Origin of the sequence: Streptomyces sp. NBC_00271 (genome assembly GCF_036178845.1) — a bacterium.
Classification (GTDB): domain Bacteria; phylum Actinomycetota; class Actinomycetes; order Streptomycetales; family Streptomycetaceae; genus Streptomyces.
Genome location: NZ_CP108070.1, coordinates 2403406 through 2632479, shown reverse-complemented (window position 1 = coordinate 2632479; position 229074 = coordinate 2403406). Strand labels below are relative to the sequence as shown.

The following is a 229074-nucleotide window of genomic DNA, read 5'->3' as shown; positions in this document are numbered from 1 at the left end:
AGTTGGCGCAGGCGCGGGGCGCCGCCGACAGCGTCGCCGTGCGCGCCGCGCAGCTGGAGCGGCAGGCCGCCCTGCTCACGGAGGCCGCGGAGGCCGTGCGCGTGGCCGAGGACACCGCGCAGCGTCTCAAGGACGCCGACGCGCGCCTGTCCGACGCGGCCTTCCGCGCCGGTTTCGACACCCCCCAGGCCGCGGCCGCCGCACTCCTCGACAACGCGGCTCACCGGGACCTCCAACGACGCCTCGACGCCTGGCAGTTGGAGGACGGCGCGGTGCGCGCCGTGCTCGCCGAGGCCGACACGGCGGCCGCCGCCGAGCGGCCGGCCGCCGACCTGGCCGCCGCCGAACGGGACGCCGAGTCCGCCGCCCGACGGCTGCGGCAGACCGCCTCCGCCCAGGACGAGGCGACCCGACGCTGCACGGAACTGGACCGGCTGTCCACGCGCGCGGGCACGTCCGTACGCCGACTCGCGCCGCTGCGTGAGGAGTTCGACCGAGTGGCACGCCTGGCCGGGCTGGCCGCGGGTACCTCGGCGGAGAACGAGCGCAAGATGCGCCTGGAGTCGTACGTCCTGGCCGCCCGTCTGGAACAGGTGGCCGCCGCCGCGACCGTACGACTTCAGCGCATGTCCTCCGGGCGTTACACCCTCGTCCACTCCGACGACCGCGCGGGCCGTGGCCGCAGCGGGCTCGGACTGCATGTCGTGGATGCCTGGACCGGCCGGGAGCGCGACACGGCGACGCTCTCCGGGGGCGAGACGTTCTTCGCCTCGCTCGCGCTGGCCCTCGGCCTCGCGGACGTCGTCACGGACGAGGCCGGTGGGGTGCGGCTGGACACGCTCTTCATCGACGAGGGCTTCGGCAGCCTCGACGACCAGACCCTGGACGAGGTCCTCGACGTGCTCGACTCGCTGCGGGAGCGTGACCGCAGCGTGGGCATCGTCAGCCATGTCGCCGACCTGCGGCGGCGCATCCACGCCCAGCTCGAGGTCGTGAAGGGCAGAACGGGATCGGTCGTACGGCAGCGGGGCGTCCACGACTGAGCCGAGGGTTCGCCGGGGGATCAGTGCCCCAGGGGGCGCCGGGGGAGCGGTGAGGAGTAGACGACACTCGTGGTCACCGAGCCGAGGGTGCCGATCCGGCCGGAGATCTTCTCCAGGTGGCTCATCGAACGTGCCGCGACCTTGATGACGAAGCAGTCGTCGCCCGTGACGTGGTGCGCCTCCAGGATCTCGGGCGTCGCCTCGACGAGGTCGTGGAACGGCTTGTAGTTGCCGTTCGGATAGCGCAGCCGGACGAAGGCCAGGATCGGCAGACCGAGGCTTTCCGGGTCGACGACGGCCGCGTACCCCTGGATGACGCCCGCCTCCTCCAGGCGGCGCACCCGCTCGGTGACCGCGCTCGCGGACATCGAGACGGCACGGGCCAGCTCCGCGAAGCTGGCCCTGCCCTCGCGCTGGAGGACGTCGAGGATGTGCCAGTCGGTGGCGTCCGGGGAATACGCGGTCATGTGCGATGGATAGCAGGGGAAACCCCGGCCGATCAAGAGCGATGCCGTGGATCCCCACTTCAGGAAGAGGATCACCGGCCGTAGATTTCTGGCCAGGAGGTCCCCGTGGGGCCGGTGCCGCGAAGGTGCCGGTTCGGCGGGGCAGGGAGGGAAGGCCGGACCATGACTGTGCCCGTCGACACCACTGTCACCACTGTGACCAGCACCGCGACCAAGGCGAACCCCGTGCTGCGGGTCGCCCCGGCGTCCCCGGCCGCGGCCGTCGCCCACTTCGGCGCGAGCCTCGCCTTCCACGCCGATGTCTCCGACGTCGCCGCCGCGCTCGCGGCGGGCGGCGACCCCGGCTTCGTGGTCCTCGACTCCCGCTCCACCGCGTCCTGGGACCAGGGGCACGTGCCCGGTGCGATCCACCTGCCCACGGCGCTCATCCCCGAGCAGGCCGAGCAGCTCCTCGACAGGTCGGTGCCCGTCGTCACCTACTGCTGGGGACCCGGCTGCAACGGCGCGACGCGTGCCGCTCTCGCCCTCGCCGAACTCGGCTTCCCGGTCAAGGAGATGCTCGGCGGCTTCGAGTACTGGGTGCGCGAAGGCTTCGCGTACGAGACGTGGGAAGGGGGCGAGCGGCGCGCGGCGGACCCGCTGACGGCTCCGGTGGACGCGGCGGACTGTGGCTGCTGACCGCTTCTAGGAGCGCGTGAGGCCCGTCGCGAGGCTTACGAACGAACGGATGAGCGGGGTGGTGTGGGCGCTGTTCCACGCGATGACCAGGTCACTGGGCGGCGCATCCGCCAAGGGGATCACCGTGAGGCCCTCGGGCAGGGGCTGGGAGTGGGCGAGGGGCATCAGCCCGACGGTGTCGTTCCACAGGACCGACTGGAGGCATTCGTGGGCGGTGCGGATGACGGGACCGTCACGGCGCCCGTCGGCGCCCGGCGGGCCCGTCCAGAAGGCCTGCCACACCGGGTCCGTGCCCTCCGGAAACCGGAACCAGCGGCGGTCGGCGAGTTCGTCCAGGCGCAGCCGGTCGCGGTCGGCCAGCGGGTCGTCGGCGCGCAGGACCACACCGACCGGGTCCGACCGCAGCACGCGGGTGGTGATGCCGGTGTCGTCGAACGGCGCCCGCGTCAGGGCCACGTCGACGAGGCCGGCCCGCAGCCCGATGGTCGGGTCGGTCAGGTCGGCCTCGCGGATGCGGATGCGCACGGCGGGGTGTTGGTGCCGGTAGGCGACGGCCAGCCGGGTGCCGACCTGCTCGGCGCTGTCGGCAAGGGTGCCGATGGTCAGGGTCGCCGTGCCGGCCGCGGCGGCCACCCGGGCCCGGGCCTGGTCGGCTCGCGCCAGCAGGGTGCATGCCTCGTCGTGGAGGAGGGCTCCGGCCGGGGTGAGGGTGACGCCCGTGGGTGAGCGGCGCAGCAGTTCGCAGCCGAGGTCGGTCTCCAGCTGTTTGACGGCCCGGCTCAGCGGGGGCTGGGTCATGTGCAGTCGCGCCGCGGCCCGGCCGAAGTGGAGTTCTTCGGCGACCGCCACGAAGTAGCGCAGGGTCCGCAGCTCCATCATCGCTCCATCGCCGTCCCGAGCCGCTTTCTCGAGCTCCCTCAACTGCGACGATACCCGCGCGGTATCGGGACTGCGAGATCGGTGTTGGACGCCCCCGGACATCCGGGCTGGACTGGTGGCTCAGCGCAACACGGAGGAGTCGCAGTGTCTGAGGAAGCGGTGACGACGGATCCCGTCGTGCACGTCGAGGGTGTTCAGGAGCTGGCCCGTGACCTGGTGGTCATCCCCGACCGGCGGGTGCAGCTCGTGCCCAACATCGGCGTCATCGGCGGTCACGGTGCCGTGCTCGTCGTCGAGACCGGCTTGGGCCCGGGCAACGCCGAAAAGGTGCTGGAGTTCGCGGCCGACTATGCGAAGGGACGTCGGATCTATCTGACGACGACGCATTTTCACCCCGAGCACGCCTTCGGGGCGCAGGTCTTCGCCGGGGAGGCGACGTTCCTGCTCAACCGGGACCAGGCCGAGGACCTGAAGGTGAAGGGGCCGGGTTACCTGGAGATGTTCAAGGGGCTCGGCAAGCCGGTCGAGCGCCGGCTCCAGGGCGTCGAATTGGCGCGGCCCGATGTCGTCTACGACCGGGCGTACGACCTGGACCTGGGCGGGCGCGTGGTGCAGCTGCGGGCCACCGGCCGCGCCCACAGCAGGGGCGACCAGGTGGTCAGGGTGCCGGACGCGGACGTCCTGTTCACGGGGGACCTCGTGGAAGCCGGGCAGTTCGCCATCTTCCCCTGGTTCCCGCCGTACGACACCGACGTGTCCGGGACCCGTTGGATCGCGGTGATGGAGAGGCTGGCGGCGCAGGCTCCCCGGATCGTGGTGCCCGGCCACGGCGAGGTCGGCGGTGCGGGGCTGCTGGCCGACGTGCGCGACTACCTGCGGTTGCTGCGGGAGGAGACGTGGGCCCGTCGCGACTCCGCCGTGGACGAGCGGACGATCGTCGAGGAGATCTCGGCGCTGATGATCGAACGGCACCCGGAGTGGGCCGGCCGGGAGTGGATCGAGAAGGGCGTCGGCTGCCTGTGCTCCGAGCACGCCGAGCACGCCGAGCACGCCGAGCACGCCGAGCACGCCGAGCACGCCGAACACGCCCAGTAATTCAGGTACTCCCCGTACTTGATACGCGGCGGCCGGGCTCGGTCGTCACGATGAGCCCGGCCGTCGTCGGTGTCCGTCAGAGCCGGGACAGTTCGTCCACCAGGTCGTCCAGGCCCAGCGAACCCTGGGACAGGGCCGCCATGTGCCAGGCCTTGGCGTCGAAGGCGGCGCCGTGCCGCTTCTTCGCGTTCTCGCGGCCGAGCAGCCAGGCCCGCTCACCGAGCTTGTAGCCGATGGCCTGACCCGGGATGGAGAGGTAGCGGGTGAGCTCGCTCTCCACGAAGTCCGCCGGACGGCTGCTGTGCGCGCCGAAGAACTCCTGCGCCAGCTCCGGGGTCCAGCGCTCGCCCGGGTGGAAGGGGGAGTCCGCCGGAATCTCCAGTTCCAGGTGCATGCCGATGTCGACGATGACCCGGGCCGCGCGCATCATCTGCGCGTCCAGGTAGCCGAGCCGCTGCTCCGCGTCCTCCAGGAAGCCGAGCTCGTCCATCAGCCGCTCCGCGTACAGCGCCCAGCCCTCGGCGTTGGCGCTGACGAGACCGACGGTGGCCTGGTAGCGCGAGAGGTCGTCGACCACGTACACCCACTGGGCGAGCTGGAGGTGATGGCCGGGGACGCCCTCGTGGTACCAGGTCGAGACGAGGTCGTAGACGGGGAAGCGGGTCTGCCCCATGGTGGGCAGCCAGGTGCGGCCGGGCCGCGAGAAGTCCGCGGACGGCGCGGTGTAGTACGGGGCCGCCGCGCCGCCGGGCGGCGCGATGCGCGACTCCACCTTCCGTACCGGCTCGGCGAGTTCGAAGTGGGTGCCGTCCAGCGCGTCGATCGCCCGGTCCATCACACCCTGGAGCCACGTCTGGACCTCGTCGACGCCCTCGATGTGCCTGCCGTGCTCGTCGAGGTGCGCGAGCGCCACCCAGGGGGTCTCGGCGCCGGGCAGGATCTTCTCGGCCTCGGACTTCATCTCCGCGAGGAGCCGGTGGTACTCGGACCAGCCGTACGCGTACGCCTCGTCGAGGTCGAGATCCGTACCGTTGAAGTAGCGTGCCCAGCGCGCGTACCGCTCGCGGCCCACCGTGTTCGGCGCGCCCTCGATCGTGGGCGCGTAGACGTCACGCATCCAGTCGCGCAGCTCCACCAGGGCCTGCGTGGCCGTCCGGGCCGCCGTGTCCAGCTCGTCCCGCAGGGCGTCGGGCCCCGCGGACACGAAGTCCTCGAACCAGCCACGGCCCTGCCCGTCCGGGTCCGACCACTCGGTGAGCTGCTCGATGAAGGTCGCGGTGGGGCGCGGGCCCGCGTACAGCTTGCGCTCCAGGCCGAGGGCGAGAGATTCGCGGTACCCCGTAAGGGCGGTCGGCACCGCGCGCAGCCGCTCGGCGATCGCGGCCCAGTCCTCGTCCGTCTCGGTCGGCGCGATGGTGAACACCTGGCGCACGGAGTGCGCGGCCGTCTGCATGTTGCCGACGGCCCGCAGGCCCTCGTCGGCGTCGTGGACAGCCAGTTCGGCGGTGAGCCGCTCGCGCAGCAGCCGGGCGCAGCGGCGCTCGATGTCGCTGTCCGCCCCCGGCTGCCGCTCCGCCTCGTCGAGTCGGGTGAGCGTCGTCCGCGCCAGCTCCGCGACGGCCTCCTGCCCCGCGGGCGAGGTGTCGGGGAGCTTGTCGGCACTCTCCTTCACACCGAGGTAGGTACCGAGGACCGGATCGAGGGCGATGAGATCGTCGACGTACGCGTCGGCGACCTCGCGGGGCAGCGGGCTCTTCGTCTCTGACATGCCGACATCCTCATACGAGGACGGGTGCCGCGTCAGCCCGGTCGACCGGGCATGGGGCCGGCATCAGCCTGATTTTGCCGAGGTCGGGGCCGAGGTCGGGGCCGAGGGCGACGGCGGGGAAGGCGGGAGCAGGGGGCCGCAGTCCCACTGCTGGAAGATCAACCGGGTCTCCACCCGGGCCACCTCGCGCCGGGACGTGAACTCGTCGAGGACCAGCCGCTGCAGGTCGGCCATGTCCGCGACGGCGACCAGGACGAGGTAGTCGTCGGGCCCGGTGAGGTGGAAGACGGTCCGGGACTCCGGCAGCGCCCTGATCCGCTCCACGAACGGCCCGACCAACTCGCGGCTGTGCGGTCTGACCTGCACGGACAGCAGGGCTTCCAGGCCCCGCCCGAGCTTCGCCGGATCGAGGCGCAGCTGATGGCCGAGAATCACCCCCGCGCGGCGCAGCCTCGTCACCCGGTCCAGGCAGGTCGAGGGCGCGACGCCGATCTGCGCGGCGAGATCGCGGTACGTCGTCCGTGCGTCGTTCTGGAGCAGCCGCAGCAGATGAAGATCCACCGGATCGAGTACGACAGATTCGGCCATGGCCCGAACGTAACACGGAGTGTGCGTCCAGGGCCCCGGCCGGTGTTCAGTCTGCTGTGCATGGAATCCGTGGTGCACGACGCATACGAAGCTCAGGACGACTCCTGCGACGCTCGGGGCGACTCCTATGACGGTCGGGACGACCTCTACGACGTTCAGGGCACCCGTGCCCTCGCGCCGCGTGCCCTCGCCACCGAGGCCGTGCACGCCGGGCGGGAGGACCTCGCCCGGCGGGGACTGCACGCCGCGCCGATCGACCTGTCCACGACCTACCCCTCGTACGACAGCCGTGGCGAAGCCGCTCGCATCGACGCGTTCGCGGCCGACGGCGCCGAGCCGGAGGGCCCGCCCGTCTACGGGCGCCTCGGCAACCCGACCGTCGCCCGTTTCGAGACCGCCCTCGCCCGCCTCGAAGGAACCGAGAGCGCGGTCGCCTTCGCGAGCGGCATGGCCGCGCTGAGCGCCGTACTGCTCGTGCGGAACGCGCTCGGCCTGCGCCATGTCGTCGCCGTACGGCCCCTGTACGGCTGCAGCGACCACCTGCTCACCGCCGGGCTGCTGGGCTCCGAGGTCACCTGGGTCGACCCGGCGGGCATCGCGGACGCCCTGCGCCCCGACACCGGCCTTGTCATGGTCGAGTCCCCGGCCAATCCGACGCTCGCCGAACTCGACCTGCGCGCCGTCGCGCACGCCTGCGGGTCCGTTCCGCTGCTCGCCGACAACACCTTCGCCACACCCGTGCTGCAACGCCCCGCGGAGCAGGGGGCCCGCCTGGTCCTGCACAGCGCCACCAAGTACCTGGGCGGACACGGGGACGTCATGGCCGGAGTGGTGGCCTGCGACGAGGAGTTCGCCCGGGGGCTGCGGCAAGTGCGGTTCGCGACCGGGGGCGTGCTGCATCCGCTGGCCGGATATCTGCTGCTGCGCGGCCTGTCGACCCTGCCCGTACGGGTCCGGGCCGCGTCCGCCAACGCCGCCGAGCTCGCCCGCCGGCTCGCGGCCGATCCGCGCGTCGACCGCGTCCACTATCCGCGGATCGGCGGTGCCATGATCGCCTTCGAGGTCCACGGCGACCCGCACGAGGTCATCGCCGGGGTCCGCCTGATCACCCCGGCGGTGAGCCTCGGCAGTGTCGACAGCCTGATCCAGCATCCGGCGTCCATCAGCCACCGCATCGTGGCCGCCGACGACCGCCGCGAGTCGGGGGTCAGTGACCGCTTGCTGCGGCTGTCGGTGGGGCTGGAGGACGTGGAGGACCTGTGGGCCGACCTGGACGGTGCGTTGGGGCGGTGACCAGGGAGAGGCCCCGGGCGAGGTGCCCGGGGCCTCCCGGTGTCCGTCCTACTTCTTCTGCCCCTGCTTCTGCTCCTGGTCGTACGGGAGTCGGGAGGCCACCGGTGTGGCGTCCAGGCGGGCCGTGATGACGAGGGTGCCCTCCTCGATCTGGTAGTCGAGGGGGAGGTCCAGGCCGCGCATGGCGGCGACCATGCCGGTGTTGGAGGCCTGCGTGACGGCGTACACGCTCTCGCAGCCCGCCTCGACGGCCATCGCCACGAGCCGGCCGACCAGCTCGGCGCCGATCCCGCGCCGCTGCCAGTCGTCCTCGACGAGCAGCGCGATCTCCGTCTCGTCGCCGTCCCAGAGGAGATGGCCGAGCCCGACGACGCGTCCCGACGCCGTCTGCACGGCGAGGGTGCGACCGAAGCGCGGGCTGAGCAGGTGGTTCAGATAGCGGTCCGCGTCACCGACCGGCCCGTGGTAGCGCATGCTCAACGTGCGCGGGGAGCAGCGCTCGTGCATCGCCTTCGCCGCGGCGACATCGGAGACGTCGGCGCGACGCACGGTGATCGCGGGACCCTCCGGCAGTGTCAGCATGTCCTGGTTGAGCGGGATGCGCGGACCCAGCCGCGCGTCCAGCTCCACCAACGCCCGCGCCCGAGCGAACTCGGTCGGCGTGAACGGCAGATACGGCCGCTCCACCGTGATCACCCCACCCTCCGGTGCGCGCAACCGCATCACCGTGTCTTCCAGCACTCCTTCGACCGGCGCACCCTCTTCCGCCCGACCCGACCCGGGGGAGCGGGCGGGCAGCGAACGAATGGTGCACCTACCGAGCAACTGCCGGAGGGCGAGCGGAAGTTCCGCGGCGTCCAAAGCCGTGCGCGTGGCCAGCCCCAGGACGCGCGTCGGAGCGTCCACCAGATCGTGGGCGTCGGCCCGTTCGATCCAGGTTCCGGTGCCGCCGGCCAGCGAGACGGCGCGGGTGATCTCGGACGCGTCCAGCTCGACGGGCGCGCGCAGCAGGAACTCGTCGACCGTGCCCTCGGCGAGCGGGTGCGTCTGCAGGCTCAGGATGTCGACCCGCTGGTGGGCCAGCGCCATGCACAGCGCGGCCAGCGAACCCGGCTCGTCCTTCACCGTCGTGCGCATCCGCCACAGGACGGTCTCTCCCGTGGCGGCCTCCGCCGCCGCCGCGGCCCGGTCGGCCTGCCCGACCTGCCCGGCCTCTCGCCCCACGGCGAGGGTCCGGGCGCCGGTATCGCCCGCGGGCGGCGCGTGACCGTGGCGGCGTGCCCACCATGTGTGGAATCCGGCCGTGGCCACCAGGACCACGGACGAGATCACCAGCAGGGCCGGGCCGTCGGGGCCGTGTCCGATCAGATTGGCGACGGCGTCGGCGACCGCGACGGCCGTGAACAGGGCGGCGAGCTCGACCACGTCGCGTCGCCAGTGGTGGACGGGGCGTCCGTGCTTCGCCCGGGTCACGTCAGACATGTCTGGAGTCATGCAACCACTGTGAAGGAATGGTGTTGCGTGATCACGAACGGTCTGTGACTGATCGGTAAAGTGTCGTTCTATCCTTTTTGCGGTTCTTTTTGCCCTTGTTTTGCCTGCCCCGGATCACCTGGCTTACGTGCCTGGTCACGAGAGCGGCCGCGCACCGGGGGATGACTCCGGTGCGCGGCCCAACCCTTCGAGGGTACGGGAGTTGGGCGCCGTTACTGACCCACACGCCCCGGCTGCAACACCTGTGTGAACAGCACCGTGCCGTCCAGGTCACGCAGCCGCACCGTCAGCTCCCCGCTGTCGCCGTCGATGTCGACCTCGCCGAAGAACTGGTAACCGTCCGCCGGCGAGACATTGGCGGTGGCCGGAGCCTTGACGAAGACCCGGTCGGGGCCGAAGGTGCCGTCCAGGGCGTTCGCCTGGAAGGCGCCCGCGTTGAGCGGTCCGGAGACGAACTCCCAGAACGGCTCGAAGTCCTTGAAAGCGGCCCGCGAGGGGTCGTAGTGCTGCGCCGAGGTGTGGTGGACGTCGGCCGTCAGCCACACGGTCCCGGTGATCCGCCGGTGCTTGATGAACCGCAGCAGCTCGGCGATCTGCAGCTCGCGGCCGAGCGGCGCGCCCGGGTCGCCCTGGGCGACGGCCTCGATGTTCGGCCTGCCCTCGACCGGGTCGGGCACGACCAGGCCGAGCGGCATGTCGGCGGCGATGACCTTCCACACCGCGCGCGACGCGGCCAGCTCGCGCTTGAGCCACTCCAGCTGCTCGCGGCCGAGGATGCCCTGCGGGTCGGTCGTCTGGTCGTCGGGCGAGTTGGCGTTCCGGTAGGTCCGCATGTCCAGGACGAACACGTCCAGGAGCGGGCCGTGGTGGACGGTCCGGTAGATCCGTCCGTCCGGGCGTCCGCTGATGGTGGAGATCGGGAAGTACTCCGAGAACGCCCGCCGGGCACGGACGGCCAGGTCGTCGAGTTTCGTGCCGGCCGGGTAGGGGGTGCCGGACCCGATGACCTCGCCCGGGTACCAGTTGTTGCGGACCTCGTGGTCGTCCCACTGGACGATGTTCGGAACCCGGGCGTTGAACCGGCGCAGCGCCGAGTCCAGCAGGTTGTAGCGGAAGTTGCCCCGGTAGTCGGCCAGGGTGACCGCGACGTGCGACTTCTCCTCGGTGGTGATGCTCCGGTACAGGCTGCCGTCCGGAAGCGGCGCCGTGGCGGAGATCGGGCCGTCGGCGTAGATGTTGTCGCCGCTGCACAGGAAGAAGTCCGGGTCCACCTTCGCCATGGCGTCGAAGATCCGGTAACCGCCGATGGACTCGTTGATGCCCCAGCCCTGTCCGGCCAGGTCACCGGACCAGACGAACCGGACGTCGTGGCGCCGCTTCGCGGGCGCGGTGCGGAAGGTGCCGGTCACCGGCTCGCCCGTACGGCGCGGGTCGTCGGGGTCGGCCAGCAGCACGCGGTAGTGGATCTGCTCGCCGGAGGGCAGTCCGTGCAGCCGTGTCGTACCGGTGAAGTCGGAGTCCGCGCCGAGCAGCGGTCCGTGCCATCTGCGGGGGTTGCGGAACGACTCGGTCGCGGACGTCTCGACGATCATCCGGGCGGGGCGGTCCGAGCGGACCCACACCAGGCCGGAGTGCGCGCTCACGTCTCCGGTCTGGACGCCCCACCCCGCCTTGGGCCGCCCGGACAGCGCGAACGCCGGGGCCGAGCCGAGTGCGGTGGGCAGGGCCAGGGCCGCGGAAGCGGCGAGGGATCCGCGCAGGACGCCGCGGCGACCGGGGAGGGGGAGAGGGCTTTGCGGGCGGTGTGACATGAATGCGCCTCCAGGGACGGAGTCGACGGAGTCGGCCGATGTGACTAGCCACAACTACGGGTGCGCCGCAGCGCACACGGAAACCACAAGTGAACAACTGGCCCCGCAGGCAAGCGCACCGACGTCCGCCTCCGACCGCGCACGTCCCACGGATGCTCCGGCTTCCCCCTCGGACGGACGCCCCCTCAGCGGTCAGGCGCGCAGCGCCTGTGCCATCAGACGTACGCCGTCGCGGATCCGCGCGGGGGACTGGTGGGCGTAACCGAGCACCAGCCGTACGTCGGCGCGCTCGACCGCCCGCCCGTAGTCCGCCAGCGGACGCACGGCCACCCCCGCCGCCGCGGTGCGCTCCAGGAAGTACTCCGGCGGCCCGTACCGCCCGGGCAGCGCGGCGATGACATGCAGACCCGCCGCGATCCCGGACACCTCGGTACCGGGAAAGTGCTCCTCCAGGGCGGATACGAGGGTGTCGCGCCGTTCCCGGTAGACGCGCTGGCAGCGGCGCAGCTGCCGGTCGTAGTCGCCCCGTTCCACGAAGCGGGCCAGGAGCGCCTGGTCCACGACGGGGTTCCCCAGATCCATGGTGCGCTTGCGCTCGACGACCTCCTCGGCGAGCGCCGCCGGTACGAGCAGCCAGCCGAGCCGCAGCCCGGGCGCGAGCGACTTGCTGACCGACCCCGTGTAGGCGACGCGCTCGGGATCGAGCCCTTGTAGCGCCCCCACGGGAGCACGGTCGTAGCGGAAGTCCCCGTCGTAGTCGTCCTCGACCACCAGACCGTCCACCGAGCGCGCCCAGTCGAGGAGTTCCGTGCGGCGCCGCGCCGAGTAGGCGATCCCCGACGGGAACTGGTGGGCGGGCGTGGTCACCACCGTCCGTACGCCCGACTCCTTCAGCGGCCCGGTGGCCAGCCCTTCGTCGTCCAGCGGCAGCGGTACGGCGTCGAGGCCGGCCGAGGCGTAGAGAGTGCCGTGCTCCGGGCTTCCGGGGTCCTCGACGCCGATCGCGCGCGCCCCGCGCGCGTGGAGCACGAATCCGAGCAGGGTCGTCGCCTGGGCGACCCCGGAGACCACGATGACGCGCTCGGGGTCAGCGACCACGCCGCGGCGCCGGGCGAGCAGTTCGGCGAGGGCGGTGCGCAGCCGGGGCAGACCGCGCGGATCCGGGTAACCGAGCGCCTGGTGGGGCAGTTCGGCGAGGACCCCGCGCTGGGCGGCCGCCCAGGCGGCGCGCGGGAACAGGGACAGATCCGGTGTCCCGGGAAGGAAGTCGGCGCGGGCCCCGGCGGGGCGCGGTGCGAGGTCACGCGCGCGCGGGTGGGCCGCCCGGGCGGCGCCGCCGACCCAGGTCCCCGCGCCCCGGTCGCTGCGCAGATACCCTTCCGCGGTCAACTGCTCGTACGCCTCCGTGACCAGCCCCCGCGACACCCCGAGGTCGGCGGCGAGTTCGCGGCTGGACGGCAGTCGGGTGCCCGGCGCGAGCCGCCCCGTGCGGACCGCCTCGCGCAGCGCGGCCTGCAGAGCGCGTCCACGCGCCCGTGCCGGTGCCGAGGCGGCCGGCACCAGCAGCTCCCAGGCGGGCCCCGACGGCGTCATCTCCCCTGCGGCCCCCGACGGCGTCATGTGGTCCCCGATGGCGTCATGAAAGTGGACCTTAAACCGGACCGCCGCCCTTCGTAGCGTCACCGTCATGAACACCACCACCCTGCGCGGGTCGCTGCTCGCCGCCCTCGCCTGCGTCCTCGTCGGAGGCTCCTTCACCGCCAACAGCGTCCTGGGCCACTACCCGTACGCGGGCGGTCAGTTCCTTCGCTACGGTCTCGCCTGCGTGCTGCTCCTGCCGCTGGTCGGGCGGGGTGGCACGGCACCGCTGCGGCGGCTCGGGGTACGCCGGTGGGGGCGCCTCGCGCTGCTCGCGGCCGTCGGCATGGTCGGCTTCAACCTCGCCGTGATCGCCGCCGAACGCACCGCGGAACCAGCTGTTCCGGGCGTTTTCGTGGGCTGCGCCCCGGTGGTCGTGGCCGTTGCCGTCCCCCTTCTCGAGGGCCGCCGGCCCCAACGTCCGGTCCTGTACGGGGCGTCGCTCGTCGCGGTGGGCGCCTTCACGGTCCAGGGCTGGGGCCGCACCGACGGTACGGGGATCGCGTACTCCGTGTGCGCGCTCGCGGGCGAGGTGGGCTTCGCGGTGCTCGCCGTACCGGTGCTGCGTCCGCTCGGGCCCCGGCTGCTGTCGGCCACCGTCTGCGGGATCGCCGCGGTCGAGTCGGCGGTGGCCGGGATCCTCACCGCGTGTCTCACCGGCGGCGCGTGGCTGCGGACGCCGGACACCACCGAGGCCGCCGCGCTGGTGTGGCAGGCGGCGGTCGTCACGGTCGTCGGCTTCGTGTGCTGGTACATGGGCATGCAGCGCATCGGCGCGGAGCGCGCCACGCTCTTCTCCGGGCTCATCCCCGTCGCCGCGGCCTGCACGGCGCCGCTGGTCGGCACCGGCGCGTATGGCGCCGCGCAGGCCGCGGGCAGCGCCCTGGTCGGCGCGGGCGTCGTCCTGGGCTCCGGCGCGTGGCGCCTCACCCGGCGTCGGTCAGCGGCTGCCGTCGAGGATCACACGGGCGACGAGCGCCGGATCGTCGTTCATCGGGACGTGACCGCAGCCCGGCAGCCGCACCAGCCGGGCCCGGGGAATGATGTGCTTGGCCCGGATCCCCTGGCGGCGCACCAGCAGCCGGTCCCGGGTGCCCCAGGCCACGGTGACGGGCAGCCCCGGGATGTCGTCCGTGAACTGGACGGTGGTGCCGGCCCGGAGAGTGTCGGCGAAGCCCTCGGCGCGGGCCAGCGCGAGGGTCTCGGCGACCACGGCCTCGGGTGAACGGCGGCCGGGCCGGGCGTAGATGGTGCTGGTCAGGGCGGCCCGTCCGGCCGCCGAGCGGGAGAGCCGCTCGATCACCGGGAGCGGCAGGCGCCGCGCGCCCTGCCGCATCGCCAGCAGCACACCGAACGCGTAACGCCGCTCGACCGGCGACCAGAACCCGGCGGGCGAGATCGCGGTGACGGACCGTACGAGCTTCTCGCGGCCCAACTCCAGGGCCAGCAGGCCGCCCAGGGAGTTGCCCGCCACGTGCGGACGCTCGATCCCCAGCGCCTCGCACAGCCCGCCGAGCGTGGGCACCACCGTTCCGAGGTCGTGCGTGAGCCCGTCGGGCAGCGCCGGGGACTCGCCGAACCCGGGCAGGTCGACGGCTATCACCTCGCGTTCGGCGGCCAGGATGTGCACGACCGGGTCCCAGGCCTGCCGGTGGTGGCCGATGCCGTGCAGCAGGAGCAGCGGTTCTCCGGTGCCCACGCGCGCGTAGGACATGGTCACGGTCCGCGGACCGTGCGCGGAGGGAAGGCTGAAGGAGACCGTGGCGGACATGATGCTGCTCCTCGTCTGGTGGCACGTTGACGAACCGTCTTCGTAGACAGCTTGTCAGCAACTGCTACCGACGGGTAGCCCCCGGTCGCCACGAGACCGACGCGTTCACCGGCGCCGCCTGGACACGGCGGGATGTGCCGGGATGGGATGGGGCCGTGACCATCGACACCGCGACCGAGGTCTTCGAAGAGCACCGCCCCGTCCTGATGGGCGTCGCCTACCGCATGCTGGGACGGGTGGCCGACGCCGAGGACGTCGTCCAGGAAGCCTGGCTGCGCTGGTCCGGCGCCGACCGCACCGAGGTGCGCGAACCACGCGCCTACCTGGTGCGCATCGCCACCCGGCTCGCCGTCGACCGGCTGCGCCAGGTGCGGTCGCGCAACGAGGCGTACGTGGGACCGTGGCTTCCCGAGCCGTACCTCACCGACTTCGGGGACACCGCCCCCGACACCGCCGAGCGGGCCGTGCTCGCCGACTCCATCTCGCTCGCCGTCCTCGTCGTCCTGGAGTCCCTGTCGCCCCTGGAACGCGCGGTGTTCGTCCTCAGAGAGGCGTTCGGCTACCCGTACGCGGACATCGCCGCCGTCCTCGACCGGGGCGAGCCCGCCGTGCGCCAACTCGCCGGACGGGCGCGCAAGCACGTCGAGGAACGACGCCCGCGCTACGAGGTCGACCCGGCCGAACGCCGCGACCTGACCGAGCGGTTCCTCGCGGCGGCGGCCGGAGGGGACCTCGAGGGGCTCATGTCCCTGCTGGCCCCGGACGTCCGCCTGATCGGCGACAGCGGCGGACTGTCCAAGGCGCCGCTGCGGGTCATCGAGACCGCCGACAAGGTGGGCCGTTTCCTCTACGCCGTCGCCCAGCAGGGTGTTCCCGACCTGTCGTACCGCTCCGTGGAGCTCAACGGAGGCGCCGCGCTCCTAGTCCTCTCCGGCGAGAAGCCCGACAGCACCGTCCAACTGGATGTCGTGGACGGCCGGATCCAGTGCATCTACATCGTGCGCAACCCCGAGAAGCTGGTGTCCCTGGGCAACCAGTAGCCACTGCGGTCCCCTCATGCCCCTCGCAAGCCCCCGTCTTCTGGACGGGGGCTTGCGACGTTGTGTCACGAACATCACCGCGCGCGAACGCCCTGTGAACGCTGCGCGGCAAGGCGCCTCTGCAATGCGTAAGGGATCGAGGATTGGTCTTGACCAAGGGTGGGGGCGGCCCTATGGTCGCAGGGATAGTGCAAGAACCTTTAATAAACAAGGGCGCTAAAACGCCGCCGGGCCACGGCGATTGCGGAGGACAGGGTGGGGACCACGCAGCTGGAAACGGTGCCGGAGCCGAAGTACTGGCATCTCAAGACGGTGCTCACCGAGGCATTGGACTCCGAGTTCTCCGTGGGCGAGGTCCTGCCCAACGAACGCGATCTCGCGGCCAGGTTCGGCGTCGCCCGCGCCACGCTGCGCCAGGCGCTGGAGCAGCTGGAGCTCGAAGGGCGACTGCAGCGCCGCCGCGGGGTGGGCACGACCGTCGCCCCGCCGCGCGTGGGCGTGGCCGTCGGAACCGAGCAGCATGTGTGGCCGGGCGCGGTCGGCGACGCCTGGCGGCCCGTGGACTGCGCGGTGGCGGTCCCGCCCGCCGCGGTGGCCGAGGTCCTGGAGACGGCCCCCGACGACCAGGTGCACACGATCCGCCGCTCCCGGGTGACGCACGGCCAGCCGGTCGCCGCCGAGCTGCTCTACATCCCGGCGTCCTCGGTGCCCGGCCTCTCCGCGATCGACGCCCCGTCGGGGGCGACCCTCGCCCGTGCCGTGCTGCGCGAACTGCAGCACCTCGACCTGGAGGGCCAGGACCGCGCCGTGGAGCTCGGCTCGGCCCGCGCGGACGACGCCAAGGAGCTGGACCGGCTGCCCGGGGCGCCCGTCCTCGTCGTCACGACCCGTTACTTCGCCGAGGGGCGCACCGCCGCGGTCTCCGTGGCCACGTACCGCGCCGACACCTGCCGGCTGACCTTCGGCGACTCCGGCGGCGTGGAGATCCACCACGACCCCGAGCGCCGGGCCTCCTGAGCCGGGGCCCAGGCCTGGTCCCAACGACAGGCCCCCAGGTCTGAGCCGTCACGCCCCGGAACACTCCGGGGCGTGACGGCTTTCTCGTGCCCGTGAGGCCGGTGGCCGGTTTCCCGCGTCCGTGAGACCGCCGGTCAGCGGCGTGCGGTCACGGTCCCCTCCACCGCGAACAGCTGCTCCTCCACATGATCGAGGGCCAGCCGCAGGGCGCCCGTCGCGACGGCCGCCTCGCCCAGCAGGGAGAGCGCCACCTTGGGCGGCCGCAGACAGTAGCGCGCCAGCTCGCGCCGCAGCGGTTCCAGTACGCCGTCCAGCCCCGCCGCCCAGCCGCCGACGACGACCAGTTCCGGGTCGAGGGCGAGGACCAGGGCCGCCACGTCGTGCACGAGGCGCTGGATGAAGCGGTCGACCGCCGCGCGAGCGCGCTGGTCACCGCCCTTGGCCAGCGCGAACACCTCGGCGACGGCCTGCTCGTCGAGCGGGTGCAGGGGCTCGTCCGTGGTCGACAGCAGCGTCTCGGGAGTGGCTCCGCGGCCGAGCAGATGGAGCGCCCCGATCTCCCCGGCGGCGCCCCCGTATCCCCGGTGCAGCCGCCCGCCGATCAGCGAACCGGCCCCCGGGCTCAGCCCGGCCAGCACGAACACCACATCGTCCGACTCCGTCGCCGAGCCCTTCCAATGCTCGGCGACCGCCGCCGCGTTGGCGTCGTTCTCGACGAGCACCGGGCATTTGAAGGAACGGTTCAGCCGGTCGCCCAGGCGCAGCCCCGTCCACTCCGGCAGCGCCGTGCCCAGGCGTACGGTGCCGTCCGCCTCGACGATCCCCGGGCTGCCCACGCCGACCGCACGCAGGGAGTTGCGCGCGACACCCGCGCGGCGCAGCAGATCGGCGACCGCCGTGCGCAGCCTCTCCAGCCGCTCGTCCGCCGACGCGGTCTCGTCCACCTCCTTGGACATGGCTCCCAGTACCCGGCCGTCCAGATCGGCGAGGAGCCCGGCGACGCGATGGGGACCGATCTCCAGGCCCAGCAGATGGCCCGCCTCGGCCCGGAACCGAAACCTCCGCGCGGGACGGCCCTGACGCCGTGCCGCGCCCTCCTCGGCCGCCTTCTCGACCACGAGCCCGGCTTCGATCAGCCCTTCCACGACACCTTCGACCGTGGGCCGGGACAATCCGGTCACCCGGGTGATCTCGGTCAGCGTCGCGCAGTCCGTGGCACGCAGCGCGTGCAGCACCACCGCGGAATTGATCCTTCGCAGCAGAGAGGGGTCCCCGCCGGTCAACCGCCCCAACGTCCGTCCTCCCAGCTCGTGCGCGTGTTGGCCGGATCGTACTCGGCGCGGCGCGCCCCGGCGAGAGCCGGGGACCTCCTTTGCTACCGACCGGTCGCTTCGGCCACCGACGGACCGCCGTTTCAGCCAGGGGACACGAACCCCGACTCGTACGCCGCGATGACCGCCTGCGTACGGTCCCGGGCTCCCAGCTTCGCCAGTACGGCGCTGACGTGCGACTTGACCGTCTCGGTCCCGACGATCAGCCGCCCGGCGATCTCCGCGTTCGACAGCCCCCGTGCCATCAGCCGCAGCACCTCCCCCTCCCGCTCGGTCAGCGCGGCCCGCTCCATGGCCGCCCGCGCCGCCGGATTCCCGCCGCCGTCCCCGTACTCGGCCGCCAACTGCCGCACGGACGCCGGGAACAGCAGCGACTCGCCCTCCGCGACGAGCCGCACGGCGTGCACGATCTCGGCGGCCCTGGCCCGCTTCAGCAGAAAACCGTCGGCACCCGCGCGCAGCGCCTCGTAGACGTACTCGTCGTTCTCGAACGTGGTCACGACGAGGATCTTCGGGGGATCGCTCACGGTCCGCAGGACCGCGCGCGTGGCCTCGATGCCGTCCATGAGCGGCATGCGGACGTCCATGGCGACGACGTCCGGCCGCAGCCGCCGCACGAGCGGGATCACCGCGGCGCCGTCGGCCGCCTCTCCGACGACCTCGATGTCGGGCTGCGCCTCCAGGACGGCCCGCAGGCCCGCGCGGACGAGCGGTTCGTCGTCGACGAGGAGAACGGTGACCGGCATCCGGCCAGCGTAGATCAGCGCAACGGCAGCTCGACCCGTACCTGCCAGTCGCCCCCGTCCGGCCCGGTCCGCGCCCGCCCGCCGAGCAGCGCCGCCCGCTCCCGTATGCCCCGCAGGCCACTGCCGCGGCCCGGCCCCGATATCCCGGCGGTCAGCGGATTGCGGACCTCCAGGCCCAGCGTGCCGTCGTCGACCGCGATACGGACCCGCACCGGCACGCTCCCGGCGTGCCGCAGCACGTTGGTCAGGGACTCCTGGAGGATGCGATAGCCCTCGCGGGAGACCGGTCCCGGCACGGCCTCCAACGCACCCGTCACCTCGGCGTCGACCTTCGCACCCGAGCCGCGCGCCGACTCCAGGAGCCGGTCGGCGTCGCTCAGCGTGGGTCGGCCGCTCGCGGGGCGCCCCGCCTCGCGCAGCACACCGAGCACGCGCTCCAGGTCCTCCAGGGCGGCCCTGCCGGTGTCCTCGATGGCGAGCAGCGCCCGGTCGGTGAACGCGGGGTCGCCGGCCGCGCGTGCCGCGCCCGCCTGCACCACCGCCACGGTCAGCGCGTGCCCGATCGAGTCGTGCAGTTCACGGGCGATGCGCGTGCGTTCCAGGAGCTGTTCGGTGCGTTCCTCCAGGGCGGCGAGGCGCTCGGCGGGGGAGGGGCCCAGCAGCCGGCGGGCGATGACCGTGACCAGCTCGCCGAGGCCGACGACCGCGCCGTACAGCGCGAGGAGCGGCACGGGTACGAGCAGGGCGCAGGCCCACGGCGGGGGCGACAGGGGCAGCAGTGTGATGTCGACGGGGCGACCGCAGGCGGCCCCGGCCAGTTCGATGGCGGTCACCGGCATCCAGACGGTGACCCCCGTCGTCACCGCCCCGAGGCCCATCCGTACTTCGAGCCACAGCACGGTCCGCAGCCGGTCCCGCCAGGTCGCCGACGGCGCGACCGAGATCGCCGCGTCCCGGTCGCCCCGCTCCCGCGGCTCGTCCGGCGCCAGCATGTACCGCGCCTGCACTCCCTCACCCCGCCGCACGGCCGGGACCAGCCCCAGCGGGATCAACAGCACCGCGGGTACCCACGGTCTCGACATGTCGATGAACAGCCACACGCTGACGAACAGCGTCGGCACCCACAGATGCAGCAGGCGCGTGTAGGTGGTCCCCAGGAACAACGGGCGCAGAAAGCGGGCCATCGCGCCATCGTCCCAGCCGGCCCCGGGGGCCGGCTTCCCCCGAGCGGGGGAGACGATCTCCACCGGCGGGGGAGTACCGACCGCGCAAAGGCCGCCAGGCTGGGGCCATGACCAGCATCGACGTCCAGAACCTGACCAAGGAGTACGGCAGTCGGCGCGCCGTGGACGACCTCACCTTCAGCGTCCTTCCCGGCCGCGTCACCGGCTTCCTCGGACCCAACGGCGCCGGAAAGTCCACCACCATGCGTCTCGTCCTGGGCCTGGACCGGCCCACGTCCGGCACCGCCACCGTCGGCGGCCGGCCCTACGCCTCGTTCGACGAGCCCCTGCGCCGGGTCGGAGCGCTGCTCGACGCAGGGGCCGCACACGGCTCGCGCACCGCGCGCGACCATCTGCGGGCGCTCGCCGCGAGCAACCGCATCTCCGAACGCCGGGTGGACGCCGTGCTGGAGGAGTCGGGGCTCGCGTCCGTGGCGCGGCGCAGGGTGAAGACGTACTCCCTGGGCATGCGACAGCGCCTGGGTATCGCGGCCGCGCTCCTCGGCGACCCGCCCGTGGTGCTGCTCGACGAACCGTCGAACGGGCTCGACCCCGAAGGGATCATCTGGATCCGCGAGGTGCTGCGCCGACTGGCCCGTGAAGGCCGCACGGTGCTCGTCTCCAGCCATCTCATGAACGAGACCGCGTCCTTCGCCGACCACCTCGTCGTCCTCGGCCGGGGCAGGCTCCTCGCCGACACACCCCTGCGGGAGTTCATCCACGCGCGCGTGCGGCCCCGGGTACGGGTGCGCAGCACGGACGGCGCCGCTCTCGGCGCGCTGCTCGCGCGCCACGGTCACGAGGCCGTCGAGGATGCGGACGGACGGTGGACCGTCCCGCACGCACGGGTGGAGGACATCGGGCTCCTCGCCTCCGGCGCGGGCCTGCCGGTCCTCGAACTCGCGGCGGAGGAGGGCACGTTGGAGCAGGCGTACCTCGACCTGACGGCCGCCGAGGCCGAGTTCACCGCCGTACCGTCGCCCACCCGGCCCCAGGAGGCCCGATCATGACCTTCGCACCCGTACTCCACGCGGAGTGGATCAAAATCCGTACGCTGCGGTCCCTCGTCGTCGGACTGCTCGCCGTGCTCCTGGCGACGGCGGCGTTCTCCGCGCTCGCCGGTCTCGACGACTCCGGTGGCCAGGACTTCGACCCGCTGTTCTCGGTGTTCTTCGGCGTGAGCTTCGGGCAGATCGCGGCGATCACGTTCGGCGCGCAGGCCGTCGCGGCTGAGTTCCGGGGCGGCGCGCTGCGGGTGTCGCTGGCCGCGGTGCCCCGGCGGGGACGGTGGTTCGCGGCCAAGGTGGTGGCGATCGGGGTTCCCGCGCTGGCCGTCGGCCTGGTGACAGGGCTCGTGAGCCTGCTCGTGGGCAAGGCGGTCCTCGGAACCAGGGCCGGCGGGCTGGCGTGGGGCGAAGAGGTACGCGGGGCCGTGGGCTGCGGCCTCTACCTGGCGCTGATGGCCCTGTTCGCCGCCGGGCTCACGGCCGTACTGCGCAGCGCGGTCGCCACGTTGGGCATCCTGGTGCCGTTCCTCCTGATCGTCTCCTTCGTGATCGGCGGAGTGTCGGGCGGCGTGGCCGACTTCCTGCCCGACCGGGCGGGCCAAGTGGTGCTGCACGAGACGTGGGACGGCGCCCTCGGCCCCTGGACCGGGCTCATGGTGACCGCAGCCTGGACGGCGGCGGCCCTTGCGGCGGGCGCGTGGAACGTACGGAGCAGGGACGCCTGACGGCACGCCAATTGTCAGTGGCAGCGGCTTTACTGGATCTCATGACCATCGCACGGCATCTGGCCACGATCGACCGGCTGTGCTCCCAGGACTTCCCCGTGGAGCACGGCGGGTCGTTCGGCAGTCCCGGGGGACCTGGTTTCCACCTCGTCGAGTTAGAGCGGAGCGCCGGCTCCGGGGAGGGCGACGACGGGGAGCGCGAGGAGCAGATCGAGGCGTGGCGGGAGGGCCTCGCGCAGCGGCTCGCCGACCGGTGGGGGGAACGGGGGCACATGAGCCTGGACGGCGTCTTCCTGCGCGCTCAGCAGGGCGACGAGCACATACCGGAGCCGTGGGCCTCCCTCGGTGCGCACGTGCGGAACGTGTACGTGTGGCAGGCGCACGGTCACGGCCGCTGGGTCGCCCTCGGCATCTCCCGGCGGGGCGTCGACCAGGAGTTCAGCCTGCTCGCCCTGGTCACCGAGATCGACCCACCGTGACCTGATCCGCTACCCCTCGGCGGCAGCCACCCGCAGCCGTCCGAACTCCTCGGCCATCGTCGCCGCCGTCCAGTGCGCGTTGAGCCCACTCGGGTTGGGCAGCACCCAGACCCGGGTGTCCCCGATCGTCCGCTCCTGCGGGCCGATCACGGCCTTCCGGTCTTCGAAGGCCGCCCTGTAGGCGGTCACCCCGACCACCGCCAGCCACCCCGGCCGCAGCCGCTCCACCTTCGCGCTCAGCAGCCGTCCGCCCTCGCGGTACTCCTGCGCGGACAGCTCGTCGGCCCGGGCGGTCGCGCGCGCCACCACGTTCGTGATGCCGAGCCCGTACGACGGCAACTCGCCCTGCTCCGACGGCTTCATCAGCCGGGGTGTGAACCCCGACCGATGCAGCACGGGCCAGAAGCGGTTGCCGGGACGGGCGAAGTGGTGGCCCGTGGCGGCGGTCATCAACCCCGGATTGATGCCGCAGAGAAGCACCTTGAGGCCGTCCCCGACGACATCCGGCACCAGCCGGTCGCGGGCGGCCTCGAGGTCCGCGGGAGTGAGCCGCGTCAGAGGATCGCCCCCGGCGTGTAGCCCGCGGCCTCCGGGTGCTGCTTCACGATCTCCTCGATGCGGCCGACGACGGCGGCGACCTGGTCGGCAGCGGCACCGGTGAACGACAGCTTGTCGGCCATCAGCTCGTCCAGCTGCGCGCGGTCCAGCGGAATGCGCTCGTCGGCGGCGAGCTTGTCGAGGAGTTCGTTGCGCTCGGCGCCCTGTTCGCGCATGGCGAGCGCGGAGGCGACGGCGTTCTCCTTGATCGCCTCGTGCGCGACCTCACGGCCGACGCCCGCGCGCACCGCGCCCATCAGGACCTTGGTCGTCGCGAGGAAGGGCAGGTAGCGGTCCAGCTCGCGCGCGACGACGGCCGGGAAGGCGCCGAACTCGTCGAGGACGGTGAGGAAGGTCTCCAGCAGACCGTCCAGGGCGAAGAACGCGTCGGGCAGCGCGACCCGGCGGACCACCGAGCAGGACACGTCGCCCTCGTTCCACTGGTCGCCCGCCAGCTCGCCGGTCATCGAGGCGTAGCCGCGCAGGATGACCATGAGGCCGTTGACACGCTCGCACGAGCGGGTGTTCATCTTGTGCGGCATCGCCGAGGAGCCGACCTGGCCCGGCTTGAAGCCCTCGGTCACCAGCTCGTGCCCGGCCATCAGCCGGATCGTCTTGGCCGTCGAGGACGGCGCGGCCGCCAGCTGCACCAGCGCGGTCACGACCTCGTAGTCCAGCGAGCGCGGGTAGACCTGGCCGACGGAGGTGAAGGCCTGCGAGAAGCCGAGGTGCCCGGCGATCCGCTGCTCCAGCTCGGCGAGCTTCGCCGCGTCCCCGCCCAGCAGGTCGAGCATGTCCTGCGCGGTGCCGACCGGGCCCTTGATGCCGCGCAGCGGGTAGCGGCCGAGCAGCTCCTCGACGCGGCCGTACGCGACGAGCAGCTCGTCGGCCGCGGTCGCGAAGCGCTTGCCGAGGGTGGTGGCCTGGGCGGCCACGTTGTGCGAGCGGCCGGCCATGACCAGTTCGGCGTACTCGCCCGCCAGCTTGCCGAGCCGCGCCAGGACGGCCACCGTGCGGTCGCGCATCAGCTCCAGCGAGAGCCGGATCTGCAACTGCTCGACGTTCTCGGTGAGGTCCCGGGACGTCATGCCCTTGTGTACGTGCTCATGCCCGGCGAGGTCGTTGAACTCCTCGATCCGCGCCTTCACGTCGTGCCGCGTGACCTTCTCGCGCTCGGCGATGGAGGCCAGGTCGACCTGGTCGAGGACCCGCTCGTAGTCGGCGATCGCGGCGTCCGGGACCTCGATCCCGAGGTCCTTCTGCGCCCGCAGCACGGCGAGCCAGAGCTGACGCTCCAACTTCACCTTCTGCTCGGGGGACCAGAGCGTGGCGAGCTCGGCGGAGGCGTAGCGTCCGGCGAGGACGTTGGGGATACGGGGCTTTGCAGGCGCGGCAGTCACGTGGACGGAGTTTACCCGCCGTCCGGACGGGCTCCGGAACGTCCGCACGTTCCGGAGCCCAGGTCAGCGGCGGTGGCCCTGGCCGGGCGGGGCTAGGTCCTGTCGTCGCGGGGCAGACGGGAATGTGACGACAGGGCCTAGGGGCGGATGCCGTCGCAGGCGATCGGCAGATGGCGCGGGCCGCGCAGGACCGCGTTCTGCCGGTAGGGCGGCGGGTCCTCCAGCAGCCGGGGGTTCTCCAGTCTGCGGGCCAGCTCGCTCAGCGCGAGCTGTGCCTCCATGCGGGCGAGCGGGGCGCCGAAGCAGCTGTGGATGCCGCTGCCGAAGCCGAGGTGCTGGATGTCCCTGCGGTCCGGGTCGAAGCGGTCCGGATCCTCGAAGCGGTCGGGGTCGCGGTTCCCCGCCGCCAGTACCAGCCACAGCGACGCGCCCTTGGGGATGGTGACCCCGCGGACCTCGATGTCGGTGAGGGTGGTGCGCTGCGGCAGCAGCTGCACCGGCGGCTCGAACCGCAGCAGCTCCTCGACGACGGGGACGGCCAGGTTCGGGTCCTTGCGCAGCCGCTCGAGCACGTCGGGGTTGCGCAGCAGGGTCAGCATGCCGTTGGTGATGAGGTTGACCGTCGTCTCGTGGCCGGCGATCAGCAGGAGCGCCGCGGTGCTCAGGACCTCCATCGTCGTCATGACACCGTCAGGCCCTCCCGCCGTGGACAGCTGGGACAGCATGTCGTCACCGGGATTCTTGCGGCGTTCCTCGATGAGTCCGGCCAGATACATGCCCAGCTCGGTGCGGGCGTTGTGGGAGACCTTGGCGCGCTCGTCGATGTCGGCGCCCGGGACGGGGTCCAGGCTGGCGGCGATCGTGTCCGCCCAGGAGTGGAAGCGCGTCTCGTCCTCGCGCGGCACCCCCAGCAGCCGGCAGATCACGGTCACGGGGAAGGGATAGGAGAACTGGTCGACCAGATCGATCCGGTCCGGGTTGTCGATGCCGTCGATGAGCCCGGAGACGATGTCCTTCAGTTCGCCGTGCATCTCGTGGACACGCCGCGGGGAGTGCGGCGGTCCGAACGGCCGGTTCGTCATGCGCCGCAGCCGGTCGTGCTCCGGCGGGTCGAGCCGCAGGAAGCTCGGCGGAAGGGCCGTCTCCTCGTCCGCCTCGGCGGCCAGCGGGTTCGCGGTCGCCGGCGTCTTCAGGTTGCGGGCGTCGGAGCTGATGCGCGGATCGTGGAGCAGGCTCTGGATGTCGTAGTACCTGCTCAGGACGAACGGTCCGTCCGCGTCGTGGTACACCGGCGTCTTGCGCAGCTCCTCGTACAGCGGATACGGATTGGCACGGTGGGCGTAGTCGATGATCTGCCGCAGGATGGCTTCGGTCATGAGTGCGTCCTAGGGAACGTCGGATCAGTGCCGAGCGGGGGCGAACGTCAGCCGCCGGTCGTCCGGCGCGTATCCGCTGAGGGTGACGGTCGGGCCGTGGGTGGGCACGGACGGGTCGGGGAAGTCCGCGGGCATCGGCTGCTGCCCCTCGGGGCGGCGGTCCACGGTGGGGGAGGTCGGCGGGAACGGCGCCGTGGTCTCGATGAGCTGCTGGTAGAACTGCAGCCATTTCGTCTGGTCGAAGGTGACGGCGCCGATGACGCGGTCCTGGTACCCGTAGACGCCGGTGAACCGGTGCTCGCTGCGGGAGCCATGGGCGATGAGGATCTCCGTCCCCATCGACGGCACGCCGACGGACTTGATGTTCACGCCGAACTGGGAGGACCAGAAGGCGGGCACCCAGATGTGGGGGCGGCGGTCCGCGCTGTCGCTCAGCATGTTGTGCGCGGCGGTCTCGGCCTGGGCGACGGCGTTGCCCCAGTGCTCCAGAGACAGGAACTGGTATCCGAACAGCGGGTGCGGGGACCGTGCGACATCGCCGGCCACATAGATGTCGTCGGTGACGATGCCCCGGATGTCGAAGGCCCGGCACCCGGCGTCACAGGCGATCCCGCGGGGACCCGCGCCGAGTCCGGACCCGACGAGCCACTCGGTGTTGCGCTGGGCACCGAGGGAGACGACCACCACGTCGGCCTCGATGGTGTTCCCGTCGGAGAAATGCGCGGCGCGGACGTGTCCCGCGGAGTCGCCCTCCAGGCCGGTCACCATGACGCCGCAGCGCAGGTCGACGCCGTGTTTGCGGTGCAGCTCGGCGGCCACCTGGCCGACGACTCCGCCGAGCGCTCCGACCAGCGGCGCGCCCGCCCGCTCGGCCACGGTGACCGCGATCCCGCGTTCCCGGCAGGCGGAGGCGATCTCGGAGCCGGTGAACCCGGCGCCGATGACGAGCACACGGCGGGGGCCCTGCGCGAGCGAGCGCTCCAGCGCTTCGGCGTCGTCGCGGGTCCGCAGCACGAACACCCCGTCGAGCTCGGCCTCGTCCTCCTGGGGCCAGGGTCTGGCCCGGACACCGGTGGCGATGAGCAGCCGGTCGTACTCCACCTCGTCGCCGTCGGCCAGCCGTACCCGCCGGGCCGCCATGTCGAGGCCGGTGGCCGGAACCCCGAGGCGCCACTGCGCGTCGATGGCGCGGTGCCGGGGGAGGCCGGTGCGGTCCGCCGTCGCCCTGCCCAGCAGGACCTGCTTGGACAACGGCGGTCGGTCGTACGGCTCGTGGCGCTCGTCCCCGATCATCGTGAGAGAACCGGCGAACCCCTTCTCGCGCAAGGTCTCCGCGGCCCGAAGTCCCGCAAGCGAGGCGCCGACGACGACGATGCGACCCGCACGCTTGAGCCGGTCCAGCGATCCGTCGGCGGTCACCGGTCGGCCTCCCGGTCGGTTCCGGGGTTCCCGCCGGGGGAGTTCGCGTCCACCACGATGGCCTGGACGGGACACGCGGCCACGGCTCGCGCCATGTCCTCGCGCCGATCCTCCTCGACCTCGGGGTTGTAGAGCAGGGACTCGTCCCCGTGCATGGCGAAAACATCGGGAGCCAGGAACGCGCACTGCGCGTATCCCTGGCAGCGGTTGAGATCGACGACAAGCCTCACCGAGGATCAGCCTTTCCGTGGCCCGTTCTCGTCCCCCTCCTCCACAGCATGCGCGAGAGGGTGCTCAGCCGCTCGCCGGGGTGCGCAGGCCGGCACGGAGGAGGTGCAGGCTGACGGCCAGTGCCCAGGCCGGGAAGACCAGCTCCGACCAGGGCAGTGAGGATCCCGCGACGAGCAGGACAAGCCCCGCGAGATAGCCGAGGACGGCGAGCGGACGGGGGAGGACGCCGAGACGGTGACTGATGGTCGAGGTCGTGAAGACGAACACGGCGGCCATGCGGAGCGCGTACGTCGTCATCAGCGTGTAGGAGAAGTGGCGGCCGAAGCCGGAGGGTTGGCTCAGTACACTGCCCGCCGCGGCGCCGGCTGCGAACATGGTGGCCACGTAGACCAGTCCGCTGCCCATGAAGACGGTGGCGATGAATCTGTCCTCGGCATCGCCGACCCGTGCGCGCAGCGCGCCCATGAACCACAGGAAGAAGATCCCCGCGAACGGGAGGATCTCCAAAGCCGTACGCACCGCCCACTGTTCGTTCGGAGCAACGGTCGCGTCGGTGGCGTTCCCCGCCGGGATCGCGATCCGCACCAGCACGATCGCCGCCGCCATCAGGAGGGCGAACACCGTCCCCGCCAGCCCGGCGGCCCGCGGCGTCCGCAGCCGTTGTTCCCTCGGCTTCATCGGCGCTCGCTCTCTTCCCGAAGCCCCCGTTCCCCTCTCGGTCCAGCAAGCAGGCACCGGTGTGCCCACGCCACCGGGGACACCCGTGGGGGTGACGCCCCGCTCAGCCGGAGGCCGGTTGCGGGAGTCGGCCGCGCTACGAGGCGTCGGCCAGCTCCGCCAGGATGTCGCCGTGGCACAGCTCGGGTGCGCACCAGCAGGCCAGCGTCTTGCCACGCAGGGCGGGCACCTGATCGAGGAGGTCGGGGCGTTCGAGGAGATACGCCCGGTACTTCTCCATGATCTCGGCGCGGGTGCCGTCGCGCTTCTTGGTGGGGGTGTCGTAGGCGAAGGGGTTGTAGAGCGGGTGCTGCGGGAGGTCCCAGTGGCCCATGGTCCAGCGGCGGCCGATGTACACGAGGTCCGCGGGAGCGTGCTCGAGCCGGGCGCCGAACTCGTGGATATGACCCTTGAGGTTGATCACGGTGGTGGGCATGGGATTCCCTTCGGCCGTCCGCCTACCCACCGGTGTCTACCCCACGGACCCCTCGTACGGCAGCAGCTCCGGCCGCTTGGCCGGGCGTCCGTCACCCGATGAGCGTCCCGTCAGCCGTCGTCCTATCCACGGCAGCAGGTGCTGCCTGGCGAAGCTGGCGTCGGCGGCGCGGCGGGCGACCCAGCCGGGCGGCGCCGTCGGCGGCATCGCCGTACGCCACTCCTTGTCCTCGGGTTCGTACCCGAGCGTCTGCCAGACGGCCTCCGCGACCCGGCGGTGCCCCTCGGCCGTCAGATGCAGCCGGTCCACGTCCCACATCCGGGGGTCGGCGAGTGAGGGCGCCCCATAGAGGTCGACCACCAGCGCGCCGTGCCGATCCGCGAGCTCGTCGACGACGGAGAAGAGCTCCTCCATACGCGGCCGGAACCGTTCGAGCACCGGACCGTTGCGGCCCGGGCTGCGCATCAGGACGAGCCGCTCGCAGGCGGGGGCGAGCCGCTCCACGGCCTCCTCCAGGAGAGCGCGGACGCGTCCCATGTCGACCTTGGGGCGCAGCGTGTCGTTGAGTCCGCCGACGAGGGTGATCACGTCGGGCCGCATCGCGACCGCCACGTCCACCTGTTCCTCGACGATCTGTCCGATCAGCTTGCCGCGCACCGCGAGGTTGGCGTACCGGAAGCCGGGCGTCCGCGTGGCCATCCGGCCGGCGAGGAGGTCGGCCCAGCCGCGGTAGGAGCCGTCGGGCAGCCGGTCCGACATGCCCTCGGTGAAGGAGTCGCCGACCGCGACAAGACTGGTGTAGGTGGCATTCGTCTGCATGGCGGACAAGATGCTAACCCGCACGCATACTCGCCGGTCGGTCGGGCCTCCTCCGGGCCAGGACCGGCCGGGCTCACACCGTCCGTCCGAACAGCTCCCTCAGCACGTCCTCCATCGTCACCAGCCCCGTCATCCGTCCGTCGCTGCCCATGACGGCCGCGAGGTGCGTACGACTGCGGCGCATCGCCGTGAGCACGTCGTCCAGCGGGGTGCTCTCCCGCACCCGCGCGATGGGCCGCATGTCCTCCACCCGGAACGGCAGCTCGCGCGGCATCGCGTCCAGCGCGTCCTTCACGTGCAGATAGCCCACGATGCGGCGCCCCTCGTCCACGACCGGGAAGCGCGAGAAGCCGGACTCGGCGGACAGCCGCTCCAGCTCCTCCGGGGTGACGCCCACGCGCGCGTAGACGACACGTTCCAGTGGCAGCACGACGTCCCGTACGGGCCGGCGGCCGAGCTCCAGCGCGTCGTGCAACCGCTCCAGAGCGCGGTCGTCGATGAGCCCCGCCGCGCCGGAGTCCTTGACCAGCCTGGCCAGCTCGTCGTCGGAGAAGGTGGCGACGACCTCGTCCTTCGTCTCGACCCGCAGCAGCTTCAGCAGGCCGTTCGCGAAGGCGTTGACCGTGAAGATCACCGGACGCAGCGCCCGGGAGAGCGCCACCAGTGGCGGTCCGAGCAGCAGCGCGGTGCGCACCGGTTCCGCGAGCGCGATGTTCTTCGGCACCATTTCGCCGAGCAGCATGTGCAGATAGGTCGCCAGGGCGAGCGCGATCACGAACGAGATCGCGTGGCCCGCGCTCTGCGAGACGCCCATCGCGTGGAACGCCGGTTCCAGCAGGTGCGCGATCGCGGGCTCGGCCACGATGCCGAGGACCAGCGTGCACAGGGTGATGCCCAGCTGCGCGGCCGCCAGCAGCGCGGACACGTGCTCCAGACCCCACAGGACGCTGCGTGCCCGCCGGTCGCCCTCTTCGGCATGCGGCTCGATCTGGCTGCGGCGCACCGAGATCAGCGCGAACTCGCCGCCCACGAAGAAGGCGTTCACGACCAGCGTCGCCAGCCCGATCAGTAGTTGTACGACGGTCATCGCGGCCCCCTCTCCTCGTCGTCGTGCTGCTCCCCGTCGCGCGGCGCGTGCAGCAGCACCCGCGCGGCCCGCCGCCCGGAGGCGTCCACCACGTCGAGCCGCCACCCGGCGACCTCGACGGCGTCGCCGACGGCGGGGATGCGGCCGAGCCTGGTCGCGAGGAAACCGGCCAGGGTCTCGTAGGGGCCCTCGGGCACCCGCAGCCCGACGCGGGCCAGCTGGTCGGTGCGGGCGGACCCGTCGGCCGAGTACAGCGCTCGCCCTTCCTCGTCCGTGCCGGCCGGGGCCAGGTCGGGCGTCTCGTGCGGGTCGTGCTCGTCGCGGACCTCGCCGACGACCTCCTCGACGATGTCCTCCAGGGTGGCGACGCCCGCCGTGCCGCCGTACTCGTCGATGACGACGGCCATGGTGCGTCCGCCGGACAGCCGGTCGAGCAGCCGGTCGACGGTGAGTGACTCCGGTACGAACAGGGGTTCGCGCATGATCTGGGAGACGGGGGTGCGGGGCCGCGACTCGGCGGGTATCGCCACCACGTCCTTGATGTGTGCCACGCCCACGACCGAGTCGAGGTTGCCGCGGTAGACGGGGAAGCGGGACAGCCCCGTCGCCCGGGTCGCGTTCGCCACGTCCTCGCAGGTCGCCTGGACGTCCAGCGCGATGACCTGGACGCGCGGGGTCATCACGTTCTCCGCGGTCAGGTCGGCGAGGTTCAGGGTGCGCACGAACAGCTCGGCGGTGTCCGCCTCCAGAGCGCCCTGCTTGGCGGAGTGCCGGGCCAGGGCGACCAGTTCCTGGGGGCCGCGCGCGGAGGCCAGCTCCTCGGCCGGTTCGAGGCCGAAGACCCGTACGACACGGTTGGCCGTGTTGTTGAGATGCGTGATGAACGGGCGGAACGCGCCGCTGAACCAGCGCTGCGGCGTCGCCACCCGCTTGGCCACGGCGAGCGGCGAGGAGATCGCCCAGTTCTTGGGGACCAGCTCGCCGACGACCATCAGGAAGACCGTCGACAGGGCCGTACCGATGACCAGCGCCACCGAACGGGACGCGGAGGGCGAGACGCCGAGCGACTCCAGCGGACCCGCGATCAGCTTGGCGATCGACGACTCGGAGAGCATGCCGACGACCAGGTTGGTGACGGTGATGCCGAGCTGGGCTCCGGACAGCTGGAACGTCAGATTCCGTGCGGCCTTGAGGGCGCCCGACGCGCCGCGCTCGCCGCGCTCGACGGCCCGCTCCAGCTCGCTGCGCTCGACCGTGGTCAGTGAGAACTCCGCCGCGACGAAGGCGCCACAGGCCAGCGAGAGCAGCACCGCCACCAGGAGGAGGAGCACTTCGGTCATCGGGTCACCTCCGTCCCATGATCGGCCAGGGGCGGGGGGATCGCGCGATGTCGGGTACGGGGAGGCTCGCCCATCGGCGGACGCTCACACCTTTCATGGGAGGACCGGGTGATCCTCCCATGGTAAAGGATCGGCAAAGTACCCTCTTGGGAGCTGGAGGCTAGTCGGTGAGCGGCTTCGCCCAGCGGCGCCACTGCTCCTGGAGCTCGTACCCGGCGGCCCGCCACGCATGCTGCCCGGTCTCGTTCCGCCGCAGCACCATCGCGTCCGAGCGCCGCCCCCCGAGCCGTACGAACCGCTCCTCGGCGGCCGCGAGCAGCGCCGAGCCGATCCCGCGGCGGCGCCGCCCGGGATGCACCGCGAGCCGGTACAGATGGCAGCGCCAGCCGTCGAAGCCCGCGATCACCGTGCCCACCAGCTCGCCGTCGTCCTCGGCCAGGATCAGCGCCTCCGGATCGTGGGCGACCAGTAGCTCCACGCCGTCCTGGTCGTCACTGATGCTCGTGCCCTCGGCCGCCACCTTCCAGAAGGCCAGCACGGTGCCGAGGTCCTCGGGCGTCGCGGCCCGTATCCGCAAGTCGGTCATGGCGCCGATCCCATCACGCGTTCCATGGGGCGGCGCCGAATTCCAGGATCCGGACGGTCACTCGCCCCGCAGCGCCTCGACGACGGGGGCGAACGCCTCCATGTTCGGCTCCAGGACGGTCAGATACGAGAACCCGTACCGCTCCCGCTGCGCCCGCACCTGCGCCACGATCTGCTCCAGTGTTCCCACCAGCACGATCGGCAGCTCCAGGACCTCGTCCTCGGTCAGGTTCGGAATACGGGGCAGCCAGGGCCGGATCGCGGCGCCGCGGTCGTCGGTGACGGCGAGTATCTGGATCAGCAGATTGAGCTCGGCTGGCTCCTTGCGTCCCTCGGCCGCCTCCCGGTACACGGCGACGCGTTCGTCCATCTCGGCGGCCGTGATCGGCTCCAGCGTGCCGCCCGGGCTGGTGCGCGCCCCGGTGAACGCCGCGATGTCCGCGTGCTCGGCGGTGAGCCGCAGCATCCGGTCGCCGTTGGCGCCGATCAGCAGCGGCACGCGGGGCCGCTGTACCGTTCCCGGCCGGTGCTCGTCCGAACCGAGGAGGCGCTCCAACTCCTCCACGGTGCGCTGGAGATGGTCGACCCGCTCGCGCGGCGAGCCCCAGGGGAGGCCTGCCGTGTCGTGCTCCGCCGGGATGTAGCCGGTGCCGAGCCCGAGTTCGAGGCGGCCGCCCGTCAGCGTGTCGGTGGTGGCGACCTCGCGGGCCAGCAGCGTGGGATTCCAGAAGCCCGCGTTGAGCACGAAGGTGCCGAGGCGGGGCCGCTCGGTGACCTCCGCCGCGGCCACCAGCGAGGGGAAGGGCGCGGGCATGCCCAGGTGGTCGGGGACCAGGATCACGTCGTAACCGAGTTCCTCGGCGCGTCGGCACTTGGCGCGCCACTCGTCGAGGGGCGCGGGGGCGAGCAGATTGACGCCGAACCGGAACGGGCGCGAGGAGCCCAAGGACTGCGACATGAACTCTCCTCATTCACAAGCCACTTGTGCGCAAGGGGCGAACGGAGTGGGCCGGACGCGAGTACATCGGTGGACAGGACGCGTACATCAACAGGACGCGTAGCTCATTCGTGCGCGATGGCCGCCAGGACGTTCATGCGCGAGGCACGCAGCGCCGGCAGCAGCGCCGCCACGATGCCCACGACCGCCGAACCCACGACCACGGCGACGATGGTGGTCCAGGGAATGGCGAGCGACTTCATGCCCTGGAGCGCGAGGACCCGCTGCACACAGACGCCCCAGACCAGCCCGAGCGCGAGGCCGAGGACGGCGCCGAACACGGCGATCACCACCGACTCCAGCCTGATCATCCGGCGCAGTTGGCGCCGGGCGAGCCCGATCGCGCGCAGCAGCCCGATCTCACGAGTGCGTTCGACCACCGACAGGGCGAGGGTGTTGACCACACCGAGCACCGCGATCACGATCGCGAGTCCGAGCAGCGCGTACACGAGGTAGAGCAGCACGGCGATCTGGTCGTGCACGAGTTTCTTGTAGTCGGCCTGGTCACGGACCTGCACCTGCGGATAGGGCTTGAGCGTCTGCTCCAGTTGCGCGCGCAGCCGGTCGGGGCTCGTGCCGGGGGCCGCGTTCACGTACAGGGCCGAGTCCTGCCCGCCGGGCACGTACTTCTCGACCGTGCCGAAGCCGAAGACCAGCCCGCCCTGCATTCCGAAGCCCCCGGAGCCTTCCTGGTCGGTGAGCGCCCCCACCGTCAGCTCGGTCTTCCGCTCGGCGGGGAACTCGACGGGGATCACACTGCCGACGCGCACGTCGTGCTCCCGCGCGAACTTCGCGTCCATCGACAGGTGCCCGGCACCGAGCGCCGCCGCCGTGTCCCCCTGGGTGTACGTGACGTGGGCGACGTCGTCGAGCCGCGGATCGTAGCCCGCCGCGGTCGTCTCGACCCGCTTGCCGTCCGGCAGCCGCACCGCGACCGGCGTGAACCGCTGGCGGACGACGAGCCCGGCACCCTGGGTGGCGCGCACCTTGTCCGTGATCTCCCTGGTGAACGGCACGAAGTTGCTGTTCTGGATCACGAAGTCGGAGCCCAGTGTCTTGTCGATCTGGTGGTCGAAGGACTTGCTCATGGACGCGCTCGCCACGGACATCCCGCCGACCAGCGCGAGGCCCACCATCAGCGCGGCCGCCGTGGCGCCGGTGCGCCGCGGATTGCGCAGCGCGTTGCGCTGGCTCATCCGGCCGACCGGGCCGAACAGGGCGGGGAAGGCACCGCCCAGGACCCGGATCACCGGCCGCACAAGGAGCGGACCCGCGATCACCGTCGCGATGAGGGTGAGTACGACACCGAGGCCCAGCAGGGAGGCGGACGTCGCGGTCTTCGACGCCGTGGCGCAGCCGGCCAGCGCGGCGGCTCCGGCCACGCCCACGACCGAGCCCACCAGGGCGCGCGTCCGCAGTGGCCTTCCCACCCCGGCGACCTCGGCGTCCGAGAGGGCCGCCATCGGGGAGACACCGGCCGCGCGGCGGGCGGGGAGATACGCCGCCACGAAGGTGACGCCGACCCCGACGACGTACGACGTGACGGGGGTCGGCCAACCGATCACCATCTCGGTGGACTTGAGGTTCATCCCGAACGCGCTCATGAGCCGGATCAGCCCGAGGGCGAGACTGATCCCCGCGGCGAGTCCGAGCGTCGAGCCGACCAGACCGAGCAGCAGCGCCTCGGTGAGCACGGACCGCCGCACCTGCCGCCGGTCCGCGCCGAGCGCGCGCAACAGGCCCAGCTCACGGGTGCGTTGGGCGATGAGCATCGAGAAGGTGTTGACGATCAGGAAGACGCCGACCAGTACGGCGATGCCGGCGAAGCCGAGCATCACGTACTTGATGACGTCCAGGAATCCGCCGAGCTGCGCGGCGGCGTCCTTGGCCTGCTCGTCGGCGGTCTTCACCTCGTAGGCCCCGGTGCCCACCTGCGCCGCGATCCGCTGCTTGAGCGGAGCGTCGGCCACCCCGGGCGCCGCGTCCACCGCGATGCTCGTGGCGGCGTCCGGGCTGCCGAGCAGGTTCGTCTGCGCGGTGGGGGTGTCGAGGAACAGCAGCGCGGCACCGGGGTTGGTGGTGGTGAACGTGGCGATGCCGACGATCCTCACCGGGAAGGTGCGCTCCGCCTGCACCGTCAGGGTGTCGCCGATCGCCACGTGCTTGCGCTGGGCGGTGTCCGCGTCGAGCAGTGCCTCGTCGGCGCCGCGCGGGGCGTGACCGGAGGTCAGCTTCACCGGGCTGCGCTTGGTGACCTGCCAGTTGGTGGCGATGGTCGGCGCGCCCGAGGTGGGTCCGATCGACTTGTTGTCGCGGTCGACGATGGTGAGGTTCTCGACGCTCACGTCCACGTGGGTGGCCGCCACGCCGTCGACCTTCGCGAGCCGGTCCGCGAGCGAGGCGGGCAGCGTCGGCGTGGCGCCGGTCGCCACCCGCGACTTGAGGTCGTTCTTCGGCGACACGGTCACATCGGCCGCGGTGGAGGCGAAGAGCCGGTCGAACGTACGGGTGACCGTGTCCGAGAAGATCAGGCTGCCCGCCACGAACGCCACGGACAGCACGACGGCCAGCGCCGAGAGCAGCAGTCGTCCCTTGTGGGCGAGGAAGCTTCGCAGAGTCGCCTTGAGCACGGCCGCCGCCTCAGTCCTTGTCGAAGGTGTCGAGAGTGTCGAGAGATGCGTCGAGAGATACGTCGTCCGAGTCGGGGGCCAGGACCACGTCCACGTCGTCGGAGGCGCCCCCGGCGGCCGGGCGGCCCCCGGAGAAGTGCCGCATGCGCTCCAGCACCGCCTCCGCCGTCGGCCGCTCCATCTCGTCCACGATCCGCCCGTCCCCGAGGAACAGCACCACATCGGAGTGGGCCGCCGCGCCCGGATCGTGCGTGACCATGACGACGCTCTGGCCGAGGTCGTCGACCGCCTCGCGCAGGAAGCCGAGGACCTCGAGCCCCGCACGGGAGTCGAGGTTGCCGGTCGGCTCGTCCGCGAAGATCAGCTCGGGGCGGGAGGCGAGCGCCCGCGCACAGGCGACGCGCTGCTGCTGTCCGCCGGAGAGCTGCGCGGGCCGGTGCTTCAGCCGGTCCCGCAGCCCGAGCGTGTCGATGACCTGGTCCAGCCACTTCTGGTCGGGTTTCTGGCCCGCGATGTCCATCGGCAGTGTGATGTTCTCGGCCGCGTTCAGCGTGGGGATCAGATTGAAGGACTGGAACATGAACCCGATCCGGTCCCGGCGCAGCCGGGTCAGCTCACGGTCCTTGAGCCCCGTGATCTCGGTGTCGCCGAGCCACACCTGTCCGGCCGAGACGGTGTCGAGTCCCGCGAGGCAGTGCATCAGCGTCGACTTCCCGGAACCCGAGGGGCCCATGACCGCGGTGAAGCGGCCGCGCGCGATGTCCACGTCGACCGAGTCGAGGGCGAGGACGGTGGTCTCGCCGGATCCGTACGCCTTCGTCAGGCCGCGGGCGCGGGCGGCGACCCCGTCGGCGTCCCGTCGTCCGACGGTGTGCTCCGCAGCAGGTGTGGACAAGGCCGCCTCCTCCGTGATGGACGTCCTGACTCCCCGGTCCCGGCCGAGCGTAGTGTGACCCCGCCCACAGCCGGTATCCCCCCGAGGTACCGGCTCCGGCGAGTCGCCCCCCTTGCGGGTGCTAGCACTTCGGCGCTAGCTTCGAGGTATGGCGAAGACTCAGCTGAACGTGCGGGTGGACGAGGGCACGGCGCGGGCGGCCCGGGAGCGGGCCCTGGAGCGCGGCATGAGCGTGAACCGCTACATCGAAGAGCTGGTCAGACAGGACACCGGGGAGGTCGGTCACACCTTCGTCGACGCGGCCTCCGACTTCATGAAGCAGTACGCGAACGTCTTCGCCGAGGAGTTCGGCGCGGACCGGGAAGGCGCACGGGACACGTTCCGCGACGGCTCGCGCGAAGGTCGTCGTTGATCCCTTGAGCAGTCTCAGAGTCGACCTCGCCTGGCTCCTCATGATCGCCGAACAGAAGACGCCCGGAGATCCCCAGGTCACCGACTGGGGAGCCCTCGTCGCCGCCGTCAGCCGGCACGAGGCGGAGATATTCGGCATTCCCGTCTACGACAGCCCGCACGCCCGCGCCGCCGCGCTGCTCCAACTGCTGCTGCACGTCCCGGCGCTCGAACGGTCCAACGCGATGTTCGCCTCGGCCGTCGCGTACGCCTATCTCGTCGCCAGCGGCCTCAAGGTCGTCACCTCGCCCGAGCAGGTGCGCGAACTCGCCCGCCTGGTGAAGGGCGGCGACGCGACCGTGCACGAGATCGCACAGGAGCTGCGGCAGTGGAGTCTGTGACTACTCCCTGATCGGCGGGCGCCTCGCGCTGCCCAGCACGCAGTACGACGTGGGCAGCCGCGGTCCCTTCGCGGGGATCAACAGCCGCCGGTACGGGCCCAGTTCGAATCCGGCCTCGCGCAGCGCGGCGATCGGGTCGCGGGCCAGATGGCAGCCGCCGTTCAGTCGCGGCCACACCGTCCGGTCCAGTCCGCGCTGGGCGGACGCCATCATGCGCCCGCCGCCCTTGCCGTGCTCGAAGAACCGCACGGTGCCACCGGGCCGCAGCACACGCCGCAACTCGCCGAGTGCCCGCGGCACATCGCGCAGGCTGCACAGCACCAGCGAGAGCACCGCCCCGTCGAACGCCTCGCTCTTGACCGGCAGCGCCTCCGCCGCGCCCGGCACCACGTCCACGGGCACCTCGGAGCGCAGCGCGGCCTCCACGGCCAACTGCCGCAGCAGCCGCTCGGGTTCGATCGCCACCACCTCGGAGACGGCGCTCGGGTAGTGCGCGAAGTTCAGCCCGTTGCCCGCGCCGATCTCGATGACCCGCCCCGAAAGTCCGGTGAGCAGCCGGTCGCGTACCCCGCCGAGGCCCATCCGGGTCTCGGCCGTCACGCTGATACGGGCGTAGTAGCGGGCGAACAGCGGATGGTGCACGGCGTCGTGCGACAGCTTGGCGGAGCCGGCTGGCCTGAAGGGCATGACGGACCTCCCGGGAGGACGGGGTCTTACCGGGATTGTCCCTCCAGGACGTCCGTCACACGCTCTACGACGCTCGACCACACGCTTGACGACGCTCGACCTACGTCATACGCGGGTCGGCCCACGCGTCAGGCGACGAAGTCGCGCACCTGCTTGTAGACGCCGTAGTCGTTGTTCATGTCGGTGTGCGAGATGCAGCCGACCTCCACATTGGTGGCGCCGCTCAGGATCGCGCTGGTGTCCGGGTTGATCAGCTCGTCGCAGTTCGACCAGTAGGCGGCGTACGAGACACTGCCCGGCGTCTCGTCACCGGAGTTCAGCGCGGTCAGGAACGAACTGCCGGTGTACATCTCGGCGCACGAGGTGTAGAGCCACGTGCACCAGCTCGCGACCGTGGTTCCGTGGTTCACCCCGGCGGTGGACACGAAGTCGTCGACGTACGAGGTCCCGCCGAGGTTCTTGAGGTAGTAGCGGGCGCTCAGGGCACCCATGGAGTGGACGACCAGGTCCACCTTCGAGGCGCCGGTCTGCGCGAGGACGTTCTTGACCTCGGTGGAGAGCTGCTGGGCCGTGGTCACGTTCGACTGGCCCCAGTCGTACGACCACGCGAACAGCTCGGAGCCGCTGTAGCCGTCGGCCTTGAAGTCGGCGATCCAGTCGTCCCAACTGCTCGCCGAACTGCTGAGGCCGTGCACGAAGATGACGGGGTTGTGGGTCGCGGCCCGGGCGGGCACGGCGGACAGGGAGAGCGACACGAGGAGCGCCGCGACCATGGCGGAGAAGAACGTGGCGATGCGACGCGAGCGGCGTTGCATGGTGCCTCCAGACAAGGGTGGGGTGCCTGGAGTGTCAGCCGGGGGTTACGCGCGCCGCATCGGTGAAATCGCCGGTCTTTACTTGCCAGTTAACTCACCAGTAACGTCATTCGGGTGGTGACTTCGGTGAACCCCGTACGCGGCCCCGCACAACCCGAGCTCGGCCCCTCGCTTCCCGAAGGCGTACGGGTACGGATCCTGCGCACCGCGCACGGCGACCGCCGCGCCGCCGCGGAACTCGCCTCCGCACTGACCGAGCGTCAACTCACCGGCCTCGACCCGCTGCCGGCACAGCCTCCCGTACTCCTGCGCGCGTACCGTCAGGAGGTCCGCGCCCTGCCCGACACCACCCGGCGCCTCCTGCTCCTCGCGGCGGCCGACCAGTACCCGGTCGACACCCACGCCTTCCTGCGGGCCGTCACCGCGGCCCGGCTCGACACCCGGCCCCTCGTCACCGCCGAGGTGGCCGGAATCGCCCACGCCACGGCGGGCGGGATCGTCTTCCGCGACCCGTGGACCCGGATAGCGGCCTACGAGACCGCCTCCGTGACGGACCGGCGCGCCGTCCACCTCCTGCTCGCCCGGGTCCTGCGCGGCGAGGGCGAGTCACCCCGACGGTCCTGGCACCGGGGCGCCGCCGCGCTCGGTCCCAGCCGACGCCTCGCCGCCGAACTCCGGGCGGCGGCCCACACCGCGCGCACCGCGGGCGACCACGCCCTGGCCTGCGCCCTCGTCGAACGCGCCGCCGCGTTGTCCCCCGAGCCGAGCGAGCGGGCCCGGCTGCTCGCCCGCGCCGCCGCCGACGCCTGGCGGTCCGGAGACGCCGACCGTGCCCGCCGGCTCGTCGCCGCCACCGACGACGACGCCCTGGGTGGTCTGCTCGCGCTGCGCGCGGGCAACGCGACGGACGCGTTCGACGCGCTGCTGACGGCCGCGGTGCGCTACGCCGACGACGGCCCGGAGCCGGCCCGTACGGACCACCCCCAGCACGCCGCCGTCCACCTCCTCGCCCGCGCCACCGAAGCCGCGATCTACACCGGCGACCTGCGCCGGTGCCGGGAGGCGGCGGCCGTCGCCGACCGGCTCGGGATCGTGCCGCCCGGCACGCTGGGCGGGCTGGCCGCGGCGTTCGAGGGCCGGTACGACGACGCGCGGGACCTGCTGAAGGCGGCGGCCGGGCGCTGCGGCCCCGGGGGCGATCCCACCCTGCTGATCCACTCCGGGATCGCCGCACTCCTGCTCGGCGACCACACCGCGGCCACCACCGCCACCGTCCGGGCCGCCGCCTCCGCCCGCGCCGGGGGAGACGGGGTCACCGTTCCCCAGGCCATGGAGTTCCGGGCGTACGCCGACTTCTGGACCGGTCGGCCAAGGGCCGCCGAGGCCGCCACCCTGGAGGCCCTCCGCCAGGCGTACACCACCGGCCAGGACAACGGGGCCTGCCACCTGCAGGCGGCCCTCGCGATGTTCGCCGCGGTCACCGGCGACGAGGACGTCTGCCGGGAGCGCGCCGAAGCCGCCCGCTCCTACGCCCTCGCCCGCGGGCTCGGCCTGCCCGCTGCGCTGGCCCGGTTCGCGCTCGCCTTCCTCGACCTGAGCACCGGCCGCTTCGCCGCCTCGGCGGCTCGGCTGCGCGCCCTCGCCGGATTCGGCCCCGGGCACGGGCACCGCGCCATCCGTCACATCGCCACACCGCACTACGTCGAGGCCGCCGTCCGCACCGGCGACACACGGGTCGCCCGGGCCGCCCACGCCGACTACGACCACTGGGCGCGTACCGTGCGCAGCCCCGACGACCTGGCGCTCAGCGCCCGCTGCCGGGCCCTGCTCGCCTCCGGCGCGGAGGCCGTCGAGCACTACCGCACCGCCCTCGACCTGCACGCCTTGGGCACCCGTGACTTCGAACGCGCCCGTACGGAGCTGCTGTTCGGCGGTGCGCTACGGCGGCTGCGGCACCGGACGGAGGCCCGTGACCGGCTGCACAGCGCCCTCGAGGCGTTCGAGCACTTCGGTTCGCCGCAGTGCGCGGCGGCGGCGCGGACCGAACTCCGTGTCCTGGGGGAGCCCGTCTCGCCGGTGCGGGGCGCGGACGATCTCGTCGCCCGCCTCACCGCGCAGCAGTTGATGGTCGCGCGCATGGCGGCCGACGGGGCGACCAACCGGGAGATCGCGTCGCGGTTGTTGCTCAGTCCGCGGACCATTGATCATCATCTGCGGGGGGTGTTCGCGCGGTTGGGGATTCGGTCGCGGATCGAGTTGGTGCGGTTGTTGGGGGAGCGGTGAGGGGGCTGTTCTTCGGCTGCGCGCCGGTGGGGGCTGGGCGCGCAGTTCCCCGCGCCCCTGACGGGGCGCTCAGACCCCCTGCGCCGAAATGAAGGCGTTTGCGTCCCAGGTGCCGCCCAGCCGAGAGGCCAGCCACCCAGGCGCCTCCGCACAAAAGTCGGCGACCGGGTAAGCCCCCGCCCCCGCGGGCAGCGCTCCCAGGAGCGGGGCTTCGGCCACAAGGGGCAGGTCCGCGAGGTTGCAGCGCGACGCCAGGTCCGGGGAGTCGGGCCAGCTGCCGATGACGATTCCCGCCAGGTCCAGCCCACGGCGCCGCAGTTCACGAGCCGTCAGCTCGGTGGTGTTCAGGGTGCCGAGGCCCGCTGATGCCACCACCAGCACCGGCGCGTCCAGCAGGCTCGCCGCGTCCGCCAGCGTGCCGCCCTCGTCGTCGAAGCGGACGAGGAGACCGCCCGCTCCCTCGACCAGCACGAGGTCGTGCTCGGTGGCCAGTTCGGCCGCCGCCTTCGCCACCGCGACCGGGCGCACCGGGGGCAGGGAGGCCCGCCGCGCGGCCGTCGCGGGAGCCAACGGCTCCGGATAGCGGGCGAGTTCGAGCGTGGTCACGGCGCCCGCGAGCCGGGCCACCTCGTCGGCGTCCCCACGCTCGTCCGGGCGTACACCCGTCTGCGCCGGCTTGAGTACGGCCACGGAGCGTCCGGCCGCGAGGGCCGTGGCGGCGACGGCGGCCGTCGTGACCGTCTTGCCGACCTCCGTGCCCGTCCCCGTGATCACCAGAACCGCCATGTCATCCCTCCCGTGCCGCCGCGCACACCGCGCGCGCGATCCGTGCCACGTCCGCGTCACCCGTGACGTACGGCGGCATCGTGTAGACGAGGTCGCGGAACGGGCGCAGCCACACGCGCTCGCGCACGGCCGCCGCCGTGGCCGCCAACATGTCGACCTCGTGGTCGAGCTGGACGACGCCGATCGCGCCCAGGACCCGTACGTCCCGGACACCCGGCAGCGAGGACGCCTCCGCGAGACCGTCCCGCAGACCCGCCTCGATCCGCTTGACCTCGGTCTGCCAGTCCTGTCCGAGCAGCAGGTCGATCGAGGCGCAGGCCACCGCGGCGGCCAGCGGATTGCCCATGAAGGTCGGGCCGTGAGCCAGCACCGGGACCTCACCGCGTGAGATGCCCTCGGCCACCCGTGCCGTGCAGAGCGTCGCCGCCATCGTCATGTAGCCGCCGGTCAGCGCCTTGCCGACGCACATCACGTCCGGCGTGATACCGGCGTGCTCCGCCGCGAAGAGAGCACCCGTTCGGCCGAAGCCGGTCGCGATCTCGTCGAGGACGAGAAGCACGTCGTGCGCGTCGCACGCCTCCCGCAGCACCCGCAGATACGCGGGGGAGTGGAACCGCATCCCGCCCGCGCCCTGTACCACCGGCTCCACGATCACCGCGGCGAGCTCGTCGGCGTGCCGCCCGATCAGCTCGCGCAGCTGGTCGGCGTACGACTCCTCGTACGCGACCGGCGGGGCGTCGGCGAACACCTGGCGCTGGAGCACGCCCTGCCACAGCTCGTGCATCCCGCCCTCGGGGTCGCACACCGACATCGGCTGCCAGGTGTCCCCGTGGTAGCCGCCGCGCCAGGTCAGCAGCCGCTGCTTGCCCGGGCGGCCGAGCGAGCGCCAGTGCTGGAGGCACATCTTGACGGCGACCTCGACCGACACCGATCCGGAGTCGGCGAGGAAGACGTGTTCCAGGCCCTCGGGCGTGATGTCGACAAGTCGCTTCGCCAGCCGCACGGCGGGCTCGTGCGTGAGCCCGCCGAACATGACATGGCTCATGCGCTCCAGCTGGTCGCGCGCCGCGTCGTTGAGGACCGGGTGGTTGTAGCCGTGGATGGCCGACCACCAGGACGACATGCCGTCGACCAGCTCGCCCGAGCCGTCCGCCAGCCGCAGGCGTACCCCGCTCGCCGATTCCACGACGAGCGGTTCCTGGCGGCCGGGCATGGGGCCGTACGGGTGCCAGACGTGCCGCCGGTCCAACTCCAGCAGTTCCCGCACGGGCAGCGTGGACGGCTCGGACCGGTCAGGCATTGGGGGCGAGGTCCGTTCCGGCACCCCGGCGGCGTACGGCGACGAGATCCGTACGCGCTTCGGCGGGCTGCTCCTGCTCGGCCTGCACCTTCACGGAACCGCAGACGCCGCCGCCTTCGTGCGAGCCGCACCCACCGCCCTCGTGCGAGCCGCACCCGGCGTCCGCGTGCGAGCCGCACCCGGCCTCGGCGTGCGCACCGCAGCCCGCGCCCGCCGTCACGCGGTGCTCCGGCAGGGTCACCTCGCCCGCGCCCTCCACCTCGAACCCGGCGTCCGCGATCATGTCCAGGTCGGCCTTGCCCGCCTGGCCCTCGCTGGTGAGGTAGTCGCCGAGGAAGATCGAGTTGGCCAGGTTCAGGGCGAGCGGCTGCATGGTGCGGAGGTGGACCTCGCGGCCGCCCGCGATGCGGACCTCCACGTCCGGGCAGACGAAACGGACCATGGCCAGGATGCGCAGGCACCGCTGCGGGGTGAGGTTCCACTCCTTGGCGAGCGGGGTGCCCTCGAAGGGGATCAGGAAGTTCACCGGAACGGAGTCCGGGTCGAGCTCGCGCAGCGAGTAGACGACGTCGACGAGGTCCTCGTCCGACTCGCCCATGCCCGCGATCAGACCCGAGCAGGCGGACAGACCGGCCGCGTGCGCCTTCTGGACCGTGTCCACCCGGTCGGCGTACGTGTGCGTGGTCGTGATGTCCCCGTACGTCCCCTCGGAGGTGTTCAGGTTGTGGTTGTAGGCGTCCGCTCCCGCCTCGCGCAACCGCTCGGCCTGGCCGTCGGAGAGCAGGCCCAGGCAGGCGCACACCTCGACGTTCTCGTTCTGGTCCTTGATCGCCTTGATGGTGTCGGAGACCCGGTCCACGTCACGGTCCGTCGGACCGCGGCCGCTGGCCACCAGGCAGACCCGCTTGGCGCCCCCGGCGAGCCCGGCGGCCGCGGCCTGCGAGGCCTGGTCCGGCTTGAGCCAGGTGTACTTCAGGATGTCGGCCTTGGAGCCGAGGCGCTGCGAGCAGTACGAGCAGTCCTCCGGGCACAGACCGGACTTCAGATTGACCAGATAGTTGAGTTTCACTCGACGGCCGAACCAGTGCCGGCGGACTTTTCCGGCCGCGGCCACCACGTCGAGCACGTCGTCGTCGGACGTGGCCAGCACGGCCAGCGCCTCGTCACGGGTCGGCAGCTCGCGCCGAAGCCCCTTGTCCACCAGCGTGTTCAGCAGGTCCATGAGATCCGATCCTGACGTATGTGAGCCGCTGCGGCCAAGGAGAGTTTGCACAACAGAGACGGTTCGACGTGTGGGTATTGCCACATCATGGGCGCCGCGTCGCCCCGCTAGGGTCTGTGCACTGCCTACAAAACGACCACCTTCATGACCCCCTCACGACCGCTCCCAGGGCCCGGAGGCACCAGCATGGCCGGATCGCCGTTCGCGTGGATCGACGAGCAGGCGCACCAGCGCCGACAGGCCGGACTCGTCCGCACCCTGCGCCCCCGCGCCGCCGACTCACCCCTTCTCGATCTGGCGAGCAACGACTACCTCGGGCTGGCCCACCACCCCGAGATCACGGCGGCCGCCGCCCAGGCCGCGCGCCGCTGGGGCGCCGGTGCGACCGGCTCGCGGCTCGTCTCCGGCACGACCGAACTTCATGGCGAACTCGAGCGCGAGCTCGCGGACTTCTGCGGCTTCGAGTCCGCGCTCGTCTTCTCCTCCGGCTACGCGGCCAATCTCGCCGCCGTGACCACGCTCGCGCCGCACGGCTCGCTGGTCGTCTCGGACGCGGGCAACCACGCCTCCCTCATCGACGGCTGCCGGCTCGCCCGGGGCGCGACCCAGGTCGTCGCGCACGCCGACCCCGACGCCGTGCGCAAGGCGCTGGGCACGCACGAGGGTCCCGCCGTCGCCGTGTCCGACACGGTCTTCTCGGTGGACGGCGACATGGCCCCGCTGGCCGAACTCGCCACTGCCTGCCGCGAGCACGGCGCGGCGCTGCTCGTCGACGACGCGCACGGGCTGGGCGTCCTGGGCGACGGCGGCCGGGGCGCCCCGCAGGCCGCGGGGCTCGCGGGCGCCCCGGACGTGGTCGTGACCGCCACCCTCTCCAAGTCGTTCGGCAGCCAGGGCGGAGCCGTCCTCGGCCCCGCCCCGGTCATCGACCACCTGGTCAACGCGGCGCGCACCTTCATCTTCGACACCGGTCTCGCGCCCGCGGCGGCGGGCGCGGCCCTCGCGGCGCTCAGGCTGCTGCGCCGTGAGCCGGAGCGCGCCGCCCGGGCCCGTGAGGTGGCGACGGCGCTGCACACCCGGCTGACCGCCGAGGGCCTGGAAGCCGTACGACCGGACGCCGCCGTGGTCTCCGTGCGCGCGCCGTCCCCCGAACAGGCCGTGCGGTGGGCCGCCGACTGCCGGGAAGCGGGACTCGCCGTCGGCTGCTTCCGCCCCCCGTCCGTGCCGGACGGCATCTCACGGCTGCGGCTGACCGCCCGCGCGGACCTCACCGACGCGCAGATCGAGCACGCCGTCGGCGTGATCAGTTCAGCCCGGCGACAAAGCCCTCCCAACTGGCGGGAGTGAAGAGCAGGGCGGGGCCCGCCTTGTTCTTGGAATCGCGCACAGCGACCAGTCCGGCCCAGGGTCCTGGGCCGGGTCGGGCCGTCTCGACGCAGTTGTTCATTCCCGTACTGCGGCTGCTGCGCAGCCATCGCACGTCGCGGAGTGAAGTACTGGAACTTACGTACCGAGGCAGTGCAGTCATGGGGGGTGCCTCCTTACGCGCCGTCACCTATCCCGGCGATGTAGTCCAACGAGTCCTCGGGCGAAAGGGCGTGGAACTGAAGGGCGTTGAAGGCCTCGGTGTAGGCCTGAAGGTCTTCTTTCCGTTCGAGGTAGAGGCTACTCGTCAAGTGGTCGAGAACAACCACATCCAGATCAGTTGTGTTCGGAAATGAGAAGATAACGAAAGGCCCGGTGACGCCGATATGGGCTCCCGCGGCGAACGGCAGGACCTGAAGGCGCACTTGAGGCAGGGTGGCGGCCTCCCGCAGACGGTCCAGTTGCCGAGCCATCACCTTCGGTCCGCCGACCTCGCGTCTTAACACGGCCTCGTCGAGGACCGCGGTCAGTTCCAGCGGCGGATTCGAACGCAGGACGTCCTGCCGGGCGAGGCGCACCTCGACGAGCGCGTCGAGCTTGCCGTCCTCCAGGCCGCCGACGGCGACCCGGGTCACCTCCCGTGCGTACTCGGGCGTCTGGAGCAGTCCGGGTACCACCGTGGTCTCCAGCGTGCGCATGCCGCTGGCCTGGGACTCAAGACTGATGAAGTCGCGGTACGTGGGTGGCAGGACCCCGCGGTAGGCGTGCCACCAGTGATGGCGGCCGTTGCCCTCGGAGCCCGCGAGGCCGACCAGGAGTTCCCGTAACTCGGGCTCCGTGACGGCGTAGGCGTCCAACAGGCGCTCCACGTCGGCCGGTTTCACCCCACTGATACCGGTCTCGATCCGGCTCACCTTCGACTGGTGCCAGCCGACGAGACGGGCCGCCTCACCACTGGTGAGACCGGCGACGGCGCGCAGCGCGCGCAGTTCGGCACCGAGCTTGCGGCGGCGCACCGCGGGACCGTGCTGCATGGCCGTACTCCTTACTCCTTCCGAGCCGCCCAAATACGCTCCGTCGTCGTGGAGTTCACCGCATCGAGCGACAGATATATGCATATCTCGGTGGATCGCACCCGTGACCGGCCCAGTGATGGCAGTCTGGCGCGAAGCACCAGTCCGGGACCGTACTCGAACCATCCGCTCCGTGTCGGACTCCGGTCCCGTGGGAAAGGGACGACGTCGCCATGGCAGATCACCAGGAAGCATCCGTCACTCTGCCGAGCGATCCCGCCTCGGTCTCCGCGGCCCGGAATTTCGTCGCCGATGTGCTGGCCGAATGGGGCCTGCCGTGCGACGCCGAAGTCGCGGACACCGTACGCCTGATCGTGTCAGAACTAGCCACCAACGCCGTCCAACATACGTTCGGGCAGTCGCCCACCTTCACGGTGGACGTCCGGCTCGACCGAGACGAACACCTCAGGATCGGCGTCACCGACAGCCATCCGCGCTTTCCCAAACGTCTGCCTGCCGCCGTCCAGCAGGACAATGGACGGGGCATGGTGATCATCCGCTGGCTGACCGCCGAATGCGGCGGCAGACTCGTCGTCCGGCCCACCCGTGAGGGCGGCAAGACGGTCGCCATCGAGCTGCCCTGGACGGTGCCGGCCCAGCCGGTGACGGCCGGCGGCCCACAAGAGCCCTGAGGAGCGGCTCAGTTGTCGTGCTGCGCTGCGAGGCGCCTCGCAGCGGGGCCCGGAAGGCCTCGGCCGCCGGTGCCGAGACGTCCCCGGTCCGGTGGACGACGGAGATCGTACGGCGCGGATCTCCCGGTCCAGCAACAGCGGCCCCACCGGAGCCGCAGGCGGGACCAACCGCCCGCTGCGGCAGGGGTCCAACACCCACGCGCTCGACCCGAAGGCGCCGATCACCTTCCTCAGCCTGCTGCCACGGTTCGTGCCCGAGGGCAACCGGGCGATGAGCGCGCTCACGGTTCTCGGTCGGGTGCTTCTTTCGGAGCCGTCCCCGCGCTGACGACGGCACGGTGCACCAGGCCGGGCAGGAGGCCCCACAGCGCCACACAGACAAGCAGGGTGCCCGCGCCCGAGGCGATCCCGGCGGCGCGTCCCAGCGCGACGTCCACGACGAGCAGCACCGATCCCGTCAGCGCAAGCATCAGCACGCCCATTCCCACCGTGGACAGGACGGAGGAGACCCGCACGATGGTCGGCTTCGCGCCCTGCTGGAACAGCGACCTGTGCAGCGCGGCCGGCGCCGTGAAGAGCGCGGCGGCCGCCACGGCCAGCAGGAGGGTGGTGACGTACGTGGCGCGCTGCACCGTGTCGAGGGACGGGAAGCGTGGGGTGAACGCCAGTGTCAGCAGGAACGCGAAGAGGATCTGCACACCGGTCTGCGTGACGCGCAGTTCCTGGAGCAGCTCGCCGAAGTTTCGATCGGCGCGCTCGAGGGGCGTCTCGTTCCGTTCATCGGGGGAAGGTCGCTCAGCCATGCTGAACGAGTAACCGGTTCGTCCGCTTTTCACGCCCGGGGGGAACCCCGAGGGGGTGCCGGCCGGCGGCACCCCCTCGGGCAGGTCAGCTGACCCGGCCGTACCAGACGCTCTTCGTCCAGATCTTCTGCAGCTTCACGACCTCCCCTGTCTTCGGGGAGTGCCAGATCTTGCCCTTCCCGGCGTAGATGCCGACGTGGTACACGTTCCGGCCCGAGTGGAAGAACACCAGGTCTCCGGCCTTGCGGTGGGACGCGGAGATGTGGTGCGTCTTGTTGTACTGCGCCGCGGCCGTACGAGGCAGCGTCTTGCCCGCCTTCTTGTACGAGTAGAGCGTGAGCCCGGAGCAGTCGAAGCGGCGTGGCCCGGCGGCACCGTACTGGTACGGGGAGCCCTTCTTGGAAGCCGCGACCTGAAGTGCCTTCGTCGCCAACGTGGCCGCTTCGGCGTCGGATGCGACGCCAGGAACCACGAGGCTGCCGCCCACGGCGGCGATGGTGAGCGCCGAGGCCGTACCGGCCCGGGTCCACAGCGACGGGACACGATTGAGCGCAGTCATGCGCAACCCTTCGTCAGCCGCCTGTGAAGGATGACCTGTCGGATTCGGGCTGGCGAAGTAGCCCGGCCGCTTGCGCGGCTTCACCCCAAGGACCGCCCGGATCTCTCCGGCGACCCGTCTTGCTGGGTCCTCCACTCCTGCCGATGCACTTCTGTCGACCGGTCATCCGGGCAGCGGCAGGACTCGGCGTCCGCCCGGACCGCCCCGCCGCTGTGGCGGGGGCTTGTCGTCGGAAGGGATCTTCACGCATAGCAGTCACAAAATCCGAGCGGAACCGGCGATTTGTGGGGTTACTCACCACTCACCCGTTCGGGTGGACGACCCCCTGTTCGGGCGATGTTGGGGACACCGGCGACGCGCCCACCAGCACCGGAGCATCTCATTCCGCCTCCGGGGTACGCGCGTTGTGCAACTTTTTCGGTTCCCCGAAGGGGTGTGTGATTACTCCATCAGGGGGTACGCCATCTGGTCCGTTTGAACCCCGGGCCGGACGCCTCGCCGACGCGGCGCGCACGGCGACCCGGGTGGGGATGTGTCAATTGTCGGCTTCGGGCGGCAGCGTGACGCGGGCCGCCCGCCGCTCACCGTCGAGGACGCGCAGAGCCTGCGCCAGCGTCGGCGCGTGCACCTCGCTCTCGCCGCGCTGGTGCATCAGCGCGAGGGCGTCCCGCAGCTCGGTGGCCTTGGCGACCAGCGCCTGGGCGGCACGCAGCCCGCGATAGGTGTCTCCGGGCCTGGCCGGGTTGATACGGCCCAGCAGGTCGACCACGTCGAGGTAACGGTCGATCAGCTCGGCCTCGGCTCGTGTCAGCGCGGGCAGCGGGGGCAGTTCGGGCACCATCGGCGGATCACCTCGCGTCGGGTGTGGCGTTCTTCGCACCGGGCGCGGTGCGCGAGGTCTTGCGGCTGGGGATGATCCCGTCCACCAGTCCGTACGCCAACGCGGCCTGGGCGTCCAGGATCTTGTCCCGCTCGATGTCGGCGGCGACCTGTTCAGGACTCTGCCCCGTGTGCCGTACGAGCATGTCCTCCAGCAGCCTCCGAGTGCGCATCAACTCCTCGGCCTGGAGGGCCAGATCGCTCGCCTGTCCCTGCACCGGCTCGGGAAGTGACGGCTGGTGGATCAGCACCCGGGCACCCGGCAGCGCGAACCGCTTGCCCGGCGCGCCGCCGGCCAGCAGTACGGCGGCGGCCGACGCGGCCTGCCCCAGGCAGGTGGTCTCCACGTCGCAACTGACGAACTGCATCGTGTCGTAGATCGCCGTCATCGCGCTGAACGAGCCGCCGGGGGAGTTGATGTACAGCGCGATGTCCTGGTCCGGCGCCAGGTATTCGAGGTGCATGAACTGCGCCATCACGTCGTTCGCCGAGGTGTCGTCGATCGGCGTCCCGAGGAACACGATCCGCTCGTCGAGCAGCTTCGAGTACGGATCCAGGGTCCGGTGCCCCATGCTCGTCCGCTCGGTGAACTCGGGCAGGACATGACGGGCGGACGGTTCATTCATGGCACGCGCCTCCTGTGAAGGGTTCTGTAAAAAATGTACAGGACGTACAGAGCGGGGGGAGGGTGCTCGGCTGACAGCGAAAATCCCCGTGCGCCGCCGGTGAAGAGGGTCGCCCGATCGTGCGCACGGTCGTTTTCGGCGGAGCTGAACGAGATCGTCCGCTCTGTGGGGGTGCCGGGGGCCCGGTCTAAGCTGGTGGGCATGGCCTACGAGATTCCGGTGACGCAAGCCAGGGCTGAGCTCGCCGATCTGATCAACCGGGTGGTGTACGGGGGCGAGCGCGTCGTGGTGACACGGCACGGCAAGCCCCTCGTCGCCCTGGTCTCCGCCGCCGACCTGGAGCGGCTCGAGGAACTCCCGGAGTCCGCCGACGAACAGGTGGTCAGCTCCCTCTCCAGCGTCCGCGAGGTCGCGTCCGCCCCGCGTGAGCGCCAGCGCTTCGGCATCGCGGCGGAGCACCGGGGGCACGGCGCCTCATAAGGTCCCTTCGGTGGTGACGGTGAGGGTGACGGCCGCGTCGAAGGCGGGCGGCCATCGCGCCGTATACGGTCCGACCCATGGCCTCGTCCCGGGCGGCGGTCCCGGTGACGGCCCGGGAGCGTCCACGTCGGTCATGCATGGACCACAGCCGGGTTAACGTCCTCGAAACGACGGCCAACTAGCGTGCCCATCCACGCCACCAGGGGTTTTGGTGGCAGCGGCCACCGGACCCCGCACGGTCCGGAGCGAGGACTGTGAGGTGGGACGCCGTGCAACTGACCCCGCACGAGCAAGAGAGGCTGCTGATTCATGTGGCCGCCGACGTGGCCGAGAAGCGACGGGCCCGCGGGCTCAAACTGAACCATCCCGAGGCGATCGCCCTCATCACGTCGCACATCCTCGAAGGCGCGCGCGACGGCCGTACGGTCGCCGAGCTGATGTCCTCCGGACGCAAGATCCTCACCCGGGACGACGTCATGGAGGGCATCCCCGAGATGATCCACGACGTCCAGGTCGAGGCGACCTTCCCGGACGGCACCAAGCTCGTCACCGTCCACGACCCGATCGTCTGACGGGGGAGCGAGAGCCATGATTCCCGGAGAGATCCTGTTCGCCGACGGACCCGTCGCCTTCAACGAAGGTCGTGAGGTCACCCGGCTGACCGTCCTCAACGCCGCCGACCGGCCCGTCCAGGTCGGCTCCCACTACCACTTCGCCGAGGCCAACCCCGGTCTGGACTTCGACCGCGCCGCCGCGCGCGGCAAGCGGCTCAACGTCGCCGCCGGCACCGCCGTGCGCTTCGAACCCGGGATCCCCGTCGACGTCGAACTCGTTCCGCTCACCGGCGCCCGTGTCGTGCCCGGCCTGCGCGGGGAGACCGGAGGTGCCCTCGATGCCTGAGCTCTCGCGCGCCGCGTACGCCGATCTGTTCGGCCCCACCACCGGCGACCGCATCCGCCTCGCCGACACCGACCTGCTGATCGAGATCGAGGAGGACCGTTCCGGCGGCCCCGGGCTCGCCGGTGACGAGGCCGTCTTCGGCGGTGGCAAGGTCATCCGCGAATCCATGGGCCAGTCGCGCGCTACGCGCGCAGAAGGCACTCCGGACACGGTCATCACGGGTGTCGTGATCGTCGACCACTGGGGGATCGTCAAGGCCGACGTCGGCATCCGCGACGGCCGGATCACCGGCATCGGCAAGGCCGGCAACCCGGACACCATGGACGGGGTCCATCCCGACCTCGTCATCGGCCCCGAGACCGAGATCATCGCGGGCAACGGACGGATCGTCACCGCGGGTGCCATCGACGCGCACGTCCACCTGATCTGTCCGCAGATCGCCGACGAGGCGCTCGCCTCCGGCATCACGACGCTGGTCGGCGGCGGCACCGGTCCCGCCGAGGGCTCGAAGGCGACGACGGTCACTCCAGGCCCCTGGCACCTCGCCCGGATGCTGGAGGCGATGGAGCAGTACCCGCTCAACTTCGGTCTGCTCGGCAAGGGCAACACCGTCTCGCGCGACGCGATGCTGTCGCAGATCCGGGGCGGGGCGCTCGGTCTCAAGCTGCACGAGGACTGGGGCTCCACGCCCGCCGTCATCGACGCCGCGCTGACCGTCGCCGACCGCACCGGTATCCAGGTCGCCATCCACACGGACACCCTGAACGAGGCCGGGTTCGTCGGCGACACGCTCGCCGCGATCGCCGGCCGCGGCATCCACGCCTACCACACCGAGGGTGCGGGCGGCGGGCACGCGCCGGACATCATGACCGTGGTCTCCGAGCCGCACATACTGCCCAGCTCCACCAACCCGACCCGGCCGTACACCGTCAACACCGCCGAGGAACACCTCGACATGCTGATGGTCTGCCACCACCTCAACGCGGCCGTCCCGGAGGACCTGGCCTTCGCCGAGTCCCGCATCCGGCCCTCCACCATCGGGGCCGAGGACATCCTGCACGACCTGGGCGCCATCTCGATCATCTCGTCCGACGCGCAGGCGATGGGGCGGGTCGGCGAGGTCATCATGCGGACCTGGCAGACGGCCCACGTGATGAAGCGGCGGCGCGGCGCCCTCCCCGGTGACGGGCGAGCGGACAACCACCGCGTACGTCGCTATGTCGCCAAGTACACGATCAACCCGGCGCTCGCGCAGGGCCTCGCGCGCGAGATCGGCTCCGTCGAGACCGGCAAGCTGGCCGACCTCGTGCTGTGGGAGCCCGCGTTCTTCGGGGTCAAGCCGCAGCTCGTCATCAAGGGCGGGCAGATCGCGTACGCGCAGATGGGCGACGCCAACGCGTCCATCCCGACACCGCAGCCGATCCTGCCCCGGCCGATGTTCGGGGCGATCGGACGGGCACCCGCCTCGAACTCGTTCAACTTCGTGGCGCCGCTCGCCATCGAGGATGGACTGCCGGAGCGGCTCTCGCTGGGGAAGCGGTTCGTGGCGATCGAGTCGACGCGTGGGGTGACCAAGGCCGACATGCGGGAGAACGACGCCCGGCCGCGGGTACGGGTCGATCCCGACAGCTTCGCCGTGCACATCGACGGGGAGCTGGTCGAGGCCACCCCGGCCTCCGAACTGCCCATGGCCCAGCGTTACTTCCTCTTCTGATGTCCCTCGCGGCACTACTCGTCCTGGCCGACGGCCGCTTCCCCGCCGGAGGGCACGCCCACTCCGGCGGGGCCGAGGCGGCGGTCAAGGCCGGGCGGATCAGCGGGGCGGCGAGCCTGGAGGACTTCTGCCGGGGGCGCCTCAACACGGCGGGGCTGGTGTCCGCGGCCCTGGCCGCGGCGGCCGCACTCGGGGTCGATCCGGCGCTGCTGGACTCGGCCGCGGACGCACGCACGCCGTCGCCGGCTCTGCGGGTCGCCGCGCGGCGGCTCGGGCGGCAGCTGATGCGGGCGGCTCGGGCGACCTGGCCGTCCGCGGAACTCGACGCGCTGGCGCGGGCCTTTCCCAAGGGGGCGCACCAGCCGGTCGTCCTGGGGCTGGCGGCGCGGGCCGCCGGGCTCGGGCCCGAGGACGCCGCGTACTGCTCCGCGTACGAGAGCGTCAGCGGTCCGGCGACCGCGACCGTGCGGTTGCTGAGCCTCGATCCGTTCGACGCCTCGGGGGTGCTGGCCCGGCTCGCGCCGGAGTTGGACGTCGTGGCGCGTGCGGCGGCCGACGCGGCGCGGCACGTGGTCGACGGTGGGGTCGACGCGTTGCCGTCGGCGTCGGCGCCGTTGCTGGAGATCAGTGCGCAGGCGCATGCCGCTTGGGCTGTACGGCTCTTCGCGTCGTAGGTGGATCGCCCCCCCGCTCCTGTCCCCTGGGGCTCCGCCCCCATACCCCCGTATCGGCCTGAACGGCCTCGTCCTCGAACGCCGGACGGGTCGGATGGTGCCGGTCCGGGCCGAAGAATAGTTTGGAGTCGCCCTCATGCATCTCGACCACGATCACTCCCACGGCGGGGCCTTGGCCGTCAGTGCCGACGCTCGGCGGCCCGACGGCTCGCGGCGCGCTCTGCGCATCGGGCTCGGTGGGCCCGTCGGGTCCGGGAAGACGGCGACCGTCGCCGCGCTCTGCCGTGCGCTGCGGGACGAGCTGTCGCTCGCGGTCGTCACGAACGACATCTATACGCGGGAGGACGCCGAGTTCCTGCTGCGGGAGGCCGTGCTTCCGCCGGAGCGGATCACCGCCGTGGAGACGGGCGCGTGCCCGCACACCGCGATCCGGGACGACATCTCCGCGAACCTCGAAGCGGTGGAGGACCTGGAGGACGAGGTGGGGCCCTTGGACCTCATCCTCGTCGAGTCCGGGGGTGACAACCTCACCGCGACGTTCTCCAAGGGTCTGGTGGACGCGCAGGTCTTCGTCATCGACGTGGCGGGCGGTGACGACATTCCGCGCAAGGGCGGGCCCGGTGTCACCACCGCCGACCTGCTCGTCGTCAACAAGACCGACCTCGCGCCGTATGTGGGGTCCGACCTGGGACGGATGGCCGCCGACGCCAAGGCGCAGCGGGCCGAGCTGCCCGTCGTCTTCCAGTCGCTGCGGACCGAGGCCGGGGTGACGGCCGTCGCCGAGTGGGTGCGGGAACGGCTGGCCGCGTGGACGGCATGACCACAGCGGGAGTGCGGGCCACCGCACGGATCGGGGCACGGGCCGACGGGCGCGGCGGTACCGCGCTGCCCGTGCTGGAGGGAGAGGGGCCGCTCGCCCTGCGGCGCACCCGGGCGAGCGGGGACGAGGCACGCGTCATGCTCATCGGGGCGATGAGCGGGCCGCTCGGCGGTGACCGCTTCGCCGTGGAGGCGGAGGTGGGGGAGGGGGCCCGGCTGCACGTCGGATCGGCCGCCGCGACCATCGCCCTGCCGGGACAGGCCAAGGGTGAGGCCCGTTACGACGTGCGGCTCGACGTGTCCGGCGGGGGTGAACTGCGCTGGCTGCCCGAGCAGTTGATCTCCGCTCAGGGGAGTGACCTGTACGTGTCCTCGCGCGTCGAGCTCCGTTCGGGCGCTCGGCTCGTCTTCCGGGAGGAGCAGGTACTCGGGCGCGTCGGCGAGCAACCCGGACGGCTCACCAGTCGTCTTACCGTACGGCTCGACGGACGGCCGCTGCTGGACCAGGAGCTGTCGTGCGGTCCCGGCGCACCCGGCGGCTGGGACGGTCCCGCGGGGCTCGGGGGACATCGGGCACTGGGTCAACTCGTTGTCGTACGGCCGGAGTTCGAGAGTGAGCCGCCGCAGGCGCGGCTGCTCGGGGAGTACGCGGCCCTCATGCCGCTCGCCGGGCCCGCGGCCCTGGTGAGCGCCCTGGCGCCGGACGCGCTGCGACTGCGGCGCGTGCTGGACGAGGCTTTGCGCACACTCGACCGATAAGTCGACAAGTACTCTCCGCTCAACGGGACTTGGTGCTCCGGTTATCGGAATGGTAAAGAAGGCCGGTCACCCCTGTTCTCAGAGACCTCACAGCAGAAAGGATCCCCGTACCAATCGCAACGATGTACGGGGAGGTCCCACTTGAGGGCTAAGAGACCGACGAGACGCCTGACCGCGTTCGCTTCGGCCGGAGCACTCGTCACGGCGACCCTGATAGCCGGAGCCGTCGCGGCGCCGTCGGCCACCGCCGACTCGCGTCACGGTCAGGACCGTGAGGCCCGCGGCGCGGCGATCGCCGCCGCCCGAGCCGCGAAGGCCGGGATCAACTGGCAGGACTGCCCTGCGGACTGGGGCTTCGAGAAGCCGATCCAGTGCGGCTGGGTCTCCGTCCCGCTCGACTACGCCCACCCCTACGGCAAGCAGATCAAGCTCGCCGTCGACCGTATCGGGAACACCGGGACCAAGGCGGAGCGCCAGGGCGCGCTCGTCTACAACCCGGGTGGCCCCGGTGGTTCGGGCATGCGTTTCCCGCGCCGCGTCACCACCAAGGCCCCCCTGTGGGTCAACACCTCGAAGGCGTACGACTTCGTGGGCTTCGACCCGCGCGGTGTCGGTCACTCCGCCCCGATCTCCTGCATTGACCCGCAGGAGTTCGTGAAGGCGCCCAAGGCCGACCCGGTCCCGGACTCCGAGGCCGACAAGCGCGTCCAGCGCAAGCTCGCCGCCGCGTACGCGGACGGCTGTGCCAAGCGCAGCGGCAAGGCGATGCTGGCGCAGATGACCACGCCCAACACCGCCCGCGACCTGGACGTCATCAGGGCCGGACTCGGTGAGAAGAAGCTCAACTACCTGGGCGTCTCCTACGGCACCTACCTCGGCGCCGTCTACGGCACCCTGTTCCCGGGCCACGTCCGCCGCATGGTCGTCGACAGTGTCGTCAACCCGGCGAAGGAGAACATCTGGTACCAGGCCAACCTGGAGCAGGACATCGCCTTCGAGGGCCGCTGGAAGGACTGGGAGGACTGGGTCGCCAAGAACGACGCCGCCTTCCACCTCGGCGACACCCGCGCCAAGGTCCAGGACCAGTGGCTGAAGCTGCGGGCCACCGCGAAGAAGAGCCCGCTCGGTGGCGTCGTCGGCCCCGCCGAACTGATCTCCTTCTTCCAGAGCGCCCCGTACTACGACTCGTCGTGGGTGCCGGTCGCGACGGCGTTCAGCAAGTACGTCGCCGGTGACACCCAGGCGCTCGTCGACGCCGCCGCCCCCGACCTGTCCGACACCGCGGGCAACATCGCCTCGGAGAACGGCAACGCCGTCTACACGGCCGTCGAGTGCGCGGACGCCAAGTGGCCCACCAGCTGGTCTAAGTGGGACAAGGACAACACGAAGCTCCACAAGAGCTACCCGTTCATGACGTGGGCCAACGCGTGGATGAACCTGCCCTGCGCGACCTGGCCGGTCAAGCAGCAGACCCCGGTGAACGTCAAGACCGGCAAGGGCCTGCCCGCCGTCCTGATCGTGCAGTCCACGCGTGACGCCGCCACCCCGTACCCCGGCGCCGTCGAACTGCACAAGCGCTTCAAGGGCTCCCGCCTGATCACCGAGAACGGTGCGGGCTCGCACGGTGTGACCGGCCTGGTCAACCCGTGCATCAACACCCGTGTGGACTCCTACTTGCTCACGGGCAAGACGGACGCGGCCGATGTGACGTGCACCCCGCACGCCACGCCGACCGCGTAACACCCCACGCACAGAGGGGCGGCCGGATCCCCGGCCGCCCCTTCTGCCTGTCGTGCGTCTCTCAACTCAAGGGTATCCGCGGGAACTTGCGGGCCTGGGCCGCGACCTCGGCCGCCTCCTCCGCCTTGACGACGGCCGCGTACCGGTCGACGTACTCCTGCTCGGAGAGGGTGAGGATGGCGTACATGATCTCGTCGGTGACGGCGCGCAGGATGGCCTTCTCGTTCTCCATCCCGGCGTAGCGGGAGAAGTCGAGGGGCTTCCCGAAGCGGATCACCACGGGGTGGAGGCTCGGGATCTTCTGGCCCGGCGGCTGTGCCTCGAAGGTGCCGATCATGGCGCAGGGGATGACCGGAACCCCGGCCTTCAGCGCCATGACCGCGACGCCGACCTTGCCCTTGTAGAGGCGCCCGTCGTGCGAACGCGTCCCCTCCGGGTAGATGCCGAGCAGTTCGTCCTTGCGCAGCACGCCCAGTCCCTCGCGGATCGCGGCCTGGCCCGCGTCCTTGCCGGAGCGGTCCACCGGGATCTGCCCCGCGCTGCGGAAGAAGGCGGCCGTCAGCCGTCCCTTGATACCGGGCCCCGTGAAGTACTCGGCCTTCGCCAGGAAGGTGATGCGACGCTTCAGGATCGCGGGCATCAGGAAGTGGTCCGAGAACGAGAGATGGTTGCCGGCCACGATGGCGGGACCCGACGCCGGTATGTACTCAAGGCCCTCGATCCGAGGCCGGAACACCAGCCTCAACAGTGGACCCAGAAGCACGTATTTGAGCACGTAGTAAAACACGGTGTCTCTCCAACTCTACCGAATCGGCTCTCGGGCCGCGTTCTTCCGGACTTCATCCCTGAGGATGCTCTACTGGCCACGTAGGGGATAGGGGCAGCTCGTGACCCTCGTCAAACGCTGCGCGCCCGGTGGCGGCGTACCGCGTCGCGGTTGGCGCAGCGCGGGGAGCAGTACCGCTGCCGTCCGGTGCGGGAGGTGTCGGCGAAGATCGTGGTGCACTCGCTCACGGCGCAGCGTCGGAGGCGGTGCATGCCCCGTCCTGTCAGGTGCAATGCGGTACCCACGGCGATGAGTGAGAACAGTACGGAGCCGAGTGTCTGCCGGTCGTCGCGGAAGTGCAGGTGCCAGCCGCTGCCGGCGTGGTTGGACATCCGCGGGTGGGCGGCGGCCGCCGCCAGCATCCGGTTGAGCAGCTCGGCGCGTTCGTGTTCGTCGGTGGCATCGACGACCTCCTCCCACGCCTTCAGTGCGTCCTGGGTGCGGTCGAGGTCCTGGGGGGTGGCCGGGTTCTCCAGCACCAGCCCGGCGGCGCGGCAGCGCTCCGCGAGCTCCTCGACGCCGGTCGGGCGCCGGTTGGCGAGATCGGCGGCCAGGTTCACGGCATCCTCGCCGTAAGGGTTGAGATGCATAAGACCATTACATCAGTCTGGTCGGCATGGGACAACGCAAGGGAAACGGGCCGGCCGTGCGGCAGGCGGTGGAGTACGACCTGGTGGAGCTCGTACGTCTGCGGGCCCTGCTGTTCGAGGACCTCGGCGGTGACTTCTTCAGCCCCGCGTCGGCGGACGACGACTGGCTGGACGCCCTGGCCGTGGTGCTGAAGGAACAGCTGACCTCGGATGCCGTGCGCATCCTCGTGGTGGACGGCGACGGTGACAGCGACGGCGACCGTGGCCTGGCCGCCTGTGGGATCGCCACCATCGAGCAGCGGTTGCCCGGCCCGCATCTGCGCAACGGCCGGATCGGGCACGTGATCGGCGTGGTCACCGACCCGTCGTACCGGCGCCGCGGTCACAGCCGCTCGATCATGCGGGGCCTGCTCGACTGGTTCGGGGAACGTGAGGTCGCCCGAGTGGACCTGTACGCCTCAGTGGAAGGCGAACCGCTGTACCGCGAACTCGGCTTCACCCACCACCCCGACCCCGCGCTGTACTGGCGCCCGTGAGCCACCGGACGCCATGGGGGCGCGGGGCTTGTGGTGTGGTGGGTAGCCGGTGGGCCGAGAAAGCGGTGGGCGTGCTCTCCCGGCCCGTCGTACGGGCTCAGGACGCGGAAAGCTCCGTGCGGACCGTCCGCGCCGCGGTGACCAGGTTCTCCAGCGAGGCGCGAGTCTCGGGCCAGGCGCGGGTCTTCAGGCCGCAGTCGGGGTTGACCCACAGTCGTTCGGCGGGAATGGCCTTGAGGCCGGTGCGGAGCAGTGCGGCGGCCTCCTCGGTGCTCGGTACGCGGGGGGAGTGGATGTCGTACACGCCGGGTCCGGCCTCGCGCGGGTAGCCGTGTCCGGCGAGTTCGCGGGCGACCTGCATGTGGGAGCGGGCGGCCTCGAGGCTGATGACGTCGGCGTCGAGGTCGTCGATGGCCTGGACGATGTCGCCGAACTCGGCGTAGCACATGTGGGTGTGGATCTGGGTGTCCGGGCGTACGCCCGCGGTGGTGAGGCGGAACGCCTCGGTGGCCCACGCCAGATACTCCGGATGGTCGCAGGCGCGCAGCGGCAGGGTCTCGCGCAGCGCGGGTTCGTCCACCTGGATGACCGAAGTCCCGGCCGTCTCCAGGTCGTTCACCTCGTCGCGCAGGGCGAGGGCGACCTGTCGGGCGGTGTCGGCGAGGGGCTGGTCGTCGCGGACGAAGGACCAGGCGAGCATGGTGACGGGGCCGGTGAGCATGCCCTTGACCGGCTTGGTGGTGAGGGACTGGGCGTACGTCGTCCAGCGCACCGTCATCGCTTCCGGGCGGGAGATGTCGCCGGCCAGGATCGGCGGGCGTACGTAGCGGGTGCCGTAGGACTGGACCCAGCCGTGCTGCGTGGCGAGGTAGCCGGTGAGCTGTTCGGCGAAGTACTGGACCATGTCGTTGCGTTCGGCCTCGCCGTGCACGAGGACGTCGAGGCCGGTCTTCTCCTGGAAGGAGATCACCTCGCCGATCTCGGCCCTGATGCGTTCCTCGTACCCGGCGCTGTCGATCCGTCCCGCGCGCAGGTCCGCCCGCGCGGTGCGCAGTTCGGCGGTCTGCGGGAAGGAGCCGATGGTGGTGGTCGGCAGCAGGGGCAGCCGCAGGTGGGCGCGCTGGGCGGCGGCCCGTTCGGGGTAGGGCTGGGAGCGGCGGGCGTCGGTGGCGGTGACGGCGGTGGTGCGGGCGCGTACCGCGGGGTCGTGGGTGAGCGCCGATCCGACGCGGGAGGCCAGGTCGGCCCGGTTGGCGGCGAGTTCGGCCGCGATGGTGTCGGTGCCGCCCCCGAGGCCCTTGGCGAGGGTGACGATCTCGGCGGTCTTCTGGCGGGCGAAGGCGAGCCAGCGCAGGATCTGCGGCTCGATGTCGCGTTCGGCGGTGGTGTCGAGCGGGACGTGCAGCAGCGAGCAGGAGGCGGCCACGTCGACCCGGCCGGCCAGTCCGAGCAGGGTGCCGAGGGTGGCGAGGGACTTCTCCAGGTCGTTGACCCAGATGTTGCGCCCGTTGACGACCCCGGCGACCAGACGCCTGCCGGGCAGCCCGCCCACGGCGGCGAGCGCGTCCAGGTTGGCGGCGGCGGCCTCGGTGAAGTCGAGCGCCAGGCCCTCCACCGGAGCCTTGGCGAGCACGGGCAGCGCGTCACCGAGGCGGTCGAAGTACGAGGCGACCAACAGCTTCGGGCGCTCGGTGAGCCCTCCCAGGTCGCGGTAGGCGCGCGCGGCGGCGTTCAGCTCGGCGGGCGTACGGTCCTGGACCAGGGCCGGTTCGTCGAGCTGCACCCACTCGGCGCCGGCCGTGCGGAGGTCGGCGAGGACCTGGGCGTACACGGGCAGCAGCCGGTCGAGGAGCGTCAGCGGGTCGAAGTCCGCGGCGACGCCGGGCGCGGGCTTGGCGAGCAGCAGGTAGGTGACCGGTCCGACCAGCACCGGGCGGGCGCTCAGCCCGAGGGCGAGGGCCTCCTTGAGCTCGGTGACCTGCTTGGTGGAGTCGGCCGTGAAGACGGTGTCCGGGCCCAACTCGGGGACCAGGTAGTGGTAGTTGGTGTCGAACCACTTGGTCATCTCCAGCGGCGCCGCGTCCTGGGTGCCGCGCGCCATCGCGAAGTAGCCGTCCAGCGCGTCGGCCTCGACGGCGGCGCGGTGGCGTTCGGGGATCGCGCCGACCATGACGCTGGTGTCCAGCACGTGGTCGTAGTACGAGAAGTCGCCGGTGGGTACCTCGTGGATGCCGGCTTCGGCCAGCTGCCGCCAGTTGGCGGCGCGCAGTTCGGTGGCGGTGGCGGTGGCGCGGAGGGCGTCGGCGTCGACGCGGCCCTTCCAGTAGCCCTCGATCGCCTTCTTCAGCTCCCGGCTCTGTCCCTGGCGGGGGTAGCCGTACACGGTGGCCCGTGCCGCCGCGGCTGCGGACTTCGCTGTCACGGAAATCTCCTTCGCGAGATATCTCCCTGGGATCCCGGGACGGGACGAGGGCGCGAAGGGGGTGACGAACCGGACGGAAACAACCCCCGCGCGACAGCGCGGTCGTCCGCCCGATATGTACGCCGACCCGCCCACGAGGTCACCGGGATGTCCGCGCACGAGTGGTTCGTACGCGGGCAACGGGCAGGTCTTCGGACTCGCGGGCACGTCCTCCGGACGGAGGACACCTACTGGCCGTCGCTTCCCAGGTCCTGTTCACCGGACCCAGTGCGTATGACGGCGGTCGTTCCCACTCACCGCTGCGGGGCAGTCCCGGATTCCCACCGGGTTCCCTCTTGCGACGCATCCCGCCTGGCGGACGGGGCGAACCAGTTGCACCGACCAGCCTAGGGGGCGCTCACCCGGCGCGGCGGACCACGTCCGGCATTCGGACGGTGAGCTGGGACACGCGGTCCGGACTCCTCGGCCCGGTCGCGCCGGGATGCTCACTCCTGGCCGTACACGTGGAACCCGCGGCCGGTCTTGCGGCCCAGCAGCCCTGCCTCCACCATCCGCTGGAGCAGCGGGGGCGGCGCGTAGAGGGGTTCCTTGAACTCCTCTTACACGTTGTCAGTGTGCGCGACTACCGCTGCCACCCGCGGTTTCATGCCCTGTTCTGGGTCTGTGGGGCGCCCAGGGAGTCCTCAGGGACATTCGGTTGTGGATCTTGATCGAACCACTCGTCCATGGCTGCGAGGCCCCGCTTGCCCGCCCCGGGCATGAAGTGAGCGTAGTGCGTCAGCGTGGTCTGCGGCGAGGCATGCCCGAGCCACTCCGACACGCTCACTATCGACTCGCCGGCCTCGAGCTGGGTACTCGCGTACGTGTGCCGGAGGACGTGGAACATGTCCTCGCGGGAGAGTTCGTAGACGGGGTACCGACGGCTGCGACCTCCGTGCGTCTCAGCTTTCTCGCCGACCTTCTTCACGACACCGGCCGCCGCGAGTGTGGGCCGCCAGCTCCGCTTGCTCCACATCGAGTAGTTGATTCGATTGGCATGCGGGGAGCTCAGGACCAGCCGGACGCTGATCGGTCTACGTTGTCGCCCTTCCAGCTCGGTCGTCGGCGGCTCAGGGTTGCGCCACGGGAGCGTGCAGGAGATCGAAGGGAAGCGGCGCAGGTGGTCCTGGACACGCTTGGCGAGGTTGGGGGAGAGGGGAACGTCTCGCGTTTTGCCGCCCTTGGGCAGGCAGAAGTACGGCCTTCCATGGCTTCCCTCCTGCTCGACCGTCGTGTTCCGGGTTCTACGACGGCATGGTCCAGGTGCTGTGCGAGGCGAAACAGAGCGGGCTCGCGTTGGAGTGGCGTCAGACGGCCCTCGACCGCGACCAGGCCGACCACAGGCCGTCGGCCTCGGCCCTCTGCTCTCAGCGCCAGGTCAGGACGAGAGTAGGTGCGGCGCGTACTCGCGGACGGCATCCAGCAGTTGTCGCTTCGACGGGTTGACCATGGCGTGCCCGGCGACGGTGACGGTGGGCACCGTCTCGTTTCCGTCCGCGACGGAGCGGGCGAACGCCGCTGCGTCCTTGTCCCGCCAGATGTTCCGCTTGGTGTAACGCAGGCGCGTGAAGAGCAGGCTCAGCCGCAGGTTCATGCAGAACACGCAGCCGGGCCGCCAGTACATCACGAGGCCGTCGCTTTCCTCGGTCATGCACTTCCCTCGTACGGTGTTGCTGTCCCTGGCGGCCGGAACTTCCAGCCTACGGGACACCGGGGCCCGTACCTCGGGGCGTGGCCAGGATCTCGCGGCCGCGGTCCGGGGTGATCAGCTGGGCCAGGACCGGGTCGGCGAACAGGGATATCGGGGCAATATGGTCCTCGCACACCGGGTGCCACAGGCGTAGCGCTGCACGGAGTTCGGGCCAGGCTTCGTCACACAGGCCCGCGCGGGCCGTGCGGACCTTGGCGGGGTCGGACATTGGGTCGGGTTCGGGCCGCGGGCCGCCGCCCGCGTACAGGGTGACGACGATCGGCCCCGTACGGATCGGCGGCTCGTCGGGAGCCTGAAAGGCCGGCTGCCCGGCGAGGCGGTCGGCGACGGCGTGCACGGCCGCGTCGAACTCTGGTCCGCCGAAGGTGAGCCGGAAGCCCGGCTCGGCCGCCCGGGCCTCGTAGTCGGCGACGAGCGCCCGCACAGGTGCGGGCGCGTGCTCCTTGAGCCGCGGCAGGGGCCGCAGGTCGTGGGGGTGCGCGAGCTGGTCCTGCCGGACCAGGAGCGGTAGGAGTTCCGCGGCGAAGAGCGGGCTGAGCAGGAGGTCGTCGTTCCCCGGGCGGTACCACATCAGGCTCGCGATGTGGCCGCGCCAGTCGCCGAGCATCGCCTTCATCTGCATGCTCAGCACATCTGCTCGCTCCCGCCCGTACTCGTGCGCCTGGGCGAACACTGACAGCGGTCCGTCGACCGCCCCGGCCAGCGCCTCGCATCGGGCCCGCTCGACCTCCGCGTCCCAGTGGTCCCGGGTGGCGCCCGGCGGCTTGCGCAGGGCGTGGAAGGACACCCACTGTCGGCGCATGAGGCCGTGGAAGGAGCCGTACCGCTCCGGTCCCTCGCCGGACCAGGAGGCGAGCCAGTACGCCGCCCACTCGCCGTCTACGTCCACGTCGTCGGGGTCGAGCAGCATGACCGCCGCGTCACCCGCAAGGGACAGGCGCAGGCAGCGCGCTAGGACCTTCGCCTCCTGAACGCCGAACGCCTCCTCACCGTCCTCGTCCTCTTCGACATCGTCCTCCGCGAGGTCTTCCCAGACCTCGATCCAGGTGCGGTCGTCGGTGTCCCGCAGCCATTCCAGCTCCGCGGCGCCCGCCAGCCGGTAGATGAAGTTGCCCGCGTCCCGCCACCCGTTGGTGACCAGCAGGAACTCCCGCAGCGAAGGCGGCAGCCGGCGCCCCAGCCGGGCCTCGGCCGCAGCGACCTCGGCCTCACTGGCCGGCGCGAACCCGAGCCAGGCGTCCCGCACGACCTCCTGCGCGAGCGGTGCGTCCTTGTCCGGGTCGTGCCCCGCGATCCACTCCGCGCTCCACTGCTCCAGAAACGGCCGCCACGTCGTACGCTCACCCATCGTCCCCTCCGCCTCTCGCGCTCCGTCGTCCGACTTCACCTCACCACACGGGTACGACAACGGGTTGCGGCCCGACTCGGCTACGCCCGCCTTCCGCGGGAAGAGATCAAGACCCGTGACCGCGCCCCGGCCCCGGGCTTCGAGAGAGCCAGAGGTCCCGGTTGCCCGCGATCAGCACGCGCCCGTCCGCGAGGGTGACCGCAGTTCTCGGGGGGTCCTCGCTGCAGCCGAGGCCGCCGCGTTTCCAGTCCGTGGTCGTCCCGTTGCCGACCCAGATGGAACTGCACAGCACGGTGCGGGTGTTCGGCTTGGACTTGGGGCGGGGGGCCGAGCCGACCAGGACCGGGTGGCCCGCGGAGTCGACGGTCGCGGCAGTGATCTCGCCGGAGCCCATGGCCGAAGTGTCCATCCGGGTCCAGTGGGTGCCGTCCTGGCTGGTGAGAACCAGCGGGAGGGAGTCGTAGAAGGCGCCGGCCCTGGCATAGCCACCCACGGCGAACCAGTGGTCCGACGCGTACAGGATGCTGTGCACCTGTGTGCCCGGTGGCATTCCGGTAATTTCGCCGGACGTCCAGTGCACGCCGCCGTCCGCGCTGCGCCAGAACGGGATCGTGCCCGTGGAGTGGAAGTCGTAGGCGTTGGTCGCTGCCGCGCCGAAGGCGACGACCTCCTTGCCGTTGACGCCGAAGTCGCCCACGGGTGTGGACGGTTGCCGGCCGTCGATCGGCGGCAGCGGCACGCGACGCACGGTCTTGCCCGCGTCGTCGGACGCGAACACGTACGGAGACTCCACCCGGTCGACCGTCTGGCCGCCGCCGATCAGCAGTCCTGAGCCGACCTTCACCGCGGTGTTCACCGAGGCGTCGTCCGCGGTCTCCTGCTCGGGGTGGGTGTTGAACGTCAGTGGCAGCGTGGCGAGCCGGAACTGCTCGCCGTTCGGTGCCCGGCGGGTCAACGTGGCGCCGACACCGATCAGCGAACCGTCGTCCCACGGCACCACCACGTCGCCCGGCAGGCCGCCACCGGGCCAGCCGCTGCGCATGGAGTACGGCACGTCGGTTTCGTCGTCGGCGCCCGGCTTCGGGTTGATCGAGAGCTTCGTACAGCCGTCGGAACCAGTCCAGTTGACGTTCACATAGCGGTACCCGTTGGCGAATGTCCCCTCGCCCAGGGCGCAGTCACCCAGCGGCACCAGCTGGCGCAGACCCTCGCGGGGCGCCACGTACCCCTTGTTGTGCGGGCCGGTCACCGACGGGTAGTCCACCGCGCCCGCATACTCCTTGAACCCGAGCTCTGCCGCGCTCGTGTCCCCCGTGCCGGTGTCCCCTGCGTTGATCCTGCCGCAGCCGCCCAGTACCAGGGCCGCACTGGCTGCCAGGCTCGCGACGGCGGCGAGCCTCCCCCCACGTGTTCTCATCCCTCCACGCTACTGAACTCGAACACGTGAATGCCGGGCGCTGCCATGGTGGGCGCTGCATACGACAGCCTCGGCTACGACGGATTCCACGACTGGCCCCTGCTCCAGGACCGCTACACGCTCGCCGTCCCGTTCGAATACGCTGCCACCCTCGGCCTCATCGGCATCGAGTACGTTCCGCCCGTCGGCGCCCGCGAGGACTACCGCGACAACTGGGGCGGCGACGACCTCGACCAACTCTCCTGCTATGACGGCCTGCTCGCCCTGTGCCTGAACTAGTCCGGCGGGGGAATATGGCGGGGACACGAGGGGAACGTCTCGCGGCGGTGCGGCTCCGGCTCTCGCGCGGCGAGATCACCGGTCCGGACGCGCTTGCGGACGCCCGCAGGCTCGCGTCCGTCCTGCGCGACGGAGACCTTGAGGCCACCCTCCCACTCGGCCTGCTCTACTTCGCCCGTTTTGAGGTCGATCACGATGACGCCGACCTTGATCAGGCCGCCGACCTGCTCGGCCCCTGTTTCGTCGCCGGTGTGGAGGATCTGCCGTCACCGCTGGTGCCGCTACTCGCCGCAGAGGCAGTCCGCACGGCCATCGCCTGGTACGGATCGGGCCCCGGCGCTGCCGATACCCCGCATCTGACCGCCACGATCGACCTGTTCCGGCGCATCCTGGCTGCCATTCCCGCCGACCACCCACGCCGGACGCCGTCGCGTTCTGGGCTGGCGATCATGTTGGCTGATCGAGGTGAACGTCTCGGCATGCCCACCGATCTTGACGAGGCCATAACAATCGGTCGGCGTCTTGCCGGCGACCTGTCGGCCGGCGATCCCAACCGTGGCCTGTGCCTGTCCAATTTGGCGATGGCGCTTCTGGGCCGCCATGAGTACACGGGCGACGGCACCGACTTGGACGAGTCCATCGAAGCCAGTCGCGCCACCGTTGAAGACGCGGCACCCGACGAACCCGCCCGGGGAAAGTTCCTGTCCAACCTCGGAACGGCACTGCTGGCACGTTTCGAACGCACCGGCGACGACAGAGATCTGCACGCGGCGATCGACGCTGGCGAGGAGGCGGTGCGCACCGCTCCCGCCGGGCACCCTGACCTGCCGGCGATCCGGTCCAACCTCGGCGCTGCCATACAGACCCGGGCCGAACGGACCGGAGCGGGCCACGACGACGCTGTCCAACTGGCCAGGGCTGCCGTTCACGCTGTCCCCGCTGGCCACCTCGATCGCGCTCTCGTTCTCGTCAGCCTTGGGACCGCGCTGCACGAGCGCGCCGAACGCACGGGTGAGTCCAAGGACTTGGACGAGGCCATCGCGGTCCTCCGCGCCCGCCGGTGGCGCGGGCCGACTGTACAATCTGGCGAACGCACTGCGATTGCGCCACGACCGGACCGGAGCGCGCGCTGACCTGGACGCCGCCGTCCTGACCGCTGAGGAGGCGGTGCGCGTCCTGCCTGCCGGCCATGTCGAGCGACCTTTATTTGTCACCAGGCAAGATGTGGTTTACGTCCGTGGCCGGTTCCTCGCGCCGCTCGCCGTACTGGTCGCAGTGCATAGAAGCCCGAGCCGGTCTTCCGGCCCAGTCGGCCCGCGTCCACCATGCGCTGGAGCAGCGGGGGAGCGGCGTACAGCGGCTCCTTGTACTCCTCGTACAGGGACTCCGCGATCGAGGCGACGGTGTCGAGGCCGATCAGGTCGGCCAGTCTCAGCGGGCCCATGGGGTGGGCGCAGCCCAGTTCCATACCCGTGTCGACGTCGGCGGCGGAGGCGAAGCCGGACTCCGTCATGCGGACGGCCGACAGCAGGTAGGGGATGAGCAGGGCGTTGACGACGAAGCCGGCGCGGTCCTGGGAGCGGATGACGGTCTTGCCCAGGATCCGGGTGACGAAGTCCTCGACGGCGCCGACCGTTTTGGGGGCCGTGTGGAGGGAGGTCACGACCTCCACCAGCGGCAGCACGGGCACGGGGTTGAAGAAGTGCAGGCCGAGGACGCGGTCGGCGCGGTGGGTCGCCCTGCCGAGGCGCATGACGGGCAGGGAGGAGGTGTTGCTCGCCAGGACCGCGTCCGGGGCCTCGACGATCTTGTCCAGTGCGGTGAAGATCTCCGTCTTGGCGTCGGCGTTCTCCACGACGGCCTCGACGACGAGCTGCCGGTCGGCCAGCTCTTCGAGGCTGCCGGAGAAGACCGTCCGGTCGAGGGCGTCCCGTGCCGCGGCTCGCGTCAGCTTGCCGCGCTCCACCGCGCAGTCCAACGAGGCCGCCACCCGGTCGCGTGCGGCGCGGGCGGCGACCGCGTCCACCTCGCACACGACGGTGTCCAGTCCGGCCCGCGCGCACACTTCGGCGATCCCGGCGCCCATCTGCCCGCCGCCGACCACGCCCACCCGACGGATGTCCCGGCTCATGACGCGGCCTCGGCGTGCCGGACGAGGTGACGGGGGTAGGCGTCCGGGGTGAAGAACAGTGGCAACTCCGGTGCCAGGGCGGTTCGTTCGAAGAGGGCTCGCACCTCGTCGAGGGCCGCCCAGGGGTGCTCGGCACCCAGCGTGGCGAGTTCGTCGTCGAGCAGCAGCAGTACCGTCTCCTGGTCGACGACCCGGTGCCGCAGCCACTGCCAGATCTGCACCCGGGCGATCTCGGCGGTCGCCGCGTCCTCCATCAGGCCGTACAGGGCCACAGTCCCCTGCCCACGCAGCCAGGCGTCGAAGTAGCGCAGCGCGACCGCGATGTTGGTACGTAACCCTCCGGTGTGGGCGGCCCCCTGGCGCGGCGCACCGACAGCAGGTCCGCGGCGGTCACCTCGGCGTCGTCGCGGGTGCGCTCGATCTGGTGGGGCCGGTCGCCGAGGACGCCGTCGAAGACCTCGCGGCACACCGGCACAAGCCCGGGGTGGGCGACCCAGGAGCCGTCGAAGCCGTCCTCCGCCTCGCGCTCCTTGTCGAGCCGGACCTTGGCCAGGGCCGCCTCGTGGGCGGCCCGGTCCCTGCCGGGCACGTGGGCGGCCATGCCGCCGAGGGCGTGAGCGCCGCGCCGGTGGCAGGTGCGGACGAGGAGTTCGGTGTAGGCCCGCATGAAGGGGGCGGTCATCGTCACCCTCGCCCGGTCTGGCAGCAGGAAGTCCGTGCGGTGGCCGAAGGTCTTGATCAGGCTGAACAGGTAGTCCCACCGGCCCGCGTTGAGGCCGGCGCTGTGCTCGCGCAGCTCGTAGAGGATCTCCTCCATCTCGAAGGCCGCAGTGATCGTCTCGATGAGGACGGTGGCGCGGACGATGCCGCGGGGGATGCCCAGCAGTTCCTGGGCGAGCACGAAGACGTCGTTCCACAGCCGGGCCTCGTAACGGTTCTCCAGCTTCGGCAGATAGAAGTACGGCCCGTACCCGGCGTCGATCTGACGCCGCGCGCAGTGGAAGAAGTACAGGCCGAAGTCGACGAGGGAGGCGGGCACGGGCCGGCCGTCGAAGTCCAGGTGCTCCTCCGTCAGGTGCCAGCCGCGCGGCCGCACCATGATGGTGGCGAGCCGTTCGCCCAGCCGGTACTCCTTGCCCTCCCCGGTGGTGAAGTCGATCCGGCGCTCGATGGCATCGAGCAGGTTGAGCTGGCCGTCGATGACGTTGTCCCAGGTGGGTGAGGTGGCGTCCTCGAAGTCCGCCATCCACACCTGGGCACCGGAGTTGAGCGCGTTGACGGTCACACGGCGGTCGGGCGGCCCGGTGATCTCCACGCGGCGGTCGGTCAGTCCCGGAGCCGGCGCAGCCACCCGCCAGGAGAGGTCGGCACGGACGGCTGCGGTGGCGAGGGGGAAGTCGAGCGGGGCTCCGGCCGCGAGCCGAATGGCCTGCCGCCTGCGCTCCTTCAGGAGTTCCTGTCGACGTCCGACGAAGGCGTCGGCGAGGCGTCCTACGAAGTCCAGGGCGGCGGGGGTGAGGATCTCGTCGTGCCGGTCGCCCGGTGCCGCGAGGACGCGGACGTGGCGGGTCGGTGCGCTGGTGGACATCAGGATCTCCTGATCGAGGGGAGGGAGAGCGGAGCGGGAGCCGGACGGGACGCTCGCCCGACTCCCGCCCGCTCAGGGGAGGGTGCGCGCGGGCGTCCTTGCGGGCCCCAGTGGAACTGCTCCTCCTCGGTGGAGCCGGCCAGGGCAGTCGTGGAGGAGGCCGGGTTGACGGCCGTGGAGACCAGGTCGAAGTAGCCGGTGCCGACCTCGCGTTGGTGCCTGACGGCGGTGAAGCCGTGCTTCTGTGCGGCGAACTCCCGCTCCTGGAGGTCGACATAGGCGGTCATGCCGTGCTCGGCGTAGCCGCGGGCCAGGTCGAACATGCCGTGGTTGAGGGAGTGGAACCCGGCCAGCGTGATGAACTGGAAGCGGTATCCCATCGCACCCAACTCCCGCTGGAACTTGGCGATCTGGTCGTCGTCCAGAGCGGCCTTCCAGTTGAAGGACGGCGAGCAGTTATAGGCGAGCATCTGGTCCGGATACCGGGCGTGGACGGCCTCGGCGAACTCGCGGGCCTGGGCCAGGTCGGGGGTGCCGGTCTCGACCCAGATCAGGTCGGCGTACGGGGCGTAGGCGAGACCGCGGGCGATGACCGGCGCCATGCCGCCCCGCACGCGGTAGAAGCCCTCGGCGGTGCGCTCGCCGGTGACGAACTGGGCGTCGCGCTCGTCGACGTCGCTGGTGAGCAGGTTGGCGGCGAGGGCGTCGGTGCGGGCGACGACGAGGGTCGGCACGTCGGCGATGTCGGCCGCGAGCCGGGCCGCGTTGAGGGTGCGGATGTGCTGGGAGGTGGGCACGAGGACCTTGCCGCCGAGGTGGCCGCACTTCTTCTCCGAGGCCAGTTGGTCCTCGTAGTGGATGCCCGCGGCGCCGGCCGCGATCATCGCCTTGGTCAGCTCGAATGCGTTGAGCGGGCCGCCGAATCCGGCCTCCGCGTCGGCGACGATCGGGGCCAGCCAGTCGGTGGTGTCCGCGCCGCCCTCGGCGGTGGCGATCTGGTCGGCGCGCAGCAGTGCGTTGTTGATGCGCCGGACGACCTGCGGAACGGAGTTGACGGGGTAGAGACTCTGGTCGGGGTAGGTGTGCCCGGCCTGGTTGGCGTCGGCGGCGACCTGCCAGCCGGACAGATAGATGGCCTGGAGACCGGCCCTGACCTGCTGCACGGCCTGACCGCCGGTCAGGGCGCCGAGCGCGTGGACGTAGTCCCGCTCGTGCAGCAGCCGCCACAGACGCTCCGCGCCGCGCCGGGCCAGAGTGTGCTCCTCACGGACGCTGCCGGACAGCCGTACGACGTCCTCCGCGCTGTAGGTGCGCTCGATGCCCTGCCAGCGGGAATCGGTGGCCCAGCGCCGTGTGAGCTCCTCGGCCGTAGTCGTCTTCGGCTCTGTCATGGCCTTCACCGTCTCCCTCGATCGTCCGGTCTGCCAATCCCCGACGTCACTGAGTGGCGGAGTGGCACTGCGTGTCTACTTCATGGATTCGGCCCGCCGCCCGTCGCTGAGTGGAGCCGAGCAACGCTGCCGTGCGGGCGGGTGCCGATGCCGGGATCTCCGACGTCAGGGCGTGAATCGCGCCCGGTTCCGGGTGCCGACCGCCGAAGGTCCGGCGGGCCGCACTAGAACTCTGGCACTGGCACTGAGTGCCATCAACCGTGGACGTATGCCAAGTTCTGTGAATCTTCGAGAGCACTTTTGCCAAGTTTGCCAAGGGTGCGATGAGCCGATTTCGCGTACGCTGACGGCCGTCCGGAGCAGCGGAGGAACACGGTGGGCAAGACCTACGCGGGGGCGCGGCTGAGGCGGCTGCGTGAGGAGCGCCGGATGAGCCAGGCCGAGTTGGCCCGGGTCCTCGGCATCTCGCCCAGCTATCTGAACCAGATGGAACACGACTCCCGGCCGCTCACCGTGCCGGTCCTGCTGAAGCTGACCGAAGCCTTCGGCGTCGACCCCGGCTTCTTCTCGGAGCGCGACACGACCCGGCTGGTCGCGGACCTGCGGGAAGCGCTGGCGGAAGAGATCACCGAAGACCGGGTGACCGCGTCCGACCTCTCGGACCTCGCCTCGCGCATGCCCGCTGTCGCCACGTTCCTGCTCGACCTGGGGCGTCGCAACCAGGCGCTCACCGAGCGGCTCGCCGGAGCCGCGGACGGCCGGGACGGTGCGCAGGAGGCGCCCCGCTCGCCCCATGAGGAGATCCGGGACTTCTTCTACCGTCGCCAGAACTACCTTCACAACACCGACCTCGCGGCCGAGCGACTGGCGGAGGACATCGGCATCCGGCCCGGCGAGGTCGTGCGGGCTCTCACCGAGCGGCTCGCCGACGGGCACGGCGTGCGGTCGGCCGCCGAATCCGGCGATCGCCTGCATCACTACGACGAGGCGTCCCGCACTCTCCATCTGTCGGGCCGCCTGCGCCCCGGTCAGCGGGCGTTCCGGCTGGCGAACCAGCTCGCCCTGCTCGAGTACGGCGACGAACTCGACCGTCAGGCCGCCACCGACTTTCCCGCCGGTTCACCGTCGCACGCGCTGGCCCGGATCGGCATCGCCAACTACTTCGCCGCCGCGCTGATCCTGCCCTACCGCACCTTCCACGCGGCGGCGGAGGAGGTGCGGTACGACATCGAACGCCTCACCGACCGGTACGGCCTCGGCTACGAGACCGTCTGCCACCGTCTGAGCACCCTCCAGCGCCCGCGGCTGCGCGGAGTTCCCTTCTCCTTCGTCCGGGTCGACCGGGCCGGCAACCTGTCCAAACGGCAGTCCGCGACCGACTTCCACTTCTCCCGGACCGGTGGCACCTGCCCCCTGTGGAACGTCTACGAGGCGTTCGCGGCCCCCGGCCGCATCCACGTCCAGATCGCCGAAATGCCCGACGGCCAGCGCTACTTGTGGACGGCACGTGCCCTGACCCGCCACCGCGGAGGCTGGGGCGAACCCGGCAAGGCCTACGCCATCGGCCTGGGCTGCGAGATCCGCCACGCCGCACGCCTCGTCTACGCCGACGGACTCGACCTCGGCAATGCCGCCGCCACCCCCATCGGCATGGGCTGCCGCAGCTGCGAACGCACCGACTGCCCCCAGCGTGCCGCACCCCCGCTCGGCCGGCGACTGAGAATCGACGAGAACGACAGCACGTTCGTCCCGTACCCGGTGGTCGACCCTGCGCCTTGAGGGCACGGAGAAGGCGCCTGACGGGGACGCGAGCGTCCGTCGAACGCGACGGTCGCGCGGGTGAGTGCTTGAGCCGTCAGGCGTCGAAGCGGCGGCGGGCGGCCTCGATGTGGCTGAGGTACTGGTGGGTCCAGCCACACATTGCGTCGACCGTGGCGCGAAGGCCCTGGCCCGATTCGGTGAGGGTGTATTCGACCCGCGGCGGCACGGTGGGGTGCACGCGGCGCTCGACCAGGCCGTTGCGCTCCAGCATGCGCAGGTTCTGGGTGAGCATCTTGTGGCTGACGCCCTCGATCTCGTCGCGCAGCTCGGTGAAGCGCAGGGTGCGTTCACCGAGAGCCTCGATGATCAGGAACGCCCACTTGTTGGCGACGTCGGAGAAGATCTCCCGCGCCAAAGAGTCCGCGCGCCTCAGGTCCGCATCCTCGGGCGAGCCGTTGAACTGCTTGGTCACCATAAGGTTCCCCAGTCACTGAAAAGTGCGTTCTTCCAGGTCAGCGGCCACTCTCCTACAGTTCCCGAGTAACCACAAGAGACCGAGGGCCTCTTGGCTCGGTGGACGCGAGCCCAAGGGCGCTCATGACAAGGAGGCAGGCAGCATGGCCATCACCCTGGTGAACCCCAGTGGATTGCCGAAGATCCCGGTGTACCAGCAGGTGTCGATCGCGACCGGGTCGAAGCTGGTCTTCATCGCCGGGCAGGTCGCCTGGGACGCCGAGGGGGTCACGGTCGGCGAAGGCGACCTCGCCGCTCAGGTCGAGCGGAGCTACCTCAACGTCGGCACCGCGCTGGCCGAGGTCGGCGCCTCCTTCGACGACGTGGCGAAGCTGACCGTCTACGTCGTCGACTGGACCCCCGACAAGATGCCCCTGTTCCTGGAAGGAGTCGCGCGGGCCTCCGCGAAGCTGGGGATCACCCCGATGGCGCCGGGCACGCTGATCGGCGTGGCGGCACTGGACGTCCCCGACCATCTGGTGGAGGTCGAAGCCACCGCGATCATCGACTGACCAGCCGCTCTTCGCCGTCGCCCGCCACTGAGATGACACAAATCTGTGTCATCTCAGTCATTGGTGGTAGGTTTGGGCGATGTGCCGAGTGACAGCCAGCTGATCTTCGCCGACCATGTCGGGCGGTTCTATGCCCGCCAGTACGGGTTTCCGCCGATGGCCGGGCGCCTGTTGGGGTACCTGCTCGTCTGCGACCCGCCTCATCAGACGATCGACGAGCTGAGCCGGGCGCTGCTGGCGAGCCGGAGTGCCATCACCGGCGCGGTGAAGCTGCTCGAGAGCTATGGGACGGCGCGGCGCACGCGTGCTGCCGGCGAGCGTATGGACAGGGTGAGCCTGGATCCGGCCGGCCGGCAGCCGCAGAACTTCGACTCCGCCATCCACAAGGAGCATGCGGCGCTGTTCAGGGAGGGACTGGCACTGCTCGCCGACGCTCCACCGGAGCGGCGTGCGCCACTCGAAGAGATGGCCGCACTGGCCGAGTTCCTGGCCGACCGCCTGCCCAAGCTGGTGGACGAGTGGCACGCACACCGCGACACGCTGCGCGCCTCGGGAAAGCTGCCCAGCCCCGGCGCATAGCCGCACAAGGTCCAGGGCCGGCCGGTCCCGGAACGAAACCACGGAGAGGTTGCCCGTCATGACCGAGCCCGACCTGTCTGCCTTGCGGGAACGCGCCGAGCGCGGCGACGCCTCCGCGACCGACGAGCTGATCGAACTCGCCACCGAACTCGGCGACCTGAACGAACTGCGCCGCCTCGCGGACGCGGGCAACCCCACCGCGACCGACGAACTCATCCAACACGCCGCAGAGCAGGGCGACCTCCAAGAACTGCGCCGCCTCTCGGACCGCGGCAACGCCACGGCCACCGACCAGCTGATCGAACTCGCCACCGAACTGGACAACATGGACGAGCTGCGACGCCTCGCCGACCAGGGCAACACGACAGCGGCCGAGCAACTCGCGGAGCTCACCGCCGAGTGAGGGGTTTCCTCAACGGATGGCCGCTCTGCTCGTCGAGGCGGCAGCTCGGCGGGGGCATGGCGTGCCCGCCGCCGAGATTCCGCCGTCGACATCCGGTGCCGGTGTCAGACTCCCTGTGACAGCACCTTCTCCAAGGCGCCCAGGGCGGACTGGAGTTCCTCACCGGTGATGGTCAACGGCGGGGCCAGTCGGATCGTGGATCCATGGGTGTCCTTGACCAGAACTCCCTCGCGCATCAGGCCCTCGCTGATCTCGCGCCCGGTGCCGATGGCCGGGTCGATGTCGACGCCCGCCCACAGCCCGCGAGAGCGGAAGCCCTCCACGCCCCGGCCCACGAGCGCCGTCAGGCCACTGCGCAGGACCACGCCCAACTCGGCCGCCCTGCTCTGGTATTCACCGGTCTCCAGGAGCCCGACGACCGCGGAGCCGACCGCCGCGGCCAGCGGATTGCCGCCGAAGGTCGAGCCGTGCTCACCGGGCCGCAGCACCCCGAGCACGTCCCGGCGGCCGACCACCGCCGACACCGGCACGATGCCGCCGCCGAGTGCCTTGCCCAGGAGGAGCAGGTCGGGGACGACCTCCTCGTGTTCCACGGCGAGCGTGGTGCCGGTGCGGCCCAGGCCGGACTGGATCTCGTCCGCGATGAACAGACACCCGGCGCGCCGGGTCAGCTCCCGGACACCGGTCAGGTAGCCGTCGTCCGGGATGACGACGCCCGCCTCGCCCTGGATGGGCTCGATCAGCACGGCCGCGGTGGTCTCGTCCACGGCGGCTTCCAGCGCGGCGAGGTCGTTGTACGGGACGACGCGGAAGCCCGGGGTGAAGGGGCCGAAGCCGGCGCGGGCCGTCTCGTCCGTCGAGAAGCTCACGATCGTCGTCGTACGGCCGTGGAAGTTGTCCGCGGCCACCACGATCGTCGCCCGGTCCGGTGCCACGCCCTTCACCTCGTACGCCCACTTGCGGGCCACCTTGATGGCGCTCTCCACCGCCTCCGCGCCCGTGTTCATCGGCAGGACCATGTCCAGGCCGGTCAACTCGGCCAGCGACTCGGCGAACTGGGCCAGCCGGTCGTTGTGGAAGGCGCGCGAGGTGAGCGTCAGCCGGTCCAGCTGACGGTGGGCCGCGTCGATCAGCACCGGGTTGCGGTGGCCGAAGTTGAGGGCCGAGTAGCCCGCCAGCATGTCGAGGTAACGGCGGCCCTCGACGTCCTCGACCCAGGTGCCCTCGGCGTGGGCGACGACCACGGGAAGCGGGTGGTAGTTGTGCGCGAGGACGGGCTCCTCGGCGCGGATCAGGTCGGCGGAGGAGCGCGGACCGGCGGCGGAGGACGGACGCGTACGGGCGGGAGCGGTCATGAGCGGATCTCCTGGGTGCAGCACTTGATGCCACCGCCGGCCTTGTGGAACTCGGAGAGGTCGACGGGGACGGGGACGTAGCCGTGGCGGGCGAGCCGGTCGGCGAGGGCCTCGGCGCGCGGCGCGATGAACACGTGGCGGCCGTCGGAGACGGAGTTCAGGCCGAAGGTGAACGCGTCCTCACGGGTCGCGAGCACCGCGTCCGGGAAGAGCCGGGCCAGGACCTCGCGACTGCCGGGCGAGAACGCCTCCGGGTAGTACGCGATGTTCGCCTCGGGCCCGTCGTCCAGGACGAAGAGCGCCGTGTCCAGATGGTAGAAGCGCGGGTCCACCAGCTGGAGGCTGACCACCGGGACGCCGAAGAACTCCTGCACCTCGCGGTGCGCCTCGGGGGTCGTACGGAATCCGGTGCCGGCCAGCACGTACCGGCCCACCGGGACGAGGTCGCCCTCGCCCTCGCAGACGGATTCGGGACGGTAGACGTCGAAACCGGCCGCCTTGAACCAGGTCTCGTACGCGGTGGACTCGGGGCGGCGCTGCGGCGCGTGGAAGTACGAGCCGAAGACCCGGCCCGCCAGGACGAGCGCGGAATTCGCCGCGAACACCATGTCCGGGAGATCCGCCACGGGCTCCACGGTGTCCACGGTGTGGCCGTGGGCCCGGTAAGCGCTGATCAGCGCCGCCCACTGGTCACGGGCCAGATCGACGTCCACTTGGGCGTCGGGATGCATCCAGGGATTGATCGCGTACTGCACGGCGAAGTGTCTGGGTTCGCAGACGAGAAAGCGCCGAGGGCGCGGCACACGGCTGTCGGGCACAGAGAGGTACCTCCGCTTCCTGCGGTGTCGACTGGGGGTGCCTCCAAGGTAGGAAACGGGGGATACGGGCGACAAGAGACGAGAGCTGCGTGTGTGCGCAGCATCGCTGCGCAATCGCTCAGGTCAACGCAGGTTTGATGCGTCCAGTGCATCCTGCGGTGCCGCGTGGGTGGCGCCCGCCTCCGGGGCCTCCGGCAGCAGATGCGACAGCACCATGTAGCTGATCGTCTTCCGGATGAAGGGCTCGGTGCGGATCCGCTCCAGCACCTCCTCGAAGTGGTCCACGTCCGTGGCCCGCACATGGAGCAGCGCGTCCGCGCCGCCGGTGACCGTCATGGCCGCGGTGATCTCCGGATGGTTGCGGACCACCTCCGCGAGCCGCCGGGGCGGCGCCGCGCCCTCGCAGTACACCTCGACATACGCCTCCGTGCGCCAGCCGAGCGCCGTCGGCTTCACCGTGGCCGTGAACCCGGTGATCACCCCGGTCTCGCGGAGCCGGTCGACACGGCGCTTGACCGCGGTGGCCGACAGTCCGATCGCCGTGCCGATCTCGGCGAAGCTCGTCCGGGCGTTGGCCATCAGGGCCGTGATGATCTTGCGGTCGAGTTCGTCGAACATCGCGGGCTTGCTGTTCATGGCGGCACTGTATCCAGCGACAACGTCCACGCAACCAGCGACAACGTCCGCATGTCCGGCGACGACGTCCACGTCCCGCACATGTCCAGGCATGCCGATCGCTCCTACACTCCACTGTCATGCTGCGCGCGCTCGCCGTCGACGACGAACAACCGTCCCTCGAGGAACTCCTCTACCTCCTGAACGCTGATCCCCGGATCTCCAGCGCCGAAGGCGCGAGCGACGCGACCGAGGCGCTGCGCCGGATCAACCGGGCCCTGGAGTCCGGACCCGGCGGGCCCGAAGCCATCGACGTCGTCTTCCTCGACATCCACATGCCCGGACTCGACGGACTGGACCTCGCCCGGCTGCTCACCGGCTTCGCCGCACCGCCGCTCGTCGTGTTCGTCACCGCCCACGAGGGCTTCGCCGTCCAGGCCTTCGACCTCAAGGCCGTCGACTACGTCCTCAAGCCGGTACGGCGGGAGCGGCTGGCCGAAGCCGTCCGGCGGGCCGCCCAACTCCAGGACACCGCACCGCGGATACCCGTCCACGAGCCCGACCCGGACCACATATCCGTCGAACTCGGCGGCGTCACCCGCTTCGTGGCCGTCGAGGACATCACCCACGTCGAAGCACACGGCGACTACGCACGTCTGCACACCGCCCAGGGCCGCCATCTCGTCCGCATCCCGCTCTCCACCCTGGAGGAACGCTGGCGCTCACGCGGCTTCGTCCGCATCCACCGGCGCCATCTCGTCGCCCTGCGCCACATCGGCGAACTCCGCCTGGACGCGGGCACCGTGAGCGTCCTCGTCGACACCGTCGAACTCCAGGTCAGCCGCCGGCACGCCCGCGAACTGCGCGATCTGCTGATGCGTCGGACCACGAGCTGAGAGGGGGAAGCGGCGTGCCGCAGGACCCGACCGAACGCCGGGTGGTCGTCACGGGGGTGCCCCGGCGCACCCGCCGCACCTCCGGCTACTACCGGCCCAGGACCGAGATCGACGAACAGACCACGCTCGGCCACACCTACGTCCGATCCCTGATGCGCAGTCAACTCCGCGCCGCACTGGCGGTGTTCGCCGTACTGGTCCTGCTGGTCGGGCCGTTGCCCCTGGTCTTCGCCGCGATGCCGGACGGCGCGAGTCTGGAGTGGGCCGTGCTCGGCTTCTGCGTCTACCCGCCCCTGGTCCTGCTCGCCCGCTGGTACGTGCGGCGCGCGGAGCGCAACGAAAAGGACTTCGTGCGCCTGGTCGAGGACCGCTGAGCCGTGAACCAGAACTACGCCGTCCCCGCCGTCGCCCTCGTCGTCGTGGCGACCGTCCTGGTCGGCGCCTTCGGCCTGCGCATCTCCCGGACCACCTCCGACTTCTACGTCGCCTCACGCACCGTTGGCCCCCGGCTCAACGCGGCCGCGATCAGCGGCGAGTACCTCTCCGCCGCCTCCTTCCTCGGCATCGCGGGCCTCGTCCTCGTCCAGGGCCCCGACATGCTCTGGTACCCCGTCGGCTACACGGCCGGCTATCTCGTGCTGCTCCTGTTCGTCGCGGCCCCGCTGCGCCGCTCCGGCGCGTACACCCTGCCCGACTTCGCGGAGGCACGCCTCGGCTCACCGGCCGTGCGACGCCTCGCCGGTGCCTTCGTGGTCGGGGTCGGCTGGCTGTATCTGCTGCCCCAACTACAGGGCGCCGGGCTGACGTTGGCCGTCCTGACCGACGCGCCCGACTGGTTCGGCGGGGTGCTCGTCGCGTTCGTCGTGGTCGCGACCGTCGCCGCCGGAGGCATGCGCAGCATCACCTTCGTACAGGCCTTCCAGTACTGGCTCAAGCTCACCGCGCTGCTGGTCCCCGCACTCTTCCTGGTCCTCGCGTGGCAGGCCGACGGCGCCCCGCGTCAGGCCTTCGCCGAACCCGCGACCTTCCGCGAGCAGCGCGTCGTCCGCATCGACGACAGCCTCGACCTGAGGCTCTCGGCCCCGCTGGGCGTCACGGCCACCGGCACGGTCGACGGCCACCGCTACGACGGCGAGCGGCTGCGACTCCCCGCGGGCGTCCACCACATCGCGCGCGGCACCCGGCTGACCTTCGCCAAGGGCGACCCCGTCCCGGCCGCCGACCGGGGCACCAACGGCGGCATGTCGACCTCGCTCGCGGCGAGCCGCGAGGAACGCCCGCTGTACGCCACGTACGGACTGATCCTCGCGACCTTCCTCGGCACGATGGGCCTGCCGCACGTCGTCGTCCGCTTCTACACCAGCCCGCACGGCGTCGCGGCCCGCCGCACCACGGTCGCCGTCCTCGGCCTCATCGGCGCGTTCTACCTGCTGCCGCCCGTCTACGGCGCGCTCGGCCGCCTGTACGCCCCCGAACTGAGCCTCACCGGGAACGCCGACGCCGCCGTCCTGCTGCTGCCCGACCGCGTGATCGGCGGGCTCGGCGCGGATCTCCTGGGCGCGCTGGTGGCGGGCGGGGCCTTCGCGGCGTTCCTGTCGACCGCGTCCGGACTGACCATGGCGGTGGCCGGGGTGCTCACCCAGGACGTGCTGCCCTCGCGCGGCGTACGCCACTTCCGGCTGGGCACCGTACTCGCCATGGTGGTACCCCTCGCGGCGAGCGTGATCGTCGGCGGACTGCCCGTCGCCGACGCCGTCGGACTCGCCTTCGCCGTGTCCGCGTCCTCCTTCTGCCCGCTGCTCGTCCTCGGCATCTGGTGGCGGCGGCTGACCCCGCCGGGCGCGGCCGCCGGAATGCTCGTCGGCGGCGGCGCGGCCTTCGTTGCCGTCGCCGCGACCATGGCGGGCTACCCGGGCTCGGGCGCGCTGCACGCACTGCTCGCCTGGCCCGCGCTCTGGTCGGTGCCGCTCGGGTTCCTCACCATGATCCTGGTGTCGCTGGCCACGGCCGGACGGGTGCCGGCCGGGACGGCGGCGATCCTGGCCCGGTTCCACCTGCCGGAAGAACTGGCCGGAGGAGACAGGCGCGCGGACGCCGACGTACGCGGGGAGGCCAGGGCGTGAGCGGATCGTCGAGCGGGGCGGTGACGCCGTGAGCGGATTCCTGGCGGGCCTCTGCGTCGCCGTGCTCCCCCTGCTCGCCGCCGGGTTCTGGCTCGGCAGGCGTACCGCGAGGCCCGAGAACCTCGGCGGCCTCGGCACCCCCGTCGAACACGCCACCTTCGAGACCCTGCACACCGCCTCGCTGGCCGCGCCCCCACTGCGCGCGGGTCTCACCGGGGAGACCGCCCGCAAGTCCGCCCGTCGACTGCGCACCCTGCTCGGCACGGACGCCCTGTGCCTCACCGACCAGGACACCGTCCTCGCTTGGGACGGCCTGGGGGAGCACCATCGCACCGAGATCATGGAACGGCTCGGCAGCCCCCTGGAGACCGGCCGCGGCGAGGCCTTCCGGCTGAAGTGCGACGAGCCCGACTGCTCCCTGCGCTGGGCCGTCGTCGCACCGCTCACCGTCGACGACCGCGTCCACGGAGCGCTCGTCGCCTGCGCGCCCCGCGAGTCCGCCGTCCTGGTCCGGGCCGCGGGTGAGGTCGCCCGCTGGGTCTCCGTGCAACTGGAACTCGCCGACCTCGACCAGTCCCGCACCCGTCTGATCGAGGCCGAGATCAAGGCCCTGCGCGCCCAGATCTCCCCGCACTTCATCTTCAACTCGCTGGCGGTGATCGCCTCCTTCGTCCGCACCGACCCCGAGCGCGCCCGCGAACTGCTCCTGGAATTCGCCGACTTCACGCGCTACTCGTTCCGCAGGCACGGCGACTTCACCACCCTCGCCGACGAACTGCACGCCATCGACCACTACTTGGCGCTGGTCAGAGCCCGCTTCGGCGACCGCCTCTCGGTCACCCTGCAGATCGCCCCCGAGGTGCTGCCGGTCGCGCTGCCCTTCCTCTGCCTCCAGCCCCTCGTGGAGAACGCCGTCAAACACGGGCTGGAGGGCAAGGCGGACAAGTCCAACAAGAGCCACATCAGCATCACCGCCCAGGACGCGGGCGCCGAGGCGCTGGTCGTGATCGAGGACAACGGCATCGGAATGGACCCCGACCGGCTGCGCCGCATCCTCGCCGGGGAGGTGAGCCCCTCCGGCGGCATCGGACTGTCCAACGTCGACGACCGGCTCCGCCAGGTGTACGGGGACCAGTACGGCCTCGTCATCGAGACCGCGGTGGGAGCGGGCATGAAGATCACCGCCCGGCTGCCGAAGTACCAGCCGGGGGTGCACTCGGCGGGACCGCTGCCCAGGGAGTGACAGTGACCCGCCCGCGTCAGGCGTTGCGCGAGGCCACCATGGCGATCGTGAGCAGACCGAGCACCACCCAGCCGAACCACAGCCAGCCGTTGCTGCCGAGCGCCACCGTGTAGGCCGTCACCATGACGAGGCCGCCGACGGTGAGCACCCCCATCGCCTTCGTCGAACCGGGCATCGCAGTCACCCTTCTCCCGGCGGGGTCCGCGACGCGGGCCGTGGCCTGCGCCCATTTTCACCCGAAGGGACGCGGTTCGCCAGGGCCGGGTGTGCTACTCGCCTCCGTGCATGAGGGCCTTGTCCAGCCGCTCGATGCTGCAGACCACCAGGTAGTACCCCTTCCTCCACAGTCCTGTGCTGCGCAGGCCATGACTCACATAGGTGTCGGCGGGATAGCCGAGTTGTTGAGGCGGGGCGTCGGCCGCGCATTGTGCGTCCGCCTCGACATCGGGCTTCTTGCCGGGCGTGAGGGCGGTGAGGTGCGTGATCCGCAGGACCCGGCCCACATGATCCTTGTCGCAGGACACGAGCTCGTAGTGGGTGTATTCGCTCGCGTCCCCGCGAGCATGGCCGAGGCAGTCGTCCTGCTGCATCTGGGTCGCGTCCTCGAACGCCATTCCGTACGGGCGGAGGCCGCCGAGCCTGCCGTACACCGGACCGTGCTTCCCGACCAGCAGGCATGCGACGTTGCCGCCGGTGGCGTCGAAGCCCTCGCGGGTGGGCACCACGGCCAGGCTCTGGACGTGCCAGGCGAGTTTGTCGGCGATCGCCTTGGTCCGCTCCGCGCACTGGTCCGGTCCGACGCTGCCGGCCTCCTCGAAGGAGCGGGCCTTGTACAGCTCCATCACCTGCCCGTCGGGGCGCAGCGCTCCGCAGCTCGGATCCAGTTGCAGACGCGGGGTACCCGAGGACGGTGCGGGGGACGGGTCGCTCAGTACACAGTCGCCCTTCTTGAGCGGTGCGGAGAGCCCGACCCGGGCGCCGTACGGGGCTGCGGGCGTCTGCGTCCTGCCGTACCGGGCCAGACCCCAGATCACTCCCGCCGTCAGCGACAGCGCGAGGAGCAGTGCCGCGATCACCTGGACGAGCAGCGTCCGCTTGCGGCGCCCCCCGCCGGGACCCGGGGCGGGCGCGGCAGGGCCCAGGTAACTGGGCGGACCGAAACCGGCACCGGGCTGCGGGGGGTACGGGGTCGGCGGACCGAAGCCCTGGCCCGGGCGAGGCGCGTACGCGGCCGGGGCACCGGCACGGGTGCCGGCTGCCTGCGCCATGGGTGTGTACGCCGCGTGGTGCGCCGGCGCGGGAGAGGCCTGGGCCGTGGGGACGTACGAACCAGGCGCCGCGAAACCCTGCTCCTGGGCCGGTCCCTGGTTCCGGGCCGGTCCCTGGCCCCGGGCGGGGGACGGGCTCTGGTCGTGTGCGGGCGGCGCGTAGTCGTGGTCCCTGGACGGACCGCCCGGGGTCCGGCCCGGTGGCGCCGGACCACCGGGCCCGTCGGAGGTGACGAGCCCCGCCCACGCGGGCTGCGAGCCGGTGTCGACCTGGGTCGGCGGATGGGGCTCGGGCAGGATGATCCGAGCCAATGCCGCCGCCGTCCGTTCCGCGGAGATCCGCAGGCCGGGGTCCTTGACCAGCAGCGCGTCGATGATCGGCCCCAGCGCACCGGCCCGCCGGGACGGCGGCGCCTCCTCCGAGACCACCGCGGCGAGCGCCCCGAGGTGGCTGTCCCGGTCGAAGGGACCGTGGCCCTCCACACCGAAGTACAGAGTGCAGCCCAGCGAGAACAGGTCGGACGCCGCGGTCGGCTGCCCGCCCTGCGCCCGTTCCGGTGCCAGATAGCCGGCCGTGCCGACCAGGACGGAGGTACGGGTCCAGCGGGTCTCGGGGGAGTCCGGCTGGACCGAGACGCCGTAGTCGGTGAGGAGGATGCGCGCGCCGGGGGTGCCCGCGCGGTCCGGGGCGAGCAGGATGTTGGCCGGTTTGACGTCCCGGTGCATGATGCCGCGCTCGTGCCCGGCGGTCAGCGCGTCCAGCACCGCGAGGCCGACGCGGGCGCACTCGTCGGGGGCCAGCGGGCCGCGCCGGGCGAGCCAGGCCCGCAGGTCCTCGGCGTCCGCCACGTACTCCATCACGATCCATGGCAGGCCGTCGTGCTCCAGGACGTCGTGGACCGTCACCACGTGCGGGTGGCCGCGTAGCACCGCCGCGTGCCGGGCCTCGGCGCGGGCGCGCGCGATCCGCGACTCGTGCTCCTCACTCCCTTCCCGGACATCGCGGAACCTGATCTCCTTGAGCGCCACGTCGCAGTCGAGCCGCTGGTCGTGGGCGAGCCAGACGTGGCCCATCCCGCCGGAGCCGACCCGCTTCAGGAGCACATACCGGCCGTCGATGGTCCGGCCCACTCCCGACTGCGCTGATCCTGCTGTCATCCGGTTGCCCCCGGGTTCTGCGTCGTCGTACGCGGGTCAGGCCGCGCTCTCGGTGGGCCCACCGGGCGCGGAGTCGCTCGTACCCGGGTCGACCGGGGCGGGCGGTGTGCTCGACACGGGCTCACTCGGCGGCGGCGCGCTGCTGACGGTGGGCCTGGTCGAGGTCGGTTCGTGCGAGGTCGGTTCGGTCGTCGGCACGGTCGGGGCAGTGGCCGAGGGGGTGTTCGGGGCACTGCTCGTGGGTGAGCCGGTAGGAGAGGTGTGCGACGGGGTCGACGTCGTTCCGCCGCCCGTGCCGCCGCTCGTGTCCGTGGGGGTGTCCGTGGGCGTGGCGGGCTTCGTGGGGGTGGAGGTGGTCGTATCCGTAGGGACACCCGACCCGGTGCCGCTGTCGGACGGCGAGGCGCTGCCCGACGACGCGCCGCCGGACGAGGGGCCGGACGAGGGGCCGGACGATCCCCCGGACGGGGTCGGCGGGGTCGTCCCGGGATCCGAGCCCGCTCCGCTCGTGCCGCCCGCTCCGTTCGCGCCGCCCGTGCTCGTGCCGGAATCCGACGGCGTGGTTGGACCGCCGCCGCTCTCGGTCGGGCTGTCGGACCGCGCCGACAGGACGACCGACGTGCCCCAGGCGACCTGGCTGCCCTCGGTCGGCCGGGACGCCGTCACCTGGGCGTCGTCGGCCGGCAGGCTGTCACCGGCGTACGACATGCCCAGCCCCGCGTCGGTCAGCCGCTGGGTCGCCTCCGCGAAGGTCATGCCGGTGACCGGTGGCACGGCGTGTTTCTGCTGGGTGTCGAAGGACTTGTCCTGGCTGCCGTCGCTGCCCACCGGGCGGGCGATCCCCCGGTCGGGGTGGTGCACGTCGACGAGCTGGAGCTTGTGGATCTCCTGCGCTCCGGGCGGCGGCTGGACCACCACGACGCGGTCCTGCCGGTAGTCGGCCCACTTCTTGTTGCCGTTGTCGAACCGCACGTCCGTCTTCGAGGCCTTTCCCTCGAAGGGGAGCAGCGGATTGCCGCAGGAGCACTTCACCGCGGGCAGTCCCTGTTGGTCGACCAGAATGGCGATTCCGGCCTGCAGCAGCGCGGCGTACGAAACCGCCTTGCCGTTCTTGTAGTCGTGATTCGTCACGAGAGTGTCGTGACGCAGTACGACAGGTGTGAGTTGATCGATATAACTCGGGATCTGATCGGTGCTTATATGCAGGACCCGCGCCCATTCCTGGGCCTTCGCCGAGTTCTTGGGGTCGGTGAGGAATTTCTTCAACTTCGTCACGGCGCACGTGCCGGGTTTCGTGGTGCCGCCCCACACGCCGGTGCCAGGGCCGGGGCCGGTACTGGGTTCGGGCGCCGGTGCCGGTGAACCGCTTCCGTTGCTGCCGTCGGGGGCCCCGCCGTACAGCCCGGGGCTGTTACTGGCCTGCACACCACCACTGGGCCGGGCCTCGGGCACGTGGATGTCCGTGCCGAGCTGTCGGTCCTCCTTGAAGAAGGGGGAGACCGAGGAAACCCCCGCCGCCACGGCCCGCACCACGAACAACTGATCGGATTTGCTGCACCCGCTGACTATCAGTACCGAAACCAGCAGTAGAGCGAGCCGTCGGGCGGCGGAAATCCCCGCCCTTTGCATGGATGTACGAATTGACATGACCGCTCCCCCTGCGGTTTCCCCCGTTGTCCCCCCATGCTACTGAACCGAAAAGCCTTTCACGCAAGGTGAATTGCAAAGTTAATTCAGCGGCCGCCTGCGTTGAGTGAGGCCAGATAGGCGTTGTACGCCTCGAGTTCCTTGTCGCCGTCGCGGTCGGCGGCCCGGTCCGTGCGGCGGGCCTGCCGCTTCTCGGAGGCGTACCACTGGAAGAGCAGCGCGATCAGCACGAGGACGGAGGGGATCTCGCTGAACGCCCAGGCGATGCCGCCCGCGGCGCTCTGGTCGGAGAGCGCGTCGATGCCGAGCGAGGCGGGCGGGTGCTTGTACGTCTCCACCATCGGCCCGGACGCCATCATCAGCGCGATACCGAAGAACGCGTGGAACGGCATGCCCGCGAACAGCTCCAGCATCCGCATCAGATAGCCCGGCCGGTGCGGTCCGGGGTCGACGCCCATGATCGGCCAGAAGAAGACCAGGCCGACGGCGAGGAAGTGGCACATCATCGCGATGTGCCCGGTCTTGGAGCCCATCAGGAAGTCGAAGATGGGGGAGAAGTACAGCGCGTACAGGCTCGCGATGAACAGCGGGATCGTGAACGCCGGATGCGTGATGATCCGCATGTAGCGGCTGTGCAGGAACATCAGCAGCAGTTCACGCGGACCCTTGTTGCCTCGCGTGGCGGCCACCGGCAGTGCGCGCAGCGCCAGTGTGATCGGCGCTCCGAGCAGGATCAGGATCGGCGAGAGCATGCTGATCACCATGTGCTGCACCATGTGCACGCTGAACATGACCATGCCGTAGTCGTTCAGCTTGGTGCACATCACGAGCATCACGGTCAGCACGCCGAGCACGAAGGCGATGGTCCGCCCGACCGACCACTTGTCACCGCGCCGCGCGAGCCGCACGACCCCCCAGCCGTACAGGCCGAGTCCCGCCAGACAGGCGATGAGGAAGAACGGGTCCGCGGACCACTCGAGCCCCCGCCCCAGCGTGAACGGCGGCAGATCCATGGTCATGCCGTGCCCGCTGTGATCCATCCGCCGGCTCCTGATTCGTACGTTGTGCGCTGTCTGTCCGAACCAGAGTAGGACTGACCCCGGCCACAACTGTGACCGGGGTCAGTGCAGCGCCCCGTCAGGGGCGCGGGGAACTGCGCGACAAGCCACGACGAACCCGCAGCCGGAAACGAACCCTCAGAGCACGCACTCCGCTTCCGCGTACCGCTCCTCCGGAACCGTCTTCAGGCTCTCCACCGCCTCCGCGAGCGACACCATGACGATGTCGGTCCCCCGCAGCGCGGTCATCTTCCCGAAGTCGCCGCGATGCGCCGCCTCCACCGCGTGCCAGCCGAACCGCGTGGCGAGCACGCGGTCGTACGCCGTCGGCGTCCCCCCGCGCTGGACGTGCCCGAGGATCACCGGCCGGGCCTCCTTGCCGAGGCGCTCCTCCAGCTCCAGGGAGAGCTGCCGGGCGATGCCGGCGAAGCGCTCGTGCCCGTAGACGTCCTTGCCGCCCTCGTCGAACTCCATGGTGCCCGGGCGAGGCTTCGCCCCCTCCGCGGCGACGACGATCGCGAACCGCTTGCCCGCCTCGAAGCGCTCGCCGACCCGCGCGGCCAACTCCTCGATGTCGAAGGGGCGTTCGGGGACGACGATGGCGTGCGCGCCCGCCGCCATGCCGGAGTGCAGGGCGATCCAGCCGGTGTGGCGGCCCATGACCTCCACGATCAGCACCCGCTGGTGCGACTCGGCGGTGGTCTTCAGCCGGTCCAGGGCCTCGGTCGCGACGCCGACGGCCGTGTCGAAGCCGAAGGTCACGTCCGTGACGGCGATGTCGTTGTCGATGGTCTTCGGCACGCCGACGATCGGCAGACCGTTGTCCGAGAGCAGCCGGGCCGCCTTCAGCGTGCCCTCGCCGCCGATCGGGATGATCGCGTCGAGGCCGAGCTCCTCGACATGGCCCTTGGCCCGCTCCACGCCGTCACGCAGCTGCGCGGGCTGGACCCGGGAGGAGCCGAGGATCGTGCCGCCGCGAGCCAGGATGCCGCTCACCGCGTCGAGGTCGAGCTTCAGGTAGTCGCACTCCAAAAGCCCCTTCCAGCCGTCCCGGAAGCCGATGACCTCGTCGCCGTGGTCGACGACGGCGCGGTGCACGACGGACCGGATGACGGCGTTCAGGCCGGGGCAGTCGCCGCCGGACGTGAGGACACCAATGCGCATAGCCCGAAATACCTTCTCAACGTGGGCCGGGTACCGGACCACGCTGTCCGGCTGGAATCCCGGTCACCCTACCGGCGGGACGGGGTGGTGCCGTAGCGGGCGTCCGCCTGGTGGACGCGGCCGCACAAGTGAGCGGACACCTGGTCAAGCGGGCCCGACCTGGGTACACCGTGCCGGATACGCCTAGGGCGCGCTTGAGGTATCCCTCGAGCGCGCCCTGTGGACATCCCGTACCGTTTGTCCGTTGTTGGCCGACCGTTCAGGCGGGCTGCTGCGCCGCGGAGATGCGCTCGCCCCGGAGCGCCTCGTACCAGCGGTCGTCGATCGGCGGCAGCGCGTTCACGTCGAGCGCCAGCTTCAGCAGCAGGTCCGCGATCTGCGGGTTGCGGGCGAGCACGGGCCCGTGCATGTACGTGCCGAAGACCGTGTCGTTGTACGCGCCCTCGGTGCCGTCGCCGGTGCCGTTGCCCTTGCCGAGCCGCACCTGCGCGAACGGACGCGCGGTGGGGCCGAGGTGGGTGACGCCCTGGTGGTTCTCGAAGCCGGTCAGCTGCGGCAGGCCCAGCCGCGGGTCGATGTCTCCGAGTACGTCGCCGACGCACCGCTCGCCCTCGCCGCGCACCGAGACCACGTCGAGCAGGCCGAGGCCGGGCTCGCGCTGCCCGAGGTCGTTGATGAACTCGTGGCCGAGGATCTGGTAGCCGGCGCAGACCGAGAAGACGATCGCGCCGTTGCCCACCGCGCGGTGCAGACCGCCGTCGCGGCGCAGACGCTCCGCGGCGAGCCGCTGCGGCCGGTCCTCGCCGCCGCCGATCAGATAGATGTCGCCGGAGGTCGGGATCGGCTGGTCGCTGCGTACGTCGAGACGGGCGACGTCGAGACCGCGCTGGCGGGCCCGGCGCTCCACGACGAGGGCGTTGCCCTGGTCGCCGTAGGTGCTCAGCAGGTCCGGGTAGATCCACACCAGGCGCAGGCTGTTGTCACTCATTCTCTTGGTCCTCCGTGGCTGCTCAGTTGCCGACACGACGCCTCAAATCCTGGAATGCGGTGTAGTTCGCGATGACCTCGATGCGACCGGGCGGGGCGAGCTGCACCGCCTGGTCGAGGTTCTCGCAGACCTGGAAGGACTGGTTGGCGACCTCGAGACGCACGGCGAGGTCGAGCTTGCGGTCGCCGAGCACGAAGATGGGGTGCCCGGTCAGACGGGTGTAGTCGACGTCCCACAGCCAGGAGGTGTCGGTACCGTCGGCGCCCCGCGCGTTCACGGACAGGATGACCGGGGTCGGCGGAGGGTCGATCAGGGAGAACGTCTCGAGCCAGCCCGCGGGGTTCTTGGCGAGCAGCAGACGCAGGTCGCGCTGCATGAACTGCACCACGTCGTAGCGTCCGGCGACCGCCTGCACCTGGTACATGCGCTCCAGGGCGACCTGCGGGGGCACCCCGAAGACCGCCGCGACGGCGGCCGACGAGGCGGCGTTCGCCTTGTTGGCCCGGCCGGGCAGCTGGAGGTGGATCGGCCACGCGGAGCCGTGCGGGTCGAGGACGTGGTCCCCGGACAGCGCCCAGGTCGGCGTCGGACGGCGGAAGCCGCAGTCGCCGCAGAACCAGTCGTCGCCGGGGCGCTGCATCACACCGCCGCAGGACGGGCAGGACCAGGCGTCGTCCTTCCACATCTGACCGGCCGCCACCCACATGACGTTCGGCGAGGAGGAAGCGGCCCACACGACGAGCGGGTCGTCGGCGTTGGCGACCACGACGGCCTTGGAACCGGCCAGGCCCTCGCGCCAGTGCTCGGCCATCATCCGGGTCTCGGCGGCCCGGTCGAGCTGGTCGCGGGAGAGGTTGAGCAGGGCGATGCACTTCGGGTCGGTGTCGCGGGCGACACCCGCGAGGTACTTCTCGTCGACCTCGATGACCGCGAACTTCGCGTCCGAACCCCCGGCGAGAGCCGAGGTGATACCGGCCGGCATGTTGGCGCCCAGCGCGTTGGACACGACCGGGCCCGCGGCGCGCAGCGCCTCTGCGATCAGCCGGGTGGTCGTGGTCTTGCCGTTGGTCGCCGACACCAGGATCACGTCCAGGTGGGTGGCGAGCCTGGCCAGCAGATCGGGGTCGAGCTTGAGTGCCACCCGGCCGCCGATCACCGATCCGCTGCCGCGTCCGGCGGCCCGCGAGACGGCCGCCGCCGCCTTGCCCGCCGTCACGGCCAGCTTGGCCCGCGGCGTCAGCGGGTCCGAGTTGCCTGACATCGTTTCTCGATCCTCCTTGCGTACGCGCCGCGCCTGAGCCCCCGGCACCGTGTGGGCCTCAGCCTATCGAGATCCACTCACGTGCCCGAATCGCGGCACCTCCACGGTGCCCGCGCGACATGCGCGCGCCCATGAGGACCGTACCCTTGCCGCCATGCGACACGGCTCCATCCCCGGCACCCGAGGGCGCGTCCGGCCGGTGACTCTGCTCGGCGACCCCGTTCTGCACACACCGTGTGAAGACGTCACGGACTTCGGTCCCGAACTCGCCCGACTCGTCGAGGACATGTTCGCGACGATGTACGCCGCCCAGGGCGTCGGCCTCGCCGCGAACCAGGTCGGCGTCGCGTCGCGGGTCTTCGTGTACGACTGCCCGGACGACGAGGACGTCCGCCATCTGGGACACGTGGTGAACCCCCGTCTCGTCGAGGCGGACGGAGTGGTGCTGCGCGGGCCGGAGGGCTGTCTCTCCCTGCCCGGCCTGGAAGCGGGGACGGAGCGGTACGACCACGCCGTGGTCGAGGGTTTCACGGTGGACGGGGAGCCGGTGTCGGTGCAGGGCACGGGGTGGTTCGCCCGGTGTCTGCAGCACGAGTACGACCACCTGGAGGGTGGTCTGTACGTGGACCGGTTGAGTGGGTGGCGCCGGCGCCGGGTGATGAGGCAGGCGGCGCGGGCGTCTTGGGGGCGCTGAGCTGTGTCGGGCGGCTGCGGGTTGTTCGTGGCTGGTCGCGCAGTTCCCCGCGCCCCTGAAAGCAGGGGCGCGGGGAACTGCGCGCTCAGCCGAAAGCAACTCGCGGCCGACACCCGACCTCAGAACCCAGGACCCCCGACACGATCGCCGGCCGCGGCCAGTCGGCCCCACAGCAGGTCGGCCAGACTCCGTACCAACTCGGCCCGGGAGCAGGGCTGCTCACCGAGCCACCAGTCCCCGGCGGCATGCATCATGCCGACGATCCCGTGCCCCCACACCCGCGCCAGCTGCTGACTGCCCGGTCCGAGATCCACCCGTTCCTCGATGACCTCGGCCAACTCCTCGCCCATGCGGCGCAGCAGCGGTGCGGAGTGCTTGCCCAGGTCGAAGCCCTGGTCGGCGGACGAGGCGCCCTCCGTGGGGTGCATCAGGAAGCGGTAGACCTGAGGGTGCGCCTCGATGGCCGCGAGATACGTGTCGAGCGTGGCCTCCACCCGCTCCCGGCGCTCCGCGGGCGCGTCCAACGCGGCCCGCAGCGCTCCGAGGAGGGCGTCGGTGTGCCGCTTGGCCAGGGCCGCGTAGAGTCCACCCTTGTCGCCGAAGTGGCGGTACAGGATCGGCTTGGTGATGCCCGCCTCGGCGGCGATGGCGTTCATCGAGGCCCCGGGGCCGTCGCGGAGCACCACTCTGTCGGCGGCCTCCAGCAGCTCGCGCCGGCGGCGGTCGGCGGACCTCTGCTGATCGGTTCGCTGTGTGGTGTCCATGATCTCTCCCCACCCGTGGTGATTCGGTGACGCCTGCGCAAAGTAACACTCATCGGCCCATGCGTATCGAACGGGCTGCCGAGCGGAACGTGGGAGTTGACTTTTACTACTGATCAGTAACAGACTCCAGTTACCGCAAGTAACACTTTAGTGCAGTGCTGGAGGGGACATGGCCGAGTTCACCATGGAGCTCAACGACGAACAGAGGGAGGTCCGCGACTGGCTCCACGGGTTCGCCGCCGATGTGATCCGCCCCGCGGCCGCCGAGTGGGACGAGCGCGAGGAGACTCCCTGGCCGGTCATCCAGGAGGCCGCGAAGGTCGGCATCTACTCCCTGGACTTCTACGCCCAGCAGTACTTCGACCCGACCGGTCTCGGCATACCCATGGCCATGGAGGAGCTGTTCTGGGGCGACGCGGGCATCGCCCTGTCGATCGTCGGCACCGGCCTCGCCGCCGTGGGCGTCCTCGCCAACGGCACCGAGGAGCAGATCGGCACCTGGATCCCCCAGATGTACGGCGATGCCAACGATGTCAAGGTCGCGGCCTTCTGCTCCTCCGAGCCCGACGCCGGCTCCGACGTCGCCTCGATGCGCACGCGTGCCGTCTATGACGAGGCCAAGGACGAGTGGGTGCTCAACGGCACCAAGACCTGGGCGACCAACGGTGGTATCGCCAACGTCCATGTCGTCGTCGCGGTCGTCGACCCGGACCTCGGCTCCAAGGGGCACGCCTCCTTCATCGTGCCGCCGAACACGCCGGGCCTCTCCCAGGGCCAGAAGTTCAAGAAGCACGGCATTCGTGCCTCGCACACCGCCGAGGTCGTCCTCGACAACGTTCGCATCCCCGGTTCCTGCCTGCTCGGCGGCAAGGCGAAGCTGGACGAACGCCTGGCCCGCGCCCGGGAGCGCGCGAAGGCGGGCGGCGGCGAACGGGTGAAGAACGCCGCGATGGCCACGTTCGAGGCGTCGCGTCCGGCCGTCGGGGCCATGGCGGTGGGCACGGCCCGCGCCGCGTACGAGGTCGCCCTCGACTATGCGATGACGCGTGAGCAGTTCGGGCGTCCGATCATCGACAATCAGGGTGTCGCGTTCCAGCTCGCCGACATGCGTACGTCGATCGATGCCGCGCGTCTGCTGGTGTGGCGGGCTTCGTGGATGGCGATCAACGGGAAGCCGTTCACCGCGGCCGAGGGGTCGATGTCCAAGTTGTTCGCCAGCGAGACGGCGAAGAAGGTCACCGGTCAGGCGATCCAGATCCTGGGTGGAAATGGCTACACCCGTGAGTATCCGGTGGAGCGGATGCACCGGGATGCAGCCATTTACACCATTTTCGAGGGGACGAGCGAGATCCAGCGGCTGGTGATCGCGCGGACGCTTTCCGGGATGCCGATTCGGTAGCGGTTGCGCGCTGCGCTCACCGGAGTTTCAGAGGGGTGAGCTGCTCGATGTCGTACCTCGCCCTCAGTTCCTCGATGGCCGCGTGGTCCGGCGGGCCCCCGTCCCTCAGGATCTCGAGCAGCTCCTCGAAGTAGCGCTCGTGGTCCGGGGGCGGGGAGGCCTGGAAGAACATCTTCGCCTGGTTCTCGGTGGGGTTGGAGAAGGCGTGGGGACAGCCCGGGGGCACGACGATGACCGTGCCCGGGGTTGCCCGTACCACCCGGTTGCCCGAACTCGACTCCCACTTCTGCCAGTTGTCGGGGGTCCGGATCCGGGGCTCGAAGGCGAGCACGTCCAGCTCGCCTTCGAGGACGTAGAACAGCTCCTCGCTGCGCGTGTGCACATGGGCGCCCACGTCGAACCCGGGCGGTACCAGCACCTCGAAGGTGGACGCGGTGCGCGAGTGCGAGCCGGTCACCTTGAACGTCACGTGCTGGGCGGGGGTTTGCACGATCCGGCCGTGACCCGGTGGTACGAGGAGTCCTTCGGTCATGGTCATCGGGTCGCTCACCACATCACGGGCAGAGCTTCGGGGCCACGGATCAACGCGCCTTTCCTGAACGGGACCTGACTTGGGGGGACGGCGAGCCGCAGCCCCGGCAGCCGGTCCAGAAGTGCGTCCACCAGGAGTTCCGACTCCAGCCTGGCCAGCATCCCGCCCGGGCAGTAGTGCGGGCCGAAGCCGAACGCCACGTGCGGATTGGGGCTGCGGTCGAAGTCGACGTGCTCGGGGTCCGGGAAGACCTCCGGGTCGCGGTTGGCGGCCAGGTACGAGACGTAGACCGGATCGCCGGCCCGGATCAGCACGCCCCTGATCTCGACGTCCTCCCTCGCGATCCGCGACAGGCCGACCATGTTGCGGTGCGGGATGTAGCGCAGCAGCTCGTCGATGGCCTGGGGGCGGATCCGAGGGTCGGAGCGCAGCCGGTCGGCCAGCGCCGGGCGGGTCATGAGCAGGTAGAGCATCTGCCCGCAGTTGTTCGTGACAGCCTCGCCGCCGATCTGGAGGAGGACGGCGAGCCCGACGGCCTGCTCCAGATCGATCTCGTCCCGGCCCACGGCGGCGCCCAGCAGCGAGGTGACGTCCTCGTCCCTGCTGTCGTTCCGGGCGCCGATGAGCTTCCTGAAGTAGGCGCCCATCTCGTCCTTGGCCTTCTCGCTGACCTCGGCGCCGTGCGCGGAGGACAGGATCAGCTGCGTCCAGGTGTGCATGCCCCGCCGGTCGTCGGGCGGGACGCCCATCAGCTCGCAGATGACCGCGATGGGGAAGGGGGTGAGGATCGCCTCGGTGAGATCGGCGGGCGGTCCGACCCGCAGCAGCTCGTCGACCATCTTGTCGAGCGTGCGCCGGGCCTTGTCGCGGACCCGTTCCACCCCGCGTGCCGTGAAGGCCGCGGCCACCGAGCGGCGCAGCCGGGTGTGGTCGGGCGGGTCCAGGAAGCCCACCGCGCCGCGGGCCGGGATGAAGTGCGGGGCGAGCCGGGTGACCGGCTGGTCCATGACCGCCTCGCGGCCGAACCGTGGGTCGTTGGCGACCAAGCGCACATCGTCGTGGCGGGTCACCAGCCAGGCCCATCCCTCGCCGTTGGGCAGCTGGATCCGGGTGACCGGTCCCTCGCGCATCAGCTCGGTCAGGACCGGGTCGAAATCCACGCCCTTCAGGTCGAGGGCGGGCCAGTGCCGGACAGGCGGCAGTGGCCCGGGCATCGTCTTCTCGGTCATTCCGTTCACACCGTCTCGTTGCTGCTGTCGCGCCAGCGGCCCAGGGCCATTTCCGCGGTGATGCCGGGGCCGAAGCCCGCGAGCAGTCCGCGCGCGGAGTGCTCGGCGCCGCCCTCGTCGAACAGCCGACGCAGCGCGTCCAGGACGACGGCGCTGGCGATGTTCCCGTACTCGGTGAGGGTGGCCCGGCTGAACCGGAAGGCCTCCGGCGGGACCTCGAGGAACTTGCTGAGGTCGTCGAGGATCCTGGGGCCGCCCGCGTGGATGATGTAGAAGTCCAGGTCGGAGGCGTCCCAGTCATGCTGTCGCGCGAGGGCGTGGAGGGCGGGGGCGAGTGGTTCCATCGTCCCGGGAACCCTCTTGTCCAGCAGGAAGTGGAAGCCCGTGGCGCGGACGTCGTACATGATCCAGTCCTCGGTCTTGGGGACCAGGTAGGAGCCGTTGCGCTCCAGGTGGACGCCGGTGCCGCCGTTGCCGCGGACGACGGCGGCGGCGATGCCGTCGCCGAACAGGCCGTTGCAGAGCAGCGAGCCGACGCTGAGATCGGTCGGCTGATAGCAGAGCGAGCAGAACTCGCAGGCCACGATCAGCGCGTTGGCGTCGGGGTACGCCGTGCAGAAATCGTGGGCCCGGTTGATCGCGGCGCCGCCTGCCGCGCAGCCCAGCTGGGCTATGGGTATCTGTCGGGTGTCGCTGCTGAAGTCCATCGAGTTGATCAGCCAGGCCGTGAGCGAGGGCATCATGAACCCGGTGCACGAGACGTAGATGATCATGTCGATGTCGGTGGTGAGCAGCTCGGCGTCATCCAGCGCCCGCTGTATGACGGCGGGGACGCGGGCCTTGGCCTCACTCTCGTAGACCTTGTTGCGTTCTTCGAAGCCCGGGTGTTTCAGCGTCTCCTCGATGGGCTGCACGATGTGCCGGGTTTGGACACCGGTGTTCTCGATCAGTCGGAGTGCCAACGGCAGCTGTGGGTGGTCCTCGTGACGGGAGCGAGCCAGCTCCAGCGTCTCCTCCATCGTGATCACGTATTCCGGCACGGAGACCGAAGGTCTGCACAAAGTCGCCATGACGCGCGCCTTCTTTCGCCTTCCGGGGAACTCTCGTCCCCCGGCGGAAGAGTGGTTCACCCACGGGGGCGGTTCACCCACCGGGGTGGTCCACCCACGATCACCCGGAAGCGTGGGGATCTCTCGTCGGGTTACTCCATTCCGGGGATTCTTGGGAGGGCGTAGAAGTACGAGGGAAGAGGCCCCGGGACGGCCGAACCGAAGGAGTACGCCATGGTGCGCACGGCCAGGGAACTGCTGGAGGACACCACGGAGAAGCTCGCCCCGGACCCCCACGCCAACCGGCTGTTGCCCCTCATCGCCCGGGGCGCGGCCCAGCGTTCCACGCTCGCCGCCCTGGCCCTCGAACAGCGCCACGTGATGGCCGCGGACCGTCGTGCGTTCCTGCATCTGGCCGAGCGTCCGGACGTCGAGCCGCAGAGCGCCGCCTTCTTCGCCATGCTCGCGGAGGGTGAGGCTCTGGCCCTGGGGAGGCTGGATGTGTTCGCCGCCGCCTGCGGGGTGGACGAGGCGCGGGCGGCGGCCTACGAGCCGCTCGCGGACTGTCAGGCCTATCCCGCGTACGTCGCCTGGCTGGCCCTGAACGGCTCACCGGCCGACGTGGTGCTCGCCCTGAGCGGCAACTTCACGACGTGGGGCGGCTATTGCGCGGCGATCGCCGAATCCCTGCGCCGTCACTACGGCTTCGGCGGCGAGGTGTGCGGCTTCTTCGACTTCTTCGCGGCACCCGCCCCGGAGCTGGAGCGGAAGGCGCTCACGGCTGTACAGGCGGGGCTGGACGCGGGGCGGATCGGGGAGACCGAGGTCCTCCGGTACGGGCGACTGCTGCAGAGCTACGAGGCGAAGTTCTGGCACGCCCTGTGGGAACTCGACCAGCGGACGACCTGAGGGCGCGTCGGCCCGGCGCGCGGACCGGGCGGACGCGCGCCGTCAGTCGGACGTCGTCCCGCTGCTGTGCGCGATGCAGGCCACGTCGATGCGGTCGGCGAGCTTGGCGAGTTCGATGGTCAGTGTCGCCACCGTGTCCTCGTCGAGTCCGTCCTGGCCGGCCTCCACCAGGTGCAGCCACCGGCCGCCCACCGTGCGCAGCAGTTTGCTGACGTCGGCGGCCGCCACCTGCAACGTGCCGCGGTCGTCGACGATCAGAGGCAGGGTCACTTCGCGGTTCACAGGGGGATCGTAGCTGCGGAACGCTTACGCTCCGTGCCATACGGTGGTGATGTTGCAGAACTCGTGGATTCCGTGTCCCGACAGCTCACGCCCGTAGCCGGACCGCTTGACCCCGCCGAACGGGAACGCCGGGTGGGAGGCGGTCATCCCGTTGAAGAACACGCCGCCCGCCTCCAGGTCGCGTACGAACCGGTCCGCTTCGGCCTCGTCGTTCGTCCAGACATTCGAACTCAGCCCGAACGGCGTGTCGTTCGCGAGCGCCACCGCCTCGTCGAGATCGGCGACGCGGTAGAGCGTGGCGACCGGCCCGAAGGTCTCCTCCTGGTGGACGCGCATCTCGGGGGTGATGTCGGTGAGGATGGTCGGCGCGTAGTACCAGCCGCGCTCCGTGAAGCCTTCGGGGCGCTCGCCGCCGCAGAGCACGGTCGCGCCGCTCTCCACCGCGTCGTCGACGAGTTCCTCCAGGTCACCGCGGCCCTGTTCGGTGGAGAGCGGGCCGATGTCGGTGTCCTCGTCCAGCGGATCGCCGACCTTCAGCGCCTTCATGCCCGCCGTGAAGCGCTCGGCGAAGGCGTCGAACACGTCCGTGTGCACGATGAACCGCTTGGCGGCGATGCACGACTGCCCGTTGTTCTGCACCCGGGCCGTCACCGCGGTCCTCGCCGCCCGGTCCACGTCGGCGGACGGCATGACGACGAACGGGTCGCTGCCGCCCAGCTCCAGCACCGTCTTCTTGACCTCGTCCCCGGCGACCGAGGCCACCGCGCGCCCCGCCGGTTCACTTCCGGTCAGCGTCGCCGCCTTGACCCGGGGATCGCGCAGGATGCCCTCCACGGCGCCCGAGCCGATCAGCAGCGTCTGGAAGCAGCCCTCGGGGAAGCCCGCCCGGCGGAACAGGTCCTCCAGGTAGAGGGCGGTCTGCGGCACGTTCGAGGCGTGCTTGAGGAGGCCGACGTTGCCCGCCATCAGGGCGGGCGCGGCGAACCGGACCACCTGCCAGAGCGGGAAGTTCCACGGCATGACGGCCAGCACCGGGCCCAGCGGCCGGTAGCGCACCAGGACGCGGGAGGCGCCGGAGTCCTTGGCGTCGGAGTCGGCGGGCTCCTCGTCGGCGAGCAGCTCCTCGGCGTGGTCGGCGTACCAGCGCATCGACTTCGCGCACTTGGCGGCCTCCGCGCGGGCTTGCTTGACGGGCTTGCCCATCTCCGTGGTCATCACCCGGCCGATGTCGTCCCGCTCCTCGTCGAGGAGGTCGGCCGCCCTGTGCAGCAGCCGTGCACGCTCGGCGAGGGACGTGGTGCGATAGTCGCGGAACGTGCTCTCGGCCGTGGCGAGCCTGCGCTCGATCTCCTCGGCGCCGAGCGCGTCGTACGTCTTGAGCGTCTCGCCGTTCGCCGGGTTCACCGTCGCGATGGGCATGGCCGACCTCCTGAAGCGGGCTGTTCTTCGAGCGGGCTGTTCTCCGGAACCCGAAGCGGGCTGTTCTCGACAAGTCTCTGTAAGCGGGCTGTTTTCCGACCCTCCCGCGCGGCGCGGTGCGGCGCAACGCGGAGGGCGCTGTCAGTCCGAGTGCTCCGCCAGCCGCTCGAGAAACGCCGCCTGCGCCGGCACGATCAGCTCCCCGGCCCGGTCCAGGCCGAACCATTCCACCCGGTCCAGCTCGGGAAACTCCTGGATCCGCCCCGACTTCGGCGGCCACTCCATCTCGAACGTGCCCGGGACCACGGTCGCCGGGTCGAGGTCGGCCTCGATCGCCCAGGCCGTGACGACCTTGCCGTTCTTCTGCTCCACCTCGCCGAGCGGGACGGCCTCGCCGTCGGGCGGCGGCAGCCCCAGTTCCTCCTGGAACTCCCGGCGCGCCGCGTCCCAGGCGGTCTCGTCGGGCTCGTACTCGCCCTTGGGCACGGTCCACGCCCCGGCGTCCCGCCGCGCGAAGAAGGGGCCGCCCATGTGACCGAGCAGCACCTCCGGGCCGTCGTCGGTGCGCCGGTACAGCAGCAGTCCCGCACTGCGCTTGCCCGTCACGGGGCCACCTCCGGGTGTGCGGCGAGCAGGGTCTCGACCGTATCGGCCTGCGCGGGCGACTTGTCCTCGCGGTAGCGCACCACGCGGGCGAAGCGCAGGGTGACCCCGGCCGGGTAGCGGGTGGACTTCTGCAGACCGTCGTAGGCGATCTCCACGACGAGTTCGGGCCGTACGGTGACCACGTGGCCGCTGTCCTCGACGGCCAGCTCCTGGAGGCGCTCGGTCTGCCAGGCCAGCATCGCGTCCGTCATGCCTTTGAAGGTCTTGCCGAGCATCGCGAAGGAGCCGTCCGCGGCGCGGGCCCCGAGGTGCAGGTTGGAGAGCTTGCCGGTGCGCCGTCCGTGGCCCCACTCGGCCGCCAGGACCACCAGGTCGAGGGTGTGCACGGGCTTGACCTTCAGCCACGACGCCCCGCGCCGGCCGGCGCTGTAGGGGGCGTCCAGGGCCTTCACCACCACGCCTTCGTGACCGCGCTCCAGCGTCTCGGCGAGGAATCGTTGGGCCGGGGGGATGTCCTCGGGCCCGTGGGCGAGGGCGCGCCGCACCCGCATCGGCTCGGGCACCAGCCGCGCCAGCTCCGCGTGCCGGTCGGCGAACGGCAGATCCAGCAGATCCCGCCCGTCGACCGACAGCGCGTCGAAGAAGACGGGGGAGACCGGCACGCTCTGCGCGGCCGTGGCCACATCCACCCGCGAGCCCACCCGCCCGGCCGTCTCCTGGAAGGAGCGCGGCCGCCCGTCCTCGTCCAGCGCGATCACCTCGCCGTCCAGGATGAACCGGGTGCCCTTCAACTCCATCGCGGCGGAGGTGAGTTCGGGCAGCCGGTCGGTGATGTCGTCGAGGGTGCGGGTGTAGATCCGTACGTCGTCGCCGTCGCGGTGCAGCTGTACGCGGATGCCGTCGAGCTTCTCCTCGACGGCACACGCGCCCAGCTTCGCCACGGCCTCGGACACGGACGTGGCGCTGTGCGCGAGCATGGGCAGCACCGGGCGGCCCACCGTGAGCCGGAAGTCGTCCAGGGCCCCCGGGCCGTCCGTCAGCAGCGCCTGCGCCACCGTCTGCAGCGATCCGGCGAGCATCACCGCCCGCCGTACGTCCGCGGCGGGCGCGCCGGTCGCCTCGGCGAGCCCCTCGACCGCGACCGCGTCCAGCGCGCCCTGCCGCACCTCGCCGGTGAGCAGCCCGAACAGGAACCGCTGCTCGTCCTCGGTGGCCGCCGCCCGCAGCTCGTCCATCAGTCGCCTGCGCTCCGCCTGCGAGCCGGCGCCCGTGACCGCGCCGACCTCCGTCAGCCGGGCGTCCACGTCCCGCACCGTGAGCGAGGGCTCGGGCGCGGGCGGCACCGGTCCGCTCAGCAGCTTCCAGCCGATGCCGAGCCGCCCCTGTGGAAGACGGCCCGCCAGATACGGGATCACGATCGGCACGTCGTCCGCGTCGGCGTCCCGGAACAGCTCGGCGAGCAGGGCGGTCTTCCGGGACCGCGCCGAGGTGGCGGCGACCTCCCGGGACACATGGGCGAGCCGGGCGAGCAGCATGGAGCCATGGTGCTACGGAGGGGCGCCCTCCACACCCGGGCGGTTCAGCTCCGGGGTCAGGACCTGTCCTGGGCGGCGTCGAGGTCGGCGAAGAGCAGCTCGCCGTTGAGCGTGGCCGCGGCCCGGTAGCCCGCGCCCGCGGCGTTCACGACCTGCTCGGCGAAGCCCACCGCGTTGCCCGCCGCCCAGACGCCGGGCACGGTCGTCAGGCCCGTCTCGTCGACCACCGGGTACGTGCCGAACGGGGTTTCGCGCAGCTCGGCGCCCAGCCGCTCGAACAGGTCGTTGCGGGGGACCGCGCGCGGCGCCACGAAGAGCGTCGAGCGGTCGTGGACGGTGCCGTCCGTGAGCCGGAGCCCCGTGAGCCGGTCGTCCTCGACGACGAGCCCCGCGACCTCACCGGGCACCACGACGACCCCGGCAGCGGCGAGCCGTCGCGTGTCGTCGGCCGTCAGCAGCTCCTCGGCGACCGTGTGCAGGAAGAGGGTGACGTCCTTCGACCACTGGGAGACCATCAGCGCCTGGTGGACGCTCATCGGTGTGGTGGCCAGCACCCCGAAGGACTTGTCGCGGACCTCCCAGCCGTGGCAGTACGGGCAGTGCAGCACGTCGCGCCCGAAGCGCTCGGCGACCCCTGTGACCGTCGGGAGCTCGTCCGCCAGCCCGGTGGCGAGGATCAGCCGCCGCGCGTGCACGGTCCGTCCGGCCGTGAGCGTCACGACGAACTCGCCGTTGTCCTGCCGGGACACGTCCACCGCCCGGTCCCGGACCAGCTCGACGCCGTACCGCGCGATCTCCTCGCGCCCCGCGGCGAGGAACTCCGCGGGCGGCATGCCGTCCCGGGTCAGATAGCCCTGCAGATGCGCGGCGGGCGCGTTGCGCGGCTCGCCCGCGTCGACGACGAGCGTGCGGCGCCGGGCCCGGCCGAGGACCAGTGCGGCGGACAGGCCGGCCGCGCCGCCTCCGACGACGACGGCCTCGTACCTCTCGGTCATGTCGGTCATGGTGACCACCTCCACCGCAGACGGTCGCCCGACCGGTGCCGCATTGACAAATGGCTTTGCCGAATCTGCAATATGGGCATGAGCAAGGGTATGGATGACGAGGCAGGGACGGACGAGGTGCTGGCCGAGGTCGGGCCGAGGCTGCGGCGCATCCGCAAGGAGCGGGGCGCGACACTCGCCGGGCTGTCCGAGGCGACCGGCATCTCCGTGAGCACGCTGTCGCGGCTGGAGTCGGGGCTGCGCAAGCCCAGTCTGGAGCTCCTGCTGCCGATCGCCCGGGCCCACGAGGTACCGCTGGACGAGTTGGTCGGCGCGCCCCCGGTGCGCGACCCGCGGGTACGCGCCCAGCCGATCGTGCGCGGCGGCCGCACCCACTGGCCGCTCACCCGGCAGCCCGGCGGACTCCAGGCGTACAAGGTGCTCGAACCGCAGCGCAAGCTCGAACCGGAACCCCGGACCCACGAGGGCTATGAGTGGCTGTACGTGATGTCGGGGCGGCTCAGGCTCGTGCTGGCCGACCACGACGTGGTGCTCGGTCCGGGGGAGGCCGCCGAGTTCGACACGCGGGTGCCGCACTGGTTCGGGTCGACGGGGGAGGGGCCCGTGGAGTTCCTGAGCCTGTTCGGGCCGCAGGGGGAGCGGATGCATGTGAGGGCGCGTCCGGCCCGCTCGTGAGGGCGTGACGCACCTGACTGTTCCCTGATCGGCAAGCGACCGCTTAGTATGCGGTCGAGCCCGGTCAGACAGAGCAGTCCCGTGGAGGCCCCGCATGCAGGCATGGCAAGTACACCAGCTCGGCGAACCGAGCCAGGCGATGCAGCTCCAGGACGTGGAGCGACCGGTGCCCGGTGAGGGGCAGGTCCTGCTCAAGGTGCGCGCGGCGAACATCAACTTCCCGGACGTGCTGATGTGCCGCGGGCACTACCAGGTCAGGCCGCCACTGCCGTTCACGCCCGGCGTGGAGATCTGCGGCGAGACCGAGGACGGACGCCGCGTGCTGGCCAACCCCGCGCTGCCGCACGGCGGTTTCGCCGAGTACGCCGTCGCGGACGCCGCCGCCCTGCTGCCCGCGCCCGACACCCTCGACGACGCCGAGGCGGCCGCCCTGCACATCGGCTACCAGACGGGGTGGTTCGGTCTGCACCGCCGGGCCCGTCTCGAAGCCGGCGAGACACTGCTCGTCCACGCCGCCGCCGGAGGGGTCGGCAGCGCGGCCGTGCAGCTGGGCAAGGCGGCGGGCGCCACCGTCATCGGCGTGGTCGGCGGTGCCGACAAGGTGGCCGTGGCGCGCGAGCTGGGCTGCGACGTCGTCATCGACCGGCGTACCCAGGACGTCATCGCCGCCGTGAAGGAAGCCACCGGCGGCCGCGGCGCCGATGTGATCTACGACCCCGTCGGCGGCGAGGCGTACACCCAGTCCACCAAGGTCGTCGCCTTCGAGGGCCGGATCGTCGTCGTGGGCTTCGCCAGCGGCTCGATCCCCAGCCCGGCGCTCAACCACGCCCTGGTGAAGAACTACGCGATCCTCGGCCTGCACTGGGGCCTGTACGGCACCAAGAACCCCAAGCTGATCCAGCACTGCCACGAGCAGCTCACCGAGCTGGCCGCGCGCGGCGCCATCAAGCCGCTGGTCAGCGAGCGCGTGCCGCTGAGCGGCGGTGCGGCCGCCGTGCAGCGGGTCGGCGACGGTGTCACCACCGGCCGGGTCGTCGTGGTGCCCTCTCTCGAGAACGGAGCAGCCGCATGACCGACGCAGCCGAACTGCGCACCCGTACGAAGGAGTTGCTGGCGGCGCACCCGCCCGCGACCACGGACCGCCTCGACTTCCTCAAGGCCCGTTTCGACGCCGGACTCGCCTGGGTGCACTACCCCGAGGGCCTCGGCGGGCTCGGCGCCCCGCGCACCCTCCAGGCCGTCGTGGACGCCGAACTGGAGGCTGCCGGCGCCCCCGACAACGACCCGCGGCGCATCGGCATCGGCCTCGGCATGGCCGCGCCGACCGTCCTCGGCTTCGGCACCGAGGAGCAGAAGCGGGACTTCCTCAGGCCGTTGTGGGTCGGCGAGGAGGTCTGGTGCCAGCTCTTCAGCGAGCCCGGCGCCGGGTCCGACCTGGCCGCGCTCGGTACGCGTGCCGTCCGGGAGGGCGACACCTGGGTGGTCAACGGGCAGAAGGTGTGGACCTCCAGCGCCCACGTCGCCCGCTGGGCCATCCTCATCGCCCGCACCGACCCGGACGTGCCCAAGCACCGCGGCATCACGTACTTCATCTGCGACATGACCGACCCCGGCGTCGAGGTGCGGCCGCTGCGCCAGATCACCGGCGAGGCCGAGTTCAACGAGGTCTTCCTCACCGACGTCCGCATCCCCGACGCGCACCGGTTGGGCGAGGTCGGCGACGGCTGGCGGGTCGCGCAGACCACGCTCATGAACGAGCGCGTCTCCATCGGCGGTATGCGCATCCCCCGCGAGGGCGGCATGATCGGCCCGGTCTCCAGGACCTGGCGCGAGCGTCCCGAACTGCGCACCCACGATCTGCACCAGCGGCTGCTGAAGCTGTGGGTGGAGGCCGAGGTCGCCCGGCTCTCCGGCGAGCGGCTGCGCCAGCAGCTCGTCGCGGGCCAGCCCGGCCACGAGGGCTCCGGGATGAAGCTCGGATTCGCTCGCCTCAACCAGGAGATCAGCGGCCTCGAGGTTGAACTCCTCGGCGAAGAAGGCCTGCTGTACGACGACTGGACGATGCGCCGACCGGAACTGGTCGACTTCACCGGCCGCGACGCCGGCTACCGCTATCTGCGCTCCAAGGGCAACAGCATCGAGGGCGGGACCAGCGAGGTCCTGCTGAACATCGTCGCCGAACGCGTGCTGGGCCTGCCGTCCGAGCCGCGCACCGACAAGGACGTCGCGTGGAAGGACCTGACCCGATGATGATGACGACAACACAGAGCACCCAGCCCGATCTGCTGTACTCCGAGGAGGAAGAGGCGCTGCGCGCCGCCGTCCGCGACCTCCTCACCGACCACTGCGACGCGGCGGGCGTCATCACCCGCACCGAGACGGACACCCCGCACGACCCCGAGCTGTGGAAGGCGCTCTCGGACGGGATGGGCCTGGCGGGCCTGCTCGTACCCGAGTCGCTGGGCGGCCAGGGCGCCACCCACCGCGAAGTCGCCGTGGTGCTGGAGGAGCTGGGGCGTGCGGTCGCGCCGGTGCCGTATCTGACCAGCGCCGTCGTCGCCACCGAGGCGCTGCTGGCCTGCGAGGGCGAGGAGGCCGCCGGGCTGCTGACGGCGCTGGCGTCGGGCCGGACGATCGGCGCGCTCGCCGTCGCGCTGTCCGTGGCACCCGGCGGCGCCCACAAGACCGTACGGAACGAGGACGGCCTTCTGCACGGGGAGCTGACGGGGATCGCGGACGCGGCGGTGGCCGACGTGCTGCTGGTTCCGGCGGGCGACGGCGGGCTGTACGCGGTGGACGCGGACGCCGTGACGCTCACCCCGCAGGTGTCCCTCGACCTCACCCGGCCGCTCGCCACGGTCACCTTCGACGGGGTGCGGGCACGTCGCCTCGGCGCCGCCGAACCCGCCGTACGACGAGCCCTGCGCAGCGGCGCGGGACTGCTCGCCTCCGAGCAACTCGGGCTCGCCGACTGGTGCTTGACCGAGACGGTCCGCTATCTCAAGGACCGCAAGCAGTTCAACCGGCCCGTCGGCGGATTCCAGGCGCTCAAGCACCGGCTCGCGCAGCTGTGGCTGGAGGTCGTCAACACACGCGCCGCCGCCCGCGGTGCCGCCGACGCGCTCGCGACCGGCAGCGCGGACACCGACGTGTCGGTCGCCGTCGCCCAGGCGTACGCGGCGCCCGTCGCCGTCCACACCGCCGAGGAGGCCCTCCAACTGCACGGGGGCATCGGGATGACCTGGGAGCACCCGGTTCACCTCTATCTGAAGCGGGCCAAGGCGGACTCGATCGCGTACGGCACGGCGGGAGCCCACCGCACGGCGCTGGCCGAACTGGTGGACCTGCAAGCCCCCTGACCTACCTCTGCCAGAGGCCCGCCCCACCAGGGGCGGGCCTCTCGGTGTGCGCACCGCGGGTGAAGTGAACGGACAGCGGCAGTCCGGCCAACTCCCCTCACCTCAAGGTTTGTTGGGCCCCGGGGGACCGCATACTCGCTGAGGTCCGTAGCGCACCCCTCAAGGGAGGCAGAGCATGGCCCTCACCACCCGTCGCAGAGCCCTCACCACCCTCGGCGCCGCCCTAGCGGGCTCGGTCGCCCTGCCCGCCTCGCGAGCACTGGCGGGGGAGGAGAAGCACCACACGCGCCCCCTGCGGCGTGCCCACGCGCACAACGACTACGAGCACCCGCGCCCCCTGTTCGACGCCCTCGACCACCGCTTCGGCAGCGTCGAGGCCGACATCTACCTCGTGGGCGACCAACTCCTCGTCGCCCACGACCCGGTCGACCTCGACCCGAACCGCACCCTCGAATCCCTCTACCTCGCCCCGCTCGCCGCCCGTGTGAAGGCCAACCACGGCTCGGTCTACCGGGGATACCGGAGGCCCCTGCAACTCCTCATCGACATCAAGACCGAGGGCTCGTCGACGTACCTCGAACTCGACCGCCATCTGAGCCGCTACCCGCACCTGTTCACCACCTACGCGCACGGCCGGGCGCGCCCGGGGCCGATCACCGCGGTGATCTCCGGCGACCGCGCCGCCCGTACGCCCATGGAGGCGCAGAGCGTGCGGCGCGCCTTCTACGACGGCAGGCTCACCGACCTCGGCAGCGCGGCCCCCGCCTCCTTCATCCCGCTGATCTCGGACAACTGGACGCTCAACTTCACCTGGCTGGGCGACGGCCCGTTCCCCGACGCCGAGCGTGCGAAGCTGCGCGGCATCATCGCGGCGGCGCACCGACGCCACCAGAAGGTGCGGTTCTGGGCCACGCCCGACCTGGCGGGCCCGGCGCGCGAGGCCCTGTGGGGCGAACTACTGGCCGCCGACCTCGACTACTTCAACACCGACGACCTCGCCGGGCTCGAAGCCTTCCTCGACGCACACGAGTAGACGCGTGCGCGTAGGACGCACGCGAGTGGACGCGCACGATCAGGTGCACGCGCTGGTGTGCGAGCGGGCGTAGACACCACACGTTCGGAGGACACGTCAGCCGCCCGGACGAACCCTCCGCTACGCGACACTTGCGGCCGAAAGCCGCGGTGTCGACGTGGCGGAGGAGGTTGACGATGGCCATTTCCATCTCTGTGGTGGTACTGCTCCTGATCCTCGCGGTGGTCTTCCTGCGCAACGGCGCGCTGAAACCCTCGCACGCGGTGGTCTGCGTCCTGCTCGGCTTCTATCTGTCGACCACCAGCATGGCGCCGACCATTCAGAACGGGCTCACCGCGACGGCGGACATCGTGAGCAGCCTGCGCCCCTGATGTTCGGCTTCAGGTGTGTCAGCTGTGTGAGAACACCCCGATGCCGTTGGGGACCGGGCGTTCGGCGCCACCGGAGGGGTGGTTGAGGACGCTCACCGCGCCCGCTCCCGGCATCCGCGCCACCATGGTCGTGGAGCCGCCGCCGTCCAGACTGAACGCGTCGACGGAGCCCAACGACCGCATGGCGTGCGCCACTTCGGCGACGGTCAGTCCGCCGCGGTAGGCGGCCGCGCCGTCGAGGGCGAGCAGAAGCAGGCGCCGCCCCTTGTTCGCGATGCCCACGGCGGTCCGTACGGCCGAGGTGGTGTTGTTCAGACCGGGCAGCGGCTGCCCGTGAGTGAGGACCGGACAGCCGCCGATGGCGAAGCGGTACCGGATCCGGGTGCCGGCCGCGACGAGCCAGTGCTGAATGCGGACCGCCTGCCCCTTCGCCAGCTTGCGCAACTGCTGCGCGCCCGCCTCGCGCCCCACCAGCACGGTGGTGCCGGACGCGATGGGGCCGCCGCCCGGTGTGGTGGCCGTCGACACGACCCGGCCGCGGCGGACCGTCACCTCGTAGGTGTCCGCGCTGCAGGGCGCGGCGCGGTCGATGTCGGTGCCGCAGACGGCCCGCTTCCGGGAGACACCGCCCCAGGCCGAGGTGAACGCGCCGATGGAACCCTGCGGCAGCGCGTACTGGTTGAGCCCACCGAGCGCCCACCGCCCACGGGAGCTGCGCACGGAACCGTCGAGGGCCAGACTGTCCAGCCGGGCCCGGCCGTCCAGGCCCACGCCGAGCACGTTCTTCGTGGTCGTGCCGGGCGGGAGGGTGGGGCCGAAGCGCTGACCGTCCGGGACCGCCGCCTTCAGAGCGCGGCCGTTCGCGATCGCCGGACCCACGGTCGCGCCCGTGGCCTCGACCCCAGGATGCTGGGCCTCGGAGATGTCGAAGAAGTCACCGTTGACGCCGGCGACGGCGCCCTGCGCCTCGGCCAGCCGGGAGACGGCCGCCCGGGAGGCCACGGCCGCGGAGTGGAGGAGATCGACGCGCACATGACGGTTGCTCAGGTCGACGCTCAGTAAGTGTGCGCGCGCCACGCCCTGGGCGGCCGGGAGGTTGAACTCCCTGTACGTGATGCCCGGGGCGACGGCCTTGCCGACGAGGGTCTTCGCGTCCGCGACCGTGCCGTTCCAGGTGCGGGCGCCTTCCACGCCGCTGGCCGGTGCCGCCCCCACCAGGGCCGCACCGGCCAGCGCGCTCCATGCCGTGAGAACCGTCAGTGCTGTTCTGAGTCGTCCGTCGCGAGGTGTCACGGTGCCCCCTGAGGTCTCGTCAACTGTCCAAGGACTCAGGGGGATTGCAGCAGACCGCGACGACCTCCGCGGGGCCTAGGCGTCTACGACGCGGGAACGGATGAGAAAACGCACTCCTTCGGGTGCTTCCAGGGAGAAACCGCTGCCGCGGCCCGCCACGACATCGACGATCAGCCGCGTGTGGCTCCACAGCTCGTACTGGCTCCTCGACATCCAGAACGTCACCGGCTCGTCGAGCCCCTCGACGTCCAACTCGGCGAGCAGCACGTCGGAGCCGCCGGTGCGGAACTCGCCCTCCGGGTAGCACATGGGCGCACTGCCGTCGCAGCAGCCGCCGGACTGGTGGAACATCAACGGTCCGTGGACCGCCCGCAGCCGCCGCAGCAACTCGGCGGCCGAGGGCGTCAGCTCCACGCGCGGGGCGGCGTCCGTCGTCTCCTGCTGGTCCATGGCGTGTCCCTGCCTTGATGCGCGGAAGCGGATGCCACCGCTTCGCGCGACGGTTGGTTGGTCCGGAACCGGTCCGGATCTCGCTTTGCGGCTGAATCGCCGGTCGCAGTGGCCGCTCGTTCCTGGCCTGTGGTGTCCAGCCAACACCAGGCTGGGTTGCACCCAGGTTGCGTGGCGCGGTCGGCCCTGACGTCGGGCTGAATCATCCTGGCCGTCCGGATCCCGGTCAGGCCACGCGAGTGGCACCGCGGGGCCGGGGTCCCCATGGCGCGCTCAGGGACGGGGACGCGGCGGTCCGGTCGGCGGGCCCGTGGCACAGCCGGCGCCGTCACGGCAATGGTGCTGGTCAGCGGCGGATATGCGGTGGCAAATGCATCGACGGATGTGCCGGCAGCCAAATCGGCCGCAGGCGTCAAGCGCCCGGTCGACGCTGGACGCCGACCAGCAGGCGGAGGTACTGCTGGACTTCTCTCAGGCGAACGCGACAGCCTGGTCGAACCTGCCGTGCGGCTCGTCCTGTCGGCCCGGCATCCGGCTCAGCTCCCTGACGGACACTCAACTGGCCGCCGCCATGAAGGTGGTGAAGCTGGCCACGGGCACCGGCAAGGGCACCGGGTACGACCAGATCACGCAGATCATCAAGGCCGACCACGTGCTCAACTCGGCGCAGAGCACCAGTTCCGCGGGGCCGGCGCCCTCGGGCAGCGCGTCGAGCACGGTCTCGGCGGACCCGTCCGCCACGGCGGCCCCGAGCTCGACGGCCACCGACGTCCCGACGGGCACGCCGCCGTCCGGTGGCCCAGGAGGAGGCGGTCTCGGCGGCTACGGCAGCGGGGTCTACTTCCTGGCGTTCCTGGGCACCCCCTCGGCGGACGGTACCTGGCAGCTGCATTTCGGCGGCCACCACCTCGCCGTGAACGAGACCTACAAGAAGGGCAAGGTGGCAGGCGCCAGCCCCTTCTTCATCGGGGTCGAGCCGACCACCTGGACCGACGACGACGGCACCACGTACTCGCCCCTGGAGAAGCAGCGCAACGGCCTGCTCGCGCTGACCGGCAGCCTGAGCACGGAGCAGCTGGCCACCGCCAAGCTGTCCGCGTCGTTCAGCGACGTGCTCCTCGGCCCGGGTGAGGACGGCCAGTTCCCGGAGACCAAGGAAGGCGTCAAGGTCAGCTCGCTGTCGCCCAATCAGAAGCAACTGGTGCTGAAGGCGATCCACCCCTGGGTCGCCAACGTGGACGACGCCACCGCGAAGAAGCTCATGAAGACGTACGAGCATGAGCTGAACGAGACCTACGTCGCCTACTCCGGCGGCACCGGCCTGGACACCCAGGGCGACTACGTACGCATCGACGGTCCCGGCGTGTGGGTCGAGTTCGTCTGCCAGAACGGCGTGGTGTACCGGGACCAGATCCACTACCACACCGTGTACCGCGACCACACCCGCGACTACGGTAGCGAGTTCACCTTCTCATGACCCGACCGCGAACTTGGCTGACCACAGCACTTCGCCGGGTGGCTGGGATCGCGACCGTGGTACCGGCGGCGCTCCTGCTCGGAGCGTCGCCGGCCGCCGCGCACCCGATGCCGCACTCAGTGGTCCAGCTCGACGTGTACAAGGCCTCCGTCACCGCGCGGCTGGAACTGCCGGTCGGCGACCTCGCCACGGCCGGCGGGATCGATCTGACCCACATCGAACCGTCGGCCCTGCCCGCCAAGGCCACGGCCATCCGCGCCTACCTCGGCCGCCACATCCGCCCGATGTCCCTCAAGGGCAAAGCCTGGCAGGTCAGCATCGGCGCGCTGAGCCTCAGCCGCACCCAGCAGACCTCCACCGGCCCGTACCGCGAGCTGGTCGCCAAGGCCGTACTCACCCCGCCGGCCGACGGTGACGTACGGCACTTCACCCTGAACTACGACGTGATCGTCCATCAGGTCGTCACCCACGTGACGCTGGTGTCGGTACGACAGGACTGGGCCGCAGGCCGCGTCAGCGGCGAGGGCGCCACCCAGGTCGGCACCATCCGTCTCGATGTCCGGCACATGAGCGTCCAGCCGCTTACCGTCGACCTCGGCGAGGGGAGCGCTTGGCGCGGCTTCGTCGCCATGCTCGAACTCGGCGGCAACCACATCCTCACCGGCACCGACCATCTGCTGTTCCTGCTCATCCTGCTCCTGCCCGCACCGCTGCGGGCCACCGGGGGACGCTGGCACGGCCTGGTCGGCGCCCGCGCCGCGCTCGGGCGCATCGGCCGCATCACGCTCGCTTTCACCGCCGGCCACTCCGTGGCGCTGGTCGCCACCGCCCTCAGTCGCCTGGAGACACCCAGCTGGCCGGTCGAGGCGTTCATCGCCGCCAGCATCCTCGTCGGCGCCGTACACGCGATCCGCCCCCTGTTCCCGGACCGCGAAGCGGTCGTGGCCGGCGTCTTCGGCCTCGGCCACGGTATGGCGTTCTCCTTCGTGCTCGCCGAGATGCATCTGGCGACCGGACAGCTCGTGTTCAGTCTCCTCGGCTTCAACCTGGGCATCGAGCTGGTCCAGCTCCTGCTGGTCTGCCTCGCCCTGCCCTCGCTGCTGGTGATCGCGCGGATGCGGGTACAGCCCACGCTGCGGGTGGGCGGCGCGCTGCTCACCGGCACGGCGGCCCTCGGCTGGCTGGTCGACCGGCTCGGTGCGCCCAACCCGCTGGCCCGGGCGGCCGGCAGTGCCGGAGCCCACACCACGCTGATGCTGGCCACCCTCGCGCTGGCCGCGATCGCCGCCGTCGGCTGGACACTGGCCACCGGCCGACGCGCGCTGTCCGAACGGGGCGATGGTGTCCGCCTACGGCCAGAGCCGCGGCCGGAGGCCGGGCCTGGATCGGAGCTCTCACGCAACCCGCGCGAACACGCCGGTCATGTGCTGGGCGACTCCAGATCTGCTGGTGGATAGTCCTTGGCGGCGTTGCCAGGCGTCCATGACGTGGGCGGCGATGCCGCGGTGCTCAGTGCTGTGGTCGACCTGGTACCGGCGATCCGGGGCTGGAGGCCAAGCGCGTCGGGGCGCCGTGGTTGAGCAGGGGAGGAGAGTGCCGAGCAGGTCGTCCGGCTCGCCCCCGCGCCGGCCCGGCACCGGCTGGATCTCCGACACCCAATTCGAGAAGCACAACTCGGCGGTGCCAGGCCGTGCCTGCGGAGGTATACCAGGTCGACCAGGGCGTGAGGGAGGTCGAGTGCGGCAGGACGATCGAGTCGAGAAGTGCAGCAGTTCGGTGCACGCCGTGTCCTTGTGGCACTCGCCCGTGCTGCTCAGATCGACAGCCTGGAGCTGTGACGGGGCGCATGGAGAACGCCGACCCGCTGCGGGCCGAGGTCGACCCGCAGGAGAACCGGGTCAAGCGCTGGTCGCGACGCCGGGGCTCGGCGTGATGGGCTTCGGCAAGCCAGCCCTGGCGAGCACGCTCACGGTGTTCGACGTGGACAGGGCGGTAAGGCGAGAGAAGAGATTGACGGGCTCAACGACGAGATGCATGCGCTCGGTGCTCAGCAGCCGCCCGTCAAGGTTGGTGTGTGACGCTCACCTCTACGGTCAGCGTGCCTCTGTTGTCCTCGGAGCAGGATCCGGCGGCGTCGTTGATCCCCAGTTGCAGGGGGCCGTTCTGAGCTGCCCGGAAAGCCAGTTTCCGCCCGACGGAGTGGACGGGGGCGTCCTGACTGACGGAGAGGCGTGCCAGCAGGGTGCCGAACGGCGCCGCCGGCTTGATCTTGCAGCTCTTCGCCCCGTCCAGTGACTGGTCCGTGAGCGCGTCGTAGCCGGTCGGCCCGGTCACGGGTTTGTTCCGGTAGTCGACCGTCCATTCCCCGGAAACGAACCGTACGGTGACCCGGTCTCCCCGCTGGACGGTCAGTCCGGTCACCGACTGCCAGCCGGTCGTCGACCGAACGACCTGACTGACGGTCGCCGTCGTGGGGTCCTTCTTGAGCGGCAGTACCCCGGTGAGGAAGAGACCGCCGCCGACGCCCGCCGCCAGCACCGCCGTACCGGCCAGTGCCCACCACAGCCGCTTCGGGCCCCTCGGACGGGACGACCGCCGGGGCGCGGGCTTGAGCGACGTGGTGTGCAGGGCCGTCGGTACGGGTTCCCCGGCCGGGACGAGTCGCCCCTGGCCGCTGGTCACGGTGTCCGCGTCGGTCAACGCGGCTGAAGGCTGGAACACGCGCACGGTCGGTGACGGCAGTGGCCCGGCGTCCGCCTCTCCCGCCGCGAGGCGTCGCAGCGCGGAACGCGCGGTGGCCGCCGAAGGGCGCTCGTCGGGGGACTTGCGCAGCAGTGCCTCGACGAGCGGGCGCAGTGGGCCGAGCCGCTCCGACAGGACGGCTTCCTCGTACGCCACCGCGTGCAGCGTCGCGGGCCGTGCCGGTCTGCGGAACGGGGACTGCCCGCCGCAGACCGTGGCGAGGGTCGCGCCCAGGGACCACAGGTCGGAGGCCGGGCCGACCGGCGATCCCATCACCCGCTCGGGTGCCATGTACTCGAGGGAGCCGATCAGTTCACCGGTGGTCGTCAAGAACTCGCCGTCGTCCAGGGCCGCGATACCGAAGTCGGTGAGGACGGCGTTGCCGTCGCGGCGCAGCAGGACGTTGGCGGGCTTGACGTCACGGTGCAGGGTGCCGGCCGCGTGCACGGCCTCCAGCGCGTCGAGCAGTTGCACACCCAAGGCGGCGGTGTGCTGCGGCGTGAGCGGCCCGCTCGCGGCGATCCGGTGGGCCAGCGAGGGTCCCTCGACGAGTTCCATGACGATCCACAGCCGGTCCTCGGACTCGACCAGGTCGTGGACGCCCACCACATGGGGATGCGACACCCGGGCGACCGCGCGCGCCTCACGGACCGCGCGGCGCACCCGTACGCGCTGCTCCTCGTCGCCCTGGGTGAGGATGTGCAGTTCCTTGGCCGCGACCGGGCGGTCCAGCAGCTGGTCGTGGGCGCGCCAGACCGTGCCCATCCCGCCTCTGCCGAGAACGTCGTGAAGCAGATACCGACCGGCGATCAGCCGCCCCGAGCCTCGTTCCGAACGCGTCGCCGCCTGGTGATCGCCATCTCCGGGTATCACGCGCTCTCTCACGTTTCCTTCCCGGTGGACTGGGCGCCCGCCGGCCGTCGTTCGATCAGTCGTCGTTCGTTCGTTCGCTCGTTGTTCGGGGCTGAGCATAGCGGAGCGTATCGTCGCGATATGCCGTCAACTCGCGCGCGGCGAGGGGCTTTTGGCGGCCCATGCTCTTCGGGGCCCCGGCTGCCCCTCCGTCGAGGCCGCGACGGGAAGGTCGATGACCGTGATGAACCGTGCAGGGGGTGTCAACGGGCGTCCAGGAGATCGCGCGGTACTCGGACGCGTTCGGACGGATCGTCACCTGCGGCCGTGCGGGCTGCCCAGGGTCCGGTGGTCAGGATGCCCAGGGCGAGGATGGCCAGACCGCAGCCGGCGATGATCCACCAGGCGGCCGGGCGTGCCCCGGCGGCGATCACGGCGCCGGTCACCGCGATGCCGAGCGCGGCGCCGACCTGACGGCTGGTCGCGGCGATCGCGGCGGCCACCCCGGCCTGGGCGCGCGGCAGGCCCGAGACCGCGGTGTGGGTGATGGGCGCGTTGACGAAGCCGAAGCCCAGTCCGAACAGTGCGTACGCCGCGTAGAGCAGGATGTCCGAGCGGTCGGCGGATCGGGTGGCGGGGACGGCCAGCAGGCCGCCGACGGTGATGCCGGCTCCGGCGAGCAGCAGCGGGACGCGCGGGCCGCGGCTGCCCACGATCCGCCCGGCCAGCGGCGGGCACACCAGTGACAGCACCGCCATCGGCAGCAAGTGCACTCCGGTACTCAGGGCGCTGAGCCCCAACACCTGTTGCAGGTAGAGGGTGTTGGCGAACAGGAAGCCGCCGAGCGCGGTGAAGGCGCACACCGCCATCACCGTCGCCCCGCTGAAGGGCGCGCTGCGGAAGAGGCGCGGGTCGACCAGCGGTTCGTCGCGTCTCTTCTCGTAGGGGATGAAGGCGGCCAGTGCGCCGACCGCGGTGATCAGGCAGGTCACGATGGCGGGGGAGGTCCAGCCCCGGCCCGGTGCCTCGATGATGGCGTACGTCAGGGTGCCGAGTGCGGTGATCACCAGCAGTTGGCCCACCGGGTCCACCCTGCGGGGCCGTGGCGCGCGTGACTCGGGGACGAACAGGCTGGTGAGCAGGAGCGCGGCCAGCCCGATCGGCACGTTCAGCCAGAACACCGACCGCCACCCGGCCGTCTGGACCAGTACGCCGCCGAGGATCGGCCCGGCCGCCATGCTGATGCCCACCACCCCGCCCCACACGCCGATGGCCCTTGCCCGCTCCCGCGGCTCGGGGAAGGCGCCCGCGAGGATGGCCATGGCGACCGGGGTGAGCATGCAGCCACCCACCGCCTGTGCCATGCGGAACACGATCAGCCAGTCCAGCGAGGGTGCCAGGCTGCACAGCGCCGATCCGCCGGTGAACAACACGAGCCCGAGGAGGAAGACGCGCCGTCTCCCGACGCGGTCGGCCGTGGAGCCGGCCAGGATGAGCAGCGAGGCCAGCACGATGGTGTAGGCGTCGAGGGTCCACTGCAGGCCCGACACGGAGCTGTGCAGGTCTTCCTGTATCGAGGGCAGGGCGACGTTGAGGATGGTGGTGTCGAGGCTGACCAGGAGCACGCTCAGGCAGCAGACGGCCAGGATCAACGTGGGTCTGCCGCGGTCGGGTTGAGACACATCGGTCCCCTTTCCCGGGGTCAGTGCTGCGGCCGGTCGGTGGCGTGGGCCTCGGCGAAGTCCCAGAGCACCGGGAGGAACTGCTCGGGCGTCTCGGTCTGGGGCATGTGGCCGGTGCCTTCCAGCAGACGGAACTCCGCGTCGGGGATGGCATGCGCGTACGCGCGTCCGTAGTCGGCGTCCACGACCTGGTCGCTTGCGCCCCATGCGACCAGGGTCGGGTGGGTGATCTTGGCGAGGCGGTCGGTCAGGGTGGGGTCGGCCATGGCGTGCGGGCCCGAATAGAGCTGCAGGGTGGCATGGTTGGCGGCCATGACCGCGCGCTGCGCCTCGGTCAGCTTGCTGGGATCGAAGCGGAACTTCGAGGGGTCGTGGAAGGAGAGACGGGACAGCTCGACGGGCGTCAGGGAGAAGGTGTCGGCTATCGGGTGGCCGGGGACGGGGATGCCGACGGCGTTGACGAGGGTGACGCTGCTGATCCGGTCGCTGCCCAGGGCCGCGAGTTCGGCGGCGATCCAGCCGCCGATCGAGTTGCCGACAACGGCGACGTCCCGCAGGTCGAGTACGTCGAGCAGTTGGGCGTAGACCTGGGCCAGGGTCGTGACGTCGGTCAGCCACTCGGGGCGGGCAGTGCCGTCGAACCCGGGGTGGACGGGGGTGAACACCCTGGCCGGACGCTGCTCGGCCAGCAGGCCGGCGAACGGGGCGACGGTCCCCGGGCCGCCGCCTCCGTGCAGCAGCAGGAAGGGGTGCCCCTCCTGCCCGAAGAGGTCGACGGTGACGTCGAGGGTGCCCTGGTCGAGCGTGAGCGTGTGGGTGCTGCGGGTCATTCGGTGCTCCTCAAGTGGACTGTGTCGAGAGGGAAGGGGGTTGCCGTCAGGCGAAGTCGGTCGCGGGGACGGTGGCGTAGCGGCTCATCACCGCGACGGTCGACTCCGGGGTCAGTTCCTGACCGCCCGCGATCATGTTCCGCAGGTCGCGGAAGTACTGCACGTACAGGTCGGGCGTGAAGGTGTTGAGCATCACCGCGGGTGTGTCGCCGAGGTTGGCGAAGGTGTGCGGGGCGCCGGGCGGGATCATGGCGAGCGTGCCGGCCGGGGCCACGTGGGTCGTCTCCCCGATGGTGAAGTGCACGGTGCCGGAGACGACGTAGAAGCCCTCGTCGTGCTGGGCGTGGCGGTGCTGGGGCGGGCCCTGGGTGTGCGGGGCGATGGTGATCTCTCCGATTCCGAGGCGGTGCCCGGTGGTGCTGCCGTCCTCGAGGATGCGCATCTGCGTGGGGCCCAGCTGGATGGTCTCGCCGTCGTCCGGGCCGACCAGGGAAACCGTGCTCATTGTTTCTCCTTCGTGAGAGTTGACTCTCATGAGATTAGGGGAGCCGGGTGGCATAATGCAAGTCAACTCTCACAATGAGGGATGGCTGCTAAAATGCGGGTGAGTCAACAGGAGGAGTCCCACGATGACGGCGCAGGCGGGCACCGGCCGCACCAACCAGAAGCAGCGCACGCGAACGGCGATCGTGGCGGCCGCCCGGGATCTCATGGACACGGGCGCCGAGGTGACCATGCCCGCGATCGCCCGCGCGGCCCTCGTCTCCGAGGCCACCGCCTATCGGTACTTCCCCGACCTTCCGTCGCTGATCAGCGAGGCCCTCGCCGGCGTCTGGCCGCCCCCCGCCGAGGCGCTCGCGCCGGTCGCGGACTCCACCGACCCCGTCGAACGCGTCGCCTTCGCCTGCGAGTTCCTCCTCCGCGGCATCCTCGCCCGCCAGGGCTCGGTACGCGCGATGATCGCCGCCACCATCACCCGGCCCGAGACGGTGACCACGCGACCGGGCGTTCGCTTCGGACTCATCGACCATGCGCTCCTCCCTCTGGAGGACACGCTCGGTGCGAGGGACCCGGACGGCTTCACCCAACTCAAGCGGGACCTCGCGGTGGTCGTGAGCGCCGAGGCGTTCTTCACCCTCACCGACCTGTGCGGGCTCGACCCCGACGCGGCCATCACCAGCGCCGTCCGGACCGCGGCCACCCTGACCGAGGCCGCGGTGCGCGCGATCGCGTAGTGGTGGGGTGCGGTCGGAATCGCGTAGCGGTGGGGGTGCCCTCGGAATTGCGTAGCGGTGGGGCGCGGTCAGAAGGGTGTTGATGAACCGGCTCGGCTTCAGCCCGCAGGCAAACGCCTCCCGTACCGGCCCGAGGCCCTCGACGGCTTCATCGCCGGAACCGGCCTGGCCCTCAACAACTCGACGTCACCCTGACGAGCCAACGTCAGGTGGACGGGGACCTCGCCAACAAAGCAGCGACTGCCCAGGCGGACCAGTTGGAGTGGACAGGACCCGAGCACCCGGGGCCAACTGGGAGAAGAGGTCCGCCGGGGTCGTTTCCCGCGGCCGCCTGGATGCGCAGTCCGACACCATGGAGCGCTCATGAAAGGAATGGCCCCGGCGACAGTGCCGGCGGTTTCCGCCATGCCGCTTGCTGCTGCAAGCGGCTGTCCCAACCGGACGATTCCGTCCGCCTGCGCCAGGCCCACATCGGGAGCGCTGTCAGCGGGCATCCCCGCATACATCGGCTCGGCCGCACCCGGCAGCGCGGCCGCCGCCCCTGGCACGGCCACGGTGCACTTCAGCGAGCTCGGCCCCGTCCTGGATGACGCCAAGGGGCGGACGCTCTACCTTCCCGAGGCCGCCACTCAAGTGACCCGCGCCGGGCCCCCGCTGCACTGCTGCGCGGGTGACACGACGGCCGCTGACACCAACGGCGAGGAAACCAGGGCGTCCGGCGCCACAGTGGTACGTCGTCAACGCATCCGGCAGCAGGGTCGACCCCGATTGATCGGGGACCGATGACCGGGCACACGGACGCGCGAACGCGGCGTCCCGCACGAAAGGTTGCGGGCTTTTTGGCTGCCTTGCTGCCGGTCGCGGTCGCGGTGGGGGTATACGCGTTCGGCCGCACGCACACACCCGACTACACCAGCGGGCTGTTCGGGCAGCACGGCGCCGACGTCTACGATCTCAAGGCGCGCCTGGGCAGCGCTCTGATGGCACTCGCGGTCGTCCAACTGCTGCTCGGGCTGTGGATGTACCGGCGCCTACCGGGAGCGGGGGCCGCGCCGCACCGGGTGCCCCCCACACACCGGCTCATCGGCCTCCTTGCCTTTCTGCTCTCGCTGCCCATCTCCTACCACTGCATCACCGCCTACGGAGTTGAGTTCACGAGCAGCCGAGTGGCGGTGCACTCCATCGCGGGCTGTCTCCTGTACGGCGCGTTCGTCGCCAAGGTGCTGGTGGTACGCAGCCGCCGACTGCCCGGTTGGGCGCTTCCGGCCGCCGGCGGCGCTCTGGTCGTCGTCATCGCACTGCTGTGGTACACAGCCGCCTTGTGGGTCTTCACCGGCTCCGCCCCCGGTTTCTGATGAGCCGACAGCTCACGGCGCAGGCCGACCAGCGCCAGCACGAGGTCCAGTACGAGGACACCGATCAGCGGTGAGTCAGAGCGCCGCGCGCAACACCTTTCTCGGCGTGCCTCTCGGCCTCGCGCGCAGGACTGCCCTCAGCTGCGCACGGTGGCACGCAGGCGCAAGCCGACCGTTGCGAGACCTACGAAGGTGGTGACCTGGTAGCCGGGTTCCGGTCCGGGCGGCTCGCTCACGTGGTAGCGGCGGGCGGTCTGCGCGGTCAGGAGCGTCAGCATCGCCATGGCCAGAGCGGCTCCCTCGCAGCCATGCGGCCCGGTACCGAAGGAGAGGAAGACCCCGGGTTTCGCCGGCGAGCCCGAATCATCGAGCCAGCGCTCGGGCTGGAACCGGTCCGGCTCGGAGTGTTCCCGTGCGTCGCGGTGGGCGGTGTAGGGGCAGACGAGAACGGTGGACCCGGCATCGATGGTGTAGTCGGCGAGCTGAGTCTGTCGCGCGGCGCGCCGGGTCAGTAGCCAGCTCGGGGGGTCCAGTCGCAGCACCTCGCGTACCAGTGCCTGGGTGTATTGAAGGCTGTCGAGGTGGGCGCTGGTCGTCGCGGCCGGGTCCGCGGGCAGCAAGTCGGCTTCGGTCGCGACGCGGCCCGCTGCCTGGGGGTGCCGGGCCAGGTGGAGCAGGATCCATCCGGCTGCTCGGGAAGGTGCCTCGAAGGTGGCGACGGTGATTCCGGGGAGAGTGTCGAGGATGGCCTCTTCCGGCAGCAGGCCGTAGCGGGAGGAGGGTCGGAGCATCTGTCCCAGCAGGTCGTCACCGAGCCGGCCCGATGAACGGCGCCGGCGGATGATGGGACGCAAAGCGTTGGTAAAGGCGACTTGCTGCCGTGTGCGGAACCGCCGTGCCGGTGTGGGGATCCAGCGCGGCCATACCCAGCGCGAGGGGCTTACGAGCACCTCCCGGGCCAGGAAGAGCTGTGCGGCAAAGGGCAGCAGGGTGGGAGCGTCTTCGGAGAAGAGGTAGCGCACGCCGACGTCTGCCAGGGCATGCCGTACGGGAGGCAGAATCTCGACGTCCTGGCCCGTGGGCCACTGGTCGGCAAAGCGAGCGGTCAGGGGCGCAATCTCACCGATGCGGGCTGCAACCGCCTGCGGGCGCAGCCCGCGCATGCGGGCGGCGTGAGCGTGGGCACGCTCCTCAGGCGTCGGTGCTCCGCTCGAGCCCTTCAGCGGCGGGAAGAGAGGCGAGGATGCCTTGGGGAAGTCCTGCGCGCGGTGCAGGACTGCTTCACACGGCCCGGCCGTAGCGGCCACGTAGACGCCCGGCTCCAGCTGCCAGACGTCCCCGCACTCGTCAGCGCCACGGCGCGCCTCTGCCAGCCGGTCGCGGCTCCAGGCCGCGAAGCTGCCTTCGGGCAACCGCGGCGGCTCATTCATTCGGGCCATGAGATCGTCCCTGACTCTGGTACCTGTCCAGGTCGATTTCGTCGGCAGCGTGGCTGAGAACCGACGGGCGCCCGGGGGCGCCCGTCGGCAGTGCGGTCAGGCCCGGTCGTCGCCGGCGTACCCGTCCCATTCGTGTTCCCCGTACGCACCGTAGTGGCGGGTGAAGGACAGTTTGCCGAGCAGCTTGGCGATCATGATGTACTCCTCTCGCCTGTCTGAACCCTCCCGGTCGAGGGCTCAGCAAAGAAGTTCTCGCCAGCACTAAATGGCACGCATACCATACTGTCATACATGCCGCATATGTCACATTCAGGTCATCGTCACTGAGTGTGTGGTTCAGCGCGGCTCGGCCGACCACGTAAGGCGCGGCGGCAGGGCGGTGATCAACCGGATGCCTCCAGGACCATGTCAACGTCCAACGACCCGGAAGACACCAGGTCGGCAAAGGGGTACGGGCTCCCCGACCGACCGACCGACCGACCGACCGACCGACCGACCGACAGGCAGGTCGGCCGCCACGTCACTGAACAACCCGCGCCACTCGATCCTCCGACCGGCCGTGTGCCGGGCTCGGTCGAGAGCGGGCTGAGCGAAAGGCGCCCGACGGGTGAACACCCAGTTCAGGCGCCTTTCATCGGGCGTCTAGAAGAAGCCCAGCTTCTTCGGCGAGTACGACACCAGGAGGTTCTTGGTCTGCTGGTAGTGCTCCAGCATCATCTTGTGCGTCTCGCGGCCGATCCCGGACTGCTTGTAGCCGCCGAACGCCGCGTGCGCGGGGTAGGCGTGGTAGCAGTTCGTCCACACCCGGCCCGCCTGGATCGCACGGCCCGCCCGGTACGCGGTGTTGATGTCGCGCGTCCATACGCCGGCCCCGAGGCCGTACAGCGTGTCGTTGGCGGTCTTGATGGCGTCGTCGAAATCGTCGAACGACGTGACCGAGACGACCGGGCCGAAGATCTCCTCCTGGAAGATCCGCATCCGGTTGTCACCCTCGAAGATCGTCGGCTGGACGTAGTAGCCGCCCTTCAACTCACCGTCGTACTCGACACGTTCGCCACCGGTGAGAATCCTGGCGCCCTCCTGCCGACCGATGTCCAGGTAGGAGAGGATCTTCTCCAACTGGTCGTTGGAGGCCTGCGCGCCGATCATCGTGTCGGTGTCGAGCGGGTGGCCCGGCTTGATCAGCTCGGTGCGGGCGACCGCCGCCTCCATGAACTCGCCGTAGTGACCGCGCTGGACGAGCGCCCGTGACGGGCAGGTGCAGACCTCGCCCTGGTTGAGGGCGAACATCGTGAAGCCCTCGAGTGCCTTGTCCCGGAAGTCGTCGTTCTGCGCCCAGACGTCGTCGAAGAAGATGTTCGGGGACTTGCCGCCGAGCTCCAGCGTGACCGGCTTGATGTTCTCCGAGGCGTACTGCATGATCAGCCGCCCGGTCGTGGTCTCACCCGTGAACGCCACCTTCGCCACCCGCGGGCTGGACGCGAGCGGCTTGCCCGCCTCCACGCCGAAGCCGTTGACGATGTTGACGACGCCGGGCGGCAGCAGGTCCGCGATCAGGCTCATCCAGTAGTGAAGGGACGCCGGGGTCTGCTCGGCGGGCTTGATGACGACCGCGTTGCCCGCCGCCAGCGCCGGGGCGAGCTTCCAGACCGCCATCAGGATCGGGAAGTTCCAGGGGATGATCTGCGCGACGACCCCGAGCGGCTCGTGGAAGTGGTACGCGACGGTGTCGTCGTCGACCTCGCCGAGCGAACCCTCCTGGGCGCGGATCGCCCCCGCGAAGTAACGGAAGTGGTCGATGGCCAGCGGGATGTCGGCGGCCAGGGTCTCGCGGACCGGCTTGCCGTTCTCCCAGCTCTCGGCGACCGCCAGCTTCTCCAGGTTCGCCTCCATCCGGTCGGCGATCTTCAGCAGGATGTCGCCTCGCGCGGTGACGGAGGTGCGGCCCCAGCCGGGCGCGGCCGCGTGCGCCGCGTCCAGCGCGCGCTCCACGTCCTCGGCGGTGCCCCGCGCGACCTCCGTGAACGGCTGTCCGTTCACCGGACTCGGGTTCTCGAAGTACTGCCCACGAGCCGGCGGCACGTACTCGCCGCCGATGAAGTGGTCGTAACGCGCCTGGTAGGAGACGATCGCGCCCTCGGTGCCGGGCGCCGCGTAACGGGTCATGCTGGTCTGCCTCCCGGAGAAGCGCTGCCCGCCGTTGGACAGCTCTCGCCGCGAGGCTAGGAGCGCGGACGTTGCAACGACGTTGCGGATGGAGCAGGTCGGCCTTGGCCGGCAACCGACCGAGCCCGCGCCGCGAGCGCCGCCGGGTACGGTCGGCCCGGTGGCGCGGCCTGTTCGCGCTCCAGCTCCTCCAGCCGGGCCCGCACCGTCGCCGTCGGGCGTACGGCGGCCAGCGCCCGCCATACGTCGAGGTCGTCCTCGCCCCACGGGGCGCGCGCCCAGTCCGCCAACAGGTCGGGGTCGCGACGCGCGATGAGCGCCGTACGCAGCCCGTCGGCGAGGCGGCGCCGCAACCGCACCACGGCCGGGGCTCCCGAACCCGGCAGCAGCGGACCGGCGTACGCCGCCGCGGCTGCCGTGACCGCACCCGTACCGAGCCGCCGTTCGACGACCGCCACGTCGGACTCGACCGGCGCCGTGAGCCGGTAGGGCCGCGAGCCCAGCAGGCCGGGGCCGAGCAGCCGGCGCAGTCGGGTCAGCTCGGCGCGCAGGGTCACCGGCGTCACCGACTCGTCCTCGTACAGTGCGCACAGCAACTCGTCGCCCGAGAGTCCCTCCGGGTGTCTTGCCAGCAGCACCAGGATCTCGCTGTGCCTGCGGCTGAGCCTGACCTTCCGGCCGCCCGCGACCAGTTGGGCCTCGTCGCGGCCGAGCGCGGTCAGTTCGACCGTGTCGGCGGCTGCTTCCGCCGGTGCGAGCAGTGCCAACTGGGACTCGGCGGCCCGCGCCACCGCCTGCACGAAACCGAGACTGTGCGGATGCGCGAGCCCGTCCCCGCCCGTGATGTCCACCGCGCCGAGCACCCGCCCGGTGCGCGGATCGTGCACCGGCGCCGCGGCGCACGTCCAGGGCTGGACCCGGCGGATGAAGTGCTCGGCCGCGAACACCTGCACCGGCTGGTCCACGGCGACCGCCGTTCCCGGCGCGTTGGTGCCGACCGAGGTCTCCGACCACCGCGCGCCCGGTACGAAGTTCATCCGCCCAGCCTGCCGCCGCGTCGCCGGATGTCCCTCGACCCACAACAGCCGGCCCTGCGCGTCGCACACCGCGAGAAGGTGCTCGCCGTCCGCCGCGAACGTCCCCATGAGCTCCCGGAAGAGCGGCATCACCCGAGCCAGTGGATGCTCCGACCGGTAGGAGCCCAGGTCGCCGTCCGTGAGTTCCACGTGTGCCGTGCCGTCCGGTGCGACACCGGCCCGTGCCGATCGCCGCCATGAATCGGCCACCACGGAGCGCACCGGTCGCGGCACCGTGCCCGCCTCGGTGAACGCCTCGTGCGCGCGGCGCAGTATCCGCACCCGCTCGACGGGATCGGCTCCTGGTTCGAGGGCCACCCACGGTTCGGTCAACTCGGCCTCCCGGTAGGCGATGCGGCTGAGACCATCGTCACTCCCGGTGCGGGCGCGGACAAGCGCCGTGACGGAGCTCCTCACGTGGCGCTCACATGGGCGTGGGTCGTCGGGGGGCCGCGGCGGACGTCCGTCAAGCGAAGTTGACGAGCTTTATGTACCGCGTCCAGTCCCAGTTCGGCCCCGGATCCGTGTGGTCGGTGCCCGGTACCTCATAGTGGCCGATGATGTGAGCCCGGTCCTTGGGGATGCCGTGCTTCGCGCAGATCGCGGCGGTCAGCTTGGCGGACTCCTCGTAGAGCGCGTTGGTGAAATAGGCGGGCCGGTCCACCCAGCCCTCGTGTTCGATGCCGATGCTGCGGGTGTTGTAGTCCCAGTTCCCTGCGTGCCAGGCGATGTCGCGCTCCCTGACACACTGGGCGACATGCCCGTCGGCTGATCGCACGAGGTAGTGCGCGGACACCTTCTTCTGGGGGTTCTGGAAGATGGCCACGGTCCTGGGATAGGTCTCCTGCGTGACGTGAATGACCACGTAGCCGAGCGGATAGGCCGTCGGCCGACTGGACGCCGTGTAGTTGGAGGTGCTCGCCGCTGCCCATTCGGCGAGCGGATAGTCGACCACCGCCGTCTCAGCCGTCGCCTGTGCGCCGGGAAGTAACGCGTAGGGGAGGGCGGCGAGGGCGGCGCCGCCCTTGAGCAGGCGTCGCCGGCTCGGGAACGATCTGGCCCGTTCCATGGGGAAGTTGCCTTTCGGTGATGGGGGGGACGAGCGTCCGCCGCGCTCAGCGGCGCAGTGTCGCGGCGGTGTCACGCAGTCGCGCGTGCAGGCCGCGGTGTGTCTCGCGCGCGGGCAGCCACTCCTTGCGGATCTTGGCGACGCACGTGTAGTTGGTGTCGCAGACGTTCGCGAGCGGCGATTCCACCGCCTGGGTCGCGAACTGGTAGGCGTCCAGCTCGCTGAACCCGTAGTCGCGCACCAACCACTGCACCAGGTCGAGCTGCGATATGCGGAACGCGTCCTCCAGCGGGCGTGCCGAGCCGGTCGAGATGATGTGCGTGTCGGACTCGATGCGCGGCCAAGGGGTGGCGACTCCCTTGAGCAACTCGACGATCACCACCGTGTTCATCGCGCACTCCACGGCCACACCACATGTCTCGCCCTCGCCCTGCCGGGCATGCCCGTCACCGAGGCTCAACAGGGCGCCCTCGACGTTCACCCCGAGGAAACAGGTGACGCCGGCCCGCATCTCCGGAGTGTCCATGTTCCCGCCGTGCGCGTCGGGCACCAGCGCGGAGCGCACCTCGAGGTTCGCGGGCGCCACTCCGACGGTGCCGTGCATCGGGTCCATGGGCAACTCGATCCGGATGTCGCTGTCCCGGGCGCTGAACAGGGCGGTGCGCCGCTCCCGGTCGAGCTGCCAGATCCACACGGTCTCCGGCAGCGGAGGCTGCAGCGTGGCCGTGGTGTGCGTGGAGGTGAGCGCGCCGAACAGCGGGACCGTCGTCGAGGCCGCCCAGTCGCGAGCGGGCTCGATCGACACGAAGTGCACCGCCACGGTGTCGCCCGGCTCCGCGCCCTCCACATGGAAGGGGCCGGTCTGCGGATTGAGGAACGGGAACTCGCACACCTCGGACACCAGGTCCTTCTCCGAGCGCACCCGCCCGGCGAAGCAGTCCTCCGTGTACAGATCGAGGACGGTGCCCGGCGCGATGCGTGCCACGGGCGGCGCGCCACCGAACGTCCAGGCGTACTCGCCCGGTTCGGGACGCACGGTCAGGATGCGGGGGTCACTCATGGCTGCACGGCTCCGCTCTGCCGAAGGTCGGGGGACTCGGGGGGCGAGGTCTCGTCGAGGTGGACACGGGCGGTCTCGGCTATGCGCCCGGGATGGCGGCGCGACAGGACGATCAATACCACGACCCCGGCCGCCATCCAGACTCCGACAACCGGTCCCGCATACGAAACGGGCGCGGTGAGCTCCGAAACGAAGTCGAAGACGGGCAGGCCCGCGGCCGTCAGCAGCGCGGGCACGAAGGCGACGATGCCCAGCAGCGGGAAGAGCAGATGCCGCACCGGTTTGAGCAACTCTCGTCTGCGGCGCAGGAAATAGCCCGCGCAGGCGAGATTCACCACGATGTACACGCCGATGACGACCGTGACGATCACCGTCGCGAGCAGCAGGAACGCCGTGACGGGGTCGTAGTACAGACCGAGGCCCAGCACAGCCGCGACCGCCACGCCGCACTGCGCGGCGACGCCGGCGACGGGGGAGCGGTGCCTCGGATGCACGTGCGCGAAGAGCCGCGGGAACACCTTGATCCGGGCCAGGGCGAAGGCCGTGCGGGTGGATACCGTCGCGCAGGCGTTGGCGTTGGCGATCGTGGAGTTGACCACCGCCAGGAACACCAGCACCCAGAACAGTCCGAAGGAAGCGCGGGCCACGCCTTCCCAGGACGCCGCGCCGGAGGCTCCGAAGCTCCCGAAGCGCTCGGGGCCGAAGTACACCGATATGGCGTACGTGGTGAGGACGTAGAAGAGACCGATCCCCAGCGCCGCGCCGAGCACCGCTCGGTGCATGGTCCGGCGGGGATCCTTCGTCTCCTCGGCGAGCGGTGCCGCCGCCTCGAATCCGGCGAAGGCCAGCACCGTGTAGACCGATCCCGCGAACACACCACTGACGCCTTCGTACCCCTCGGCCGTGTGAGAGGTCCCGAACACCGACAGCGTGTTGTCGCCCCCGGCCTTGACGATCAGCCATATCGCGAAGACGAGGAAGACCAGCACCTCGAAGACGCCGAGGACGGTGCCGAAGCGGGCCGAGGCGCGCACTCCGAAGTATCCGGCGACCGCGATGATCGCCGCGCCCGCGAGCGACCACGGCCACCACAGGTCGTCCGGGTAGGAGGACCACTCCTGGTGCAGTGTGCCCGCCGCGGTGAAACCGAGTTGCAGGAGCAGCAGCGGTGGCACCAGCGCCTCGACGAACACATAGCCCCAGCCGACGAGGAACCCCACGGCCGGGTGCAGTCCCTGGGCCGCGTACGTGGCCACCGAGCCCGCGGTGGGCAACTGTCGTGCCAGCTCGGCCACACAGGACGCGGTGAAGAGGCAGGCGACGAGGGCTATCAGCACGGAAAGGGGCAGACTGCCGCCCGCGAAGGCCGCGCCCGACGGAATGGACGCGGCGACCGCCGCGGCCGGCGCCATGGCCGTGATGCTCTGGAACAGGACCTCCCGCAGCCCAACAGCGTCGCGCCGCAGCCCTGGTACCGTCTCCCCCGACATCTGAACCCCCCGATCCCCCGATTCACCCGGACAACCAGCCATCGGCCCGACGGCTGCGCCTCGCGTGAATTACGGTACGGCGCTTGCCGGTTGGGCGGGAGGGTACGGCGTTCGTCGGTGGACAACTCCGGGACTGTGGACAACTCGGTCACCCGTGAGGGGGAAAGGGACCCTGAGTACCGCGCTGTCGACCGCGATGGCTGCGGTGGCCGCGATGGCCGTCATGACCGCGATGACCGCGCTACGCCCGCTCCGCGAACCCCGCCGGATCGTCGAGCACGGCCCGCACCACCGAGTGGGCGGCCCCCAGCAGTGGCCCCTCGGGCCCCAGGGGTGACACGGACACGGCACAGGCGGGGCCCGCCGTGCGCCGCGCCAACTCGCCCTCCAGCGAAGGCAGCAGCCACGGTGCGAGACCGGACAGCGCTCCACCCAGCACGACCGTCTCCGGATCGAGGAGGTTGACCGCGCCCGTGAGCGCGATACCGAGCGCGGTCCCGGCGTCGCGCAGGGCACGCCGTACCTCCGCATCGCCCTGGGCGGCACGCTCGGCCAGCAGCCCGACACGGTCCTCACGCGGCTCCAGACCGGCCGCGCGCAGCACGGCCTCCTCACCCGCGTACTGCTCGAGGCAACCCCGTCCGCCGCACGGGCAAGGAGGCCCGTCCGGCCACACCGGTACATGCCCCAGCTCGCCCGCGAAACCGCGCGTTCCGCGCAGCAACCGTCCGTCCACGACCACGGCCGCACCGATGCCGATCTCCGCGGACACATGCAGGAAGTCACGTGGGGTGGCATCGCCGAGCCAGAGTTCCGCCAGACCGCCGAAGTTGGCTTCGTTGTCCACGGTCAGCGGGAGGTCCCCGGGCAACAGTGCGCCGAGATCCGTGTCCTGCCAGTCGAGGTTGGGGGCACGGACCACGGTCCGGTCGTCGCGGGCCACCAGGCCGGGCACCGCGACCGCGAGGCCCGCGGGCCACAGCCCCTCCTGTTCGGCCTCGGCGACGACCTGCCGCACCAGCGCGGTCAGCTCCTGGAGCACCGGCTCGGGCTGCCGCCCGCGGTTCGTGCCGTGCCGCACCGCCCGCGCCCGTACGTCACCGCGCAGATCGACGGCGCACACCGTCAGATGATCGACGCCCACCTCCGCGCCTATCCCGGTGGGGCCGTGCCTGCTGACGGCGAGTGCCGAGCCCGGTCGCCCCACCCGTCCGGGCCGCTCGGGGCCCAGCTCTTCGAGGAGCCCCGAGCGGATCAGCTCGTCCACCAGCGTCGAGACCGCCGCCCGCGTCAGACCGATGTGCGAGGCGACGGCGGCACGCGACAGCGGCCCCTCCGCGCTCACGGTGTGCATGACACGGGAGAGGTTGCGGCGGCGCATGCCCTGTTGGGTGTCGGGCAAGCGACGGCCGGAACCGGTCGGGTGGGCCTCGTGCAGTGGTGCGGTCATGCCTCCGTCAGTCCTCGTCCGGCCGGTCCCCTAAGGGCTGTCCTCGTCCGTGCTCGCTCAGTGCTCGCTCAGTCCTTGTTCGGTTCCCGTTCCAGGAGCGGGGCCGCGTCGGAGAGTACCCCGGCGATCCTCGCGAGCGTCTCCTCGTCCCGGTCCACGGCGTCGAGCACCGGCCCGTGGGCCGTTCCCCAGCGGCGGGCCACCGCGGCCGGGTCCTCGCCGGTCAGCAGGCCCGCGGCCTGCGCGGCGGCGCCCAGCGCGACCAGTTCCTTGGCCTCGGGCACCTGAACCGGACGTCCCGACAGCCGGCGTACGGTCTGCTGCCAGGCCGTTCCCCGGGCGCCCCCGCCGATGAGCAGCAGCGGCGCGGAGCGGTCCGCGTCCGGGTCGAGCACCAGGTCGAGGGCGCCGAGGAGGGAGTGGACCGCGCCGTCGTACGCCGCCTGCAGCAGCTGCCCGCCCGTCGTGTCGTGCCTGAGGCCGTGCAGCAGCCCCGAGGCATGGGGCAGGTTCGGGGTGCGCTCGCCGTCCAGGTAGGGAAGCAGCGTCACGCCGGTGCCCGGTTCGACGGCCTCGCGATCGAGGCCCAGCAGCGCGGCGACACGATCGACGGCGAGCGTGCAGTTCAGGGTGCAGGCCAGCGGAAGCCAGTCGCCGCGTGCGTCGGCGAAGCCCGCGACGGTGCCGGTCGGGTCGGCGGGTCGCCGCGTCGAGACGGCGTACACCGTGCCGGAGGTGCCGAGGCTCAGTACGGCGGTACCGGGGCGCAGTCCGAGGCCGAGCGCCGCGGCGGCGTTGTCGCCGGTGCCGGCGGCGACCAGCGTGCCCTTGGAGAAGGGCAGCTCATCGCGGGCGTGCACGGTTCCGGCCACCTCGCCGGGCCGGGCGATGCGGGGGAGCAGCGCCGGGTCGAGTCCGACGTGCGCGAGGACCTCTTCGTCGTACCTCTCCGTACCGGACGCCCACCAGCCGGTACCGGAGGCATCGCCGCGATCGGTCGTGCCCTCTCCCGTGAGGCGTTCGGTGAGGTAGTCGTGGGGCAGCCGTACGGCCGCGGTCGCGCGGACGGCGTCGGGTTCGTGCTCGGCCAGCCAGGCCCACTTCGTGACCGTGAAGGAGGGGCCGGGCACGCTGCCGGTGCGTTCGGCCCAGGCCTTCGGGCCGCCCAGCTCCTCGACCAGCCGACGGGCCTGTGGCGCCGAGCGCACGTCGTTCCACAGCAGGGCCGGGCGTACGGGATCGCCCTGGGCGTCGAGGGTGACGAGCCCGTGCTGCTGGCCGCCGATCGACACCGCGGCGGCCTCGTGGGCCGCCTCGCCGCACTGGTGCAGCGCCTCGCGGAGCGCGTCCCACCACTGCCGCGGATCGCTCTCGCGGCCCGCCCCGGTGGAGACGGTGTGCGGTGCCTGCCCGCTCGCCACCACCTGTCCGGTCGACGCGTCGACGACCAGGGCCTTGGTGGACTGGGTGGATGTGTCCACCCCGACGACGAGCGGACCCTCGGCTGCTGACATCGGGCTCTCCCTCTTCCGCGGCTCCGCGGGATCTGTCCTGGTGGTGGGGCTTGCGGACCGGTGTGGCCCAGGTTTCGCATTTCGTCTCTTCCCAGAGATGCATCCGCATACTAATTTGTTAACCGCCATGACGAAATAGTCGGAGCTAGCAAGGAGCCGCGGCATGAACTACCAGCCCACCCCCGAGGACAGGTTCACCTTCGGCCTGTGGACCGTCGGCTGGCAGGGAAGGGACCCGTTCGGCGACGCCACCCGGCGCGCCCTGGACCCGGTCGAGTCGGTGCAGCGCCTGGCCGAGCTCGGCGCCCACGGTGTGACCTTCCACGACGACGACCTGATTCCCTTCGGGTCCTCGGACAGCGAGCGTGAGTCGCACATCAAGCGCTTCCGTCAGGCCCTGGACGCGACCGGCATGCGGGTGCCGATGGCCACCACCAACCTGTTTACGCACCCCGTCTTCAAGGACGGCGCGTTCACCGCGAACGACAGGGACGTGCGTCGCTACGCGCTGCGCAAGACGATCCGCAACATCGACCTCGCGGTCGAACTCGGTGCACAGACGTATGTCGCCTGGGGCGGCCGTGAGGGTGCCGAGTCCGGCGCCGCCAAGGACGTGCGCGTCGCCCTCGACCGCATGAAGGAGGCCTTCGACCTCCTCGGCGAGTACGTGATCTCCCAGGGTTACGACCTCAAGTTCGCGATCGAGCCGAAGCCGAACGAGCCGCGCGGCGACATCCTGCTTCCCACCGTCGGCCACGCGCTCGCCTTCATCGAGCGCCTGGAGCGCCCGGAAATGTACGGCGTCAACCCCGAGGTGGGCCACGAGCAGATGGCGGGGCTGAACTTCCCGCACGGCATCGCGCAGGCCCTGTGGGCCGGCAAGCTCTTCCACATCGACCTCAACGGCCAGTCCGGCATCAAGTACGACCAGGACCTGCGCTTCGGCGCCGGTGACCTGCGCTCCGCGTTCTGGCTGGTCGACCTCCTGGAGAGTGCCGGGTACGCGGGGCCGAAGCACTTCGACTTCAAGCCCCCGCGGACCGAGGACTTCGACGGGGTGTGGGCGTCGGCCGCGGGCTGCATGCGCAACTACCTGATCCTGCGGGAGCGTACGGCCGCCTTCCGTGCCGACCCCGAGGTCCAGGAGGCGCTGCGCGCGTCGCGCCTCGACGAACTGGCGCAGCCCACCGCGGCGGACGGCCTGACGGGGCTGCTCGCGGACCGTGCGGCCTTCGAGGAGTTCGACGTGGAGGCGGCCGCCGCGCGTGGGATGGCCTTCGAGCGGCTGGACCAGCTCGCCATGGACCACCTGCTGGGCGCGCGGGGCTGATCGTGCCCCGGTGAGGTCTGGCCCGTTTCCTGGCGGGCCGGGCCTCACCTTTTGCTGCGCGGCCCCGGCGGGGAATGCTCCGGAATCATGCGATCCACGGCATGAGTCCGTATCAACTTCGGCACAGGGGTCGCCCCATGACCGGTTCGAGGCGAGTCTTGACGCTATGGCCACCCCGCCCTTACCGCCCCAGCCTCCCCGGCCGCCAGGAAACACGCCCCCTCCGGGAAACGGTGGCTTCGGCCCGCCGCCCGGAGGCTATGGGCCTCCTCCGGGAGACCAAGGTCCCCCTTTCGAGGGCTACGGTCCCCCTCCGGGGGGTGACGGTCCCGAGCCTCCCTCTGGATTCCCCGGTGGTCCGGTAGGCCCCGGTGGGGGGCGGCGCCGTACCCCGCTGTTCCTCGCGCTCGCCGCGCTCGTGGTCATCGTGGCTGTCGTCGCCGCGGTGCTGATGACCCGCGGCAGCAGCGACACGCCCGACAAGAAGGGGTCGACCGAGAGTGGCGGCACTCAGGGATCGTCGTCCCCGTCGCTGAGCATTCCGTCCGAGCTGCCCAGCGAGCTGCCTTCGTCCTTGCCCTCGTCCCTGCCTTCGTCCTTGCCCTCGGAGCTGCCGAGCGATCTGCGCAGCATCCTGCCGAGCGACCTGCAGTCGCTCCTGCCGACCTAGGAGAACGGCGCGCTGTCGTAAGCCGCTGAGGCGATGGGCACGCGCGCGTGGACGCCGTTTCGCGACTCACGCGCGCGTGCCCGACGCAAAGGGGTCCTGAGGTCAGATCCCGTGCGGCAGCCGTACGTACGTGACGGTCGTCTCGATACCGCTGTCCACCAGGCGGCCCTGCGCGTCGAACGCGCCCGCCCCGTCGGTCATCCCGAAGTCGTTGTCGTTGATCAGCGCGAGTGTGTCGTGGTCCACGCGAGCGACGCCCTCGATCTTTCCGGGCACCCCCGCGACCGTTCCGAGGTCCACGACCAGACGCTTGGCGAGCACCGGGACGCCGGAGGCGGCCGGATCGGCGAGCTGTTCCAGAGAGGGGGACGTCGTGTCGCTGTCCCAGGGGCCGCCGAGGATGTTCGCGCTGCGCGTGAGCTCCACCACCTGCAACCGCGCCGCCTTGTCCGTGCGTTCCTCCACCAGCAGCCGATCACGGCCGACGGCCACCACGGAGGAGATCTTCAGCTCCGACGTGTCGTCCTCGCTGGGGTCGACCACGTTCACCGGGTCGAAGCGGTAGGCGTACTCGGCGGTGACGGCCCGCTTCTTCGGGGAGAAGCGCAGCAGCCGCGTCGTGCGCGACGCGTCCCCCGCGTCGCCGTCCGGCAGCGAGAGCGGGCTCTGCACGGCCATCACCAGGTCGCCGCCCGGAAGCTGGGCGAGCCCTTCGAAGCCGCGATTGATCTTCCGGTGCAGCAGGACGGCAGGCAGCGTCTCGACCACCGGGTAGTCGGTGCCGGTCAGGTTCAGCCCCTTGGGCACATAGCGCGTGAGGACCTTCCCACGCGCGGAGACATGGATCAACGAGGGTCCGTACTCGTCGATGAGCCAGAAACCGCCGTCCGCGGAACGGACGATGCCTTCGGTGTCCACGCCGTTCGGGTTGTACGTGAGGGGGGTCTGCGCGTCATAGGAGTACGGCGCCTCGTCACGCCCCGCCTGGTTGGACAGCCCGGTGACGGGCTTCCCGGAGGACGTGGTGATCGGGAGCGCGTCCAGCACCTTCACGGTGTCACCGGACACCCTGATCTTCACGATCGCCGGGTCGAAGCCGGGCACCGGGAACGTGCGGCGCTTCTTGCCGTCGACCTTGATCTGCCCATTGGGGCCGCGGTCGGTGACCGTCCAGAACTCGCCCCGGCGCCCGGCCGGGTAGATGTCGCTGCCGATCCCACCGAGGTCCACGCCCCGGTCGTCGCCCACCGTGCCGGGCAGCAGCGCGTTGCTGAACGAGCCCAGGGGGATGTCGCCGAGGGTCGCGGTGCGCGTGACCCTCGGCTGCGACGGATAGCCCTGAGCATGCGCGGTGCCGACCGCCACGAGGGCGGCCAGCATCGCGAGCGGTACACCCGCGGCGACGGTTCGGTGGACGTGGCGCCGGCCGACGGAATGCGGGGACATCGGGCCTCCTGAGGCACAAGTTCTTTGACAGCGGCCAGAGTTGGCCGCTGCGCCGAACGCCGTACGACTTCGAGGTGAACGTGGGGCGTCAACCACTCATCGGGTCGCCGCCCGGGTCTCCCTGCGTCGTCGCGAAGGCGGTGGCCGGATCCCCTGCCGCCGGCCCCGCGGGGGTCCAACGGCCCCGCTCCTTGCGGTACGGCCACCATCGGCCGTCACGCCCCAGACGCAGCTGGGCAGGTGCGCCGACGGCGGTCCAGCGGTTGCGGGTGGCCCGAAGTCGTGGGCGCTCGTCCTCGTCCCAGGCCGCCTCCAGGGCGGCACGCGCGCGTGCGAGTGCCTCCGCCTCCACGGCCCACTCGTCCTCCAGCACAGCCAGCGCGACCACACCCCCGTGGTGCCAGGCGCGTACGGCGAGCGCCAGTTCCTGCCGGTCGCGCCCCGATCCGTCGGCCAGCCGCTCGACGATCACACCCTCGGGGGCCACCGCCGCAAGCCGGACCGCGTCCTGCTCAACTGTCAACTCCGCCGCCGGTGCTTCCTCCCCGTGAGTCGGTCTGAGCGCCTCGGCGAGCAGCCGGTGCGCCTCGGCCGCGGTCGCGGTAGCGAGGAACTCCAGGGCGGCCGGGTCGACGCCGGGTGCGGGCGCGGCATCGGTGTCCAGGGAGGGCGGTCGACCGGGTACCTCGGGCAGTATCGGAGGAGCGGGCAGGGGCGGCAGGATGTCCCCGGCCGCGTATGCCTCGCCGGCGTCGACGCCCTGCTGAGCGGGTTCCGGGGCGTCCGGCCCATGATCCGCGCTCGCGCTGCCGCGCGACTGAAGCTCGTCCAGCAACGTGCGTTCGGTGCGCCCGCGCATCAGCAGCAGGGCGAACGGATCCTGGTCGAGCAGCCGCGCCATCTGATAACAGAGCGCCGCGGTGTGCCCGCAGTGGTCCCAGGCCCCGCAGTCGCACTCGGCCTCCAAGTCACCCAAACCCGGAAGCAGCTCGACTCCCGACGCCGCCGCGTCCTCCACCAGATGCGGGGGCATCTCGCGGTCGAGCAGCGCCGCGACATGCCCGGCCCGTTCGACGGCCATGTCCAGGAAACGGTCCCACTGCTCCTCAGACAGTTCTTGAAGCAGCACGTCCGAGCGGTGTGCGGTGCCGTCCCGGTCCCGAACGACGGCGGTGACGCGCCCCGGCCGCACCGACACGGCGCCCACCGCCCCCGTACGCGCGAGTCTGCGGCCCGTCTTCACCTGCTCCGAGTCCAGTGCCGCGTCCTCCAGCGCCTTCAGCCAGGCCCGGCCCCACCACGTCTGCGCGAAGCCCTGCCCCTGTGCGGGCGGCAGCGCCGCGAACGTACGCTCCTCGTTCCCATCCGTCATCGTGCGTCCCCTCGCAGCTCCACCAGGTCGGCCAGTTCGGCGTCGGTCAGCTCCGTGAGCGCCGCCTCTCCGGCGCCGAGGACCGCGTCCGCCAATTGCTGTTTGCGCCGCAGCATCTCGGCGATGCGGTCCTCGATGGTCCCCTCGGCGATCAGTCGGTGCACCTGCACGGGCCGGGTCTGGCCGATGCGGTACGCGCGGTCCGTGGCCTGCGCCTCGACGGCCGGGTTCCACCAGCGGTCGTAGTGGACGACGTGCTCGGCCCGCGTCAGGTTCAGGCCGGTGCCCGCGGCCTTCAACGACAACAAGAAGACAGGGATTTCGCCCTCCTGGAAGCGCTCCACCATCGCCTCGCGCTCATGGACGGGCGTCCCGCCGTGCAGGAACTGCGTCGCGACGCCGCGCACCGCGAGATGGCGCTCGATGAGGCGCGCCATCCGCACGTACTGCGTGAAGACCAGAACGCTCGCTCCCTCGGAGAGGATGGTGTCGAGCAGTTCGTCCAGCAGCTCCAGCTTCCCGGACCTGCCCGGGATCTTCGGCCGGTCCTCCTTGAGGAACTGCGCCGGGTGGTTGCAGATCTGCTTCAGCCCGGTGAGCAGCTTCACGATCAGACCGCGCCGCGCCATGCTGTCCGCGCCCGAGATCTCCGCGAGGGTCTCACGCACCACCGCCTCGTACAGACCCGCCTGCTCCTTGGTGAGCGAGACGGCACGGTCCGTCTCGGTCTTTGGTGGCAGCTCGGGGGCGATACCGGGGTCCGACTTGCGCCGCCGCAGCAGGAACGGCCGGACCAACTGGGTGAGCCGCTCTGCCGCCGCAGGATCCTGAGCGCCTTCGACGGCCTGCGCGTAACGCGTCCGGAAGGAGCCGAGACTCCCGAGCAGGCCCGGCGTCGTCCAGTCGAGGATCGCCCACAGCTCCGAGAGATTGTTCTCCACCGGCGTGCCGGTGAGCGCCACGCGCGCGCGTGCGCCGACGGTGCGCAGTGCCCGCGCCGTCGCCGAGTAGGGGTTCTTCACGTGCTGCGCCTCGTCCGCGACGACCATGCCCCACGGCACCGCGGCCAGTCGTGACGCGTCGAGCCGCATCGTGCCGTACGTGGTGAGCACGAACTCCCCGTCCGCCAGGCCTTCCAGACTGCGCCGCGAGCCGTGGAAACGGCGCACCGGCGTGCCAGGCGCGAACCTCTCGATCTCGCGCTGCCAGTTGCCCATCAGGGAGGCCGGACAGACCACGAGGGTGGGGCCCGCCGCCAACGTGTCGGTCTGACGGTGCAGATGCAGGGCGATCAGCGTGATCGTCTTGCCCAGGCCCATGTCGTCGGCGAGACAGCCACCCAGACCCAAGGAGGTCATGCGGGCCAGCCAGTTGAGGCCCCGCACCTGGTAGTCCCGCAGCGTCGCGGTGAGCGCGGCGGGCTGCCCGACCGGCTCCTGTCCCTCCGGGTCCGAGAGCCGCTCCCGCAGCGTCGCCAGCCACCCCGTGGGCCGTACGTCGACCCTGCGGCCGTCGACCTCGGTGGAGCCCGTCAGAGCGGCGCTCAGCGCCTCGACGGGCGTGACCTTGCGATCCTGTTGCGCCCGGGCACGGCGCACCTCCTGCGGGTCGACGAGGACCCACTGGTCGCGCAGCCGCACCATGGGGCGGTTCGCCTCCGCGAGGTGATCCAGCTCCTGTCGTGTGAGTTGCTGATCGCCCAGCGCGAACCACCAGTTGAACGCAAGCAGCGCGTCCGCGGACAGGAAGGAGGGCGCGGCCGACGCGACCTTGTCCGGACTCCGCTCGTCGTCCGGCGGGCCGATGACGGCACGCGCGGTCAGCTTGCGCGCCAACTCCTTGGGCCAGTGCACGTCGACGCCGGCGGACCCGAGCATGCGGGCGCCCTCGCCGAGGAGTTCGGTGACCTCCTCGTCGGCGAGTTCGACGGCGTCCGGCACGGTCGCCGAGAGCAACGGGGTGAGCGGGGGCCAGGCGCGGGCCGCACGGCGCAGGGCGAGCAGGACGTCCATCCGCGCGCGCGGGCCGAAGGCCGCCGATCCGGCCCAGACGGCGGAGGCGTCCGCGACAAGGCCCGGGTCGTTCACGCTGTGCACCTGCAGCACCCCGCGGAACGGGAGCTGTGTCTCGTCCGCCCCGACCGACGCCAGCCCAGGGACCTCGACGCGCAGCGAGACGCGCACGCCCGCGTCGTGCCCCGCGGCCACGTCGGCGGCCCAGGCGTGTTGCTCCGGCACGTACTGCGGCTCCGGCGCCGCGAAGGCCGCACCTCCCGCGGCCTGCGACGCGGCGGGGGAGCGGGGCAGCACGTCGGCGACCGCGTCGAGGAAGGCTCGCAGCAACCGCTCCGGGTCGGGCAGCCGCACCGGCTCACGGCCGTCCACCGGTACGGCGTGCGCGTCGGGCGGCATCGCCGCGGCGAGTTCGCGTACGCGCTCCAGGTCGTCGGCCCGCAGCGGACCGGCACGCCACGCGTCGTGGTCGCTCGCCGTCAGCCCCGGCAGCAGCAGCCCCCGTGCGGCGAGTTGGAGGGCGAGCACGGCGGCCGCGCCCCAGAAAGTGGTCGCCCGGTGTGCGTGCGCGGCGGCACGCGCGCGCGTGAGGACCGGCAGCGCGGCGCGCACCGGGAGCAGGACGGCGGGCACGGTCACGAGCTCGACACCGTCGTCTCCGGGCAGTGCCACGGTCAGGTCGTCGAAGGCGCCGGACGCCACCACAGGTGGGACGTCGCCGTCGGGCCGCCAGAAGGCGACGCTCCCGGTACGGGACGGATCGGCGGGCATGAACACGGCACAGCATGGGGCCAGTTCGGAGATCTCGGCGGGCGTCGCCGCAGGAATTCTCTGCACAGCGATGGCGCATTCCTCAAATTTGACTACTGGGTCGGAGTCGCCGAGGCTACAGCACCGCGAACACCGGGCGGGGATGTCCGGACGTGACGTGGCTCTCCCCGGGCCGGGGGTGTACGTAACCCCCCTCGATGGACGGGGAAAGCCTCAGTACGGACGCGGGTGGTGGCGTCATGGTCGCCGAGGGTCACTGGTTCGTACGTTTCATCAGGTCAGCCCCTTGCCTGAGGAACCGGAGAGCCGCCATGCCCCAGACCGCCACAGCCGTCGTGGAAGACCTTCCAGGGGTGGGTGTCGGGCAGAGCCCAGGAAGCGACTTCGCGCCCCTCCTGCGCACCGTCAGGGCTCGGGGTCTCCTGGACCGGCGCCATGGATGGTACGCACGCGCGATCACCGTGAACGCGCTGGCCTTGGCCGCGGTCGTGACGGGTGTCGCCCTGATCGGCAACTCCTGGTGGGCGCTCGTCCTCGCCCCGCTGCTCGCCGTGTTCTCGGCCCGCACGGCCTTCATAGGCCACGACGCGGGCCACGCGCAGATCACCGGCAACAAGGGGGTCGGCCGTGCGATCGGCCTGGTCCACGGCAACCTGCTCCTCGGACTGAGCTACTCCTGGTGGAACCACAAGCACAACCGACACCACGCCAACCCGAACCACATCGACAAGGATCCCGACGTCGTCGCCGACGTCCTGGTCTTCACCGGTGAGCAGGCCGAGGTCCGGGTGGGCTTCCGGCGCTGGCTCACCCGCAACCAGGCCTGGCTCTTCTTCCCGCTCACTCTCCTGGAAGGCGTCGCCCTGAAGGTCCACGGCTTCCAGGACCTGCGCCGGCAGCCGCCGCGTGAGCGGGTGGTGGAGGCACTGCTGCTGGTGACCCACGTCGTGGCATATGCGACCTTGCTGCTGGCCTCCATGTCCCTCGGCAAGGCCCTGGCCTTCGCCGCGCTGCACCAGGCACTGTTCGGCCTGCATCTGGGCATGGCCTTCGCGCCCAACCACAAGGGCATGGAAATGCCCGACCCGGACGACGACCGCTGGGGCCATTTGCGCCGCCAGGTGCTCACCTCCCGCAATGTCCGCGGTGCCGCTCTGACCGACTGGTTCCTCGGTGGTCTCAATTACCAGATCGAGCACCACTTGTTTCCCAGCATGCCCCGACCCCATCTGAGGCTCGCCCAGCCGCTGGTGCGCGCACACTGTCGGGAATTGGGTATCCCCTACGCGGAAACCGGGCTCGTCGACTCCTACCGGCAGGCCCTGCGTCACATGCACGAGGTGGGCGAACCCCTCAGGACCGAGCAGCCGCGGACGGTCTCAGGGGGTGAGTGAGCGCGGAGGGTCTCAGGGGTGAGTCAGGGCAGCGCCTCAGGGATGTCTCAGGGTTGCGCACTGGAACCGTGAGAGGCGCGGACCCGTTTTGAGGACAGAGAGCGGCAGCAGCCGCGAAGGAGGCGACACATGTCGAAGAACGCGAAGATCGCCGCAGGTGGTGTGGCGGTCGGCCTCATCCTGCTGATCTGGTTGCCCTGGTGGGTCTCCTTCCTGATCGTGGTGGGAGTTCCGGCGGCCGCGTACCTGACGCTGGATTCCTCGCAGCGGCGCAGGCTGCGCCGCATCACCCGCAAGGAACTCGGGCGCTGAGGCGCTGCCGATTGGGTGCGTCTCCCGGCATGCGGGAGGCGGCTCGGTCGCCGCTCGGGGACCGTGCCGTCGGCAGGGTCCGCGAGCGGGTGCGTGCCCCGCTTCGTCCGGAGTGAGGAGCGCCCCCCCGCTGTGTGACCGCTCAGCTGGGGCGTACGGCCATCTTGTCGAGGGCCTCCAGGAGGCCGGGCAGTTCCGGGCCCCGGCCGACGGGCAGGACCTCTCCGGGCTCCTCGTCAAGGAGGACGAAGGCGATGTCGTCGGTCCGGGCGACCATGGACCAGCCGGGGCCGTCCGCGCGCAGGGTCCGGGCGTCGCCGGTGGCGAAGGACGAGCGGACGCGGCCCAGGGGCGGCGGGGTGTCCACGTAGGAGCGCGCCTCCGCGAGCACCCGGCGGATACCGCTGCGGGTCTTGCCGCTGCCGCTGCTGCCGTCGCCGCCGGTGCTCTCGGTCTCGTCCTGGTGGGCGTCCTCGGGCTGGGCGGTGTCCTCCGACGTGACGAAGTCGCCGTCGTCGATCTGTTCCCGCCAGATCGCCCACTGGAGGGCGATCTCATCGGCTCCGAGGCGCCGCTGGGCCGGTCCCCAGGTTGCGGTGTTCGGTGGGGTGAGCGCGGGCCGCTCCGTGAGCTCGGGCGCGGGGTCGTGCGGGGCCGGCACCCCGGGAGCCGCGACAGCGACGTCCAGGGGCCAGCCGGGCAGCGCGGAGACGACCGTGCGCTCGTCGGGCGACAGCTCGTGCTCCATCCCGCAGTCCCAGGACGCGATGGCGACGGCGACCAGCGAGACGTCGTCGATCACGACCGTCCACCGTGCACCCTCGCCATCCTGGCCGAGCACGAGACCGTACCCGTCGGCCAGGGGCGCCAGGTCGAGCGCCGCGCAGGCTTCCGGGTAGTCGTCCCCCAGCACGCTGGGGAACTTCGCGGGCGTCAGCAGCACCGCTGTCAGCACATACAGCGCGTCGTCGTCCCCGGTGGCGACGGCGCCATCGTCCGTCCCGGCCATCCCAGCCTCCCGATCGCTACGTTCGTCGGCGCACCATAATGCGACCCGAAGGCGCTTGTCACGAGCCCGAAACAGACGCGGAGCTGCAGTTATCCGGCTGGACGTGGGCGAAACGCCCGGCCCGCGTCCACCGCGGTCAGGCGGCGGGCAGGCCGAGCAGCGTCCGCGCCACCGTCCGGGGCGACTCGTCGCGCTCCCGCGCCAGAGCGATGACGGCACGGCAGGCCAGCTCATTCACCCCGAACGACAGGGCCTCGGGCGACACCCAGGCCGCGGCCTCGTCGATCTGCTCCTGGTCGTCCTCCGCACAGGCCGACACATAGGCCGCGGCCGCCTCGAAAAGATTGTGTGTACGTTTCTCCGGTCGCCGCTTGGCGGGCCGCTGCGCCTCGGCCCCGTCGGCCGCCTTCCGGCGCCATATCTCGCGGAGTCTGCCGAACATTCCGGTCATCGGGCCACCTTCCCCCTGCGCGGTTGCCATCGCTGATCGTTCACCTGCTGCTACTCAACGTATAGCCCGACTCGTCTGCCGCCAAGGGGTCCTGGCCAGCGAAAGTACTGGTCAGGGGCCCTTTTCCATAGGTCGAAGGGCCTCGCCGGACCCCGGTCCGCACCGGTTCAAACCGGACCGAGCGGCTACGTAAGTAGCCACGGGGGTAGCCATGAATAGTGGGGCCGGAGATTGGCGGCGGCGTGGCCTGACCTGGTGCAGGAGGCCTCTGGCCTGGGTCATCTGGGTGGTCCCGTTGCGATGCGTGAGCATGCGGCGCACCGCTTCTGACGTGTACCTCTCCGATAGTCCTGCTGAGTGGGGGTCTTCGTCTGATCGTCAGCAGTCTGGCTGTACCGACTGAGATCCGCCGGTGAGCGAGGGGTCGGCGGCCGCGGTGCGGCGGCGAGACCAAGGGGGCCGGGAATAGCGGCAGCGGGGCTGAGGCCGGTTGCCGGCCTCAGCCCCGCTGGGGTTCACCCTTTGCCGCTCCACCTATGAGGGGGCCGGCGACGACGGGGGTGGGGGCATCACGCCGCGTCGCGCACGGCGGACAGTTTCGGCCGCGCCGTCAGGCTGGCGGCTACCGCCCCGTGCGTGTCGGCGTGGTCCTTCAGGAGGTGGCTGTACGTGCGCCGGAGATCCTCGACGGAGGTGCCCACCCACGCGGCCACGGTGTGCTCCGGTATGCCGTTCTGGAGGCATGTGGAGATGAAGGTGTGCCTAAGGTCGTGGAAGGTCGGAAGGTTTCCGTCCTTGTCCTTGATGCCCAGCTTCAGCAGTGCGGGCTTCCACAGGGCCTCGTTGAAGTAGCTGCAGTACATCAGGTTGTCGTGCGGCGTCCAGAAGAGCGCTCGTGTCGAGCCGCGCTTGCAGTCGTCGATCTTCCTCCTGTGCTCCCACAACACGGTCTCCGTGGCCCGAGGTGGGAAGCGTTCCGTGTGCTCCTCCACGGCTTCCAGGAGGTACGGAGGCATCGGCGTGTGCTTCGAGCTGAGGCGTGGGCTCGTTTCAGCCGCTCTACGAGGAGGCGCTTGTAGCGAGTCTCCTTGGTCCTGAGCGCCTGCCGACGCACGGTGAGCAGGCTTCGGGTCGAGTCGATCACGTCGTCGCACACGCCGAACGCCTCTGCTTGCCGGTTGCCACAGCCGAAGCCGAACATGGGGATGAGGCGGTAGCGCACAGGGAACGTGTCGTAGATCGCCCAGCACTCGTCCGGGCTGAAGACGTACGACGTTGACTCGCCTACGTAGGGCTCGTCGACCTCGTAGGTCGGGTTGGAGGTGATCTTCCCGTTCTGAAGGGCGTCCTTCATGATCATCTGGAAGACTTTCCAGTGGTTTGCCCCAGTGGAGTTAGCGACGCTCTCGTTGTCCTCAATCTCTTGGATCCAGGCTTCGACCTGAGCCTTCTTGATGGCTCTGAGGCGTTGTCGGCCCCAGCGCGGATTGAGGTGCACGCGGATGGCTATCTCGTATTTTTCCAGGCTGCGCTCCTTTACTCGGCGCCTGCTGAGCCAGTCGGCCGCTCACTGTCGGAAGGTGAGGTTTGCCTCGACGGGCTCCGGGGTCACTCCCGGAGTCATTCCGTCCAGAACGGCCTGAGCCTGAGTCTGAGTCAGGCCAACTGACTTAGGAATTGAAGCTCGCGTGCGGCTGCCCTCGCTGTTCGTGAGGTTGTAGCCCCAACTATGTTTGCACCCGCCCTTCTTGGGTCTGTTCTGGTCGGGGCGGCCGCACCGCTTGTAGACAGTGGGCTTGCGTGCCACGGGATGCCTCTCTTGATCTTGACCGTTTCTCAGGTGTTTCCCTGGCCAGGGGAGTTGGACTCTACGTAGGCGCAGCCGCGGCTGGTCAAGCCCGACGAGCGGGGAGCGGGACGGGCGGCCATGGACCTTCAATCCGGGGCAATAACGCCTCGCCGGTGTGCGGAATTCACTCCGTACGTTCTTCGAGTCATGCCTCGGAATCGCGCTCCCGGACGCGAAAGATGCGATCGCTGACGCGCACGACGGGGATATACCAACTCCTGTAGTTGTCGAGCACGGTGCGCTTTGTGAGTTCTATCCGCTCGGCAATCGTCTCGAAACTCAGCAACGTATTTGAACCACCGCGAGGCATACTCGTCTTTGTTGATTCGTAGGTCTCCCCGGCGGACCGATCCGGCCGGATGGAGCCGGTTGCGTCCAGCCCGGCACCGACAAGTACGTGGATCAGCGGAATCTGTTACACCCGGGCGAAGCCCAACGCGCCTGCCGCACGATGAAGTCGCTCTGGGGTGGTGGCGTCAGTGAGCCTTTATCAACCTCAGTTTGAGCAGGTCAGGTGGAGGGTGAGGGCGACTTGGACGAGCCTGGTGATTCGAGTGTGCTGCAGCGGAGTTTCCGCACCAGGTGCCAGGTCTTCAGGGTCGCCCCATGGCCCGCCTGCTCGCCGAGGGCCCGGATGCGGGCGTGCGCGGCGTTGACCGCGCGTTGACCTGTCGAGAGGTGATCCCACCGGCTACGGAAGGGCACCCGCACGGTGCCGCCCGCGCCTTGGTAGCCCTGGTCCGCCCAGCAGGCCAGGCCCACCTCGAACCCAGTCGCGAGTTGCGCGTAGGTATGCCCCAGACGTAGGTGCGCCAGCACCAGCAGCGCCTGGCGGCCGGCGGACAGCCGCCGCCAACGCGTCCCGCACGCCGCCCTGTGCGCGGCCAGTCGGTCGGTCAGGAACCGCAGGTGCTGGGTAGACAGGTCGAGGGCAGACGGATAGACGCACACGAAGCTCCTGACAGCACGGGCGATCTTGGTCGTGAACCCGTCTACCAGGAGCTTCATTACGTGCGTAGACCAACCGGCAGACTTGTCACCCAAGTTGGCCGTCGACACTATCGCTGCGGGCTCTGTATAGGCTGCGAGCGGGCTCGCGAGCTGTTTCGAGCGATCACCGACAGCAGCATCGAAGACCGTAGCTGATCACCGGTGCCGGGCCGACGTCACGGCGCAGTCGGGCGAGCATACGCGAGGAAGCACTGCAGTCTTCCCCATCACGCACCCTCAACGTGAGGTTGAAACAGGCTCAGTGTTGGACGGCGGCGGTCGGGATGGCGGCTGAGCCCTTGTATGTTGTCGACCTCGTCAGCGGTCATGGGCGTGCCGTGGCGCGGGGTTCGTCGACGGAATCACCAGCGAGCCGCGGTTCGTGTGCGCGGAACTCGCGGCGTGCTGGTTACTACCGCCAGATGAAGTGGATGGGCCGCGCGGTAGGGGGAGCCGCGGCGGGGCCTTGGCTCGTCTTTCCTGTCCTCAGCTCTTCGCGTCGCGGAAGGAGCCGGGGGTCTGGCCGGTCGCGCGGGTGAAGAACTTGCTGAAGTTGGTGGGCTCTGTGAAGCCGAGGCGGTGGCTGATGGCGGCAACAGGGATGTCGGTATGGGCCAGCAGGCGTTTGGCCTCCAGGGTGACGCGCGCGTCGATGAGGTGCTTGGCAGTGTGACCGGTGGCGCGTTGGCAGGAGCGGTTGAGGGTCTTGAGGGAGTAGCCGAGCCGGTCGGCGTAGTCGTGGGCCTGGCGCAGGGCGGCGAAGGAGCGCTCGAGTTCCTGCTGGAAGAGGCGGTACGGCTGCAGAGCGGCGAAGGCCGGCGCGTGGCCGTCGGGGGCGGGGAGGCGGGCGATGCGCAGCAGTACCCCGGCCAGCAGCTGACGCAGGAGCTCTCTGGTGATCTCGGGTTCCTGGTCCGCGAGGCCGGCGTACTCGGTGGCGAGTTCGGCCAGCGCGTGGTGGAAGCGGTCGTAGTCGTCGCGGACGAGCTGCCAGGAGGCGGGACCGAACGCGTCGTCGGTCACCCGCGCGGTCGCGGGGAGCCGGGGCGGGAAGTCCGGCGTGAACAGCACCACTGTGGCGTCCAGGTCGGCGGGGTCACCGTCGAGCGTCGTGGGCAACCGATGCACCTGTCCGGGGCGGATGTGCAGCAGAGTCCCCGGCCGGCAGGGGCGGTCGATGAAGTCCACCATGCCGAGGCCTTCGCCGTGGTGGACCAGAGTGAGGTGATGGAAGTCCAGCCGGTGCACTCGCTTGAACTTCGTGCCCGGAAGGCGGTGGACCAGATCGGCGAAGGTGAGGACCTCCAGTCTCAGATCTGGGCGCACGGGGTTGCGATAACCCCGCTCGACCACCGGAGCCTGTCCCATTTCGACCATCACCATGCCTGACTCTACCGTGTGCCCGGGCTGGTGTGCCGCGAGAGTGGGCTGCAGGCCGGTGAGTAAGGCGTCACCGGAACACGCAGATCGGAGTCGTGCTGTGAGCAGCAAGGAAATCGTCCTCAAGGCCGCTGGCGAATTGTTCGGTGACAAGGACCCCGGCGCTGTGGATCGCTGGGTGGCCGCTGACTACCGTCAGCACAGCAGCCTGGCCGCGGACGGGCCGGAGGCGCTGCGCCAGCTGGTGGCGGGTCTGCCGGCGAGCTTCCGTTACGAGGGCGCCCGGGTGATCGCCGACGGTGATCTGGTGGCTCTGCACGGCACGTATCACGGATTCGGACCGGAGCCGCTGGTGGCCTTCGACCTGTTCCGGGTCGACGAGGACGGCAGGTTGGCGGAGCACTGGGACGCGCTGACCCCGGTTGTCTCGGACACCGCCTCCGGCCGTTCACAGACCGACGGCCCGGCTGCGCCCTCCGACCTGGACCGGACGGAGGCCAACCGGAGGCTGGTGGCCGAGTTCGCGGAGAAGGTTCTCAAGGGAGCCGACTACTCGGTGCTGACCGACTACATCTCCACCGAGACTTACCTCCAGCACAACCCGGAGGCCGCCGACGGACTGGACGGCTTCGGCGCCGCGGCCGCCAAGTGGGCCGAGCAGGGCAAGAACCTGGTCTACAAGACCATCCACAAGGTCGTCGCCGAGGGAGACCTCGTGCTGCTGCAGTCCGAGGGCGAGTTCGGCGTGCCGGTCGCCTATTGGGACCTGTTCCGTGTCGCCGACGGAAAGATCGTCGAGCACTGGGACGTCATCGCACCCGTCCCGGCAGAATTGCCGCACGGGAACGGCCTGTTCTGAGGGTCTGGCACCGTGAGCGATCTGACCTGCACCGGGAAGACCTTCCGGATGACCGTCCACGACGGAGTCGCCTTCCACAACTCCGGCGCGCCCGGCGAGGCCACGCTGCACCATGAGACCGCCGCAGGGCGGACGAACGGCGCGGTCGCGGACGTCGACCTGCCCGCCGCAGAGATCAGCCGCGGTGCCTTCCTTCCGTCCCGGCCGGACAGGCCGGGCACGACCATCGCCCACGCCGTGAACCCCGACTCCAAGACGGATCGCGCTCGTTCCTCGCCTTTGCGGGCAGTCCTGACGTGGCTGCCGCAGCACACTGACACCATCGCCGATGCGGGAGGCGAGCACCGGTGACCGCCGCTCCCGGTGCCCCCTCCGCAGGCCCTGATGTGACCGGACTGCACTTGTCGATGGGCGACTTGCCGCTGTCCTCCGTCATCCATGAGCTGATCGCCCGTCAACTCGACGCCGACGAAGGCATCGAGGACGATCCGGAGGCGGTCGTTGTCACCACCGGCCGGCAGGAGGCGCTCTTCCCCCTGTGGGTGCAGCGCCGCCACGCCCGGGATGTGCCGCCGGCTGTCACACCCGCCCCCGCCGGCGTGACCGGCGCGGCGCGCCTGCTGGGCCTGCCGGTCCACCCCGTCGCCAAGGCGCCGGACGGAGGCGACCTCGCGGACCAGCGGTGGCGCGTCCACCAGGTCCGCGCCGCCGGACTGGGACCCCGGGCCCTGTACGTCGTGACCGACCACGCCAACTCCTACGGCTTCCGCACAGCGCTGCCGGTGCGCCGCGACCTCCTCGACCTCGCGGCGCGGGAGGGCGTCCTGTTGCTGGAGGGCAACCCCTACGGCCTGTTCCCGTGCCCCGGCCGACGGCTGCCGATCCCCAAGGCCCTACACCCCGACCGGCCCGTCATCCACCTCGGCTCGCTGTCGAAGACGGGCTTCCCAGGCGTGCGGATCGACTACGCCATGGCCGACCCGCGTGTCGAGGACGGCGCCCACCTGGCCGACCCGCCGACACGGGCCAAGAGCATGGTCACCCTCGGCACCGCGCTGTCGGCGCAGGCTGTGACCGGAGGCCGGCTGCTGGAACGCGGGCGCGGCCTGGCGCGTGCCGTCGAGCGGGAGACGACCCACCCACCTGAGTCGGCGGGCGGCAAGGAAGCCATGCGCCGCCCCCGCCGTACGACGAAGGCGTCTCCCCTCGGTCGGGACGGCGAGATCGAGCTGATCCTGCAGTGCGTGCGTGACGCGGAAGCCCGGCAGTCCCCAGGCGCTGCTGCTTCTCGGCGGGGAGGGGATCGGACGTACGACGTTGCTCCGCCACGTCCGGGAAGTGGCCATCGGCGAGGGTGTGCTCGTGCTGTCGGCGCAGGGCTGGGCCGCGGACCAGCGGCACGCTCGCGCCTGCCTGCAGCAGCTGCTGGCGCCGGTCCTGGAGGAGTTGCCCGCCCTGCCTGCCGTACACGGCCAGGTCCTGAGCGCCGCCTTGGATCCCCTCTGCGGAGACAACGGCCTCAGCGACGCCCAGGTGCAGGCCGCCGTGCTGGCTCTGCTGGACCGACTCGCCACGTCGCGTCCGGTACTGGTGTGCGTGGACGACGCTCACGCCTGTGACCGAGCGTTCCTCGACTCGCTCTGCGCGGCACCCCGGCTCCTGGCCGGCCGAGCGGTGACGGTTCTGCTCGCCGCACCCGGCGACGGCCCTCTGCCCAGCCTGCCTCCCGGCATGGAGAGCCTGCATCTGGGCCCATTGAGTGTCCCGTCGGCCGCCGCGCTGCTGGACCGACAGCCCGCAGAGCCCACGGGCAGGCGCAGGCTGGAGATCCTGGAGGAAGCCGAGGGGAATCCGCTGGCTCTGGTGGAACTGAGCCGCCGTACGCCTACGCCCGCCCGAGTGGGACTGCCCGGAGCCGGACCGGCACAGTGGCCGCCCACGGCGAACGTCTTTGGGCGGCGACTCGACGCGCTTCCTCCCGAGACCGGACGGGCCCTGCTGTACGCAGCGGCCGCAGGGCCTGGTGAGACCGTCGCCGCCCTCATGGCCGCCCTGGACACCGACGACCTCGCGGTGTGGGCCCCGGCCGAGGCGGCCGGTCTGGTCGCGCTGGTCGAGGACCGGCTCGTTTTCCGGCATCCGCTGGTGCGATCGGCGGCGCTCCTACGCCGTCCGGCGGGCGAGCGGCATCGCGCGCATCTGGACCTCGCCAGGGTCGGCACCCAGCCGGAGGTCAGAGCCCGTCACCTGGCCGCCGCCACCGTGGGACCCAGCGAACCGGTAGCCGCCGCCCTCGAGGACTCCGCGTGGCGGCGCGGGGACGCAGTGAGTGCCGCCCGCGCCCTGGAGCAGGCGGCCCGGCTGAGCCCCCAGCGACGGGAACGCGCCCGTCGCCTTGCCGAGGCCCTCGTGGCAGCGCATGCGGTGGGAGACCCCGGCTGGGTGCGGGACCTGTACGGCCGGTTCGTCCAGGTCACCACGGATCCGGAACGCGCCTGTGTCGCGACCGGTGCCCTGGCCTCGGCCCTGCCCCAGGAGTCCTCCCAGCAGGAGGCCTTCGAGGTTCTGGCAGACATGTCGGCACACCTTCCCGCGGGCGGTCGACCTTTCGCGCTCGCCTTGGCGGCCCTCGCTGCGGGCATCGCGGCCCAGTCCGGTCTGCCGGACCACAAGGCGGCCCTGTCCACGCTGCTCGACCGTGCCCGAGAGGCCGACCCGCGCCGACCACCGGTGACCGGGCCGCTGGGCCGCCTGGACACGCCGGACGCACAGAAGGCACTGGAGGCGCTCGTCACCACGGTGGTCCAACCGGCTGCCGCCGCCCGCCTGCTGCCGCGCCTCGGTCGTTCGCGGAGGGCGTGGCTGGACGCCCCGGACGAACCGGCCTGCCGGATGGCGATCGCCTCGGTGGCCTACCACGCGGACGAGGCGGACGTATGCCTGGGCCAGTTCCGCAAGGCCGACGCCCATCTCCGGACCTCTCGCGCCTTCGGCATCCGCGCATGGTCGGTCCTCGCCCTCTTGGACACCCTCGTGAACACCGGGCGGTTCACCCAGGCCGACTCCCTGATCCGGGAAACCGGGGCCGAGGCCGCGGTGCTGCGCCTGCCGCGCCTCCAGGCCGATCTGGAAGCACAGGCCCTCACCCTGCTGGCGCTGCGCGGAGCCGTCCCGCCGGAGCCCTGGCTCACCCCCTCGATCTGGCACGCCGTCAGCCTGGACGAGAACCGGGCCACGCACGCACGCCTCCTGCGCGCCCAAGGGCTTGGATCCATGGCACTGGGGGACTGGGACGGGGGCTGGCGACACCTGCGCGACCTGTTCATCGCTGACGAATCGCCGCTGCACTCCTTCCTGTCGCCCCGGAGCATCGCCGAGCTCGCAGTCACAGCCCAACGGACCGGCAGGTCGCAGGAGGTCGTGCCGATTCTGGCCCGAGTCCGGGCGGAGCAGGGGGCGCGCCCCAGCACCAGGATGGCGCTGCTCCTGCACCATGCCACCGCACTGGTCGACCTGGACGACGACGCCGAGCAGCACTTTCACCTCGCGCTGGTCAATCACGAGGCGGACCGGTGGCCGTGGGAGCGCGCGCATGTCCGCCTCAACTACGGTGTCTGGCTGCGTCGTTGCCGCCGGACACGCGAGGCGCGCTAGCAGCTGACCGCGGCGCTCGAATCCGCCGAACGTCTGGGCGCCGGCCCCCTCGCGGCGGCCGCCAGACGCGAACTGCGCGCCAGCGGGGTGGCACCCACCCCCGAAAACGAAAGCCGGCTGGAGCAGTTGACGGCGCAGCAGCGGCAGATCGTCGAGATGGCCGCACGCGACCTCTTGAATCGTGAGATCGGTGAACAGCTCTTCCTCTCGCCGCGCACCGTGGGCGCCCACCTGTACAACGTCTACCCCAAGCTCGGCATCAGCAGCCGGCACCAACTGCGTGATCTCCTTCAGGGCACGTGAGGCGGCGACCGGCTCATTCCCCCGGAACGGGTGTGACGGTGGAGACCGACACCGAAGGCGAAGGGTCAGTCGGTGCGACGGCGGGACCACAAGACATGGCTGCCGACCGCGAGGACGGCCAGCACCACGGTGGCAACGCAGGTTGCCGTGAAGACCGATCCGTAGCCGTTCCGGGTGAGCCCGGCAGTGAGACCGGTCGCGGCGGAACTACCGAGGAAGACTGAGGCGACGAACAACGAGACGGTCGTCGCCCGTGCGCCGGGCGCGACATCCGTGGCCCACCCCTGCAGCGAGGAGTGCAGGAAGGCGTTCGACGTGCCGATGAGGACCGAGGTGGCCGTCAAGGCCGTGACGCCCTGCGAGAGGCTCGCAAGGAGAAAGGCCACGAAGAGCGTGCTGCTGCCTATGGCGATCATCACGGTCCGGCCTATGCGCGCCACAACCTGCCTGGCCAGGTAGGCGCCGCCGATGATCCCGGCGCCGTACGTGGCGCCGACGGCGCCCGCCAGGGCAGCGGACAAGCCGTCCCGCTCCAACGCAGGGACGATGTACGTAAGGATGCCCAGCAGGATCGCGCCCTCCAACAACCCGAGGACGTAAGTCCACACGGGCCAGGCGGCGAAGGCACTCCGTACTTCGCGGCGTGCTCCCTTCACGACCGGCAACCGAACACGGCGCAGCAGCACCAGGGAAAGTGCCGCCCCGGCAGCGGTCAAGGCAAAGACGACACGCCAGTCCAACCAGGCGGCCAGGCCACCCGCTGCCAGCGTCGCCGCCGTCGTGCCCAGGGCGGTGAAGGTCTGGAGGCCGGATATCTCACGGGCCCTGGCCGCACCGGTGTAGGAATCGCCGACAATGGTCAGCATGCTCGGGAACAGTGAGCCGACGAACAACCCGGTTATGGCTCGGATCACCAGGAGCGCGGCAAAGCCGGGGGCGGCGACACTGGCCGCACTGCCCAGCAGGGTGCCGACCAGAGCGAGCCGCAAGACCCTCAGCCGACCCAGGCGATCAGCCAGCAGACCCCATACCGGCTGGCCCAGCGCGTACAACAGGACGTAGGAGGTCACCAGTTGCACGGCGCCGTCGAGTGACACCCCCTCCTCTTCGGCGAGCAGCACCAGCATGGGTGCGGTCGCGAACCGGTCGTAGAAGGAGAGGAAGCCGATAGCGCGCATGAGAGACGCGGGGAGGAGCACAGCCGTCCGAGGCTGAGACGCGGTGGAACGGGCGGCGGACCTGATGGCCCTGTCCGCGCCGGAGCCCGGGGAATCCCGGTTTCCAGGGTGACCGTGCGGCGGAACGACGTTCGACATGATTCACACGACCTCTCGAAGCAGCGCGGCGCGGGGCGAGGCCTCCGCGTTCGGTTCCGTGCGAGTGCGTGCCGTTCGCCCGGTCCTCCCCCGGTGGGAGGGCCGCGGACGTGACACCGCGGACTTCAGGTCGGCGACGCTTGTCAGGAAGGACACAGTCGTGATGGGACGCCGGTGAGATCAAGCTAAACCGGCCTGGACCAGCCAAGTAGTCCGTGCGTGCACTCCTTTGTTCCTCTACGCGCACGCTGCGGAACGCGACCGTGACCGACTGGGCACCCCTGCGCTATTCGGGAGGTTGACCGGTGCCGGGGGAAAGGAGGTCCCGCAGCTGGTGCCGGCTGCTGATGCCGAGCTTGGGGAAGATCTTGTGCAGGTGGTAGCCGACGGTCCGGGGCGACACGTAGAGCCGGGCGGCGATGTCACGGTTGGTCAGGCCCTGCGCGGCCAGTTCCGCGATCTGCCGCTCCTGCGGCGTGAGTTCGACCTCAGGGCTCGCGGCCGGTAGGGACACCGGGGCACCGGCGGCCCGGAGTTCCGCCGCCGCGCGCTCGGCCCAGGGCTGAGCGCCCAAGCGCTGGAAGATCTCCAGCGCCCCGCTCAGCATCGGGCGTGCCTCCGTGGCACGTCGGCGGCGGCGCAGCCACTCACCGAAGTCCAGCCGGGTGAGGGCGAGTTCGAAGGGCCAGCGGGCGCATGCCGGATCGGCGAGAGCGGCGAGGAAGTGCTGCTCAGCGTCCTCGGAGTCGCCGAGCAGGGCGGCGGCACGCCGGACGACGGCGTGGACGCGGGGGGACCGCGTGGCGCCGAGGCTGTGCTCGGCGGCTTCCAGCACGGAGCGGGCATCGTCCGTCCGGTCGGCCCGGACGGCCGCGGCGGCGAGGTCGCCCAGGCAGTACACGGACGCGTGGTAGTGCACGGGCAGCGGCTTGAAGTCGCGGGTGAAAGTTCCCCGCAGCAGGTCATAGGCGTTGTCGTGGTCGCCTGCCACGACGGCGGCAAGGCCCAGAGCGTGTCGGTAACGCACATGCAGGCTGCGGGACTTGCGCAGGTCGATGCCACGGACCGCATCCTGCGCCTGGGCGCGGGCGGCCTCGTGGTCGCCGCACACGGCGTGCAGGGTGGCCTGGAGCAGAGGCGAGCCGACGGTGACGTTGTCGGCGCCCGCCTCCGCGGCCGCTTGGTAGGCGTCCTCGGCTGCGGTCAGGGCGGCCGTCCAGGAGCCGGTCTCGAAGAGGCCGAGTGCGAGGGCCTGTCCGACGGTCGCGTTCGTGCCGGCGGTCGCGGCCCGCCGCATCTGGTCCATGGCCTGACCGAGCACGCGGACCGCGAGTTCGCTCTCGTCCAGGACCCACGCGGCGGCGCCCAGGGCGGCGAGGACGCCGACCGAGTCGTCCGGCTTGCCGGCCAGCGCACGTTCCAGCCGGTGGAGCGCGTCCGTTCGCCGGGTGTGCGGGTGGAGCGCGGCATGAATCCATGCCTGTGCGACGGGCTCGTCCGCGTGGCCGACCAGTGCGCAGAGGCGGTCGAACTCGCCCTGGTAGAAGGGGTCTCCGGAGTTGTAGGCGGAGGTGGCTGCGGTGCTCAGGGCGCCGAGGGCCAGCGCCGGCGCCGGGCCGGCCATGGACTCGGCCACGGGGAGCAGGACCGCCAGCGCGTCGTCGTGGCGCAGGGTGACACCCAGGGCCCAGCCGCCCAGGAGCGCGGCCCGGGCGCGGAGGCCGGGGTCCTCGGTAAGCCCGGGGACGCGGTCGGTGAGCTCACCGACCCATTGCGGATGCCCTGCGTACATGGCGGATTCCGCCGCCGCCAGCAGACGCTCGGTGTGCTGCGCCGGATCGGGGGTCAGCTCCGCGGCGCGTTCCAGGGCCGCCGCCGCGGCGGCGTGTCCGCCCCGGTCGCGGGAGCGCTCGGCGGTCTCGGCCAGGGCGTCGGCCACCTCCTGGTCCGGTCCCAGCGCGGCGGCGGCCAGGTGCCAGGCCCGGCGGTCGGGTTCGTGCGTCAGCGCGGCGGCCAGCGCCAGGTGCGCCTCGCGTCGGTCGGTGAACGAGGCGGCCTGGAGGACGGCGGAGCGCACCAGCGGGTGACGGAGCGTCACCTGCCCGCCCTCGACCCGTACCAGACCTGCCTCCTCGGCCGGGAGCAGCGCCTTCGCCGCGTCCAGGTCGGGGGCGGCGAGCAGGATGTCCGACAGCTGGGCGGTGCCCGCGGTGGCGACGAGCAGCAGGGCGCGCCGTGCCTCCAGGGGAAGCGTGGGCAGGTCGGCGGCGAAGAGGGTTTCCAGACGGCTGGTGAGCGGAAGGGGCCGACCGTGGGCGGTGGTGCTGCCGTCCCGGGCGAGCGCGCGGCTCAGCTCGATCAGGGCCAGCGGGTTGCCCGTGGCCTGCTGGAGGATCTCGGTGCGCGCCCGGCCCTGCGGCGGGGACGGCTGGGCGTCCAGCAGCCGGACGGCGGCCATGGGTTCCAGCGGGCCGACCACCAGATGGGGGAAGTCGCGGTCGAAACGGGCCGGAACCGCCTCCTCCCGCGAGGCGAGCAGCAGCACGGCCCGCTCGGGGTCGAGGCGGCGCGCGAGGAAGGCGAGGAGGTCGAGCGAGCCGAGGTCTAGCCACTGGGCGTCGTCCACGAGCAGCAGCAGCGGCTGCCGGGCGGCGGCATCGGAGAGCAGGGTCAGTGCGCCCAGGCGCAGCAGCAGCGGATCCACTGGTTCCTCGCCGTCCGCGTCGCCGAGACCGAACGCGGCGGACAGCGCGTCGCGCTGCCGCTCCGGCAGCTCGTCCACGGCCCCCAGCAGCGGTCGCAGCAGCTGGTGCACCCCCGCGAGGCACAGGCCGGACTCGCCCTCGCTGCCCCGTACGCGAAGCGTCCGCAGGTGGCGGGACCCGGCTTGGGCGGCGGCCCACTCGACCAGAGTGCTCTTACCCGAGCCCGGCTCGCCGGTGAGCACCAGGACCTTCGGGCCCAAGCCGTCCGCGGCATCGAGGAGCCGGGCCAGACCGGACAGCTCTCGATCCCTGCCCATGATCTCCGGGCCGGACGCGGGTCGGTCAGGGGGGTGCACGGTGGTCCTCGTCTCGGTCGCCTGATCCTGCAGGGGGGATTCTGCCAGCCGAACGGTGCCACGCCCGGCGACTGCCACTGGTCACATGACAGATGCGTACCGCCCCCGGAGCCCTGAAGATCGTTCCATCGGAGTTGGTGGCCGAACAGACGTGCAGTGCAATGTCCGGGGTACACGAATGACGATCGAGACAGTAGGCATGACTGCCACTGGTGCGACTGCCGGCTCACATCACCGGGAGCCCGCGGGTACCGGGCTGGTCGGCCGAGAGGCCGAACTCGGGCGGATCCTCCAGAGCGCCGGGCCAGGGCAGAGCACCCCGTCCCGGGGGCTACTGCTGCTCGGAGAGGAAGGCATAGGCAGGAGCCGGCTGTTGCGCGCCGCCGGGGAGCAGGCCGCCCAGGACGGCGCGCTGGTGTTGTCGGCGCACGGCTGGGCCGTGGAGCGAGACCGCCCCTACGCCTGCCTACGCCAGTTGCTCACCCTAGTTCTGGACGAGACCGGCGGTCTGCCCGAGCCCCAGCGTCGGGCTCTGGTGACAGTGGTCGCCGCGAGGCCCGGGCCGTCCCCGGTCGATGCCCGGCCGGTTCAGATGGCGGTGCTGGTGCTGCTTCAGCACCTTGCCGCCTCAGCACCGGTGCTGCTGACGGTGGACGACATCCAGGACTGCGACCAGGCCTCAATGGACGTGATCGGCTCGGTCATCCGCCACCTGCCCGGCCGCGGTGTGTCGGTGCTCCTCGCGGCGCGCGGCGAGGCCGTCCCGACGGGGCTGCCGACGGAACTGGGCTTGCTGTACCTGGCGCCACTGACGCCGAGGGCCGCCGCCGCGCTCCTGGACGAACAGCCTGGTGTACCCCGGGGCCGCCGTAGGCTGGAACTGCTGGAGGAGGCCAGAGGAAACCCGCAGGCGTTGCTGGAACTGTGCCGACTGGGACGGTCGGCTGCAGACCGGGCCGTCCCCGGCGGGAAGCTGCCCCAACTTCGTTTCGCTCAGGACGAGTTCGAGTCCCGGCTCGCCGCCCTGCCTGCCACTACGCAGCACGCGCTGCTCTACGCGGCGCTCGCGGATCCCGGCGAGGACCTCTGGACAGTCATGACCGCCCTGGACACGCCGGACCTCGATGTCTGGGCCCCGGCGGAGGCGGCCGGCATCGTCACCGTGGCCGACGGAGGGATCTCGTTCCGGCACGCACTGGTACGCCGTTCCGCGGGAGCGCGGCACCCCGCCCAGCTGCGCCGCACGGCCTACCTGGCCCTGGCTGAGGCAGCCGGCCCGCAGGCGTCCCGCGCCCGCTACCGGGCGGCGGCCGCACTCGGACCCGATGAGTCGATCGCCGTCGCGCTCGAAGGAGCCGCCTGGGACGCGCAGGACGCCTTCACCGCGGCGGCCACCCTGGAACAGGCTGCCCGGCTCAGCCCCGGCGTGCGCGACCGCGCCCGACGGCTGGCCGAGGCACTGGCCGCCGCCCACCTCGTCGGGGACCCGGACTGGGTGGGGGACCTGTACCAGGAGTTCACCAGGATCGATGCGGACGCCGAGACGACCTTTCTGGCCGCCGCCGCCATGAGCACCGCCCTCTCGCTGTCCTCCTTCCAGGAAGAAGCCTTCGACCTGTTGCTGGACGTCTGCGAGCGCACCCTGCCCGGCGACGGCCCCCTCACGCTCGCCCTGGCCTCGCTGGCCGCAGCCGTCGCCGACCAGTCCGCACTGCCGCAACACCGCAGCCGATTGGCGGCACTGCTCGCACGGACCGAGAGCAGGACCCGGGCCGGCTCGGAGTCCATCGGGTCGCTGGCACGGCTCGACGACCCCGAGGTGCGGTCGGCCCTGCGCGCCGTCGTGTCCCTGGTGGCGACGCCCCCGGGCTCCGCCGCCCGGCTCCTGCGCGGTCTCGAACAGCCGCGCCTCGGGGCCCTTCCGGACAGTCCGAGCAGGCTGGCCCAGCGGCTCGCCGTAGCCTGGGCCGCCTACCAGGCGGACGAAGCCGACGCCTGCCTGCGGCAGTACCGCAAGGCCGACGCACAGCTGCGCACCCGCAAGGCGCTCGGTCTGCGGGCCTGGTCGCTGGCGCCGATGGCGGACACGCTCCTGGCGACAGGCCGGTGGACGGAGGCGGAGGCGCTGCTCGAGGAAAGCAGCGACGGTGCCGCTGTCCTGGGGCAGTCCCGCGTTCAGGCAGATCTCGACGCGCTCGCCCTGACCCTGTCCGCGCTGCGCGGCGGGACCGTACCGGATCCGTCTGCGGCCGAGGCGCGTTGGCGTGCCCTTGACCTTGAGGGAAACCGCGCGACCCAGGCGCGCATCCTGCGGGCCCGTGCCCTGGCGGCAACCGCCCAGGGTGACTGGGCCCGGGCCTTCCGCCAGTGGCGGGCGCTGTTCGACGCGGACGGCTCGCCGCTGCACCCGTTCCTGTCGCCGCGTGCCATCGCCGAACTCGCCGTCGCCGCCAAGCGGACGGGGCGGGAGGAGGAGACGGCGCGGATTCTGGCCCGGGTCCGCTCGCAGCAGGGCGAGCGGCCCACCACGCGGATGACGCTGCTGCTCCACCACGCGGCCGCACTGGTGGACTTTGAGGGTGACCCCGAGCAGCACTTCCAGCTAGCGGTGGTCAACCCCGAGAGTGAGCAATGGCCGTGGGAGCGAGCCCAGGCCCGGCTCAGCTACGCGGTCTGGCTCCGGCGTGGCCGCCGGCCGCTGGAGGCACGGGAGCAGCTGACCGCGGCCCTGGAGATGGCCGAACAGCTCGGCGCGGATCCGCTGGCCGCGGCCGTCCGGGCCGAGCTGCGCGCCAGCGGAGCGGCCTGCGCTGCCGAACCTGATGTCGCACTGGCCGAACTGACTGCTCAGCAGCGGCAGATCGTCCGGCTGGCGGCCAGTGGCCTGTCGAATCGTGAGATCGGTGAGCAGCTGTTTCTGTCACCGCGTACGGTGGGCACACATCTGTACAACGTCTATCCCAAACTCGGCGTGAGTCGGCGCCACCAACTGCGCGATCTGTTGTCCGCGGCGGAGACCGACATCGCCTGACGAAGTATTTCAGCGGTGCGATGCGGGTGCCGGGGTTTCTTCGTCTCCCGGCTGCTGGGGCGTCGGAGAGAGCCTCCAGGGGCCGAGCGAGAGGTGAGAGTGGAATGCAGTCGGACTCCAGCGACGGCGCAGCCGGGTTCCTCCCGCCCGTCGTTGTGCTCGACCCGGCGGTGGAACGGCTGGTGGCAGCCTCGGCCACACCGCCCTTCCTGGACGAACTGGGCCCGGTGCTCGGTCGTCAGGCGCTGTGCGAGTCGCAGGCGGACCGAGTCGACGACTTTGAGATGGACGCCGTCTTCCGGGTGGCCCCGGTCGGTCCTTCGGGGCTCGTCGGCTTCTGGTCCTTCCGTCCCGTCGGTGTGACCGGGCCGCTGCCGACGCTGTTCTACGTCCACGGTGGCCGCTGGATGCTCGGGGACGCCCAGACGCATGCCCGCCTGATCAGCGAGTTCGTCCGGGACCTGGGAGTCACGGCCATCGTTCCCGAGTACAGCCGCGCTCCCGAGGCCCGGTATCCCGTGGCGCTGGAGGAGTGCTACGACCTGCTGGCCTGGACCGTCGAACACGCCGGGGAACTGGACCTGGACCCCGGCCGGCTGGCCGTGGCTGGGGACTGCGCCGGGGCCACCCTCGCCACCGCGCTCACCATGGTGGCCCGAGCGCGCGGCGGGTCGGCGATCCGGGCTCAGCTGCTCTACTACCCGCTCACCGACTCCCGCTGCGACAGTGACTCCCAGCAGCGTTTCGCCACTGGCTACCTGCTCACCCGACAAGCCCTCCACGGGTACTGGCAGCAGTATGCGCCGGACCCGGGGCAGCTGGCCGAGCCCACCGCGTCCCCGCTGCGGGCGACCCGTGCGGACCTGACGGGACTCCCGCCCGCGTTGGTGGTCACCGCGGAGGCGGACGTGGCCAGGGACGAAGGGGAGCAGTACGCACGACGGCTGCGCGACGCAGATGTCGAGGTGACGGCCGTACGAGTCCTCGGAACCGTCCACGACTTCGTCTCGCTGAACGCCCTGCGCGACAGCCCGCCCACCCGTGCCGCGGTGCGGCAGGGATGCGATTTCCTGCGGGCGAAGCTGAGCTGAAGCCGGCCCGTTCGACGCGAGTCGGCCGGGGACTGGGACGCCAACCAGTCGGCTGACGTATTCAGTCGCGTTCCGGCCTCGGAGCAGACTGCTCCCATGTCAGCATTGATCAGCCCCATCGACGAGGGAACCGGGCGACGCGGGCTCACCGCGAGGCCGCCGGCCCAGGTGCTGTCGACCCGCTCGGTTCCGCCGCACGAGAGCCTGGAGTTCTGGCACGACGCCGTGCTCGCCACCCTGGTCGGCATGGACATCAGCACCGACGGGCGGACCTATGACGCCACCATGCGCACGGATCGCCTCGCCGAGCTGCGGATCACCACGGTCGAGTGTGATCCCGGCGAGGTCCACCGGTCCCCGAGATTCATAGCCGCCGGCGACGGCCGCCAGGTCTTCGTGGCGGTACAGGCCAGGGGCGTCGCACAGGTGGAACAGGACGGCCGGGTGACGGAGCTGCGACCGGGCGACATCGCGTTCTTCGAGACGATCCGCCCGTTCCGCACCCGCTTCCCCGAGCGGTTCCAGCTGAAGATCTTCGCGGTTCCTCGCATCCTGCTCTGCCAGGAGGAGGCGGAGCTGCATGACATCACCGCACGTGCGTGGCGCCCCACTGGGGGACTCCCGGCGCTGCTCTCCCCTTTCCTGTCCCGGCTCGCCGACGCATCCGACTCCTACAGCACCCCCGTCGGCGAACGGCTCGCGGCCAACGTCGTAGACCTGATGGCGGCCACCGCGGCCCAGTGCGCGGGACGGGAGACCGGTGAGCTTCCTGGCGCGGGGCGTGTGTTGCTGCTGCGCGTGCAGAACTTCATCCGCTGGCACCTGTCCGACCCCGACCTGACCCCGCAGGTCGTGGCCCGTTCCCATGGCATCTCGGTCCGCTACCTGCACCGGCTGTTCGAGGGCGAGGGCACCACTGTCTGCCAGTGGATCCGCGACCTACGACTTCAGGAGTGCTGCGTCGACCTCGCCACGGCGGCCGCGGGGACCGCCGACCTGGGGAGGGTCGCCCGTCGCTGGGGGTTCAGCGGCTCCGCCCACCTGGGACGGGTCTTCCGCTCCTCCCTCGGCCTCTCCCCGACGGAGTGGCTCCGACGCGAGCACGCCCGGCGCGGACGTGGGGAGCAGTCGTGGCCGAACCCCAACTGACCACAAACGCCGATGCGCTCGTGTTCTCGACCCGGGAGCTGGCCCCCGAGGACCGGACGGCCGCCTGGCAGGCGGCGCTCTCCCGCGTCCTCGTCGAGGTCGAGGTGTCGCCGGTGCCCGGCACCGACCCCTGGACGGGGACACTGCGCGCCGAGCGGTTCGGAGCCCTTCAGATCGCCACCGAGGAGACCGGCGCCCCGGTGACGATCGTGCGCACCTCGGCCGCCGTGGCCGCCGACGGCCGCTCGCATGTGCTGCTTCGCCAGCAGCTGCACGGCTCCGTCCTGTTGTTGCAGGACGGCCGGGCTACGCGGCTGGACCCGGGCGGCCTGGCGTTCCACGACGCGAGCCGACCGTTCAAGCTCGTCATCACCTCCGACCAGCGCGCCCGGATCCTGATGCTGCCGCGGGCGCTGCTCCGGCTGGAGGAAGCGCAGCTGCGCCGCCTCACCGCGACGGTCCTGGACGATGCCGAGGATGCTCCGGCCGACCTGTTGCTGCCGCTGCTGTCCGGTCTGGCCGAGGAGTCCCTCGCCGCCGCCCCGGCCCTGCGCGAGCGGCTCGCCCGCGCCACGGCGGACCTGGTCGCGGTTCTGGCGCTGCACCAGGCGGGGGCTCAGGAGGCGGAGCAGCGGCGGCCCGGGGCAGAACTTCTGGACCGGATCAAGGCCCATATGGAGACCCGCCTGGGCGAGCCGGAACTCTCCCCGCAGGACATCGCCCACCGCAACGGCGTCTCCCTGCGCTACCTGCACCAGCTCTTCCAGCGGGAGGGGACCACCGTCAACTCCTGGGTGCGTGCCCGCCGCCTGGAGGCTGCGAGCGAGGAACTGGCCCGGCCCGACGCGGCCCGGTGCACGATCGCCGTCGTGGCGGCGCGCTGGGGCTTCGCCAGCTCCGCGCACTTCAGCCGGGTCTTCCGCGAGGCCTACGACATGTCGCCGGTCGAGTGGCGACGAGCGTCCTCGGCGGCGCGTGCACTGGCGGTCCGGAAGCCGTGCACGGGCGGACAAGCCTCCGCGCCGCCGATTCCTAGCCTGAATGCCGATGTCAGTCACAACATCCAAGGAGCAGAAGATGTCTGACGACACGTCAGTAGTTGCCCTCTTGCTGGAGACGGAGGCGCAGGCCTTCGCCGAGGCGACCGCGAACCCGCCGTACCTGTTCGACCTCGCCCCGGCGGAGGGTCGCAAGGCCGTCGACGAGGTGCAGTCCGGCGAGATCGAGATGCCGAACATCGACGAGGAGTGGATCACCGTCCCGGGCGGTCCGACGGGCAGCGTCCGGGCCCGGATCGTCAAGCCCGCCGGCGTCACCGGCATCCTCCCGGTGATCCTCTACATCCACGGCGCGGGCTGGGTGTTCGGCAACGCCCACACCCACGACCGCCTGGTCCGCGAACTGGCCGTCGGCGCCGAGGCCGCGGTGGTCTTCCCCGAGTACGACCTCTCGCCCGAGGCCCGCTACCCCGTCGCCATCGAGCAGAACTACACGGTCGCCCGGTGGGTCGTGCAGCAGGGCGCGTCCAAGGGCCTGGACGGCAGCCGCCTCGCGGTGGCCGGCGACTCCGTCGGCGGCAACATGACCGCCGCGCTGACCCTGATGGCCAAGGAGCGCGGCGATGTCCCGCTGCTCCAGCAGGTCCTGTTCTACCCGGTCACCGACGCGAACTTCGACACCGGCTCCTACCACCAGTTCGCCACCGGCTACTTCCTGCGCCGCGACGGCATGCAGTGGTTCTGGGACCAGTACACGACCGACGAGGCCGATCGCGCCCAGATCACCGCCTCCCCGCTGCGCGCCACCACCGAGCAGCTCACCGGCCTGCCCCCGGCCCTGGTCATCACCGGCGAGGCCGACGTCCTGCGCGACGAGGGCGAGGCCTACGCGGGCAAGCTGCGCGAGGCCGGCGTGCCCGTCACCGCCGTCCGCTTCCAGGGCATCATCCACGACTTCGTGATGCTCAACACCCTGCGCGGCACCCAGGCTGCCCAGGGCGCCATCACCCTCGCGGTCCAGACCCTGCGTACCGCCCTGCACACGGACTGACGATCCGGATCGTGGCCTCCACGAGGGGCTACGCGCCACCGTCCGTCCTCCCGTGGCAAGTCCCTCGTCCCCACCCCTTTCCCGCAGGAGGGCCAGGGCGGGACCGACGTCTCCGTCGGCATCACCTGGTTCCCGGCGACTTGCGTGGCCGACGTCGAGGGACGAGGTCGGCTTCTCGCATCTGCCAAGCGCAGGAGAACATCCTCGCCGACGCCCGCGACGCGACCGCCCGCACGGATGAGTTCGGGGGCGACGGGACGCAGGACCTGCTCGTCGCGCAGGTCATTCGCACCGGCGAGCTCCAAGACCGGTGCCTGGCGGAGCAGTTGGCCGTCACCACTTGTGTCCACACTTGAGCGGAGGGGCAGTGCGATGAAGCCACTTGGCGCGAAGCCCCTCCTCGACGAGTGGGGCTGGCAGAGTGCGGCGTCCTGCCGCGGCATGGACAGCTCCGTCTTCTTCTCCTCGTCCCACGAACGCGGCAGCAAGCGACGGCAGCGCGAACTGCGCGCCCAGGCCATCTGCCGCTGCTGTCCGGTCCAACGGCTCTGCGCCGACTTCGCGCTGCGGACCGCCCAGACCTACGGAGTGTGGGGAGGCCTCACCGAGGCCGACCGCAACGCCGGTTGAAGGCCCCACCTCCACCTATTGGCCCACCTCTTCGCCCCGCCCCGTGCGGGGTCCCAGTACAGGGGTCCTCATGCGTATCCTCCCCTCAGCCCGCCGGGCGCTCGTCCTCACCTGCACGGCAGCCGCCGCCGGTGCCCTGGCCTTCTCGGCGCCCGTCACGGCAGCGACCTCGCAGACTGCAGCGGCCCAGGCCGCCACCGAGCAGCGCGAGGCGCAGACCAAGCCCACGATCGTGCTCGTGCACGGCGCCTGGGCCGACGCATCGAGCTGGAACGCCGTCATGTCCCGTCTGCTGCACGCGGGCTACACGGTCTACGCGCCGCCGAACCCGCTGCGCGGAGTGAGCGCCGACGCGGAGACGATCCGTGACTTCGTCGCCTCGATCCCGGGCCCGGTCGTGCTGGTGGGCCACTCCTACGGTGGGATGGTCATCACCAACGCGGCCGCCGGCAGCTCGAACGTGCGCGCTCTGGTCTATGACGACGCCTACATCCCCGACGAGGGCGAGACCGTGTTCCAGATCAACGCCGCCCGGCCCGGGTCGTGCGTCACCGCGGACCCGGCGACCTTCCTCAATCTCGTGCCGTACCCGGGCGCCCCGGCCGGCGATGTCGACGCCTACCTCAAGTACGCCCCCAACGGCAGCTACCGGGGCTTCACCGGCTGCTTCGCCAACGGCGTCCCGGCCGCGCAGACCAGACTGCTGGCCGCAGGACAGCGGCCCTTCGCCGTCAGCGCAGGCTCGCAGCCCTCGGGGACGCCCGCATGGAAGTCGCTCCCGTCCTGGGCGGTCGTCGGCACCGAGGACCATGTCATCCCGCCGGCTGAGCAGCTCTTCATGGCGAAGCGGGCCGGCGCGCACGTCGTCGAGGTCGCGGCGGGCCACCTGTCCCTGATCACCCGTGCCGACACCGTCGCCGACACGATCATCGCGGCGGCCCGGTCCGCCGGCTGAGGCCCGGCTTTTCGGCAAGGGTCAGGGGTCGACACCGAGGTGGCGACCCCTGACCCGGAAGCGCTCAGTCGAAGCGCAGATCGGAGAGCTGTTTCCTGGACGAGGCGGGGTCGTCTTCGGAGAGCGGCCCGTCTGCTCTGGTGACCAGGATTGAGGCCATCTCCCGGCCGGCCCGCTGTATACGTGCCGGCAGCCCTTCCGTGTGTGCGCTGCCGCCGGTTCCCCAGTCCTCGGACGCCGCGTAGACACCGGTCGGGACGACCACGGCACGCAAGTAGGCGAAGAGCGGACGCAGCGCGTGATCCAGGACCAGCGAGTGGCGGGGAGTGCCTCCCGTCGCCGCGATCAGGACCGGTTTGCCCGTGAGAGCGTCCGGATCGATCAGATCGAAGAAGGACTTGAACAGCCCGCTGTACGAGGCGCTGAACACCGGTGTCACGGCGACCAGGCTGTCTGCGTCCGTCACCGCTGCGATCGCGGTGGCCAGTTGCGGTGCGGGGAAACCGGTCACGAGGCTGTTGGCGATGGCGGCAGACAGGGCACGCAACTCGATGACATCCACGTCCACCTTGTGGCCTTGATCGGAGAGTTCATCGCAGACCGTGTCAGCGAGGCGGTCTGCGAGCAGGCGTGTGGAGGACGGGACGCTCAGCCCCGCCGAGACGACTACGACCTTCATACAACGGTCACCGCTTCCGAGGAAGCTTCTGCGGCGGAAGGGAGCAGAGACCGGTGGGTCGGTGCCTCCGGAACGTTCGCCGGGCGGCCGTTCGCGAACTCCTTGCGCAGCACCGGGACGACCTCCTCGCCGAGCAGGTCGAGCTGCTCGAGGACCGTCTTCAGCGGCAGCCCGGCGTGGTCCACCAGGAACAGCTGGCGCTGGTAGTCACCGGCGTAGTCGCGGAAGGCCAGGGTCTTCTCGATGACCTCCTGCGGGGAGCCGACGGTCAGCGGGGTCTGGTCGGTGAACTCCTCCAGGGAGGGACCGTGCCCGTAGACCGGCGCGTTGTCGAAGTACGGCCGGAACTCGCGCACGGCGTCCTGGGAGTTCTTCCGCATGAACACCTGCCCGCCGAGACCGACGATCGCCTGCTCGGGCGTGCCGTGCCCGTAGTGCGCGTACCGCTCCCGGTACAGCTCGACCATCTGCTTGGTGTGGTCGGCGGGCCAGAAGATGTTGTTGTGGAAGAAGCCGTCGCCGTAGTAGGCGGCCTGCTCGGCTATCTCCGGGGAGCGGATGGAGCCGTGCCAGACGAACGGCGGCACCCCGTCCAGCGGACGCGGGGTGGAGGTGAAGCCCTGCAGCGGGCTGCGGAACTTGCCCTCCCAGTTGACGACGTCCTCGCGCCACAGCCGCCGCAGCAGGGCGTAGTTCTCGATGGCGAGGTTGATGCCCTGACGGACGTCCTGGCCGAACCAGGGGTAGACCGGGCCGGTGTTCCCGCGCCCCATCATCAGGTCCACCCGGCCGTCGGCCAGGTGCTGGAGCATCGCGAAGTCCTCGGCGATCTTCACCGGGTCGTTGGTGGTGATCAGGGTGGTCGACGTCGACAGGATCAGCCGCTCGGTCCGCGCCGCGACATAGCCGAGCATCGTCGTCGGCGACGAGGGCACGAACGGCGGGTTGTGGTGCTCGCCGGTCGCGAAGACGTCCAGGCCGACCTCCTCGGCCTTCAGCGCGATGGCGACCATGGCCTTGATCCGCTCGCGTTCGGTCGGCGTCCGGCCCGTGGTGGGGTCCGGTGTGACGTCGCCGACGCTGAAGATCCCGAACTGCACGGTTCCTCCGTTTATCAGGTGATTGAATGGTTCTCGAACGGGCTGGAGTCCACTGCTCGGTTGGGGGGACTGTGCGTGTACGGGAAGTGGTCCCACAGCGTTCTCCTCCGCTACCCCGTCGTACCGGCGGTCCGCGCCTCGCTCGCATGGAACCCCCGGCCGACGTCAGGTGAGGTGCCGCAACAGCGTGGTGACCGCCGGAGGTGCCTCGCCAGGAGGTCGTGCCACCTTGATCTTCCAGCTCGTCGCCGTTCGGCGTCGCCCCGGCGAGTAGCCACCAGGGTTAGGTCAACAGCATCATGCTCCAGCGCCGGGCCGGCGGCCCGGCCGGGACGAACGCGCACCGGCGAGCAGCGGCGGTCCGAGCCAGTGTTCAGGCGCGGACCAGCGGTGTGTCGACCAGGTGCTCGGCCAGGAACCACGCCTGCCGTTCACCGGTCCTGATCACCTGGGACACCAGCAGGTCGTTGGTGCCGTCGTCGCCCAGCTCGGCGGTCCGTGAGGCGGCGTCGTGGGCGTCGATGAGGATGGTCTCGTGGGCCTCCAGCAGCCGTGACAGCATGGCCGGCACCTCCTCCACCCCGTCCGGGGGCCGCGGAATCGACGTGATCTCCGCGACGTGCCTGGGGTCTCCCACCGCGACGCCCCCCAGGGACTGGACGCGTTCGGCGATGGTGTCGATGATTTCGAGCTGTTCGCCCGCGTGCTTGTCCAGGACCAGGTGCAGCTGGTAGAAGGTCGCGCCGCGCATCAGCCAGTGGTGCTTCTTGTAGAGGCCGTAGAGGATCTGCGTGTCCGCGAGGGCCTTGTTCAGTCGCTGGCAGGAGTACATCCGTGCCTCATAGGACAGGGCGACCGGGAACTGCTTGACGGTTCCGAACTCCTGGATCACCTCGCCCTTCTGGTGCAGCCATGGCTGGCTGCCGTTCACGGGTGTGGAATTGGTGGTCATGGCGCGCCTCCCGCGGTGCTGTGCTGTGTATACCCCGATGACGCTAGGTGCCCGTTCGGGGGGCGGCTTGACCGGCAGTGCACGCGGTGGTGACCGCCAGCGCACTGTGGCCGGTGCCCGTCCTCGGCGTTCGCTCTCGGGCAGGTATTCGTGCGCTGGCGGACCAGGGCCGTTGTCGGGCCGCTCTAGCCTCACCGGGACAGTCCATGTCCGGAGAGCCGGTGGAGCGAGGAGAGACATGAGCGCGAACGAGCAGGCGGATGTGGTGGTCGTCGGGCTGGGGCCGGGCGGCGAATACGTCGCCGGCACGCTGGCCGAAGCGGGACTGGACGTCGTGGGGGTCGAGGCGGAACTTGTCGGGGGCGAATGTCCGTACTGGGCTTGTGTGCCCAGCAAGATGATGATCCGGGCCGGGAACCTGCTCGCCGAGGCGGGCCGGGTTCCCGCCCTCGCCGGTGAGGCGGTGGTGAGTCCGGACTGGACCAGGGTCGCCGGACGTATCCGCGACGAGGCCACCGACGACTGGAACGACCAGGTGGCCGCGGACCGCTTCGCGGCGAAGGGCGGGCGGCTCGTGCGGGGGAGGGGGCGTCTCGTCGGGCCGCGCCAGCTGATGGTCGGGGACCGCACGTTCGAGGCCCGGCGCGGTGTCGTCCTGGCCACCGGCACCCGGCCGCGGATCCCCGCAGTCCCGGGTCTGGAAGGAACGCCGTACTGGACCAGCCGGGACGCCGTGGCTGCCAAGGAGCTGCCCGCGTCGATGCTGGTGCTCGGTGGGGGCGCCATCGGCGTCGAACTCGCCCAGGTCTTCGCCCGTTTCAAGTGCGCGGTCACAGTGATCGAGGGGCAGGACCGGCTGCTGGCGCAGGAGGAGCCGGAAGCGGGGGAGTTGGCCGCGGAGGCGCTGCGGGCGGACGGCGTCAGCGTCTTCACGGGCGCACGGGCGCGGCAAGTCAGCCATGACGGCACCGCGTTCACCGTCCGCCTTGACGGTGATGAGCAACTGCTCAGTGCCGAACGGCTTCTGGTCGCCACCGGACGCCACGCCGACCTGACCCCCCTGGGGGTCGACACGGTGGGGCTCGATCCGACGGCGGGAGCTGTGCCCACGGACGGGCGGATGCGGGCCGGCGAGGGGTTGTGGGCGATCGGCGACATCACCGGCCGGGGAGCCTTCACGCACATGTCGATGTACCAGGCGGAGATCGCCGTCCGGGACATCCTCGGGCAACCCGGTCCCGACGCCGACTACCGGGCGTTGCCCCGTGTCACCTTCACCGATCCGGAGATCGGCGCGGTGGGACTGACGGAGCGCCAGGCGCGGGAGCGGGGGCTGCGCGTGCGCACCAGCGTGGTGACCATCGCCTCCTCCACGCGCGGCTGGATCCACGGGCCGGGCAACGAGGGGTTCATCAAGCTCGTCGAGGACGCCGACCGGGGCGTGCTGATCGGCGCGACCTCGGCGGGGCCGGCGGGAGGCGAGGTGCTTTACGGGCTGAACGTGGCCGTCCATGCCGAGGTACCCGTCGACCGGCTTCAGCACATGATCTACACCTATCCCACCTTCCACCGGACGATCGAGGCGGCCCTGGGAGCCCTCCGCTGAACCGCGCCCCGACCATGGAGGCGGACCCGGGTGCCAGGCGGTGGCGCACCATGGTGGGCCGCAACCCCGGCGAGCCGCACAGGTCCGCCACCTCGCTGGAGCTCTTCTCCGACCTGTGCTTCGTCGTCGCGGTGGCGCAGGCGTCCACGAGCCTGCACGGGGCGCTGACGGAGGGGGACTACGCCACCGGAGTCCTGCGCTTCGCGCTGGTCTTCTTCACCGTCTGGTGGGCGTGGATGAACTTCACCTGGTTCGCCTCCGCCTACGACCCGGACGACATCCCGTACCGGCTGACAGTGCTGGCCCAGATCACCGGCTCCCTGGTCCTCGCCGCCGGCGTGCGCCGCGCGTTCGAGGACGGAGATCTGCACGTCATCACACTCGGCTACGTCCTGCTGCGTACGGCGCTGGCCGCGCTCTGGCTGCGCGCCGCGCTGTCCGACCCTGCCCGGCGGAGCACCACGCTGCGCTTCGCCGCCGGGGTCACGGCGTGTCAGTTCGGCTGGGTGGGGCTGCTCTTCCTCCCGGCGCCGGTGCGGCTGCCCGGCATCGTGGTGATGATCGCGGCCGAAGTGTCCGTTCCCGTATGGGCACAGTCCGCCGGGATGACGCCCTGGCATCCGCACCACATCGCTGAGCGCTACGAACTGTTCACCCTCATCGTCCTCGGCGAGTCCGTCGCGGCCGCCACCGTCGCCGTCCGTAGCGCCTTCGACCGGCACCACGGCACCGGTTCGCTGTACGCACTGGCGGCCGGTGGCCTGCTCATGGCCTACGCCATGTGGTGGCTGTACTTCGCCAGACCCGCGCACACCCTGCTGGCCACGACGCACCAGGCCCACCGCAGGAGATTCCCCTGGGCCTACGGTCACTACCTGATCTTCGCCTCGGCGACCGCCGAGGGCGCCGGCCTGGCCGCGTACGCCGACCACGTCACTCGGCACACCGGGGCCTCGCCGATGGCTGCCGGAGCCGCGGTCACTGTTCCGGCAGCGGTCTTCCTGATCACGGTCTGGGCGGTGCACCTCCGGCCACACCAAAGGAACATGGCAGAGCGGGCACCGTTTCCCGTCGCCTCGGCAGGTGTCCTGTTGGCCACCTGGTCCCCGGCACCCGCGCTACTTGCCGGTGCGCTACTGGCGGTCCTGGCCGTCGTGATCACGGTGCCACGTCGGTGACCAGGCCCGCGTCGGGATCCCCGCCCTGGACAAAGACGAAAAGGCCGCGCGGACGGACACCGTACAGAGACTCCGTCCGCGCTGCCGCCGTTCCGCCAGCCGCCTTGTCAGCTCGTCGCGCGTACCGCGTCGCGGATGAGATCAGCGACCTCCTTGGGCTGGGACACGGTCACGGCGTGCGACGCGCCCTCGATCTCGACGATCGTCGCACTGGCACGCTTCGCGACACAGCGCTCCACCTCGGGGTTGATCGCCTGATCCGTGACGGCGCCGGGCAATCGGCGGCCGGCGAACATCTCGGTGTGACGAACTGCACTATCGGCGTGCATCAGGATCAGGTGGCTCTGTCGATCAGCTCGAGGAGACCGGCCAGCGTCTCGCGCTCATCGCCGGCGAGGACCCCGAAGATGTCCCGGAGCACCTGTCCGCCCGCCCGACTGGCGGCGATGAACGCCGTGTTCCCCGCGTCGGTGATGTTGACGAGCTTGGCCCGACGATCGGTCGGATCGGGGCTCCGTTCCACGAGGCCGTCACGTTCGAGGCCGTCCACCGCCTCCGTGACCGTGCGTGCGGCGAAGCCGAGTTGTAGGGCCAGCGACGACTGGCGGGTCGGGCCTTGTTCGGCGAGCACCTGCAGCAGCTTGGTCCGCGCCAGGGAAAGCCCTCCGTCGGCCATCCGGTCGTCGACGACCCGCCGCACCCGATGCGACAAGGTCAAGAAGCGCATTCCCAACTCTTCGGGTCCCACCGTGTCGCCCATCCGAACTCCTTGCGCAGCTTAATGTTGAGGTACCTCATCAATACCTCCTGCGACCCGGGCTTCAATGCCACTGGTCTCGGACGGGATCTGCCAGGAGCCAACGTCCTGGCAACGGTGCTCACCCGCGCGGGCATCGGGGACCCCCGGCGCGGGGCCGGCATCATCGTCCGGCTGGCCACGGATCCGGCCTTCGCCACTCTCACCGGCGGCTACTACTCAGTGAAGGATGCAAGGCCATTGCAGTGTCCGCCGCCGGGCCGGGGCGCTGACATCCAGCGCGAGTTGTGGGACGAGACGTCGCGCTTCCTGGAGAAGATGCAGGAAGGCGCCTTGTGACACAGCAACCCTCGCCTCGGCCTGCGGCCGGGACGGGTGTGTTTCGATTGCCGGTTCGCGGCCAATCCCGGCTTGGGCCCGCGTCATTGGGCGGTGTCTTCGCCGGTGAAGCGGACGCTCCCGAGGGCAAGTATCGCGAGGAGATCGGCACTTCGGATCCCTGCGGGCTCCGAGTGACGGACGCGGAGCAACGGCTCGGCCAATGCCCACAGTTCGTTGCCCACGTCGCACGGCCGACTCCCCACGGCCCGCGAACGGCCGGAACAGAGGCGGTGGAAATTATCCACGAGCGCACCGGACTTGGCCTCAGGGTGCACGGAGAGGCAGTGCACTGTCGGGACGCAGCCAGTGCACTGCCGGGATACAGGGGCACTTCGGCTCGAAATAGCCTGGCGGCGAAGCAGTCGCGGGGCGCCTGGGTCTGGACCTGTGCATCGCGTAGAAATCCCACCCGCAATTCGGATCGGTGCGTCGGTTCAGCGTGGGCGCGGTAACGCGCATCCCCGGTTCTCTTCCACCCGCCGCTGTCGTTCACATGGAAAGTCGATTCGATGAAATCGACGCCGTTCATCCCGCAGGAGGTTGTCGAAAGGTGTCCACGATGCCGGTCGGTGGGCTGGTTCCCCGCGCCACCGACGACGCCGCGGACCTGGTCGTCCGCAACGCGAAGATCCACACCGGAGACCCGGTCCGCCCACAGGCCGAAGCGATCGCCGTCCGCGACGGTGTCATCACGGTTGTCGGCGACGACAACGACGTCGCTCCCCAGGTCGGCCCGGCGACGAAGGTGGTCGACGCCCTGGGCCGCCGACTGATACCCGGCCTCAACGACGCGCACCTGCATGTCATCCGAGGCGGGCTCAACTACGTACTGGAATTGCGCTGGGACGGTGTCTCCACGCTGCGCCAGGGCCTGGCGATGCTGCGTGAGCAGGCCGCACGCACGCCCAAGGGCCAGTGGGTGCGGGTTGTGGGCGGATGGTCGGCCGAGCAGTTCGCCGAACGGCGGCTGCCGACCGTCGCCGAGCTGAACGCCGCCGCGCCGGACACCCCGGTGTTCGTCCTGCACCTGTACCAGTCGGCGGTCCTCAACCGGGCGGCGCTCAAGGCCGCCGGATTCACGCGGGACACCCCCGACCCCAGAGGCGGTCAGATAGTACGGGGCAGGGACGGTGAACCCACGGGCATGCTGCTGGCCGCACCCAGCGCCCTGATCCTCTACTCGACCCTGGCCAAGGCCCCGGTGCTGGAGGGCGAGGACAAGAAGACCTCCACCCGTCACTTCCTGCGGGAACTGAACAGGTTCGGACTCACATCGGCGATCGACGCGGCCGGGGGATTCCAGAACTTCCCCGACAACTACAGCACCGTCGTCGAACTGGCGAAGACGGGTCAACTGTCGCTGCGCATCGCCTACCACCTCTTCCCGCAGACCGCCGGTCAGGAAATCGACGACCTGACCCGCTGGATCGAAATGGCCGACCCCGAGGACGGGGACGAATGGCTGCGCCTCAACGGCGCGGGCGAGAACCTCACCTGGGCGGCGGCGGATTTCGAGAACTTCGCCCAGCCGCGCCCGGAACACGGCGACTACGAGGCGGAATTCGAGAAGGCCGTGCGCCTCCTCATGGAGAGCGGCTGGGGTTTCCGGCTGCACGCCACCTATGACGAGACCATCCGCAGGGACCTCGCGGTGTTCGAGAAGCTCGCCGCGGAGGGGCTCTTCCCGGCCGGAAACAGGTGGCTGTTCGACCATGCGGAAACCGTCTCCGCGGACAGCCTGGACCGCATCGCCGCCCTCGGCGGCGCCATGTCCGTGCAGAACCGGCTGTCCTTCCAGGGCGAGGCGTTCGTACGCCGCTACGGTCCCGGTGCCGCCGCGGACGCCCCGCCGATCCGGGCCATGCTGGAACGCGGCCTGACCGTCGGCGCCGGCACCGACGCCACCCGGGTCTCCACCTACAACCCCTGGGTCGCCCTGCACTGGCTGGTCACCGGCCGCACCGTCGGAGACCTGGTCGTCCGCCCGCCGCACAACCGGGTGGACCGCCGGACCGCGCTGGCGATGTTCACCGAAGCGGGTGCCGCGCTGAGCGGCGAGGAGGGACTCAAGGGCATCCTGCGGCCGGGCTGCTTCGGAGACCTGGCCGTCCTGTCCGAGGACTACTTCACCGTGCCCGAGCCGGACATCGCGCACATCGAGTCCCTGCTGACGGTAGTCGGCGGCCGGATCGTCTATGCCACCGCCGAGTACGAGGGCCTGGACGAGGAGCTGCCGCCGGTCAGCCCCGAGTGGAGCCCGGTGGCGCACTTCGGCGGCTACCAGGCCTCGCCCGGCACGGGCCTGTCGGGCGCCCGCCAGGCCGAACTGCTCGGACAGGCCGTCGCCGAGTCGGAGCAGCACCGCCAGTGGCGCGCCCGACGAGGGCTCACCCCCGAATCCGCGAGCTCGTTCTTCGACCCCTGCTTCTCGCTCTGATCTCCCGGGAGGGGCCGGCCATGAGCCGCCCCTCCCGGGACACCACCCCAACTCGCGCCGTCCACCGGACGGTTGCTCTCACCACCGGACGTCCGTCCGCGATCACGTCGCACATGGAAAGGCTCACTCTCATGGCCAACATCGCCGAGGTCACCGCCGCCCCCAGCCCGGACCTGCTCACCCCGGACAACTGCGCGGTGTTGTTCGTGGACCACCAGCCGCAGATGTTCTTCGGCACGGGCAGCGGCGATCGCACCGCCATCATCAACTCCACCTTGGGCCTGGCGAAGTCCGCAAGGGTGTTCGACGTGCCGGTCGTGCTGAGCACGGTGGCCGCCGAGTCCTTCTCCGGTCCGATCATGCCGCAGCTGGCGGCCGTCTTCCCCGAGAAGAAGATCATCGACCGCAGCACGATGAACGCCTGGGAGGACCTCGCCTTCGTCGAGGCGGTCAAGGCGACCGGCCGCAAGAAGCTCGTCATCGCCGGCCTGTGGACCGAGGTATGCGTCGTCCTGCCGGCGCTCTCCGCCATCGCCCAGGGCTACGAGGTCTACGTGGTCACCGACGCGTCCGGCGGTGTCAGCCCGCAGGCCCACGAGCACGCGATCCAGCGCATGGTCCAGGGCGGCGCGGTCCCGGTGACCTGGGTGCAGGTGCTGCTGGAGCTCCAGCGCGACTGGGCTCGCACCGAGACGTACGCCGCCGTGGGCGACGTGGTCAAGGAGCACGGCGGCGCCTACGGCCTCGGCCTCGTCTACGCCCAGGCGGTCATCGGCGCTCACGCGGCCGGCTGACCTCTTCACTCAGGCCATTGACGGAACGTCAGGAACAGGCAGGAACGTAGTGGATACCGGACTGTTGGTGCTCCGGCTGGTGGCGGGTCTTCTCATCGCGGGGCATGGAGTGCAGAAGGTCAGCTTCTGGCTGGGGGGCAACGGCTTGGCGGGCGGAACCGAGGAGTTCAGGCACGACGGCTTCCGCGGCGGCCGGCTCACCGCGCTCGCTGCGGGCGGCAGCCAGGTCGGCGCCGGCCTGTTCCTGGCGGCCGGTCTGCTCAGTCCCGCGGCGGCGATGGCCGCCATGGGGGTGATGACGGTCGCGGGCACGGTCAAGTGGCACAACGGGCTCTGGGTGCAGAACGACGGCTACGAGTACCCGATGATCCTCGTCGTCGTCTCCGCGGTGCTGGCGCTCACCGGTCCCGGGCGCTGGTCGGTCGACCACGTCCTCGGCTTGACCCCTTGGCCGCTGTGGGTCTCCGTCGCGGTGATCGTGATCGGCCCGGCCAGCGGACTGCTCACCCGGGTGGTACTGCACCGCCCGCCCGCTCCCGGCAGGAGGCCCCCGCATGTACAAGCTGCTGACTGACGCGGCCCGCACGTTGGCCCCGCCCCGGGGAGACCGGCACGGCCCGCTGCCACCTCTCATGCTGACGCTGACCGCGGTGACCGGTCTCGTCGACGCCGTGAGCTATCTGGCGCTCGGGCACGTCTTCGTCGCCAACATGACCGGCAACGTGGTCTTCCTCGGGTTCGCGCTGGCGGGGGCCAAGGGTCTGTCCGAGCTCGCCTCCGTCGTGGCGATGGCCGCGTTCCTCGTCGGCGCGCTGGCGGGTGGACGGCTCGGCACCCGGTTCGCGGCACACCGCGGGCGGCTGCTGACCATTGCCACGGCGCTGCAGGTCGTGCTCGTCGCCGCTGCCGTCGTCACGGCCGCGGCGACCCACGGCAGAGTGACCACCACGGTCCAGTACACCCTGATCGTGCTCCTCGGCCTCGCCATGGGACAACAGAACGCGGTCGCCCGGCGCCTCGGCGTCCCCGACCTGACCACGACCGTCCTGACCCTCACCCTGACGGGACTGGCCGCGGACTCCGCCCTGGCCGGCGGGACGGCACCGCGGCCCGGGCGACGGATCCTGTCCGTGCTGGCCATGTTCCTCGGAGCCCTCGCCGGTGCCGCGCTCCTGCTACACGCCGAACTCGCCCTCACCCTGGGCCTGGCGCTGGTGCTGCTCTCGGTGACCTCCCTGGTCACCCAACGCCTTTCGGCCTCGGACGCCGCCTGGATCAGACCGCAGTCATGAACGGGGCGTCGGCCCCTCGTCCGAATCACGGACGAGGGGCCGACGCGTACATCAGCACTGGCCGCGTCGCCCCGCGTGGTCAGAAAGGGATCTTCCTTCGCCAAGAAGGACGAAGCGGCCGTCGAGATGGTCTCCTGGCTTGTGGGGGTTCAGGGTGCCGCAGCGCAGACCCGCACGGTCGATCCGGCCGCCCAGGCAGGTGCTGATCCCACACCAGAAGGCCGTCCGCCCGCAGGACGTCGACAGGGAAGTCCACGCGAAAGTCCTCAGGCGCCGGCACCCCAATGGGCCGGCTCGTGACGCGGGCCTGGACGCTCGACCACCGGCCGCCAGTCTTCGCCGAACCGCCAGTCCGTGAGGTACTCCTCGAACGCGCTCTTCGGGCCAGTGATCGCCGTTGGGTGGGGGCTCGCTCGGGCGGTGGCCGAGGCCGCCTGCGTCCGGTTGTTGCTCCACGGCCGCACGCTCGTCCGGTCGGGGCGCGAGCCGCCGCCACCGCACCTCATGTCATCCCGACCCGCGCAGAGCGGAGCCGTCGGCGTGGGTGCCGCAGAGCCGGTGGGTCAGCACGGTGTGACGGCTGTGCGCCCTGTTCAGGACTTCGGCGGCAACCGCGGCCCCCATCATGGGGGCGAGCAGGTAGACCCACAGGAAACCGACCCGCCCGGAGACCACGGCCGGCCCGAACTGGCGTGCCGGGTTTTCCGATCCTCCTGTGAGGGTTCCCAGCAGGGCGATCGCAGCGCAGATCAGGAAGCCGACCAACCAGGGACCCAGGGGGGCCAGTTTTGGGAACCGCAGGAACAGCCCGACGAGGTAGACGAGGACCCCCACGCTGACGGCCTCGGCCACGAACAGCCCGCCCGCGGACCAGCCGGGGCCGGGTTGCAACGCGGCATCCCTCACCGGCGGGATTCCGACCGTCGGACCCCACAGTGCGCGCGCGGCGGACACCCCGACCACGGACCCGACGAGCTGGGCCGCGATGTACGGAAGGACCGACGCGCCTCGGAAGACTCCGAGGCGCCACATGGCCAGGGAGAGCGCCGGGTTGAGGTGCCCTCCCGAGATCCGCCCCGGTCGGCTGCGGATGAGCGCCACGAGAAGCAGGCCCACACACAGACCGATGATCAGCAGTTTCTGGTGGATCTGCGGGATCGCGTCGGAGACCGGAGAGGGCCCCGCGACCCAGCGGACAATCGTCACCACACCAAAGAGCAACACCGCCGTGAGAAGGCACTCAAGGGCGCTGTGTCCTGCGATCGCTGCCGGAGTCGGGGTGGCACGGTTCCGGTCGGCCGTCGGCCGGGTGCGGCTTCAGTCATGAGTCTCGACGTTCTCTTTGAGTGACATGGGTGCGGATCAGCACGGTAGAGCGGACCTCCCACCGCCCGTTGTCCTCCAGCGCACCGCCTCCTGCCCGGTAGCGCCCGTACGGCGCACCTCGCGGGCAAGCAGGTGGGCCGTGCCCGGACAGTCGAGGCCCGGTGCGCTGTGAGAACAACCGCTGCCGCCCTCGGTGCCTATTTTTCCTTCGGTTCATTCCCGACGAACTCGATGGAGAGGAACGACAGATGAAGAAGCGCAGGGCGATCGTGCGGCTGCTGCCCGCGTTATTGCTGGTGGTGGGCGTTGGGGGATTCGCGGCTCCGTCGTCGGCTCAGAACCGGCCCGCCGCTGCCGTGCTCCCAGTCGTGACCACGGCGGTCGGTCCGCAGTACGACACCACGCACGTCTATGTCACCCCCGGCGCGATGGATGCGTTCGTCACCTGCTGGGAGGCGACCTTCGGCGGCACCAACACGGCCAAGGCGGTCACGGACGTCACGCCGACGCCGAGCACCACGCTGTCGGAACTGGTTCTCTCATCTGTCGGCACCCTGTCCGTCTTCGACTTCCAGACGCCGGTTCCCTACCCGTTCGGTGCCGAACGCACCGGATGGCTCATGAGCGACTTCGACAAGGGCCTCCGGCTGGCCCGGGAGAGCGGGGCGGACGTCGTCGTCGCGCCCTTCGACGACCCCATCGGCCGGGACGCGGTCGTCCAGTTCCCGGGCGGCGTCAACGCCCAGCTGTACTGGCACACCAAGGCTCCGTCCTACGCACCGCTGGAGACGGTGCCGGACAACCGCCTCTACCTGACACGGGACTCGGCGCGTGCGTTCCTCGCGTCGTACCTGCGATTCACCGGTGGCCGGATCGTCTCCGACGACCGGGCCGCCGACGGTGGTCGGATCGGTATCCCCGACGAGACGTACCGCCGCATCGCCATCGGCTCGCCCTTCGGCAACACGGTGGTCAGCGTGACCGATGGGCATCTGCCGTACCCGTTCGGGCGGGAGACCACCGGCTACGCGGTGAAGGACCTCACGTCGACCGTGCACAAGGCCGAGGCCGCGGGCGCGAAGGTGCTGTGGGGCCCGTACACCTCCCGGGCCCGCACCAGCGCGATGGTGCAGTTCCCCGGCGGCTACGTGGCCGAACTCCACCAGGGCGACGACCGCTGATCCTCGGCAGCAGCCGCCGCCCCGGGCGATGACTGTCACCGTCTTCGCCCGGGGCGGCACATCGCTCTCCGGCCCCGGCTACTCGACGGTTGCTGCCTGAGAAGTGGGCTTCAGCCGCAGAATGCGGGTGGCGGCAAAGGGCATCAGGTCGTGGTGCCGGTCCGGCAGGGCGATCACCAGGGCGCTGTCCGGCAGGGCGAGGCGGACACCCTTCAGCATCCGTACCGCCGTTCGGACGTCGAGGCCGGCCGTCGGTTCGTCGAGCAGGAGGACCGCGGGTGCCCGCAGGATCGCTCTCGCGATCACCAGCCGGCGTCGCTGGCCCTGAGAGAGAGCACTGCCCAGCGGGCCCGTCGGGGTGTGGAGGGGGAGAAGCTCCAGGGCCGCGGCCGCCAGCGCGGCCCGGAGTGTGTCGTCGTCCGCGCCGGGGGCGGCCTGCCGCAGGTTCTCGGCGATGGTCGCTTCGGCGATCCAGTCTTCCGCCTCGACGAGGGTGAGCGTATCGGCGATCGCGCCGGCGGGCAGGGACTCGATGGGCACGCCACCGAGGAGCACCGCCCCGGGGGCGGCAGGGGTGATGCGTCCCGCCAGGGTCTCCAACACGGTGCTTTTCCCGCTGCCGTTGGGCCCGGTGACCACAACGACGCTGCGGGGCGCGATCACCGCGGACCACAGGGTGCGGTCTTGGCCTACGCCCACGGGCAGCTCGTGGGCCACCAGGGCACTTTTCGGCCCGGCACGCTGCGGCGTCGCAGGGGATGCGGTCCCCGGCCCCTCGGGGAGCGTGCCGCCGGCCAGATCCGTCAGCCGCAGGGCGGAGTCGGTTGCCAGGCCTTGGTCGCGGAGCACCTGAGGGAGCGTCTCCATCAGCTCGTACGCGGCCGCGACCAGCAGCACCTCGCCGATGGCGTCGGCAGTCGGCTGGGTGAACACAGCACCTGACAGAGCCAGGAGCAGCACCGCCGTCTGGCCGGCCATGGCGAGCAGCCGCAGCCGGAGCCGGGCCCGGCGCATCACCGACGCGACCGCGTCCTCGGCCCGCCGGGCCCGGCCGACCGCGTGCGCGACCTGATCGCGGACCAGATCGACCGCGTCCAGGCAGCGCAGTTCCGGAAGTGCGGAGCGCCCGCTGAGCAGCGCGGTGCGTGCAGTGGCCCACGCTTCTGCGGCCGTCTGCTGATGGCCGCGGGTCCGCCGCTCGGCGGCCACTGCCGTGGCTGCGGAGAGCGCGAGCAGCAGCAGTTCGGCCGCGCCTGCCGGCGGACTCGCCACCAGGAGCAGAGTGACGACGACGGTGGCGGTCAGGCCGATGCCGGCCAGCGGCGGGACGACCTGGCCGGCCATCCCGCCCACGGCGCCGACGTCGCTGGTGAGCCGGGTCATCAGGGCGCCGTCACGTTGGTTGCGCAGTTCGCGCGTCGGCACGGTGGTCGCGGCGCGGACCAGCCGTGAGCGCAGCGAGACGGTCGCGCCGAGCAGGGCGCCATGGCTGACCAGGCGCTCCGAGTAGCGCAGACCGGTGCGGCCCAGGGCGAGCGCGCGGACCGTCCCCGAGGGGTACATCCACGACCAGGTGGTGTTCGCCTGTGCGGTGACCACCGCGCAGGAGGTGAGGAACCAGCCGGACACGCCCAGCAGGCCGGCGGCGCAGAGTTCGGCGGTCCCGGCGAGCACCGCCGCGAACAGCAGGTCGCGCCGTACCCCGCGGTCCGCCGCCGTCCACAGCAGCCTGAACGCGGTCACACCGTCTCCCTGATCCGGGACGCCCGTCCCTGGTTCAACCGAACGATGTCGTCGGCGATTTCGAGCAGCGCCGGGCTGTGTGTCGTGAGCAGCACGGTGCGACTGCGCGAAAGTGTCCGAATGGCGGCGATGACGCGGGCCTCGCCGCCCGGGTCCAGATGGGCCGTGGGTTCGTCCAGGCACAGCAGTGGCGTGTCGCGGAGCAGCGCGCGGACCAGCACCAGCTGCTGCATCTGTCCGGAGGACAGTCCCCAGCCGCGCTCCCCGACCCGGGTCGCCAGGCCCTGGGGGAGTGCGGCCAGTAGGTCCTCGAAGCCCAGTGCCGCGAATGCCGCGGTCAGTTGCTCGTCGCCGGCGTTACGGCGGGCCAGCAGCAAGTTGTCGCGGAGCGTTCCCGGGAGGAGGTAGGAGGGCTGGCCGGCCCACACTGTCAGAGCGGTTGAGGCGGGCAGGACTTCGGAACCGGTGGTGTGCAGGCACCGCCCGCGGTCCGGTTCGCGCAGGCCTGCCGCAACGGAGAGCAGGGTGGTCTTGCCGGCGCCGCTGGGCCCGCCGATGGCCACGATCGAACCCGGCCGGACCGTCAGGGTGACGCTGTCCAGGGCCGCTTCGTCGCGACCCGGGTACCGAACCCCGACGTCGTCCAGGATCACACCGGCCGGACCCGGCCGACTCGGACGGTGTGAGGCGGGTACTCGCGCCGGGGGACCGTCGACCGCCGCAACCGGAGCGTGGTCGACGATCTCCGAGAGCAGCTCGGCAGCCGCGGCTGCCTCGGCACGGGCGTGGTAGCCGCGGGCGAGTTCCCGGGCGGGGGCGAAGTACGCCGGTGTCAGGACGAGCACGAACAGCGCGGTGCCCAGACTCATGCTGGACGGGACCACCGGCAGGTCGAGGTAGCCGAGTAGGGCGAGCCCGCAGTACGTCGCGACGACAGCCATGGCCACCGTGATGAGGAGCTCGATCCAGGCGGTCGAAAGGAAGGCCACCCGCAGTACGGTCTGAGTGCGCCCGGCCAGTTCCCTGTCGGCTGCTTCGGTTGCCCGTACTGCTTCCTCGCCGGCCCCGAGGCCGACAAGTGTGGGCAGTCCGCGCAGTTGGTCCAGCAGGTGGGTGCTCAGCGTGCGGGTTGCGGTGAGCTGGGCGTGCACGGCGGCGCGGGTGCCCAGGCCGATCACCTTCAGGTTGAACGGCAGAAGCGGGGTCGCCAGCACCAGCATCAGCGCCACGGCCCAACTGCCGGCCGTCACGGCGGCCAGGACGATGCCGCTGCCCAGCAGCATCGCCCGCCGGGCGGGGACGTACGTCGTCAACCACTGGTTCAGCCTGCCCACCTCGCTGTCGAGCGCCTCACCGAGAGCGGCGTCGGACATCTCCGCGCGGGGCGCGCCGACTGTCGGAAGCGCGGCCTGGAGAAGGCGGGCACGCAGGTGGTCCTGGACGGCGGCCGCTCCCTCGTCGGCGACCCGGTCGGCCGACGCCAGCAGGACCGCGCGCAGCAGCAGACCCGCGGCGACCAGCGCCGTACCGGAGAGCACCGGAGCCAGGGCAACGCCCCCGTGCGGGGCGCGCAGGGCGGCCTGGGCCGCCCTGCCCAGCCCAGCGGCCCACAGGACATGCCCCGCGGCCGCGAGTCCCCGCAGTGTGCCGGCTCGCCGGAACGCCGGTTCGCCGACTGCTGCCCATGCGGTCAGCAGCCCGGCTGTCCGCTGCTGACCTTCGTCGTCCCGGCCGAGCCGGGCGAGCTGGTCGGGGATGTCGGTCACTTCTCGGCTGCCTGGAGGTTGAAATCACCTGCGGCTGCGGAGCGGCGGTCGGACCGGATCCAGAGGGCGAGTGCGGTGACGGAGAAGACGGCGACACCGGCCGGGTCGATCCAGGCGCGCACGTCACCGAAGATGTCCTGGGAGACGGCGGCCACCGCGACGGCCAGGAGGGTCAGAAGCACGCGCCGGACGACGACGGCCGCCCACGGACCGTCTCCCGTGGCCGACGCCACCGCCGTGGGCCGCTCCGCGGCAGTCGTGCTGTCGGACGGGACCGCCGCTTCGGTGTCGGCCGTTGGCTGGGCGAACTTCCCGCGGAAGACCCACCACGCGTAGATGTTGTAGGTGAGGACGACCGGCATGCAGCCGCCCACCCCGATGAGCAGGAACAGCTGCGAACCGTGCGGGCTGGCCGCGGCGTGCACGGTCAGGTCGGGCGGGACGACGACGGGTGCGGTGGCGGCGACGATCGCGAGCAGCCCTGCGGCCTCCGTACCGGCCACGGCGACGAACGGACGCCAGTCCGGCCGGCGGCCGAAGCCGTACCAGGCGATCGCCGCACAGACCACCGCCACCGCCACCGCGAGCCCGAACAGGCCCGCGCGGAGCGGCTGGTCGAAGCGCAGATGCTGCGGGTCGGCGACGCGGAGCCCGAATCCCAGGACCAGGCCGGCCGCCGCGACCGCCACGAGCAGCGGTCGGCCCAGTCGGCCCGCGCGGTCGTGGGCGGTGCCCGTGGTCTTGTCCTGCAGCCATGCGGCACCTGCAAGCAGGTAGACGGCCACCAGCCCCAGGGCGCACAGCACGCTGTAGGGCGTCAGCCAGTCCCAGGTGCCCCCGGTGAACACCCCACCGCGGTGGGACAGTCCGGACAGGACGCCTCCGGCCACGAGGCCCTGGCACACAGTGGCCACCAGGGACGAGATTCCGAAGACGAGGCCCCAGCCGCGCCGATAGCCGGGGGCGGCGCTCTGCAGCTCGATGGCCGTGCCGCGCAGCACGATCGCCAGCAGCATGACCACGAGCGGCAGGTAGACGCCCGGCAGCACAGTGGCGTAGACACCGGGCAGGCCCGCCCACAGAGCCACGCCCGCCAGGATGATCCAGCTCTCGTTGGCGTCCCAGGCGGTCGCGATCAGCTCGTTGTCCTCCTTGCGCCGCCGGTCGCTGCGGTCGAACAGGCTCAGGATGCCGATGCCCAGGTCGTAGCCGTCGAGTAGCACATAGGCGCCGAGTGCGAGCAGGACCAAGCCGTATGACGCGTACTCAAGCATGGCTGACCTCCGGGGGGTGGACAGTGGTGTCGGCGTCGGTCACCAGGTGCTCGGGGCCGGTCCGCACCGTGCGGACGATGTAGCGGATCCACAGCCCGAGCAGCAGCGCGTAGACGGTGACGAAGCCGATGAGGCTCGCGAGCGCCGCGCCGAGGGAGAGGTGCGAGACGGCGTCACTGGTCCGGATCAGGCCGTAGACGACCCAGGGCTGTCGGCCCGTCTCCGCGGTGATCCAGCCGCCGCTGATGGCCACGACACCGGCGGGGGCCATCCAGACCATCAGCCGGAGAAACCGCCGGGCCGTGTACAGCCTGCCGCGCAGCCGCAACACCAGCCCGGCGAAGGCCATGCCGAACATCGCCAGCGCGGTGAAGTACATCGCCCGGAAGCCGTAGAAGGCGGACCACATGTTGGGGCGGTCGTCCTTCGGCGTCTGCAGCAGTCCGGGGACTTCTGCCTTGCCGGACAGGTCCTTGCCGATGACGGCGCCCAGGTGCGGTATCTCGACATGGAACTTGTTCTCGCCCTTGTCCGTGTCGGGCACCACGAGCAGGTTGTAGCCGTTGTTGTCGGTCTTCCAGTTGCCCTCGAAGGCTTCGAGTTTCGCGGGCTGGTGTGCACCCATGAACGCGGCGGTGGCATCGCCCACGTACAGCTGTACGGGCATCAGGACGGCCAGCACCCCGAGAGCGATCGACAGCGTGCGACGCGCGAAGGGCAGCGCTCGCCGCTTGACCAGGTACCAGGCGGCGATCCCGCCGATGAACCAACCGGCACTGATCAGTACCGCCAACAGGATGTGCGGATACCGGTAGGAGAACGCCGGGTTGAACAGCACGTGCCACCAGTTGCTCGCCCGGAACTGGCCGTTGACCTCGGTGAACCCCACGGGGTCCTGCATCCAGCTGTTGGCGGAGAGGATCCACGTCGTGGACAGCAGCGTGCCGAGGACGAGCATCCAGCAGGCCAGCGCCATGGTCCGAGGACGCACCCGGCCGTCGCCGTACAGCATGATGCCGATGAACCCGGCCTCCAGGAAGAAGGCCGTGATGACCTCCATTCCGATCGTGACACCGAGGATCGGGCCGACCGCGTGAGCGTAGCTTCCCCAGTTGAGACCGAATTCGAAGGTCATGACGGTTCCGGCGACTACACCGAGGCCGAATCCGACGGCGAATATCTTCTTCCAGAAACGGAATATCTGAAGGTACAGCGGATTTCCGGTCCTGAGGTGGGCCGTGTACATCACGGCCAAGAAGACGGAGAGTCCGACAGTCAGCGCGGGAAAGCTCATGTGAAAGACCGCTGTGATGGCGAACTGCCATCGCGAGATCTCCACCACTGCGGGCGAGGCCACGGGGTCTCCTCTGGTCGATTCGGGTCGGTCCGGCAACCCTGGCGGAATTGCCTACGAGGTTGGGCCATTGGCCCTCCGGCGGTGACACCACGACAGGGCGCGAGGCCCCGTGGGCGTGAACGATGACCGAGCTCCTCCGCCGGTAGCGGCTTGTAGCGGTCGGCATTTCGTCCCGGCGTTTCCCCGGCTTCCGAGGCCACCGTAGGGTCGGCCGGTGGGCACCCTTTGCCCCTGTGCGCATCGCTCGTGTCCCCGCAGCGCACTTCGCGGGACGCAGCGCGACCGCAGTTCGCTTCCGGGCCGAAGACAGTGCACTGGCGGGCAACAGGGGTACACCGGAGCGCCCTACCGTGAGCACCGGCTATGCCCACACGGCGCCTGAGACATTGTCGGATGCGAGGCGCCTGCGTTCTCGATCCGGTATGGACCAGCATGAGCACTGCACCGTCACCGAAAGACCGCCCAGATGCGGATTCGCCCTGGGCCCCGCTCGCGGCGCGCGTCTTCCGCGCGCTGTGGATCGCGCAACTGGTTTCCAATATCGGCAGTTGGATGCAGACGGTGGGCGCCCAGTGGCTGCTGGTCGGGCACGGCGCCGCGCTGGTGACGCTCGTCCAGACCGCCTCCAGTCTCCCCGTTGTACTGCTGGCCCTGCCCTCGGGCGTGCTGGCCGACCGCTACGACCGTCGTACGGTGCTGCTGGTCGCCCAGTTCGCCATGCTCGCCGTCTCCACCGCGCTGACCGTCCTGGCGTTCGCGGACGCGCTCACCCCGGAGCTGCTGCTCGGCCTCACCTTCCTGTTGGGATGCGGCACCGCGCTGATGGGCCCGGCCTGGCAGGCGATCCAGCCGGAGCTCGTGGAGCGCCGCCAGTTGGGACAGGCGGCCGCGCTCGGCGCCGTGAACATGAACCTGGCACGCGCCGTCGGTCCGGCAATCGGTGGAGCGGTGGTCGCGGCGGCGGGCGCGGGCTGGGTATTCGCCTTCAACGCCGCGTCCTACCTCGGTATCGCGGCCGTTCTCATGTTCTGGCGGCGGCCCAGGACCCAAGCGCCCACGGCTCAGGGCGAGAAGCTTCTGACGGCTCTGCACGCGGGCCGCCGCTACGTGTGGAATGCGCCCGGAGTCCGCCGAGTCCTGCTGCGTACGCTGCTGTTCATACCCGGCGGCGCCGCGCTGTGGTCACTGCTTCCCCTGGTCGCGAGCCGTTCCCTGGGCCTGGGCTCGGGAGGGTACGGGCTGCTGCTCGGCGCGGTCGGTGCCGGAGCCGTCGGCGGGGCCTTCGTACTGCCTGCCGTCCGCCGCGCTCTCGGCGCCAACGGCACTCTGGCCGCGGGGGCCCTCGTCTTCGCCGCCGTGCTCGCGGTGCTGGCCACCACCCGGCTCCCCTGGCTCGCGGTGGGCGCGCTACTGCCCGCCGGACTGGCCTGGATCGGCGTACTGTCCACCCTCAACACGGCCCTCCAGACGCGGCTGCCCGGCTGGGTCAGGGCCCGGGGACTCGCCGTCTACCTCCTGGTCTTCCAGGGCGGGCAGGCACTGGCGGCACCCCTGTGGGGCGCGCTGGCCGATGGGCTGGGCCTGACCGTCTCGCTCCTGGTCGGCAGCGGACTGCTCGTGGCCGGCGCGGTGACCGTGCGCCGCTGGCCGCTGCACGGCACGGACGCCATCGATCCGACTCCGTCCGACCACTGGCCGGTTCCGCCCCTGCTGTTCGAACCCGGCCCCGCCGACGGCCCCGTGCTGGTCTCCGTCGCCTACCGGGTCGGCCCCGGGAACAGGGCCGCTTTCACCGACTGCATGGACAATGTGGCCCGCTCGCGCCGCCGCACGGGAGCCCTTACCTGGGGCCTCTACCAGGACGGCAACGATCCGGACCGGTTCATCGAGAACTACCTGGTCGCCTCATGGGCGGAGCACCTCGCCCAGCACCACAGCCGGGTCACGGCCACCGACCGCCGTCACGAAGAACGGGCCCGCAGCCTGCTCGTACCGGGCACTGTCCCGGAGGTGACCCATGCCTTCGATGCCGCCGAGGGTCCTGTCGTGCCCGAGACGGAGGCAGAGACTGGCGCCACCGCTGCCGACCAGGTCAAGCCCGATGCCCCGCTCGGCAACACGCCATAGTGAACACCGGCGGTCTCAGAGGCCGAGTTCCAGGCGCATCTCAGTCCTGCCTGTCGGTGAGCTCGTCGAGGACACGGTCCAAGTCGACGTGAAGGCTCTCGGCCCCCGGGGGCACGAGCGACACCGTCCGCCGCAGGAACGCGGCGACCGCGGACGCCGCGATGTCGACCTGCGCCACACCGGCGCCCGACCTCAACACAATGCGTACGGAGCCGGGATGGCAGCGATGCCGGGGAATCACCAGCACGTCTCCGGTGCCGGTGGGCCGGTGCAGGCCTTCCGTGAGCAGCGAGCGGGCGAACACCCAGTCCACGGGTCTGGCCGCGGGCGCGCCGATGGAGAGTCGGACGGCGTATGGGTCGCTCATGTCGTAGTGCAGCTCCGCGGGCAGCGGCGTCGACAGCTCGTTCGGAACGCTCACAAGTACTGTCACCATGCACATGACCGACGGAAGAGGCTGGATCAATTTCGTCCCCCACAATGGCTGCAGAAGCAGATTTCCTGGGAACGACGCTAAAATTCCATAGCTGGGGAATTTGTCGCGGAATGCACGGAACGCGGTATGAGAAAGAACTGAGCGCCGACTTCAGGGATCCATCTTGTATGGGGCGAGCAGTCCGTCGGCGTCGAAATCGCCCGCCACGGCGGCGGCGCCGAAGCCGGCGGTCACCGCGTATGAACGGTCTCCAGCCACAGCAGGACTTCTGGGGTCACGGGGTCGGCCAGGTCGGCGAACTCGTCGTGCTTCTTGAGGAACTTCGCCACGTACGGGCAGACCGGCACGATGCGTTTCCCGGCGGCGCGTGTGTCGGTCAGCGCCTGCTGGACGAGGAGCGAGGCCAGGCCCTGACCGGCGAAGGCGTCGCCGATTTCGGTGTGATAGAAGACGCGCTGGTCATCGCGGTCACGGTATGCGGTGAGGCCGGCGGTTTCGCCGACGACCAGGATTTCGTACCGGTGTTTGGCGTCCACTCGCCGGACGGTGGGAGCGGCTTCGTGCTGTGTCATCGTGGGCCTTTCAGCGGCGCGTCGGGTTCCTGCGCGACGAGGTGATGGCATGCGGAGGCGGGAGAAGTCGGCGCTGTCGTGACCGCCGAGCCGACCGAAGCGGTCGGATGCGTCAAGCCTGGCTTCTTACCGCTGTCACCGAGCACCCGGGAGGCTAGGGCCTGTCCGGCGGATCATGCCGCAGACGCGGGGCTTGGCACGCCCTCCCCCAAGCACTTCGAGCAGGGGGTGCCCCCGGCGGTGTTGTCGTCGGTTGCCGACTCCCCCAAGCTCTCGGCTTCGCTCGAGCAGGGGGGACCCCCATCGCGCCGACGCCCTCCTCCGCCGTGCAGCTGAACGCACCAAGCCCCGCTCACCAGCGTCGACGAGGAACCGCCCGTTTCCTGCGACCTGATCCGCCGGACAGGCCCTAGCCGTGCAGATTCGGCGGCTCCTTCTCGAGGCCGAGGTCACGATCCACGTCATAGCCGACCGGCCCCTCGGTCGGCGTCGGGTGCCCGATGTCGGAACCCAGGTCGAAGGCGGCCGTGCCGATGGCGTCGGCCAGCTCCTCTTCCTCGCGTCGGCTTTCGACCTGCTCGTGATGCCTGGCCAGCCGCTCCGCCAGATTCCGGACGTGCCCGTGCTGCGGATCCGAGTTCGATTCGTCCTTGCTCATCGCAAGCTCCTCCTGCTGGTGCCCTGGCTCGGGACGGTTGCCGCTGCCCCTGCCGGACACGCCTTCGTCGGTCAGGGGCGCGGAATGTTCCGCAGGTTCGTCCGTGCCAGATGGATCATCCGCCCCACTCCTCCGCTGAGGACGGTCCGGCTGGCGGACAGGGCGAAGCCGGTCACCTGTTCAGAGGTGATCTTGGGGGGTACTGCAAGGGCGTTGGGGTCCGTGACCACATCGACCAGTGCCGGCCCTTCGTGAGCGAAGGCCTCGCGCAGGGCGCCGCGCACGTCCCCGGGCTTGTCGACCCGGATGCCGCGTGCGCCGGCGGCGGTGGCGATGGCCGCGTAGTCGGTGTGCGGGTACCCGGTGCCGTACGGAGGGAGACCGTCGACCATCATCTCCAGGTCGACCATGCCCAGGGACGAGTTGTTGAAGACGACCACCTTCACCGGCAGGCCGTACTGGACGAGGGTCAGGAAGTCGCCCATCAGCATGGAGAACCCGCCGTCGCCCGAGAGGGAGACCACCTGTCGGCCGCGGTCGAGGAACTGCGCGCCGATGGCCTGGGGCAGTGCGTTGGCCATCGAGCCGTGGACGAAGGAACCGAGGATACGGCGGCGTCCGTTCGGCGTCAGGTACCGGGCGGCCCAGACGCAGCACATGCCGGTGTCCACGGTGAACACCGCGTCGTCGGCGGCCTCCTCGTCCAGCGCGGACGCCACGTACTCGGGGTGGATCGGGATGTAGTTCTCGACGTTGTGCGTGTAGGCGCCCACCGCGCCTTCGAGCGCGTGCAGGTGCCGGTCCAGCATGCGGTCGAGGAACCGGCGGGACGGCTTCTCCCGGACCTCCGGGGTTAGGCACTTGAGTGTCTCGCGGACGTCCCCCCACACCGCGAGGTCCAACTGTGTTCGTCGGCCCAGCCGTTCGGGCTGGATGTCGATCTGGACGGTCCGCACGTCGCGGGGCAGGAACTCCGTGTAGGGGAAGTCGGTTCCCAGGAGCAGCAGCAGGTCGCACTCGTGCATCGCCTGGTAGGCGGCGCCGTATCCCAGGAGGCCGGACATCCCGACGTCGTACGGGTTGTCGTACTGGATGTGCTCCTTGCCGCGCAGCGCGTGGCCCACCGGGGCCTTGACCTTCTCGGCGAAGGCCATCACCTCCGCATGGGCGCCCTCGACGCCCCGGCCGCAGAAGACCGTCACCTTCTCGGCGGCGTCCACGAGCTGGACCAGACGCGCCAGTTCCTCGTTGCCGGGACGGACGGCGGGCCGGTCCAGCGGAATCGCCAGTTCGGCGACGTTGTCCGGGGACTCCTGGGCGGCGATGTCTCCGGGCATGGCCACGACCGACACGCCTCGCCTGCCGACCGCGTGCTGGATCGCAGTCTGCACCACGCGGGGCATCTGATGGCGCGAGGAAACCAGTTCCGAGTAGTGACTGCACTCTTCGAACAACCGGTCCGGATGCGTCTCCTGGAAGTACCCGGTGCCGATCTCGCTGCTGGGGATCTGCGCGGCCAGCGCCAGCACCGGTGCCATCGAACGGTGTGCGTCGAACAGGCCGTTGACCAGGTGCAGATTGCCCGGGCCGCAGGATCCCGCGCACGCGGCCAGCCGGCCGGTGAGCTGTGCCTCTGCGCCGGCGGCGAAGGCGGCGACCTCCTCGTGCCGGACCTGGATCCATTCGAGGGCGTCGTGCCGCCTGACCGCGTCGACGACCGGGTTCAGGCTGTCGCCGACGACGCCGTACATCCGGCGCACCCCGGCGCGGGCCAGGAGGTCGACGTACTGCTCGGCAACGGTCTGCTTGGGCATGACTCTCCTCGAAGCGCTCTGTCCTGAGTCCCCAGTCAGGCGAGGAGGCGCCGCTCCGGCGGCTTGTCCGCCAGAGCACGGCTCGGTGCCCGACAGCGCACTCGTCCCGGCTCTCCCGTCGCCGGGTTCCTTCGCGGACCTTGGCCCGTGCGCTCCCGGACAAGCCGCACCGCGACTGGGTCCTAGGTTCGAATGCAGGGATCCGCCGCCTCTGCGGCCTGGGGTGACGGCAGGGCCGCCCCCTGCGCTCCGCCCGTCCCCTTCGACTTCACGAGCGAGTACCCACGACGGAACTGACAGGCATCACCCACCACACCGCCGAACTCAACGGAATCAGGCAGCACTGGGTCAGCGCGGGGCAGGGGCCGCCGGTCTACCTGCTCCACGGCTTCCCCGAGACCTGGTACGGCTGGCGGAAACAGATTCCCGTACTGGCCGGGCAGTTCACCGTGATCGCACCGGACCTTCGGGACTACGGCGACACGGACAAGCCCGCGTCCGGCTATGACAAGCGGACCATGGCCAACGATCTCGTCGCGTTGATGGACCACCTGGGGCATGAGCGGATCGCGCTGATCGGCCACGACCGCGGGGCCCGTGTCGGCACCAGGTTCGCCAAGGACCATCGCGACCGGATCGACCGGTTCGTGACCATGGACAACATCCCCACCCGGATCGTCGCGGACACATGCGACGTGACGCTCGCCCGGCAGGGCTACTGGTTCTTCACCTTCCTCGGTGTGCCCGACCTGCCTGAGGCGTTGATCGCCGGGCGCGAGGAGATCTGGCTGACCCACTTCTACCGCAGCTGGTCGTACAACCCCGACATGCTCACGCCTGAGGAGATCGCGGTCTACGTGCGCGCTTACCAGCAGCCTGGGGCGGTGCGCGGATCCTGCATGGACTACCGTGCGGCGGCCCAGGACGTCGCCCAGGACAGCGAGGACGCCGACCAACTCATCGACTGCCCGGTGCTGACCATCTGGGGGAAGGTTTTCAGCGCCGTCGGACAGGCCTACGACGTCCTGGACGTCTGGAAGGGGATGGCCAGCGACGTCCGCGGTGTGGCCATTCCCCAGTGCGGACACCTCTGCCAGGAAGAACGTCCCGACGTCGTCAACGCCGAGCTCCTCGACTTCCTGGCGGGTTGGAGCGGCTGACCCCAGCGGCCGACCGAGGCACAAGTCCTCGCCCTGAATTCCGGACCGGCCCCCATCCGCCGACCGGCCCCGCATCAGCCGAACACACACCAACGAAAGGAGAGTTACTCATGTCCGGTTCCGACAACCCGACCGTCGTCCTGGTCCACGGCGCCTTCGCCGACGCGTCCAGCTATGCCCGTGTCATCCCCGAACTGATGGCCCGCGGTCTGGACGTGGTGGCCCCGGCCGTGCCCAACCGCAGCCTGATCGGGGACGCCGCCTACACCGCCTCCATCGTCCGGCAGATACCCGGCCCGGTCGTCCTGGTGGGGCACTCCTACGGCGGCGCCGTCATCACCGTCGCCGGTGTGGAGGACAACGTCAAGGCGCTGGTCTACCTCGCCGGCTACGCCCTGGAGAAGGGCGAGAGCCTGGGGGAACTGCAGGGCCGCTTCCCGGACTCCGACCTCGCCTCCGCGCTGGTTTACACGCCGTTCCCGATCGAGGGCTCCACCACTCCCGGCACCGATGTCTCGGTCCAGATCGACAAGTTCCCGTCCATCTTCGCCGCTGACGTGGACCCCGATCTCGCCGCCGTCCTCGCCGTGTCCCAGCGTCCGCTGGCCGCACAGGCCTTCGGCGAGGAGGCCCCGGACGCGGCCTGGAAGACCAAGCCTTCCTGGGGCCTGGTCTCCTCGTCCGACCGCACCATCAACCCCGAAGTGGAGCGCTTCGGCTACCAGCGGGCCGGTATGACCACCGTCGAGGTCGACTCCTCGCACCTGGTGATGCTCGCCCACCCCGGGCGCGTCGCCGACCTGATCGAGGAAGCCGTCCGGAGCACCTCCCACTGATCCGTCGCTCCGGCCGCGGACTGCTCCGCGGCCGGAGAAGGAGGCTGGGGAGCCCGGCCTCCTTCTCGCCCGCACCGGCACCCGTCCGCCGGGAAACATGGAGAGTTGCATGGCACTGCTCGAGCCGGATCCGGAAAAGCTGCGACCGCCGAGAACCCTGGGCCCGGCCGCCGACCGGGTGCCGGAAGACAGAGCCTCGGGCACACCCGGGGCATTGCGGGAGGACCTGGTTCGGCTGCTGGGTTCCCGGAAGGTGCTGCACTCGCTCTCCGACCTGGTGAAGTACGCCTCGGACGCCAGCCCCTACCGTTTCGTGCCCCAGGTGGGCGTGATCGCCGAGAACGTCGAGGACGTGGCCACGGTCCTGCGGTACGCGCATGAGCACCGGCGTGAGATCGTCTTCCGGGCGGCCGGAACCTCGCTGAACGGTCAGGCGCAGGGCAAGGACATCCTGGTCGACGTGCGCCGCCACTGGACCGGCGTCGAGGTGCTCGACGAGGGTGCCCGGGCGCGGATCAAACCCGGCACGACCGTGGGACGCGCCAATATCACGCTGTCCCGGTACGGCCGGCTGATGGGCCCCGACCCGGCCAGTTCCAGTGCGTGCACCGTCGGAGGGGTCGTCGCCAACAACGCCTCGGGCATGACCGCCGGCGTCACCCGCAACTCCTACCGTCTGCTCTCCTCCGCCACTGTCGTTCTGCCGTCGGGCACCGTCGTCGACACCGCGGCTCCGGACGCCGACGCAATGCTGCGGAAAGCCGAGCCCGAACTGTGCGAGGGCCTGCTGGCGCTGAAATCCGAGATCGAGTCGGACAACGTGCTCGTCGCCCGGATCCGCGCCAAGTACGAGCTGAAGAACACCAACGGCTACCGTCTCGACGCCTTCCTGGACGGATCCACCCCGGTGGAGATCCTGCGCGGGCTGATGGTCGGCTCCCAGGGCACTCTGGGCTTCATCGCCGAGACAGTGTTCAGGACGGTCTCCCTGGACCGTCTCACCCACACGGCGCTGCTGTTCTTCCCCGACCTCGCGGCTGCCGCGGCGGCGGTACCGCTGTTCAACGGCGCCGGGGCCCGAGCCGTCGAGCTGATGGACGGAAACATCCTCCGCGCCTGCGCGAGCGTCGATGGCGTTCCCGCGGACTGGGCCGACCTGCCCCGGGAGACCGCCGCTCTGCTGGTGGAGTTCCGCGCCCCGGACGAATCGGCTCACCAGGCCAACCGGCAGGCCGCCGCCGGTGTTCTTGAAAAGCTGACGCTGGTGGCCCCGGTGGCGTCCGTCAGCAACCGTTTCATCGAGGACCCGGGCACGATCAGAACGTACTGGCACGCCCGTGAGGCGTTCATGACGGCGGTGGGCAAGGCAAGGCCTGCCGGTTCGACGCTGATCACCGAGGACTTCGCGGTGCCGCCCTCGCGGTTGGCGGAAGCCTGCGAGGCCCTGTCCGAACTGCAGCGCCGGCATGGCTTCGATGCGGCGGTCGCGGGTCACACGGCGCACGGCAACCTGCACTTCCTGCTCGCCTTCGACGCCGCGCGCCCGGAGGACGTCCAGCGGTACGCGGCTTTCATGGATGAGTTCTGCACCATGGTGGTCCGCCGCTTCGACGGCTCACTCAAGGCAGAGCATGCCACCGGCCGTAACATGACGCCGTTCCTCGACCTCGAATGGGGCGCGCACGCCGTCGAGTTGATGTGGCGGGTCAAGGAGACCCTCGACCCCGCGGGGGTCCTCGCCCCGGACGTGGTGCTCAACCGTGATCCCCGAGCTCACCTGCAGGGCCTGAAGACCATCCCCACCATCGAGGCGGTCGCCGATTCCTGTATCGAGTGCGGGTTCTGCGAGCCCGTCTGCCCGAGCCGGGACCTCACCACCACTCCTCGCCAACGGATCGTGCTGCGGCGGGAGATGATGCGTCAGGCCGTCGATTCCCCCGCCATGAACAGCCTCCTGGAGTCCTACGGCTACGACGCGGTCGACACCTGTGCCGGCGACTCGACCTGCAAGATCGCCTGCCCGGTGGGCATCGACACCGGCGCCATGATGAAGAGGTTCCGGCACCAGCGGCACTCCGAGCGGGAGGAGCGGAACGCGGCCCGTGTCGCGCGGCGGTTCTCCCTCGCCGAGTCGTCGGTGCGGGTGGCTCTAGGCGTTGCGGACCACGTCAGCGACCGTGTCCTGGGTCGCGTCACCTCTGCGGCACGCAAAGCGATCTCACCCGACCTGGTGCCGGAATGGATCTCCGGCATACCGTCCCCCGCCCGTCCACGCCTGCCCGACACGGACCGGAGGACCGCCCGCGCCGTCTACTACGTCGCCTGCGTCAACCGGATCTTCGCGGGACCTGACGGCGGGAAGGGCCCGTCCCTGCCCGAGGCGGTCGTCGAAGTCTCCCGCAGGGCCGGGCGGCCGGTCTGGATACCTCAGGACATGGCCGGGTCGTGCTGCGCGACCATCTGGCATTCCAAGGGATACGACGAAGGCAACACGGTCATGGCGAACCGCATCGTCGAGCGGGCATGGCAGTGGACCGACGGGGGACGTCTGCCGCTCATCGTCGACGCCTCGTCCTGCACGCTGGGCATCGGGCACGAGATCGGCCCGTATCTGACCCCCGAGAACGAACAGAAGCACCGGGCCCTCACCATTGTGGACTCGATCGAGTGGGCCGCCACCGAACTGCTGCCGCGCCTGACGGTGACGGACCGGATCGACAGCGCGGTACTACACCCCACCTGCTCGATGCGGCACCTCGGCGACGTCGAACAGCTCAGCGCCGTCGCCCGGTTCATCGCACAGGACGTCCACGTGCCTGTCTGTGCGGAGTGCTGCGGGTTCGCCGGGGACCGGGGTCTGCTGCACAAGGAGCTGCCCGAAGCGGCTACCGCGCACGAGGCCGCGGAGGTCGACGAGGGCGCGTTCGACGCCTATCTGTCGGCCAACCGCACGTGCGAGATCGGCATGGAGCACGTCACGGGCCGCCCGTACCAGTCCGTGCTGCTCGCACTGGAACGCGCCACCCGCCCCACCGCATCCGCCTGACAGCGGCCCACCCCCTCGCACAGGGAGCACACCTTGCGTATCGCCAACCTCGCCGGCCGCCTCGTAGTCGTCACCGCCAACCTGGCGGTCGACGTCCAGAAAGCCAGTGCCGGCCTCTTCTCCTCCGACCCGCAGGCGGTCTACTCCCGTTGGACGGAATTCCGCGCATGGGCCGATCGGGCCGACCTCGGCGGCGGGGTCCCCTGCGACCCGGCGGACCTCGGTGCACCGGCACCGCAGCCGCAGCAACTCCTCGCCATCGGTCTGAACTACCGCGAGCACGTCACCGAGGCGGGGTTCACCACACCCGAGGGCATGCCACCGGTCTTCACCAAGTTCGCGACCAGCCTCACCGGACCGGTCACGGAGGTGGCGCTGCCGAAGGGCGGTCACACCGACTGGGAGGTGGAACTGGTCGTGGTCGTCGGGCGGAGGGCGTACCAGGTGTCCGAGGCCGACGCCTGGAGTCACGTGGCGGGCCTGACGGCCGGTCAGGACATCTCGGAGCGCATCGTCCAGATGGACCTCCCGGCACCCCAGTTCAGCCTCGGCAAGTCCTATCCGGGGTTCGCTCCGACAGGTCCCTGCCTGGTGACTCCGGACGAGTTCGACGACCCCGACGACCTGGAGCTGACCTGCGCCGTCAACGGCGAGGAGATGCAGCGCGGCCGGACCCGGCAGCTCATCTTCCCGGTGTCCACCCTCGTCGCCAAGCTGTCCACGGTGCTTCCGCTGCTTCCCGGCGACGTCATCTTCACCGGCACCCCGGCAGGCGTCGGCCTCGGCCGCAGCCCGCAGCGCTGGCTGTCCGCAGGGGACGAGTTGGTCAGCTCCATCGAAGGCATAGGCGAACTGCGGCAACGATTCGTCAGCTGAATTTCCCTTTCGAGCTCCCAGCAGGGGAAGTCCTTTCCCCACCAGAAATCTCCCACCAGAAATTTCGTGCCAGAAGGAAGAAGCAAGAACCCATGTCGAGAATGTCGAAAATATCGGGAATCACGAGCAAGCAGTACACCGGGCGCCTGGTCACGGCACTGGCGGCGACCCTGGCCATGGCCGCCGCGGTCCCGGCCGCCGCCCTCGGACCGGACGTGCACTTCGTAGCGCATCTGAACAAGGCGGACGGGCAGCGCCCGGAGAACATCGCCCTGGAACCCGGCGGTGGCGCCGACGTCACCTTCGCCTTCAGCCGTCAGGTCGCCCGCATAAGCCCGGATGGCGCAGTGCGCGTCCTCGCCGCCTTGCCCGAGCCCCCGGCCGGCGCCGCCACCCCCGCCCTGTCCTCACCGTTTCTCGGCGGGATCGTCCGCGCGCACGACGGCACGCTGTACTTCCTCTACGCCACCGGCAGCAGCGACCTGACCGGCCTGTGGCGCCTGCGGCCGGGCGGCACTCCGCAGCGCATCGCCGCGCTCCCGGCCGACAGCCTGCCCAACGGCCTCGCCCTCGACCAGCGCAGTGGTCTTCTGTACATCGCCGACTCGGTCCTTGGCACTGTCTGGCGTGTGTCCACCGCCGGGGGCACCGCAACCAAGTGGGCCACCGCACCCGAGCTGGCACCCCACGGGTTCCTGGGAGCCAACGGCATCAAGATCCACAATGGTGCGGCCTGGGTGTCCAACCTGGACAAGGGCACCGTGCTGCGCATCCCGATCACCTGCCGGGGCGGCGCCGGTCCGGTGGAGACCCGCGCCACCGACCTCGTCAACATCGACGACTTCGCGTTCACCGGCCGCGACGACACCTTGCTGGCCGCGATCAACGCGGACAACGAGGTCGCCCTGGTCAGGCCGGACGGCAGTCACACCATCGTGCTGACCGCCGCTGACGGGCTGGAGAACCCGACATCTCTCGCCGTGCGCGGCACCACGGCCTACGTCGCCAGTGGCGCCTACTCCACCGACAATGACCCCAACGTGCTGGCCGCCCGGATCCCTGCCGTCACGGGCGAGTGAGGACGAGGTGGCCGCTGCGCTGGCTGCTGCTGAACTTGATTGAGTGATGTCGGAGCCGTTTGCCTGACAGCGGCACCACGGCTTCGGTAGCCGTTGGGCGTGAGATACGCGAGAGGTGGTGGGTTGACTGATGCAGAGAGGGCCGCGCGGGAGCGAATCCGGTTGCAGGCCGTGGAACGCTTTGAGGGCCGGGAGAAGAACTGGGAGATCGCTACTGCGCTGCGGCTCAGCGAGCGATCGGTGGAGCGGTGGCGCCGCCAGTGGCGCGAGCGCGGCGAGGCCGGGGTCCTGTCGAAGGGCTCGCCGGGGCGACTGAGGCTCGGCGAGAAGCAGATCGCGAGACTCGAATGGGAGTTGGAACGCGGTCCGCTGGTCCATGGTTGGGTCGACCAGAGGTGGACGCTGGCACGGGTGAAGACGCTGATCGGCCGTTTGTTCCACGTGAGCTACACGGTGGAGGGCACATGGCGGCTGCTGAAGCGGCACGGCAGGTTGTGGCAACAGCCGATCCGCCGAGCCATCGAACGCGATGACGCGGCCGTGGAGCTGTGGAAGAGGGACGTCTGGCCGCGGGTAGGAGCACCGCGGCGGCATGCAACGGCTGGATCGTCTTTGAGGACGAAGCCGGCCAGTCGATGACGCCGCCGCGTGCCAGAACTTGGGGCCGGGTCGGCCGGGCCCCGGTTGTCCGGGTTCGCGGCCGGGGCTCCGGACGAGTGTCGATTGCGGGCATGACCTGCTACAGGCCCGGTGAGAGGTCCCGGCTGATCTACGCCGTCCGCGAGTATCGGGGCCGCAAGGACGAGCCGAAGGGCTTCGGCTGGCGGGACTTCCGTGACCTGCTCGTCCGCGCGCGCATCCAGCTCGGCGGCTCGGTCGTGTTGGTCTGGGACAACGTCCGTCTTCGCCTCACCAAGCCGCTGCGGGAGTTCATCGACGCGAACGCCGCCTGGCTCAGTGTGTTCCAGTTGCCCGCCTACGCACCCGGACCTGAACCCGCAGGAGGGCATCTGGGCGCCGGTCAAGCGCGACATCGCCAACCTCGCCGCAGCCGACCTGGGCCAGATCACGCGGGTCGTGAAGCGTCGACTCAAGCAGATCCAGTACCGCCCGGACCTGGTCGATGGCTGTCTCGTCAGCACAGGCCTAATCGTGGCCGGCTGACCAGCGGTACGAATCACGTCCAGCGGCTCAGTCCGGCGCGGCTTCCGGCTTCCTGAGGCTGTGACGGGGACGTCGAGGCCCGCTCTGCCTTTCGGTGGGGCGTCTGGCGTCGTCTGAAAACCCCTTGCTCCCCGGTCCGCCTGCTTGGTGGGATGCAGGGGCTTCGACGGCGGGAGGGGACAGCTTGGCGGTGTTCGGGTGTGCGGGGTGCGGTGCGGTCCTGACGGCGGCGGTGTCGGAGGTGGCGTTGCCGATCCACCTGGCCGACACCCACTGGGAGACGCTGCACCCGCCACTGCTGGAGGCCGGGTCCTACGCCGTCGACCCCGCGCCGTACGGGCCGCCGTGGCGCCAGTGGGACGAGGTCGGGGCGCGCGAGGCGGCGGAGCGGGGGCGCTTCGCGCCGTTCGGTGCGCTGTCCGACGGACCGTCGGACACCGTCCTCCTCGCGCCCGGCGACATGCGTGGCACTGGGCTGATCATCGAGCGGACCGGGGGCTACTGCATGGGAATCGACGGGAGAGAGGGGCCGAACCTCGCCTGCCTGGGCTGCGATCTGCCGATTGGAACGAGGATGGACGACTGCGGGTGCTGGCAGGTCGTCCGGCTCGTCCCGCAGGCGGTGGTCCGGCTGCCCTGCCCGCCGGAGCGGCCAGTCATGGATTGGGCGGAGCTGCTGGCCACCGGCGCGCTGTGGCAACGGCTGAGCGAGTACCGGGACATCCCGGCGGGCGTGACCCTCGCCCAGGTGGTGGTGGCCGCCGGGGGCGCGCCGGTCGAGGTGGCGCCCGGGCCGGTCGCGGAGCTCCTCGGCCGGGCACTCGGCGCGCTGCTGCCCGCCGGGGAAGCCGCGAAGCGGCTGGACCTGGCGGGGCCGGGGTTCGGCGACCCGGCCGCTGACCTGGTGCTGGTGCCGGTCCATCCGCAGACCGGAGGCACGTGGCAGCCGCGTGCCGGGGCAGTGCCGGTACCTATGGATGCCGCGCTCTGGGCCGAACTCGCGTTCCCGCTACACCGGACTCGGCTGCCGATGGTCGGCGGGCTGCCGGCAGGCGTGGAGCGGGACGACCCGCTGCCGCCGCACCCGTGGTACCCGTTCCAGCCGTCCAGGGAGGCGTTCCGGTACACGCTCGCGCGGATGCCCGCCGTCAGGGAGCCGTGGCTGCGGGCGATCTACGACCGAGGATGCTGACCCGTCAGAGGTAGTGCGGACCCAGACGTTGGGCTCGACGTAGACGGCGCAGTCATGGACCGAGTCGCAGCTGGAACCAAGACGCCCCCTGATCACACATGGCTGACCGACATCACATATTCAACTTCAGTAGCCATGGAGGGGGCATCCTGCATGTTTACGCAGGTGATAGGGCTGTGTTAATTCTCCTCAACGTAGAGTTGAAGGCCCGGCGGCAGAAGAGGGACGGTCCGGTGAAGCGTCGCGAACGTTCCCTTCGAGTGAGTCGATCGTGGCCCGCAGCCAGGTGAGTTCGGCCCGGCTCGTGGCCCGGGCGATGGTGAGAATGCCCTGCCGGAAGGGGTCGTCGAGCTCTTCGGCGCGCAACGGCCGGTCGCCTTCGTAGAAGAAGCTCGCGGGCTCCTCCAGGAAGGCGAGCCTGCGGCGCAGTACCGCGGCCTGCGCCGCGGGGTCGGCCAGGTGCCTGAGGAAGGCGAGCACCGTGAACCAGCGGTTCTCGTCGGTGATGTCGCGCTGCACGGGGTCCGCGAGCCGGCGGCGCAACTCGCTTCTCCCCTCCTCGGTGAGCGTCAGGACGTGACGAGGGGCAGCCACGGAGCCGGGCTGCGTCGCCCGCGCCAGCGACCCCGCCTTCTCCAGCCGCTTGATCGCGGGGTAGAGCGTGCTCTCCGCGACGGGCTTCACATGGCCGGTCAGCGCGGTGATGCGCTTGCGCAGCTCGTAGCCGTGCAGCGGGGCGTCGTACAGAAAACCGAGGATGGCCAGCTCAAGCATGCTCCGCATTCTGCCGCACCAGCGGTGTACATCACTACCTTGGTACATCGCTTCCTCTATACATCGAATCCGAGGTATCCTCCTGGAGCACGAGAAACGATGACGCAGACCTGAGGGAGAGCGATGAGGCAGGCCGAGTTCGACGGCAAGGGAAGCTGCATCCGCTGGACGGAGGCGACGGGCGCTGAACCGGCCCGGGTGTACGTACACGGACTGGGGTCGGCCTCGACGGTCTACAACGCCCACATCGCGGCCCGGCCCGAACTGGCAGGGCGCCGGACCCTGTTCGTCGATCTGCCCGGTCACGGCATCAGTGATCGGCCCGCGGACTTCGGCTACACGCTGGAGGACCACGCGGACGCGCTGGCGGCTGCCCTGGACGAGGCCGGTGTCACGGCGGCGGAGCTGGTCGCGCACAGCATGGGCGGCGCGGTGGCCATCGTGCTCGCCCATCGGCGTCCCGAGCTCGTGTCCAGGCTGGTCCTCGTGGAGGCGAACCTCGACCCGTATCCACCGGTCAAGGCGGGCAGTAGCGGCATCGCCTCGTACACGGAGGAGGAGTACGTCGAAAACGGTGGTCACGCGCGCGTGCTCGACAAAGTCGGCCCCTCCTGGGCGGCGACCATGCGGCTCGCCGACCCGCGTGCGCTGCACCGCACCGCGATCGGCCTTGCGCGCGGCACGGTCCCCACGATGCGCCACCTGCTCGAAGACGTGACGGCGGACCGTGTCTACCTTCAGGGGGCACTGAGCGGTGAACTGGCGAACAGGGAGGGGCTGGAGGCCGCCGGGGTCCGGGTGGTGAGCGTTCCCGGTGCGGGGCACAACGTCATGTTCGACAACCCCGACGCCTTCGTGGCCGAGGTCGCCGGAATGGTCTGAGACCTCAGCCCCGCCGTGTGGCCAGCGCCAGGAAGCGGGCGTCCTCGTCGACGTACGAGGTCATGTCCCAGCCGGAAGCGGCCAGCAGAGGGCGGAGATTGGCCTCCGCCCTCAGGTCGTCCGGTGTGATCCGGCGTCCCTGGCGCGCGGCGAGCGCGGCCCGGCCGATCGGATGGAACAGCGCCAGCGTGCCGCCGGGCCGCACCACCCGCGCCAACTCCCGGAGATTCTCGGCGGGGTTGGGCAGATGCGCGATCAGCCCCGCCCCGAGGACGGCGTCCAGCGACTCCGTGCGCAGCGGCAGCGCAGCCACGTCGGCGAGCAGCAACTGCCCGTCGCGGTGCCGTCCGGCCCGTACCGCGGCCGCCAGCATGGCCGGGGTCAGATCGGCCGCGACGACCACTCCGGAGGGCCCCACGGCCGCGCGCAGCGGCGGCAGCGCCCGCCCGGTACCGCAGCCCGCGTCGAGTACGCGGTCCCCCTCGCGCAGCCCGAGTTCGCCGATCGCCGCCGCATAGGCCGGCCCGTCGTCGGGGAAGCGCGCGTCCCAGTCGGCCGCGCGCGCCGTGAAGAACTCCTGGACGTGTGTGTGGTCGTCGCTCATGTTCCGCATGATCTCTCACCGACACGAAGTGCGACGCTGTGCACACGTTCGAGCGTCACGTGATCGGTCACGTACCTGTCTCTGTCATATTTCAACACCTTTCGAAATGCGCTCCCTTTGTGCGCCCCTGACCGGACTAGCGTCCCTGGGCCATGGGACACCTGGACCACGCCGCCTTCGGCTGGCTGACCCCCGTGCTGTCGTACGTGATGGCCTGTATAGGCGCCGCCCTGGGGCTGCGCTGCACGGTCCGGGCGCTCGGCGCCACCGGGCGCTCGCGCCGCAACTGGCTGCTCACCGCGGCCTCCGCGATCGGCACCGGCATCTGGACGATGCACTTCGTGGCGATGCTCGGCTTCAGTGTCAGCGGTACGGAAATCCGCTACAACGTGCCGCTGACCATCCTCAGTCTGCTCGTCGCGATGGTCGTCGTCGGCGCGGGCGTCTTCGCCGTCGGCTACGGCCGCGACCGGGGCCGTGCGCTCGTCCTGGGCGGGCTCACCACCGGACTCGGCGTCGCGAGCATGCACTACCTGGGCATGGCGGCGCTGCGGCTGCACGGCGCCGTGCGCTACGACCCGGTGCTCGTCGGGCTCTCCGTCGTGATCGCCGTGGTCGCGGCCACCGCGGCCCTGTGGGCGGCACTCAACATCAGGTCGCCCGTCGCGGTCGCCGTCGCCTCCCTCGTCATGGGCGGGGCGGTGAGCAGCATGCACTACACCGGAATGATGGCGGTGAGGGTGCATGTCAGCCCCTCCGGGGAGGCCCTTCCCGGGGCCACGGCGATGCAGTTCATCTTCCCCCTCGCCGTCGGCCTCGGGTCCTATCTCTTCCTGACCTCGGCATTCGTCGCGCTGTCCCCGACGGCCCGCGAGCGCGAGGCATCCGCATCGGCCCAGCGGCCGGTCGAGAGCGTCGCCCGCTAGGGGCGGGCCCGAGCCACGACGGCTCGGACGACACGCCCCGAACCACTCCGAGCGAGGAGGCCATGCGTACACCCCGTAGGACCCCTGCAGCCGGCGCCGAGCCGTCGGCCCCACCCCCGCAGCGCGGCCGCCGCGCCCACGCGGGACCGCCCGCCGACGAGTACACCGACCCCGACGAGGACGCCACAGAGTCGTCGCCGGAGGCATCCGCGCGCGCGGGACGATGGCGCCTACGTCCTCGTACAGTGCGGGCCAAGATCGTCTGCCTGCTCATGGTGCCGGTCGTCTCGCTGCTCGCCCTGTGGGCGTACGCCACGGTGAGTACCGCCCAGGACGTCGCGCGGCTGCGGCAGTTGCAGCGTGTGGACTCCACCGTCCGAGCCCCGGTCGACGACGCCGTCGCCGCGCTCCAGGCCGAACGCGCGGCCGCCGTCCGCCATGCGACCGACCCGACCTCCGAGCCACAGAGCGATCTCAAGACGCTGGCGGAACGCACCGACCGCGCGGTGGCGAAGCTGCGACTGGGCGACCACAACACCGTCGCCGACGGCGCCGACCTGCCCGCCGGAGTGGCCGGACGGCTCGACGCCTTCGTCAACGGGGCCGAGAGCCTGGGGCCCCTGCGCACCGCCGTGCTGGAGCGCCGTACCGGATGGGACGAGGCGTACGGGCAGTACACCAGGACCATTTCGGCGGCCTTCGCGGTCGGGGGCGCCCTCACCGGCATCCAGGACGCCGACCTGGGCTCCGACGCGCGCGTACTCCTCGAATTCTCCCGAGCCGGCGAGGCGTTGGCCCAGGAGGACACCGTGCTGTCCGGTGCCCGGCTCGCCCACACCCTGGACGGTGAGCGACTGCGGCAGTTCACCGGGGCGGTCGCCACCCGCCGCGCCCTGACCGACGCCGCCGTCGCGGATCTGCGTGGACCCGAACAGGCCTCCTGGCGCGACCTCGTGACGGGGAGCGCGTACGCCGACGTACGAGCCGTCGAGGACAAGGTGCTCGCGTCGAGGCCCGGCGGAAACGCCGTCGACGCCGCGCCGGAAGCCGACTGGAACACCGCCCACGCGCGCGTGCAGGACGCCATGCGCGCCATCGAGGCGAAGGCGGGCCGGGGTGTCGCGGACCGGGCCGACCCCTTGACCCGCGGTCTGCTGACACCCGCCGGCGCCGCTGTCGTGTTCGGCCTCGCCGCCGTCGCCGCCTCGCTCGTGATCTCCGTACGCATCGGACGCGGCCTTGTCGTCGAGCTGGTGCTCCTGCGCAACAGCGCCCTCGAGATCGCTCGACGCAAGCTGCCCGAGGCGATGCGCAAGCTGCGCGCGGGGGAGGAGATCGACGTCCGCGCGGAGGCTCCGCCTGGACCTCCCTCGGAGGACGAGACCGGACAGGTCGCGGAGGCCCTGGGCACCGTGCACCGGGCCGCCCTGCGCGCCGCCGTCGAACGCGCGGAACTGGCCAGCGGGATCTCGGGGGTCTTCGTCAATCTCGCCCGGCGCAGCCAGGTCCTCGTGCACCGCCAACTGAGCCTGCTGGACAGCATGGAGCGCAGGTCCGAGGACCCGAACGAACTGAGTGACCTCTTCCGGCTCGACCACCTCACCACCCGGATGCGGCGCCACGCGGAGAGCCTGATCATCCTTTCCGGCGCCGCACCCGGACGGGCCTGGCGCATGCCGGTCTCGCTGACGAACGTGGTCCGCGCGGCCGTGTCCGAAGTCGAGGACTACGCGCGCGTGGAGGTACGACAGCTGCCCGAGGCAGCGGTGGGGGGCGCCGCCGTGGCCGACCTCACCCACCTCCTGGCGGAGATCGTCGAGAACGCCGCCCAGTTCTCCCCGCCGCACACCCGCGTCCGCATCACCGGCGAACCGGTCGGCAACGGCTACGCCGTGGAGGTCGAGGACCGAGGGCTCGGCATGGGCAAGGAGACACTCGACGAGGCGAATCGGCGCATCGAACAGTCCGAGGCGCTCGACCTGTTCGACAGCGATCGGCTCGGTCTCTTCGTGGTCAGCAGGCTCGCGGCCCGGCACGGCATCAAGGTGCACCTGCGCACCTCGCCCTACGGGGGCACCACCGCCGTCGTCCTGTTGCCGACCGCGCTGCTGCACGCAGGCGCGACGGAACGTTCCCCGCGCAAGACAGACAACGAAAGGCCCGACGAACGCGAGTACGCTCGTGTGTCGGCCGCCCCGGAGCACGACTCCGTCCAGGCGCCCATCGAGCGGCCCGCACTCGTGCCCCTCGTGCAGACCGCTGTCGAACCCCCAGCGCACGGCTCGCCGGAAGCCCCCGTGAACGTCTCGTCCGAAACCCCTGTGAACGGCTCGCCGGAAACGACACCACCTGGAGTCACCACTTTGCGGCTGCACCGCCCTCCGGACGACTCCGAGGGGTCCGACGACCTCCCACGGCGCGTACGGCAGGCGAGCCTCGCGCCCCAACTGCGCGCACAGCGAACCGAGGAGCCGACCCAAGTGGCGGCCCATCAGCACGACGACACGCGCACCCCCGAACTCGTACGGGACCGGATGGCGGCCTACCGCGACGGCTGGGCGCGCGGCGGCGGCAGAACATCCGGTCGCGGCGCCACCTCAGACCCCGATGCGGGCAGCGACAGCAGTGAAGGAGACCCCGCGTGATCCAGGACCCGAGCATGAGGGCAGCCCAGCGATCCGGCGAACTCGACTGGCTGCTGGACGACTTGGTGCTGCGCGTCACCGAAGTGCGGCATGCGGTGGTGCTGTCGAACGACGGACTGGCGGTGGGTTCCTCCACCGGCCTCAGGCGCGAGGACGCGGAACACCTGGCCGCTGTCGCCTCGGGCTTTCACAGTCTGGCCAAGGGCGCGGGTCGCCACTTCGGCGCCGGGGGCGTACGCCAGACGATGGTGGAGATGGACGACGGCTTCCTGTTCGTCGCGGCAGCGGGCGACGGCTCGTGCCTCGCCGTCCTCACCGCGGTCACGGCCGACATCGGTCTGGTGGCCTATGAGATGGCGCGGCTGGTCAAGCGCGTCGGCGAGCACCTCTACACGCCGCCGCGGGTCGCCGCGCAGCCGCCCGCCGTCGGATGACCGAGGGCGGGCCGAGCAGATGACCGAGGACCTCGCGGGCAGCCAGTGGTACGACAGCGATGCGGGACCGCTCGTCCGTCCCTACGCGATGACGGGCGGCCGCACCAAGCCGGGCCCCACCGGAGTGCGCTTCGATCTGATCGCCCTGGTCACCCTCGACAAGGGTGCACCCGGAGTCGACGAGGACTCCCTGCTCGGGCCGGAACACCGAGCCCTCATCGACCTGTGCCGCACGGAGACGCAGTCCGTGGCCGAACTCGCCGCGGGCGCGGATCTGCCGGTGGGCGTGGTCAGAGTGCTGCTCGGCGACCTGCTGGAACTGGGCTGCGTCACCATCAGCCGCCCGGTGCCGCCCGCACAACTGCCCGACGAGCGGATCCTCCGCGAGGTGATCGAGGGACTGAGGGCGCTCTAGATGAACGACGCGACTCCACACATCCAGGTGAACCACGCGACTCCGCACACCCAGATGAACGACGCGATTCCACACACGCTCACACATGCACCGACGCATACCCGGCACCGTGCGACCGACGCCGACCGCTGCCGCCACTCCCGAGAGAAGTGATCGATGGTCTCCGAGAACTCCGACGCCTCGGCCGACGAAACGACCGCCCTGGCGTTGAAGATACTGGTCGCCGGCGGGTTCGGCGTGGGCAAGACCACCCTGGTGGGCGCGGTCAGCGAGATCAGGCCGCTGCGCACCGAGGAACTGCTCAGCGAGGCGGGTCAGTCGGTGGACGACACCGACGGCGTGGACCGCAAGGTCACGACGACCGTCGCCATGGACTTCGGACGCATCACCATCCGGTCCGGCCTCTCCCTCTACCTCTTCGGCACGCCGGGCCAGGACCGGTTCTGGTTCCTGTGGGACGAGCTGTCGCAGGGCGCGCTGGGGGCCGTCGTCCTCGCGGACACCCGCAGGCTCGAGGACTGCTTCCCCGCGGTGGACTACTTCGAGCACCGGCACATCCCGTTCGTGGTGGCCGTCAACTGCTTCACGGGCGCCCGCGCCTACGGCGCCCAGGACGTGTCCCGCGCCCTCGACCTCGACCGCGGCACGCCCGTGGTGCTCTGCGACGCCAGGGACCGCGACTCCGGGAAGGAGGTACTCATCCGGCTCGTGGAGTACGCCGGGCGGGTGCACACCGCCCGGCTGCTCGACTCCGTCGGCTGAGGCCACGGAAACATCGGACCGAGGCCTCCGAAGGAGAGACCTAGTCCGACACCGAGGCCCAAGCCACGACCTTCTCGATACGCACGCGGACGAGGAGTTCACCCGGGACGCCGTTGCGCTTCCCGAACTCCTCGGCCCGATCCTCGCCCATGTAGCGTGCGCCGATCCGAGCTGCCCAGTGACGCAGCTCGTCCAGATCCTCCGACAACTCGGCACGACCCTCCAGAACCACGAACTCGAACGGCGGCTGGTCGTCGTCCACGCAGAGGGCGACTCGCCCGTCGCGGGCCAGATTCCGACCCTTCACAGTGTCCTTCGCGGTGTTGAAGAGCACGTGGTCGCCGTCCAGCAGAAACCAGATCGGCGCCACGTGCGGACTTCCGTCGGCGCGGACGGTCGACAGCTTTCCGGTGCGGGTGCCCTGCGAGACGAAGGCCCGCCATTGCTCATCGGTCATCTTCTGTGCCATGCGCCCATCCTCCTTGCCCGGAGGGCGGCCGTGGGGAAGGCTGGCTGGTCGGATCCTCCAGCCAGGGGGAAAAGAATCACGGGGAGATGGAGCATGGCGCAGAACACGGGGCTCGGCTGGCTGCTCGACGATCTGACCGAGCGCGTCGAACACGTACGGCACGCGTTGGTGTTGTCCAACGACGGGCTGGTGACCGGCGCGAGCACGGGACTTCGACGTGAGGACGCCGAGCACCTCGCGGCGGTCTCGTCGGGCCTGCACAGCCTGGCGAAGGGCTCAGGTCGGTACTTCGGCACCGGTCAGGTGCGCCAGACGATGATCGAGTTCGACGACGCGGTACTTTTCGTCACCGCGGCGGGCTCGGGCAGCTGTCTGTGTGTCCTCAGCGCCGCGGAAGCCGACATCGGCCAGGTCGCCTACGAGATGACACTGCTCGTCAACCGTGTCGGCGAACACCTCGGCGTGGACGTACGCCAACCGGAGCGTTCGTCTTCCGTAGATCTCTGACCTGCGGATACGTCATCGCGGTCAGAGTTATCCACAGGCTCGCCGCGAGATCCGCCGAACCGGCTACGGTTTTTCTCGAAGCAAGCGCCCGACGGCGCGAGCACCTCACTCCACGGGGGAGAACCGTCATGTCCGGCAACACCATCACGCAGTCCACCGCCCCGCAGTCCACCGCCTCACAGTCCACCGCATCGAGGTCCGCCACATCGTCGCTCGCCCGCGCCGCGCGAGAACTGGAGCTCAAGCGCGGCGAGTTCGACCTCGCCCTGCATCTCGGATGCGTCCGCACCGCTCCCGACGAGGGGGGAGGCGGACGCCGCGTCAATCGTGCGGAGATCGAGCGGGTGCGCTCCGAGGACGGCTTCCCCGAGGCATTGCGGGAACGCGTGAAGGCCGTCGGCACCACGGAGGGTGCGGCGCTCATGGGCGTGACGGCCGCCAGGTTCACGCGCTTCGCGCGCCTGGGTTTGGTGGTGCCCGTGAAGTTTTACCTGAACCGGTACAGGGCTGTGGTCTGGCTGTACCTGGCAGAAGAACTGCGCCAGTTCGGGGCGGACGAGCAGAACGCCCCGCTGCTGAAGGGCCGTACCCCCGAGGGACTCCGCGACCAGCTGGAAGCCGGCCTGGACCTCCGCCCCCGCAACTGGCGGGGCCGGCACATGGGATTCCTGCTGCGGCAGACCGAGGACCCCTGGGCGCGAGCCGCGATCGTGGCCTCCCTGCTCGAACCCGTTCAGGTGGCCGAGATCGTCAGGGACCCCTACGAGCGCGCGTATCTGAACCGCTTCCGGCCCGAGCGGGCCGCCCACGGCGCCGCGCCGGACACGCCCGCCGCGCACCTCGTCACGCGCATCATGACGGCCGAGGATCCCGACGAGATCAGCTGGCTCCGTGCGGACCTTGGCCAAGCACTCGTCGAGGCTCGAGAGCTCCGCCCCGCGCCCCGCCCGACGCCGAAGGCATCGCCGACGCCGGTCTCCTCCTTGAGCGCGGCGGCTCCGGCGGCCTCGCGACCGCGGGAAGCCGCCCTCGACGACCCGGCACCGAGCGTGGAGCCCGAGCGGCCACGCAGGCTCCTCGGGTGGCTGCGCCGCAGAAGCCCCTGACCCTCTTCCTGCATCCCTACAGCGCCCGGAAAAGCCCCTCCTGGACGACCGAGACGAGCAGGCGTCCCTCCAGGTCGTAGATGCGCCCGCGGGCCAGCCCGCGACCGCCCGTCGCGATCGGCGACTCCTGGTCGTACAGGAACCACTCGTCCGCGCGGAAGGGCCGGTGGAACCACATCGCGTGGTCGAGCGAGGCCATGTCGAAGCCGCGCTGACCCCACAGCGGCTCCACCGGGATGCGGACGGCGTCCAGGAGGGTCATGTCGCTCGCGTAGGTGAGGGCGCAGGTGTGCACGAGCGGGTCGTCGCCCAGTGGCCCGACGGCACGCATCCACACCGCGCTGCGCGGCTCCGCGTCCTTTATCTCCTCCGGGGTCCAGCGCAGTCCGTCCACGTACCGGATGTCGAACGGCTGGCGGCGTGCCATGCGCTCCAGCGACTCGGGAAGCGCGCCCAGATGCTCGGTGATCTCCTGCGAGACCGTCGGCAGCGACTCCGGGTGCGGTATCTCGCGGGCCGGCGGCAACTGGTGCTCGAAGCTCCCATCCTCAGGCTTGTGAAAGGAGGCGGTCAGATTGAAGATCGTGCGCCCCTGCTGCACGGCGGTGACGCGACGGGTGGTGAACGACCGCCCGTCCCTGACCCGTTCGACCTGGTACACGATCGGCACGCCCGGCCGGCCCGGGCGCAGGAAGTACGCGTGCAGTGAGTGCACCGGCCGGTCGGCCTCGGCGGTGCGCCCGGCCGCCACCAGGGCTTGGCCCGCCACCTGGCCGCCGAAGACCCGCTGCAGTGATTCGTCCGGGCTGCGGCCACGGAAGATGTTGACCTCGATCTGCTCCAGGTCGAGCAGGTCGACGAGCCTCTCGGCTGGGTTCGTCATGTGTGGGATTCTCCTGTGCTCACAACTGGCCGACGTCGGTGACCTTGACGATGGCACGGCCCTCCGCGTCGGAGGCCACCAGGTCGACCTCCGCGCTGATGCCCCAGTCGTGATCGCCGTTCGGGTCGGCGAAGGTCTGACGGACGCGCCACAGACCGTTCTGCGGCTCCTCCACGATCGACAGCAGCTTGGGGCCACGGGCGTCGGGGCCCGTGCCGAGGTCCTCGTACTCGTCCCAGTACTTGTCCATCGCCTCGCCCCAGGCATCGGCGTCCCAGCCGGACTCGCCGTCCATCTCGCCGAGCTCGTCGACGTTGTCGAGTGCGGCGAGTTCGACACGGCGGAACATCGCGTTGCGGACGAGGACACGGAAGGCGCGGGCGTTCGACGTGACCGGCTTGACCTGGTCGGCCCTCTCCTGGGCCTCCTCGGCCGTCATCTCCTCGGGGTTGGCGAGCTGCTCCCACTCGTCGAGGAGACTCGAGTCGACCTGGCGGACCAGCTCGCCCAGCCAGGCGATCAGGTCCTCCAGGTCCTCGGACTTGAGGTCGTCCGGGACGGTGTGTTCAAGCGCCTTGTAGGCACTCGCGAGGTAGCGCAGGACAATGCCCTCAGTACGGGCGAGCTCGTAGTGGGAGACGAACTCCGTGAAGGACATGGCGCGTTCGTACATGTCACGGATGACGGACTTCGGCGACAACGGGTGGTCGCCGACCCACGGGTGGCTCTTGCGGTAGGTGTTGTAGGCGTGGAAGAGCAGCTCCTCCAGCGGCTTGGGGTACGACACGTCCTGGAGCCGCTCCATGCGCTCCTCGTACTCGACGCCGTCCGCCTTCATCGCCGCCACGGCCTCGCCGCGCGCCTTGTTCTGCTGGGCCGCGAGGATCTGCCGCGGGTCGTCCAGGGTGGACTCCACGACGGACACCATGTCCAGGGCGTAGGAGGGCGACTCGGGGTCCAGCAGCTCGAAGGCGGCGAGCGCGAAGGTCGACAGCGGCTGGTTGAGCGCGAAGTCCTGTTGCAGATCCACGGTGAGGCGCACGATGCGACCCGTGGCGTCCGGCTCGTCGAGCTTCTCGACGATGCCGCCGTCGAGGAGCGAGCGGTAGATCGCGATCGCCCGCCGGATGTGCCGCAGCTGCTGCTTGCGCGGCTCGTGGTTGTCCTCCAGCAGATGCCGCATCGCCTCGAAGGCGTTCCCGGGCCGGGCGATCACTGCCAGGAGCATGGTGTGGGTGACCCGGAAGCGGGAGGTGAGCGGCTCGGGATCGGAGGCGATGAGCTTCTCGAACGTGTTGTCCGTCCAGCCGACGAAGCCCTCGGGAGCCTTCTTGCGGACCACCTTGCGACGCTTCTTCGGGTCGTCGCCCGCCTTGGCGAGCGCCTTCTCGTTCTCGATGACGTGCTCGGGCGCCTGCGCCACGACGAATCCCGCCGTGTCGAATCCGGCGCGCCCGGCGCGGCCGGCGATCTGGTGGAACTCACGGGCACGGAGCGTGCGCACCCGGTTGCCGTCGTACTTCGTCAGCGCCGTGAACAGCACGGTGCGGATCGGGACGTTGACGCCGACACCGAGGGTGTCCGTGCCACAGATGACCTTCAGCAGACCGGCCTGGGCCAGCTTCTCCACCAGTCGCCGGTACTTGGGCAGCATGCCCGCGTGGTGCACGCCGATGCCGTGGCGTACGTACCGGGAGAGGTTGCGGCCGAACTTGGTGGTGAAGCGGAAGTTGCCGATCAGCTCGGCGATCTGGTCCTTCTCCTCGCGCGTGCACATGTTGATGCTCATCAGTGCCTGCGCCCGCTCCACGGCCTGCGCCTGAGTGAAGTGGACGATGTAGACCGGAGCCTGCTTGGTCGCGAGCAGCTCGGTGAGCGTCTCCGTCAGCGGGGTCAGCACGTATTCGTAGGAGAGCGGCACGGGCCGGGTTGCCGAGCGGACCACCGACGTGGGCCTTCCGGTGCGCCGGGTGAGGTCCTTCTCGAACATCGCGACGTCGCCGAGCGTCGCCGACATCAGGATGAACTGCGCCTGCGGCAGTTCCAGGATCGGGATCTGCCACGCCCAGCCGCGGTCGGCTTCCGCGTAGAAGTGGAACTCGTCCATGACGACCTGGCCGACGTCGGCGTGCTTGCCGTCCCGCAGCGCGATGGACGCCAGCACCTCGGCGGTGCAGCAGATGACGGGGGCGTCGGAGTTCACGGAGGCGTCGCCGGTCAGCATGCCGACGTTCTCGGTGCCGAAGATCTTGCACAGCTCGAAGAACTTCTCCGAGACCAGTGCCTTGATCGGCGCCGTGTAGAAGGTGACCTCGTCGCGGGCGAGCGCGGCGAAGTGGGCGCCCGCGGCGATCATGCTCTTGCCCGAGCCGGTGGGCGTCGAGACGATCACGTTCGCACCCGAGACCACCTCGATCAGCGCCTCCTCCTGATGCGGGTAGAGCGTGAGACCGCGTTCCCCGGCCCACGACTCGAAGGCTTCGTAGAGGGCGTCGGGATCTGGGGTCTGCGGCAGCTGATCGATGAGGGTCACGCCCCCATCTTGCCTGTCGACCCGCTCGATGGGGGAATCGGATGCTCGTCCGAAGATCACGACCGTTACGCTGTGGCGCCGACGAAGCGTCAGCGTATGCGGGCAACTGGACAGCGGCTGAAGAAGAATGGGGCGGGGAACGGCCATGATGGGACCAGCACACTCACTCTCGGGAGCCGCGGCCTGGCTCGGCGTCGGAGCGGCAGCGGCCGCCACCGGTCACACGATGCCCTGGCCGGTTCTTCTCGTCGGCGCCCTGATCTGCGCGGGTGCCGCGCTCGCCCCCGACCTGGACCACAAGGCGGCGACGATCTCGCGGGCCTTCGGGCCCGTCTCACGGACCTTGTGCGAGATCGTCGACAAGCTCTCGTACGCCGTCTACAAGTCGACCCGCAAGCCGGGCGACCCACGGCGCAACGGTGGCCATCGCACGCTGACGCACACCTGGCTGTGGGCGGTGATGATCGGCGCGGGCACCGCGGTCCTCGCGATCACAGGTGGCCGCTGGGCGGTCCTGGCCATCCTCTTCGTGCACATGGTGCTCGCGATCGAGGGACTGCTGTGGCGGGCCGCCCGCGGCTCCAGCAGCGACGTCCTGGTCTGGCTGCTGGCCGCGACCAGCGCCTGGATCCTCGCCGGAGTCCTGGACAAGCCGGGCAACGGTTCGGACTGGCTGTTCACCGCGCCGGGCCAGGAGTACCTGTGGCTCGGCCTGCCGATCGTCCTGGGCGCTCTGGTGCACGACATCGGCGACGCGCTCACGGTGTCCGGCTGCCCGGTCCTGTGGCCCATCCCGATCGGCCGCAAGCGCTGGTACCCGATCGGCCCGCCCAAGGCGATGCGCTTCCGCGCCGGCAGTTGGGTCGAGCTCAAGGTGCTCATGCCGGTCTTCATGCTGCTCGGAGGAGTGGGCTGCGCGGCGGCGCTCAACGTCATCTGAGCCAGCGCGTCAGCCCCGCACGCCCGAGGAGGAGCGTCAGCCCCGCAGGCCCGAGGAGGAGCGTCAGCTCCTTGCGCCCGAGCGCGGAGGGCAACCCCTCAAGCCGACCCGTCCTTGTCCGCTCCCTGCCCCGCACCCCCGTACCGCCTCTCGAACTGTGCGATCCGGCCCTCCGAGTCCACGGTCCGGGCCTTGCCCGTGTAGAAGGGGTGGCTCTCCGAGGAGATCTCGACGTCGACGACCGGGTAGGTCTCGCCGTCGTCCCACTCGATGGTCTGGTCGCTCGTCGCGGTGGACCGGGTGAGGAACGCGTACCCGGCGGCGCGGTCGCGGAAGACGACGGAGTGGTAGTCGGGGTGCTTGTCCTGCTGCATGGGTGCTCCTTGGGGGAGAGGGGCGGGGGCCGGTCAGCCGGACGCGGTGTCCTCGTCGACGATGTGCATCGCGGCCTCCTCGGCCGAGGCCGCGGCCCCGTCGATGCCGACGTCGGTGGCGATCAGCCCGCTCTCGTCGTCCTCGTGCGCTCCCTCATTGGGGGCGACGAGACGACCGGAGCGGCTCGCGCCCACTTCGTTGTCCCAGGCTTCGCCGTCGGTGCCCTGGCAGTCTCCGATGCCGTCCCCGTCCGGCTCCGCGACGTCGGGCATCTCCTCCGCGAGGCGCTGGTCCAGGGTCTCGCCCTGGCGGCGCTCCGCGGCGGTCACCCCGGAGTGCTCCACCGCCCACGGCCGCTCCGGCGGGGACCAACCCCGGTCGAGCGGGTCACCGACACCGTCGGAGAGCAGGGTGTCCTCGGAGTCGAGCAGCCCCGCGTCGTCCTGTACCTCGGATCCGTCGGGCTGGTAGACGTCGTCTCCCCATCCGTCGACGCTGTTCACGGGTACCTCCAGGTGATGCGGGCGAGCCCGATCCCACCGCGCTCGACGGCGGGCGCGCGGGCCACTCGACACAGGCTTCGCCCTTCGCGAACCGGGTGGTTCCCGGGCGTTCCCCGAGCCGGTGCCGATATCCAGCCTTCCACTCCGGTTCGGCACTGCGCAACGCCACACGGTCCGAGGCGGTACGGGCCCGCCCGCGGAGGCAGGTCCCGGGCGCCGGTGCGACCGCTGCCGCACACGAGCGCGGACCGCACCGGCAGGGCACCCTCACCCGTGCCAGGACCTCCACAGCGCCGCGTAGGCGCCGTCCGCCGCGACCAGCTCGTCGTGACTGCCCAGCTCACTGATCCGGCCGTTCTCCACGACGGCGATGACGTCCGCGTCGTGGGCGGTGTGCAGCCGGTGGGCGATGGCGACGACGGTGCGTCCGTCGAGGACGCGGGCCAGCGAGCGTTCCAGGTGACGGGCCGCGCGCGGGTCGAGCAGCGAGGTCGCTTCGTCCAGGACCAGGGTGTGCGGATCGGCGAGGACCAGCCGGGCCAGGGCGATCTGCTGAGCCTGGGCCGGGGTGAGCGCGAGCCCGCCCGAGCCGACCTCGGTGTCCAGACCGTCGTCCAGCGCCCGCGCCCAGCCCTCCGCGTCGACCGCCCCGAGCGCTGCCCACAGCTCGGCGTCGACCGCTCCCGTCCTGGCGAGCAGCAGGTTGTCGCGCAGGGAGCCTACGAAGACGTGGTGCTCCTGGTTGACCAGGGCCACGTGGGAGCGGACCGCCTCGGCGGGCATCCGGGACAGTTCGGCACCGCCGAGCGTGACGCGGCCGTCCCGGGGCGCGTAGATCCCGGCGAGCAGTCGGCCAAGGGTGGACTTGCCCGCGCCGGACGGTCCGACCAGCGCGAGTCGGGTGCCCGGGGCGACCTCCAGGGAGACCTCGCGCAGCACGTCCACCCCGGCCCGGTAGCCGAAGCGCACCTCGTCCGCGCGCACGTCCCGTCCGTCCGGGACCATCTCCGGGTCGCCCGCGTCGGGCTCGATGTCCCGGACACCGACCAGCCGGCCCAGCGACACCTGGGCGACCTGCAGCTCGTCGTACCAGCGCAGGATCAGACCCACCGGATCGACGAGCATCTGCGCGATGAGCGCCCCCGTCGTCAGCTGCCCCACACCGATCCAGCCCTGAAGGACGAAGACCCCGCCGATCATCAGGACCGAGCAGAGGATCATCACGTGCGTGACCCCGATGACCGGGAAGAGCACCGTGCGCAGCCAGAGCGTGTAGCGCTCCCAGGCCGTCCACTCCTTGATCCGGCGCTCCGACAGCTCGATGCGACGCTCGCCCAGGCGGTGCGCCTCGACGGTGTGGCCCGCGTCCACGGTCTCGGCGAGGGCGGCGGCGACCGCGGCGTAGCCGGCGGCCTCGGAGCGGTAGGCGGACGGTGCGCGCTTGAAGTACCAGCGGCAGCCGATCAGCAGGATGGGCACGGCGACCAGTACGGCGGGGGCCAGCGGTGGGGCGGTCACGGCGAGCCCGCCGAGCAGCAGGGCCACCCACACCACGCCGATGGCGAGCTGCGGTACGGCTTCGCGCATCGCGTTGGCGAGCCGGTCGATGTCCGTGGTGATGCGGGACAGCAGGTCGCCCGTGCCGGCCCGCTCGAGGATGCCGGGTGGCAGCCCGACCGACCGTACGAGGAAGTCCTCGCGCAGATCGGCCAGCATCCGCTCGCCGAGCACGGCCCCGCGCAGCCGCACCTCGCGTACGAACACGGCCTGCACGACGAGTGCGACGGCGAACAGCGCGGCGGTGCGCTCCAGATGGAGCTCCCGCGCGTGGTCCGAGACCCGCTCGACGATCGAGCCCAACAGGTAGGGGCCGGCCATCGAGGCCACCACGGCCACCGTGTTGGCGGCGATGAGCAGCAGGAAGGCCCGACGGTGCCGCCGGAAGAGTTCGATCACGTAGGCGCGTACGGTCGCGGGGGCACCGACGGGCAGGGTGTGCGCCGTCGTCGGGGCCGCCGGGTCGTAGGCCGGTGGGGCCAGGCCGATCATGCGGTCTCCTCGATTTCTTCCAGTTCCTTCAGTACGCCGCCCAGGCCGGCCTCGTCTTCTTCCCGCACGTGGCTCCGCGCGGGCCCGTCCTCTTCCCGCACACCGCTTCGCGCGGCCTCGTCATCGGTCTCCCGGGTCACCACGGCCCGGTACCGCGGCTCACCGCGTACCAGCTCGCGGTGGACGCCGACCGCCACGACCTCGCCCTCGTGCACCAGAACGACCCGGTCCGCGTGGTCCAGGAGCAGCGGCGAGGAGGTGAGGACGACCGTCGTGCGTCCGGCGCGCAAGGCGCGCACACCGTCGGCGATCCGGGCCTCGGTGTGCGAGTCGACCGCGGAGGTCGGCTCGTCGAGGACCAGCACTTCGGGGTCCGTGATCAGCGACCGGGCCAGGGCCAGGCGCTGGCGCTGGCCGCCGGAGAGGGAGCGTCCGCGTTCGGTGATGCGGGCCTCCATCGGGTCCCCGGCGTCCAACGAACCCTGGGTGAGCGCGTCCAGGACGTCGCCGCACTGCGCGGCGGTCAGTGCGGCCTCGGCGCTGACAAGACCCGAGGAAGGCACGTCGAGCAGCTCGCGCAGCGAGCCGGACAGCAGCACCGGGTCCTTGTCCTGGACGAGGACGGCCGTACGGGCGGAGTCGAGCGGCAAGTCGTCGAGAGGTACGCCTCCGAGGAGCACCGAGGTTCCCCCCTCCGTGGGGTGGCCACCCAGCCGCGCGGCGAGCACACCCGCCGCGTCCGGGTCGCCGCACACCACGGCGGTGAGCCGCCCGGCGGGCGCGAGCAGCCCGGTCGCGGGGTCGTACAGATCACCGGCCGGCACCTCGGCCGAGCGCGATCCGCCGCTGTCCATGGCCCGTTCCAGGGACAGCACCCGGGCGGCGCGCTTGGCGGACGGGCGGGAGAAGGAGTAGGCCATCGCGATCTCCTCGAAGTGTCGCAATGGGTACGTGAGCAGCATGACCGCGCTGTACACGGTGACGAGTTCACCGACCGTGATCCGGCCGTCGCGGGCGAGGTGAACGCCGCGCCAGATGATGGCGATCATCAGCAGGCCGGGCAACAGCACCTGGATGGCCGAGATCAGCGACCACATCCGGGCGCTGCGCACGGCCGCGCGGCGGACCTCCTGGGAGGCGCGGCGGTAGCGGTCGAGGAACAGTTCCTCGCCGCCGATGCCGCGCAGCACGCGCAGGCCCGCGACGGTGTCCGAGGCCAGCTCGGTGGCGCGGCCGGCCTTCTCGCGCTGGAAGTCCGCGCGCCGGGTGGCACGGGGCAGCAACGGCAGTACGGCGAGCGCCAGGACGGGCACACCCACCACGACGAGTACGCCGAGCGCGGGCTGGTAGACGACCAGGCCGACACAGACCAGCACGACGGTCAGGGCGGCCGCCGCGAACCGCGACAGGGCCTCCACGAACCAGCCGATCTTCTCGACGTCGCCGGTCGAGACCGCGACGACCTCGCCGGCCGCGACACGTCGGGTCAGGGCGGAGCCCAACTGGGCGGTCTTGTGGGCCAGCAACTGCTGGACGCGCGCGGCGGCGGTGATCCAGTTGGTGACCGCGGCGCGGTGCAGCATGGTGTCGCCCAGCGCGATGCAGGCGCCGCACAGCGCCAGCAGCCCACCGGTCAGGGCGAGTCGGGTGCCGGAGCGGTCGACGACTGCCTGGACGGCGAGGCCGACGCAGAACGGCAGCCCGGAGACGGCCACGAAGTGCAGCAGTCCCCAGGCAAGGGCCTTGAACTGCCCGCCGAGCTGATTCCGGCCGAGCCACCACAGGAATCGGGGACCCGAGCGTGCGTCCGGCACACCCGGGTCGGGATAGGGAAGGTCTTGAATCTGCATGACGTCCCAGTGGCTCGTGTAAGGGGTGGGGTCAGGGGGTGGGGCCGGGGCGATGCCGTGGAGTTCCGGCGACCGACCGACCGTGGGGGGTCGGCAGCAAACCGTGAAAGGTTCGCGTCACGGTGCGACCGGAGGCAAACGGTTTTTCATCCCAGGACATGGATTCAGGACAGAGAATCGGGACACGCGTTCGGGAGACAGGAGTTGGCGCAGGGGTTCCGAGACAAGGCTGGGACCGCTTGCGACCCATCGAAAGCGTGCCCGGAAAGGCAACACCTGACCGGGAAGCCGGGGGGTAGGGGTTATTCGTCCGATACGTGATGCAACGATGGGTCGCATGCGAAAAGACGGTGCGAGGCGTACGGGGTTCACCGCTGTGGCGTGCGGTGTCCTCGCTGTGTTCCTGTCGGCCTGTGGCGGTTCGGAAGGGGGGAACGCTGCGGTGAAGGGCCACGGCGGAGCCGGTGCCAAGGGCGAACATGCCCCCGCTCGCACCGTCGATCTGACCCGGATACCGGAGGTCGGCAACCGTCTGCAGGCCCGGATCCCGTCCAACGCCCACCAGGTGGTGGCGGTCTACGGTGAGGGCAGGGACTCCGCCGACTCCACGGTCGTGCTGTACGCGAAGTCCGGTTCCACCTGGGAGGTGCGGCGTTCCTGGCGCGCGCACAACGGGACGAAGGGCTGGACCACCGACCATCACGAGGGCGACAAGCGCAGCCCCGTCGGGGTGTTCTCGCTCACCGACGCGGGCGGAGTGCTCGACGACCCGGGCGCCCTGCTCCCGTACGACCACTCGGCGGCCTATCAGGCTCCCCGCGACTGGGCCAGGTCGCACTGGCACGACTTCGACTACGTCGTCGCCATCAACTACAACCGCCGCGTGGGCACCCCGCCGGACAACCCGGACCGGCCCCTGGGTCAGTCGAAGGGCGGCAGCATCTGGCTGCACATGGACCATGGCAGCGGTACGTCCGCGTGTGTCAGCGTGCCCAAGCCGGCCATGGAATATCTCCTGCGGACGCTCGACCCGCATCAGCACCCCGTCATCGTGATGGGGGACAAGGCCGATCTGAAGGTGTAGCGGCCGTGGCCGACCGGGCTGCCCCGCGTGGCGCGGTCACCGAGTGCCCATTGCGAGGCGGGTCGACTGCCCCGTAGAACACCGCACATGAGAAGACGGATCGTCATGTCCATGCTCGCCGGAGTGGTCCTCTCGGCGAGTAGCTTCCTGGGAGCGGGCCCGGCCTCGGCCGTACCGCCGGCGGACGCCGCCCGGCCCGCCGCGACCCCTGCCCGGTCGGCGGATCACGTCGCCGCCACGCCCCGCGACGCACCCTCCGAGACGCCCGCCGGGCCTGCCGCTGATACGCCCGCCGAGTTCGGCACCGACTGGCACGACCCCCTGACCGCGGCCCCGCCGGTGGCGAAACCGGCCACCAAGTCCTGTGCGGTGACGGTCGCCGAGGCGCAGTTCCGTGACTTCACGCCGTATCGGGGCACGTACACACCGCCGAGCGGCTGCGGCGACCGCTGGAGCAAGGTCGTCCTGCGACTCGACGGCAAGGTCAAGGGGCGTCAGTTCGACCGGCTCGGCTATCTGCACATCGGCGGCGTGGAGATCTTCCGTACCTCCACCCCGGAGCCTTCGCCCGACGGCATCGAGTGGTCCGTCGAGAAGGACGTGACCAGGTACAGCGACACGTTCCGGCGCGGCGGCGACGTCGAGATGCTCATCGGGAACGTCGTCGACGACACATACACCGGAGTCCTCGACGTGAAGGTGACCCTGACCTTCTACGCGCAGGGCGGCGCCGTGAAGTCCGCCGGGACCCCCGACCGTGTCCTCACCCTGCGGGACGGCACCCTCACCACCCCGCGCAACAGTGAGCGCATCGTTGCCGAGGTGTACGCGACCGGCTCCGGCGGCGGCTGCGAGGAGTACTGGTACCTGACGGTGCCCGATCCCGCCCCGTACTCCTGCAAGGCGGACAAGGGCCCCTATCGCGAGGTGCAGATCAAGGTGGACGGCCAACTCGCGGGCATCGCCGAGCCGTTCCCGACCGTGTGGACCGGCGGCTGGTCCAACCCCTTCCTCTGGTACGTGATCCCGGGCCCGCGCGCCTTCGACATCAAGCCGATCGAATACGACCTCACGCCTTACGCCGGTCTCCTCAACGACGGTCGTCCGCACCGGATCGACGTCTCCGTCGTGGGCGTCCCCGCGGGCCAGACGGGCTGGAGCACCCCGGTCGACGTCCTCGTCTGGCAGGACGCGAAGCGCGCGCACGTGAGCGGCGCGCTCACCGAGGTGAGGGCGGGCGACTTCACCAACTCCGCGACGTACACACCCGGTTCGGAAGAGCGGCTCGACACCGTGGGCGGACACCGCCTGACGACCGCCGGATACGTCGACACCTCGCACGGCCGGGTGTGGACCACCGTGCGCCGCACGCTCGCCAACACCTCCGCGCACCACTGGACCGACGGCGAGAACACGGACGCGCTCAAGGCCACCTGGACCGACGACGAGACGGTCACCGTCGACGGGCGCGGACCGGTCGGCGTGAGGCGCACCCACCGCACGTACACCATGGACGGCACCACGACGCTCGCCGCGGACGACCGGTTGCGGACCGTCCTGACGCTCGGCGACCGGGCCGCGGTCGACGAGACGCGCGGCGGACGGCGCACCACGTGGTCCCGGCTCGACGACACGTACACGGGAGACGCGACGTATACCGCGAACGTGCCCCGCGACCAACGGCATGCGGTCGGTACGACGAGCGAGCGCTACCGGCTGTACGGCTCGGACGGCTGCTACGACCGCGTTCTGGTCACCGCGCAGGGAGTGCTGACGCGGGACCGCAGCGACTGCTGAGCCTGTTGGCGCCCCAGGTGAGGAACGGCACGTCTGTTCCAGGATTTACCTGGACGTGACACAGAGGTATCCGGCGGCACGGGCAACTCCTCAATAGTGATCGCTACGGAAGGAAGTTTCCGCATACCAGAAGTCCCCTCGGAGGAGTGCCCGTGCCGCCGTCTGTACCGTCCCCGCGACGCGTCGCACGCATACTGCGTACCTCACTGTTCGCGCAGGTCGCCTGCGCGCTCGTACTCGGAATCGTCGTCGGAAGGTTGTGGCCGGACACGGCCACGACCTTCCAGCCGCTCGGCGACGGTTTCGTACGCCTCATCAAGGCGGTCATCTCACCGCTCGTGTTCTGTGTGGTGGTCGTCGGCATCACCAAGGCCGGTGACCTGAAGGCCTTCGGCCGGATCGGGCTCAAGGCCCTGATCTGGTTCGAGATCGCGTCCACCGCCGCACTGCTCTTCGGTCTGATCGCGGCGAACGTGGTCGGCCCAGGCTCGGGCATGCACGCCGACCCCTCGAAGCTCGACGCCTCGGCCGTCGACGGCAAGACCGGCGGCGGCTCGCTCCCGTCGACCGGCGAGTTCATCCTGAACGCGCTGCCGCAGAGCGCGGTCGGGGCCTTCGCCGAGAACTCCCTGCTCCAAGTCCTCGTCCTCGCCTGCCTGGTGGGCGCGGCACTGCTCCACCTCGGCAACTCCAAGGTGCCCAAGGTGCTGCCCGCCATCGAGCAGGTCCAGGACGTCGTCTTCGCGATCGTCGGCTTCATCATGAAGCTGGCCCCGCTCGCGGTGTTCGGCGCGATGGTCCACCTGGTGGGGGAGTACGGGCTCGGCGTCATCAAGACGTACGGCAAGCTGATCTTCCTGTGCTACACGGTCGCGCTGCTGTTCCTCGCGCTGCTCGCCGTCGCCCTGAAGGCGGTCACGGGACTCAGCCTCTGGAAGTTCGTCCGTTACACCCGCGAGGAGATGCTGCTCGCGCTCGGTACCGCCTCCAGCGAGACCGTCATGCCGCGCATGATGCAGAAGCTGCGCCAGGCGGGCTGCCGCGACGACGCCGTGGGCCTGGTCCTGCCCACCGGCTACTCCTTCAACCTCGACGGCGCCTCGATCTACCTGTCGATCGGTACGTTGTTCATCGCGCAGGCGGTGGGTGTGGATCTGAGCCTGGGTCAGCAGATCACGGTCGTCCTGGTTCTCATGCTGACCAGCAAGGGCATGGCGGGTGTGCCGGGTTCCGCCTTCCTCGCTCTGTCGGCGACGGCCTCCTCGCTCGGTGTCATCCCCGCCGGAGCCGTCGCCCTCCTCCTCGGCGTGGACCGCATCATGGACTCGATGCGCGTCGCGACCAACCTCCTCGGCAACTGCGTCGCCGTCTTCGCGGTCTCCCGCTGGGAGGGTGCGCTCGACACGGAGCGGGCGAAGAAGATGCTCGACGGCGAGATCGCGTTCGTGGAGGAGGACGACGAGCCGCCGACGCGGCAGTCGCCCACGGAAGAACCGGGGCCCGAGTCGACCAAGGCGCAAGTCCTCGCCCGTTCGACCGAGGCGGAAGCCCCCGCCCACTCGGTCAAGCCGGAAGTCCCCGCCCGGTCGGCCAAGGAACCTGCCTCCGAGGTCGGCTGACTGCCCCGGGACGAGTCCCCGCCCCGGCGCCCCCGGAACGGCCGCGCGCTCCCACTCCAGCCGTACGGAGTGGGAGCGCGCGGCCCCTCGCGTTGTCCGCCGCGTGACGAGACCGCCCGCGGCAACCCCTTAGCAGCGGTGCTCAAGCCTCGGCATGCCGTCCACCAGCGTGTCCAGCAACCCGCCCAGCACCTCGCGCTGCTCGTCCGACAACGGCGCCAGGATCTCCTCCGCGGCCGACCGGCGCGCGCCGCGCAGCTCGCGCAGTGCCTCGCGCCCCTCGTCCGTGACCTCGATCCGGATCACCCTCCGATTGGTGGGATCGGGGACCCGGCGCACCTTCCCGCTCGCCTCCAGGCCGTCGACCAGCGTGGTCACGGCCCGGGGCACCACCTCCAGGCGCTCGGCGAGATCCGCCATGCGCGGCGGTGAGCTGTAGTGCGCGAGCGTGCGCAGCAGCCGGGACTGGGCCGGGGTGATGCCCAGCTCGCGCTGCTCCAGGTGCCGCTTCTGGATGCGGTGCACACGTCGGGTCAGCCGCAGCAACTGCTCGGCGAGCAGGCCGTCGGCATCGGGGGTGGTCATACGGGAACAATATCAGGATGCGGTTCATTGTGAGTATAGGTAACAATGAGCTAAGCTCCGCCAGTCATCGTTTTCCTGCCCTGTGTCATCGTCGTCTCACCTCCCGTAGGAGCCCATGCGTCCCGACCAATCCACCTGGACCCCGTCACCCGCCGAGGGCGAACAGCCACGGCAGGTGCGCCGCATCCTGAAGCTGTTCCGGCCCTACCGCGGCCGCCTCGCGATCGTCGGCCTGCTGGTCGGCGCCTCGTCCCTCGTCACCGTCGCGACCCCCTTCCTGCTGAAGGAGACCCTGGACGTCGCGATCCCCCAGGGTCGCACCGGTCTGCTCAGCCTGCTCGCGCTCGGCATGATCCTCAGCGCGGTCGTCACCAGCATCTTCGGTGTCCTGCAGACCCTGATCTCCACGACCGTCGGCCAGCGCGTCATGCACGACCTGCGCACCGCCGTCTACGGCCGGCTGCAGCGCATGTCGCTCGCCTTCTTCACCCGGACCCGCACCGGCGAGGTCCAGTCCCGCATCGCCAACGACATCGGCGGCATGCAGGCGACCGTGACCTCCACCGCCACCTCGCTGGTCTCCAACCTCACCAGTGTGGTCGCCACGATCGTCGCGATGGTCGCCCTGGACTGGCGGCTCACCGTCGTCTCGCTGCTCCTGCTGCCGGTCTTCGTGTGGATCAGCCGACGCGTCGGCAACGAACGCAAGAAGATAGCGACCCAGCGCCAGAAGCAGATGGCCGCGATGGCCGCCACCGTCACCGAGTCGCTCTCCGTCAGCGGCATCCTGCTCGGCCGCACCATGGGCCGCGGCGATTCGCTCACCAAGGCGTTCGAGGCCGAGTCCGACAGCCTGGTCGACCTCGAGGTGAAGTCGAACATGGCGGGCCGCTGGCGCATGTCCGTCATCGGCATCGTCATGGCCGCCATGCCGGCCGTCATCTACTGGGCCGCGGGCATGGCCCTCCAGTTCGGCGGCCCGTCCGTGTCGATCGGCACGCTCGTCGCCTTCGTCTCGCTCCAGCAGGGTCTGTTCCGGCCGACGGTCGGCCTGCTGTCCACCGGCGTCCAGATCCAGACCTCGCTCGCGCTCTTCCAGCGCATCTTCGAGTACCTCGACCTGCCCATCGACATCACCGAGCCGGAGCACCCGGTCCACCTCGACCAGGTCAAGGGCGAGATCCGCTTCGAGGACGTCGAGTTCCGCTACGACGACAAGAGTGGCCCGATCCTCGAGGGCATCGACATCACCGTCCCCGCGGGCGGCAGTCTCGCCGTGGTCGGCCCGACCGGCTCCGGCAAGTCCACGCTCAGCTATCTCGTGCCACGGCTGTACGACGTCACGGGCGGCCGCGTCACACTGGACGGCGTCGACGTGCGGGACCTCGACTTCGACACGCTCGCCCGCGGGATCGGCGTCGTCTCCCAGGAGACGTACCTCTTCCACGCCTCGGTCGCGGACAACCTGCGCTTCGCCAGGCCCGACGCGACCGACGAGGAACTGCAGGCGGCGGCCAAGGCGGCCCAGATCCACGACCACATCGCGTCACTGCCCGACGGGTACGACACGGTCGTGGGTGAACGCGGCCATCGGTTCTCCGGCGGCGAGAAGCAGCGCCTCGCCATCGCCCGCACGATCCTGCGGGACCCGCCGGTCCTCATCCTCGACGAGGCGACCAGCGCCCTGGACACCCGCACGGAGTACGCCGTGCAGGAGGCCATCGACGCCCTGTCGGCCAACCGGACCACGCTCACCATCGCGCACCGGCTCTCCACCATCCGTGGCGCCGACCAGATCGTCGTCCTGGACTCCGGCCGTGCGGTCGAACGCGGCACGCACGAGGAGTTGTTGGAGCGGGAGGGCCGCTATGCGGCGCTGGTCCACCGGGACGCTGAACTGGAGCCGACAAGATGACGATATGCCGGGTTTGTAGGCTTTAGCGGGTTACCGTGCCCGCATGCAGATGAACACTCCGCCACGGAGCACGATTCGACTGACGCGCCGGGGCCGGGTCGCCCTCATCGCGACCGGAGCCGTCGTGGCGGCCACCGCCGTGACGGTGCCGCTGCTCACCCTGACCACGGAGGACGAGGAGACGCGGCCCACGTCCCTCGTCATCCCGGAGGGCTGGCGCACCGGCCAGGTCTACGAGGCTGTCGACAATGCCCTCGCGTTGCCCCTGGGATCCACCAAGAAATCCCTGGCCAAGGCCAACCTCAAGTTGCCCGCCTACGCGGAGGGCAACCCCGAGGGCTACCTCTACCCGGCGACGTACCCCCTCGACAAGACGGCGACCCCCGAGTCCCTGCTGGCGCTCATGGTCAACACCGCGAACAAGAAGTTCAGCGGCAGCCCCGTCACCGCGGGCGCCCAGCGCAACGCGATGAACCTCTATCAGGCGATCACCATCGCGAGCATCATCCAGGCCGAGGTCTCCACCAAGGCCGACATGGGCAAGGTGGCCCGGGTCATCTTCAACCGCCTGGAGCAGGGCATGCCGCTGCAGATGGACGCGACCCTCAACTACGCGCTGAACCGCTTCTCGCCGACCACGACCACGAACGACACGAAGCTCGAGAGCCCCTACAACTCGTACCAGCGCTTGGGGCTGCCGCCCACACCGATCTCCAACCCCGGCCAAGCCGCGATGCGTGCCGCGATCAACCCCACCCCGGGCAACTGGCTGTACTTCGTCACGGTCAAGCCGGGCGACACCCGGTTCACGGCCAGCTACGAGGAGCAGCAGAGGAACGTCGCCGAATTCAACCGGCTCCGGAGGAGTGCGTCACCCTCGACCTCACCCTCGCACTCGATTTCGACCCCGGTTCCGGGCTCGCCGTCCGCCTCGGCCCTGAGCTGAAGCCCGTTGCCCGTTGCGACACCGCCCACGAGGTCCCCTTGCCGGCCGCGGGGCATCAGGCGCCGACGGTCACTCCCGCCAGCAACCGCCTGATGTCCCGTACCGCCGCACGACCGGCCCGGTTGGCGCCGATCGTGCTGGCGGAAGGCCCGTACCCGACCAGATGGATCCGGGGATCGGCGAGCGCGCGCGTCCCCTCGACGCGGATGCCGCCGCCCGGCTCACGCAGCCGCAGCGGCGTCAGATGATCGAGGGCGGCACGAAAACCGGTCGCCCACAGGATGACGTCCGCGTCGATGTGACGCCCGTCCGCCCACTCGACACCGTCCGGGGCGATCCTGTCGAACATCGGCTGCCGGTCCAGCACGCCGTCGGCCAGCGCCTGCCGGATCGCGTCGTTCAGCGGCAGCCCCGTCACCGACACGACACTCTTGGGCGGCAGCCCCTGCCGAACGCGTTCCTCCACGAGCGCGACGGCCGCACGCCCCACGTCCTCGGTGAAGGGTCCCTCACGGAAGACGGGCGGCCGCCGTGTCACCCAGGTGGTCGCGGCCGCGTACGGGGCTATCTCCATCAGATGCTGGGTGCCGGACGCGCCGCCGCCCACGACGACCACTCGCTGCCCGGCGAACTCCTCGGGCCCCGGGTACTGCGCCGTGTGCAACTGCCGCCCCCTGAAGGTCTCCTGGCCCGGATAGCGCGGCCAGAACGGCCGGTCCCAGGTGCCCGTGGCATTGATCAGCGCCCGCGTCGACCACGTACCGTCGGAGGACTCGACCAGCAGCCGCCCGCCGGCGCCCTCCCGCACGGCCCGCACGTCCACCGGCCGCCTCACCCGCAGGTCGAAGGTGCGCTCGTAGGAGTCGAAGTACTCCGCGATCACCTCGGAGGACGGCCGCGCCGGGTCGGCGCCCTCCAGCTCCATACCGGGCAGGGAGTGCATCCCGTGCACCTTGCCGTACGTCAGCGACGGCCACCGGAACTGCCAGGCGCCGCCCGGACGCGGTGCGTGATCCAGCACCACGAAGTCCCGTTCCGGCTCGAAACCGCTCCGCCGCAGGTGATAGGCGCTGGACAGTCCTGCCTGCCCAGCGCCTATGACGACGACATCGACCTCACGCGCCTGCGCCCCGATGTTGTTCACGCTTCCACCAACTCGACCGGGGCGCGGGATCTTCCCGAACGGTGACGCCTGTGAGCCACCCGACGCGCGACCCGTCGGCCGGGAACCAGGAGGGACGGTCCTCAGGAGTCCTTGTAGACGCGGGGCGTGGTGGTGGAGGGGGGCAGGCCGCCGTTGAAACGCGTGTCCACGAAGGCGGCGAAGTCGACCTTGCCCGGGATCAGCTTCAGCTCGGTGAAGGTGTCCGCGATCCGCTGCTCCGACGCGATGAGCGGCTTGTCGACGGCGACCGCGATCCGGCTGGCGTTGGTGCGCTTCACCGAGGCCAGTGCCACCTCGTACGGCAGGCCGGTGTCCTTCGCCCACACCTTGGCCCAGGCGTCCGGATGCCGGTACACCCAGTCCTGGGCGCGCCGCAGCCGCTCCAGATAGTCCTTGACGGCCGCGGCCTTCTTGGTGTCCTTCAGCGCACTCGGCGCCGCCACCTGGAAGCTGAGCCCGTTGACGACGCCGTCCCCGTCGGCCAGGATCCGGCCCTGCTTGGCACCGAGGACCTGTGAGGTGTACGGGTCCCACACCGCCCACGCGTCCACCTTGCCGCCGGTGAACGCGGCGAGCGCGTCGGCGGGCTGCAGATACTTGACCTTCACATCGCTCAGCTTGAGACCGGCCTCCTTGAGCGAGGCGATCAGCTGGAAGTGCGCGGACGAGCCCTGGGCCACAGCGATGGACCTGCCCTTGAGCTCCTCGGGCTTCCGCAGCGACGAGTCCTTCGGTACGAGGATGGCCTCGCCCTTGGACGTGCCGTGCCAGGCGGCCACCACCGAGACCTTCGAGCCCGCGCCGGCCGCGAAGACGGGCGGGGTGTTGCCGACGCCGCCGATGTCGACGGCCTTGGCGTTGACGGCCTCCAGGAGGGGCGGCCCGGAGGTGAACGTCGACCACTTGATCTTGTAGTCGAGGTTCTTGAGTTCTCCGGCGGCCCGCAGCACCGCCTCGGAACCGCCCTTCTGGTCACCGACGTTGAGCGTGAGGGAACCCTTGCCATCGGTTCCGGCACCGGCGGTGTCGGCGGCCGAGTTACCGCCGCAGGCGGCCAGGAGCAGGGTCAGAGGGAGGAGCAGAGCGGCGGGGACGAGGTGTCGGCGCATGACGATTCCGTTCGATTGGTTCAGGTGAGGTGAGGTGAGGTGAGGTGAGACGAGAGGAGACGAGGTGGCGGTGAAGTGAGGGTGAGGCGATGGCGGCGGGCGACTGGTGGGGGAGGAGGAGCTCAGGCGGCCGTGTCCACGCCCAGGCGCTCCAGGAGACCGGCACGCAGTTCGGCGAAGCGGGGGTCGGCGATGTCGCGCGGGCGGTCCAGGTCGACCTGGGTCTCGTACGCGATGACACCGCCGTCCATGACGAGGACCCGGTCGGCGAGCAGCACGGCCTCCTCGACGTCGTGCGTGACCAGCAGCACGGCACAGCCGCGGCGCCGCCACAGTTCGCCGACCAGCCGCTGTGCCTTGATGCGGGTGAGGGCGTCCAGCGCACCGAACGGCTCGTCGAGCAGCAGCAGATCGGGTTCGCGGACCAACGCACGGGCCAGCGAGGCGCGTTGGGCCTCACCGCCGGAGAGTGTCTTGGGCCAGGCGTTCGCGCGGTGGGTGAGTCCGACCTCGGTCAACGCCTGCTCGGCGACGGCGCGTTCGGGCCCTCCGGGCAGCCCCAGCAGGACGTTGCGCCACACCTTCTTCCATGGCATCAGCCGGGGCGCCTGGAACGCGACGGCCTTGCGTCGCGGGACCAGCACGGTGCCCTCGATGTCACGGTCGAGCCCGGCGAGGATGCGCAGCAGCGTGGACTTGCCGCAGCCGCTGCGGCCGAGCAGGGCCACGAACTCGCCCGGACGTACGTCGAGTTGGAGGTCTTCGATGACGGCCCGCCCGTCGAAGGAGCGGGTGAGGCCCTGCACGCGCACGGCGGAGGCCTGGGTGATCGGGTGCTGTTCGCCGGTCGCGGTCTTCTGCCGGGCGGTGGCGCCCTTCTGGAGGGTCACCGGCCCGTGAACGTCGGTCGCCATTGCAGCAACAGCCTTTCGAGGGAGCGGACGACGAAGTCGGCGAGCAGGCCGAGGGAGGCGTAGACGATCAGGCAGACCACGATGACATCGGTCCGCAGGAAGTCACGGGCCTGCACCATGAGGAAGCCGATCCCGGCGTCCGCGTTGATCTGCTCGGCGAAGACGAGCGCGAGCCAGGCGATACCGAGGGAGTAGCGAAGCCCGGTC

The 229074-nt window shown here is 70.8% G+C and carries 204 protein-coding genes, 8 pseudogenes and 2 riboswitches (2 of these 214 cut by a window edge); of the genes and pseudogenes, 91 read left to right on the top strand and 121 right to left on the bottom strand.

Features of this window, described 5'->3' with window-relative positions; all coding sequences use genetic code 11:
- Positions 1-1043: the 3' end of an AAA family ATPase gene (locus OG798_RS12430; protein WP_121416813.1), read on the top strand. The gene continues 1960 nt to the left of window position 1, outside the view; 1043 of the gene's 3003 nt are visible here — the last part of the coding sequence; its start codon lies beyond the left edge, outside the window; the stop codon is at positions 1041-1043.
- Positions 1044-1063: 20 nt separating this feature from the next.
- On the opposite strand, the gene OG798_RS12425 is transcribed toward OG798_RS12430, so the two are convergent.
- Entirely contained in the window at positions 1064-1510 is a 447-nt protein-coding gene (locus OG798_RS12425) for an Lrp/AsnC family transcriptional regulator (RefSeq protein WP_095858239.1), read from the bottom strand.
- A 162-nt stretch (positions 1511-1672) separates the two neighbouring features.
- Between OG798_RS12425 and OG798_RS12420 the strand changes: the two genes are divergently transcribed.
- A complete protein-coding gene (locus tag OG798_RS12420) occupies positions 1673-2188 on the top strand; it encodes a rhodanese-like domain-containing protein (RefSeq protein ID WP_097226497.1) in 516 nt (171 codons plus the stop codon).
- Between the two features lie 6 nt (positions 2189-2194).
- Here the strand turns inward: OG798_RS12420 and OG798_RS12415 are convergent, their stop codons facing one another.
- Positions 2195-3064: a LysR family transcriptional regulator gene (locus tag OG798_RS12415; protein ID WP_267063785.1), complete on the bottom strand. Its 870-nt coding sequence runs from the start codon at positions 3062-3064 to the stop codon at positions 2195-2197.
- Positions 3065-3211: 147 nt separating this feature from the next.
- Between OG798_RS12415 and OG798_RS12410 the strand changes: the two genes are divergently transcribed.
- On the top strand, positions 3212-4162 hold the full coding sequence (locus tag OG798_RS12410) for an MBL fold metallo-hydrolase (RefSeq protein WP_328756981.1): 951 nt from the start codon (positions 3212-3214) through the stop codon (positions 4160-4162).
- 76 nt (positions 4163-4238) lie between these two features.
- Here OG798_RS12410 and OG798_RS12405 read toward each other — a convergent pair whose 3' ends face one another.
- Both OG798_RS12405 and OG798_RS12400 read right to left on the bottom strand, forming a co-directional pair.
- A complete protein-coding gene (locus tag OG798_RS12405; protein ID WP_267061223.1) occupies positions 4239-5930 on the bottom strand; it encodes a DUF885 domain-containing protein in 1692 nt (563 codons plus the stop codon).
- A gap of 63 nt (positions 5931-5993) precedes the next feature.
- Positions 5994-6518, bottom strand: coding sequence for an Lrp/AsnC family transcriptional regulator (locus tag OG798_RS12400; protein ID WP_097226501.1), 525 nt, complete (start codon positions 6516-6518; stop codon positions 5994-5996).
- On the opposite strand from OG798_RS12400, the gene OG798_RS12395 reads away from it, so the two are divergent.
- Positions 6480-7811: a trans-sulfuration enzyme family protein gene (locus OG798_RS12395; RefSeq protein ID WP_097227687.1), complete on the top strand. Its 1332-nt coding sequence runs from the start codon at positions 6480-6482 to the stop codon at positions 7809-7811. The genes OG798_RS12400 and OG798_RS12395 overlap by 39 nt on opposite strands.
- Positions 7812-7859: 48 nt before the next feature.
- Here the strand turns inward: OG798_RS12395 and OG798_RS12390 are convergent, their stop codons facing one another.
- The 3 genes from OG798_RS12390 to pdxR all read right to left on the bottom strand — a co-directional run bounded on the left by OG798_RS12390 (position 7860) and on the right by pdxR (position 12709).
- Entirely contained in the window at positions 7860-9293 is a 1434-nt protein-coding gene (locus OG798_RS12390) for a GNAT family N-acetyltransferase (protein ID WP_328756980.1), read from the bottom strand.
- A gap of 224 nt (positions 9294-9517) precedes the next feature.
- Positions 9518-11116, bottom strand: coding sequence for an alkaline phosphatase D family protein (locus OG798_RS12385; RefSeq protein WP_267061220.1), 1599 nt, complete (start codon positions 11114-11116; stop codon positions 9518-9520).
- A gap of 192 nt (positions 11117-11308) precedes the next feature.
- Positions 11309-12709: a MocR-like pyridoxine biosynthesis transcription factor PdxR gene (pdxR, locus tag OG798_RS12380; protein WP_328756979.1), complete on the bottom strand. Its 1401-nt coding sequence runs from the start codon at positions 12707-12709 to the stop codon at positions 11309-11311.
- Between the two features lie 94 nt (positions 12710-12803).
- On the opposite strand from pdxR, the pseudogene OG798_RS12375 reads away from it, so the two are divergent.
- Positions 12804-13601, top strand: a pseudogene (locus OG798_RS12375) (DMT family transporter); the annotation flags it as partial.
- 93 nt (positions 13602-13694) lie between these two features.
- Here the strand turns inward: OG798_RS12375 and OG798_RS12370 are convergent.
- Positions 13695-14525 carry an alpha/beta fold hydrolase gene (locus tag OG798_RS12370; RefSeq protein ID WP_267061218.1) on the bottom strand — a complete coding sequence of 277 codons (831 nt, stop codon included), beginning with the start codon at positions 14523-14525 and terminating at the stop codon, positions 13695-13697.
- 155 nt (positions 14526-14680) lie between these two features.
- On the opposite strand from OG798_RS12370, the gene OG798_RS12365 reads away from it, so the two are divergent.
- Positions 14681-15565: an RNA polymerase sigma-70 factor gene (locus tag OG798_RS12365; protein ID WP_328756978.1), complete on the top strand. Its 885-nt coding sequence runs from the start codon at positions 14681-14683 to the stop codon at positions 15563-15565.
- A gap of 255 nt (positions 15566-15820) precedes the next feature.
- The gene (locus tag OG798_RS12360; protein WP_095855966.1) at positions 15821-16582 is read left to right on the top strand and encodes a GntR family transcriptional regulator; all 762 of its coding nucleotides are present in this window, start codon (positions 15821-15823) and stop codon (positions 16580-16582) included.
- 134 nt (positions 16583-16716) lie between these two features.
- Here the strand turns inward: OG798_RS12360 and OG798_RS12355 are convergent, their stop codons facing one another.
- From OG798_RS12355 to OG798_RS12345, 3 genes are all read right to left on the bottom strand, one after another.
- Entirely contained in the window at positions 16717-17874 is a 1158-nt protein-coding gene (locus OG798_RS12355) for an ROK family transcriptional regulator (protein WP_095855967.1), read from the bottom strand.
- A 122-nt stretch (positions 17875-17996) separates the two neighbouring features.
- A complete protein-coding gene (locus OG798_RS12350; protein ID WP_121416821.1) occupies positions 17997-18659 on the bottom strand; it encodes a response regulator transcription factor in 663 nt (220 codons plus the stop codon).
- A 14-nt stretch (positions 18660-18673) separates the two neighbouring features.
- Entirely contained in the window at positions 18674-19843 is a 1170-nt protein-coding gene (locus tag OG798_RS12345) for a sensor histidine kinase (RefSeq protein ID WP_121416822.1), read from the bottom strand.
- Between the two features lie 107 nt (positions 19844-19950).
- On the opposite strand from OG798_RS12345, the gene OG798_RS12340 reads away from it, so the two are divergent.
- The 3 genes from OG798_RS12340 to OG798_RS12330 are packed head-to-tail and all read left to right on the top strand — an operon-like array spanning position 19951 to position 22093.
- The gene (locus OG798_RS12340) at positions 19951-20892 is read left to right on the top strand and encodes an ABC transporter ATP-binding protein (RefSeq protein WP_121416823.1); all 942 of its coding nucleotides are present in this window, start codon (positions 19951-19953) and stop codon (positions 20890-20892) included.
- Positions 20889-21614: an ABC transporter permease subunit gene (locus OG798_RS12335; protein WP_328756977.1), complete on the top strand. Its 726-nt coding sequence runs from the start codon at positions 20889-20891 to the stop codon at positions 21612-21614. The genes OG798_RS12340 and OG798_RS12335 overlap by 4 nt, the downstream gene beginning before the upstream one ends.
- Positions 21615-21655: 41 nt before the next feature.
- A complete protein-coding gene (locus OG798_RS12330) occupies positions 21656-22093 on the top strand; it encodes a hypothetical protein (RefSeq protein WP_267061216.1) in 438 nt (145 codons plus the stop codon).
- 9 nt (positions 22094-22102) lie between these two features.
- Here the strand turns inward: OG798_RS12330 and mug are convergent, their stop codons facing one another.
- From mug to OG798_RS12260, 14 genes are all read right to left on the bottom strand, one after another.
- Positions 22103-22603 (bottom strand): G/U mismatch-specific DNA glycosylase, encoded by a 501-nt coding sequence (gene mug / locus OG798_RS12325; protein ID WP_267061215.1) that lies wholly within the window; start codon positions 22601-22603, stop codon positions 22103-22105.
- A 44-nt stretch (positions 22604-22647) separates the two neighbouring features.
- A complete protein-coding gene (purB, locus tag OG798_RS12320; RefSeq protein ID WP_054229009.1) occupies positions 22648-24090 on the bottom strand; it encodes an adenylosuccinate lyase in 1443 nt (480 codons plus the stop codon).
- A 137-nt stretch (positions 24091-24227) separates the two neighbouring features.
- Complete coding sequence (locus tag OG798_RS12315) at positions 24228-25466, bottom strand: cytochrome P450 (RefSeq protein WP_267061214.1); 1239 nt, start codon at positions 25464-25466, stop codon at positions 24228-24230.
- A 24-nt stretch (positions 25467-25490) separates the two neighbouring features.
- A complete protein-coding gene (locus tag OG798_RS12310) occupies positions 25491-26885 on the bottom strand; it encodes an NAD(P)/FAD-dependent oxidoreductase (protein WP_121416826.1) in 1395 nt (464 codons plus the stop codon).
- A complete protein-coding gene (locus tag OG798_RS12305; protein WP_095855976.1) occupies positions 26882-27115 on the bottom strand; it encodes a ferredoxin in 234 nt (77 codons plus the stop codon). The genes OG798_RS12310 and OG798_RS12305 overlap by 4 nt, the downstream gene beginning before the upstream one ends.
- A 64-nt stretch (positions 27116-27179) precedes the next feature.
- Positions 27180-27794 carry a hypothetical protein gene (locus tag OG798_RS12300; RefSeq protein WP_328756976.1) on the bottom strand — a complete coding sequence of 205 codons (615 nt, stop codon included), beginning with the start codon at positions 27792-27794 and terminating at the stop codon, positions 27180-27182.
- 136 nt (positions 27795-27930) lie between these two features.
- Entirely contained in the window at positions 27931-28269 is a 339-nt protein-coding gene (locus OG798_RS12295; protein WP_095855978.1) for a DUF4326 domain-containing protein, read from the bottom strand.
- A gap of 36 nt (positions 28270-28305) precedes the next feature.
- A complete protein-coding gene (locus tag OG798_RS12290; RefSeq protein WP_095855979.1) occupies positions 28306-29088 on the bottom strand; it encodes an SGNH/GDSL hydrolase family protein in 783 nt (260 codons plus the stop codon).
- A 73-nt stretch (positions 29089-29161) separates the two neighbouring features.
- Positions 29162-30175, bottom strand: a complete 1014-nt coding sequence (locus OG798_RS12285; RefSeq protein WP_328756975.1) for a hemolysin family protein — start codon at positions 30173-30175, stop codon at positions 29162-29164.
- The gene (locus OG798_RS12280; RefSeq protein ID WP_097226511.1) at positions 30172-31515 is read right to left on the bottom strand and encodes a hemolysin family protein; all 1344 of its coding nucleotides are present in this window, start codon (positions 31513-31515) and stop codon (positions 30172-30174) included. The genes OG798_RS12285 and OG798_RS12280 overlap by 4 nt, the downstream gene beginning before the upstream one ends.
- Before the next feature lie 160 nt (positions 31516-31675).
- The gene (locus tag OG798_RS12275; protein WP_095855982.1) at positions 31676-32101 is read right to left on the bottom strand and encodes a GNAT family N-acetyltransferase; all 426 of its coding nucleotides are present in this window, start codon (positions 32099-32101) and stop codon (positions 31676-31678) included.
- A gap of 57 nt (positions 32102-32158) precedes the next feature.
- Positions 32159-33058 carry an LLM class F420-dependent oxidoreductase gene (locus OG798_RS12270; RefSeq protein WP_097226512.1) on the bottom strand — a complete coding sequence of 300 codons (900 nt, stop codon included), beginning with the start codon at positions 33056-33058 and terminating at the stop codon, positions 32159-32161.
- A 104-nt stretch (positions 33059-33162) separates the two neighbouring features.
- Complete coding sequence (locus tag OG798_RS12265; protein ID WP_328756972.1) at positions 33163-35727, bottom strand: ABC transporter permease; 2565 nt, start codon at positions 35725-35727, stop codon at positions 33163-33165.
- A gap of 10 nt (positions 35728-35737) precedes the next feature.
- Positions 35738-36622 carry an ABC transporter ATP-binding protein gene (locus OG798_RS12260; RefSeq protein WP_121416831.1) on the bottom strand — a complete coding sequence of 295 codons (885 nt, stop codon included), beginning with the start codon at positions 36620-36622 and terminating at the stop codon, positions 35738-35740.
- A gap of 148 nt (positions 36623-36770) precedes the next feature.
- Here OG798_RS12260 and OG798_RS12255 point away from each other — a divergent pair, with 148 nt between their 5' ends.
- A complete protein-coding gene (locus tag OG798_RS12255) occupies positions 36771-37034 on the top strand; it encodes a toxin-antitoxin system, antitoxin component (RefSeq protein WP_067378812.1) in 264 nt (87 codons plus the stop codon).
- A gap of 4 nt (positions 37035-37038) precedes the next feature.
- Complete coding sequence (locus OG798_RS12250) at positions 37039-37413, top strand: hypothetical protein (RefSeq protein ID WP_054228993.1); 375 nt, start codon at positions 37039-37041, stop codon at positions 37411-37413.
- Here the strand turns inward: OG798_RS12250 and OG798_RS12245 are convergent, their stop codons facing one another.
- Together OG798_RS12245 and OG798_RS12240 are read right to left on the bottom strand one after the other, a co-directional pair.
- Positions 37414-38100 (bottom strand): class I SAM-dependent methyltransferase, encoded by a 687-nt coding sequence (locus OG798_RS12245; RefSeq protein WP_328756971.1) that lies wholly within the window; start codon positions 38098-38100, stop codon positions 37414-37416. It lies immediately after the preceding gene.
- Positions 38101-38228: 128 nt separating this feature from the next.
- Positions 38229-38915 carry an esterase/lipase family protein gene (locus OG798_RS12240; RefSeq protein WP_095855986.1) on the bottom strand — a complete coding sequence of 229 codons (687 nt, stop codon included), beginning with the start codon at positions 38913-38915 and terminating at the stop codon, positions 38229-38231.
- Positions 38916-39029: 114 nt separating this feature from the next.
- Between OG798_RS12240 and OG798_RS12235 the strand changes: the two genes are divergently transcribed.
- Positions 39030-41198: a helix-turn-helix transcriptional regulator gene (locus OG798_RS12235; protein WP_328756970.1), complete on the top strand. Its 2169-nt coding sequence runs from the start codon at positions 39030-39032 to the stop codon at positions 41196-41198.
- Between the two features lie 69 nt (positions 41199-41267).
- On the opposite strand, the gene bioD is transcribed toward OG798_RS12235, so the two are convergent.
- From bioD to bioB, 3 genes are read right to left on the bottom strand one after another with little or no spacing between them, the layout of a single operon-like run.
- A complete protein-coding gene (bioD, locus tag OG798_RS12230) occupies positions 41268-41984 on the bottom strand; it encodes a dethiobiotin synthase (protein ID WP_121416832.1) in 717 nt (238 codons plus the stop codon).
- 1 nt (position 41985) lies between these two features.
- The gene (locus OG798_RS12225) at positions 41986-43284 is read right to left on the bottom strand and encodes an adenosylmethionine--8-amino-7-oxononanoate transaminase (protein ID WP_328756969.1); all 1299 of its coding nucleotides are present in this window, start codon (positions 43282-43284) and stop codon (positions 41986-41988) included.
- Positions 43277-44506, bottom strand: coding sequence for a biotin synthase BioB (gene bioB, locus OG798_RS12220; RefSeq protein WP_095855989.1), 1230 nt, complete (start codon positions 44504-44506; stop codon positions 43277-43279). Before bioB ends, OG798_RS12225 begins: the two co-directional genes overlap by 8 nt.
- A 186-nt stretch (positions 44507-44692) precedes the next feature.
- Between bioB and OG798_RS12215 the strand changes: the two genes are divergently transcribed.
- Positions 44693-45853, top strand: a complete 1161-nt coding sequence (locus OG798_RS12215; RefSeq protein WP_267061142.1) for an 8-amino-7-oxononanoate synthase — start codon at positions 44693-44695, stop codon at positions 45851-45853.
- Here OG798_RS12215 and OG798_RS12210 read toward each other — a convergent pair.
- Complete coding sequence (locus OG798_RS12210; protein WP_095855991.1) at positions 45810-46034, bottom strand: DUF397 domain-containing protein; 225 nt, start codon at positions 46032-46034, stop codon at positions 45810-45812. The two genes, OG798_RS12215 and OG798_RS12210, sit on opposite strands and share 44 nt — an antisense overlap.
- 13 nt (positions 46035-46047) lie before the next feature.
- Positions 46048-46905 (bottom strand): helix-turn-helix domain-containing protein, encoded by an 858-nt coding sequence (locus OG798_RS12205; protein WP_097226518.1) that lies wholly within the window; start codon positions 46903-46905, stop codon positions 46048-46050.
- Positions 46906-47117: 212 nt separating this feature from the next.
- Here OG798_RS12205 and OG798_RS12200 point away from each other — a divergent pair, with 212 nt between their 5' ends.
- On the top strand, positions 47118-47576 hold the full coding sequence (locus OG798_RS12200) for an ATP-binding protein (protein ID WP_054228985.1): 459 nt from the start codon (positions 47118-47120) through the stop codon (positions 47574-47576).
- Positions 47577-47857: 281 nt separating this feature from the next.
- On the opposite strand, the gene OG798_RS12195 is transcribed toward OG798_RS12200, so the two are convergent.
- The 4 genes from OG798_RS12195 to OG798_RS12180 form a co-directional block, all read right to left on the bottom strand.
- Positions 47858-48379: a DUF6328 family protein gene (locus OG798_RS12195; RefSeq protein WP_121416834.1), complete on the bottom strand. Its 522-nt coding sequence runs from the start codon at positions 48377-48379 to the stop codon at positions 47858-47860.
- Positions 48380-48464: 85 nt separating this feature from the next.
- Entirely contained in the window at positions 48465-48938 is a 474-nt protein-coding gene (locus tag OG798_RS12190) for a C40 family peptidase (protein ID WP_067378747.1), read from the bottom strand.
- A gap of 3 nt (positions 48939-48941) precedes the next feature.
- A riboswitch (cyclic di-AMP (ydaO/yuaA leader) is annotated at positions 48942-49096 on the bottom strand.
- 377 nt (positions 49097-49473) lie between these two features.
- A complete protein-coding gene (locus OG798_RS12185; protein ID WP_095855995.1) occupies positions 49474-49779 on the bottom strand; it encodes a hypothetical protein in 306 nt (101 codons plus the stop codon).
- Between the two features lie 7 nt (positions 49780-49786).
- Positions 49787-50443 (bottom strand): ATP-dependent Clp protease proteolytic subunit, encoded by a 657-nt coding sequence (locus OG798_RS12180; RefSeq protein ID WP_267061141.1) that lies wholly within the window; start codon positions 50441-50443, stop codon positions 49787-49789.
- Between the two features lie 201 nt (positions 50444-50644).
- On the opposite strand from OG798_RS12180, the gene OG798_RS12175 reads away from it, so the two are divergent.
- The 8 genes from OG798_RS12175 to OG798_RS12140 all read left to right on the top strand — a co-directional run bounded on the left by OG798_RS12175 (position 50645) and on the right by OG798_RS12140 (position 57529).
- Entirely contained in the window at positions 50645-50923 is a 279-nt protein-coding gene (locus tag OG798_RS12175; RefSeq protein WP_060902456.1) for a type II toxin-antitoxin system Phd/YefM family antitoxin, read from the top strand.
- A 269-nt stretch (positions 50924-51192) separates the two neighbouring features.
- Positions 51193-51495 carry an urease subunit gamma gene (locus OG798_RS12170; protein ID WP_121416835.1) on the top strand — a complete coding sequence of 101 codons (303 nt, stop codon included), beginning with the start codon at positions 51193-51195 and terminating at the stop codon, positions 51493-51495.
- A gap of 16 nt (positions 51496-51511) precedes the next feature.
- Complete coding sequence (locus OG798_RS12165) at positions 51512-51823, top strand: urease subunit beta (protein ID WP_054228979.1); 312 nt, start codon at positions 51512-51514, stop codon at positions 51821-51823.
- Positions 51816-53537, top strand: coding sequence for an urease subunit alpha (locus tag OG798_RS12160; RefSeq protein WP_054228978.1), 1722 nt, complete (start codon positions 51816-51818; stop codon positions 53535-53537). Before OG798_RS12165 ends, OG798_RS12160 begins: the two co-directional genes overlap by 8 nt.
- Positions 53537-54211 carry an urease accessory protein UreF gene (locus OG798_RS12155; RefSeq protein WP_267061139.1) on the top strand — a complete coding sequence of 225 codons (675 nt, stop codon included), beginning with the start codon at positions 53537-53539 and terminating at the stop codon, positions 54209-54211. Before OG798_RS12160 ends, OG798_RS12155 begins: the two co-directional genes overlap by 1 nt.
- Before the next feature lie 136 nt (positions 54212-54347).
- Positions 54348-55031, top strand: a complete 684-nt coding sequence (gene ureG / locus OG798_RS12150; RefSeq protein ID WP_095856000.1) for an urease accessory protein UreG — start codon at positions 54348-54350, stop codon at positions 55029-55031.
- Positions 55028-55789, top strand: a complete 762-nt coding sequence (locus OG798_RS12145) for an urease accessory protein UreD (protein WP_121418580.1) — start codon at positions 55028-55030, stop codon at positions 55787-55789. Before ureG ends, OG798_RS12145 begins: the two co-directional genes overlap by 4 nt.
- 141 nt (positions 55790-55930) lie before the next feature.
- Positions 55931-57529, top strand: coding sequence for an alpha/beta hydrolase (locus OG798_RS12140; RefSeq protein WP_095856001.1), 1599 nt, complete (start codon positions 55931-55933; stop codon positions 57527-57529).
- A 61-nt stretch (positions 57530-57590) separates the two neighbouring features.
- Here the strand turns inward: OG798_RS12140 and OG798_RS12135 are convergent, their stop codons facing one another.
- Together OG798_RS12135 and OG798_RS12130 are read right to left on the bottom strand one after the other, a co-directional pair.
- Positions 57591-58316 (bottom strand): lysophospholipid acyltransferase family protein, encoded by a 726-nt coding sequence (locus tag OG798_RS12135; protein ID WP_095856002.1) that lies wholly within the window; start codon positions 58314-58316, stop codon positions 57591-57593.
- Positions 58317-58426: 110 nt separating this feature from the next.
- On the bottom strand, positions 58427-58945 hold the full coding sequence (locus OG798_RS12130; RefSeq protein WP_121416838.1) for a CGNR zinc finger domain-containing protein: 519 nt from the start codon (positions 58943-58945) through the stop codon (positions 58427-58429).
- Positions 58946-58971: 26 nt separating this feature from the next.
- Between OG798_RS12130 and OG798_RS12125 the strand changes: the two genes are divergently transcribed.
- A complete protein-coding gene (locus OG798_RS12125) occupies positions 58972-59481 on the top strand; it encodes a GNAT family N-acetyltransferase (protein ID WP_095856004.1) in 510 nt (169 codons plus the stop codon).
- Between the two features lie 97 nt (positions 59482-59578).
- Here OG798_RS12125 and metE read toward each other — a convergent pair whose 3' ends face one another.
- From metE to OG798_RS12095, 6 genes and pseudogenes are all read right to left on the bottom strand, one after another.
- Entirely contained in the window at positions 59579-61903 is a 2325-nt protein-coding gene (gene metE / locus OG798_RS12120; protein ID WP_328756968.1) for a 5-methyltetrahydropteroyltriglutamate--homocysteine S-methyltransferase, read from the bottom strand.
- Positions 61904-62068: 165 nt separating this feature from the next.
- Positions 62069-62291: riboswitch (cobalamin riboswitch) on the bottom strand.
- Positions 62292-62388: 97 nt separating this feature from the next.
- Positions 62389-62502: pseudogene (locus OG798_RS12115) on the bottom strand (3-hydroxyacyl-CoA dehydrogenase family protein); the annotation flags it as partial.
- 44 nt (positions 62503-62546) lie between these two features.
- The gene (locus tag OG798_RS12110) at positions 62547-62918 is read right to left on the bottom strand and encodes a tyrosine-type recombinase/integrase (RefSeq protein ID WP_328756967.1); all 372 of its coding nucleotides are present in this window, start codon (positions 62916-62918) and stop codon (positions 62547-62549) included.
- A gap of 402 nt (positions 62919-63320) precedes the next feature.
- On the bottom strand, positions 63321-63593 hold the full coding sequence (locus tag OG798_RS12105) for a glutaredoxin domain-containing protein (protein ID WP_121416842.1): 273 nt from the start codon (positions 63591-63593) through the stop codon (positions 63321-63323).
- Between the two features lie 49 nt (positions 63594-63642).
- Complete coding sequence (locus OG798_RS12100; protein ID WP_267061136.1) at positions 63643-65001, bottom strand: SMI1/KNR4 family protein; 1359 nt, start codon at positions 64999-65001, stop codon at positions 63643-63645.
- A gap of 106 nt (positions 65002-65107) precedes the next feature.
- Positions 65108-66418: a hypothetical protein gene (locus OG798_RS12095; RefSeq protein WP_328756966.1), complete on the bottom strand. Its 1311-nt coding sequence runs from the start codon at positions 66416-66418 to the stop codon at positions 65108-65110.
- Positions 66419-66463: 45 nt separating this feature from the next.
- Here OG798_RS12095 and OG798_RS12090 point away from each other — a divergent pair, with 45 nt between their 5' ends.
- Together OG798_RS12090 and OG798_RS12085 are read left to right on the top strand one after the other, a co-directional pair.
- Positions 66464-66697 carry a hypothetical protein gene (locus OG798_RS12090; protein WP_218835972.1) on the top strand — a complete coding sequence of 78 codons (234 nt, stop codon included), beginning with the start codon at positions 66464-66466 and terminating at the stop codon, positions 66695-66697.
- Between the two features lie 47 nt (positions 66698-66744).
- On the top strand, positions 66745-67830 hold the full coding sequence (locus tag OG798_RS12085) for a hypothetical protein (protein WP_328756965.1): 1086 nt from the start codon (positions 66745-66747) through the stop codon (positions 67828-67830).
- A gap of 77 nt (positions 67831-67907) precedes the next feature.
- On the opposite strand, the gene OG798_RS12080 is transcribed toward OG798_RS12085, so the two are convergent.
- From OG798_RS12080 to aceA, 3 genes and pseudogenes are all read right to left on the bottom strand, one after another.
- On the bottom strand, positions 67908-68828 hold the full coding sequence (locus OG798_RS12080) for a 3-hydroxybutyryl-CoA dehydrogenase (protein WP_267061134.1): 921 nt from the start codon (positions 68826-68828) through the stop codon (positions 67908-67910).
- Positions 68825-70416 (bottom strand): annotated as a pseudogene (gene aceB / locus OG798_RS12075) (malate synthase A). The gene OG798_RS12080 and the pseudogene aceB overlap by 4 nt, the downstream one beginning before the upstream one ends.
- A gap of 110 nt (positions 70417-70526) precedes the next feature.
- Positions 70527-71807: pseudogene (gene aceA / locus OG798_RS12070) on the bottom strand (isocitrate lyase); the annotation flags it as partial.
- Positions 71808-72182: 375 nt separating this feature from the next.
- On the opposite strand from aceA, the gene OG798_RS12065 reads away from it, so the two are divergent.
- Complete coding sequence (locus tag OG798_RS12065) at positions 72183-73586, top strand: short-chain fatty acyl-CoA regulator family protein (RefSeq protein WP_328756964.1); 1404 nt, start codon at positions 72183-72185, stop codon at positions 73584-73586.
- Between the two features lie 76 nt (positions 73587-73662).
- Here OG798_RS12065 and OG798_RS12060 read toward each other — a convergent pair whose 3' ends face one another.
- Positions 73663-74043, bottom strand: coding sequence for a winged helix-turn-helix transcriptional regulator (locus tag OG798_RS12060; RefSeq protein WP_097226538.1), 381 nt, complete (start codon positions 74041-74043; stop codon positions 73663-73665).
- Positions 74044-74185: 142 nt separating this feature from the next.
- Here OG798_RS12060 and OG798_RS12055 point away from each other — a divergent pair, with 142 nt between their 5' ends.
- The 3 genes from OG798_RS12055 to OG798_RS12045 all read left to right on the top strand — a co-directional run bounded on the left by OG798_RS12055 (position 74186) and on the right by OG798_RS12045 (position 75575).
- Complete coding sequence (locus tag OG798_RS12055) at positions 74186-74593, top strand: RidA family protein (protein ID WP_267061131.1); 408 nt, start codon at positions 74186-74188, stop codon at positions 74591-74593.
- A 72-nt stretch (positions 74594-74665) separates the two neighbouring features.
- On the top strand, positions 74666-75172 hold the full coding sequence (locus OG798_RS12050; RefSeq protein WP_218835973.1) for a GbsR/MarR family transcriptional regulator: 507 nt from the start codon (positions 74666-74668) through the stop codon (positions 75170-75172).
- Positions 75173-75230: 58 nt separating this feature from the next.
- Complete coding sequence (locus tag OG798_RS12045) at positions 75231-75575, top strand: hypothetical protein (protein WP_328756963.1); 345 nt, start codon at positions 75231-75233, stop codon at positions 75573-75575.
- A 104-nt stretch (positions 75576-75679) separates the two neighbouring features.
- On the opposite strand, the gene rocD is transcribed toward OG798_RS12045, so the two are convergent.
- From rocD to OG798_RS12030, 3 genes are all read right to left on the bottom strand, one after another.
- Positions 75680-76930, bottom strand: a complete 1251-nt coding sequence (gene rocD, locus OG798_RS12040) for an ornithine--oxo-acid transaminase (protein ID WP_267061130.1) — start codon at positions 76928-76930, stop codon at positions 75680-75682.
- Positions 76927-77748 (bottom strand): dimethylargininase, encoded by an 822-nt coding sequence (ddaH, locus tag OG798_RS12035; protein WP_261686944.1) that lies wholly within the window; start codon positions 77746-77748, stop codon positions 76927-76929. Before ddaH ends, rocD begins: the two co-directional genes overlap by 4 nt.
- Before the next feature lie 123 nt (positions 77749-77871).
- On the bottom strand, positions 77872-78384 hold the full coding sequence (locus OG798_RS12030) for an Lrp/AsnC family transcriptional regulator (protein ID WP_067378689.1): 513 nt from the start codon (positions 78382-78384) through the stop codon (positions 77872-77874).
- A 119-nt stretch (positions 78385-78503) separates the two neighbouring features.
- Here OG798_RS12030 and OG798_RS12025 point away from each other — a divergent pair, with 119 nt between their 5' ends.
- From OG798_RS12025 to OG798_RS12010, 4 genes are read left to right on the top strand one after another with little or no spacing between them, the layout of a single operon-like run.
- On the top strand, positions 78504-79259 hold the full coding sequence (locus tag OG798_RS12025) for a LytR/AlgR family response regulator transcription factor (RefSeq protein WP_267061129.1): 756 nt from the start codon (positions 78504-78506) through the stop codon (positions 79257-79259).
- A gap of 14 nt (positions 79260-79273) precedes the next feature.
- Positions 79274-79633 carry a hypothetical protein gene (locus tag OG798_RS12020; RefSeq protein WP_328756962.1) on the top strand — a complete coding sequence of 120 codons (360 nt, stop codon included), beginning with the start codon at positions 79274-79276 and terminating at the stop codon, positions 79631-79633.
- 3 nt (positions 79634-79636) lie between these two features.
- Positions 79637-81382 carry a sodium/solute symporter gene (locus OG798_RS12015; RefSeq protein ID WP_267061128.1) on the top strand — a complete coding sequence of 582 codons (1746 nt, stop codon included), beginning with the start codon at positions 79637-79639 and terminating at the stop codon, positions 81380-81382.
- 28 nt (positions 81383-81410) lie between these two features.
- A complete protein-coding gene (locus OG798_RS12010; RefSeq protein ID WP_097226541.1) occupies positions 81411-82625 on the top strand; it encodes a sensor histidine kinase in 1215 nt (404 codons plus the stop codon).
- A 16-nt stretch (positions 82626-82641) separates the two neighbouring features.
- On the opposite strand, the gene OG798_RS12005 is transcribed toward OG798_RS12010, so the two are convergent.
- The 7 genes from OG798_RS12005 to OG798_RS11975 all read right to left on the bottom strand — a co-directional run bounded on the left by OG798_RS12005 (position 82642) and on the right by OG798_RS11975 (position 91169).
- Positions 82642-82800, bottom strand: a complete 159-nt coding sequence (locus OG798_RS12005; RefSeq protein WP_101896770.1) for a hypothetical protein — start codon at positions 82798-82800, stop codon at positions 82642-82644.
- A gap of 94 nt (positions 82801-82894) precedes the next feature.
- Positions 82895-85051 (bottom strand): serine/threonine-protein kinase, encoded by a 2157-nt coding sequence (locus OG798_RS12000; protein WP_328756960.1) that lies wholly within the window; start codon positions 85049-85051, stop codon positions 82895-82897.
- Between the two features lie 36 nt (positions 85052-85087).
- A complete protein-coding gene (locus OG798_RS11995) occupies positions 85088-86572 on the bottom strand; it encodes a DUF6777 domain-containing protein (RefSeq protein ID WP_328756959.1) in 1485 nt (494 codons plus the stop codon).
- Between the two features lie 212 nt (positions 86573-86784).
- Positions 86785-87738, bottom strand: coding sequence for a cytochrome c oxidase assembly protein (locus OG798_RS11990; protein ID WP_095856028.1), 954 nt, complete (start codon positions 87736-87738; stop codon positions 86785-86787).
- A gap of 156 nt (positions 87739-87894) precedes the next feature.
- The gene (locus tag OG798_RS11985) at positions 87895-88920 is read right to left on the bottom strand and encodes a 6-phosphofructokinase (RefSeq protein ID WP_054228956.1); all 1026 of its coding nucleotides are present in this window, start codon (positions 88918-88920) and stop codon (positions 87895-87897) included.
- A gap of 259 nt (positions 88921-89179) precedes the next feature.
- Entirely contained in the window at positions 89180-89908 is a 729-nt protein-coding gene (locus OG798_RS11980; RefSeq protein ID WP_054228955.1) for a type 1 glutamine amidotransferase, read from the bottom strand.
- A gap of 22 nt (positions 89909-89930) precedes the next feature.
- On the bottom strand, positions 89931-91169 hold the full coding sequence (locus OG798_RS11975; RefSeq protein WP_054228954.1) for a MurT ligase domain-containing protein: 1239 nt from the start codon (positions 91167-91169) through the stop codon (positions 89931-89933).
- Between the two features lie 154 nt (positions 91170-91323).
- On the opposite strand from OG798_RS11975, the gene def reads away from it, so the two are divergent.
- Positions 91324-91863 (top strand): peptide deformylase, encoded by a 540-nt coding sequence (gene def / locus OG798_RS11970; protein ID WP_183127426.1) that lies wholly within the window; start codon positions 91324-91326, stop codon positions 91861-91863.
- A 119-nt stretch (positions 91864-91982) separates the two neighbouring features.
- On the opposite strand, the gene OG798_RS11965 is transcribed toward def, so the two are convergent.
- Positions 91983-92627: a TetR family transcriptional regulator gene (locus tag OG798_RS11965; protein ID WP_054228952.1), complete on the bottom strand. Its 645-nt coding sequence runs from the start codon at positions 92625-92627 to the stop codon at positions 91983-91985.
- 169 nt (positions 92628-92796) lie between these two features.
- Here OG798_RS11965 and OG798_RS11960 point away from each other — a divergent pair, with 169 nt between their 5' ends.
- Positions 92797-94026, top strand: coding sequence for an acyl-CoA dehydrogenase family protein (locus tag OG798_RS11960; protein WP_095856031.1), 1230 nt, complete (start codon positions 92797-92799; stop codon positions 94024-94026).
- Between the two features lie 16 nt (positions 94027-94042).
- On the opposite strand, the gene OG798_RS11955 is transcribed toward OG798_RS11960, so the two are convergent.
- Genes OG798_RS11955 through OG798_RS11945 form a run of 3 tightly spaced genes read right to left on the bottom strand, consistent with a single transcriptional unit; the run spans position 94043 to position 96857 of the window.
- Positions 94043-94564, bottom strand: coding sequence for a cupin domain-containing protein (locus OG798_RS11955; protein ID WP_054228950.1), 522 nt, complete (start codon positions 94562-94564; stop codon positions 94043-94045).
- Between the two features lie 8 nt (positions 94565-94572).
- Positions 94573-95787, bottom strand: a complete 1215-nt coding sequence (locus tag OG798_RS11950) for a cytochrome P450 (RefSeq protein ID WP_267061126.1) — start codon at positions 95785-95787, stop codon at positions 94573-94575.
- Between the two features lie 5 nt (positions 95788-95792).
- Entirely contained in the window at positions 95793-96857 is a 1065-nt protein-coding gene (locus OG798_RS11945) for a type III polyketide synthase (RefSeq protein ID WP_095856032.1), read from the bottom strand.
- Positions 96858-97070: 213 nt separating this feature from the next.
- On the opposite strand from OG798_RS11945, the gene OG798_RS11940 reads away from it, so the two are divergent.
- Entirely contained in the window at positions 97071-97745 is a 675-nt protein-coding gene (locus OG798_RS11940; protein ID WP_095856033.1) for a transcriptional regulator, read from the top strand.
- A gap of 42 nt (positions 97746-97787) precedes the next feature.
- Here OG798_RS11940 and OG798_RS11935 read toward each other — a convergent pair whose 3' ends face one another.
- From OG798_RS11935 to OG798_RS11915, 5 genes are all read right to left on the bottom strand, one after another.
- Positions 97788-98027 carry a DUF6213 family protein gene (locus OG798_RS11935; RefSeq protein WP_054228947.1) on the bottom strand — a complete coding sequence of 80 codons (240 nt, stop codon included), beginning with the start codon at positions 98025-98027 and terminating at the stop codon, positions 97788-97790.
- Positions 98028-98051: 24 nt separating this feature from the next.
- Positions 98052-99446, bottom strand: coding sequence for an NADP-dependent succinic semialdehyde dehydrogenase (locus OG798_RS11930; protein ID WP_328756958.1), 1395 nt, complete (start codon positions 99444-99446; stop codon positions 98052-98054).
- 141 nt (positions 99447-99587) lie between these two features.
- The gene (locus OG798_RS11925) at positions 99588-100052 is read right to left on the bottom strand and encodes an NUDIX domain-containing protein (protein ID WP_097226545.1); all 465 of its coding nucleotides are present in this window, start codon (positions 100050-100052) and stop codon (positions 99588-99590) included.
- The gene (locus OG798_RS11920) at positions 100049-101587 is read right to left on the bottom strand and encodes an ATP-dependent DNA ligase (RefSeq protein ID WP_267061123.1); all 1539 of its coding nucleotides are present in this window, start codon (positions 101585-101587) and stop codon (positions 100049-100051) included. The genes OG798_RS11925 and OG798_RS11920 overlap by 4 nt, the downstream gene beginning before the upstream one ends.
- Positions 101588-101643: 56 nt before the next feature.
- Entirely contained in the window at positions 101644-102582 is a 939-nt protein-coding gene (locus OG798_RS11915; RefSeq protein ID WP_328760023.1) for an NAD(P)/FAD-dependent oxidoreductase, read from the bottom strand.
- Positions 102583-102669: 87 nt separating this feature from the next.
- On the opposite strand from OG798_RS11915, the gene OG798_RS11910 reads away from it, so the two are divergent.
- From OG798_RS11910 to OG798_RS11885, 6 genes are all read left to right on the top strand, one after another.
- Positions 102670-103266: a helix-turn-helix domain-containing protein gene (locus OG798_RS11910; RefSeq protein WP_267061121.1), complete on the top strand. Its 597-nt coding sequence runs from the start codon at positions 102670-102672 to the stop codon at positions 103264-103266.
- 94 nt (positions 103267-103360) lie between these two features.
- On the top strand, positions 103361-104338 hold the full coding sequence (locus tag OG798_RS11905) for an NADPH:quinone oxidoreductase family protein (protein ID WP_095856039.1): 978 nt from the start codon (positions 103361-103363) through the stop codon (positions 104336-104338).
- Positions 104335-105516 carry an acyl-CoA dehydrogenase family protein gene (locus tag OG798_RS11900; protein ID WP_095856040.1) on the top strand — a complete coding sequence of 394 codons (1182 nt, stop codon included), beginning with the start codon at positions 104335-104337 and terminating at the stop codon, positions 105514-105516. Before OG798_RS11905 ends, OG798_RS11900 begins: the two co-directional genes overlap by 4 nt.
- A complete protein-coding gene (locus OG798_RS11895) occupies positions 105513-106625 on the top strand; it encodes an acyl-CoA dehydrogenase family protein (RefSeq protein WP_328756957.1) in 1113 nt (370 codons plus the stop codon). The genes OG798_RS11900 and OG798_RS11895 overlap by 4 nt, the downstream gene beginning before the upstream one ends.
- A gap of 175 nt (positions 106626-106800) precedes the next feature.
- Positions 106801-107658 carry a phosphatidylinositol-specific phospholipase C/glycerophosphodiester phosphodiesterase family protein gene (locus OG798_RS11890; protein ID WP_121416861.1) on the top strand — a complete coding sequence of 286 codons (858 nt, stop codon included), beginning with the start codon at positions 106801-106803 and terminating at the stop codon, positions 107656-107658.
- A 176-nt stretch (positions 107659-107834) separates the two neighbouring features.
- The gene (locus tag OG798_RS11885; protein ID WP_054228939.1) at positions 107835-108029 is read left to right on the top strand and encodes a hypothetical protein; all 195 of its coding nucleotides are present in this window, start codon (positions 107835-107837) and stop codon (positions 108027-108029) included.
- An 18-nt stretch (positions 108030-108047) separates the two neighbouring features.
- Here OG798_RS11885 and OG798_RS11880 read toward each other — a convergent pair whose 3' ends face one another.
- The gene (locus OG798_RS11880) at positions 108048-109322 is read right to left on the bottom strand and encodes a phosphodiester glycosidase family protein (protein WP_267061119.1); all 1275 of its coding nucleotides are present in this window, start codon (positions 109320-109322) and stop codon (positions 108048-108050) included.
- A 75-nt stretch (positions 109323-109397) separates the two neighbouring features.
- Positions 109398-109772, bottom strand: coding sequence for a DUF779 domain-containing protein (locus OG798_RS11875; protein ID WP_095856043.1), 375 nt, complete (start codon positions 109770-109772; stop codon positions 109398-109400).
- A gap of 382 nt (positions 109773-110154) precedes the next feature.
- Here OG798_RS11875 and OG798_RS11870 point away from each other — a divergent pair, with 382 nt between their 5' ends.
- Both OG798_RS11870 and OG798_RS11865 read left to right on the top strand, forming a co-directional pair.
- Positions 110155-111249, top strand: coding sequence for a DUF3500 domain-containing protein (locus OG798_RS11870; protein WP_328756956.1), 1095 nt, complete (start codon positions 110155-110157; stop codon positions 111247-111249).
- A 38-nt stretch (positions 111250-111287) separates the two neighbouring features.
- A complete protein-coding gene (locus OG798_RS11865) occupies positions 111288-112706 on the top strand; it encodes a HupE/UreJ family protein (RefSeq protein ID WP_267061117.1) in 1419 nt (472 codons plus the stop codon).
- Positions 112707-113310: 604 nt separating this feature from the next.
- On the opposite strand, the gene OG798_RS11860 is transcribed toward OG798_RS11865, so the two are convergent.
- The 4 genes from OG798_RS11860 to OG798_RS11845 form a co-directional block, all read right to left on the bottom strand.
- On the bottom strand, positions 113311-114963 hold the full coding sequence (locus OG798_RS11860) for a serine/threonine-protein kinase (RefSeq protein WP_121416864.1): 1653 nt from the start codon (positions 114961-114963) through the stop codon (positions 113311-113313).
- Positions 114964-115106: 143 nt separating this feature from the next.
- Positions 115107-116525 carry a DHA2 family efflux MFS transporter permease subunit gene (locus OG798_RS11855; RefSeq protein ID WP_183127428.1) on the bottom strand — a complete coding sequence of 473 codons (1419 nt, stop codon included), beginning with the start codon at positions 116523-116525 and terminating at the stop codon, positions 115107-115109.
- A 20-nt stretch (positions 116526-116545) separates the two neighbouring features.
- Positions 116546-117355: an alpha/beta fold hydrolase gene (locus tag OG798_RS11850; RefSeq protein WP_328756955.1), complete on the bottom strand. Its 810-nt coding sequence runs from the start codon at positions 117353-117355 to the stop codon at positions 116546-116548.
- 46 nt (positions 117356-117401) lie between these two features.
- Positions 117402-117860: a cupin domain-containing protein gene (locus OG798_RS11845; RefSeq protein ID WP_095856049.1), complete on the bottom strand. Its 459-nt coding sequence runs from the start codon at positions 117858-117860 to the stop codon at positions 117402-117404.
- A gap of 124 nt (positions 117861-117984) precedes the next feature.
- Here OG798_RS11845 and OG798_RS11840 point away from each other — a divergent pair, with 124 nt between their 5' ends.
- Positions 117985-118590, top strand: coding sequence for a TetR/AcrR family transcriptional regulator (locus OG798_RS11840; RefSeq protein WP_097226555.1), 606 nt, complete (start codon positions 117985-117987; stop codon positions 118588-118590).
- A 782-nt stretch (positions 118591-119372) separates the two neighbouring features.
- The gene (locus OG798_RS11835; RefSeq protein WP_121416866.1) at positions 119373-119945 is read left to right on the top strand and encodes a DUF6529 family protein; all 573 of its coding nucleotides are present in this window, start codon (positions 119373-119375) and stop codon (positions 119943-119945) included.
- A 137-nt stretch (positions 119946-120082) separates the two neighbouring features.
- Here OG798_RS11835 and OG798_RS11830 read toward each other — a convergent pair whose 3' ends face one another.
- The 8 genes from OG798_RS11830 to xylB all read right to left on the bottom strand — a co-directional run bounded on the left by OG798_RS11830 (position 120083) and on the right by xylB (position 131209).
- On the bottom strand, positions 120083-121384 hold the full coding sequence (locus tag OG798_RS11830; RefSeq protein WP_267061115.1) for a cytochrome P450: 1302 nt from the start codon (positions 121382-121384) through the stop codon (positions 120083-120085).
- Positions 121385-122026: 642 nt separating this feature from the next.
- Positions 122027-123550: an acetaldehyde dehydrogenase ExaC gene (gene exaC / locus OG798_RS11825; protein ID WP_095856053.1), complete on the bottom strand. Its 1524-nt coding sequence runs from the start codon at positions 123548-123550 to the stop codon at positions 122027-122029.
- A gap of 56 nt (positions 123551-123606) precedes the next feature.
- Positions 123607-124959, bottom strand: coding sequence for a GAF domain-containing protein (locus OG798_RS11820; RefSeq protein ID WP_328760021.1), 1353 nt, complete (start codon positions 124957-124959; stop codon positions 123607-123609).
- Positions 124960-125092: 133 nt separating this feature from the next.
- Entirely contained in the window at positions 125093-125695 is a 603-nt protein-coding gene (locus tag OG798_RS11815) for an N-acetylmuramoyl-L-alanine amidase (protein ID WP_121416868.1), read from the bottom strand.
- A gap of 46 nt (positions 125696-125741) precedes the next feature.
- Positions 125742-126755 (bottom strand): acetamidase/formamidase family protein, encoded by a 1014-nt coding sequence (locus tag OG798_RS11810; protein ID WP_054228927.1) that lies wholly within the window; start codon positions 126753-126755, stop codon positions 125742-125744.
- Complete coding sequence (locus tag OG798_RS11805; protein WP_267061114.1) at positions 126752-128245, bottom strand: APC family permease; 1494 nt, start codon at positions 128243-128245, stop codon at positions 126752-126754. Before OG798_RS11805 ends, OG798_RS11810 begins: the two co-directional genes overlap by 4 nt.
- A 241-nt stretch (positions 128246-128486) precedes the next feature.
- On the bottom strand, positions 128487-129695 hold the full coding sequence (locus OG798_RS11800) for an ROK family transcriptional regulator (RefSeq protein WP_267061113.1): 1209 nt from the start codon (positions 129693-129695) through the stop codon (positions 128487-128489).
- Between the two features lie 68 nt (positions 129696-129763).
- Positions 129764-131209: a xylulokinase gene (gene xylB, locus OG798_RS11795; protein WP_095856057.1), complete on the bottom strand. Its 1446-nt coding sequence runs from the start codon at positions 131207-131209 to the stop codon at positions 129764-129766.
- Between the two features lie 163 nt (positions 131210-131372).
- Here xylB and xylA point away from each other — a divergent pair, with 163 nt between their 5' ends.
- Positions 131373-132539 carry a xylose isomerase gene (xylA, locus tag OG798_RS11790; protein ID WP_054228923.1) on the top strand — a complete coding sequence of 389 codons (1167 nt, stop codon included), beginning with the start codon at positions 131373-131375 and terminating at the stop codon, positions 132537-132539.
- A gap of 510 nt (positions 132540-133049) precedes the next feature.
- On the opposite strand, the gene OG798_RS11785 is transcribed toward xylA, so the two are convergent.
- From OG798_RS11785 to OG798_RS11770, 4 genes are all read right to left on the bottom strand, one after another.
- The gene (locus OG798_RS11785; protein WP_257016928.1) at positions 133050-133172 is read right to left on the bottom strand and encodes a hypothetical protein; all 123 of its coding nucleotides are present in this window, start codon (positions 133170-133172) and stop codon (positions 133050-133052) included.
- A 139-nt stretch (positions 133173-133311) separates the two neighbouring features.
- Positions 133312-134655, bottom strand: coding sequence for an esterase-like activity of phytase family protein (locus OG798_RS11780; RefSeq protein ID WP_121416873.1), 1344 nt, complete (start codon positions 134653-134655; stop codon positions 133312-133314).
- An 88-nt stretch (positions 134656-134743) separates the two neighbouring features.
- A complete protein-coding gene (locus tag OG798_RS11775) occupies positions 134744-136027 on the bottom strand; it encodes an SWF or SNF family helicase (protein ID WP_267061112.1) in 1284 nt (427 codons plus the stop codon).
- Positions 136024-138876: a DEAD/DEAH box helicase gene (locus tag OG798_RS11770; protein WP_328756953.1), complete on the bottom strand. Its 2853-nt coding sequence runs from the start codon at positions 138874-138876 to the stop codon at positions 136024-136026. The genes OG798_RS11775 and OG798_RS11770 overlap by 4 nt, the downstream gene beginning before the upstream one ends.
- 245 nt (positions 138877-139121) lie before the next feature.
- On the opposite strand from OG798_RS11770, the gene OG798_RS11765 reads away from it, so the two are divergent.
- Both OG798_RS11765 and OG798_RS11760 read left to right on the top strand, forming a co-directional pair.
- The gene (locus tag OG798_RS11765) at positions 139122-140204 is read left to right on the top strand and encodes a fatty acid desaturase family protein (protein ID WP_328756952.1); all 1083 of its coding nucleotides are present in this window, start codon (positions 139122-139124) and stop codon (positions 140202-140204) included.
- A gap of 129 nt (positions 140205-140333) precedes the next feature.
- Entirely contained in the window at positions 140334-140516 is a 183-nt protein-coding gene (locus tag OG798_RS11760; RefSeq protein WP_095856063.1) for a hypothetical protein, read from the top strand.
- Positions 140517-140658: 142 nt separating this feature from the next.
- Here the strand turns inward: OG798_RS11760 and OG798_RS11755 are convergent, their stop codons facing one another.
- From OG798_RS11755 to OG798_RS11735, 6 genes and pseudogenes are all read right to left on the bottom strand, one after another.
- On the bottom strand, positions 140659-141525 hold the full coding sequence (locus OG798_RS11755; RefSeq protein ID WP_121416877.1) for a hypothetical protein: 867 nt from the start codon (positions 141523-141525) through the stop codon (positions 140659-140661).
- 136 nt (positions 141526-141661) lie between these two features.
- The gene (locus OG798_RS11750) at positions 141662-141976 is read right to left on the bottom strand and encodes a hypothetical protein (RefSeq protein WP_373559013.1); all 315 of its coding nucleotides are present in this window, start codon (positions 141974-141976) and stop codon (positions 141662-141664) included.
- Between the two features lie 569 nt (positions 141977-142545).
- Complete coding sequence (locus OG798_RS11745; protein ID WP_328756951.1) at positions 142546-142992, bottom strand: hypothetical protein; 447 nt, start codon at positions 142990-142992, stop codon at positions 142546-142548.
- 416 nt (positions 142993-143408) lie between these two features.
- Positions 143409-143513 (bottom strand): annotated as a pseudogene (locus OG798_RS56540) (hypothetical protein); the annotation flags it as partial.
- An 808-nt stretch (positions 143514-144321) separates the two neighbouring features.
- Positions 144322-144776, bottom strand: a pseudogene (locus OG798_RS11740) (transposase family protein).
- Between the two features lie 525 nt (positions 144777-145301).
- Complete coding sequence (locus OG798_RS11735; protein WP_328756950.1) at positions 145302-146198, bottom strand: AraC family transcriptional regulator; 897 nt, start codon at positions 146196-146198, stop codon at positions 145302-145304.
- Positions 146199-146295: 97 nt separating this feature from the next.
- Between OG798_RS11735 and OG798_RS11730 the strand changes: the two genes are divergently transcribed.
- The 4 genes from OG798_RS11730 to OG798_RS11715 all read left to right on the top strand — a co-directional run bounded on the left by OG798_RS11730 (position 146296) and on the right by OG798_RS11715 (position 151011).
- Positions 146296-147054: a nuclear transport factor 2 family protein gene (locus OG798_RS11730; protein ID WP_328756949.1), complete on the top strand. Its 759-nt coding sequence runs from the start codon at positions 146296-146298 to the stop codon at positions 147052-147054.
- Positions 147055-147066: 12 nt separating this feature from the next.
- Positions 147067-147405, top strand: a complete 339-nt coding sequence (locus tag OG798_RS11725; protein ID WP_328756948.1) for a hypothetical protein — start codon at positions 147067-147069, stop codon at positions 147403-147405.
- Positions 147406-148302: 897 nt separating this feature from the next.
- Entirely contained in the window at positions 148303-150708 is a 2406-nt protein-coding gene (locus OG798_RS11720) for an AAA family ATPase (protein ID WP_328756947.1), read from the top strand.
- Between the two features lie 87 nt (positions 150709-150795).
- Positions 150796-151011: a response regulator transcription factor gene (locus tag OG798_RS11715; protein WP_328756946.1), complete on the top strand. Its 216-nt coding sequence runs from the start codon at positions 150796-150798 to the stop codon at positions 151009-151011.
- A gap of 65 nt (positions 151012-151076) precedes the next feature.
- Here OG798_RS11715 and OG798_RS11710 read toward each other — a convergent pair whose 3' ends face one another.
- Both OG798_RS11710 and OG798_RS11705 read right to left on the bottom strand, forming a co-directional pair.
- Positions 151077-152189 (bottom strand): MFS transporter, encoded by a 1113-nt coding sequence (locus OG798_RS11710; RefSeq protein ID WP_328756945.1) that lies wholly within the window; start codon positions 152187-152189, stop codon positions 151077-151079.
- Between the two features lie 424 nt (positions 152190-152613).
- Entirely contained in the window at positions 152614-155349 is a 2736-nt protein-coding gene (locus tag OG798_RS11705; RefSeq protein WP_328756944.1) for a helix-turn-helix transcriptional regulator, read from the bottom strand.
- Between the two features lie 238 nt (positions 155350-155587).
- Here OG798_RS11705 and OG798_RS11700 point away from each other — a divergent pair, with 238 nt between their 5' ends.
- From OG798_RS11700 to OG798_RS11670, 7 genes are all read left to right on the top strand, one after another.
- Positions 155588-158419, top strand: a complete 2832-nt coding sequence (locus OG798_RS11700; RefSeq protein WP_328756943.1) for a helix-turn-helix transcriptional regulator — start codon at positions 155588-155590, stop codon at positions 158417-158419.
- A gap of 104 nt (positions 158420-158523) precedes the next feature.
- Positions 158524-159510, top strand: a complete 987-nt coding sequence (locus tag OG798_RS11695) for an alpha/beta hydrolase (RefSeq protein ID WP_328756942.1) — start codon at positions 158524-158526, stop codon at positions 159508-159510.
- Between the two features lie 96 nt (positions 159511-159606).
- Positions 159607-160659: a helix-turn-helix domain-containing protein gene (locus OG798_RS11690; RefSeq protein WP_328756940.1), complete on the top strand. Its 1053-nt coding sequence runs from the start codon at positions 159607-159609 to the stop codon at positions 160657-160659.
- Positions 160641-161744: a helix-turn-helix domain-containing protein gene (locus OG798_RS11685; protein WP_328756939.1), complete on the top strand. Its 1104-nt coding sequence runs from the start codon at positions 160641-160643 to the stop codon at positions 161742-161744. The genes OG798_RS11690 and OG798_RS11685 overlap by 19 nt, the downstream gene beginning before the upstream one ends.
- Positions 161737-162708, top strand: coding sequence for an alpha/beta hydrolase (locus tag OG798_RS11680; RefSeq protein ID WP_328756938.1), 972 nt, complete (start codon positions 161737-161739; stop codon positions 162706-162708). Before OG798_RS11685 ends, OG798_RS11680 begins: the two co-directional genes overlap by 8 nt.
- A 372-nt stretch (positions 162709-163080) precedes the next feature.
- Positions 163081-163338, top strand: coding sequence for a WhiB family transcriptional regulator (locus OG798_RS11675; RefSeq protein ID WP_328756937.1), 258 nt, complete (start codon positions 163081-163083; stop codon positions 163336-163338).
- Positions 163339-163408: 70 nt separating this feature from the next.
- Positions 163409-164293 carry an alpha/beta fold hydrolase gene (locus OG798_RS11670; protein WP_328756936.1) on the top strand — a complete coding sequence of 295 codons (885 nt, stop codon included), beginning with the start codon at positions 163409-163411 and terminating at the stop codon, positions 164291-164293.
- 64 nt (positions 164294-164357) lie between these two features.
- Here the strand turns inward: OG798_RS11670 and OG798_RS11665 are convergent, their stop codons facing one another.
- The 3 genes from OG798_RS11665 to OG798_RS11655 form a co-directional block, all read right to left on the bottom strand.
- Positions 164358-164972, bottom strand: coding sequence for an FMN reductase (locus tag OG798_RS11665; protein WP_328756935.1), 615 nt, complete (start codon positions 164970-164972; stop codon positions 164358-164360).
- Positions 164969-166072, bottom strand: a complete 1104-nt coding sequence (locus tag OG798_RS11660; protein WP_328756934.1) for an LLM class flavin-dependent oxidoreductase — start codon at positions 166070-166072, stop codon at positions 164969-164971. Before OG798_RS11660 ends, OG798_RS11665 begins: the two co-directional genes overlap by 4 nt.
- Before the next feature lie 373 nt (positions 166073-166445).
- Positions 166446-167024 (bottom strand): Dps family protein, encoded by a 579-nt coding sequence (locus tag OG798_RS11655; protein ID WP_328756933.1) that lies wholly within the window; start codon positions 167022-167024, stop codon positions 166446-166448.
- 238 nt (positions 167025-167262) lie between these two features.
- Here OG798_RS11655 and OG798_RS11650 point away from each other — a divergent pair, with 238 nt between their 5' ends.
- A complete protein-coding gene (locus tag OG798_RS11650) occupies positions 167263-168630 on the top strand; it encodes a dihydrolipoyl dehydrogenase family protein (protein WP_328756932.1) in 1368 nt (455 codons plus the stop codon).
- A gap of 50 nt (positions 168631-168680) precedes the next feature.
- Entirely contained in the window at positions 168681-169808 is a 1128-nt protein-coding gene (locus tag OG798_RS11645; protein ID WP_328756931.1) for a low temperature requirement protein A, read from the top strand.
- A gap of 107 nt (positions 169809-169915) precedes the next feature.
- Here OG798_RS11645 and OG798_RS11640 read toward each other — a convergent pair.
- Positions 169916-170077: pseudogene (locus OG798_RS11640) on the bottom strand (alpha/beta fold hydrolase); the annotation flags it as partial.
- A gap of 65 nt (positions 170078-170142) precedes the next feature.
- Positions 170143-170568 (bottom strand): MarR family winged helix-turn-helix transcriptional regulator, encoded by a 426-nt coding sequence (locus OG798_RS11635; RefSeq protein WP_328756929.1) that lies wholly within the window; start codon positions 170566-170568, stop codon positions 170143-170145.
- Positions 170569-170682: 114 nt separating this feature from the next.
- On the opposite strand from OG798_RS11635, the gene OG798_RS11630 reads away from it, so the two are divergent.
- The 5 genes from OG798_RS11630 (at position 170683) to OG798_RS11610 (ending at position 175469) form a co-directional block, all read left to right on the top strand.
- Positions 170683-170904, top strand: coding sequence for a hypothetical protein (locus OG798_RS11630; protein WP_328756928.1), 222 nt, complete (start codon positions 170683-170685; stop codon positions 170902-170904).
- A 601-nt stretch (positions 170905-171505) separates the two neighbouring features.
- Complete coding sequence (locus OG798_RS11625; protein WP_328756927.1) at positions 171506-173383, top strand: amidohydrolase; 1878 nt, start codon at positions 171506-171508, stop codon at positions 173381-173383.
- A gap of 131 nt (positions 173384-173514) precedes the next feature.
- Positions 173515-174177, top strand: a complete 663-nt coding sequence (locus OG798_RS11620; RefSeq protein WP_328760020.1) for a hydrolase — start codon at positions 173515-173517, stop codon at positions 174175-174177.
- Between the two features lie 49 nt (positions 174178-174226).
- On the top strand, positions 174227-174751 hold the full coding sequence (locus OG798_RS11615; protein ID WP_328756926.1) for a DoxX family protein: 525 nt from the start codon (positions 174227-174229) through the stop codon (positions 174749-174751).
- Positions 174732-175469, top strand: a complete 738-nt coding sequence (locus OG798_RS11610; RefSeq protein ID WP_328756925.1) for a YoaK family protein — start codon at positions 174732-174734, stop codon at positions 175467-175469. The genes OG798_RS11615 and OG798_RS11610 overlap by 20 nt, the downstream gene beginning before the upstream one ends.
- 507 nt (positions 175470-175976) lie before the next feature.
- Here OG798_RS11610 and OG798_RS11605 read toward each other — a convergent pair.
- Positions 175977-176732: an MIP/aquaporin family protein gene (locus OG798_RS11605; protein ID WP_328760019.1), complete on the bottom strand. Its 756-nt coding sequence runs from the start codon at positions 176730-176732 to the stop codon at positions 175977-175979.
- A 311-nt stretch (positions 176733-177043) separates the two neighbouring features.
- On the opposite strand from OG798_RS11605, the gene OG798_RS11600 reads away from it, so the two are divergent.
- The gene (locus OG798_RS11600; RefSeq protein WP_328756924.1) at positions 177044-177976 is read left to right on the top strand and encodes a glyoxalase; all 933 of its coding nucleotides are present in this window, start codon (positions 177044-177046) and stop codon (positions 177974-177976) included.
- Between the two features lie 78 nt (positions 177977-178054).
- Here OG798_RS11600 and OG798_RS11595 read toward each other — a convergent pair whose 3' ends face one another.
- From OG798_RS11595 to OG798_RS11580, 4 genes are read right to left on the bottom strand one after another with little or no spacing between them, the layout of a single operon-like run.
- Positions 178055-179719 carry an ATP-binding cassette domain-containing protein gene (locus OG798_RS11595; protein WP_328756923.1) on the bottom strand — a complete coding sequence of 555 codons (1665 nt, stop codon included), beginning with the start codon at positions 179717-179719 and terminating at the stop codon, positions 178055-178057.
- Complete coding sequence (locus tag OG798_RS11590; RefSeq protein ID WP_328756922.1) at positions 179716-181485, bottom strand: ABC transporter ATP-binding protein/permease; 1770 nt, start codon at positions 181483-181485, stop codon at positions 179716-179718. The genes OG798_RS11595 and OG798_RS11590 overlap by 4 nt, the downstream gene beginning before the upstream one ends.
- Positions 181482-182759, bottom strand: coding sequence for a cytochrome d ubiquinol oxidase subunit II (locus tag OG798_RS11585; RefSeq protein WP_328756921.1), 1278 nt, complete (start codon positions 182757-182759; stop codon positions 181482-181484). Before OG798_RS11585 ends, OG798_RS11590 begins: the two co-directional genes overlap by 4 nt.
- The gene (locus OG798_RS11580) at positions 182752-184116 is read right to left on the bottom strand and encodes a cytochrome ubiquinol oxidase subunit I (protein ID WP_328756920.1); all 1365 of its coding nucleotides are present in this window, start codon (positions 184114-184116) and stop codon (positions 182752-182754) included. Before OG798_RS11580 ends, OG798_RS11585 begins: the two co-directional genes overlap by 8 nt.
- A 432-nt stretch (positions 184117-184548) precedes the next feature.
- Here OG798_RS11580 and OG798_RS11575 point away from each other — a divergent pair, with 432 nt between their 5' ends.
- Complete coding sequence (locus OG798_RS11575) at positions 184549-186243, top strand: MFS transporter (protein ID WP_328756919.1); 1695 nt, start codon at positions 184549-184551, stop codon at positions 186241-186243.
- A gap of 40 nt (positions 186244-186283) precedes the next feature.
- On the opposite strand, the gene OG798_RS11570 is transcribed toward OG798_RS11575, so the two are convergent.
- From OG798_RS11570 to OG798_RS11555, 4 genes are all read right to left on the bottom strand, one after another.
- A complete protein-coding gene (locus OG798_RS11570) occupies positions 186284-186664 on the bottom strand; it encodes an SsgA family sporulation/cell division regulator (protein WP_328756918.1) in 381 nt (126 codons plus the stop codon).
- A gap of 245 nt (positions 186665-186909) precedes the next feature.
- On the bottom strand, positions 186910-187251 hold the full coding sequence (locus tag OG798_RS11565) for a GNAT family N-acetyltransferase (RefSeq protein ID WP_328756917.1): 342 nt from the start codon (positions 187249-187251) through the stop codon (positions 186910-186912).
- A 409-nt stretch (positions 187252-187660) separates the two neighbouring features.
- Positions 187661-187909, bottom strand: a complete 249-nt coding sequence (locus OG798_RS11560) for a hypothetical protein (RefSeq protein WP_328756916.1) — start codon at positions 187907-187909, stop codon at positions 187661-187663.
- Positions 187910-187980: 71 nt separating this feature from the next.
- Positions 187981-189723 (bottom strand): pyruvate dehydrogenase, encoded by a 1743-nt coding sequence (locus tag OG798_RS11555; protein WP_328756915.1) that lies wholly within the window; start codon positions 189721-189723, stop codon positions 187981-187983.
- 242 nt (positions 189724-189965) lie between these two features.
- On the opposite strand from OG798_RS11555, the gene OG798_RS11550 reads away from it, so the two are divergent.
- The 7 genes and pseudogenes from OG798_RS11550 (at position 189966) to OG798_RS11510 (ending at position 199076) form a co-directional block, all read left to right on the top strand.
- A complete protein-coding gene (locus OG798_RS11550; RefSeq protein ID WP_328760017.1) occupies positions 189966-190883 on the top strand; it encodes an alpha/beta fold hydrolase in 918 nt (305 codons plus the stop codon).
- A 110-nt stretch (positions 190884-190993) separates the two neighbouring features.
- On the top strand, positions 190994-191719 hold the full coding sequence (locus OG798_RS11545) for an alpha/beta fold hydrolase (protein WP_328756914.1): 726 nt from the start codon (positions 190994-190996) through the stop codon (positions 191717-191719).
- 109 nt (positions 191720-191828) lie between these two features.
- A complete protein-coding gene (locus tag OG798_RS11540; protein ID WP_328756913.1) occupies positions 191829-194765 on the top strand; it encodes an FAD-binding and (Fe-S)-binding domain-containing protein in 2937 nt (978 codons plus the stop codon).
- 33 nt (positions 194766-194798) lie between these two features.
- Positions 194799-195641: a fumarylacetoacetate hydrolase family protein gene (locus tag OG798_RS11535; protein ID WP_328756912.1), complete on the top strand. Its 843-nt coding sequence runs from the start codon at positions 194799-194801 to the stop codon at positions 195639-195641.
- A gap of 101 nt (positions 195642-195742) precedes the next feature.
- A complete protein-coding gene (locus OG798_RS11530) occupies positions 195743-196720 on the top strand; it encodes a hypothetical protein (RefSeq protein WP_328760016.1) in 978 nt (325 codons plus the stop codon).
- Positions 196721-196819: 99 nt separating this feature from the next.
- Positions 196820-197884: pseudogene (locus tag OG798_RS56535) on the top strand (IS630 family transposase).
- Between the two features lie 184 nt (positions 197885-198068).
- The gene (locus OG798_RS11510; RefSeq protein WP_443053748.1) at positions 198069-199076 is read left to right on the top strand and encodes a hypothetical protein; all 1008 of its coding nucleotides are present in this window, start codon (positions 198069-198071) and stop codon (positions 199074-199076) included.
- Positions 199077-199265: 189 nt separating this feature from the next.
- Here the strand turns inward: OG798_RS11510 and OG798_RS11505 are convergent, their stop codons facing one another.
- Positions 199266-199850: a PadR family transcriptional regulator gene (locus tag OG798_RS11505; RefSeq protein ID WP_121416878.1), complete on the bottom strand. Its 585-nt coding sequence runs from the start codon at positions 199848-199850 to the stop codon at positions 199266-199268.
- A gap of 123 nt (positions 199851-199973) precedes the next feature.
- On the opposite strand from OG798_RS11505, the gene OG798_RS11500 reads away from it, so the two are divergent.
- A complete protein-coding gene (locus tag OG798_RS11500; RefSeq protein WP_095856065.1) occupies positions 199974-200732 on the top strand; it encodes an alpha/beta fold hydrolase in 759 nt (252 codons plus the stop codon).
- A gap of 4 nt (positions 200733-200736) precedes the next feature.
- Here the strand turns inward: OG798_RS11500 and OG798_RS11495 are convergent, their stop codons facing one another.
- A complete protein-coding gene (locus tag OG798_RS11495; RefSeq protein WP_095858249.1) occupies positions 200737-201336 on the bottom strand; it encodes a class I SAM-dependent methyltransferase in 600 nt (199 codons plus the stop codon).
- 152 nt (positions 201337-201488) lie between these two features.
- Between OG798_RS11495 and OG798_RS11490 the strand changes: the two genes are divergently transcribed.
- The 5 genes from OG798_RS11490 (at position 201489) to OG798_RS11470 (ending at position 206518) form a co-directional block, all read left to right on the top strand.
- Positions 201489-202262, top strand: coding sequence for an MHYT domain-containing protein (locus tag OG798_RS11490; protein WP_267061110.1), 774 nt, complete (start codon positions 201489-201491; stop codon positions 202260-202262).
- A gap of 62 nt (positions 202263-202324) precedes the next feature.
- Positions 202325-204907: a sensor histidine kinase gene (locus tag OG798_RS11485; protein ID WP_267061109.1), complete on the top strand. Its 2583-nt coding sequence runs from the start codon at positions 202325-202327 to the stop codon at positions 204905-204907.
- Positions 204904-205341 (top strand): roadblock/LC7 domain-containing protein, encoded by a 438-nt coding sequence (locus tag OG798_RS11480; RefSeq protein WP_097226564.1) that lies wholly within the window; start codon positions 204904-204906, stop codon positions 205339-205341. The genes OG798_RS11485 and OG798_RS11480 overlap by 4 nt, the downstream gene beginning before the upstream one ends.
- Before the next feature lie 19 nt (positions 205342-205360).
- Entirely contained in the window at positions 205361-205756 is a 396-nt protein-coding gene (locus OG798_RS11475; RefSeq protein ID WP_095856069.1) for a DUF742 domain-containing protein, read from the top strand.
- Positions 205757-205912: 156 nt separating this feature from the next.
- Positions 205913-206518, top strand: coding sequence for a GTP-binding protein (locus OG798_RS11470; RefSeq protein ID WP_095856070.1), 606 nt, complete (start codon positions 205913-205915; stop codon positions 206516-206518).
- Positions 206519-206558: 40 nt separating this feature from the next.
- Here OG798_RS11470 and OG798_RS11465 read toward each other — a convergent pair whose 3' ends face one another.
- Positions 206559-206987: a PPOX class F420-dependent oxidoreductase gene (locus tag OG798_RS11465; protein WP_121416880.1), complete on the bottom strand. Its 429-nt coding sequence runs from the start codon at positions 206985-206987 to the stop codon at positions 206559-206561.
- A gap of 93 nt (positions 206988-207080) precedes the next feature.
- Between OG798_RS11465 and OG798_RS11460 the strand changes: the two genes are divergently transcribed.
- Positions 207081-207494 carry a roadblock/LC7 domain-containing protein gene (locus tag OG798_RS11460; protein WP_067372598.1) on the top strand — a complete coding sequence of 138 codons (414 nt, stop codon included), beginning with the start codon at positions 207081-207083 and terminating at the stop codon, positions 207492-207494.
- A gap of 128 nt (positions 207495-207622) precedes the next feature.
- A complete protein-coding gene (locus OG798_RS11455; RefSeq protein WP_328756910.1) occupies positions 207623-208600 on the top strand; it encodes a DUF6397 family protein in 978 nt (325 codons plus the stop codon).
- Positions 208601-208616: 16 nt separating this feature from the next.
- Here the strand turns inward: OG798_RS11455 and OG798_RS11450 are convergent, their stop codons facing one another.
- Positions 208617-209483, bottom strand: coding sequence for an acyl-CoA thioesterase (locus tag OG798_RS11450; RefSeq protein WP_054228907.1), 867 nt, complete (start codon positions 209481-209483; stop codon positions 208617-208619).
- A gap of 19 nt (positions 209484-209502) precedes the next feature.
- Positions 209503-212016, bottom strand: coding sequence for a DEAD/DEAH box helicase (locus tag OG798_RS11445; RefSeq protein ID WP_095856075.1), 2514 nt, complete (start codon positions 212014-212016; stop codon positions 209503-209505).
- A gap of 145 nt (positions 212017-212161) precedes the next feature.
- On the opposite strand from OG798_RS11445, the gene OG798_RS11440 reads away from it, so the two are divergent.
- Positions 212162-212956 (top strand): metal-dependent hydrolase, encoded by a 795-nt coding sequence (locus tag OG798_RS11440; protein WP_067372608.1) that lies wholly within the window; start codon positions 212162-212164, stop codon positions 212954-212956.
- A 98-nt stretch (positions 212957-213054) separates the two neighbouring features.
- On the opposite strand, the gene OG798_RS11435 is transcribed toward OG798_RS11440, so the two are convergent.
- The 4 genes from OG798_RS11435 to OG798_RS11420 form a co-directional block, all read right to left on the bottom strand.
- Positions 213055-213330 (bottom strand): type B 50S ribosomal protein L31, encoded by a 276-nt coding sequence (locus OG798_RS11435; RefSeq protein ID WP_095856076.1) that lies wholly within the window; start codon positions 213328-213330, stop codon positions 213055-213057.
- A gap of 33 nt (positions 213331-213363) precedes the next feature.
- Positions 213364-213834, bottom strand: a complete 471-nt coding sequence (locus OG798_RS11430; RefSeq protein WP_095856077.1) for a DUF5709 domain-containing protein — start codon at positions 213832-213834, stop codon at positions 213364-213366.
- 267 nt (positions 213835-214101) lie between these two features.
- On the bottom strand, positions 214102-215883 hold the full coding sequence (locus OG798_RS11425; RefSeq protein ID WP_097226566.1) for an ABC transporter ATP-binding protein: 1782 nt from the start codon (positions 215881-215883) through the stop codon (positions 214102-214104).
- Entirely contained in the window at positions 215880-217733 is a 1854-nt protein-coding gene (locus tag OG798_RS11420) for an ABC transporter transmembrane domain-containing protein (RefSeq protein WP_095856079.1), read from the bottom strand. Before OG798_RS11420 ends, OG798_RS11425 begins: the two co-directional genes overlap by 4 nt.
- A 337-nt stretch (positions 217734-218070) precedes the next feature.
- Between OG798_RS11420 and OG798_RS11415 the strand changes: the two genes are divergently transcribed.
- From OG798_RS11415 to OG798_RS11405, 3 genes are all read left to right on the top strand, one after another.
- A complete protein-coding gene (locus OG798_RS11415; RefSeq protein ID WP_121416882.1) occupies positions 218071-218817 on the top strand; it encodes a hypothetical protein in 747 nt (248 codons plus the stop codon).
- Between the two features lie 87 nt (positions 218818-218904).
- Positions 218905-220614: a peptide-N4-asparagine amidase gene (locus tag OG798_RS11410; protein ID WP_267061105.1), complete on the top strand. Its 1710-nt coding sequence runs from the start codon at positions 218905-218907 to the stop codon at positions 220612-220614.
- Between the two features lie 152 nt (positions 220615-220766).
- Positions 220767-222233 (top strand): cation:dicarboxylate symporter family transporter, encoded by a 1467-nt coding sequence (locus OG798_RS11405; protein ID WP_328756909.1) that lies wholly within the window; start codon positions 220767-220769, stop codon positions 222231-222233.
- Positions 222234-222362: 129 nt separating this feature from the next.
- On the opposite strand, the gene OG798_RS11400 is transcribed toward OG798_RS11405, so the two are convergent.
- Positions 222363-222818, bottom strand: a complete 456-nt coding sequence (locus OG798_RS11400; protein ID WP_095856082.1) for a MarR family winged helix-turn-helix transcriptional regulator — start codon at positions 222816-222818, stop codon at positions 222363-222365.
- 115 nt (positions 222819-222933) lie between these two features.
- Between OG798_RS11400 and OG798_RS11395 the strand changes: the two genes are divergently transcribed.
- Entirely contained in the window at positions 222934-224733 is a 1800-nt protein-coding gene (locus tag OG798_RS11395; protein ID WP_097226569.1) for an ABC transporter ATP-binding protein, read from the top strand.
- A gap of 43 nt (positions 224734-224776) precedes the next feature.
- Positions 224777-225679 (top strand): endolytic transglycosylase MltG, encoded by a 903-nt coding sequence (mltG, locus tag OG798_RS11390; protein ID WP_095856084.1) that lies wholly within the window; start codon positions 224777-224779, stop codon positions 225677-225679.
- Between the two features lie 55 nt (positions 225680-225734).
- On the opposite strand, the gene OG798_RS11385 is transcribed toward mltG, so the two are convergent.
- The 4 genes from OG798_RS11385 to OG798_RS11370 form a co-directional block, all read right to left on the bottom strand.
- Positions 225735-226823 (bottom strand): NAD(P)-binding domain-containing protein, encoded by a 1089-nt coding sequence (locus OG798_RS11385; protein ID WP_328756908.1) that lies wholly within the window; start codon positions 226821-226823, stop codon positions 225735-225737.
- A gap of 101 nt (positions 226824-226924) precedes the next feature.
- Complete coding sequence (locus tag OG798_RS11380; RefSeq protein WP_328756907.1) at positions 226925-227953, bottom strand: ABC transporter substrate-binding protein; 1029 nt, start codon at positions 227951-227953, stop codon at positions 226925-226927.
- Between the two features lie 122 nt (positions 227954-228075).
- The gene (locus OG798_RS11375; RefSeq protein WP_328756906.1) at positions 228076-228867 is read right to left on the bottom strand and encodes an ABC transporter ATP-binding protein; all 792 of its coding nucleotides are present in this window, start codon (positions 228865-228867) and stop codon (positions 228076-228078) included.
- On the bottom strand, positions 228840-229074 hold the end of the coding sequence (locus OG798_RS11370; protein WP_328756905.1) for an ABC transporter permease. It continues 653 nt past the right edge of the window; the window shows 235 of its 888 coding nt (coding positions 654-888); its start codon lies off the right edge, out of view; the stop codon is at positions 228840-228842. The genes OG798_RS11375 and OG798_RS11370 overlap by 28 nt, the downstream gene beginning before the upstream one ends.

Coding starts and splice junctions, on each gene's coding strand:
- OG798_RS12425 (WP_095858239.1), bottom strand. CDS start 1,510: ATGACCGCGTATTCCCCGGACGCCACCGACTGGCACATCCTCGACGTC.
- OG798_RS12420 (WP_097226497.1), top strand. CDS start 1,673: ATGACTGTGCCCGTCGACACCACTGTCACCACTGTGACCAGCACCGCG.
- OG798_RS12415 (WP_267063785.1), bottom strand. CDS start 3,064: ATGGAGCTGCGGACCCTGCGCTACTTCGTGGCGGTCGCCGAAGAACTC.
- OG798_RS12405 (WP_267061223.1), bottom strand. CDS start 5,930: ATGTCAGAGACGAAGAGCCCGCTGCCCCGCGAGGTCGCCGACGCGTAC.
- OG798_RS12395 (WP_097227687.1), top strand. CDS start 6,480: ATGAAGATCCACCGGATCGAGTACGACAGATTCGGCCATGGCCCGAAC.
- OG798_RS12400 (WP_097226501.1), bottom strand. CDS start 6,518: ATGGCCGAATCTGTCGTACTCGATCCGGTGGATCTTCATCTGCTGCGG.
- OG798_RS12390 (WP_328756980.1), bottom strand. CDS start 9,293: ATGTCTGACGTGACCCGGGCGAAGCACGGACGCCCCGTCCACCACTGG.
- OG798_RS12385 (WP_267061220.1), bottom strand. CDS start 11,116: ATGTCACACCGCCCGCAAAGCCCTCTCCCCCTCCCCGGTCGCCGCGGC.
- pdxR (WP_328756979.1), bottom strand. CDS start 12,709: ATGACGCCGTCGGGGCCCGCCTGGGAGCTGCTGGTGCCGGCCGCCTCG.
- OG798_RS12370 (WP_267061218.1), bottom strand. CDS start 14,525: ATGTCCGCCACGGTCTCCTTCAGCCTTCCCTCCGCGCACGGTCCGCGG.
- OG798_RS12350 (WP_121416821.1), bottom strand. CDS start 18,659: ATGCCGGTCACCGTTCTCCTCGTCGACGACGAACCGCTCGTCCGCGCG.
- OG798_RS12345 (WP_121416822.1), bottom strand. CDS start 19,843: ATGGCCCGCTTTCTGCGCCCGTTGTTCCTGGGGACCACCTACACGCGC.
- OG798_RS12340 (WP_121416823.1), top strand. CDS start 19,951: ATGACCAGCATCGACGTCCAGAACCTGACCAAGGAGTACGGCAGTCGG.
- OG798_RS12335 (WP_328756977.1), top strand. CDS start 20,889: ATGACCTTCGCACCCGTACTCCACGCGGAGTGGATCAAAATCCGTACG.
- OG798_RS12330 (WP_267061216.1), top strand. CDS start 21,656: ATGACCATCGCACGGCATCTGGCCACGATCGACCGGCTGTGCTCCCAG.
- OG798_RS12315 (WP_267061214.1), bottom strand. CDS start 25,466: ATGACCGAAGCCATCCTGCGGCAGATCATCGACTACGCCCACCGTGCC.
- OG798_RS12300 (WP_328756976.1), bottom strand. CDS start 27,794: ATGAAGCCGAGGGAACAACGGCTGCGGACGCCGCGGGCCGCCGGGCTG.
- OG798_RS12295 (WP_095855978.1), bottom strand. CDS start 28,269: ATGCCCACCACCGTGATCAACCTCAAGGGTCATATCCACGAGTTCGGC.
- OG798_RS12290 (WP_095855979.1), bottom strand. CDS start 29,088: ATGCAGACGAATGCCACCTACACCAGTCTTGTCGCGGTCGGCGACTCC.
- OG798_RS12285 (WP_328756975.1), bottom strand. CDS start 30,175: ATGACCGTCGTACAACTACTGATCGGGCTGGCGACGCTGGTCGTGAAC.
- OG798_RS12280 (WP_097226511.1), bottom strand. CDS start 31,515: ATGACCGAAGTGCTCCTCCTCCTGGTGGCGGTGCTGCTCTCGCTGGCC.
- OG798_RS12275 (WP_095855982.1), bottom strand. CDS start 32,101: ATGACCGACTTGCGGATACGGGCCGCGACGCCCGAGGACCTCGGCACC.
- OG798_RS12270 (WP_097226512.1), bottom strand. CDS start 33,058: ATGTCGCAGTCCTTGGGCTCCTCGCGCCCGTTCCGGTTCGGCGTCAAT.
- OG798_RS12255 (WP_067378812.1), top strand. CDS start 36,771: ATGGCGAAGACTCAGCTGAACGTGCGGGTGGACGAGGGCACGGCGCGG.
- OG798_RS12245 (WP_328756971.1), bottom strand. CDS start 38,100: ATGCCCTTCAGGCCAGCCGGCTCCGCCAAGCTGTCGCACGACGCCGTG.
- OG798_RS12240 (WP_095855986.1), bottom strand. CDS start 38,915: ATGCAACGCCGCTCGCGTCGCATCGCCACGTTCTTCTCCGCCATGGTC.
- bioD (WP_121416832.1), bottom strand. CDS start 41,984: ATGGCGGTTCTGGTGATCACGGGGACGGGCACGGAGGTCGGCAAGACG.
- OG798_RS12225 (WP_328756969.1), bottom strand. CDS start 43,284: ATGCCTGACCGGTCCGAGCCGTCCACGCTGCCCGTGCGGGAACTGCTG.
- bioB (WP_095855989.1), bottom strand. CDS start 44,506: ATGGACCTGCTGAACACGCTGGTGGACAAGGGGCTTCGGCGCGAGCTG.
- OG798_RS12215 (WP_267061142.1), top strand. CDS start 44,693: ATGGCCGGATCGCCGTTCGCGTGGATCGACGAGCAGGCGCACCAGCGC.
- OG798_RS12210 (WP_095855991.1), bottom strand. CDS start 46,034: ATGACTGCACTGCCTCGGTACGTAAGTTCCAGTACTTCACTCCGCGAC.
- OG798_RS12205 (WP_097226518.1), bottom strand. CDS start 46,905: ATGCAGCACGGTCCCGCGGTGCGCCGCCGCAAGCTCGGTGCCGAACTG.
- OG798_RS12200 (WP_054228985.1), top strand. CDS start 47,118: ATGGCAGATCACCAGGAAGCATCCGTCACTCTGCCGAGCGATCCCGCC.
- OG798_RS12195 (WP_121416834.1), bottom strand. CDS start 48,379: ATGGCTGAGCGACCTTCCCCCGATGAACGGAACGAGACGCCCCTCGAG.
- OG798_RS12190 (WP_067378747.1), bottom strand. CDS start 48,938: ATGACTGCGCTCAATCGTGTCCCGTCGCTGTGGACCCGGGCCGGTACG.
- OG798_RS12185 (WP_095855995.1), bottom strand. CDS start 49,779: ATGGTGCCCGAACTGCCCCCGCTGCCCGCGCTGACACGAGCCGAGGCC.
- OG798_RS12180 (WP_267061141.1), bottom strand. CDS start 50,443: ATGAATGAACCGTCCGCCCGTCATGTCCTGCCCGAGTTCACCGAGCGG.
- OG798_RS12175 (WP_060902456.1), top strand. CDS start 50,645: ATGGCCTACGAGATTCCGGTGACGCAAGCCAGGGCTGAGCTCGCCGAT.
- OG798_RS12165 (WP_054228979.1), top strand. CDS start 51,512: ATGATTCCCGGAGAGATCCTGTTCGCCGACGGACCCGTCGCCTTCAAC.
- OG798_RS12160 (WP_054228978.1), top strand. CDS start 51,816: ATGCCTGAGCTCTCGCGCGCCGCGTACGCCGATCTGTTCGGCCCCACC.
- OG798_RS12155 (WP_267061139.1), top strand. CDS start 53,537: ATGTCCCTCGCGGCACTACTCGTCCTGGCCGACGGCCGCTTCCCCGCC.
- ureG (WP_095856000.1), top strand. CDS start 54,348: ATGCATCTCGACCACGATCACTCCCACGGCGGGGCCTTGGCCGTCAGT.
- OG798_RS12145 (WP_121418580.1), top strand. CDS start 55,028: ATGACCACAGCGGGAGTGCGGGCCACCGCACGGATCGGGGCACGGGCC.
- OG798_RS12130 (WP_121416838.1), bottom strand. CDS start 58,945: ATGCATCTCAACCCTTACGGCGAGGATGCCGTGAACCTGGCCGCCGAT.
- OG798_RS12125 (WP_095856004.1), top strand. CDS start 58,972: ATGGGACAACGCAAGGGAAACGGGCCGGCCGTGCGGCAGGCGGTGGAG.
- OG798_RS12110 (WP_328756967.1), bottom strand. CDS start 62,918: ATGTGGAGCAAGCGGAGCTGGCGGCCCACACTCGCGGCGGCCGGTGTC.
- OG798_RS12105 (WP_121416842.1), bottom strand. CDS start 63,593: ATGACCGAGGAAAGCGACGGCCTCGTGATGTACTGGCGGCCCGGCTGC.
- OG798_RS12100 (WP_267061136.1), bottom strand. CDS start 65,001: ATGGGTGAGCGTACGACGTGGCGGCCGTTTCTGGAGCAGTGGAGCGCG.
- OG798_RS12095 (WP_328756966.1), bottom strand. CDS start 66,418: ATGAGAACACGTGGGGGGAGGCTCGCCGCCGTCGCGAGCCTGGCAGCC.
- OG798_RS12090 (WP_218835972.1), top strand. CDS start 66,464: ATGGTGGGCGCTGCATACGACAGCCTCGGCTACGACGGATTCCACGAC.
- OG798_RS12080 (WP_267061134.1), bottom strand. CDS start 68,828: ATGAGCCGGGACATCCGTCGGGTGGGCGTGGTCGGCGGCGGGCAGATG.
- OG798_RS12060 (WP_097226538.1), bottom strand. CDS start 74,043: ATGGTGACCAAGCAGTTCAACGGCTCGCCCGAGGATGCGGACCTGAGG.
- OG798_RS12055 (WP_267061131.1), top strand. CDS start 74,186: ATGGCCATCACCCTGGTGAACCCCAGTGGATTGCCGAAGATCCCGGTG.
- OG798_RS12045 (WP_328756963.1), top strand. CDS start 75,231: ATGACCGAGCCCGACCTGTCTGCCTTGCGGGAACGCGCCGAGCGCGGC.
- rocD (WP_267061130.1), bottom strand. CDS start 76,930: ATGACCGCTCCCGCCCGTACGCGTCCGTCCTCCGCCGCCGGTCCGCGC.
- OG798_RS12030 (WP_067378689.1), bottom strand. CDS start 78,384: ATGAACAGCAAGCCCGCGATGTTCGACGAACTCGACCGCAAGATCATC.
- OG798_RS12025 (WP_267061129.1), top strand. CDS start 78,504: ATGCTGCGCGCGCTCGCCGTCGACGACGAACAACCGTCCCTCGAGGAA.
- OG798_RS12005 (WP_101896770.1), bottom strand. CDS start 82,800: ATGCCCGGTTCGACGAAGGCGATGGGGGTGCTCACCGTCGGCGGCCTC.
- OG798_RS12000 (WP_328756960.1), bottom strand. CDS start 85,051: ATGACAGCAGGATCAGCGCAGTCGGGAGTGGGCCGGACCATCGACGGC.
- OG798_RS11990 (WP_095856028.1), bottom strand. CDS start 87,738: ATGGATCACAGCGGGCACGGCATGACCATGGATCTGCCGCCGTTCACG.
- OG798_RS11985 (WP_054228956.1), bottom strand. CDS start 88,920: ATGCGCATTGGTGTCCTCACGTCCGGCGGCGACTGCCCCGGCCTGAAC.
- OG798_RS11980 (WP_054228955.1), bottom strand. CDS start 89,908: ATGAGTGACAACAGCCTGCGCCTGGTGTGGATCTACCCGGACCTGCTG.
- OG798_RS11975 (WP_054228954.1), bottom strand. CDS start 91,169: ATGTCAGGCAACTCGGACCCGCTGACGCCGCGGGCCAAGCTGGCCGTG.
- def (WP_183127426.1), top strand. CDS start 91,324: ATGCGACACGGCTCCATCCCCGGCACCCGAGGGCGCGTCCGGCCGGTG.
- OG798_RS11965 (WP_054228952.1), bottom strand. CDS start 92,627: ATGGACACCACACAGCGAACCGATCAGCAGAGGTCCGCCGACCGCCGC.
- OG798_RS11960 (WP_095856031.1), top strand. CDS start 92,797: ATGGCCGAGTTCACCATGGAGCTCAACGACGAACAGAGGGAGGTCCGC.
- OG798_RS11955 (WP_054228950.1), bottom strand. CDS start 94,564: ATGACCATGACCGAAGGACTCCTCGTACCACCGGGTCACGGCCGGATC.
- OG798_RS11950 (WP_267061126.1), bottom strand. CDS start 95,787: ATGACCGAGAAGACGATGCCCGGGCCACTGCCGCCTGTCCGGCACTGG.
- OG798_RS11945 (WP_095856032.1), bottom strand. CDS start 96,857: ATGGCGACTTTGTGCAGACCTTCGGTCTCCGTGCCGGAATACGTGATC.
- OG798_RS11940 (WP_095856033.1), top strand. CDS start 97,071: ATGGTGCGCACGGCCAGGGAACTGCTGGAGGACACCACGGAGAAGCTC.
- OG798_RS11930 (WP_328756958.1), bottom strand. CDS start 99,446: ATGCCCATCGCGACGGTGAACCCGGCGAACGGCGAGACGCTCAAGACG.
- OG798_RS11920 (WP_267061123.1), bottom strand. CDS start 101,587: ATGCTGCTCGCCCGGCTCGCCCATGTGTCCCGGGAGGTCGCCGCCACC.
- OG798_RS11915 (WP_328760023.1), bottom strand. CDS start 102,582: ATGACCGAGAGGTACGAGGCCGTCGTCGTCGGAGGCGGCGCGGCCGGC.
- OG798_RS11910 (WP_267061121.1), top strand. CDS start 102,670: ATGAGCAAGGGTATGGATGACGAGGCAGGGACGGACGAGGTGCTGGCC.
- OG798_RS11905 (WP_095856039.1), top strand. CDS start 103,361: ATGCAGGCATGGCAAGTACACCAGCTCGGCGAACCGAGCCAGGCGATG.
- OG798_RS11900 (WP_095856040.1), top strand. CDS start 104,335: ATGACCGACGCAGCCGAACTGCGCACCCGTACGAAGGAGTTGCTGGCG.
- OG798_RS11895 (WP_328756957.1), top strand. CDS start 105,513: ATGATGATGACGACAACACAGAGCACCCAGCCCGATCTGCTGTACTCC.
- OG798_RS11890 (WP_121416861.1), top strand. CDS start 106,801: ATGGCCCTCACCACCCGTCGCAGAGCCCTCACCACCCTCGGCGCCGCC.
- OG798_RS11885 (WP_054228939.1), top strand. CDS start 107,835: ATGGCCATTTCCATCTCTGTGGTGGTACTGCTCCTGATCCTCGCGGTG.
- OG798_RS11875 (WP_095856043.1), bottom strand. CDS start 109,772: ATGGACCAGCAGGAGACGACGGACGCCGCCCCGCGCGTGGAGCTGACG.
- OG798_RS11870 (WP_328756956.1), top strand. CDS start 110,155: ATGTGCCGGCAGCCAAATCGGCCGCAGGCGTCAAGCGCCCGGTCGACG.
- OG798_RS11860 (WP_121416864.1), bottom strand. CDS start 114,963: ATGCTCAGCCCCGAACAACGAGCGAACGAACGAACGACGACTGATCGA.
- OG798_RS11850 (WP_328756955.1), bottom strand. CDS start 117,355: ATGACCCGCAGCACCCACACGCTCACGCTCGACCAGGGCACCCTCGAC.
- OG798_RS11845 (WP_095856049.1), bottom strand. CDS start 117,860: ATGAGCACGGTTTCCCTGGTCGGCCCGGACGACGGCGAGACCATCCAG.
- OG798_RS11840 (WP_097226555.1), top strand. CDS start 117,985: ATGACGGCGCAGGCGGGCACCGGCCGCACCAACCAGAAGCAGCGCACG.
- OG798_RS11835 (WP_121416866.1), top strand. CDS start 119,373: ATGACCGGGCACACGGACGCGCGAACGCGGCGTCCCGCACGAAAGGTT.
- OG798_RS11830 (WP_267061115.1), bottom strand. CDS start 121,384: ATGGCCCGAATGAATGAGCCGCCGCGGTTGCCCGAAGGCAGCTTCGCG.
- exaC (WP_095856053.1), bottom strand. CDS start 123,550: ATGACCCGTTACGCGGCGCCCGGCACCGAGGGCGCGATCGTCTCCTAC.
- OG798_RS11815 (WP_121416868.1), bottom strand. CDS start 125,695: ATGGAACGGGCCAGATCGTTCCCGAGCCGGCGACGCCTGCTCAAGGGC.
- OG798_RS11810 (WP_054228927.1), bottom strand. CDS start 126,755: ATGAGTGACCCCCGCATCCTGACCGTGCGTCCCGAACCGGGCGAGTAC.
- OG798_RS11805 (WP_267061114.1), bottom strand. CDS start 128,245: ATGTCGGGGGAGACGGTACCAGGGCTGCGGCGCGACGCTGTTGGGCTG.
- OG798_RS11800 (WP_267061113.1), bottom strand. CDS start 129,695: ATGACCGCACCACTGCACGAGGCCCACCCGACCGGTTCCGGCCGTCGC.
- xylB (WP_095856057.1), bottom strand. CDS start 131,209: ATGTCAGCAGCCGAGGGTCCGCTCGTCGTCGGGGTGGACACATCCACC.
- xylA (WP_054228923.1), top strand. CDS start 131,373: ATGAACTACCAGCCCACCCCCGAGGACAGGTTCACCTTCGGCCTGTGG.
- OG798_RS11785 (WP_257016928.1), bottom strand. CDS start 133,172: ATGCTGCGCAGATCGCTCGGCAGCTCCGAGGGCAAGGACGAAGGCAGG.
- OG798_RS11780 (WP_121416873.1), bottom strand. CDS start 134,655: ATGTCCCCGCATTCCGTCGGCCGGCGCCACGTCCACCGAACCGTCGCC.
- OG798_RS11775 (WP_267061112.1), bottom strand. CDS start 136,027: ATGACGGATGGGAACGAGGAGCGTACGTTCGCGGCGCTGCCGCCCGCA.
- OG798_RS11765 (WP_328756952.1), top strand. CDS start 139,122: ATGCCCCAGACCGCCACAGCCGTCGTGGAAGACCTTCCAGGGGTGGGT.
- OG798_RS11760 (WP_095856063.1), top strand. CDS start 140,334: ATGTCGAAGAACGCGAAGATCGCCGCAGGTGGTGTGGCGGTCGGCCTC.
- OG798_RS11755 (WP_121416877.1), bottom strand. CDS start 141,525: ATGGCCGGGACGGACGATGGCGCCGTCGCCACCGGGGACGACGACGCG.
- OG798_RS11750 (WP_373559013.1), bottom strand. CDS start 141,976: ATGACCGGAATGTTCGGCAGACTCCGCGAGATATGGCGCCGGAAGGCG.
- OG798_RS11745 (WP_328756951.1), bottom strand. CDS start 142,992: ATGCCTCCGTACCTCCTGGAAGCCGTGGAGGAGCACACGGAACGCTTC.
- OG798_RS11735 (WP_328756950.1), bottom strand. CDS start 146,198: ATGGTGATGGTCGAAATGGGACAGGCTCCGGTGGTCGAGCGGGGTTAT.
- OG798_RS11710 (WP_328756945.1), bottom strand. CDS start 152,189: ATGCGCGCTATCGGCTTCCTCTCCTTCTACGACCGGTTCGCGACCGCA.
- OG798_RS11705 (WP_328756944.1), bottom strand. CDS start 155,349: ATGGGCAGGGATCGAGAGCTGTCCGGTCTGGCCCGGCTCCTCGATGCC.
- OG798_RS11700 (WP_328756943.1), top strand. CDS start 155,588: ATGACTGCCACTGGTGCGACTGCCGGCTCACATCACCGGGAGCCCGCG.
- OG798_RS11695 (WP_328756942.1), top strand. CDS start 158,524: ATGCAGTCGGACTCCAGCGACGGCGCAGCCGGGTTCCTCCCGCCCGTC.
- OG798_RS11690 (WP_328756940.1), top strand. CDS start 159,607: ATGTCAGCATTGATCAGCCCCATCGACGAGGGAACCGGGCGACGCGGG.
- OG798_RS11680 (WP_328756938.1), top strand. CDS start 161,737: ATGTCTGACGACACGTCAGTAGTTGCCCTCTTGCTGGAGACGGAGGCG.
- OG798_RS11675 (WP_328756937.1), top strand. CDS start 163,081: ATGAAGCCACTTGGCGCGAAGCCCCTCCTCGACGAGTGGGGCTGGCAG.
- OG798_RS11670 (WP_328756936.1), top strand. CDS start 163,409: ATGCGTATCCTCCCCTCAGCCCGCCGGGCGCTCGTCCTCACCTGCACG.
- OG798_RS11665 (WP_328756935.1), bottom strand. CDS start 164,972: ATGAAGGTCGTAGTCGTCTCGGCGGGGCTGAGCGTCCCGTCCTCCACA.
- OG798_RS11655 (WP_328756933.1), bottom strand. CDS start 167,024: ATGACCACCAATTCCACACCCGTGAACGGCAGCCAGCCATGGCTGCAC.
- OG798_RS11650 (WP_328756932.1), top strand. CDS start 167,263: ATGAGCGCGAACGAGCAGGCGGATGTGGTGGTCGTCGGGCTGGGGCCG.
- OG798_RS11645 (WP_328756931.1), top strand. CDS start 168,681: ATGGTGGGCCGCAACCCCGGCGAGCCGCACAGGTCCGCCACCTCGCTG.
- OG798_RS11635 (WP_328756929.1), bottom strand. CDS start 170,568: ATGGGCGACACGGTGGGACCCGAAGAGTTGGGAATGCGCTTCTTGACC.
- OG798_RS11625 (WP_328756927.1), top strand. CDS start 171,506: ATGCCGGTCGGTGGGCTGGTTCCCCGCGCCACCGACGACGCCGCGGAC.
- OG798_RS11620 (WP_328760020.1), top strand. CDS start 173,515: ATGGCCAACATCGCCGAGGTCACCGCCGCCCCCAGCCCGGACCTGCTC.
- OG798_RS11610 (WP_328756925.1), top strand. CDS start 174,732: ATGTACAAGCTGCTGACTGACGCGGCCCGCACGTTGGCCCCGCCCCGG.
- OG798_RS11600 (WP_328756924.1), top strand. CDS start 177,044: ATGAAGAAGCGCAGGGCGATCGTGCGGCTGCTGCCCGCGTTATTGCTG.
- OG798_RS11585 (WP_328756921.1), bottom strand. CDS start 182,759: ATGCTTGAGTACGCGTCATACGGCTTGGTCCTGCTCGCACTCGGCGCC.
- OG798_RS11575 (WP_328756919.1), top strand. CDS start 184,549: ATGAGCACTGCACCGTCACCGAAAGACCGCCCAGATGCGGATTCGCCC.
- OG798_RS11565 (WP_328756917.1), bottom strand. CDS start 187,251: ATGACACAGCACGAAGCCGCTCCCACCGTCCGGCGAGTGGACGCCAAA.
- OG798_RS11560 (WP_328756916.1), bottom strand. CDS start 187,909: ATGAGCAAGGACGAATCGAACTCGGATCCGCAGCACGGGCACGTCCGG.
- OG798_RS11555 (WP_328756915.1), bottom strand. CDS start 189,723: ATGCCCAAGCAGACCGTTGCCGAGCAGTACGTCGACCTCCTGGCCCGC.
- OG798_RS11545 (WP_328756914.1), top strand. CDS start 190,994: ATGTCCGGTTCCGACAACCCGACCGTCGTCCTGGTCCACGGCGCCTTC.
- OG798_RS11540 (WP_328756913.1), top strand. CDS start 191,829: ATGGCACTGCTCGAGCCGGATCCGGAAAAGCTGCGACCGCCGAGAACC.
- OG798_RS11530 (WP_328760016.1), top strand. CDS start 195,743: ATGTCGAAAATATCGGGAATCACGAGCAAGCAGTACACCGGGCGCCTG.
- OG798_RS11505 (WP_121416878.1), bottom strand. CDS start 199,850: ATGCTTGAGCTGGCCATCCTCGGTTTTCTGTACGACGCCCCGCTGCAC.
- OG798_RS11500 (WP_095856065.1), top strand. CDS start 199,974: ATGAGGCAGGCCGAGTTCGACGGCAAGGGAAGCTGCATCCGCTGGACG.
- OG798_RS11495 (WP_095858249.1), bottom strand. CDS start 201,336: ATGAGCGACGACCACACACACGTCCAGGAGTTCTTCACGGCGCGCGCG.
- OG798_RS11490 (WP_267061110.1), top strand. CDS start 201,489: ATGGGACACCTGGACCACGCCGCCTTCGGCTGGCTGACCCCCGTGCTG.
- OG798_RS11485 (WP_267061109.1), top strand. CDS start 202,325: ATGCGTACACCCCGTAGGACCCCTGCAGCCGGCGCCGAGCCGTCGGCC.
- OG798_RS11475 (WP_095856069.1), top strand. CDS start 205,361: ATGACCGAGGACCTCGCGGGCAGCCAGTGGTACGACAGCGATGCGGGA.
- OG798_RS11470 (WP_095856070.1), top strand. CDS start 205,913: ATGGTCTCCGAGAACTCCGACGCCTCGGCCGACGAAACGACCGCCCTG.
- OG798_RS11465 (WP_121416880.1), bottom strand. CDS start 206,987: ATGGCACAGAAGATGACCGATGAGCAATGGCGGGCCTTCGTCTCGCAG.
- OG798_RS11460 (WP_067372598.1), top strand. CDS start 207,081: ATGGCGCAGAACACGGGGCTCGGCTGGCTGCTCGACGATCTGACCGAG.
- OG798_RS11455 (WP_328756910.1), top strand. CDS start 207,623: ATGTCCGGCAACACCATCACGCAGTCCACCGCCCCGCAGTCCACCGCC.
- OG798_RS11450 (WP_054228907.1), bottom strand. CDS start 209,483: ATGACGAACCCAGCCGAGAGGCTCGTCGACCTGCTCGACCTGGAGCAG.
- OG798_RS11440 (WP_067372608.1), top strand. CDS start 212,162: ATGATGGGACCAGCACACTCACTCTCGGGAGCCGCGGCCTGGCTCGGC.
- OG798_RS11435 (WP_095856076.1), bottom strand. CDS start 213,330: ATGCAGCAGGACAAGCACCCCGACTACCACTCCGTCGTCTTCCGCGAC.
- OG798_RS11425 (WP_097226566.1), bottom strand. CDS start 215,883: ATGATCGGCCTGGCCCCACCGGCCTACGACCCGGCGGCCCCGACGACG.
- OG798_RS11420 (WP_095856079.1), bottom strand. CDS start 217,733: ATGCAGATTCAAGACCTTCCCTATCCCGACCCGGGTGTGCCGGACGCA.
- OG798_RS11415 (WP_121416882.1), top strand. CDS start 218,071: ATGCGAAAAGACGGTGCGAGGCGTACGGGGTTCACCGCTGTGGCGTGC.
- OG798_RS11410 (WP_267061105.1), top strand. CDS start 218,905: ATGAGAAGACGGATCGTCATGTCCATGCTCGCCGGAGTGGTCCTCTCG.
- OG798_RS11400 (WP_095856082.1), bottom strand. CDS start 222,818: ATGACCACCCCCGATGCCGACGGCCTGCTCGCCGAGCAGTTGCTGCGG.
- OG798_RS11395 (WP_097226569.1), top strand. CDS start 222,934: ATGCGTCCCGACCAATCCACCTGGACCCCGTCACCCGCCGAGGGCGAA.
- mltG (WP_095856084.1), top strand. CDS start 224,777: ATGCAGATGAACACTCCGCCACGGAGCACGATTCGACTGACGCGCCGG.
- OG798_RS11380 (WP_328756907.1), bottom strand. CDS start 227,953: ATGCGCCGACACCTCGTCCCCGCCGCTCTGCTCCTCCCTCTGACCCTG.
- OG798_RS11375 (WP_328756906.1), bottom strand. CDS start 228,867: ATGGCGACCGACGTTCACGGGCCGGTGACCCTCCAGAAGGGCGCCACC.